At 59.8% G+C, this 230,686-nt stretch carries 184 protein-coding genes, 1 tRNA gene, 1 other RNA gene, 3 pseudogenes and 1 riboswitch (2 of these 190 cut by a window edge); of the genes and pseudogenes, 135 read left to right on the forward strand and 54 right to left on the reverse strand.

Features of this window, described 5'->3' with window-relative positions; all coding sequences use genetic code 11:
- Positions 1–57, forward strand: partial view of a hypothetical protein gene (locus CXQ93_RS04490; protein ID WP_104109299.1) — the end only. 693 nt of this gene lie to the left of the window's left edge; the window shows 57 of its 750 coding nt (coding positions 694–750); the start codon falls outside the window, past its left edge; its stop codon occupies positions 55–57.
- A gap of 52 nt (positions 58–109) precedes the next feature.
- Here CXQ93_RS04490 and CXQ93_RS04495 read toward each other — a convergent pair whose 3' ends face one another.
- Positions 110–1,615, reverse strand: coding sequence for a S8 family serine peptidase (locus CXQ93_RS04495; protein ID WP_104109300.1), 1,506 nt, complete (start codon positions 1,613–1,615; stop codon positions 110–112).
- Positions 1,616–1,714: 99 nt separating this feature from the next.
- Between CXQ93_RS04495 and CXQ93_RS04500 the strand changes: the two genes are divergently transcribed.
- From CXQ93_RS04500 to CXQ93_RS04545, 10 genes are all read left to right on the forward strand, one after another.
- Positions 1,715–2,944 carry a cysteine desulfurase family protein gene (locus CXQ93_RS04500; protein WP_104109720.1) on the forward strand — a complete coding sequence of 410 codons (1,230 nt, stop codon included), beginning with the start codon at positions 1,715–1,717 and terminating at the stop codon, positions 2,942–2,944.
- 69 nt (positions 2,945–3,013) lie between these two features.
- The gene (mnmA, locus tag CXQ93_RS04505) at positions 3,014–4,153 is read left to right on the forward strand and encodes a tRNA 2-thiouridine(34) synthase MnmA (protein WP_104109301.1); all 1,140 of its coding nucleotides are present in this window, start codon (positions 3,014–3,016) and stop codon (positions 4,151–4,153) included.
- A gap of 217 nt (positions 4,154–4,370) precedes the next feature.
- On the forward strand, positions 4,371–4,994 hold the full coding sequence (locus tag CXQ93_RS04510) for a TIGR03086 family metal-binding protein (RefSeq protein WP_104109302.1): 624 nt from the start codon (positions 4,371–4,373) through the stop codon (positions 4,992–4,994).
- 204 nt (positions 4,995–5,198) lie between these two features.
- Positions 5,199–6,833, forward strand: a complete 1,635-nt coding sequence (locus CXQ93_RS04515) for an ABC transporter substrate-binding protein (RefSeq protein ID WP_104109303.1) — start codon at positions 5,199–5,201, stop codon at positions 6,831–6,833.
- A gap of 149 nt (positions 6,834–6,982) precedes the next feature.
- Positions 6,983–8,074 (forward strand): ABC transporter permease, encoded by a 1,092-nt coding sequence (locus CXQ93_RS04520; protein WP_104109304.1) that lies wholly within the window; start codon positions 6,983–6,985, stop codon positions 8,072–8,074.
- Between the two features lie 62 nt (positions 8,075–8,136).
- The gene (locus CXQ93_RS04525; protein WP_104109721.1) at positions 8,137–9,027 is read left to right on the forward strand and encodes an ABC transporter permease; all 891 of its coding nucleotides are present in this window, start codon (positions 8,137–8,139) and stop codon (positions 9,025–9,027) included.
- The gene (locus CXQ93_RS04530; protein ID WP_104109305.1) at positions 9,024–10,763 is read left to right on the forward strand and encodes an ABC transporter ATP-binding protein; all 1,740 of its coding nucleotides are present in this window, start codon (positions 9,024–9,026) and stop codon (positions 10,761–10,763) included. Before CXQ93_RS04525 ends, CXQ93_RS04530 begins: the two co-directional genes overlap by 4 nt.
- Before the next feature lie 132 nt (positions 10,764–10,895).
- Positions 10,896–11,375, forward strand: a complete 480-nt coding sequence (locus CXQ93_RS04535) for a chorismate mutase (protein ID WP_104109306.1) — start codon at positions 10,896–10,898, stop codon at positions 11,373–11,375.
- Complete coding sequence (locus tag CXQ93_RS04540) at positions 11,372–12,502, forward strand: hypothetical protein (protein WP_258068596.1); 1,131 nt, start codon at positions 11,372–11,374, stop codon at positions 12,500–12,502. The genes CXQ93_RS04535 and CXQ93_RS04540 overlap by 4 nt, the downstream gene beginning before the upstream one ends.
- A gap of 72 nt (positions 12,503–12,574) precedes the next feature.
- Positions 12,575–13,441, forward strand: coding sequence for an SGNH/GDSL hydrolase family protein (locus CXQ93_RS04545; protein WP_104109308.1), 867 nt, complete (start codon positions 12,575–12,577; stop codon positions 13,439–13,441).
- A gap of 46 nt (positions 13,442–13,487) precedes the next feature.
- Here the strand turns inward: CXQ93_RS04545 and CXQ93_RS04550 are convergent, their stop codons facing one another.
- From CXQ93_RS04550 to CXQ93_RS04570, 5 genes are all read right to left on the reverse strand, one after another.
- The gene (locus CXQ93_RS04550; RefSeq protein WP_104109309.1) at positions 13,488–14,780 is read right to left on the reverse strand and encodes a DUF58 domain-containing protein; all 1,293 of its coding nucleotides are present in this window, start codon (positions 14,778–14,780) and stop codon (positions 13,488–13,490) included.
- Positions 14,781–14,795: 15 nt separating this feature from the next.
- Positions 14,796–15,926, reverse strand: a complete 1,131-nt coding sequence (locus CXQ93_RS04555; protein ID WP_258068597.1) for a MoxR family ATPase — start codon at positions 15,924–15,926, stop codon at positions 14,796–14,798.
- A complete protein-coding gene (locus CXQ93_RS04560) occupies positions 15,923–17,173 on the reverse strand; it encodes a DUF4350 domain-containing protein (protein ID WP_104109310.1) in 1,251 nt (416 codons plus the stop codon). Before CXQ93_RS04560 ends, CXQ93_RS04555 begins: the two co-directional genes overlap by 4 nt.
- Before the next feature lie 77 nt (positions 17,174–17,250).
- The gene (locus CXQ93_RS04565) at positions 17,251–17,907 is read right to left on the reverse strand and encodes a DUF4129 domain-containing protein (protein WP_104109311.1); all 657 of its coding nucleotides are present in this window, start codon (positions 17,905–17,907) and stop codon (positions 17,251–17,253) included.
- Positions 17,908–17,937: 30 nt separating this feature from the next.
- Positions 17,938–18,933 (reverse strand): hypothetical protein, encoded by a 996-nt coding sequence (locus CXQ93_RS04570; protein ID WP_104109312.1) that lies wholly within the window; start codon positions 18,931–18,933, stop codon positions 17,938–17,940.
- A 92-nt stretch (positions 18,934–19,025) separates the two neighbouring features.
- Between CXQ93_RS04570 and CXQ93_RS04575 the strand changes: the two genes are divergently transcribed.
- The 8 genes from CXQ93_RS04575 to secA all read left to right on the forward strand — a co-directional run bounded on the left by CXQ93_RS04575 (position 19,026) and on the right by secA (position 30,403).
- Positions 19,026–19,601 (forward strand): hypothetical protein, encoded by a 576-nt coding sequence (locus CXQ93_RS04575; RefSeq protein WP_104109313.1) that lies wholly within the window; start codon positions 19,026–19,028, stop codon positions 19,599–19,601.
- 220 nt (positions 19,602–19,821) lie between these two features.
- Positions 19,822–20,496, forward strand: a complete 675-nt coding sequence (mtrA, locus tag CXQ93_RS04580) for an MtrAB system response regulator MtrA (RefSeq protein ID WP_062286912.1) — start codon at positions 19,822–19,824, stop codon at positions 20,494–20,496.
- Between the two features lie 34 nt (positions 20,497–20,530).
- On the forward strand, positions 20,531–22,561 hold the full coding sequence (gene mtrB / locus CXQ93_RS04585; RefSeq protein ID WP_258068598.1) for an MtrAB system histidine kinase MtrB: 2,031 nt from the start codon (positions 20,531–20,533) through the stop codon (positions 22,559–22,561).
- Positions 22,561–24,315: an LpqB family beta-propeller domain-containing protein gene (locus CXQ93_RS04590; RefSeq protein ID WP_104109314.1), complete on the forward strand. Its 1,755-nt coding sequence runs from the start codon at positions 22,561–22,563 to the stop codon at positions 24,313–24,315. Before mtrB ends, CXQ93_RS04590 begins: the two co-directional genes overlap by 1 nt.
- A 136-nt stretch (positions 24,316–24,451) precedes the next feature.
- Positions 24,452–25,381, forward strand: a complete 930-nt coding sequence (locus CXQ93_RS04595; protein ID WP_104109315.1) for a ComF family protein — start codon at positions 24,452–24,454, stop codon at positions 25,379–25,381.
- 162 nt (positions 25,382–25,543) lie between these two features.
- A complete protein-coding gene (gene hpf / locus CXQ93_RS04600; protein ID WP_062286917.1) occupies positions 25,544–26,239 on the forward strand; it encodes a ribosome hibernation-promoting factor, HPF/YfiA family in 696 nt (231 codons plus the stop codon).
- A gap of 71 nt (positions 26,240–26,310) precedes the next feature.
- Positions 26,311–27,537: a winged helix-turn-helix domain-containing protein gene (locus CXQ93_RS04605; RefSeq protein WP_104109316.1), complete on the forward strand. Its 1,227-nt coding sequence runs from the start codon at positions 26,311–26,313 to the stop codon at positions 27,535–27,537.
- Positions 27,538–27,613: 76 nt separating this feature from the next.
- On the forward strand, positions 27,614–30,403 hold the full coding sequence (gene secA, locus CXQ93_RS04610; protein ID WP_104109317.1) for a preprotein translocase subunit SecA: 2,790 nt from the start codon (positions 27,614–27,616) through the stop codon (positions 30,401–30,403).
- 88 nt (positions 30,404–30,491) lie between these two features.
- On the opposite strand, the gene CXQ93_RS04615 is transcribed toward secA, so the two are convergent.
- Together CXQ93_RS04615 and CXQ93_RS04620 are read right to left on the reverse strand one after the other, a co-directional pair.
- Positions 30,492–31,184, reverse strand: coding sequence for an Rv3235 family protein (locus CXQ93_RS04615; RefSeq protein WP_104109318.1), 693 nt, complete (start codon positions 31,182–31,184; stop codon positions 30,492–30,494).
- Between the two features lie 90 nt (positions 31,185–31,274).
- Complete coding sequence (locus CXQ93_RS04620) at positions 31,275–32,072, reverse strand: LysM peptidoglycan-binding domain-containing protein (RefSeq protein WP_146073159.1); 798 nt, start codon at positions 32,070–32,072, stop codon at positions 31,275–31,277.
- A gap of 164 nt (positions 32,073–32,236) precedes the next feature.
- Here CXQ93_RS04620 and CXQ93_RS04625 point away from each other — a divergent pair, with 164 nt between their 5' ends.
- Complete coding sequence (locus tag CXQ93_RS04625; RefSeq protein ID WP_104109320.1) at positions 32,237–32,812, forward strand: hypothetical protein; 576 nt, start codon at positions 32,237–32,239, stop codon at positions 32,810–32,812.
- Positions 32,813–32,847: 35 nt separating this feature from the next.
- Here CXQ93_RS04625 and CXQ93_RS04630 read toward each other — a convergent pair whose 3' ends face one another.
- Positions 32,848–33,066 (reverse strand): helix-turn-helix domain-containing protein, encoded by a 219-nt coding sequence (locus tag CXQ93_RS04630; RefSeq protein ID WP_104109321.1) that lies wholly within the window; start codon positions 33,064–33,066, stop codon positions 32,848–32,850.
- Between the two features lie 195 nt (positions 33,067–33,261).
- Here CXQ93_RS04630 and CXQ93_RS04635 point away from each other — a divergent pair, with 195 nt between their 5' ends.
- The 4 genes from CXQ93_RS04635 to CXQ93_RS04650 all read left to right on the forward strand — a co-directional run bounded on the left by CXQ93_RS04635 (position 33,262) and on the right by CXQ93_RS04650 (position 42,557).
- Positions 33,262–33,903, forward strand: a complete 642-nt coding sequence (locus CXQ93_RS04635; RefSeq protein ID WP_104109322.1) for a hypothetical protein — start codon at positions 33,262–33,264, stop codon at positions 33,901–33,903.
- Positions 33,900–36,035 (forward strand): hypothetical protein, encoded by a 2,136-nt coding sequence (locus CXQ93_RS21035; protein WP_258068599.1) that lies wholly within the window; start codon positions 33,900–33,902, stop codon positions 36,033–36,035. The genes CXQ93_RS04635 and CXQ93_RS21035 overlap by 4 nt, the downstream gene beginning before the upstream one ends.
- Before the next feature lie 69 nt (positions 36,036–36,104).
- A complete protein-coding gene (locus tag CXQ93_RS04645; RefSeq protein WP_104109323.1) occupies positions 36,105–40,976 on the forward strand; it encodes an NAD-glutamate dehydrogenase in 4,872 nt (1,623 codons plus the stop codon).
- A 102-nt stretch (positions 40,977–41,078) separates the two neighbouring features.
- Positions 41,079–42,557, forward strand: a complete 1,479-nt coding sequence (locus tag CXQ93_RS04650) for a sensor histidine kinase (RefSeq protein WP_104109324.1) — start codon at positions 41,079–41,081, stop codon at positions 42,555–42,557.
- A gap of 111 nt (positions 42,558–42,668) precedes the next feature.
- Here CXQ93_RS04650 and CXQ93_RS04655 read toward each other — a convergent pair whose 3' ends face one another.
- Positions 42,669–42,917: a WhiB family transcriptional regulator gene (locus CXQ93_RS04655; protein WP_038469266.1), complete on the reverse strand. Its 249-nt coding sequence runs from the start codon at positions 42,915–42,917 to the stop codon at positions 42,669–42,671.
- A gap of 231 nt (positions 42,918–43,148) precedes the next feature.
- Between CXQ93_RS04655 and CXQ93_RS04660 the strand changes: the two genes are divergently transcribed.
- Positions 43,149–43,664 (forward strand): hypothetical protein, encoded by a 516-nt coding sequence (locus tag CXQ93_RS04660; protein WP_146073160.1) that lies wholly within the window; start codon positions 43,149–43,151, stop codon positions 43,662–43,664.
- Positions 43,665–43,764: 100 nt separating this feature from the next.
- On the opposite strand, the gene CXQ93_RS04665 is transcribed toward CXQ93_RS04660, so the two are convergent.
- A complete protein-coding gene (locus tag CXQ93_RS04665; RefSeq protein WP_181036051.1) occupies positions 43,765–48,288 on the reverse strand; it encodes an FtsK/SpoIIIE domain-containing protein in 4,524 nt (1,507 codons plus the stop codon).
- Between the two features lie 265 nt (positions 48,289–48,553).
- Here CXQ93_RS04665 and glf point away from each other — a divergent pair, with 265 nt between their 5' ends.
- From glf to CXQ93_RS04745, 16 genes are all read left to right on the forward strand, one after another.
- On the forward strand, positions 48,554–49,738 hold the full coding sequence (glf, locus tag CXQ93_RS04670) for a UDP-galactopyranose mutase (protein WP_104109327.1): 1,185 nt from the start codon (positions 48,554–48,556) through the stop codon (positions 49,736–49,738).
- Positions 49,739–49,830: 92 nt separating this feature from the next.
- Positions 49,831–51,750, forward strand: coding sequence for a glycosyltransferase (locus tag CXQ93_RS04675; protein WP_104109725.1), 1,920 nt, complete (start codon positions 49,831–49,833; stop codon positions 51,748–51,750).
- Between the two features lie 6 nt (positions 51,751–51,756).
- Positions 51,757–52,635, forward strand: coding sequence for an ABC transporter permease (locus tag CXQ93_RS04680; protein ID WP_104109328.1), 879 nt, complete (start codon positions 51,757–51,759; stop codon positions 52,633–52,635).
- Between the two features lies 1 nt (position 52,636).
- Positions 52,637–53,365, forward strand: coding sequence for an ABC transporter ATP-binding protein (locus tag CXQ93_RS04685; protein ID WP_104109329.1), 729 nt, complete (start codon positions 52,637–52,639; stop codon positions 53,363–53,365).
- Positions 53,362–53,592, forward strand: a complete 231-nt coding sequence (locus CXQ93_RS04690) for an acyltransferase (RefSeq protein WP_104109330.1) — start codon at positions 53,362–53,364, stop codon at positions 53,590–53,592. The genes CXQ93_RS04685 and CXQ93_RS04690 overlap by 4 nt, the downstream gene beginning before the upstream one ends.
- A gap of 3 nt (positions 53,593–53,595) precedes the next feature.
- Positions 53,596–55,440 carry an acyltransferase family protein gene (locus tag CXQ93_RS04695; RefSeq protein WP_374953391.1) on the forward strand — a complete coding sequence of 615 codons (1,845 nt, stop codon included), beginning with the start codon at positions 53,596–53,598 and terminating at the stop codon, positions 55,438–55,440.
- Between the two features lie 512 nt (positions 55,441–55,952).
- The gene (locus tag CXQ93_RS04700) at positions 55,953–57,242 is read left to right on the forward strand and encodes a nucleotide sugar dehydrogenase (protein WP_104109332.1); all 1,290 of its coding nucleotides are present in this window, start codon (positions 55,953–55,955) and stop codon (positions 57,240–57,242) included.
- Positions 57,243–57,249: 7 nt separating this feature from the next.
- Positions 57,250–58,353: a glycosyltransferase gene (locus tag CXQ93_RS04705; protein WP_104109333.1), complete on the forward strand. Its 1,104-nt coding sequence runs from the start codon at positions 57,250–57,252 to the stop codon at positions 58,351–58,353.
- Between the two features lie 64 nt (positions 58,354–58,417).
- Complete coding sequence (locus tag CXQ93_RS04710) at positions 58,418–59,014, forward strand: acyltransferase (RefSeq protein WP_104109334.1); 597 nt, start codon at positions 58,418–58,420, stop codon at positions 59,012–59,014.
- On the forward strand, positions 59,011–60,102 hold the full coding sequence (locus tag CXQ93_RS04715) for a DegT/DnrJ/EryC1/StrS aminotransferase family protein (RefSeq protein WP_104109335.1): 1,092 nt from the start codon (positions 59,011–59,013) through the stop codon (positions 60,100–60,102). Before CXQ93_RS04710 ends, CXQ93_RS04715 begins: the two co-directional genes overlap by 4 nt.
- A gap of 2 nt (positions 60,103–60,104) precedes the next feature.
- Positions 60,105–61,100: a Gfo/Idh/MocA family protein gene (locus CXQ93_RS04720; protein ID WP_104109336.1), complete on the forward strand. Its 996-nt coding sequence runs from the start codon at positions 60,105–60,107 to the stop codon at positions 61,098–61,100.
- Positions 61,097–62,263, forward strand: coding sequence for a glycosyltransferase (locus CXQ93_RS04725; RefSeq protein ID WP_104109337.1), 1,167 nt, complete (start codon positions 61,097–61,099; stop codon positions 62,261–62,263). Before CXQ93_RS04720 ends, CXQ93_RS04725 begins: the two co-directional genes overlap by 4 nt.
- 4 nt (positions 62,264–62,267) lie before the next feature.
- On the forward strand, positions 62,268–63,602 hold the full coding sequence (locus CXQ93_RS04730) for a lipopolysaccharide biosynthesis protein (protein ID WP_104109338.1): 1,335 nt from the start codon (positions 62,268–62,270) through the stop codon (positions 63,600–63,602).
- Positions 63,603–63,681: 79 nt separating this feature from the next.
- A complete protein-coding gene (locus CXQ93_RS04735) occupies positions 63,682–64,764 on the forward strand; it encodes a glycosyltransferase family 4 protein (RefSeq protein WP_104109339.1) in 1,083 nt (360 codons plus the stop codon).
- A gap of 13 nt (positions 64,765–64,777) precedes the next feature.
- Positions 64,778–66,334: a hypothetical protein gene (locus tag CXQ93_RS04740; protein ID WP_104109340.1), complete on the forward strand. Its 1,557-nt coding sequence runs from the start codon at positions 64,778–64,780 to the stop codon at positions 66,332–66,334.
- Between the two features lie 110 nt (positions 66,335–66,444).
- The gene (locus CXQ93_RS04745; RefSeq protein WP_104109341.1) at positions 66,445–67,488 is read left to right on the forward strand and encodes an acyltransferase; all 1,044 of its coding nucleotides are present in this window, start codon (positions 66,445–66,447) and stop codon (positions 67,486–67,488) included.
- Between the two features lie 87 nt (positions 67,489–67,575).
- Here CXQ93_RS04745 and CXQ93_RS04750 read toward each other — a convergent pair whose 3' ends face one another.
- From CXQ93_RS04750 to wecB, 3 genes are all read right to left on the reverse strand, one after another.
- The gene (locus CXQ93_RS04750; protein ID WP_062286981.1) at positions 67,576–67,935 is read right to left on the reverse strand and encodes a DUF2304 domain-containing protein; all 360 of its coding nucleotides are present in this window, start codon (positions 67,933–67,935) and stop codon (positions 67,576–67,578) included.
- Positions 67,936–67,939: 4 nt separating this feature from the next.
- On the reverse strand, positions 67,940–68,605 hold the full coding sequence (locus tag CXQ93_RS04755) for a glycosyltransferase family 2 protein (RefSeq protein WP_258068600.1): 666 nt from the start codon (positions 68,603–68,605) through the stop codon (positions 67,940–67,942).
- Positions 68,606–68,668: 63 nt separating this feature from the next.
- Positions 68,669–69,733: a non-hydrolyzing UDP-N-acetylglucosamine 2-epimerase gene (gene wecB / locus CXQ93_RS04760; RefSeq protein WP_104109343.1), complete on the reverse strand. Its 1,065-nt coding sequence runs from the start codon at positions 69,731–69,733 to the stop codon at positions 68,669–68,671.
- A 650-nt stretch (positions 69,734–70,383) separates the two neighbouring features.
- Between wecB and CXQ93_RS04765 the strand changes: the two genes are divergently transcribed.
- Complete coding sequence (locus CXQ93_RS04765) at positions 70,384–72,726, forward strand: GH25 family lysozyme (protein WP_258068601.1); 2,343 nt, start codon at positions 70,384–70,386, stop codon at positions 72,724–72,726.
- Between the two features lie 66 nt (positions 72,727–72,792).
- Complete coding sequence (gene galE / locus CXQ93_RS04770; RefSeq protein WP_104109345.1) at positions 72,793–73,806, forward strand: UDP-glucose 4-epimerase GalE; 1,014 nt, start codon at positions 72,793–72,795, stop codon at positions 73,804–73,806.
- A 785-nt stretch (positions 73,807–74,591) separates the two neighbouring features.
- Here the strand turns inward: galE and CXQ93_RS04780 are convergent.
- Positions 74,592–76,556 carry a DUF6541 family protein gene (locus CXQ93_RS04780; RefSeq protein WP_104109347.1) on the reverse strand — a complete coding sequence of 655 codons (1,965 nt, stop codon included), beginning with the start codon at positions 76,554–76,556 and terminating at the stop codon, positions 74,592–74,594.
- A gap of 196 nt (positions 76,557–76,752) precedes the next feature.
- A complete protein-coding gene (locus tag CXQ93_RS04785) occupies positions 76,753–78,375 on the reverse strand; it encodes a hypothetical protein (protein ID WP_104109348.1) in 1,623 nt (540 codons plus the stop codon).
- Between the two features lie 108 nt (positions 78,376–78,483).
- On the opposite strand from CXQ93_RS04785, the gene CXQ93_RS04790 reads away from it, so the two are divergent.
- The 19 genes from CXQ93_RS04790 (at position 78,484) to CXQ93_RS04885 (ending at position 100,407) form a co-directional block, all read left to right on the forward strand.
- Positions 78,484–79,647 (forward strand): glycosyltransferase, encoded by a 1,164-nt coding sequence (locus CXQ93_RS04790; RefSeq protein WP_104109349.1) that lies wholly within the window; start codon positions 78,484–78,486, stop codon positions 79,645–79,647.
- A 75-nt stretch (positions 79,648–79,722) separates the two neighbouring features.
- Positions 79,723–79,830, forward strand: coding sequence for a hypothetical protein (locus tag CXQ93_RS21340; protein WP_146073182.1), 108 nt, complete (start codon positions 79,723–79,725; stop codon positions 79,828–79,830).
- Between the two features lie 666 nt (positions 79,831–80,496).
- Positions 80,497–82,593, forward strand: coding sequence for an acyltransferase family protein (locus CXQ93_RS04800; RefSeq protein ID WP_104109351.1), 2,097 nt, complete (start codon positions 80,497–80,499; stop codon positions 82,591–82,593).
- A gap of 129 nt (positions 82,594–82,722) precedes the next feature.
- Positions 82,723–83,946 (forward strand): CpaF family protein, encoded by a 1,224-nt coding sequence (locus tag CXQ93_RS04805; protein ID WP_104109352.1) that lies wholly within the window; start codon positions 82,723–82,725, stop codon positions 83,944–83,946.
- Complete coding sequence (locus CXQ93_RS04810) at positions 83,946–84,800, forward strand: type II secretion system F family protein (RefSeq protein WP_104109353.1); 855 nt, start codon at positions 83,946–83,948, stop codon at positions 84,798–84,800. The genes CXQ93_RS04805 and CXQ93_RS04810 overlap by 1 nt, the downstream gene beginning before the upstream one ends.
- On the forward strand, positions 84,797–85,735 hold the full coding sequence (locus CXQ93_RS04815; protein WP_104109354.1) for a type II secretion system F family protein: 939 nt from the start codon (positions 84,797–84,799) through the stop codon (positions 85,733–85,735). The genes CXQ93_RS04810 and CXQ93_RS04815 overlap by 4 nt, the downstream gene beginning before the upstream one ends.
- A gap of 136 nt (positions 85,736–85,871) precedes the next feature.
- Positions 85,872–86,117 carry a hypothetical protein gene (locus CXQ93_RS04820; RefSeq protein WP_374953392.1) on the forward strand — a complete coding sequence of 82 codons (246 nt, stop codon included), beginning with the start codon at positions 85,872–85,874 and terminating at the stop codon, positions 86,115–86,117.
- 23 nt (positions 86,118–86,140) lie between these two features.
- A complete protein-coding gene (locus tag CXQ93_RS04825; protein ID WP_258068602.1) occupies positions 86,141–86,551 on the forward strand; it encodes a TadE/TadG family type IV pilus assembly protein in 411 nt (136 codons plus the stop codon).
- Complete coding sequence (locus CXQ93_RS04830; protein ID WP_258068603.1) at positions 86,532–87,020, forward strand: hypothetical protein; 489 nt, start codon at positions 86,532–86,534, stop codon at positions 87,018–87,020. Before CXQ93_RS04825 ends, CXQ93_RS04830 begins: the two co-directional genes overlap by 20 nt.
- 122 nt (positions 87,021–87,142) lie before the next feature.
- The gene (locus CXQ93_RS04835) at positions 87,143–87,550 is read left to right on the forward strand and encodes a pilus assembly protein TadG-related protein (protein WP_104109357.1); all 408 of its coding nucleotides are present in this window, start codon (positions 87,143–87,145) and stop codon (positions 87,548–87,550) included.
- Between the two features lie 71 nt (positions 87,551–87,621).
- Positions 87,622–88,743 (forward strand): peptide chain release factor 2, encoded by a 1,122-nt coding sequence (gene prfB / locus CXQ93_RS04840; RefSeq protein WP_104109358.1) that lies wholly within the window; start codon positions 87,622–87,624, stop codon positions 88,741–88,743.
- A 28-nt stretch (positions 88,744–88,771) separates the two neighbouring features.
- The gene (locus tag CXQ93_RS04845; protein WP_258068604.1) at positions 88,772–89,752 is read left to right on the forward strand and encodes a VanW family protein; all 981 of its coding nucleotides are present in this window, start codon (positions 88,772–88,774) and stop codon (positions 89,750–89,752) included.
- 345 nt (positions 89,753–90,097) lie between these two features.
- Entirely contained in the window at positions 90,098–91,009 is a 912-nt protein-coding gene (gene ftsE, locus CXQ93_RS04850) for a cell division ATP-binding protein FtsE (RefSeq protein WP_104109359.1), read from the forward strand.
- Positions 91,006–91,920, forward strand: coding sequence for a permease-like cell division protein FtsX (gene ftsX / locus CXQ93_RS04855; RefSeq protein WP_104109360.1), 915 nt, complete (start codon positions 91,006–91,008; stop codon positions 91,918–91,920). The genes ftsE and ftsX overlap by 4 nt, the downstream gene beginning before the upstream one ends.
- A 154-nt stretch (positions 91,921–92,074) precedes the next feature.
- Entirely contained in the window at positions 92,075–93,490 is a 1,416-nt protein-coding gene (locus tag CXQ93_RS04860) for a M23 family metallopeptidase (RefSeq protein ID WP_104109728.1), read from the forward strand.
- 165 nt (positions 93,491–93,655) lie between these two features.
- Complete coding sequence (gene smpB, locus CXQ93_RS04865) at positions 93,656–94,132, forward strand: SsrA-binding protein SmpB (protein WP_104109361.1); 477 nt, start codon at positions 93,656–93,658, stop codon at positions 94,130–94,132.
- A 161-nt stretch (positions 94,133–94,293) separates the two neighbouring features.
- Positions 94,294–95,622 (forward strand): glycoside hydrolase family 3 N-terminal domain-containing protein, encoded by a 1,329-nt coding sequence (locus CXQ93_RS04875; protein ID WP_258068605.1) that lies wholly within the window; start codon positions 94,294–94,296, stop codon positions 95,620–95,622.
- 107 nt (positions 95,623–95,729) lie between these two features.
- Positions 95,730–96,095, forward strand: a transfer-messenger RNA (tmRNA) gene (gene ssrA, locus CXQ93_RS04880).
- 328 nt (positions 96,096–96,423) lie between these two features.
- Complete coding sequence (locus tag CXQ93_RS04885) at positions 96,424–100,407, forward strand: SdrD B-like domain-containing protein (RefSeq protein WP_181036056.1); 3,984 nt, start codon at positions 96,424–96,426, stop codon at positions 100,405–100,407.
- Between the two features lie 241 nt (positions 100,408–100,648).
- Here CXQ93_RS04885 and CXQ93_RS21040 read toward each other — a convergent pair whose 3' ends face one another.
- From CXQ93_RS21040 to CXQ93_RS04910, 5 genes are all read right to left on the reverse strand, one after another.
- Positions 100,649–102,508 (reverse strand): LuxR C-terminal-related transcriptional regulator, encoded by a 1,860-nt coding sequence (locus tag CXQ93_RS21040; RefSeq protein WP_104109365.1) that lies wholly within the window; start codon positions 102,506–102,508, stop codon positions 100,649–100,651.
- 113 nt (positions 102,509–102,621) lie between these two features.
- Positions 102,622–103,290: a hypothetical protein gene (locus tag CXQ93_RS04895; protein WP_104109366.1), complete on the reverse strand. Its 669-nt coding sequence runs from the start codon at positions 103,288–103,290 to the stop codon at positions 102,622–102,624.
- A gap of 338 nt (positions 103,291–103,628) precedes the next feature.
- Complete coding sequence (locus CXQ93_RS04900; protein WP_104109367.1) at positions 103,629–104,348, reverse strand: hypothetical protein; 720 nt, start codon at positions 104,346–104,348, stop codon at positions 103,629–103,631.
- The gene (locus tag CXQ93_RS04905) at positions 104,345–105,079 is read right to left on the reverse strand and encodes a hypothetical protein (protein WP_104109368.1); all 735 of its coding nucleotides are present in this window, start codon (positions 105,077–105,079) and stop codon (positions 104,345–104,347) included. Before CXQ93_RS04905 ends, CXQ93_RS04900 begins: the two co-directional genes overlap by 4 nt.
- Before the next feature lie 66 nt (positions 105,080–105,145).
- Positions 105,146–105,538, reverse strand: a complete 393-nt coding sequence (locus CXQ93_RS04910) for a hypothetical protein (RefSeq protein WP_104109369.1) — start codon at positions 105,536–105,538, stop codon at positions 105,146–105,148.
- Between the two features lie 303 nt (positions 105,539–105,841).
- Between CXQ93_RS04910 and CXQ93_RS04915 the strand changes: the two genes are divergently transcribed.
- From CXQ93_RS04915 to CXQ93_RS04925, 3 genes are all read left to right on the forward strand, one after another.
- Entirely contained in the window at positions 105,842–106,141 is a 300-nt protein-coding gene (locus CXQ93_RS04915) for a DUF4193 domain-containing protein (RefSeq protein ID WP_062287035.1), read from the forward strand.
- A 78-nt stretch (positions 106,142–106,219) separates the two neighbouring features.
- Entirely contained in the window at positions 106,220–107,878 is a 1,659-nt protein-coding gene (locus CXQ93_RS04920) for an AMP-binding protein (protein WP_104109729.1), read from the forward strand.
- 39 nt (positions 107,879–107,917) lie between these two features.
- The gene (locus CXQ93_RS04925) at positions 107,918–108,511 is read left to right on the forward strand and encodes a YrdB family protein (RefSeq protein WP_104109370.1); all 594 of its coding nucleotides are present in this window, start codon (positions 107,918–107,920) and stop codon (positions 108,509–108,511) included.
- A 73-nt stretch (positions 108,512–108,584) separates the two neighbouring features.
- Here the strand turns inward: CXQ93_RS04925 and CXQ93_RS04930 are convergent, their stop codons facing one another.
- The 8 genes from CXQ93_RS04930 to CXQ93_RS04965 all read right to left on the reverse strand — a co-directional run bounded on the left by CXQ93_RS04930 (position 108,585) and on the right by CXQ93_RS04965 (position 117,591).
- Entirely contained in the window at positions 108,585–109,337 is a 753-nt protein-coding gene (locus CXQ93_RS04930; RefSeq protein ID WP_104109371.1) for a metal-dependent transcriptional regulator, read from the reverse strand.
- A 17-nt stretch (positions 109,338–109,354) separates the two neighbouring features.
- Positions 109,355–110,605 (reverse strand): Nramp family divalent metal transporter, encoded by a 1,251-nt coding sequence (locus CXQ93_RS04935; RefSeq protein WP_104109372.1) that lies wholly within the window; start codon positions 110,603–110,605, stop codon positions 109,355–109,357.
- A gap of 103 nt (positions 110,606–110,708) precedes the next feature.
- Positions 110,709–111,479 carry a class I SAM-dependent methyltransferase gene (locus CXQ93_RS04940; RefSeq protein ID WP_104109373.1) on the reverse strand — a complete coding sequence of 257 codons (771 nt, stop codon included), beginning with the start codon at positions 111,477–111,479 and terminating at the stop codon, positions 110,709–110,711.
- A gap of 209 nt (positions 111,480–111,688) precedes the next feature.
- On the reverse strand, positions 111,689–113,101 hold the full coding sequence (locus CXQ93_RS04945; protein ID WP_104109374.1) for an aminotransferase class V-fold PLP-dependent enzyme: 1,413 nt from the start codon (positions 113,099–113,101) through the stop codon (positions 111,689–111,691).
- Positions 113,102–113,145: 44 nt separating this feature from the next.
- Positions 113,146–113,260, reverse strand: a riboswitch (SAM riboswitch).
- 284 nt (positions 113,261–113,544) lie between these two features.
- Positions 113,545–114,360 (reverse strand): histidinol-phosphatase, encoded by an 816-nt coding sequence (hisN, locus tag CXQ93_RS04950; protein WP_104109375.1) that lies wholly within the window; start codon positions 114,358–114,360, stop codon positions 113,545–113,547.
- Between the two features lie 237 nt (positions 114,361–114,597).
- Positions 114,598–115,716: a ribosome small subunit-dependent GTPase A gene (gene rsgA / locus CXQ93_RS04955; RefSeq protein WP_104109376.1), complete on the reverse strand. Its 1,119-nt coding sequence runs from the start codon at positions 115,714–115,716 to the stop codon at positions 114,598–114,600.
- 3 nt (positions 115,717–115,719) lie between these two features.
- The gene (gene aroA, locus CXQ93_RS04960) at positions 115,720–117,069 is read right to left on the reverse strand and encodes a 3-phosphoshikimate 1-carboxyvinyltransferase (RefSeq protein ID WP_104109377.1); all 1,350 of its coding nucleotides are present in this window, start codon (positions 117,067–117,069) and stop codon (positions 115,720–115,722) included.
- A gap of 6 nt (positions 117,070–117,075) precedes the next feature.
- Positions 117,076–117,591 (reverse strand): DoxX family protein, encoded by a 516-nt coding sequence (locus CXQ93_RS04965; protein WP_104109378.1) that lies wholly within the window; start codon positions 117,589–117,591, stop codon positions 117,076–117,078.
- A gap of 281 nt (positions 117,592–117,872) precedes the next feature.
- Between CXQ93_RS04965 and CXQ93_RS04970 the strand changes: the two genes are divergently transcribed.
- Both CXQ93_RS04970 and rsrA read left to right on the forward strand, forming a co-directional pair.
- Positions 117,873–118,562: a sigma-70 family RNA polymerase sigma factor gene (locus CXQ93_RS04970; RefSeq protein ID WP_374953387.1), complete on the forward strand. Its 690-nt coding sequence runs from the start codon at positions 117,873–117,875 to the stop codon at positions 118,560–118,562.
- Between the two features lie 2 nt (positions 118,563–118,564).
- Positions 118,565–118,825, forward strand: coding sequence for a mycothiol system anti-sigma-R factor (rsrA, locus tag CXQ93_RS04975; protein ID WP_062287052.1), 261 nt, complete (start codon positions 118,565–118,567; stop codon positions 118,823–118,825).
- An 11-nt stretch (positions 118,826–118,836) separates the two neighbouring features.
- Here the strand turns inward: rsrA and CXQ93_RS04980 are convergent, their stop codons facing one another.
- From CXQ93_RS04980 to CXQ93_RS04995, 5 genes are all read right to left on the reverse strand, one after another.
- A complete protein-coding gene (locus CXQ93_RS04980; protein ID WP_219817328.1) occupies positions 118,837–119,418 on the reverse strand; it encodes a group III truncated hemoglobin in 582 nt (193 codons plus the stop codon).
- Positions 119,419–119,422: 4 nt separating this feature from the next.
- Positions 119,423–119,890, reverse strand: coding sequence for a hypothetical protein (locus CXQ93_RS04985; RefSeq protein WP_104109379.1), 468 nt, complete (start codon positions 119,888–119,890; stop codon positions 119,423–119,425).
- A 186-nt stretch (positions 119,891–120,076) separates the two neighbouring features.
- Positions 120,077–120,151: a 50S ribosomal protein bL37 gene (locus CXQ93_RS21345; protein WP_370739471.1), complete on the reverse strand. Its 75-nt coding sequence runs from the start codon at positions 120,149–120,151 to the stop codon at positions 120,077–120,079.
- 269 nt (positions 120,152–120,420) lie between these two features.
- The gene (locus tag CXQ93_RS04990; RefSeq protein WP_104109380.1) at positions 120,421–121,020 is read right to left on the reverse strand and encodes a GDSL-type esterase/lipase family protein; all 600 of its coding nucleotides are present in this window, start codon (positions 121,018–121,020) and stop codon (positions 120,421–120,423) included.
- Between the two features lie 86 nt (positions 121,021–121,106).
- Positions 121,107–124,904, reverse strand: a complete 3,798-nt coding sequence (locus CXQ93_RS04995) for a multifunctional oxoglutarate decarboxylase/oxoglutarate dehydrogenase thiamine pyrophosphate-binding subunit/dihydrolipoyllysine-residue succinyltransferase subunit (RefSeq protein ID WP_104109381.1) — start codon at positions 124,902–124,904, stop codon at positions 121,107–121,109.
- Between the two features lie 374 nt (positions 124,905–125,278).
- Between CXQ93_RS04995 and CXQ93_RS05000 the strand changes: the two genes are divergently transcribed.
- Positions 125,279–126,778: a GuaB1 family IMP dehydrogenase-related protein gene (locus tag CXQ93_RS05000; protein WP_104109382.1), complete on the forward strand. Its 1,500-nt coding sequence runs from the start codon at positions 125,279–125,281 to the stop codon at positions 126,776–126,778.
- 175 nt (positions 126,779–126,953) lie between these two features.
- On the forward strand, positions 126,954–127,790 hold the full coding sequence (locus CXQ93_RS05005; protein WP_146073164.1) for a hypothetical protein: 837 nt from the start codon (positions 126,954–126,956) through the stop codon (positions 127,788–127,790).
- Between the two features lie 241 nt (positions 127,791–128,031).
- Here the strand turns inward: CXQ93_RS05005 and CXQ93_RS05010 are convergent, their stop codons facing one another.
- On the reverse strand, positions 128,032–129,093 hold the full coding sequence (locus CXQ93_RS05010; protein ID WP_104109384.1) for a LacI family DNA-binding transcriptional regulator: 1,062 nt from the start codon (positions 129,091–129,093) through the stop codon (positions 128,032–128,034).
- Positions 129,094–129,368: 275 nt separating this feature from the next.
- On the opposite strand from CXQ93_RS05010, the gene CXQ93_RS05015 reads away from it, so the two are divergent.
- The 23 genes and pseudogenes from CXQ93_RS05015 (at position 129,369) to CXQ93_RS05125 (ending at position 157,344) form a co-directional block, all read left to right on the forward strand.
- Positions 129,369–130,217: a sugar phosphate isomerase/epimerase gene (locus CXQ93_RS05015; RefSeq protein ID WP_104109730.1), complete on the forward strand. Its 849-nt coding sequence runs from the start codon at positions 129,369–129,371 to the stop codon at positions 130,215–130,217.
- A 105-nt stretch (positions 130,218–130,322) separates the two neighbouring features.
- Positions 130,323–131,330 carry a Gfo/Idh/MocA family protein gene (locus CXQ93_RS05020; protein WP_104109385.1) on the forward strand — a complete coding sequence of 336 codons (1,008 nt, stop codon included), beginning with the start codon at positions 130,323–130,325 and terminating at the stop codon, positions 131,328–131,330.
- Positions 131,331–131,648: 318 nt separating this feature from the next.
- Positions 131,649–133,175, forward strand: coding sequence for an ABC transporter substrate-binding protein (locus CXQ93_RS05025; RefSeq protein WP_104109386.1), 1,527 nt, complete (start codon positions 131,649–131,651; stop codon positions 133,173–133,175).
- Positions 133,176–133,253: 78 nt separating this feature from the next.
- Positions 133,254–134,195 (forward strand): ABC transporter permease, encoded by a 942-nt coding sequence (locus tag CXQ93_RS05030; protein ID WP_104109387.1) that lies wholly within the window; start codon positions 133,254–133,256, stop codon positions 134,193–134,195.
- Positions 134,192–136,060 (forward strand): dipeptide/oligopeptide/nickel ABC transporter permease/ATP-binding protein, encoded by a 1,869-nt coding sequence (locus CXQ93_RS05035; protein ID WP_104109388.1) that lies wholly within the window; start codon positions 134,192–134,194, stop codon positions 136,058–136,060. The genes CXQ93_RS05030 and CXQ93_RS05035 overlap by 4 nt, the downstream gene beginning before the upstream one ends.
- Entirely contained in the window at positions 136,057–136,947 is an 891-nt protein-coding gene (locus tag CXQ93_RS05040; protein WP_104109389.1) for an ATP-binding cassette domain-containing protein, read from the forward strand. The genes CXQ93_RS05035 and CXQ93_RS05040 overlap by 4 nt, the downstream gene beginning before the upstream one ends.
- A 78-nt stretch (positions 136,948–137,025) precedes the next feature.
- On the forward strand, positions 137,026–137,886 hold the full coding sequence (locus CXQ93_RS05045) for a sugar phosphate isomerase/epimerase (RefSeq protein WP_258068607.1): 861 nt from the start codon (positions 137,026–137,028) through the stop codon (positions 137,884–137,886).
- A 124-nt stretch (positions 137,887–138,010) separates the two neighbouring features.
- On the forward strand, positions 138,011–139,177 hold the full coding sequence (locus CXQ93_RS05050) for a Gfo/Idh/MocA family protein (RefSeq protein ID WP_104109391.1): 1,167 nt from the start codon (positions 138,011–138,013) through the stop codon (positions 139,175–139,177).
- Positions 139,178–139,272: 95 nt separating this feature from the next.
- Complete coding sequence (locus CXQ93_RS05055) at positions 139,273–140,301, forward strand: hydroxyacid dehydrogenase (protein WP_104109731.1); 1,029 nt, start codon at positions 139,273–139,275, stop codon at positions 140,299–140,301.
- Positions 140,302–140,370: 69 nt separating this feature from the next.
- The gene (locus CXQ93_RS05060) at positions 140,371–141,513 is read left to right on the forward strand and encodes a LacI family DNA-binding transcriptional regulator (RefSeq protein ID WP_258068608.1); all 1,143 of its coding nucleotides are present in this window, start codon (positions 140,371–140,373) and stop codon (positions 141,511–141,513) included.
- 63 nt (positions 141,514–141,576) lie between these two features.
- Positions 141,577–143,031, forward strand: coding sequence for a glucuronate isomerase (uxaC, locus tag CXQ93_RS05065; RefSeq protein WP_104109392.1), 1,455 nt, complete (start codon positions 141,577–141,579; stop codon positions 143,029–143,031).
- Between the two features lie 17 nt (positions 143,032–143,048).
- A complete protein-coding gene (locus tag CXQ93_RS05070; protein ID WP_104109733.1) occupies positions 143,049–144,461 on the forward strand; it encodes a mannitol dehydrogenase family protein in 1,413 nt (470 codons plus the stop codon).
- A gap of 395 nt (positions 144,462–144,856) precedes the next feature.
- Positions 144,857–146,278, forward strand: coding sequence for a glucuronide transporter (gene uidB / locus CXQ93_RS05075; protein ID WP_104109393.1), 1,422 nt, complete (start codon positions 144,857–144,859; stop codon positions 146,276–146,278).
- 67 nt (positions 146,279–146,345) lie between these two features.
- Positions 146,346–147,575, forward strand: a complete 1,230-nt coding sequence (gene manD / locus CXQ93_RS05080; protein WP_104109394.1) for a D-mannonate dehydratase ManD — start codon at positions 146,346–146,348, stop codon at positions 147,573–147,575.
- 47 nt (positions 147,576–147,622) lie between these two features.
- Positions 147,623–149,872, forward strand: a pseudogene (locus CXQ93_RS05085) (gluconokinase, GntK/IdnK-type).
- A gap of 90 nt (positions 149,873–149,962) precedes the next feature.
- The gene (locus CXQ93_RS05090; RefSeq protein WP_104109395.1) at positions 149,963–150,517 is read left to right on the forward strand and encodes a gluconokinase; all 555 of its coding nucleotides are present in this window, start codon (positions 149,963–149,965) and stop codon (positions 150,515–150,517) included.
- Between the two features lie 46 nt (positions 150,518–150,563).
- Entirely contained in the window at positions 150,564–151,001 is a 438-nt protein-coding gene (gene soxR, locus CXQ93_RS05095; RefSeq protein ID WP_308470606.1) for a redox-sensitive transcriptional activator SoxR, read from the forward strand.
- A gap of 218 nt (positions 151,002–151,219) precedes the next feature.
- Complete coding sequence (locus CXQ93_RS05100; protein WP_258068610.1) at positions 151,220–151,855, forward strand: flavin reductase family protein; 636 nt, start codon at positions 151,220–151,222, stop codon at positions 151,853–151,855.
- 305 nt (positions 151,856–152,160) lie between these two features.
- Positions 152,161–153,555, forward strand: coding sequence for a hemolysin family protein (locus tag CXQ93_RS05105; protein WP_104109397.1), 1,395 nt, complete (start codon positions 152,161–152,163; stop codon positions 153,553–153,555).
- Positions 153,552–154,610, forward strand: a complete 1,059-nt coding sequence (locus CXQ93_RS05110) for a hemolysin family protein (RefSeq protein ID WP_104109398.1) — start codon at positions 153,552–153,554, stop codon at positions 154,608–154,610. The genes CXQ93_RS05105 and CXQ93_RS05110 overlap by 4 nt, the downstream gene beginning before the upstream one ends.
- Positions 154,611–154,685: 75 nt before the next feature.
- On the forward strand, positions 154,686–155,612 hold the full coding sequence (locus CXQ93_RS05115; protein ID WP_104109399.1) for a metal ABC transporter solute-binding protein, Zn/Mn family: 927 nt from the start codon (positions 154,686–154,688) through the stop codon (positions 155,610–155,612).
- Positions 155,609–156,469 carry a metal ABC transporter ATP-binding protein gene (locus tag CXQ93_RS05120; protein WP_104109400.1) on the forward strand — a complete coding sequence of 287 codons (861 nt, stop codon included), beginning with the start codon at positions 155,609–155,611 and terminating at the stop codon, positions 156,467–156,469. Before CXQ93_RS05115 ends, CXQ93_RS05120 begins: the two co-directional genes overlap by 4 nt.
- Positions 156,466–157,344 carry a metal ABC transporter permease gene (locus tag CXQ93_RS05125; RefSeq protein WP_104109735.1) on the forward strand — a complete coding sequence of 293 codons (879 nt, stop codon included), beginning with the start codon at positions 156,466–156,468 and terminating at the stop codon, positions 157,342–157,344. Before CXQ93_RS05120 ends, CXQ93_RS05125 begins: the two co-directional genes overlap by 4 nt.
- A 14-nt stretch (positions 157,345–157,358) precedes the next feature.
- On the opposite strand, the gene CXQ93_RS05130 is transcribed toward CXQ93_RS05125, so the two are convergent.
- The gene (locus tag CXQ93_RS05130; RefSeq protein WP_104109401.1) at positions 157,359–157,883 is read right to left on the reverse strand and encodes a helix-turn-helix domain-containing protein; all 525 of its coding nucleotides are present in this window, start codon (positions 157,881–157,883) and stop codon (positions 157,359–157,361) included.
- Positions 157,884–157,961: 78 nt separating this feature from the next.
- Between CXQ93_RS05130 and CXQ93_RS05135 the strand changes: the two genes are divergently transcribed.
- On the forward strand, positions 157,962–159,083 hold the full coding sequence (locus CXQ93_RS05135) for a hypothetical protein (protein ID WP_146073165.1): 1,122 nt from the start codon (positions 157,962–157,964) through the stop codon (positions 159,081–159,083).
- A gap of 17 nt (positions 159,084–159,100) precedes the next feature.
- Here the strand turns inward: CXQ93_RS05135 and CXQ93_RS05140 are convergent, their stop codons facing one another.
- Complete coding sequence (locus CXQ93_RS05140; protein ID WP_104109403.1) at positions 159,101–159,508, reverse strand: Fur family transcriptional regulator; 408 nt, start codon at positions 159,506–159,508, stop codon at positions 159,101–159,103.
- Positions 159,509–159,624: 116 nt separating this feature from the next.
- On the opposite strand from CXQ93_RS05140, the gene CXQ93_RS05145 reads away from it, so the two are divergent.
- The gene (locus CXQ93_RS05145; RefSeq protein ID WP_104109404.1) at positions 159,625–160,281 is read left to right on the forward strand and encodes an MBL fold metallo-hydrolase; all 657 of its coding nucleotides are present in this window, start codon (positions 159,625–159,627) and stop codon (positions 160,279–160,281) included.
- A 7-nt stretch (positions 160,282–160,288) separates the two neighbouring features.
- Here the strand turns inward: CXQ93_RS05145 and CXQ93_RS05150 are convergent, their stop codons facing one another.
- The gene (locus CXQ93_RS05150) at positions 160,289–161,368 is read right to left on the reverse strand and encodes a PLP-dependent cysteine synthase family protein (RefSeq protein ID WP_104109736.1); all 1,080 of its coding nucleotides are present in this window, start codon (positions 161,366–161,368) and stop codon (positions 160,289–160,291) included.
- 65 nt (positions 161,369–161,433) lie between these two features.
- Here CXQ93_RS05150 and CXQ93_RS05155 point away from each other — a divergent pair.
- From CXQ93_RS05155 to CXQ93_RS05170, 4 genes and pseudogenes are all read left to right on the forward strand, one after another.
- Positions 161,434–162,331 (forward strand): annotated as a pseudogene (locus tag CXQ93_RS05155) (sulfurtransferase).
- On the forward strand, positions 162,328–163,377 hold the full coding sequence (locus CXQ93_RS05160; protein WP_104109405.1) for an NAD(P)-dependent alcohol dehydrogenase: 1,050 nt from the start codon (positions 162,328–162,330) through the stop codon (positions 163,375–163,377). Before CXQ93_RS05155 ends, CXQ93_RS05160 begins: the two are co-directional and overlap by 4 nt.
- A 27-nt stretch (positions 163,378–163,404) precedes the next feature.
- Complete coding sequence (locus CXQ93_RS05165) at positions 163,405–163,833, forward strand: HIT family protein (protein WP_104109406.1); 429 nt, start codon at positions 163,405–163,407, stop codon at positions 163,831–163,833.
- 382 nt (positions 163,834–164,215) lie between these two features.
- Positions 164,216–165,967: a BCCT family transporter gene (locus tag CXQ93_RS05170; RefSeq protein WP_104109407.1), complete on the forward strand. Its 1,752-nt coding sequence runs from the start codon at positions 164,216–164,218 to the stop codon at positions 165,965–165,967.
- A gap of 106 nt (positions 165,968–166,073) precedes the next feature.
- Here the strand turns inward: CXQ93_RS05170 and hrpA are convergent, their stop codons facing one another.
- The 3 genes from hrpA to CXQ93_RS05185 form a co-directional block, all read right to left on the reverse strand.
- Entirely contained in the window at positions 166,074–170,036 is a 3,963-nt protein-coding gene (gene hrpA, locus CXQ93_RS05175; RefSeq protein ID WP_104109408.1) for an ATP-dependent RNA helicase HrpA, read from the reverse strand.
- Between the two features lie 36 nt (positions 170,037–170,072).
- On the reverse strand, positions 170,073–170,930 hold the full coding sequence (locus CXQ93_RS05180) for a hypothetical protein (RefSeq protein WP_104109409.1): 858 nt from the start codon (positions 170,928–170,930) through the stop codon (positions 170,073–170,075).
- A 123-nt stretch (positions 170,931–171,053) separates the two neighbouring features.
- Positions 171,054–171,545: a MarR family winged helix-turn-helix transcriptional regulator gene (locus CXQ93_RS05185; RefSeq protein WP_104109410.1), complete on the reverse strand. Its 492-nt coding sequence runs from the start codon at positions 171,543–171,545 to the stop codon at positions 171,054–171,056.
- Positions 171,546–171,590: 45 nt separating this feature from the next.
- Here CXQ93_RS05185 and CXQ93_RS05190 point away from each other — a divergent pair, with 45 nt between their 5' ends.
- Both CXQ93_RS05190 and CXQ93_RS05195 read left to right on the forward strand, forming a co-directional pair.
- Positions 171,591–172,517, forward strand: coding sequence for an EamA family transporter (locus CXQ93_RS05190; protein ID WP_258068612.1), 927 nt, complete (start codon positions 171,591–171,593; stop codon positions 172,515–172,517).
- 857 nt (positions 172,518–173,374) lie between these two features.
- The gene (locus CXQ93_RS05195; RefSeq protein WP_181036059.1) at positions 173,375–175,129 is read left to right on the forward strand and encodes an HNH endonuclease signature motif containing protein; all 1,755 of its coding nucleotides are present in this window, start codon (positions 173,375–173,377) and stop codon (positions 175,127–175,129) included.
- A gap of 44 nt (positions 175,130–175,173) precedes the next feature.
- Here the strand turns inward: CXQ93_RS05195 and CXQ93_RS05200 are convergent, their stop codons facing one another.
- Complete coding sequence (locus CXQ93_RS05200) at positions 175,174–175,959, reverse strand: bifunctional 2-polyprenyl-6-hydroxyphenol methylase/3-demethylubiquinol 3-O-methyltransferase UbiG (RefSeq protein ID WP_258068613.1); 786 nt, start codon at positions 175,957–175,959, stop codon at positions 175,174–175,176.
- A gap of 728 nt (positions 175,960–176,687) precedes the next feature.
- The gene (locus tag CXQ93_RS21045) at positions 176,688–176,876 is read right to left on the reverse strand and encodes a hypothetical protein (RefSeq protein WP_258068614.1); all 189 of its coding nucleotides are present in this window, start codon (positions 176,874–176,876) and stop codon (positions 176,688–176,690) included.
- On the opposite strand from CXQ93_RS21045, the gene CXQ93_RS05210 reads away from it, so the two are divergent.
- The gene (locus CXQ93_RS05210; protein WP_258068615.1) at positions 176,857–179,631 is read left to right on the forward strand and encodes a discoidin domain-containing protein; all 2,775 of its coding nucleotides are present in this window, start codon (positions 176,857–176,859) and stop codon (positions 179,629–179,631) included. The two genes, CXQ93_RS21045 and CXQ93_RS05210, sit on opposite strands and share 20 nt — an antisense overlap.
- Positions 179,632–179,783: 152 nt before the next feature.
- Here CXQ93_RS05210 and CXQ93_RS05215 read toward each other — a convergent pair whose 3' ends face one another.
- Positions 179,784–181,220: a glycoside hydrolase family 1 protein gene (locus tag CXQ93_RS05215; RefSeq protein ID WP_104109415.1), complete on the reverse strand. Its 1,437-nt coding sequence runs from the start codon at positions 181,218–181,220 to the stop codon at positions 179,784–179,786.
- Positions 181,221–181,440: 220 nt separating this feature from the next.
- A tRNA-Arg gene (locus CXQ93_RS05220) sits at positions 181,441–181,513 on the reverse strand.
- Between the two features lie 166 nt (positions 181,514–181,679).
- Between CXQ93_RS05220 and CXQ93_RS05225 the strand changes: the two genes are divergently transcribed.
- From CXQ93_RS05225 to CXQ93_RS21050, 10 genes and pseudogenes are all read left to right on the forward strand, one after another.
- Positions 181,680–182,951: a CynX/NimT family MFS transporter gene (locus tag CXQ93_RS05225; protein WP_104109416.1), complete on the forward strand. Its 1,272-nt coding sequence runs from the start codon at positions 181,680–181,682 to the stop codon at positions 182,949–182,951.
- Positions 182,952–183,016: 65 nt separating this feature from the next.
- The gene (gene argS, locus CXQ93_RS05230; RefSeq protein WP_104109417.1) at positions 183,017–184,669 is read left to right on the forward strand and encodes an arginine--tRNA ligase; all 1,653 of its coding nucleotides are present in this window, start codon (positions 183,017–183,019) and stop codon (positions 184,667–184,669) included.
- A gap of 3 nt (positions 184,670–184,672) precedes the next feature.
- On the forward strand, positions 184,673–186,121 hold the full coding sequence (gene lysA, locus CXQ93_RS05235; RefSeq protein WP_104109418.1) for a diaminopimelate decarboxylase: 1,449 nt from the start codon (positions 184,673–184,675) through the stop codon (positions 186,119–186,121).
- 47 nt (positions 186,122–186,168) lie between these two features.
- Positions 186,169–187,467 (forward strand): homoserine dehydrogenase, encoded by a 1,299-nt coding sequence (locus CXQ93_RS05240; protein ID WP_104109738.1) that lies wholly within the window; start codon positions 186,169–186,171, stop codon positions 187,465–187,467.
- A complete protein-coding gene (gene thrC / locus CXQ93_RS05245; protein ID WP_104109419.1) occupies positions 187,467–188,570 on the forward strand; it encodes a threonine synthase in 1,104 nt (367 codons plus the stop codon). Before CXQ93_RS05240 ends, thrC begins: the two co-directional genes overlap by 1 nt.
- Before the next feature lie 23 nt (positions 188,571–188,593).
- A complete protein-coding gene (thrB, locus tag CXQ93_RS05250; protein WP_258068617.1) occupies positions 188,594–189,562 on the forward strand; it encodes a homoserine kinase in 969 nt (322 codons plus the stop codon).
- Positions 189,563–189,894: 332 nt separating this feature from the next.
- Entirely contained in the window at positions 189,895–192,234 is a 2,340-nt protein-coding gene (gene rho, locus CXQ93_RS05255) for a transcription termination factor Rho (protein WP_258068618.1), read from the forward strand.
- 119 nt (positions 192,235–192,353) lie between these two features.
- Positions 192,354–193,427, forward strand: coding sequence for a peptide chain release factor 1 (prfA, locus tag CXQ93_RS05260; RefSeq protein WP_104109422.1), 1,074 nt, complete (start codon positions 192,354–192,356; stop codon positions 193,425–193,427).
- 349 nt (positions 193,428–193,776) lie between these two features.
- Complete coding sequence (gene prmC, locus CXQ93_RS05265; protein ID WP_258068671.1) at positions 193,777–194,631, forward strand: peptide chain release factor N(5)-glutamine methyltransferase; 855 nt, start codon at positions 193,777–193,779, stop codon at positions 194,629–194,631.
- A gap of 109 nt (positions 194,632–194,740) precedes the next feature.
- A pseudogene (locus CXQ93_RS21050) lies at positions 194,741–195,394 on the forward strand (L-threonylcarbamoyladenylate synthase); the annotation flags it as partial.
- A 507-nt stretch (positions 195,395–195,901) separates the two neighbouring features.
- On the opposite strand, the gene CXQ93_RS05275 reads toward CXQ93_RS21050, so the two are convergent.
- The 3 genes from CXQ93_RS05275 to CXQ93_RS05285 all read right to left on the reverse strand — a co-directional run bounded on the left by CXQ93_RS05275 (position 195,902) and on the right by CXQ93_RS05285 (position 198,876).
- Positions 195,902–196,945 carry an NAD(P)-dependent oxidoreductase gene (locus CXQ93_RS05275; protein ID WP_104109425.1) on the reverse strand — a complete coding sequence of 348 codons (1,044 nt, stop codon included), beginning with the start codon at positions 196,943–196,945 and terminating at the stop codon, positions 195,902–195,904.
- Between the two features lie 63 nt (positions 196,946–197,008).
- A complete protein-coding gene (locus CXQ93_RS05280; protein ID WP_181036060.1) occupies positions 197,009–197,980 on the reverse strand; it encodes a glycosyltransferase in 972 nt (323 codons plus the stop codon).
- Entirely contained in the window at positions 197,977–198,876 is a 900-nt protein-coding gene (locus tag CXQ93_RS05285) for a glycosyltransferase family 2 protein (RefSeq protein WP_104109739.1), read from the reverse strand. The genes CXQ93_RS05280 and CXQ93_RS05285 overlap by 4 nt, the downstream gene beginning before the upstream one ends.
- 200 nt (positions 198,877–199,076) lie before the next feature.
- Here CXQ93_RS05285 and CXQ93_RS05290 point away from each other — a divergent pair, with 200 nt between their 5' ends.
- The 15 genes from CXQ93_RS05290 to CXQ93_RS05360 all read left to right on the forward strand — a co-directional run bounded on the left by CXQ93_RS05290 (position 199,077) and on the right by CXQ93_RS05360 (position 214,622).
- Positions 199,077–200,960 (forward strand): nucleoside-diphosphate sugar epimerase/dehydratase, encoded by a 1,884-nt coding sequence (locus tag CXQ93_RS05290; protein ID WP_104109427.1) that lies wholly within the window; start codon positions 199,077–199,079, stop codon positions 200,958–200,960.
- Positions 200,960–201,994 (forward strand): glycosyltransferase family 4 protein, encoded by a 1,035-nt coding sequence (locus CXQ93_RS05295; protein ID WP_104109428.1) that lies wholly within the window; start codon positions 200,960–200,962, stop codon positions 201,992–201,994. Before CXQ93_RS05290 ends, CXQ93_RS05295 begins: the two co-directional genes overlap by 1 nt.
- 247 nt (positions 201,995–202,241) lie before the next feature.
- Positions 202,242–202,763 carry a hypothetical protein gene (locus CXQ93_RS05300; RefSeq protein ID WP_104109429.1) on the forward strand — a complete coding sequence of 174 codons (522 nt, stop codon included), beginning with the start codon at positions 202,242–202,244 and terminating at the stop codon, positions 202,761–202,763.
- A complete protein-coding gene (locus tag CXQ93_RS05305) occupies positions 202,756–203,010 on the forward strand; it encodes a hypothetical protein (protein ID WP_104109430.1) in 255 nt (84 codons plus the stop codon). The genes CXQ93_RS05300 and CXQ93_RS05305 overlap by 8 nt, the downstream gene beginning before the upstream one ends.
- Positions 203,011–203,101: 91 nt before the next feature.
- The gene (gene atpB / locus CXQ93_RS05310) at positions 203,102–203,914 is read left to right on the forward strand and encodes a F0F1 ATP synthase subunit A (RefSeq protein WP_253596864.1); all 813 of its coding nucleotides are present in this window, start codon (positions 203,102–203,104) and stop codon (positions 203,912–203,914) included.
- Between the two features lie 89 nt (positions 203,915–204,003).
- Complete coding sequence (locus CXQ93_RS05315; RefSeq protein ID WP_038463392.1) at positions 204,004–204,219, forward strand: ATP synthase F0 subunit C; 216 nt, start codon at positions 204,004–204,006, stop codon at positions 204,217–204,219.
- A 75-nt stretch (positions 204,220–204,294) separates the two neighbouring features.
- Complete coding sequence (locus tag CXQ93_RS05320; protein ID WP_104109432.1) at positions 204,295–204,846, forward strand: F0F1 ATP synthase subunit B; 552 nt, start codon at positions 204,295–204,297, stop codon at positions 204,844–204,846.
- Positions 204,846–205,661, forward strand: a complete 816-nt coding sequence (locus tag CXQ93_RS05325; protein ID WP_104109433.1) for a F0F1 ATP synthase subunit delta — start codon at positions 204,846–204,848, stop codon at positions 205,659–205,661. The genes CXQ93_RS05320 and CXQ93_RS05325 overlap by 1 nt, the downstream gene beginning before the upstream one ends.
- 119 nt (positions 205,662–205,780) lie before the next feature.
- Entirely contained in the window at positions 205,781–207,418 is a 1,638-nt protein-coding gene (atpA, locus tag CXQ93_RS05330) for a F0F1 ATP synthase subunit alpha (RefSeq protein ID WP_104109434.1), read from the forward strand.
- Between the two features lie 73 nt (positions 207,419–207,491).
- The gene (locus tag CXQ93_RS05335) at positions 207,492–208,385 is read left to right on the forward strand and encodes a F0F1 ATP synthase subunit gamma (RefSeq protein WP_062287168.1); all 894 of its coding nucleotides are present in this window, start codon (positions 207,492–207,494) and stop codon (positions 208,383–208,385) included.
- A 51-nt stretch (positions 208,386–208,436) separates the two neighbouring features.
- Positions 208,437–209,894, forward strand: a complete 1,458-nt coding sequence (atpD, locus tag CXQ93_RS05340) for a F0F1 ATP synthase subunit beta (protein WP_062287170.1) — start codon at positions 208,437–208,439, stop codon at positions 209,892–209,894.
- A 2-nt stretch (positions 209,895–209,896) separates the two neighbouring features.
- Positions 209,897–210,187, forward strand: a complete 291-nt coding sequence (locus CXQ93_RS05345) for a F0F1 ATP synthase subunit epsilon (RefSeq protein WP_104109435.1) — start codon at positions 209,897–209,899, stop codon at positions 210,185–210,187.
- Positions 210,188–210,197: 10 nt separating this feature from the next.
- Positions 210,198–210,629, forward strand: a complete 432-nt coding sequence (locus CXQ93_RS05350; RefSeq protein WP_104109436.1) for a DUF2550 domain-containing protein — start codon at positions 210,198–210,200, stop codon at positions 210,627–210,629.
- Between the two features lie 184 nt (positions 210,630–210,813).
- Positions 210,814–212,088, forward strand: a complete 1,275-nt coding sequence (locus tag CXQ93_RS05355; protein WP_181036061.1) for an esterase family protein — start codon at positions 210,814–210,816, stop codon at positions 212,086–212,088.
- The gene (locus CXQ93_RS05360; protein ID WP_104109438.1) at positions 212,085–214,622 is read left to right on the forward strand and encodes a bifunctional lysylphosphatidylglycerol flippase/synthetase MprF; all 2,538 of its coding nucleotides are present in this window, start codon (positions 212,085–212,087) and stop codon (positions 214,620–214,622) included. The genes CXQ93_RS05355 and CXQ93_RS05360 overlap by 4 nt, the downstream gene beginning before the upstream one ends.
- Positions 214,623–214,743: 121 nt before the next feature.
- Here CXQ93_RS05360 and CXQ93_RS05365 read toward each other — a convergent pair whose 3' ends face one another.
- The 3 genes from CXQ93_RS05365 to nucS all read right to left on the reverse strand — a co-directional run bounded on the left by CXQ93_RS05365 (position 214,744) and on the right by nucS (position 217,082).
- The gene (locus CXQ93_RS05365) at positions 214,744–214,947 is read right to left on the reverse strand and encodes a cold-shock protein (protein ID WP_104109439.1); all 204 of its coding nucleotides are present in this window, start codon (positions 214,945–214,947) and stop codon (positions 214,744–214,746) included.
- Positions 214,948–215,105: 158 nt separating this feature from the next.
- Positions 215,106–216,350, reverse strand: coding sequence for an N-acetylglucosamine-6-phosphate deacetylase (locus tag CXQ93_RS05370; protein ID WP_104109440.1), 1,245 nt, complete (start codon positions 216,348–216,350; stop codon positions 215,106–215,108).
- A 36-nt stretch (positions 216,351–216,386) separates the two neighbouring features.
- Positions 216,387–217,082: an endonuclease NucS gene (gene nucS / locus CXQ93_RS05375; protein ID WP_104109441.1), complete on the reverse strand. Its 696-nt coding sequence runs from the start codon at positions 217,080–217,082 to the stop codon at positions 216,387–216,389.
- A gap of 113 nt (positions 217,083–217,195) precedes the next feature.
- On the opposite strand from nucS, the gene CXQ93_RS05380 reads away from it, so the two are divergent.
- Positions 217,196–217,564, forward strand: coding sequence for an ATP/GTP-binding protein (locus CXQ93_RS05380; protein WP_104109442.1), 369 nt, complete (start codon positions 217,196–217,198; stop codon positions 217,562–217,564).
- 9 nt (positions 217,565–217,573) lie between these two features.
- Positions 217,574–218,365: an alpha/beta hydrolase gene (locus tag CXQ93_RS05385; RefSeq protein WP_104109443.1), complete on the forward strand. Its 792-nt coding sequence runs from the start codon at positions 217,574–217,576 to the stop codon at positions 218,363–218,365.
- Positions 218,366–218,424: 59 nt separating this feature from the next.
- Here the strand turns inward: CXQ93_RS05385 and CXQ93_RS05390 are convergent, their stop codons facing one another.
- Entirely contained in the window at positions 218,425–219,771 is a 1,347-nt protein-coding gene (locus CXQ93_RS05390) for an AI-2E family transporter (RefSeq protein WP_104109740.1), read from the reverse strand.
- A gap of 205 nt (positions 219,772–219,976) precedes the next feature.
- Between CXQ93_RS05390 and CXQ93_RS05395 the strand changes: the two genes are divergently transcribed.
- The 7 genes from CXQ93_RS05395 (at position 219,977) to CXQ93_RS05425 (ending at position 229,300) form a co-directional block, all read left to right on the forward strand.
- Positions 219,977–222,352 carry a hypothetical protein gene (locus CXQ93_RS05395; RefSeq protein ID WP_146073167.1) on the forward strand — a complete coding sequence of 792 codons (2,376 nt, stop codon included), beginning with the start codon at positions 219,977–219,979 and terminating at the stop codon, positions 222,350–222,352.
- 148 nt (positions 222,353–222,500) lie between these two features.
- Positions 222,501–223,451, forward strand: coding sequence for a tetratricopeptide repeat protein (locus CXQ93_RS05400; protein WP_104109445.1), 951 nt, complete (start codon positions 222,501–222,503; stop codon positions 223,449–223,451).
- Between the two features lie 91 nt (positions 223,452–223,542).
- Positions 223,543–224,334 carry an ABC transporter ATP-binding protein gene (locus tag CXQ93_RS05405; protein WP_104109446.1) on the forward strand — a complete coding sequence of 264 codons (792 nt, stop codon included), beginning with the start codon at positions 223,543–223,545 and terminating at the stop codon, positions 224,332–224,334.
- A complete protein-coding gene (locus CXQ93_RS05410; protein ID WP_104109447.1) occupies positions 224,316–225,902 on the forward strand; it encodes a transporter in 1,587 nt (528 codons plus the stop codon). Before CXQ93_RS05405 ends, CXQ93_RS05410 begins: the two co-directional genes overlap by 19 nt.
- 158 nt (positions 225,903–226,060) lie before the next feature.
- Positions 226,061–226,840 carry a glucosamine-6-phosphate deaminase gene (nagB, locus tag CXQ93_RS05415; RefSeq protein WP_104109448.1) on the forward strand — a complete coding sequence of 260 codons (780 nt, stop codon included), beginning with the start codon at positions 226,061–226,063 and terminating at the stop codon, positions 226,838–226,840.
- 251 nt (positions 226,841–227,091) lie between these two features.
- Positions 227,092–227,415 carry a DUF3039 domain-containing protein gene (locus CXQ93_RS05420; RefSeq protein ID WP_062287203.1) on the forward strand — a complete coding sequence of 108 codons (324 nt, stop codon included), beginning with the start codon at positions 227,092–227,094 and terminating at the stop codon, positions 227,413–227,415.
- 115 nt (positions 227,416–227,530) lie between these two features.
- On the forward strand, positions 227,531–229,300 hold the full coding sequence (locus CXQ93_RS05425) for a DEAD/DEAH box helicase (protein WP_104109449.1): 1,770 nt from the start codon (positions 227,531–227,533) through the stop codon (positions 229,298–229,300).
- A gap of 266 nt (positions 229,301–229,566) precedes the next feature.
- Here CXQ93_RS05425 and CXQ93_RS05430 read toward each other — a convergent pair whose 3' ends face one another.
- The gene (locus tag CXQ93_RS05430; protein ID WP_104109450.1) at positions 229,567–230,184 is read right to left on the reverse strand and encodes an isochorismatase family protein; all 618 of its coding nucleotides are present in this window, start codon (positions 230,182–230,184) and stop codon (positions 229,567–229,569) included.
- A 10-nt stretch (positions 230,185–230,194) separates the two neighbouring features.
- Positions 230,195–230,686, reverse strand: partial view of a nicotinate phosphoribosyltransferase gene (locus tag CXQ93_RS05435; RefSeq protein WP_181036062.1) — the final stretch only. The gene runs 852 nt beyond the window's last position; only the last 492 of its 1,344 coding nucleotides appear in the window; its start codon lies beyond the right edge, outside the window; the stop codon is at positions 230,195–230,197.

The following is a 230,686-nucleotide window of genomic DNA, read 5'->3' on the forward strand; positions in this document are numbered from 1 at the left end:
CTCGAGGTGACCCCAAGCAGTGACCTCAGTTCCGAAGGGGACACAATCAATAGTTAAAAAGTTCCGGCGGCCACCGTAAACGATGACCGCCGGAACGCCGGGTTGGGGCTTAGCGAACTGCCTTGAGAGCGTTCACGATGCCTTCGCCGTAGTAGCTATTGTTCAGTAGGGTTCCCGTGCATGCCGCGCCCACCGGAGTTGCCGGAGCAACACACGCGTGGTCATCGGCCTGCTGACGCAGCGCCGCGATCATCGCCTTGGGCTTCATGCCGGGGTGAGCCGATTTCATGAGCGCCAGCACGCCGGCAACCTGAGGTGAAGCCATCGAGGTGCCGCTGAGCAGACCGTAGGAGTTGTTTGGCAGCGTCGAGAGGATGCGTGATCCGGGAGCAGCAACATCAATAACGTCCAGGCCGCGGTTGGAGAAGGACGAGAGCTTTTCGGCCTGATCCGTGGAGGCCACTGTCACCACTCCCTCGAGCTCGGTAGGAATATCCTTGCAGCCATTGTTGATCTCACGATCAACGCCGGAGATGTCGTTGGGGCTGACACTATCGGTGGTCTTGTTGGCAAGATCGTAGGAGGCATTTCCCGCAGCGGCGGCGTGCACCACACCCTGCTTGGTTGACCACTTCACTGCGCGCTCAACGGCTGTGAGGACGGCCTTCTGATCGGGCTGATCGCCGCACCAGAACTGCATGGGGTCAACGTAGTAGCTGTTGTTGGTGACATCCATGCCCTTCATACCGGCCCACATGAAGCCGCAGATGGCGTACTCGGGGTAGATCGAACCTGCGTCGTTGACGACCTTGACCGAAGCCATGCGCACGCCGGGAGCGACGCCGACAATGCCAACGCCGTTGCGGGCGGCGCCGATGATGCCTGCCACGTGGGTTCCGTGCGAGGAGGTCGTGGGGAACCAGCCTGTCGGCGAGGTGTCGGGGCGGCCGGCGTCGGTGCAGTTAACCGAGTTGGCCACATCAATGTTGGCCGCGAGATCCGGGTGGACCGGGTCGATGCCACTGTCCAAAACGCCCACCAGAACGTTGGGCGAACCGTCGGTGATCTGGTTGGCCAGATCAGACTTGATCTGAACGCGGCTCCACTGCTCGGATTCGCGCGGATCCGCTGTGACGGCGTCCAGCGTAGCGTCACCATAGAGCAGATCGGTGTTGGCCAGCTGGCGGCTGCGCATGGAAGGGGCCGTGGCTGTCTGCCACGGAGTCACAACTCCCTCCGGCGTGCCTTCGGCCACAGTGATGGTGCGGGTTGCGCCCACCGATTCGATGGCCGAATGTCCGAGCTTCATGACGTTGCTGCGGAAGTTGGCGCGATCCGACTGGACCACCACCACCCCGATCTCGGGCCACTCCTGAACTGCAACGCCACCGGCTGCCTTGATGGCTGCCACCGCCGTGCGGGTCTTGTTGGCGTTGGCGGCCTTGACATTGACCACATAGCTCATGAGCTGGCCGTCGGCTGCCGGGAAATCGATGGGCGTGGACGCCGTGGCTGCGGGTGCGGCCATGGCGCTACCGCCAACCAGGCTCGTTGCCGCTAGGACCACTGCGCACAGTGCGGCAGAGGTGGTGCGGCGGAAGAATGCATTCTTCATAAGTTTTAATCCCCCCGGGATCATTGTGTGATGTGGGACACCATGATCCTGCCATTGGGGGCGGATCATGACAAGGCAACGTGCCGTAGAATTGAGACCGTGCCCGTGTATCTAGATCACGCGGCGACCACGCCAATTTCGGCCCCGGCCCTCGCCGCACTCACTTCCGTTATCGCCCGTAGCGGCAATCCGTCCTCCCTGCACGGATCGGGCCGTCGCGCCCGAGCCACTGTGGAAGCGTCCCGCGAAACCATCGCCAAGGCTGCCGGCGCCCACCCCACCGAGGTCATTTTCACCTCCGGCGGCACCGAGGCGGACAACCTTGCCGTGAAAGGCCTGTTCTGGTCCCGCAACGCCGCAGAGCCTGCCCGCACGCGGATCCTGGTCTCCAGCGTTGAGCATGCCGCCATCCAGGACACCGTTGAGTGGCTCGAGAAGCATGACGGCGCCGAAGCCGTTTGGCTGCCGGTGGATCAGGACGGCGTCGTCAGTCTTTCGGCTCTGAAAAAGGAACTGGACGACGGCGGAGCGGACTCGATCGCGCTCCTCACCTGCATGTGGGCCAACAATGAGGTGGGCACCATTGAGCCCATCGCCGAGATCGTGGCCCTCGCCTCCCAGTACGGCATCCCCGTGCATTCCGATGCTGTTCAGGCCTTCGGTTCGGTTCCCGTGAACTTCAAGGCCTCCGGGCTTGCCGCCATGTCCATCAGCGGGCACAAGATTGGCGGGCCGGTCGGTGTGGGTGCATTGCTGCTGGGCCGCGCCGTGAAACTCACACCCGTGCAACACGGTGGGGGACAGGAGCGTTCCGTGCGCTCTGGAACCCTTGACGCCGCCGGCATCGCGGCATTCGCAGCGGCCGCTGCGGATGTTACGGCGAACCTGACAGTCGAGAATGCGCGCCTGTCCGGCCTGCGTGATCAGATCATGGCCGCAGTCCGCAGCGCTGTTCCGGAAGCTGTACTGCGCGGAGTGGACCCGGCCGTGAACCCTAGCGGCCGGCTGCCTGGCAATGTGCACTTTACGTTCCCCGGCTGCGAGGGCGATTCCCTGCTGTTCCTGCTCGATATGGCAGGGATCGAATCCTCCACCGGCTCGGCTTGCACAGCCGGGGTGCCCCGCCCCTCGCACGTTTTGTTGGCCATGGGCCTGGACGAGGACACGGCACGTGGCGCACAACGCTTTAGTTTGGGGCATACATCGGGCCAAGCAGACGTTGACGCCTTTGTGGCCGCGTTGCCCGATGCTCACGCACGCGCAAAACAAGCGGGCATGGCTGGGCATAAATCAAGCATTGAAACGGCCAGCACCCGGGCCGCCGGCTAGCCCGCGGAAGCCGCAGCACCTGCACCACACGAGCTCCTGCACCACAAGTAATGAATTGAAAGGTACGTAATGCGAGTATTGGCCGCCATGAGTGGTGGAGTTGACTCCGCCGTCGCCGCAGCACGGGCAGTAGATGCCGGGCACGACGTCGTCGGCGTTCACCTGGCGCTCTCCCGCATGCCCGGAACCCTGCGCACCGGCAGCCGCGGCTGCTGCACCGTGGAGGACTCCAACGATGCGTGGCGGGCCTGCGATCTGCTCGGCATTCCGTACTACGTCTGGGACTTCTCGGAGCGCTTCAAGGAAGATGTGGTCCAGGACTTCATCGACGAATACGCCGCCGGGCGCACGCCCAACCCCTGCATGCGCTGCAATGAGCGGATCAAGTTCGCCGCGCTGTTGGAGAAGGCCATCGCACTGGGCTTCGACGCCGTCGTCACTGGTCACTACGCCAAGGTCATCACCGATGCCGATGGCAACCCTGAGCTGCACCGCGCCGCCGATTGGGCCAAGGACCAGAGCTACGTACTCGGTGTGCTGACCCACGAACAGCTCAAGCACTCCATGTTCCCGCTCGCTGATACCCCGTCCAAGGCTGAGGTTCGCGCCGAGGCTGAACGTCGGGGATTGTCCGTCGCCCAGAAGCCGGACAGCCACGATATCTGCTTCATCCCCGATGGCGACACCGCTGGCTGGCTCGCTGAAAAGATCGAGATGACCGACGGCGAGATCGTTGACGAAACCGGTGCAAAGGTTGGCGGCCATACCGGCTCCAACCAGTTCACGGTGGGTCAGCGTCGCGGCCTCAAACTCGGCACCCCCGCCGCCGACGGCAAGCCCCGCTTCGTGTTGGAAATCCGACCGAAGGAAAACAAGGTCATCGTGGGCCCGCACGCGCTACTGGCTATCGATTCGATCGAGGGCATCAAGGTTTCCTGGGCCGGGCTGCCCATCGCCGAAGTTGCCACCGGCGTCGAGTTCGATTGCTACGCCCAGGTGCGCGCGCATGGTGATCCTGTCCCGGCCCGCGCTTTTGTCACCGAAGAGACGGACGACGCCGGCACTCGCCAGCAGCTTCACGTCACCTTGGTGGAGCCGCTGCGCGGCGTAGCCCCCGGACAGACGATTGTTCTGTACCAGGGCTCGCGCGTGCTCGGCCAGGCAACGATCGACACGGCACGGTCCCTGGCCCGCCCCGACCTCCCCTAACCCGACGCCGCACCACTTTCCGGCCGTTTTTTCCAAACGCCGCATCACTTCCCGGGATCGCGACTAACCGTCCCGCCGTAAAGTGATGCGGCGTTTGCGTTTTACGGCCGGAAAGTGGGGCGGCGTTGGAGGGGGTGGCCTAAATGTACCGGTGTGGCCCTTGCGGTGCTGGCGTAAGCTTCCTTTAAGGTGATTTGGCCCACGGAAGGTTTACACAATGCCCCCGCATACAATTCCCAACCCGCTGCAACACTTGGAAAGCGCTCTGAATCAGTGCGCTGAAGTCATTAGCGCCATCTCGGCCAATCAGGCCGAATGGCCCACGCCGTGCACCGAATGGAATGTGCAGGAGCTCTTACATCACCTGGTGGTGCAGGATCTGCATAAATTCACCGTTATGGCGCGAGGCAACAAAGTTGATCCGATGGCCGCCGATGCCACAGTGGGGGCGGACTGGTCTACCCGTTTCAGCGATGGTGCCGCGCTCCTTATGCGGGCCTGGGCATCGGCTGATCTCAGTACCCAAGTAGCACTGCCGGGCGGTGGCGAGGCGCCGCTGCGGAGCCGGATCGGACTGCAGATCACTGAGTTCACTGTCCATGCTTGGGACTTGCTCAAGGCAACCGGAGTCCACGTGATCCTGGATCCTGTGTTGGCCGAGCAGTCTTTGGCCTGGTCTCAGCGAATGCTCAAGATGGAGCATCGTGGGGCTGACAGGGGCATCGGTTTGGAGGTTCGTGTCCCCATAGCCTCGGACCCCTACACCCAGCTTGCCGGCTGGTTTGGCCGCAGCCCCTATTTCCGGGCCGGTCCACGCGCGGAATCCCTCAGTCAGCCGTAGTTCCGCCTCAGCTCGGGGCTCACGCACAGCGGCGCGGGCCGGTCCTTGGCATTTCTACTCTTTGGTAACCATCTGATTGCAACTTCCAAATCCATGCAGGATCGCGCGCGCAAGTCTGGTATTCATTAAGTATCAAATACGTGGGGGCCGTCACACAAGGGTGTGTGGCGGCTCTCCATGTAAGGCACAAGAGAAAGTTTGCTGATGGCCAAGAATAAGTTCGGCTTGAGCTCGGTGATTGCCGTTGCAGGCGTCTCCGTCCTAGCCATGACGGCATGTACAGGCCCCGCAGGTGGCGGCGAAACTGAAAGCGGTGGCTCAACAGGGGCACCGGTTGTTGTCGGCACCACCGACAAGACCACCTTCCTGGATCCGGCAGGATCCTACGACAACGGCTCGTTCATGGTCATGAACCAGATTTACCCGTTTGTGCTGAACTCGGAAGCTGGCAGCGCAGACCCCAAGCCGGACATTGCAGAATCGGCCGAGTTCACCTCGCCCACCGAATATACGGTGAAGCTCAAGGCTGGCCTCAAGTGGGCCAACGGCACCGAGCTGGACTCTAAGGACGTGAAGTTCTCCTTCGACCGCCAGGTCAAGATCAATGATGCCAACGGCCCAGCATCCCTGCTGGGTAACTTGGACAGCGTTGCAGCTCCGGACGCCACCACCGTGGTGTTCAAGCTCAAGGTTGGCAATGACCAGACTTTCCCCCAGGTCTTGACCAGCCCGGCCGCACCCATTGTGGATGACAGCGTCTTCAGTGCAGATGCCATCACCCCGGACGAGGACATCATTGCTGGCAAGTCCTACGCCGGACAGTTCACCATTGATTCTTTCAAGAAGAACCAGCTGATCTCCTTCAAGAAGAACCCCGACTACAAGGGCCTGCTGGGCCCGGCCAAGTCTGAATCGGTCACGATCAAGTACTTCGCCGATTCCAACAACTTGAAGCTGGAAGTCCAGAAGGGCAGCATTGACGTTGCCTGGCGCTCCCTCACCGCAACCGATATTGAGAGCCTCAAGAGCGATAAGAACGTCAAGGTTGACGTTGGACCCGGTGGCGAAATTCGTTACATCGTGTTCAACTTCGACACCATGCCGTTCGGTGCCAAGACAGCTGATGCTGATGCTAAGAAGTCACTGGCCGTGCGTCAGGCTATGGCTGACTCCATTGATCGCGCCAAACTTGCTGATCAGGTTTACAAGGGCACTTATCTGCCACTCTACTCACCGGTGCCCGCCGGATTCACCGGAGCTATTGAACCGTTGAAGGCTGAATACGGCGACGGCAACGGCGGCCCGGATATTGACAAGGCTACTAAGGCCCTGGCTGACGCTGGTGTCCAGACACCCGTGAAGTTGGACTTGCAGTACAACCCGGACCACTACGGATCTTCCTCAGGTGATGAGTACGCGGCCATCAAGTCGCAGCTGGAAGCAACCAAGCTCTTCACTGTCAATCTTCAGTCGACTGAGTGGGTTTCCTACGCTAAGCAGCGCACCCAAGACGTTTACCCGATGTACCAGCTGGGTTGGTTCCCGGACTACTCCGATGCTGACAACTACCTGACCCCGTTCTTCAGTGAGAACAACTTCCTGAGCAACCACTACAGCAATCCGGAAGTACAGAAAATGATCACCGAACAGGTGACCACGAACGATCCGGCCAAGCGCACCAAACTGATCGAAGACATTCAGACCGCTGAGTCCAAGGACCTCTCCACTCTGCCGCTGCTGCAGGGTGCCCAGGTTGCAGTTTCCGGTGTCAACGTCAACGGCACCAAGGACACGCTGGACGCTTCCTTCAAGTTCCGTTTGGGCGTTCTGTCCAAGTAAGGCTACTTCGGTAGCCCCTGGATAAACTCCACAGTGTATTGGGCGGGGCCATCTGAAACAGAGGCCCCGCCCTTTTGCACGGACCAAGCCATTTTGCACGTCCACGATAAGTGCATCCAAAAGCACAGCATCAAAAGAAATAGGCGCACATGACCGCATTGATTGACCTGCCGGCGGAAGAACCCGCGCTGCAGGCACCCAAGAGCAAAAAGAAAACAGGCGGCAGCCTGGGCAAGTACCTTGCCATCCGCTTTGTTCTGATCTTTCCCACGATCTTCATCCTCGTCACCATGGTGTTCTTCCTCATGCGCCTCACCGGTGATCCCATTACGGCAGCCCTCGGTGGACGGCTGCCGGCTGACCAGCTGGCGATACGCATTCACGAGGCCGGCTATGACCGGCCCCTTTTCATCCAGTACTTCGAGTACTTGGGCCAGATCGCCACTGGAAACTTTGGCCGCACCATCTCGGATAATCTGCTGATCTCTGACATGTTGGCCACTTATGGCTCGGCAACACTGGAATTGGCCATCAACTCACTCGTCGTGGCACTGCTGATCGGTATCCCTTTGGGCATGCTGGCCGCTTACAAGCGCGACAAGTGGCAGGACGCCATCGCCCGCGTTCTGGCTATCGCCTTCTACGCCACCCCGGTGTTCTTCGCAGGCCTGATCCTGAAGCTCATCTTCTCCATCTGGCTCGGCTGGTTCCCCGTAGCGGGCCGCGGCACCACCAGCACGGAAATCTTCATGGCCCAGCTGGAATCGCCGTCGGGCATTTACTGGCTCGATGCCCTGCGCAGTGGCAATATGAACGCCTTTTGGGACGTTGTTCAACACTCGATATTGCCGGCCACAGCCCTCGGCTTGCTGACGGCCGGGATCTTCCTGCGTTTGGTACGCACCAATATGATCGGCACCCTGAGCCGGGACTACGTTGAGGCCGGCCGATCCCGGGGCGTCAGCGAATTCCGTCTCATCACCAAGCACGCGTACAAGCCTGCACTGATCCCCATTATCACCGTGATGGGTCTGCAGATCGCGCTCCTCCTTGGCGGGGCAGTCCTGACCGAGACCACCTTCGAGTGGAAGGGACTCGGCTTCCAGCTGGCCCAATACCTCACCGCGCGAGACTTCGTGGCTGTGCAAGGGATCGTTGTTCTCCTGGCAGTCATCGTGGCCGTCACCAACTTCATCGTGGATGTCATCGCCGCGCTGATCGACCCGAGGGTGAGGTACTAGCCGTGGAGAGCAAAAAGTCGCTTTTCAGCCGCCTGCCCGTCATTTCCCAGCTCAAAAAGAGTATGGGGCTCCAACGAGGCATGCTCGTCACGGGCATCGTCCTAACACTCATCTTCTTGTTGACCGCAGCGTTGGCCCCTTTGATTGCGCCCTTCGGCCCCACTCAGCGATTCGACGAAACCCAGGCAGCGCCGTCGTCCGTTCACCTATGGGGTACGACGGCGGGAGGTTACGATGTCCTCTCCCGAACCATTTGGGGGGCCCAGACAGCTGTCTTCGTGATTGTGATCGCGGTGGCACTATCCATTTTCATCGGTGTCATCTTGGGCTTGCTCTCGGGTTACCTCGGAGGTTGGCTTGACCGGATTCTGGTGGTGGTGGCAGACGCTATTTACGCGTTCCCCACACTGCTGCTTGCAATGGTCATGTCCATTGCGCTCACGCAGGGAAGTTCGGACATGTGGGCCGGTATTTTTGCCGCGGCTATCTCCATCACCGTCGTGTTCATCCCGCAGTACTTCCGCGTTATCCGTGCCGAGACTATCCGTCTGAAGGCCGAGCCATTTGTGGAATCCGCCATTGTGGTGGGAGCCTCCACTGTTCGCATCATGGCCCGGCATATTTTCAAGAACGCCACCCGAACCTTGCCATTGATCTTCACCCTCAACGCCTCCGAGGCGATCTTGACGTTGGCTGGGCTGGGCTTTTTGGGCTTCGGTATTGAACCGTCGTCCGCGGCGGAATGGGGCTACGATCTCAACCACGCGCAGTCGGACGCTACGGCCGGTATCTGGTGGACCGGTGTGTTCCCAGGTGCTGCCATTGTGATGACGGTGCTGGGCCTGACTCTCCTCGGTGAGTCCATGAATGATCTCAATGACCCGCGCCTGCGTGGACGCAAAAAGACCAAGAAGAACGCCGCGAAGAAGCAAGAGGAGTTGGTGGAAGCATGAGCCGCTCCACAGAAAACGCAGCCAAGGTCAACGCAGCTGTCGCCGGCGTGCCCGGGGGCGAAAAGTCGCCGCGGTCAGCACTGCAAATTGCGGACTTGAAGGTAACTTTTGCCACGGATCAGGGCGATGTTCTGGCCGTTAAAGACGTCTCGTTCACGGTGGCTCCGGGTGAAATTGTTGCCATTGTGGGTGAATCAGGTTCCGGCAAGACCGTCACGGCAAAAGCCATATTGGGGCTGCTGCCGGAGACTGCGGACAGTAGTGGGGCCGTGATTATTTCCGGTAACGACGTTTTGAGCGTCAGCGCCCAAGAAATGCGTCAGATCCGGGGCCGCGACGTAGCCATGGTGTTTCAAGAGCCATCCACGGCGCTTAACCCCGTGCACACGGTGGGCTGGCAGATTGCCGAGGGCCTGCGTGCCCATCGTCCTGAGGGGAAGCGTGTGGGTAAGAAGGAAGCCCGCAAACTTGCCATTGAGGCTTTAGCCAAGGTGGGCATTCCGGAGCCGGAGAAGCGGGTTGATTATTACCCACACCAATTCTCTGGCGGGCAGAAGCAGCGTGTGGTTATCGCCGCAGCGTTGGCCCTGAACCCGGGCTTGATTGTGGCTGATGAGCCCACTACGGCACTTGATGTGACGGTGCAGGCGGAGATTTTGGAACTGCTCCGAGATCTGCGCGATCGCTACGGAACCTCCATTGTGCTGATTACCCACAACATGGGTGTGGTGGCAGATCTTGCCGACCGTGTGGTGGTCATGTACCAGGGCGATGTCGTGGAGAAAGCCAGTTCGAAGGTGCTCTTTGAGGCACCGCAGCAGGACTACACAAAAGCGCTGCTGGCTGCTGTGCCACACTTGGGCCGCAACTCCGCATCGGCTGGATTCACGGAACGAGCCTTCCAAGACAAGGAAGTGCTGGTCCGGGCCACGGATCTGGAAATTGAATACCCGGGCCGCTTGGGTAGCCCCGCATTCAAGGCCGTAGACAAGGTCTCCTTCACCATTAGCGCCGGCGAGGTCTTCGGTCTGGTGGGGGAGTCCGGCTCGGGCAAGACCACCATTGGCCGCGCCATTGCAGGGTTGAACCGCACCACGGGTGGTTCGTTGAACGTGCTCGGCTACGAGATGCTCAATTACAAGGAGCGCACGTTCCGGCCCCTGCGCAAGGACATCGGCTTTGTCTTCCAAGACCCGGCGGCTTCCTTCAACCCGTACCTGAGCATTGGTGAGTGTGTGGCTGAGCCGTTGCTCATCCACACCGACCTCTCCGGGCCGGCCGTCACCAAGCGTGTTGGCGAATTGCTGGAATCGGTCCAGTTGCCGGGCGCGTATGCCAAGCGCTTCCCCCATGAGCTTTCCGGTGGACAGCGGCAGCGTGCATCACTGGCTCGTGGTCTGGCACTGTCGCCCAAGCTGCTGATCGCTGACGAGCCCACCTCGGCACTGGACGTCTCAGTCCAGGCAAAGGTGTTGGAACTGTTCCGTGAAATCCAGAACGAATTGGGCTTCGCGGCGCTCTTCATCAGCCACGACCTTGCCGTGGTGGACATTCTGGCGCAATGGGTCGGGGTGCTCTACAAGGGCAAAATGGTGGAGCAGGGGATAGGTAATCAGGTCATGGGCAACCCGCAGGCCGATTACACCAAGCGCCTCATTGCCTCATTGCCTGTGCCCGACCCGGCGGAGCAGGCCAAACGCCGCGCCGCCCATCAGGCGCTGTTGGCGGCAAAGTAGTGTAGTTCCGCTCGGCCGGATCTGAGGGAGACCTCGAGCCGGCACTTGAGCTGGACTGTGAAGCGGGCCTTGAGGCGGTGCCCGGCGTGGACAGTGTTTTTGTCCCCGCCGGGCACCGCCTAAACTGTTTTCATGACCGAATCGAGCCACGCTGCGCACCTGTCCGTTGAAGACTTTGACCCGGCCGCCAGTTCCCTCACGGAAGCTGTAGCCCCGGCCGTCATGGCGGAACTGCTATCCATCCGCTCCAGTATTGATAACTTCGATGCCACCTTGGTGTACCTGCTGGCCGAACGATTCAAGGCCACTCAGCGCGTGGGCATCCTCAAGGCCACACACCAGCTGCCCGCCGGCGATCCGGGCCGCGAGAAGGCCCAGATCCAGCGACTGCGTGCCCTCGCCGAGTCCGCCCACTTGGACCCCGCCTTTGCCGAGAAGTTCCTCAACTTCATCATTAGCGAGGTCATCCACCATCACCAAGCTATTTCGCAGAGCCATTCTGCCGCAGCTGCCACCGGTGGTGTGCCGGTGGTCAGCATGGACGGGTTGGGCTTCGTGGCAGATCCGCAATCTGCGCCCGTGATGGACGACGGCGGCACGCAGCCTCAGTGAGCCCCTCGCCTATGCACACCGCCAGTACTGCCCAAGGGCAAGGTGGTGCGTTTTCTGATAGCGCCACGGCCACTGCCTTGGGCCCATGGCCCGGTACCGACCCCGTGGAAGCCACTAAGGTCTCAGTAGGAATTTTCCCTAGTCCGCATCTGCCTTTCCTGCCGCAACTGCCCGCTCGCGGGGTTGGGTCGGACCCGATTGGCCGCACCGCCTCCTTACTGACCGAGTTGCCTGTGGACGTGCAGCCCTACGGCTGGCGCTTTGTGGACAGGATTGGTCTGGACTTCCGGCGAGCGGAATCGGCGTTGTCCACGGACATCAATGTACTGGCGGATGTTGTTGGTGACGGGGATCTGTCTCCGGAAGCACTGAAGGTCCAAGTGGTGGGCCCCTTCTCGCTGGCCGCGGCCATCCACCTGCACTATGGCGAGCGATCGCTGCGGGACTACGGTGCTCGGCGTGATATTGGCCAGTCCTTGGCGGCAGGTCTGGCCATTCACGCTCAGAAGGCGCAAGCCGGCGTCCCCGGTGCTGCGCTGACGCTGCAAATTGATGAGCCGCACATTGCTGCGGTTTTGGCGGGGACCATTCCCACGGCGTCGGGCTATAGGTCCTTGCGAGCCATCCCGCGCTCGGAGTTGCGCCAGGTGTGGAGCGATCTGGTGGCCGCTGCCCGCGCGGCTGGTTTCAGCCAGGTGGCCATCAACTTGGCACCCGCCGAAAAGGCCTTGGGGGAGGCCGGTGACGGCGCACCCGCAGCCGAAGCGGAGCAGTGGCGCCAAGCACTGGACATCGCTGTGGAGTGCGGCATCGATGCTGTGGCCTTGCCCTTGAACAAGCTCGACGGCGGCCACTGGGAAATACTGGCGGGCGCGGTGGAAGCCGGCTTGGGCGTGTGGGCCGGGACGGTGCCGGCCGCTGCAGACCAGGCATCACTGCCGTACGCAGCCCTGGTGGAACGGATCATGCGGCCATGGCGGAAACTGGGGCTGGCCGAGTCCGGCCTGAACCAACTGCGCATCACCGAAGAATCCACCATGACAGCCCTGACGCCGCAGCGGGCGCGGGCAGTCCTGGGAAAGACCCTTGACGTTGCGCAAGCGCTGGGTGACATCCGTAACGCTTAGCATCCCGCAGACACCCCGTAGCTGCCCGTTGCGCAATATGATGGCTTCAAAGAATGACAAGGTGAGCTGGCCATGACCGGAGGTGAAATGGGCTCGAGGAAGCTCAGTCGGAGCCTGGGGGCACTCCTTGCGGCAGCGGTTGTGCTGCTAGCTCTGCCTCCCAGCGAAGTTGTGTCTATTCCTGCCACCATGCTGAGTGCAGTGGCCACCACAGGGGCCACTCCGGTCAACGGACCAATCGCCACTCCCGTCATCGGCCCGGTGGGCGCTGCCATCGGGGAATCTCTGATTCACTCGCGGGTGTTGAATCCTGCCTCCGGCCGGTATGAATCTCTGGATGCCAATATTGCCAGCACGGCCGTGCTGATCGGCGACTCGCAGTCGGCCGGAGCTGCGGGCGTGCGCGCCGCCGATACGTGGGTGGAGCGCGGACTTTCATTTTGCGGCTACGCCGTGAAATTTGTGGGGGCCTCAGGGACCGGCTTCACCAGAAGTTCGGCCCGATTCGGTAACTATCCGGACGCGCTGGAGGAAGGCCAAATGGTCCTTCCTCATGGGAATCCGGCGCTTGTGGTATTCCAAGGAGGCGGCAACGATGCCGCAGCTGGAGCCACGGACGCCGAAATTCTGACGAACGCTGGCAGGCTGCTGCGGGGGCTTAGGGAAAGTTACCCCAACTCGCAATACCTGTTCATCGGCACGCTGGCCCGCGGTGGCACGGCAGGCGGGCGGCGCACTGAAGTTGACACGCTCTTGGCGGGTTTCGCGCACCGCAACGGTGCAGATTTCATCAGCGCCGGTGACTGGCTCACGCGCTATGGGCTCAGCAACAAAATGGCCGACGGCGTTCACCTCACCCTGGAAGGGCATCAGATACTGACTAAAGTTCTCGCTTCCCGGCTCAAGGATTTGAAACTCCAGGGACCCGGACTGCAGTGAACCTTACGTAGTGCCTCAGTGGCTCGGTACGCAGCCCTCCATTGAACTACAGGCGGCCGGCGGCTTTCAGCTTGATGTACAGATCCGCCAGCTTGGGTGGGAGTTCCGCTGGGGCTGCATCCACCACTTCAACCCCTGCTTGCTTGAGGTACGTGGTGATGGCTTCGCGACGGTTCAGGGCATGTTCGGCCGCGGCTGCGCGGTAGACAAGGGTGCTGCTGGAGCGTTCCAAACTGGCACGCTCCAAGGCGGGATCGCGCACGCTCGCCACAACCACCACGTGTTTTTGGGACAGTGTGGTGACCAGCGGAATGAGACCTTCTTCCGCGACACCGGCGTCGAGCGATGTCACCAGAACAACCAACGCACGGTGGGCTGTGACATCCCGGACCTGCCCTGCGATGCCTTGGGCATTGAGCTCAATCAACTCCGGTTCCAGCGGGGCCAAACCCTGCACCATCGCATTGAGCATATTGCCTTTACCCGTGGAAGAAACCTTGGCACGGACACGGCGGTCGTAGGCCACCAGGCTGACTCGATCCCCACCTCGCTCAGCCAGTACGGCAAGCAAGAGGGAGGCTTCAATGCCGGTGTCAAGGGCGGTCTCGTCGTCAATCCGGGTGGCCGAGGTTCTGGAGGTATCCAACACAATGACAACCCTGCGGTCGCGCTCGGGGCGCCAAGTGCGTACCACCACGTCGCGGCGGCGTGCCGTGGCACGCCAGTCAATGGAACGCACGTCGTCGCCGCGGACGTAGTCGCGCAGGGAATCAAATTCTGTGCCGGCCCCACGGATCTGCACGGCTGCCTTGCCGTCCAACTCACGCAACTTGCGCAGCTTGGACGGCAGATGGCGTTTGGAATGAAAAGGTGGCAGAACCCGCAGCACACCGGGTGCCGCGATGGTGTGTTGTCGAGCGGCCATGCCCAGCGGACCAAAGGAACGGATAGTGACGTGGTGGGTGGCCAAATCCCCGCGTCGAGAGGGGAGCAGCTCAACGTTTAGTGCTGCCCGTTCGCCCGCCCGGATCCGGACCTGGGCAAGAGCATTGACTGCCCCAGCCGACGGTTGCCAGCCATCCTTGACCTGCGCCCGCAACACTGTGGCGGAGTTGTTGGCGAGCCGTAGCACGGCCGTTGCCGGCTCACCCAGACGGACGCCTGAAGGCAGGCTGCGGCGCAGGGAAACCTTCCTTGGCGATGCCGCCAACACCAGATCAATCACCAGAACCAGCAGCAGCAAAGACACTGCCACAACCCACGTCAACAGCCCTGGAAAAGCGACGACTGGGATCAGCGCCGCCAGCGTCAAAAAGAAAAATCTGCCCGAAATAGCCATCGCGTTAGGACCAGATCAACGCGGAACCGGAACGGTGGCCAGAATGGAGAGCAGGATGCCATCTACAGCAACACCGTCCATCTCGGCCTCGGGGCGTAAAGCCACGCGATGGCGCAGGGTGGGCAGGGCCAGAGCCTTGATATCGTCAGGTGTCACGAACGTGCGTCCCGACAGCCAGGCGTAAGCCCGGGCAGATTTCAGGATGGCGGTTGCCCCGCGGGGTGAAACTCCCAGCTGGAACGACGGTGCCGTGCGCGTGGCACGCACCAAATCAACAACGTAGGCCAATATTTCTGCAGCGACCTTGACCTGGGCAACTTCCTCACGAGCTTGAGCCAGCTCTGCCGCCCCGGCCACGGCACGCACGCCCGCGGCATGAAGATTTTGCGGGTCGAACCCCATACTGTGCCGGCGAATGACTTCAATTTCATCGTCGCGACCGGGCAGCTCCATGGTGAGCTTCAGGAGAAAACGGTCCAATTGGGCCTCGGGCAGCGGGTAGGTACCTTCGTACTCCACAGGGTTTTGCGTGGCAGCCACCATGAACGGTGCCGGCAGCTTGCGCGAGACGCCGTCGACGGAAACCTGGTGCTCCTCCATGGCCTCCAACAAGGACGCCTGAGTCTTGGGCGGTGTCCTGTTGATCTCATCGGCCAGCAAGATGTTAGTGAAAACGGGGCCCTCGCGGAAGGTGAAGGATGAGGTGCTGGAGTCGTAAATCAGGGAGCCTGTCACGTCTCCGGGCATCAGGTCGGGGGTGAACTGTACCCGCTTGGTGTCAAGGCTCAGTGCCGTGGACAGAGACCTCACCAGCAGAGTCTTGGCAACACCTGGCACGCCTTCGAGCAGCACGTGCCCGCCGGCCAGCAGGGCAATGAGTAGCCCTGTCACGGTATCCTCCTGGCCTACCACTGCCTTGGCTACCTCTGCCCTAACAGCTAGCAGCGCCTGGGCTGAGGGGCTGGGCGCCGGGCGCTGCTGCTCAGGCTGGTGCGCCGGTTGCGCCGGTGGCTGGTAGGCGGGTTGCTGCACCTGATGCTGCTGCTGCTGTTGCTGCACCTGATACTGCTGCTGGGGTAAGGGGGATCCGGGGTAGCCGTGCTGCGGGTAGGATTCCGGGTTCGTCTCCGGGTGGGGCATGGTCATCGACGGGCCACTTCTTCCTCTAGTGCCGCAAGATCGGCGGCGATTCTCAACATGTCTTTTTCAGTCTGTGGGGGTTCGCCCAGCAAGATGGCATGAACCTCTGCGTTGGTGCGCGAGGTTGCTGCTGCAACAGCGTCGACCACGGCGGACGGATCCGCCGAGTGGCCCAAGCGAAGGGCGTGCGCAAGCCGGGTCAGCGACGCATGGGCAAGCGTTCGCGTGGCTATATCCACGGCGCGGGCATCTTGGTAGAGCCGGGCACGGCCAGCCATGGTTTCGGACGCCTTCACAATGACCGGCAGCGGCTCAGCCACCAGCGGACCGTTCCTTCGCCCGCGCCACAGCACACCCACCACGGCCACCAGCATCAGCCATGCTGCGGCCGGGAACATCCACGCGGGCGTCAGATCAGCCAAGCTGGGAGCTGTTTGCGCTGGCGGAACATCATTCAGTGAAGAGGTGTACCAAAGCAGGTTGGGCTTGCTACCCAACAGCCGGAAGGTCAAGGCGGCATTTCCTACCTGGCCCAGATTGTGGTTATTCACGACGCCGGAAAACCCCAGTGCGGTGATGTCACCGGCGCTGTTGCTCGCCAGGAGTCCACCCGATGCGGGGCCTGATTTTGCATTGGGGGTAAAGCACGTTTGTGCACCCTTATAGAGCAGTATTGGGCCCTTGGCCGGTCCCGCATTTAGGGCCGGGTCTGGGCCACCGCCACTGATGGTCCCAGCGGCGGCGGCATCCACATGCTCACACTGGGCATCCACGCGAGGAATACCAGCGGTGCTACCTGCAGAACTGAGTTCGGGGCTGAGGTTCTTCACAGCGACAGGGCCAGGGGCGATCGCCACCAGCTTGGCGCCATTTTGTTCAATAGCGGCAGCCAGCTCCGAAACCTGAGCGGGAGTGAGGATGTTTCTGGGATCGTAAAACAGGACTGTGCTGCTGCCGTAGGCGTTCTGTGCCAGCGCGTCAGTTGTCGCGAGCAATGATGTGGTGGCCTCGAGCGCCACACCTTGGTCCTTCAAGACCGAGGCAGCGGCCTGAGCGCCTGCCGGAGCCGGGTTGTTGATGGCCAGCGAGTCGAGGCTGCGATTGCCCGAATTTGTCATCACGAACGCCAGTATTGAAAGCACCACGAACACTGCCCCGCCAATGATCCAGAAGCGGTACTTGTGCCACCACCTGGCTAGGCGCTGGGCGGCAGTGGTGTCTTCGGCGACAAAGGCGTGATCGGCTGTGCCCACTGGCGCATCCCTATTAGGTGCATTGCCATCAGGGGCACCGTTGATAGGAGGGCGAACCGTGGGCGCGGGGGAGAAGCTCACTGGGGCACCGCCGTGAAGTCATCGGCATAGAGCGGTGTTGCACTTGCCACCGCCGTGTCGGTGGAAAGGAGTGCCTCGAACATGGACTGGGTAGGAGGCACTTTCCCATATCGCACGGCATTAAAGAGATCGGCAGCGTGGTGGATTTCCGCCGCGAAGCCAGGGAAAGCCAGCTCTAGTTCTGCCGCAATTTCCACTGCAGTGCGCCCAGGAGTCCGGGCCGTGAGATCGCGCTCTTCACCGGCCCGGGCCAGCGCCCGGAACTGTTCATTGATAGCGGTGTGCAAATCTCCTGCGTTCACGGCGGCCTTGGCTAGTTTGCGGTGCTGCTCCGCAGAAAGCGTCACATCAGCTGCAAAGACCGCTTTGCCCACGGCCTTCCTGCGATTGAGGCGGGGCCTGACGATGAAAATGATGACCAACACTGCCACGATCACCAAGCCGATGACAACACTGAGACCAATATTGCCTTGGGCCGTGCCCACGTTATTAAGAAGTTCCTGCAGAGCCCGTCCCAACAAATCCATGATCTGCCGCAGCCAGCCGGGTTTGGCGTCCTGGTAGCTCTGCTTGGCTAGTTCTTCCTCGGCCCAACGGCGCGCCTCATCGGCCCCGGGAGTGACGGGGACATCAAAGATTTTCACGAAGGGCACAGGCGCAGCACAGACCAAGGCACTGACCCGCTAAGCGTTCGTGCCGGGGTAATGAGTCGTGCCCGGTGAGTAGGCGCCCGGGACCAAGTCTGCGGCGGAGGGAGCGCCGGGGATCCCGCCGTCGTCCTTCCCGCTTTCAGACTCCTTGAGGAGAGTGATGTCGAAACCGTCGCGGCGCATTCGCAAGTCCACGTAGATCAGTGCCATGACACCTGTCTGGAACGCGAGAGTGACAGCGCCCACGAGGGCGCCGATTCCCGATGAAATGACTTGGGTAATGATGGTTTGGGCGATCGCCTGCTCCGGGGTGGCCTCAACGCTCATCACACCCATGATCAGGCCCACAATGAAGCTGACGGGAGTGGTGATAATTCCGCCGATGACGGCTGCAATGATGGCCGCCAGAAGCGCCGTTCCAAAGGTCCGCCACCAGTTCGCCTTGGTCAAAAGCCAGGAGCGCTTGACGGCCGCGACGGCACCAATATTTTCCACCACGATTGCCGCGGGGGCCACGAGCAGTTTGGTGCCGATCCACAGTCCTACTGCAAGGAAAGGCAAGCTAATCAGAAGGGAAAGGCCAACCGCGGCGAGAGCTGCTCCGTCAGATTCTGTGGATCCCAGGGTCACGATCAGCAGGACAACCAGTGCAACGTAAATCAATACTGCAACCAAGGTGGCCGCGGCATAAAGGACCGCCAGCAGGAGCAGGGTGCCAATACGTGGTTTGGTCAGCTGCCACATTTGAGCAAACGTGGTCTTGCGGTTGAGGACAGACCGGATCACTGGAATTACCAACGCACCCTGCAACACCATTTGCAGCAAAGTGGTCAGAAATACTGTCACGACTATGGCTACGCTAAATCCAACCAAGCTGCCGAGTAGGCCGTCGATGCTTGCTGGATCGTTCTCGTCGATGGTGAGTGTGCCGTCCATGATCCCGAACATGAACGGGCCCAGTGCCATGAACGTGACCAGCAGCGTGGCTGCCACGCTGATCAGCTGGAAGATCAGAGCAGAACCGAACATGGCCTTGCCGTTGCGTCGGGCGGTCTGGAAGGCGCCATCGAGGATTTCGCCCAGACGCAGTGGGCGAAGAGGAATGACGCCGGGTTTGGGCGGTGCAACATAATTGTTGTAGCCGGGCTGCTGGCCGGAGTACTGAGGCTGGCCCGGGTACTGCGGTTGAGCCGGAGACTGCTGAGCGTACTGACCCCATTGAGGTTGACCGGGCTGCTGAGGCTGGCCTGGGTATTGCGGTTGAGCCGGAGGCTGCTGAGCGTACTGACCCCATTGAGGTTGACCGGGCTGCTGAGGCTGGCCTGGGTATTGCGGTTGAGCCGGAGGCTGAGCTTGCTGACCCCATTGGGGCGCAGCGGGTTGCTGTGGCTGGCTTGGGTATTGCGGTTGAGCCGGAGGCTGCTGCGCATTTTGGCCCCACTGGGGCTGCGCGGGTTGCGCAGGCGCAGCGCCCGGCCATGACTGAGCGGGCTGTTGCGGAGACTGGCTCGGCGGAGCAGAAGGAAATGGCGGCTGGTGCGGAGCCTGCTCGGCAGGTGCCTGCCAAGCAGATTCTTGGCTTGGCTGCCCGGTGGGACCCTGATTCTGGCCCGGCTGGCCCGGCTGATCACCCTGCGGTGCCTGCGGTTCTTGTGGTTCCTGCGTCATCATGCTCCCCTGAAAGATCCCCCATGTAAAAACTTGGCACAGCAACAACTGCTGGAGCTCCCCGCAGCGGCAACGACTCAATGGCGTCAAAATCCGCAGCGGACCCATGCTGTTGCTGCGTCCATCATCAAACCCTATCGGGAAGATGCACCTTTTCCCTGTGTACGAACCGGGCATTGCGGAAACAATTGACACAAGCTGTGGAGCGTCGATAGGGACAATATGTGGCTTATAGGCAAATATAGAGGTATGAAGGCACGTATTTTAGTTGTTGACGATGACGAAGCACTGGCCGAGATGATTGGTATTGTCCTGCGCAATGACGGGTTTGACCCGGTGTTCTGTGCGGACGGTGCCAAAGCCTTGGAGACATTCCAGTCCAGCAAGCCAGATCTGGTCCTGCTGGACTTGATGCTGCCCGGAATTGACGGCATTGAAATCTGCCGCCTGATCCGTGCGGAATCCGATGTACCCATTGTGATGCTGACGGCCAAGTCCGACACCTCCGATGTGGTGCGCGGGCTGGAATCTGGTGCCGATGATTACGTGGCCAAGCCGTTCAAGCCCGCCGAGTTGGTGGCCCGAGTGCGCGCACGCCTGCGTCCCGGTGACGTCAAGGCACCAGAAACACTTGTCATTGGCGAGATCAGTATTGACGTCGCTGGCCATGCCGTTCGCCGCGCGGGTGAGCGCATTTCGCTGACCCCGTTGGAGTTCGATCTCCTCGTGGCGCTGGCCCGCAAGCCCTGGCAGGTTTTCTCGCGAGAGTTGCTGCTGGAACAGGTATGGGGCTACCGCCACGCCGCTGACACACGCTTGGTCAATGTCCATGTCCAGCGCCTGCGCTCCAAGATTGAACGCGATCCCGAGGCCCCGGAAGTGGTTCTCACAGTTCGCGGCGTCGGCTACAAGGCCGGGCAGTAAGCGCTGATTACCGTGTTCCGCGGGTGAGGCGAGCATGAGTCAGTCCCCAGACAAGTTCGACGCCGGACACGCACCGAGCGAGTCCTCGGTACCTGTCGCGGTGCCCGGCCCCGCCACCGGCGCCGCGGCTGCTGCTGTACCTATCGCGGTGCCCGGCACCGCCGCGGACACCCCACCCTTCTCAGGCACCTCGCCCACCGATGGCCCTGACGTCGACTCCGGTGCCACTGTGGAAGGCACCCTGCGCGCCAAAATTGGCGCCGTGATTGTCACCAAAATTGTCCCCATGCTCGCCGCTGTAGGGAAGGCAATTCTCAGGGTTTTTTCCGGCATCCGTCACGCGTTCTCGCGCCGATGGCGGACGTCGTTGCAGTTCCGCACGGTGGTCACCACCTTGCTGATTGCCTCTGTAGCCGTGGTGGGTGTTGGCGGGTATTTGGCTGGTCAAATCTCCAACGGCTTGTTCAATGAACGTCTTGCCCAAGCGCAGCAGGAATCTGCCCGCGGCGCCACCCAAGTTCAGGACAGCTTCTCCAATGCCAGCCTGAGCGATCAACCACGTGTAGCCACGTACGTCGGGGATACCCTGCGGTTGCTGGAACTGGGTGGCGCCGACGACAGCCGTAAATACCTGATGGTCAAGATCCCGGGACAGAACAGCCGGCTGGCCGTCAGCTCCTCGGACTCCGGTGGTGTCACTACGGCCATCATTCCTGACGAACTGCGGAAGGCAGTCCAAGCGGATCCTGACAGCCAGTTCTGGCAATCAATTTCACTGCCAACAGGCGAGTCCGGTTTCAACCCGGCCGTGGTAGTGGGCAGTCAAGTAGAGCTGCTGCGTACCAACTACGAGCTCTACATGATCTATGACCTGAACTCTGCCCAAGTCACGTTGAATTACATTCAGTCAGTGTTGTGGCTGGCCGGTGCCATCCTGCTGGTACTCATTGGTGCCATTGCCTGGTACGTCACCCGGACTGTAGTCAAGCCTGTCAGTGAAGCTGCCGCCGTATCGGAAAAGCTGGCGGCAGGTGAACTTGAGGAACGCATGGCAGTGACCGGTGAGGATGAGATGGCGCGGTTGGCCACGTCCTTTAACAAGATGGCCACCTCCTTGCAAGACCAGATTACTGCGCTGGGCACGCTCTCCGAGATGCAGCAGCGGTTTGTCTCGGATGTCTCCCACGAGCTAAGGACACCGCTGACCACCGTACGCATGGCCGCCGAGGTCCTCTACGATGCTCGTGAAGATTTCGACCCCATCAACAAACGGTCCTCAGAACTGCTGTTTCACCAGGTTGAGCGCTTTGAGCTGCTCCTGGCAGACCTGCTGGAAATCTCCCGCTTTGACGCAGGTGTGGCAGATCTCGACGCAGAATTGCTGGATATTTTCTCCGTCATCCATTCGGTTATCGACGGAGCCATGCCCGTTGCCGAAGCGAACAAGTCTGAGCTTTCAGTGGTGACCCGCCTGCGCAACCACAAATGCGTGGTGGAGATGGACTCGCGCCGGATCGATCGGATACTTCGCAACCTGGTGCTCAATGCCCTGGAGCACAGTGAAGGAAATCCAGTGAAGATTTACGTTTCGGCGGATGAAAACGCCGTCGCCGTGGCGGTCCGTGACTACGGCATCGGCATGTCTCCCGACGCCGTGGGTCATGTCTTTGATAGGTTCTGGCGTGCCGATTCCGCCCGTGCCCGCACCACCGGTGGCAGCGGCCTGGGCTTGTCAATTGCCATGGAAGACGCCCGGCTGCACGACGGTTGGCTCGATGCCTGGGGGGTTCCCGGCGAAGGTTCCTGCTTCCGCCTGACCCTGCCACGTAAGCGCGGCACCGTCCTGACTCATTCACCCGTTCCCTTGCCTCCCGACGGCGGTGCCGCCGGCAGTTCCAGCTCGCTCAGCACAGGACCTCTGCTGCTCACTCACACGGGCTCATTGGGCGTTGTGGGTGCGCTTGGCAGCATAAAGTCTGTGCCCGAATCGGGAAAGACCCAAGAACAGCATGGCCCCGAGTCTGATGATCCTGGCATGAACAGCTCTGAGAAGGTGAACCACTGATGAGCCCCAAGGCGCAGGTGATCCAAGGCCGTCCGGCGACTCGCGACCAGCGGAACTGGGCGGTGTCGCTCTGGGCGATGCTCGTCGTCGTACTTCTGGCAGTGACCGGCTGCGCCACGATTCCCATGCACGGCAATGTGGGGAAAAGCGATCCCAAAGGCCCGCGGAACAGTTCTGTCAACATCAGTTTGCAGCAATTTTCGCCTGTGGATGGCGCCTCCCCAGAGAGCATCATTCGCGGATTCATCGATTCCGGGACGGGTGTTTCAGACGATTTCCAGGTAGCACGGCAGTACCTAACGCCTGCACTGGCCCAATCGTGGGCGCCTGACAAACGCACCCTGGTCTACAAAGACACGTTCGCCGTGACGCCCTCCACCGACGCTGCGACGTTTGAACTGAAGCTCGATCTGGTCTCCACCGTTGATGCAGCAGGCGTGCTGACCCCGGCAAATGGAGATACCTCCGAACTGTTGCGCATGAAAATGGTTCAAGTTGATGGACAGTGGCGAATCTCCGAAGCTCCCGACGGCGTCATCCTCACCGAGGCGAACTTCCAGACGCTGTACGCCCCGGTGTCGCTCTACTTCTACGACCCCTCCTTCACCTACGGTGTGCCCGATGTTAGGTGGCTGGCCGGGCGGACCTCACGGACGGCCACCTCCATTGTCAAAGCGATGCTCAATGGCCCTGCGCCGTATTTGCAAGGTGCTGTGGTCAGCGCCTTCCCTGCTGGAATTGCCCTGGAACGGGACTCTGTGCCCGTCAACAATGGCCAAGCCCAAGTCGGGTTGACGGCTCAGCAACTGTTGGCAACCAGCACTGAGCAGCGCCAGCAAATGAACGCACAGCTGTTGACCACGTTCCAGAAGAGCCTCAACACCATCACTGAGGTCCAGTTTCTGGCCGATGATAGATCCGTGGACATGGGCGGGAACGGCGATGTGGTGAGTCACATGATCATTGATAATCCCGTTCCGCCCACTCAGATTGCCCTGGCCCAGAAGAATCTGGTCAGCTTCGACGGCACCAAGATCGCACCAATTGCCGGGGTCGACTCTGTCGCGGATCTGGATCCCTCGGCACCTGCCATTTCTTATTCCGGAAAGAATTTCGCGTTCCTCTCCGGGCCGGGCAACCAAATTTATACTGTGAGCGCCAATCAACAACCCGCGCTTGCCTTGTCGGGCGTGGCGCTCACTCCACCGTCCTTTGCTCCCAATGGCTGGTTGTGGTCCGCGGCTGGGGACGGTTCCGGATTGGTGCTAGCCATCAACCCGAACGACGGCGGCAAGCTGGGGACACCCGTGATGATGACTATTCCGTGGCTGGTGGGGCAGGAGGTCACCACTTTTAGGGTCTCCCGGGACGGCACTCGAGCCCTGGTGATCTCTGCGGCGAACGGCGTGAGCAAGATCAGCATCACAGGCATTTTCAAGTCAGGAGACGTGCCGAAGGAACTTACAGCACCAATCCGCTTGCCGCACACCGGATCGCCCACCCTCGGTGTGTGGGCGGGAGACTCCAGCGTTGCCATTATGGCCCCGTCAGCAACCAAGCCTGTCATCATTGAGGTCCTGGACCTGGCTGCCAGTCCTGTAGAAATGGACGAGCTCAAGGGAGTCCAGTGGATCAGTGCAGGCTCGGGCGTGCGGAACGTGCACGCTCAAACGGCTACCGAGTTCTACACTAACGTTGGCAATTATTGGGAAGTGGACGCCAAGGAACTCCAACAGGCATCGTTCGCCGGTTAGAGCAATCTGCTGGCAATAGATCTACTGGTACTGCTCCTAGCGGAGATGTTCCTCCACAGCTCCGCTGGATGCTGCACCGCACACAATCGGCAGTTTGAACCCCCGCAGAGCCTCGAAACGGGTCCATGCTGGGGCCATGGATGCAATAGCTGGCGTCGATGGCGTCGATGGCACAGAGGTCACCGATTACACGCAGGCTACCGACACGCAGCAGCTTGGAGCTGGACAAGCAGGCCGGCACCGGGGACGCCCGCACGCAGTCTGGTTGCGGGCATGGTTGTGGTGCGCAGCCGCATGGCGTGACTTCCTGTACTTGGTGATGCCTGCCGACTGTGTGGTGTGTGGCGCCGAAGATTACACTTTGTGCCCAGAGTGCTCGGCCGCATTGCGCCAACAAACGGCGGCACCATTCCGTGCTGAACACAGCGCGGATGCCTTGGTTGGCGTTGCTGGAAATCCGCTGTTGCCGGTCATCGCCGCAGGGGAGTATCGGGACGCTCTTTCGCAAGCCATTCTGGGGTTCAAGAATCATGGGCGAACGGAATTGGGCCCGCCGTTAGCCCGATGCCTCGCCCGCGCCTTGTTGGTGGTGAACAGCAGTAGCGGCACAGAGCAATTAGCCACCTCAGAGCTCCTGCTTCTGGTTCCCATTCCCAGCACTGGAAGCGGATGGCGGCGTCGTGGCTTTGACCCGGTTGCCCTGATTCTGCGTGCTCTGACTCGTGAAGCTCGCCTGCCCTCAGGCATGGAGCTGGTCCCGCTATTGCGCATCAAGGCGAGGCTGCCGTGGCAGACCACGAACCAGAAGGGATTGGGCCGTGCGGCACGGCGGCGAAACGTTCGTAACACGATGGCTGTTGCAGGTAAAACAGTGAGAAATTTTCGGCTGCAAGCGAAGCCATCTGGCCAATCAGTGATCTTGATTGACGACGTCCTGACCACAGGTTCAACGCTGCGCGAAGCGGCAAAAACACTGGAGATTGCAGGGTTTCGTGTCCGTGCAGCCGTGGTTTTGGCAGCTGCTAGAGCACCGTCCTCCACCACAGAATCAACAACAGAAGGATGACGCGCCGAAAACATTTTGTGAGCAAAAGATGAATAAAGCCATGCAGTGAACTAACGTGAGTAAACGGGTACCTCTTCCGAGGGGAAACCGCCCGTCGGCGGTCAGGAACCAGCAACAATCGCTAGCCGGCCGCCGTGTCACCGAAGATATTTGGAGGGCACCATGGAGTTCATGATCACCGGTCGCAACTTGAGTGTTTCGGACCGATTCCGCGAATATGCAGGCGAAAAGCTCACGAAGATCGAACAGCTGGCCACTAAGGTTCAGCGTGTCGATGTGAAGGTTTCCAAGGAGAGCAAGGCCCGCACAGCAGACACCCCTCTCACGGTTGAGTTGACGGTTGTCGGTCGGGGTCCTGTCATCCGCGCGGAAGCTGCCGCATCGGACAAGTTCGCTGCTTTTGATCTGGCTTACGGAAAGCTGCTTGAGCGTCTCCGCCGTGCCAAGGACAAGAAGAAGGTCCACCACGGACGGCACGCCCCCGTCGCAGTCAACGAAGCCACTGGCTCATTGCCAACCGTCAGCAGCTCTGAGCCGATTTACGCCCAGACCACTCCTGAGGTTGTCGAAGAGAAGTCACCTTACGACATCGAAAACGACATCCCTGCCGGCGATTCACCTGTGCTGATCCGGCGCAAGGTCTTCCCGCCCACGGCTTTGTCACTCGATGACGCTGTGGACAACATGGAAATGGTGGGACACGATTTCTACCTTTTCATCGATGCAGCAACTGGCATTCCCTCGGTTGTCTACCGTCGCAAGGGCTGGACCTACGGAGTCATCTCATTGGATGAAAACGCAGATGCAGCCGAAGAAATTTCCGCTTACCGCTCAGCGGATGAGCCAGCCCGCGTCTAAGTGACTGCCTAAGTGACTCAGGCATTACCAGCTGGCAAACAGGCCCACGAAAGTTCTAGAAAGCAGTGCAGATGAATGCAAGCCTGAGCCTGTCCCAGGCCAGGCGCATTGCATTGAAGGCTCAAGGACTTTCAACAGTTCGGCCCACCCAACCCGTCACAGCGCGGAGGGTGGGCCGGATTTTTGCCCAAATCCAGCTCGTGCAGATCGACTCTGTCAACGTACTCTCACGCAGCCACTACCTACCGTTCTTTTCTCGGTTGGGACCCTACGATCACGCCCTTGTTGATGGACTGGCGGGGAGGCCGCCACGCAAACTCATGGAGTACTGGGCCCACGAGGCAAGCTTCATTCAGCCATCACAATTTCATGACCTGAGGCAATGGCAACACCGGAGCTGGGTGGGCTCAGCTGGCATGGAGACTGCTCTCCGCGATGAACTGGAAGGGCGCATCCTCGCCGTTTTGACGGGCGGCGTGGCTCTGACTGCTCGTGAGATCAAGGAACGCGTTGGGCACGAGGAAGTCGCAGACCGCAGTCACTGGGGATGGAACTGGAACGCTGTCAAACGAACCCTCGAAGGTCTCTTCGAGCGGGGAATCGTCGGGGCTGCTTCACGGAACGAAACGTTTGAGCGCCGCTACGCGCTGATTGAGAAGATCTTACCTCCCGTGGATCAGGGATTGTTTGTGCCGGGGGAGAAGATGGCGGCCGCCGACAAGGAAGAAGCCATGATTCGTCTGGTTTCCGCGGCGGCCAAGGCACACGGCATTGGAACCACCAGATGCTTTGCGGACTACTTCCGGTTGCCCGGTAAGGCTGTGACACAGGCCGTCCACTACCTCGTGGACTCCGGAGAACTGGAACAGGTCACCGTGAACGGGTGGGATGCGGTGACGTACCTGCACGCCGCGGCAACAATACCGCGTAAAGCTGTAGCCAGTGCGCTGCTGAGCCCTTTCGATTCACTGGTCTTTGAACGGCGCAGGCTCGAAAAACTCTTTGATTTCCACTACCGGATAGAGATCTACACCCCCGAACAGCAACGAAAATATGGATATTACGTGTTGCCGTTTCTGCTGGGCGAGAACATCGTGGCGCGGGTGGATTTGAAAGCCGACAGACAATCCGGCGCACTGGTCGTTCGAGGTGCTTTTGCCGAAGCCGGCGCGCCCAAAGAAACCGCCATTCATTTGGCCACTGAGCTTGAAGCGATGGCTCTGTGGCTGGGGCTGGGGAGCGTCGCCGTTCAAGATCATGGTGACCTCTCAGGGAGCCTGCAGGCTGCACTGCCATAATTGGCGGTGCGCTGTGCGTCTTCTCACGTAGACTGAACACGCCACTTTTAGGCAGCAATAGATTGGGAGCAATTTCGTGCCATCACTTCTTGAGCGAGTTCTTCGCACAGGCGATCGCAAGACGCTTAAACGACTCAATGTCCTCGCGGATGCCATTGATTCGCTGGAGGATTCTTTCCAGACCTTCACCGACGCTGAGCTGCGCGAGGAAACAGATAAGCTCAAGCTCCGTCACGAAGACGGGGAGTCGCTCGATGATCTGCTGCCGGAAGCTTTCGCCGCCGTGCGTGAAGCGTCTTCGCGCACACTGGGTCTGCGCCACTTCCGCGTTCAGCTCATGGGTGGCGCCGCGCTTCACCTAGGCAACATTGCGGAAATGAAGACCGGTGAAGGTAAAACCCTGGTGGCTACCGCCCCGGCATACCTGAACTCGCTCACCGGCAAGGGCGTCCACGTGGTCACTGTGAACGACTACTTGGCGCAGTACCAATCGGACCTCATGGGACGTGTTTTCCGCTTCTTGGGCCAGAGCAGCGGTTGTATTGTCGCCAATCAGGACCCTTCCGTCCGGCGGGCTCAGTATGCTGCCGACATCACGTACGGCACCAACAATGAGTTTGGCTTTGACTACCTGCGTGACAACATGGCGTGGAGCCAGGACGAATTGGTCCAGCGAGGCCATAACTTCGCCATCGTCGATGAAGTTGACTCGATCCTGATCGATGAAGCCCGAACCCCCTTGATCATTTCCGGTCCGGCATCTGGCGATGCCAACCGCTGGTACGGGGAGTTCGCCAAGGTAGTTCAGCGTCTCAAGATTGAAGATGACTACGAGGTCGACGAGAAAAAGCGCACCGTAGGTGTTCTCGAGGGTGGCATTGAAAAGGTAGAGGACTACCTGGGCATCACCAACTTGTACGAGTCCGCCAACACGCCCTTGATCGGTTTCTTGAACAATGCCATCAAGGCCAAGGAACTCTTTAAGCGAGACAAGGACTACGTCATCATGGATGGCGAAGTCCTGATTGTTGATGAGCACACCGGCCGTATCCTGGCCGGCCGTCGCTACAACGAAGGTATGCACCAGGCCATTGAGGCCAAGGAAGGTGTGGAGATCAAGGCAGAGAATCAGACTCTTGCCACAGTGACCTTGCAGAACTACTTCCGCCTGTATGGCAAACTCTCCGGCATGACAGGTACCGCCGAGACCGAGGCGTCCGAATTCATGGGCACCTACTCGCTGGGTGTTGTACCGATCCCGACCAACAAGCCGATGCAGCGTGTTGACCAGTCGGACTTGGTCTACAAGAACGAGGTTGTAAAGTTCGACGCCGTCGTGGCTGACATTGCCGAGCGTCACGAAACCGGTCAGCCGGTTCTGGTCGGTACCACCAGCGTTGAGAAGAGCGAATACCTCTCCAAGAAGCTGGCCGAGGCTGGCGTCAAGCATGAAGTGTTGAACGCCAAGAACCACGCTCGGGAAGCAGCGATTGTGGCCCAGGCTGGTCGCCGCGGCGCCGTCACCGTGGCCACCAACATGGCTGGCCGCGGTACTGACATCATGCTTGGCGGAAACGCTGAATTCAACGCCGTAGCTGAATTGAAGGCACGCGGGCTGGATCCTGAAGAAAACGCCGAAGAGTACGAGGCGGCTTGGGACGACGCGTTCGAGGAAGCCAAGCTGGCCGTCAAGGACGAGCACGAGGCTGTTCTGGAAGCCGGCGGACTGTACGTCTTGGGCACCGAGCGCCACGAGTCCCGTCGCATCGACAACCAGTTGCGAGGCCGTTCCGGGCGTCAGGGCGACCCGGGAGAATCCCGCTTCTACCTGTCATTGACCGACGATTTGATGCGCCTGTTCAACTCCGGTGCAGCCGAGCGCCTCATGTCACGTTCGGCGATGCCGGATGATGTGGCGCTGGAATCCAAACTGGTCTCCAAGGCCATTGCTTCGGCACAGGGCCAAGTTGAAGGCCGCAACGCTGAGCAACGCAAGAACGTCCTGAAGTACGACGACGTCCTGAACCGCCAGCGTGAAGCCATCTATGGTGACCGTCGTCGGATCTTGGAAGGTGGAGACCTGCATGAGAAGGTCCAGCACTTCCTCGAAGACACCGTCAACGAGATCATTGATGCTTCGCTGAGTAGCGGTCACGCCGGCGAGTACGATTTCAACACGCTCTGGAGCAACCTGCGCACCATTTACCCCGTCACCGTCAGCGTGGATGAAATTGCTCAAGAAGTGGGCGGCGAAGGCCGAATTACTGCTGAACAGCTCAAGACCGAGCTGCTCTCGGATGCTCGTGTTGCTTACCAAGAGCGTGAAGCTGCCCTGGGTGCAGAAACCATGCGTGAGCTTGAACGCCGGGTAGTCCTTTCCGTAGTGGGCCGCAAGTGGCAAGAACACCTCTACGAGATGGATTACCTCAAGGAAGGCATCGGTCTGCGGGCCATGGCTCAGCGCGACCCCCTCGTGGAGTACCAGCGCGAAGGCTACGAGATGTTCCAGTCCATGATGGCCTCCATCCGCGAGGAAAGCATCGGCTTCCTGTTCAACTTGGAAGTACAGGTTGAAAACGCTCCGGCAGCAGCCGTTGGCGTTGTTGCCGATGCTCCGGTCAACCTGATGAAGCGCGTTGACGGTGACGTTGAAGCAGGCGAGCACACTCACGACCATGAGCATGTTGCCCCGCGTATCACGGCTCCTGGGCTGGAAGCTCCGGCTCGTCCTGCGCAGCTTCAGTTCACTGCCCCGGATGCACAAGGTGACGCGGAAACGCATGTTGAGCGTCGCAGCACCGGCGGTCTGCCGCCGTCGGCAAAGCGCCCGGCCAACAAGAGCAAGACTAAGAAGAAGAAGCGCTGATCCTTAGTTCGTCAAAGTGCCGCCGTCTGGTGGAATGGCCGCAGAACATGTTCTGTGGTGGTTCCATCAGACGGCGGCACTTTTTTGCTCAACCGATCCGCAGGGCGGTGACCTTCCACATGCCTTTCGATAATTCCAGACGCATGGCGATGGCTCTGAATCTGGTCTTATCGGCAACAATGACTGCCGTCTCAAAGACTCCTGGTGTGACTGCGAAGCAGTGAACCGAGTGCACCCGAGGTTGCCGATACAGGAGATGGACGTTCTCGATTTGCCCTTCTGAGCTGCGCCGACGAGCTTGTGCCCGGCAGGCCCGTGCATGCAGTCGGGCCCGAGTGGTCAGGGCGCTCAGACACCGGGCATCGAGCCAGCGGGCGAGCTGTTGAACTGAACGGACGCCGTTGAGAATTTCCAGAGCACTCTGGGCGACCTTGCAGGACATATTGCTCACCACAGCACGTTCGGCTTGTTCCGGATCCAAGCTATGGACGGTGCCGAGAGTGCCAGAAGCGCCTGCCGTGTTGCGCGCTTGTGGGCGAGTGGCGCTGGTGCTCGGTGTCCCTCTGGCGCCCGCTGTCGCTGTGCTGCCAGCCATGAGACTACGAGCGGCCATGCTCGTGCCTCGCGTGATGCGCCTCGGCTTTCTGGGCTGCGGACCACGATCGAAGAGATTCACCACGCTATCCGGGGGTGGTCCCGACGCCCGGGCCGGGGCGGGGACATTCCTTACGACCAGCAAGGTAGCCGGTGCGGCGGTTTCAGAGATGGCTGCTGTACTCACGGTGTGCTCCTTTGCACTGGGCTGGTGCTGGCCGGGATTGTGATTGATCGCCACAGTCCCTGTTCAGCGGGATTGTTAGTGTTCGAGGTGTCAGTAGCTGCCCGGCGCATGGAGGACTTGGCCAGGGAGAATCAGGTTTGGATCTGTTCCAATCGTGGAGCGGTTGGCGTTGTACCACTGCGGCCACGCCAGGGCCACATCGACGTCTGAGGAGTATGGCCCCAATGACTCGGCAACAATTCCCCACAAGGTATCGCCCCTTTTGACCACCACATCCCCAGCCTCGATATCCCCAGCCTCGATGCCAGCCGAAGCGGAATCGCCTAGTCCGGCAGTGCCTGAATTGTTCCTGGGCGGCTGGCGGATCAACAGATCTGGATCAACGTCAGGGGTGCTCGGGATCCACAAGGGGTTCACTGGCTGGGTTGAAACTGGTGGTAGCGGATCCTTGACCGGTGAGGTGGTGGCGCCAGGGGTGGCCGGGGCCGTGGATACGGTCTGTGCCTGCCAGAGCGGATCCACTCCGGGTGCTTCGGCGGCACTGGCCAGCGGCGCAGTCAGGAGATGAATGCCAAGGACCGCAGCCACCACTCGCCGCATGAAAGCAGGGGAGCACCCTGCGGTAACAGCAGAAAAGCGGTGGGCGCCGAGCCTGTGCGCCATGGCTGATACGAAGGCGCAACTTAGCGCGAAGCACCACCAGCAGAGCAGAGCAACGCCGATGCCTGCACCGGCAACGCCCAATAGTTCGGGGAAGCCCAGGGAGGGCGCCACTGCGCGGTTGCCCCATTGCAGCCGCAGCAATGAGAGGCCACTAAAGACTAGTGCAGCTCCGAGGAAAACGATGGCCGCCGTCATTGCGAGGTCGGCGCGTGTTTGCGATTTCACCTTCATTCTCCTTTGGGATTATTTGGCATTTTTTGATGCTGTTTGGCATCATTAGAATTGATTTACTTCATTTTGACCCTTAAGTGTCGCGGTGTCCATAGCTCGTGATGAGTTTGTGGATAGACAGGGTTGACGCGCCAGCGGCCTCGGCTTAGCGTGACCGCATGCGGTGGGAACTACTTTTTGGTGATCTTGAAGCCCAGTGGCATGCCTCGACACAGCAGGATTTTGAGGCGCATATCAACGAACTGGCCCGTATTGAAGCCGCCCAATTAACTTTTGCGCAGGCCTTACGTGGTGCCAGCGGACACCAGCTATCGGTGGTGATGTGCACTGGGACGGCGTATCACGGCGAGGTACTCAGAGTCGAAGGTGAATGGGCACTGCTGCGCGAAGGGAATCGCTCGGTCATCGTGCCGCTGGCCAAAGTGGTCCGGGTGCACGGGCTGGGATTGGCCCGGCGGCAGTCATCGACAAAGGTCACCTATTCACTGGCCGCGGCCCTGCGGTTGCTGGCTCGGAACCGTTCGTCTATTGTTCTCGAGCTTGATGGCGCCAACCAAGCTGGTTCGAGCTCCGCGCATGTCCGGGGAGTCCTGGACCAGGTGGGTGCGGATTACATCCAACTCATGCAATTGGCCGACGGCGTGGGCCGGGACCTCGGCAACCTGCAAGGCTCAGTGGTGGTCCCGATGGGACGGCTCGTGAGCATTGCCTCCTCGCCCGAGAACGAGTTCTGACTTGGAGCAGCAAGACTCCAGGGAGCGCGTGTGAGCTACTGGGCTGAGGTGGTGTTTTCGGCTGCCAACATGGTCCGAGCCGCGGCATGCCGATCATCAATGAACGCCTCGAACTTGGCCTCATCCACACGCCATTGCCCGCGCCCTCCTATTTGGAAGGCGGGTAGTTCTCCGCTGTGCACCAACGCGTAGCAGGCGGCGGCTGAAATCTGCAGCTGTTCGGCCACATCGGCCAAAGTGAGGAATCTGGGCATGTACTCATTATCCCCCTGTTGTTCCCTTTTGACGAGCTTCAGTCGGTTTATCCACAGCTTGGCAGCGCTTGGAGTTGTCCACAGATTTCGCCATTTTCGCTAGAAGGTCTTTCAACCGGGGTCGATCGGCGGTACAAAGGGTAGACGGCAGCGCGGTTCGCATGGCTGCCGGCAGGTCCTGAAGGGGGCGGAGCTATGGCGATCCAGACGCCGGGCCAAGCACCACGGTTGAGTAAACCGTCGTGGAAGGACCCACGCCTGCTCATAGGTATCCTGCTGGTCTTGGCGTCAGTGGCGGGCGTGGTGGCGCTGGTGGGCAACGCAGCTAGAACAGTGCCCATGTATGCCGCTAAGGATGCGCTCGTGGTGGGTCAGAGCATCACCGTAGATTCCTTGACGATCGTTCAGGTCCAGCTCGGCACGGTGGACAAAAAATACCTGAATCCAGCTGATGAACTGGACGCGAACGCCGTCGCCATTCGCATGGTGCCCAAAGGCGAGCTGGTCTCCCGCACCAGTATTGGCAAGGTGGACGCCCTGGACCGCAAGCCTGCCCCTGTCACCATCAGCGAACCGCTTCCCAAGGAAGTTGTGGTGGGCGCCTACGTCGATGTCTGGGTTGCGTTGCCAGATGACCGCAATGGCTTTGCCGAACCGATTCTGATGCTGCCCGGAGCCGAGGTTGCTGCGGTGAATACCGCCCCCGGCTCTCTGGGTTCCACGAAAAACATGGCACTCATGGTGCTCGTGACTGACGTGCAAATGCCCAAGTTTCTGGGTGCCGTGGCCAATAAGGCGAAAGTATCCGTCGTGTGGAACCCCGGAGCCGCACCGTGAATGAAGCATCCAAGAATGAATCAGCCAAGAATGAATCAGCGAACGCCGTCACAGTCATTGCCGTGGGTGACACGTCCGGAGGCGTGATTGCGGAACTGGGCAAGACCCGCGGCAGCGTCAGAATTGTGCGCCGCTGCCCCGAACTCGCTGAACTATTGGCGGCCTGCCAAAATGGGCTCGCACAAGCGGCTGTTGTAGCCGAAAGTGCCGGGAGATTGAGTGCGACATTGGTGGACCGGCTGGCCGCCGTGGGCGTCAGCGTCATTGCCGTCGCTGCCACGCCCGAAGAAGCCCAGCGCCTGCGTGGTTTGGGTGCCACGCCTGTGACAGAACAGGTCACACCGGAGCGGCTGGGGCAGGTAGTCATTGCCGCAGTGCAGTCTCGCCGGCAATTGGACGCGGCTGGCTATGCCGTCCCCACGCTGCCCACCGGCGGCGCCGTGACGGGATTGAGTCCATTCCAGGATAAAGCCAAGGACGACGACGTGTTCCCCGTTCCGGCCGCTCCCGGCAGCACTGTTGGTTCGGCCGGAGCAGACGTCATCTCCACGGCCGCTGGTGAGGGCCCCACTCATCTTTCTCGCAGGGCAGCGCGCGGGGCCAAACGGTTGGCCGCCAAGAATATGCCGCCAAAAGTGCAGTCAGAAAAGGGCTGGCAAGCTCCGCCTTCGCCGTCAGATGAGGCAAGGCCCAAGGTGCCCGGCGCTGAAGCGCTAGCCACAGACGCCGGAGCTCTCGGGAAAGTGGTTCCCAATAGGTTAGTTCCGGGCGGTGTGGATCCGACCCGGCCAGATCCGGCTAGACCGGCTGTGGAAAAGACGGTGGGCGGCGGCTTTGCCGATCCGGCTGGCGCGAATGGGGCGGAGAATCAGGTCGGTCGGGCCAGCCCGGTTCCGGACGGCCCAGTTCCGGACAGTCCCGCCCAAGCCAATCCTGCTCAAGCCGATCCCACTCAGGCCGATCCCATTCAGGTCAGTCCAGATCGGGGTGGCTCAGTCCATGATCGCTCGGCCAGCCTGTGGGGGAGGATGCGCCAACGTTTTCAGCACGATGCCAAGAACTCCAGCGAGCCTGGTGGACGGTCCCATGGCACAGCTGGTGGCCAGGCCCACGGCAGGACTGCAGCGAAAGCGCACGGCAAAAGCACTGGCGAGGGTTCCGGTGAAAGTACCTCACAGACGCCTACAGGCCGCGTCCCCAGGACGGGAGTTGAGCCTGCGTCCGGACCTACGGCCAGGCCTACCCCCAGACCTGGCGCACGGCCACCCGCCACGGGCCGCACCGAAAGAAGCACGTTGGTGGCGCTTTGGGGCCCCATCGGATCGCCCGGGCGCACCACAGTGGCCATAAATTTGGCGGCGGAACACGCCGCGGCTGGCATGAGCGTCATGGTGATTGACGCCGACAGTTATGGCGCCAGTATTGCCGCAGCGCTGGGTCTGCTCGAGGAATCGGCGTCCTTCGCCCAGGCCTGCAGGGTGGCAGATCAGGGAGCGCTATCGGCGGCACAATTTTCGGCCATCGCCACAAAGGTGGTGTTTTCAGGTGGAACCTTTTCGCTTTTGACGGGCCTGACTCGGCCCGATCGCTGGCCGGAGTTGCGGGCAGCCGCCGTGCTCAGAGTACTGAAACTGGCGAGGGAATCAGCCCAACTGGTGGTGGTCGATTGTGGCTTCTCGCTCGAAAACGACGAGGAGCTCAGCTACGACACCGTAGCCCCACGGCGCAACGGCGCAACGTTGACTGTTCTGGCGGAGGCGGACATCATTTATGCTGTGGGCAGCGGGGACCCGGTCGGTATTCCGCGGCTGATTCGAGGCATGCAGGAACTTACGCAGGCTTTTCCGGGAGCCCACGTGGAAGTAGTCGTGAACAAGGTTCGCCGCAAGGCCGCCGGACGAGCGCCGGAGAAAGCCCTCGCGCAGGCCTGGGAACGGTTTGGTCCGGCTCAACCCATCAGTCATTTCCTGCCGTGGGACCCGGATCTGAGTGACAAGGCACTGTTGGAAGGGCGGCTGCTGCTGGAGATCGCACCAGAGGCGCCGTTGCGCAAGGGCATCCGAGGGATCTATTGTGCAGCTGTCCAACGGAATACTGAAGTTGCTGTATCAAGCGCCACAGCAAAGCCCTAGGATCGGGGCTAGGCTCAAGTCAGGACTGCAAAGAAGCGGTCTTATTCTCTTTGACGGAGGCGCTAATTCATGTCATCGCACACATTCAACCCCGATCCTGTGCAGGAGCACCCACGGTTCGGTGGTCAGTCATTCTTTGATGACTACTTTGTGCAACTGTCCACGGAGGATTCCTCCCTCTACGACCCGGCAGTACTCCGTGCCCGTGCCCTAGCCCACCAGCAGGTGGCGGCCATCCGGACACCCGGTCAGGCCACGGTGGACATTCGAGATGAACGCGATGCCAGCGTTGTTTACATCGTCTCCGACGACATGCCCTTTTTGGTTGACTCCGTCAGCGCTGAACTGGTCCGCCAGAAGCTCGCTATCCACTTGGTCACCCACCCCGTCTTCGTGATCTCCAGGGAGAAGAGTTCTCACGCCCTGAGCGCTGTCACCAAGGTCCCCTCGCACGCAGGCATCGCTAGCGGGGACACCTCGGCCATGCCCAACATCGCCCACTTGCTCGGCGACGGAGTGAACACCTCCTCCCTTGAGTCGTGGATCGCCATTGAAATCCCCAAGATCGACGACGAGGCCAAGTTAGCGTTGTACGCAGGCCTCGCAAAGGTGCTTGCCAATGTTCGTGCCTCCGTTGAGGACTGGCCCGCCATGCGCGAGAAGGCCCTGAGCCGGGCCGAAATCTTGGCCACCGTGCTGGCCGGGGAAGACCTCATTGACCTGCGCGAAGCCGAAGACCTGCTGCACTGGATGGAAGCGGACAACTTCACGTTCCTGGGCTACCGCGAATACGATCTCGAAAAGCGCGATGGCGAGGACGTTCTGGTTAACCGTGAAGGCAGCGGTCTGGGCTTACTCCGAGATGGCTCCAGCCACCCCACTGTGCAGCACCTGACCACCACCGGTCAACGCAAGGCCCGTGAAAAGCGCGTTTTGGTCATCACCAAGGCCAACTCACGTTCCACTGTTCACAGAGGCGCTTACCTCGACTACATTGGCGTCAAGTCATTCGATTCCCAGGGCAACGTCAATGGCGAACAGCGCTTCATCGGCTTGTTCTCATCGGCCGTCTACACCGGTTCCGTGCGCAACATTCCCGTAGTCCGGGAAAAAGTGGAAGCCGTGTTGCGGCATTTCGGCTTCCCGCCCAACTCGCACTCCGGCAAGGACCTCTTCGCGGTGTTGGAAACCTACCCGCGCGACGAGCTGTTCCAAATGGAGGTTTCAGACCTCATCGAGATCTCCGAAGGAATCCTACGGTTGGCCGAACGCCGTCGTACGCGGTTGTTCCTGCGCCCGGATATCTACGGCCGTTTCATGTCCGCGTTGGTATATATTCCGCGCGATCGGTACACCACTGCGGTGCGTCACCGTATTGAAGAAGAGCTCATGAGCACCTTCAGCGGCGTCTCCATTGATTTCGAGGCGCGCATGAGTGAATCGGCGCTGGCCCGGCTGTTCTTCCGGATTCGCCTGCCCAAGGCGTTCCTGGTCCCGGCCGATCTGCAGACTGCTGAGTTGGAGCAGCGGTTGGTGCGCGCTGCGCGGTCCTGGCCCGAAGGTATTTCTCAGGTACTCCGCGACACTCAGTCGCGTGAGACCTCAGATCGGCTGGTGGCCAAGTGGTCAAACGCGTTCCCGGACAGCTACCGGATTGACTTCGAGGTGGAGGATGCGCTGGCGGACATCGCCCGTTTTGAGCGTTTCGATGCCGGCTACAAGGCTGTCATAGCGGCCGGGAAGAGCCCGGAGCAGTGTGCCCCTGGCATGCACGTTTACTTGCCCGCCAGCGGGGATGAGCTGGAAGAGGATGCGCGCGTCAAGCTGTACATGGCGCACCCGCAGAGCCTGAGCAAGATCCTGCCGTTTTTCCACAGTTTGGGGCTGGAGGTGCTTGATGAACGTCCGTTCGAAATTGCCACGGCCGACAAACGTGACTTCTTCCTCTATGACCTGGGCCTGAAGTACCCGGAGGGCGTTGACCCACTAGCGACGGCGGATCTGCTCACCGAGGCGTTTGGTGCAGCCATCACGGGGATGAGCGAATCGGATAACTTTGACCGCCTGGTGCTGACCGAGGGCATGCGCTCTCGCCAGATCATTATTCTGCGGGCCTATGCCAAGTACATGCGCCAAATGGGTAACACCAACTCCTTCGGATTCGTTGCCAACACGCTTTTGCAAAATGTTGCTGTGAGCCGCGGGCTGGTGGAGCTGTTTGAGGCCCGCTTTGACCCGGCTGTTGCGGAGCAGGCGCGCCCCGCCCTGCAAGAAGAGATTCGCGCTAAGCTCAACGCGGCTCTGGAAAGCGTGCCGACACTGGATGCCGACAGGATTCTGCGCACCTTCTCCAACTTGGTCGACGCCACCCTGCGCACCAACTTCTACCGGGAACGCGAGTACCTGAGCCTCAAACTGGATCCCTCAGCCATTGAGGGTCTGCCGGCCCCGAAACCCATGTTTGAAATTTGGGTGTACTCGCCCCGCGTGGAGGGCACGCACCTGCGCTTTGGCAAGGTAGCCCGTGGCGGGTTGCGCTGGTCGGACCGCCGTGAAGATTTCCGCACCGAAGTACTCGGTTTGGTCAAGGCGCAAACGGTCAAGAACGCCGTTATTGTGCCCACGGGCGCCAAGGGTGGCTTCTTCGCCAAGCAACTTCCCAACCCCGCCGTGGATCGCGGTGCTTGGATGGAAGAGGGCAGGGAGAGCTACAAGATGTTCATCCGCGGCCTGCTCGACGTCACCGACAACCTCGTCGCCACGACAGAGGGTGAAGTGGTGGCACCTCCGGAGAACGTGGTCCGCCACGACGGCGATGACACCTACTTGGTGGTGGCAGCCGACAAGGGGACCGCTTCCTTCTCTGACACGGCAAACGCCATTTCTGCAGAGTACGGGTTCTGGCTTGGCGACGCCTTCGCATCGGGCGGATCCGTAGGCTACGACCACAAGGTTATGGGCATCACAGCCCGTGGCGCGTGGGAGTCAGTCAAGCGCCACTTCAGCGAATTCGGCGTCGATACTCAGACCCAGGAATTCACGGCAGTGGGCGTGGGGGACATGTCAGGTGACGTGTTCGGCAATGGAATGCTGCGCACCCGCCACGTAAAGCTGGTGGCGGCCTTTGATCACCGGGATATTTTCCTGGACCCTAACCCTGAGGCCGGGACCGCTTTCGACGAGCGCCAGCGCCTGTACGATCTGCCGAGATCTTCTTGGCAGGACTACAACAAGGAGCTCATCAGCGCCGGCGGTGGAGTGTACTCGCGCTCGCTGAAGTCCATCCCGATTTCCGCGGAAGTTGTCGCTGCTCTTGGCTTGCCAACGGGAACCGTGAAGCTCAGCCCGCCGGAACTCCTACGGGCAGTGCTGCTGGCACCCACCGATCTGCTCTACAACGGCGGTATCGGTACCTACATCAAGGCCAGCACCGAAAGCAACGCCTCGGTGGGTGACAAGGCCAACGATCCCATCCGTGTTGACGGTGCGGATCTGCGGGTGAAGATCATCGGCGAGGGTGGCAACCTGGGCATGACCCAGCACGGACGTGTGGAGGCGGCCCTGCACGGGGTCATCTTGAACACCGATGCCATTGACAACTCTGCGGGTGTGGACTGCTCCGACCATGAAGTGAATATCAAGATCTTCGTAGACCGGATGGTGGCTGCCGGAAAGCTGGACCCGGCCGAACGCACTGGTTTCCTCATGTCGATGACAGATGAAATTGGGCAACTGGTACTCGAAGACAACATTGAGCAAAACATCCTGTTGCTCAACGATCGAACACATGTTGTCGACTGGAGCCCCAGTTACGAGCGCTTCATGGACTGGCTCGAAGAGCATGGAGATCTTGACCGTGAGCTCGAGGCACTGCCCAGTAACGCCGTGCTGCAGGAACGGCTGGCTTCCGGGCAGGGGCTGACCTCTCCGGAACTCGCTGTCCTGTTGGCGTACGCCAAGATGGAGTTGGCCACGGCGCTGACCAATAGCGATCTTGCCGATGATCCTTGGTTCAAATCAACGCTACGCCGTTACTTCCCCACGGCGGTGGCAGCCCGCTTTGATGAGGAGCTGGACACGCATCCACTGCGCCGAGAGATCATTGCTACCGTTGTGGCCAACGACATGGTGAACCTGGGTGGCATCACCTTTGCCTTCCGCGCCATGGAAGAGTCCTCGGCCAGCGAAGTGGTGGTGGCCAAGGCCTTTGTTGCCCTGCATGAGATCTTTGACTTTGCCGCCATGAGCTCCATGCTGCGAGAACTGCCGCCCAGCTTCCCCACTGATCAGTGGAGCACCGTCCATCAGGACATGCGTCGGTTGCTGGACCGGGCCGTGCGCTGGCTGGTCAATGAAGGTATTGGCCAACAGAGCATCGCGGATGTGGTGAACCGCTTCAAGCCGGTGGTCAGCAGCCTTGCCCCCCACATCGGAGACTTCTTCCAGGGTGTGGACGTGGACCGTGTGGAGAACTGGTACAACCGTGCCACCTCCTTTGATATGCCTGTGGCGTTGGGTCGGCGCTGGGCGGAACTCTTTGAGACCTTCCCGTTGTTGGACGTGGCCAAGGTCAGTGAGGCGTTGGGCGAACCACAGGACGCTGTGGCAAGCGTTTACTACGCAATCTACGACCGCTACGGTGTGGACGCCTTGCTGGAACGCATCACTGCGTTGCCGCGTAATGACCGGTGGCAGGCTTTGGCCCGCGCCGCCTTGCGGGATGACCTCTATGCCACCACGGCAGACATGACGCGCAACGTCATGAGTAGCACCGGTCAAGGTGACACCACCCTGGCTCGGATTGAGGCCTGGGAAGCGCAGAATGCGGAGCAGTTGGAACGGGCCATCAGGATGTTTGCCGAGGTCAACGAGCTTGAAGAGGATGATATGGCGTCATTGTCGGTAGCATTAAGGCTCTTGCGTTCAATTGTGCGGCGTTAATCGCTGGACTCTTATCTGTGCGGTTGTCACCTCACAGAAGCAGTAGCTAATGCGGTGCCCGCTGTTTTCAGCGGGCACCGCCCCCACATATAAGGAGCCCACATGGCAATTTTTGCCGACATGATCAGGGAGAACCCCGGGTTGGGCCCGGGCGACGCCGAATGGCTGCACCTCTTGGTGGGGGACTGGCAAATGATTGCCGATCTATCCTTCGCAGACTTGGTCTTGTGGTTCCCCAGTCACACGGCTACCGGCCACGTGGCGCTAGCCCACGTGCGGCCTTCCACTTCTCACACCATGTTCCATGCCGACTTTGTGGGCGAGCAAATCCAGCCGGAGCTTGAGCCTCTGGTGCAGGCGGCGTGGAAGAGCCAAAACATTGAGCGCTCGCACGAAACCAAAATTTGGAGCCCGGAGATGGCCATGCGAGTTGAGGCCATTCCCATGGTCCGCAACGGCCGCACTCTGGCAGTGATCACCACGCACATGGACTTGTCCAGCTCGCGGATGCCCTCCAGGCTGGAACTGACGTACCGCCAGTGCGCTTACGATCTGCTCAAAATGGGCACCTTGGGGCTGTGGCCCGATTTCGCCTCGCCCACCGGCTCCCGCCGCGGAGCTCCGCGCGTTGGCGATGGCCTGCTGCGCTTGGATGTGGACGGCATTGTGCAATATGCCAGCCCCAACGGCGTCTCGGCCTTCCGCCGGTTGGGCGACGGGGAATCCCTGGAGGGCCGTTCGCTGGCCGAAGTCACCACGGGCCTGCTCAAGGATCGGCGCATGGTGGATGAATCTCTGCCGCTGGTGGTTACCGGGCGGATGCCGTGGCGCACCGAAATTGAATCCAGGGGCGTCAGCCTCTCGCTCCGTGCCATCCCGCTGCGCGACGGCACCGAACGCTTTGGTGCGCTTGTGCTTTGCCGCGACGTCTCCGAGCTGCGGCGCCGGGAACAGGAGCTGGTGACCAAGGATGCCACCATCCGCGAGATCCACCACCGGGTGAAGAACAACCTGCAGACAGTGGCGGCTTTGCTGCGGATGCAGTCGCGCCGGATGCACAGCGAAGAGGGCAAACAGGGCTTGGAGCAGGCCATGCGCCGTGTCGCCACGATTGCTTTGGTGCATGAAACCTTGTCCCAGGGGTTGGCTCAGAACGTTGACTTTGACGAGCTGATTGACCGGCAGTTCCGGCTTTCCGCGGAGGTGGCTTCGCCGTCGCAGCGCGTGCGGACCGAACGCGAAGGTGCCTTTGGTGAGCTGCCCAGCGATTTCGCCACTCCGCTGGCACTGGTGATCAACGAGCTGGTGGCGAACGCCGTCGAACATGGCTTGCAGGACCGTGAAGGAACTGTGTGGCTGATTGCGGACCGGTACAAGAACAGTTCCGGCGACGATGCGCTGACAGTGAAAATAGCTGACGACGGCGTGGGGTTGCCGCAGGGTACCGTCGCCGAAGGGCTGGGGTTGCAAATTGTGCGCACACTAGTCACCAGTGAATTGGGTGGCACCATTGACTGGTCGCCGCGCGAGGGTGGCGGCACAGTGGTGGAGTTGCAGATGGCACTCATCTCACGCCACTGAATCCAAACAGCGGCTGATGCGATAGAGACACGCTCAACGCCGCATTGTCTATTGCTTAAAAAACTGACCCGCAGCAATCTTCTGATTGCTGCGGGTCAGTTGGAGCGTTTGCTAGCTGGCTCGGCGGGCGCGAGCTGCGCGACGCTTCATGGCGCGACGCTCGTCCTCGCTCAGGCCACCCCAGACTCCTGCGTCCTGGCCGGATTCGATAGCCCACTTCAAGCAGGTGTCAATCACGGGGCAGCGACGGCAAACGCTCTTTGCTTCCTCGATCTGCAGCAAGGCTGGTCCGGTGTTCCCCACTGGGAAGAACAGTTCCGGGTCCTTGTCGAGGCAGGCTGCGCGACTACGCCAGTCCATGCTGATCACTTACTCCTTTTAGAACGGAGGCGTCTTGTGAAAAATTTCACTTTAGGCCACATAAGAAAGGGCCCATCTGGGCCCTTTTAGGTCATTGAGTTAAGCGTGTCATGTTAACTCTATGTAAACAAGAGGTTAGGGCCGAAATAATAGCTTATAAGCATGAGCGATGCGTCACAATGGCTTTTTGCTTCACAGCCCGTCTGCGGCAATCTCCGATAAGGTTCTTGTGTGCGTAAAGATCCCCAAACCCCAGCCGAGTTGCCCGTTCCTGATGGCCACAATGCGGTGGAGGCGGCCCCTGTCAAGGGTGATATAACCCGACCAGTGGGTGTCTATGTCATTGCCGTGGTGGTGGGACTAGAAGCGCTGGCGCTGGCGGTCATGGGCGTTTGGTCGTTGCTATCGCTACTGACACAGCCCAGCCACTCGGTCACCAGCGGTATTTTCCTGACAGTGCTTATTTTCGGCCTGGCTGCAGGTTTGGCCGGCGTGGCAGTCAACGCCTTCAAAGGTATGAGGTGGACCCGATCGGCCGCGTTTGTCTGGCAATTACTCATGATGGCCATTGGTGTTCCTGCCCTACTAGAAGGCCAAATTCCCTTGGGTCTGCTGCTCCTGCTGCCACCGCTGGCTACTGCTTACTTCCTGTTCACGCCCAAGGTGGTGGAGTTCTCGCTGCGCAAGGCATCCAATGAGGCCGGCGAATCAGACGAATCTGGCGAATCGGAAGGAAAACTGCTCTAGCGTGCCGGTTCTGGCAGCATCAATTCTGGGCTCGGCTGTTCTGGCGTAACCGTTTCGAGGTAGTTCCAGCTTGTGTCATGCAGGGCGGATTAGGCTCCCGCTAGGCTTCCGGCTGAGGGAATTGAAACCACTCCCGGCGGACGCCATCGATCAAGGCCGCACGCCCCGGAGGCTCGGACCCGGCAGTGTCCAGACGGACGCCGAACAGCTCCGCATCGTTGACCTTCTGCGGCCGAAGGAAGACCCCTTGCTGAGTGGTGCGCAGTCCCCACTCAAGTGGCAACCGTGAGACTGCTGGGCCCGGATAGGGCAGGGCAACAATCAGCACCGCACCGGCAGTCAGCGCCTCCCCGGCAATGTGCAGTTGATCAGCTGCCATGGACAGCGGATTATCCAGGAGCAGCACCTGCCCAGCCCGGGTTGACCTAGGGGCAGCTGGGTCGGTGCCCCGGAAGCTGGCACTTTCTGAATAGGTACCTGCTGAACCAGTTCCCATTGATCCGGAATTGGATGCTAGCGCATCAAGCCAGTTGGCACCGTTGACGTGTGCGAGCATCCGCAAGAAGCTACTCTTGCCAGTTTGCGGACCCCCAACAACTGGCAACACTGCGCCGGGCTCCAGCCGCACATGGATAGGATCCTCGCCGTCGCCGCCCCAACCCAACACCAGTGAAATGCCCGTTCCACTGATGCCAGAGGACGCTGCGGCTAGTGCCCTGAGTTTCTCGAGGTGCAATGAAGGCAAAGAATCTGGCAGGGGAGCCACACGCAAGATCCGCGCTGCAAAATCCTGCCTTTCCGGTAGTTGGGTCTCCGGCAGCCGCAAATACCTATCCATTTCCGGTGCCAGAAGCTTACCCAATTGAGCAACATGCATGTGGTTTAGCAATTCGGGTGTGCCACCGGAATTGATAGCCCCGTCGAGTCCAGCCCGTCCGGGCAGCGGGGCAAACGCCGGCAAACGGGGCCACAACATGGTGGACTCGGCCGGACTCCCATGACTCAGATACATCCGGTTGGGAATGGCTGCCATGAATCCAGCGGTGAGCAGTTCCCGGGCACCACCCACAACTAGGGTGAGGTTCTTTCCGCCGAAGCGCACCAGCTCGGAGATGCGCTCCTCAGCCTCGTGCCAGGGACTGGATCTGAACGCGGTGATCCAGCGGCCCCAGTCGGTGATGCACAGGACCAAAGGATGCCTGCAATTTCTTGCTGTGTCACTGAGCCGATGTATCAGATGTTCGGCGGTCCGCAGGTGATCGGTCGTCAGATAGCTGCCCACCCACTGACTGGCCGCAAAATCCCGCAGTGAGGCATCGGCGTCGAGCATGTACAACAGGGGAGCCTGTGCCTGCTTTGCTTCCGGCAAATCCGCGGCGGCGGCCAACAGGCGCCCCGCCACCAAGGCCACGGCACGGGAGGGTTCGGATCCGGTACCAAAACACGCCAGGTGGGAATGGTGCACAGGATGCCAGCGTAAAGGCCGCAGGCATTGCTGTTCCGGCAGATCCAAAATGCCCAACGTCACAGCACCGTCGGACTCATCGGACTCCCCACCAGCTCGCCAATCTCCACATTCCGCAAAGTCCACTTCGGCGGGCAGTTCCGGGGCCACGACGGCAGGGGCGGCTACGAGTGTGGAGTCCAAGCGACAGGCGTTAATCCACGCCTGTGACATGAGCGCTGCCACGGCTTCAACCCCGCCGGCAGCCACCAGCGCGGCAGGGTACGGAGCGTCGCTGCTTGGTTCCTGTGCGTCCGTGCGCTCCACGGTGGGTAGCAAACTCGCCCCAGTGGCCGGTAGACCGAGCACGGCACTTTGAAATTCCTCCGGCCGTCCGCCAGCGCGGCTGATGTAGGCCCGGCCCGGAGTGTCCACAGCAATGTTCGCCGCTACGGAACTGCCAATGACATCGACGGAATCAAAACCGGATTGCACCCGCAGGCAAATCGAGCTGGTCACGTTGGCGCGGATGTCCGCGTTCACCGCTCCTTGGGGCCGTTGCGTGGCCATGACCAGATGGATACCCAAGGAGCGGCCCACCGCGGCAATTCGCATAAGCTCCGCCAGAGCATCAGGGAACTGATCCACCAGGACCCGGAATTCATCCACCACAATTACCAGATGCGCCATGGCATGGTGACTTGAACCCGCACCCAGCTGGTGAGAGTGGATTCGGTAGGCGTAGCTGTCGGCAACTTCGGCGGCGGATAACGCCGCCTCGCGTCGGTGCAGTTCGGCCCGCAGTGACGCCAAGGTCCGATCCATGCCGTGGCCGCCCAGATCCGTGACCAATGAACTGGTGTGGGGCAGCTTCTCCAACGCGCCCAGGCCTGCTCCGCCCTTGAAGTCAATGAACACAAATTGCAGATCGGCGGGGGAGTGGCTGGCGGCGAGACTGCCCACCAGCGCTCGCAGAAACTCTGACTTCCCGGAGCCCGTGGTGCCCCCAACCAGTAGATGTGGCCCATCGTGATGGAAGCTAAATTTGGTGGGGCCGCGTGACGACTGCCCGATAAGCACGGGAAGCAGCGGCCCTCCGGCGCAGGCCGCCCATGCGGCAGCTTGGGACGCGGCGGTGCACTGGTCGGGCAGTGGCAGGAAGTTAATAGCCAGGGAGCCGGGAGATTCCTGTTGTTGTGTTGCTTCTGATTGCGCACGACGGCGGGCGTGGGCGGCAAATACTGTTGGGGTGACGCCGTCGGGCGTAAACTCCTGCCCTGAGAATGACCCCACAATGGTGGGTCCCCGGATTTGCAGCTGCACTGTGGCCTGCGTCGAGGGCCCCACCGAGGGCCCAGCTGGCCCGGCCGTGTCCATCCTGACATGGACGGTGCGAACGTGGGGGCTGCATTGCATCCCGGAGAAATTGACACTTCCAACGATCAGCAGCACACAGGGTGGCGCTGGCCCTTCGCCAGGCTGCTCCTGACCAGGACGGCCGGCTCCAACAGTGCGGGACATGGCAGTCAGTGCGCGCTGAGCGGCTTCGGCTGACATGGCCAGTTCGGTATGGGGCAGGAACCTCGCTGCCCACGGCAAACTGTCCGGGGTACCCAGCACAACCACGGGGACAGTTGCAGCATCGAGTTGCATCAAGACGAAGTTCAGCAAGGAGAGCGCGACTCCGGCTGGACCGCTAATGATGAGGGGTTCGGTACTCAGTGGAACCACGAACGGTAGCGAATGAACGCGGGGTGCCGTGAACCCCGGATCGGGCGGATCAGCGACGATGTGCGCGGAGCGGGAGCCAAGCCCCACACGGAGGGCAAGCCCTGGGGCGCCAGGACCCGAGCCAGAAATGGGAGCAGAGGCAGCGGTCCGGGCTGCCGTGGGTGGTACGTTTTGCGAATTCGATGCGTTCAGTACGATCGTGGCGGCGTCGGGAAAAACGCGCTCCGCCCGTTCGGCGTCCCGGACCACGGCACGTGCCACGTCATCCCGGAAGGACCTGCGCCGTTTGGAACCACCGAGCAGTGGAACGAGCACTGTCACTGCGCCCATGGCAGCAAAAGCCAGGAACATCATGGAACCGGTAAACATGGCCAACGCTGTGCCCATTAGTAAGGGGAGTAGCCCAGTTAGCAGTAGGGCGACGGAAGCGCGGGATGAGCGCGATGTCTGCGGGATAGCTAGGGGAGCCGTTGCTGAAATGTTCAGCAGTGACACCGGGAACACGTGAGATGCAGACATACTCGCGGCTGAGCCGGCATCAGGGCGACGGTCAGGGCTAAGGGGAGAAGCAGAGGGAAAAGCAGCGCCGCGGCCGAACGGAGGAGCAGGGGCCCAGCCAAGGTTTGAGTCCAACGGAGCAGCAGCCGCCGGCGCAGAATTCGCGGGGGAGGAACCCCTCGATCCTGTGCCAGTCGCCCCTGTGCCGGTCGGCCCTGTGCCGGTCGACCCTGAGCCCGTCGCTACTGAGTGCCACAACAGGCCGCCGTCTTGGATCTGTCTGGGCAGTCGCAACTCCCACTGAGAGTTTCCACAACTGATCCGCTGCCCAGTTTCTAGAGAGATGGTCCCTTTGACTGCATGAGCGCTCGCCGTTGGTCCGTCGGATGTGCTGTGAAGGAGGAAACCGGAGGAGCCGTGGACCGCCGTTAACGTGATGCGCGCAGAACCAATCACCAATGTGCCGTGATGTCGGGACAGGGCAGGGTCAGGTAGTTGCAGCCGGCACCGCCCGCGGCCCAGACTGTAGCTTCCACGGCGCAGAGTAAAGATTGTCCCGGCGGCAGGGCCCGAGCAGACAACCAACAGTGCCACGGAACCGGACGGTACAGATACGGACACGGATGGGACAGATCCCGGCGGCACAGGGCTTGTTGGTACAGCGCCGGACAGGACAGCACTTGCTGGCTCGGCGGTAGCTGGCGCATCGCCAGCAGGGACAGCGTCCGCCGGCCAAGCAACCACCACAGCGCCATTGCACAACGCGGCATGGGCCGGTTGTAAGGTGCCCAGCAGATGCCCGGCAACTGTGAAGACAAAGCCCGGCCATTGCCCGTCTAGTGCCTGCTGCAGAGACAATCCAGAACACGTGGCGCCCGGTGGCCACGTGACGCTGAGCTCTACGGGTGCAAACACGCCGGAACCAGCCACCATCGTGATTTCCAGCCGCATCGCACTCTCCCTAGCGAACCTGCCCAAGCTACCGACCAACCGCCCTCTCACCCCGAGCATAGGAGAGGAACGTGCGGCGGTGGGGTCCGGCGTCGTGCTTTGTGAGCAATGAACGTAAGGGCGCAGCGTGTGGAGGAAGGAAAGCACGCGGCTGTGACGATAACCACGTATGCAGGGTCCGGAGATAACGGTCAGGTAACCTAGGGGGATAGATCGTGGCACTGCTGTGCCCAATACATCGTCACCAAGTATTACGGGAGAGTTTGTGAACGCTGACCTAGTCGTCGTCGGTTCAGGTTTCTTCGGCCTGACCATTGCAGAACGTGCCGCCACCGAGTTGGGGTTGAAGGTGGCCGTGATCGACCGCCGCCACCACATTGGCGGTAACGCCTACAGCGAGAACGAGGCGCAGACGGGCATTGAGGTGCACCGCTATGGCGCGCACCTGTTCCACACCTCCAACGAGCGCGTGTGGGAGTACGTGAACCGTTTTACGGCGTTCACCAACTACCAGCACAAGGTGTACACCTCGCATAAAGGTGAGGTCTACCAGATGCCCATTAACTTGGGCACCATCAACCAGTTCTTCCGTTCGTCCATGGGCCCGGGTGAGGCGCGTGCGCTGATCCAGGAGCAGGCCGGCGAGCTTGCGGGAACTGACCCGGCGAACCTGAACGATAAGGGCATCCAACTTATTGGCCGTCCTCTCTACGAGGCGTTCATCAAGCACTACACGGGCAAGCAGTGGCAGACCGATCCCAAGGATCTTCCGGCCGAGATCATCTCCCGTCTGCCTGTCCGCTACAACTATGACAACCGCTACTTCAACGACACTCACGAGGGCCTGCCGGTTGACGGTTACACCGCGTGGATTGAGCGGATGGCGGATCACCCGAACATTGAAGTTGTGCTGAACACCGACTTCTTTGACGACGGCGAGTACTCACGTAAGGCTGTCACCGGTCAGGTTCCGGTCATCTACACCGGCGCTGTTGACCGCTACTTTGACTACGCCGAGGGCGATCTGTCGTGGCGCACCATCGATCTGGAGCAGGAAGTTCTGCCGATCGAGGACTACCAGGGCTGCGCCGTCATGAACTACCCGGATGAGGCGCAGAAGTTCACGCGCATCCACGAGTTCCGCCACTTCCACCCGGAACGCGCCTACACCAAGGACGCCACTGTCATCATGCGCGAGTTCAGCCGCTTCGCCGAAAAGGGCGACGAGCCGTACTACCCCGTGAACACCAGCGATGACCGCAGCAAGCTGCTGGCCTACCGCGACCTGGCCCGCGGCGAAAAGGACGTGCTGTTCGGCGGCCGCCTGGGCACCTACAAGTACCTCGACATGCACATGGCCATCGGTTCGGCCCTGAACATGTACGACAACAAGATTAAGCCGCACTTCACCGGCGGTGCGAAGCTGCAAAGCGGAGGAGTTGACGCGTGAGCGTAACTGAGAATTTGGAAAGCACGACGGCGGCACCGCAGTCACGCGAATGGCGCACCCTCCAGCGAGTGATTCTGCCCGAGCAGAGCCAGATGGACACGGCACCGTTGTACATGGACACCGGCAGTGCCATGGGGGTTCAACTGCCTACTTTGGGAACTCCCCACACCATGCGGGACGCCAAATCAAGTCAAGGAGCGACTGCCCCGACCAAGGAAGTCCACGTTGAGGACTTCCTGTCGCGGTACTCAACGTCGGTCCGAGCTGGCGAGCGAGTCTCCTTCGGTACGTACTTTAACGCCTTCCCGGCAAGTTACTGGCGCCGCTGGACCACAGTGGACAACGTCCGGCTGAGTGTCTCCACTTCAGGTTCCGGTGCTGTGATCGTCTACAAGTCAAACGCCCGCGGTGCGCTGCAACGCGTTGATTCTGTTCGTGTTGATGGCGATGCCGTTAGCAACTTTGACCTTTCCCTGAAGCCCTTTGGTGATGGTGGCTGGTACTGGTTTGACCTAGTCGCCGGATCTGAATCGCTGGTCCTCAAAGATGCAGAGTGGTGTTCTGAAGGCGAAGCCAGGACTCCTGGCAGCATCACGCTGGAAATCACTACACTCAATAAGACTGATTTCTGCATTAACAACTTGAGGCTCCTCGCCCAGAACCCTCAGGCGTTGAAGCATGTCAAGGAACTGATCCTGGTGGATCAGGGCACCCAGAAGGTTGCCGATGCTGACGGCTTTGCCGAAGTGGCGCAGGCCCTTGCTGGCAAGTTGCGCATCATCGATCAGGACAACTTGGGCGGCTCCGGTGGCTTTGCCCGCGGCATGTACGAGTCGGTCAAGAACGGCAGCGACTATGCCCTCCTGATGGATGATGACGTGGTCGTTGAACCCGAGAGCATCATTCGGCTCCTGACGTTTGCAGACCTATGCAAGACACCCACCATTGTGGGCGGACACATGTTTGATCTGTACAACAGAACCGTGCTTCACACTTTCGGCGAGGTTGTGAATCCCTACACCTTCCAGCCTGATCTACCGAGCGAAGAGATGACGTTGGGACACGACTTCGTCGGCTCCAACCTGCGGCACACCGGATGGCTGCACCGCCGCGTCGACGTTGATTACAACGGCTGGTGGATGTGCATGATCCCCACGAAGATTATCCGCGAAATCGGTCTGTCACTGCCTGTCTTTATCAAGTGGGATGACGCCGAATATGGCTTGCGGGCGAAGGCAGCCGGTTACCCCACTGTCTCCATGCCCGGTGCTGCCGTTTGGCACGTTTCCTGGATTGACAAGGATGACCTTGTGGGGTGGCAGGCTTACTTCCACGCCCGTAACCGTATGATTGCGGCCTTGATTCACAGCCCGTATGAGTTTGGTGGCAAGGTTGTCCGCCAGTCACACGCTTACGATGTCAAGCATTTGGTATCGATGCAGTATGCAACGGCCCAGGGCCGCAACATGGCTCTGCGGGATCTGCTGGCTGGCCCAGACCAGCTGCACAGCCTGCTCCCCAGCAAACTGCCGGAAATTCGCTCCATGATGAATGGTTACACCGACTCACAGTTCTCCTCAGATCCGGATTCTTACCCGGCTCCGAAGATGGACAAGCCGCCCAAGCATGGACACGGTGTTTCATCGCCGTCCTATGTTGGGTTGCTGCCGTGGGCTGCCAAGACCGTAATTCGCCAGCTTTCAATTCCAGTTTCCACTTCGAGCAAGGAACGTCCGCAGGCAAATATTGCTCATCAGGACAACCGCTGGTGGCGTATGTCCCAGTACGATTCAGCTGTGGTTTCCAACGCTGAAGGAACTGGTGCATCATGGTACAAGCGTGACCCCAAGCAGTTGCGCAAGTTGATGGCTGAAAGCACTAAGTTGCATGCGGCTGTGCTGAAGGATTGGCAAAAGCTCAGCGCACAGTACAAGAATGCCTTGAACGAGATCACCTCCATTCAGACGTGGGAAAAGACGTTCGAAGCCCACAGTGAAAAAAGTGAGAACTAGCCACATATGACACAGTCGAACAGCGAGCTGGTCCGCCCGGGAGTGAGTGGCGGACTGGCAGATGTGGTGCGGGCACGTTTCTTGCTGAAGCTTTTGGTCCGTAAGGAACTGAAAGTCCGGTACCGCGGTTCTGTCTTGGGGATCTTGTGGTCCTATGTGAAGCCCGGTGTCCAATTTGTGGTGTTCTATGTTGCGCTCGGTGTCTTTCTGGGCTTGGAGCAAAGTCCGACCAACAAGTCCGGTTTGCCTAACTACGCGATCTACTTGTTCTCCGGCATTGTTCTGATCAACTTCTTCACGGAAGCCCTGGGTAACGCATCACGATCGATTGTGGGCAATGGAGGGCTGATCAAGAAGATTTACCTTCCGCGTCAGCTGTTCCCCGTGGCATCTGTTTGGGTATCTGCGGTCCACTTCTTCCCGCAGCTATTGATCCTGCTGGTGGCGTGTCTGTTTAGTGGCTGGCACCCGTCATTATTGCAAGTGGCTGCAGCGGTAGTGGGCTTCATCATTGTTGCCTTGCTTGCTACCGGACTGGGCCTGCTCTTCGGCGCAGCCAACGTGTACTTCAGGGACTCGGAAAACTTTGTCGACATGCTCCTCATGGTTGCCACCTGGGCTTCGCCGGTCATGTACTCCTGGACCATGGTGCAGGCCAAGCTGGGTGAAGCCTGGTTCTTCATTTACCAGTTGAACCCCATAACGGTTGCTGTAGAGACTTTCCACTATGCGTTCTGGTTGCCGACTACTGACGGTTCAGCCGGGATCCCGCCCAATCTCTTGTCCATCTGGATTCCGGTGGCAGTGGTAATCTCCGCCGCTGTTCTGCTCTGGGGACAACTGACTTTTCGTCGGCTCGAAGGCCGATTTGCGCAGGAGCTCTAACATGACCACAGCAATCGAAGTCAAGGGCATTAACAAGCAGTTCGTTTTGCGCCGATCACGTTCCATCAAGGAAGCGTTTGTGTGGTTGATTCAGGGCCGCAAGGGTGACCTATCAGAAAAGTTCCATGCCCTCAAGGGGGTAGATCTGGAAGTCAAGCAGGGTGAAACTGTTGCGCTTCTTGGTTTCAATGGTTCCGGCAAGTCCACCTTGCTGAAGCACATTTCTGGCGTGATGATCCCTGACAGCGGAACGGTGCGGACACGTGGCCGGGTGGCCGGTCTGATTGAGGTTGGCGCCGGATTTCATCATGATCTTTCCGGACGCGATAACGTATTCCTCAACGGTGCCATCTTGGGCATGACCGAAGATCAGATTAACGAGCGCTTCCAGTCCATTGTGGACTTCGCCGAAATTGGTCAGTTCATTGATACAGAAGTGAAATTCTATTCTTCTGGGATGTACCTGCGTCTGGCCTTCTCAGTAGCTGTGCACACGGACCCCGAGGTCTTCCTCGTGGATGAGATTCTGGCCGTGGGCGATGAGCCATTCCAGAAGAAGTGCATCGCCAAGATTCAAGAGCTGGCCGCCGAAGGTAAAACACTTGTTGTCGTCAGCCACGATCTGGACCTTGTGTCACGGATCTGCAGTCGGGGAGTATTGCTCGACCACGGTGAAGTCCGTTTTGACGGTCCCATTGACGATGCTGTTACAAAGATGCGCGGTCAGTGAAGCAGGAGCCACTGACTCCGGTCCGGATCAAACGCCTTGATCTTCAGGGGCTGCGAACCTTGGCGGTCGGGCTTGTCATCATTTACCACCTGTTCCCAGGTAAATTGCCCGGGGGATTTATTGGTGTTGACATTTTCTTGGTCATTTCCGGATACCTGATCGTAGCATCGCTGGTTCGGGAGCTAGCCAAAACCGGGACCGTGAAGTTAGGGACGTTTTACGCTTGACGGATTCGGCGTCTACTTCCGGCCAGTACAGTGGTGTTGCTCAGCGTCATGGTGGCCTCCGTCCTCGTGCTGCCGCAAAGCCGTTGGCAAGAGGTGGCACGCGATGTAGTTGCCTCGGCCTTGCAAGTTCAAAACTGGAATCAGGCCTTTGGGTCAACCAGCTATGAGTCTGCCGGAGAGCTGGTCTCACCCGTGCAGCACTTTTGGTCACTCGCAGTGGAAGAACAGTTTTATTTGCTCATCCCGTTAGTGCTGATCTTGGCAGTGGCGTGTGGACGCAAAATTAGACTTGATGCCAAGAGCTCTGCTCTATGGTTTTTGCTCGTTCTTTCAGCAGCATCCTTTGTTCATTCGGTAGTTTTCTCGTTCCAGAACCACGACATCGCCTATTTTGCCACCACAACACGCATGTGGGAATTGGCATTGGGCGGACTCACAGCCCTGGCCTTTTCCTCACTGCGGCTTAGCTCCCTTGCGCAGGTGGTGGCAGGGTGGCTCGGCGTGGCCATGGTGCTTGTCAGCGCCGTGTCCTTCCAGACAACCATGGCTTTCCCCGGCTACATCGCCTTGTTGCCAGTGGTTGGAACCGTGCTGATCATCGTAGCGGGGGCTCCTGCTAGGAGCGGCCACGACCTTAGTCGATTCGGCTTCTCCCGTGTTCTGAGCTTGCGGCCCTTGACCTATCTTGGGGATATTTCCTACTCGTTGTATCTCTGGCATTGGCCCGTCATTGTTTTCTATATCTTGCTCAAGGGTCACCAGCCGGGCGTTGTTGGTGGTGCCAGTATTCTGGCGCTCAGCCTGGTGCTCGCATCTCTCAGCTACCACGTGATCGAACAACGCTTCCGGTTTGGCAAGCCCACAATTCAAGCTGGAGGACGGAGATTCCGTCCTCGGGTAGGGAACCGATCGGCCTACGGTTTGGCGGCGTGCTTCATTGTGGTGAGCTGTATAAGTGCTGCCGGGCCGTGGTCTGTGGTCCAGATGAAATTGGTTCAGGCTGTCTCAGAGACGGCGTCCCCGGACTATCCGGGCGCCATGGCCTTTGATACGGACAAGCCAGTGAAGGTTCCCTCGGGGATCCCTATCAGCCCTGATCCGGCAATTGCCATGAAGGATATGTCCCGAACTTACAAGGACGGGTGTGCTGTCTACGATCCGGCAAAGATTGCTGATTCGCAGTGCAGATATGGAGACCTCGGGGGCTCCAAATCGATGGTCTTGGTTGGCGACTCGCATGCGGGTCAGTTCTTGGACCCGCTGGATGCCATGGGCAGGAAGCACGGGTGGAAAGTTCGCGCCATGGTACGCAACGGCTGCCCATTCAGTGCGGCGCCGGCATCAAGCGCCACCGTCACGTACTCCAACTGTTCGAGCCAGAATGCAGTTTCCCTCAAAAAGATTCTTAAGCAAAAACCTGATCGGGTGATCATCTCGGGCATGACGCCTTACGGCTACAAGAAATCTCTGAAATGGGGGTGGGCAAGTGACGCTGTTTTGGTTGAAGGATATATCCAGATGCTCCGGCCGCTTCAGGATGCTGGAATCAAAGTCAGTGTTATCGCAGACATGCCCTACCCGGAAATCTCAATTCCCGATTGCGTGGAGCAGAAAGGCGCCGGCGCGGCGGAGTGCGTGACGACCCGGAAAAACCTCAAAGATCCCTTACTGACCGCGGCAGTGGAAGTGGGGAACGTCCAGACTATTGACCTTACGTCTCATCTTTGCAAGAACGATTCTTGCCCACCGGTGATCGGCAACGTCCTAGTGTTCCGAGACAATCACATGACCACAACCTTTGCGAAGACATTGGAAGACCCACTGGCACGGGCCCTGGGTCTGCTGTAGACCCTTGGGCGTCTTGGGCTGAGACGATTTCATCGACCCTGCTTGGCGGGCTCACACTTTAGGTCGAAGGTGCGGACCGGAGCGGTGTCATTTCCCTCCATCTGGGGATACTCCGTTGATTCGAGACGAAGGCAGGTCATTGACAGTCAGACCTGCGGCCGAACACCTAGCTGCGAGAGCTAAACGACATAGGCCCGGGTCCCAGTAGAGTAGTAAACCGGGCCATATTAGTAATGAGATGGCTATTGCTTGCCTAAACTAGCGTGTGATCTTGCTCCCTCCTTCACTTATGTTGGATAGTTGCTAGTGCACGGGGCTTATTCAGGGGATCATGGTGTCGGCGTGGGCTTGAGCCGTGAGTTTGAGAGCAGTCAAAGACTGGGGTCCTGTTGGCGGTTTTGATCACATATGAAAGTGCCGATCAATAAATCCCTATAATCTAGTACCTAAGCCCTGACTTCGACTGTCCAGCTCGAAGTCATCAATGCGCGAAAGAAGAAGGCTACAAAAACGTGAAGATCGCTGTCATCGCCCTCGGTAAAATCGGCCTCCCTCTGGCTGTTCAGTTTGCTTCCAAAGGCCACGAGGTTGTGGGCGTCGACGTCAACCAAACTGTGGTTGACTTGGTCAACGCCGGCCAGGAACCATTCCCCGGTGAGGCGCACTTGCAGGAGAAACTCTCTGAGCTGGTGCCGTCTGGCAAGCTCCGCGCCACGACTGACTATGCTCAGGCTGTTCCCGATGCCGACGCGGTGGTGCTTGTGGTGCCGTTGTTCGTTGACAAAGATGCCAACCCAGACTTCGGTTGGATGGATACAGCCACTGCCGAGCTGGCTCGCCACCTCACCCCAAACACCTTGGTTGCCTACGAGACCACCCTCCCCGTGGGAACTACGCGTACACGCTGGAAGCCGGCCCTTGAAGCTGGCTCCGGTCTGGTTGAAGGTACGGACTTCCACTTGGTGTTCTCGCCTGAGCGAGTTCTCACCGGTCGTGTTTTTGAAGATCTGCGCAAATACCCCAAGCTCATTGGTGGCCTTTCCGAAGCTGGGGCTGCCAAGGCCGTGGAATTCTACGAGTCTGTCTTGGACTTCGATGAGCGCCCCGATCTGAATCGCGCCAACGGTGTCTGGGACTTGGGCTCTGCCGAAGCATCAGAGCTCGCCAAGCTCGCTGAGACGACCTACCGCGATGTGAACATTGGCTTGGCCAACCAATTTGCTCGTTTCGCTGCAAAGACCGGCATTGATATTTACCAGGTCATTGCGGCTTCTAATTCCCAGCCATTCAGCCACATCCACCAGCCCGGCATCGCCGTTGGCGGGCACTGCATCCCCGTTTACCCGCGGTTGTACCTGTGGAACGATCCGGAAGCCACTGTTGTACGAGCCGCCCGCGCCGCTAACGCTGATATGCCTGACTACACCATTGGGCTGCTTGAAGGTGCCTATGGAGCCCTGACTGGTGCACGCGTCGTCGTTCTTGGTGCTGCCTACCGCGGGGGAGTCAAGGAGACTGCGTTCTCCGGAGTGTTCGACGCCGTTGAAGCCATCAACCGCCGTGGAGGCACGGCCCTGGTTCATGACCCCATGTACACGGATGCCGAACTGACCCGTCTCGGCTTTGTCCCGTACCACTTGGGTGAGGCAGTGGATGCTGCAGTCGTACAGGCGGACCACAGCGAATACCGTGAACTGGCACCGTCGGATTTGCCCGGTGTGAAGGCGTTCATCGATGGCCGTCGCGTCAGCGCCGCCGAGAAGTGGGATCGTGTCATCTACCGTGTCATTGGCAAGGCGTAACTGAGACATGCGTGTTGTTGTCATCACCACATGGTTTCCGGATGCCCAGGCGCCGTCGACGGCACCCTTTGCACTAAACCATGTCCGAGCCATCGCCGCCCAGCATGATGTGAAGGTTGTTCACATCATGCTGGGCCGCAGCGGCGGTGTGGTAGTGGAAGACTTTGAGGGCATTTCGGTAACCCGGATTCCACTCTCCCCCAAACGTCCATGGAGCTACGCTGTAGTGCTTGGCCACCTCAGGCAGGCGCTCAAACAGGCCGACATCCTGCACACTATGGCGTTCACCTCGGCCGCGGTGGCTGCGCCCGCGGCCCTGGGCCGGCGCAAAACCTGGGTGCACACAGAGCACTGGAGCGGGGTCAACAATCCTGCAAGCGTCTCCAAGGCCTGGGTTGTCATGTCCTGGTTGCGGTATTTGCTCCGTCTGCCCCATGCCGTGACAGCAGTCAGTGAAGCGCAGGCCGTGGGCCTGCGCCGATTCAGCCGGGGCGGCGCCGTTTACGTTGTTCCAAACGTTGTTACCAAAGTGGGCGAGCCTGCCCATCGCACCGGCGGCAATTCCGGGCGGGTGGAAGTAGTGTCCGTCGGGGGGCTGAATGCTGGCAAGAGGCCCGGGCTGGCTGTTGAGGCCCTTCACCTGTTGCGCAATCAAGGACTGGACGCCTCACTCACATGGGTGGGCGATGGGCCCCTGCGGGGAGAGGTTGAACAACAGATTGACCGGTTGGGACTCGGAGGCCATGTGACAGTTACGGGCATGGTCCCGCCGACACAGGTAGCCGATCACCTGCGCTGGGCAGACATTTTCCTGCTGCCCACAGCCCATGAGACTTTTTGCATGGCCGCGGCCGAGAGCGTCGCCATGGGCGTGCCGGTGGTCATCACCGATCTGCCTGCAGTGCGGGATTTTCTCACCGCGGAGAACAGTGTGCTGGTTTCCGGGGAAAGCGCGCAGGACTTCTGTGCAGGCGTCTGCGCGGCCGTTGACAAGTTCTCCACGGTGTCCGCGGCCGCCATTTCCGGGACGTTGCCCACGCGATTCACGCCGGAAAATGTTGCCAGCCAGTTCACGCAGATCTACGACCGTGTGCGGGGCGGCGCAGGATAGCTGAGATAATGACACAAGAACTTTCGTTTTACGGAACCATTGCTCATCGAGAGGAACTCACTGCATGAGTAGCATCGCGGCCAGCGCCGACGTTTCAGAACAAGCCATTCTCGGCGAAGGCACCAAGATCTGGCACCTTGCCCAGGTACGTGAAGACGCCGTCCTTGGTGAGAACTGCATCGTTGGCCGTGGCGCCTACGTGGGCACCGGTGTCAAGATCGGTGACAACACCAAAATCCAAAACTACGCGCTGGTCTACGAGCCCGCAGTGTTGGGCAAGGGCGTGTTCATAGGCCCCGCCGTGGTCCTGACGAACGACACCTACCCCCGCTCCATCAGCCCGGACGGTTCGCTGAAGAGCGCACACGACTGGACCCCGGTGGGCGTGACCATCGAGGACGGGGCGTCGGTTGGCGCCCGGGCCGTGTGTGTAGCGCCCCTGACGATCGGCCGGTGGGCCACGATCGCCGCCGGAGCCGTGGTGACCAAGGATGTGCCCGCGTTTGCCTTGATGGCTGGCGTTCCGGCCCGCCGGCTGGGGTGGGTCGGCAAAGCCGGCATCCCGCTGAATGCTGAGGGTGGTTTTTGGGTTTGCCCGGAAACCGGGGCAAAGTATGTTGAAGATGGAAATACCCTGAAAGAGGCAGAGGAAAACTCATGAGCCAGGACTTTATTCCAGCAGCAAAACCCATCATTGGTGACGAGGAACGTGCAGCGGTCGACGCCGTCATGCTCTCAGGCATGTTGGCGCAGGGCAAGGAGGTGGCCAGTTTTGAGGGCGAGTTCTCTGAGGTCTTGTTGGATGGCCGTGCCAGCGTTGCCGTGAACTCTGGCACCTCCGGACTGCACCTGGGTCTGCTGGCCTCCGGTGTGGGTGCAGGCGACGAAGTAATCGTCCCGTCTTTCACCTTTGCGGCCACGGGCAACTCGGTGGCGCTGACCGGCGCAACCCCGGTGTTTGCAGATATTGAGCTGGATTACTACACGCTGGATGTGGCTCATGTGGAGTCACTCATCACGGAGAACACCAAGGGCATCATGCCTGTTCATTTGTACGGGCACCCGTTTGCTGCCGAGGCGTTTGCGGCGCTGGCCGATAAGCATGGGATCGATCTTTATGAGGATGCCGCCCAGGCCCACGGTGCGTCCGTTAATGGCAAGAAGGTGGGCACGTTCGGCAAGTTCGGCATGTTCAGTCTCTACCCCACGAAGAACATGACTTCCGGCGAGGGCGGTATGGTCTCTACCTCGGACGCGACGGTGGAGCGCAACCTTCGCCTGCTGCGCAACCAGGGCATGGACAAGCAGTACGAGAACGAACTGGTTGGCTTCAACAACCGCATGACCGATCTGCACGCCGCCATTGGCCGCGTCCAGCTGACCAAGGTCATGGGCTGGACCAAACAGCGCCAAGACAACGCCGCATTCCTGACCGCCAACCTTGAAGGTGTGGGAACACCTAAGGTTGCCGAGGGTGCTGAACACGTCTACCACCAGTACACCATTCGGGTTCCCCAGGGCCGCGACGAGCTGCATGCCCGCCTGCGTTCAGAATTCAACATTGGTTCCGGTGTGTACTACCCCGTGCCGAACCACCGTCTGCCCTCGTTCAACCGCGCCGAGGACCTGCCCAACACGGAGATCGCCGCTAAGGAAGTACTTTCCTTGCCGGTCCACCCGTCGCTGTCGCAGAACGACCTCGAGCGCATCGTCGCGGCCGTGAACACTATCGTGAAGGCTGGTGCCTAAGCATGGCTAATTTGCGAGTAGGCCTTATTGGTCTGGGCATGATGGGCCGCCACCACGCGCGGGTCATTCGTGAAGTCGAGGGCGTGGATCTCGTTGCCGTGGCCGATGCCTACGGTGACCCTCACAGTGTCGCCAAGGAATTGACTGTCCTGAGTAGCGTTGAGGAACTTATTGCTGCCGGCATCGACATGGCCGTTGCAGCCGTGCCCACCGGCATGCACGAGGAAGTCGGGCTGGCGCTTGCTGCCGCCGGCATCCACACCCTGGTGGAGAAGCCCATTGCGGCTAGCGCACCGGCTGGCCAGCGCCTCGTGGAGGCGTTCGCGGCCAAGGGTCTGGTTGGTGCCGTCGGTCATATTGAACGGTTCAATCCCGCTCTGCAGTCGCTGCGTCAGCGGATTGCCGATGGCGAGCTCGGTGAGGTCTACCAGATCGCTACCCGTCGCCAGGGCCCGTTCCCGGCCCGCATTGCCGACGTCGGAGTGGTCAAGGATTTGGGCACGCACGACATCGACCTGACTGCCTGGCTTGCCCAGAGTCGCTTCGAGTCGATATTTGCCCAGACCACCACCCGTAGTGGGCGCCCGCATGAGGACATGGTTGCCGCCACTGGCAAGCTCGCCAACGGCGTCATCACCAACCACCTGGTGAACTGGCTTTCCCCAATGAAGGAACGGCTGACCATTGTCACCGGTGAAAAGGGCGCCTTTGTAGCCGACACAGTGACAGCAGACCTGACGTTCTATGAGAACGGGACCGTCGCCACTGAATGGGAGTCCATGGCCGCGTTCCGTGGCGTCTCCGAAGGCAACGTGACCCGTTTGGCCATCGCCAAGCCGGAACCGTTGCGCACCGAACACGAAGCCTTCCGCGACGCCGTTCTGGGACTGCGCAACGATGTTGTCACCATGGCTGAAGGTCAGGACACCCTGCTCGTGGCCGAAGCTGTGCTGGAATCCTCCCGCACCGGAACGAATGTGAAAATCGCAACTCCGTGACTGATGCAAAACCCAAGAAAGTAACTGTCGTCTCCCGCCTCTACGCCCCAGAGGTAGGGGCGGCAGCCTTCCGTCTTAAAGCCCTGGTTGATGGCCTCATGGATGCTGGAGCCAAGGTCAGCGTAGTGACAACAAAGGCACCCAAAGACTCGAAGCCATTTAGGCCGAGCTATGCGATTAGTCGTTGGCCTGTTCTACGTGATGCAGGCGGCAATGTGCGTGGCTACATCCAATATTTGAGTTTTGACATCCCGATGTTTTTCCGGGTTCTCTTCGGAGCGCGACCTGACGTTTTTGTCGTCGAGCCTCCGCCAACTAGCGGATTGGCTGTCATGGTGGCGGCAAGACTGCGCCGTGTCCCATTCGTATATTTCTCCGCAGACGTTTCATCAAGTGCCGCACGGGGGATAGGCGTCAACAATGCCGTGGTTGCCGCTGTGACGATACTGGAACGCTCCATTCTCACATCAGCGGCGACTGTACTAGCCGTTTCTGCGGGGGTGGAAACGGAAATTGCAGAACTCACCAGAGATCAGGCCCACGTGGTCAATGTGGGCACCGGTGTTGACACGACTGCCTTTTCCCCTGTTGGTTTGGTGAAAGAGATCGGCAAGCGATTTTTTGTCTATGCCGGAACCATGTCGGAGATCCAGGGAGCAGGTGTATTCGTCGACGCGTTCATGACGATTGCGGACGATTACCCTGACGTTCAGCTGGTGATGTTTGGACAGGGAGTGGAATTGGCTGAGCTCAAGGCCAGATCCGCAGACTGTGGATCTCAGGTCCAATTCTTCGCACCCAAAGAAGGCACAGAGATTGCCCAATGGCACCGTGGTGCAGTGGCAAATCTTGCCTCTGTGCGACCGGGAAAGGGCTACGATTTTGCCTTCGCAACAAAGGCCCTGGCAGGCCTTTCGGCCGGTGCGCCAGTAATCTACTCTGGTGTCGGCCCTATGCATGATCTTGTCACGGAGCATGACTTGGGAATCGCCTGCGCTTGGGATCCTGATGCTGTAGCTGCCGCAATGAGAACCATGCTCGAAAATTCCGTCGACTCGAAACGGCGACGAGAACTGTCACAATGGGTGAGCGAAAATTACTCTTTGGAAGCTGTAGGTGCGACAGGCGCCGAGGCGGTATTAAACGCGGCTTTGGGTCGTTGAGAGCATGAATAAGGAGGTGACTTCAGAATCAGGCCTCAAAACACGACTTACAGGCAAAGTGAAGGGCATATTTGCTAGTCAGTTCATTCGACATGTGCTGACGCTATTGACTGGCACTGTCTTGGCGCAAATCCTCATGCTCCTGCTGACACCTGTGCTGTCCAGGCTGTATTCGCCGGAGGCCTACGGCCTGTTTTCGCTGTATTCTTCTATCGTTGCAACTGTGACAGTAGTTGCTGCACTGCGCTATGACATGGCGATCATGCTGCCCAAGAAGGACGCCGATGCAAAGGTGCTCAAGAAGGGCGTCACACGGCTTATTCTGCTTGTCAGCATCACAGCCACGTTGGTGTGCGGGATCGGGGCCCCGCTCATTGCTGATGTGATGGGCAAACCGGAACTGGCTCCGTGGCTGTGGCTTGTTGGCTTGAGCGTTTTCACACTCGCTGAGATTTCCGCCTTGACCTACTGGCTCAACCGCAGAAGCGACTACAAAGCCATCGGAATCAACCGCGTGTTGCAAAGCGGTGGAACAGCAGTTGCCCAGCTGGGATTGGCGCTGGGCAAGTTGGGTGGCGTTGGCGGCCTAATTGTGGGAACACTGCTGGGCCAGAGTGCAGCACTGCTGACGCTGCGGTATAAGGGACGCAACGTTCGTGAGGGCCTTGATGAGTCAGAGGCGAGCATTCGCGGCTTGTTTGGCCGGTACCGCCGCATGCCGTTGCTCAACGGGCCCAATGCACTTCTGGACGCTGTGCGCACCAACGGCATCAATATACTCATTGGGATCATGTATTCCGGCCCCCTGCTGGGCCAGTTCTACATGGCCTGGAAGCTCTTGGAAGTTCCCTTGGGCCTGATCAATGGTGCACTGTCGCAGGTATTTTTCCAGCGGCTGGCTGTCATGGAGCGGGGTTCGATGTTCGCCTTCGCGAAATCTTCGGTGTTCCGCTCGGCCATATTGGGTGTGGTCCCCTTCGGACTCATTTATTGGCTGTCGCCCTGGGCGTTCCCTGTGGTTCTAGGCGCGGAGTGGGCGGATGCCGGACTCATTGCCCGTGCCTTGGTTCCCTGGCTCTTCATGAGCCTGATCACCTCACCGATTTCAACGATCTTTGTGGTCACCGAAACACAACACCTCATGCTGGCCCATGCCATTGTTTACACAGCAGTGCCGCTCTCGCTGCTGTATTTCCTGCACGGGGACATCGTGGCGAACCTGACCATCGTTGCCTTAGCGATGGCTGGCATTCTTGTGGTCTTCACCGGTTTGGCATTGTGGGTGGGACACAGATTTGATCATGAAAAAGACCCTGAGAACACACCATTGGTTGTGTAGCACTCCGAGCTTGACATGAAATGACTTGCAACTGCGCGGTAAACCGCTGGAACCTCAATACTAGAAAGCCCCCAAAACCATGGCCCGTATGATTTACCACGTTCCCTACCCACTGAACCCGGAGGGCAAGTCAGGCAGTGCCCTGCGCCCCATGCGCATGTTGGAGGCGTTCAGGGAGGTCGGCTACGAGGTGGAGCTCGTCTCGGGGGAGTCCAAGCAACGCCGTGGCCTGATCAAGGCACTCAAGGCGCGCATTGCACACGGGGAGAGGTTTGACTTTGTTTATTCCGAGAGTCACACCATGCCCACGGCCCTGACCGATCCTGACCATCTTCCCCGCCATCCTTTGATGGATGTCGCATTCCTGCGATTTTGCCGGCGGAACGGCATCAAGGTGGGCCTGTTCTACCGTGACATCTACTGGCGCTTCCCTGACTACAAAAAAGGGCTCAACCCGCTTGTCCACACCGGCACAAGGTTGCTCTACAATTTTGATCTCCTTGCGTATAAGTTTGCTGTTGACAAGCTGTACCTGCCGTCCATGGGGATGGGAAAATTCGTGCCACATTTCCCGGCTAAAAAGCACGAGGCACTTCCGCCAGGCGGCGAAATCAATGATGCAGGCCACCCCGGTGACAACAGCGTCCGCTTGTTTTATGTAGGTGGCCTGGGTAGCTACTACAACTTGCATGATTGTGTGCGCGCCGTGGCCGCCTCCAAGAATGCCTTCCTTACCATTTGCACCAGGGAAGACGAATGGCGGCAGGTTCAGGCAGGCTATGAGCCCCTGATAAATGACCGCATTGAGATTGTGCACAAGCATGGATCAGATCTGGTGCCCTACTATGCGACGTCTGACATCTGCATGCTGTTCATTGAACCCAGCATCTACCGGTCCTTTGCTGCCCCCATTAAGTTCGCTGAATACATTGGCTTCGGCAAGCCGGTCATTGTCAATGAAGGGACCAACGTCGCAGAATTCGTGAAAGCGAATGGCAACGGGTGGGCCATTCCCTTCGATCAGGAGGCGCTCACCACGCTGTTGGATGACCTTGCGGAGAACCCGGAGAAGATCGCGCATGTCACAGACACTGCCCTTCGCATCCGGGCGGACAACACCTGGGCTGCCCGTGCGCGACAAGTCGCCCGTCAGCTGACATGATCCACGGAAAACCATGGGTAAAAACCCTGAAGTCCTCACCCGGCAGCACGAAGCCGTGAACCGCCGAGGCAAGGTGATGCCGCCCGTGAATGGGATGGCCTTTGTCATAGCTGGACTTGCCGCAACGGCCTTCCTGACCCGACTCGTACCTCTTTTAGAGTCGGGAACATTGGGAGGCTTCAGAGGATATGACGATGCGGTCCACTATGCCGCGGGTGTGCACCTGCTTGCCGGATCCATTCCGTATCAGGATTTTGTTTTGGTTCACCCCCCCGGGATTGCCGTGTTGATGACACCGTTTGCCGCGCTTGGATGGCTGGTCTCGGACACTGTTGGAATCGGGTCGGCCCGGGTGTTCTTTGCATTGCTTGGGGCGCTGAACACGGTAATGATAGGCCTGTTGCTGAAGAAGTGGGGCCACGCTGCTGTTGTAGCGGGCGCTGGACTCTACGCTGTTTCCACGGCGGCCACGATCGCCGAGCGTTCGGTGATGCTTTCGCCGCTGCTCACCACCTGCACGCTGCTCGCCCTGGTGGCACTTCGGAGCGACAGCCGGCTGCACCCGAGACGCGCAGTGACAGTGGCTGGCGCTGTTTTGGGTCTTGCCTTGTGCTTCAAGCTGTGGGCCGTCATCCCCATCCTTGTGCTCTGTCTGATGGTCGCCGCAAGATTCGGGACAAGGCTGCTCCTGCGATTTGTGGTGGCAGGGGCAGCGGCATGCACAGTTGTCATGGGTCCGTTCTTTCTGGCCTCGCCGAGGGCAATGTTCAAGGATGTGATTTTGGCCCAGTTGGCGCGCACCGATGGCGCAATGAAAGATTTGTCCTATCGGCTTGGAGACTTTGTGGGCATCTCGCTGCCCCAGAACGCCCTCACGGCCGTGGCAGCGGTGGGGGCCCTTGCAATCTTAGTTTCGGCACTCATGGGACTTGCGCAGGGATTCAAGCCGGGATTTTGGGCTGATGAATTCTGGTGGGCTGCTGTCGCAGGCGCAACCGCCGCCGTCCTGCTGATGTCCATGAGTTTTTTTGACCACTACCCCAATTTCACGATCGCCTACATCGCTCTTTGTCTGGGTGTCGTGGTGGGTTTGGCGACCAGGGCCGTCTCCCGGCGTCGCAAGCTGCTGCCTCAGGCAGTGGCTTCCGCCATGGTGGTGGGGTTGCTGGTTCCCATCGGTATCCATGGATTTGAGCTTAATCCCAAGCCGCTGCCGGGCGTCAATGAAACGAAACTGGCTCGCGAAGTTTCAGAGTACGACTGTGTCTTCACCGCGTACGCATACCTTGGCGTCATCAGTAACTCCATGTCCAGCTCCATGCACCACGGCTGCAGTTCCATTGTTGACGTTTACGGGACGCGAATGGTTGAGGCGCTGCCACCCGATGAGCCATGGCTACCGAAGCCGTCCGAATTGCTTCAGGTGGAGCAGCTTAGGAATGCCCAAGCCGCCGTTGTTGGCAAATCGCTGGCCTACTACGGGCTCGCCCCCATGGCAATTGAGGAACTGACCCGAAATTTTGTGTTGAAGAGTGGGCAGGGCAACTTTCAGGTCTGGGTCCGGCGCTAGCCGGGCCGGGAGTTCCAGACGTGGTTGTGGGATAGCATAATTGCAGGAGTATCCTCCGTGCTTGCATCGGACCGGGTCTCAACCAAACCCGTAGATCGCGTCAAGGAATCATGCCAGCACGTCAACGAATCGAATACTTCGATGTCCTTCGGGCCATCGCCATTGTGGCGGTTGTGGTCCTCCATACCGCAGCGTCAAGGTGGTACTCGCTGCCGTCGTCGTCGACGTCGTGGCAGGCGCTGAACATTTACGACAGTATCGTTCGTTTTTGTGTTCCCATCTTTTTCATGATCAGTGGAGCCTTGTTTTTGCGTCCCGAGCAAAACATCACTATTCGTTCCATGATGCGCAAGAGCATTCCCCGCCTGCTGCTGGCTTTTGGGGTATGGTCCATTTTCTATGTTGCATGGCGGGGATTCGGGCCGACCGGCTTCGGAAGCCCCAAGGATGCGGTTGCCCAGTTGGTGCTGGGCTACTACCACCTGTGGTTCATTTATGCGTTGATTGGGCTGTATCTGGTGACGCCTCTCCTGAGGAAGATTGTTGCCGACCGCGCTATGGCTTGGTATTTTGTGGCGCTGGCTGCGGTGTTTGCCTCATTCCTGCCCATGCTGGTGGAAGTTCCCGTCCTTGGCCCGGTTGTGGCTGCCGCCCTTGATAAGGCCCAGTTGCACCTTGTTCTTGGCTACTCCATGTTCTTCGTCCTGGGACACCTCCTGAACACCGTGGCGTTGTCGCGGGCTGCGTTGCGCTGGTGCCTGCTCGGCGGCCTCGCCGGGATTGCCATCACGGCCCTTGGCACATTTTGGCTGTCGAGTGTCCAAGGCAAGAACACGGTGTTTTTTTATCAATACCTCACACCGAACGTGGTGATCGTGGCAGTTGCGGTCTTCTGTGCTGCTAAGTACTGGGGCGAGCGGTACTCGATGTCTGCCAGGTGGCGCAGAGTCATTGGCCCAATTTCTGCGTACTCATTCGGCATCTATATGGTGCATCCATTCTTCCAGGAGCTTCTGGCAGGCTATGGAATCAACTCCGCTCTGCTACACCCGGTGTTCTCGGTGCCCATGGTAGCCGTGGCAATATTGATCCCCAGCTTCCTGGCCGCAGCTGTTGTCAGGCGCATTCCTAAAGTTGGCGCCTACATAGCGTAGTGACACGGCTGGGCGGAACATCAGAGAGAGGCCAAAGGCCCACTCCCTGACAGGAGCGGGCCTTTGGCTCTAGAAGTGAATTCCTGCCTAGTGCTGGTCCTTGTCCACGAGCCAGGGCTTCTCAGCTTCCTCAATGGCGATGCGCCTAGACAGCTTCGTGAGCGAATTTTCAAGGTGCCGGAACCGCTGGTACGTCGTGGCCATGAAGACCAGTACGCTGACCACCAGCGCGTAGAGGACTAAATCGGTTCCACGCCCAATGCCTAGCAGCTGTGCCAGCCTGGTCAGAATGGTTGGGAAGAATACCGAGAACGCCGCGATGAGGGCAAAGAGGACAAGCATCATGCGCCGAATGGCCAGATGGCGGGCATTGGAGCCGCCGCGCATGAGCGCCAAGGACACAATGATGACGGCGAGGACTAGGACAATTTGAACAATGATCTGCATGGTTCTACCTAAAGAATAGATCTGCGACGATGTTGACGGAGTTGAGCAGCGACTGGCCTTTGGCCTTGGAATAGTCGGTGTAAATGATCTCCACAGGGTGCTCAACCCAGCGTGGCTTGATCTCAGCCAACTGGTGAATCAACTCGGAGGCGTGTGCCATACGATTTTGCTTGAGGTCGATCCTTGCTGCTGTGCCGACACCGAAAACCCGGAGTCCGTTGTGGGCGTCAGTGAGTGCCATGCCTGTTGACCAGCGGGACTGCACGGCCGCCACGCGCAGGACCAGCCGTTTCATCTTGGACACTTGGGTGCGATCATCCAGGAATCGCGAGCCAAGCACCACCTCGGCCTCACCGGAGCGAATCCGGGCCACCATGGCCAATGCGTCCTCGACGCGATGCTGGCCATCGGCGTCGAAGGTGACGATCTCAGTGGTTGCAGGGTCGCGCAGGGCATATTCAATACCGGTCTGCAATGCGGCACCCTGACCAAGGTTGACCGGGTGCTGGACCACTAGGGCACCAGCCTCCCGGGCTACGTTCTGGGACCCGTCACTGCTGCCGTCGTCAATACAGACGACATGGGGGAAAACCGGCAGGAGGCCCTTAATTACGTCGCCGACGACAGTTGCCTCGTTGTACATCGGGATAACAATCCAAGTTCGACTCACTGTTTCAGTATCCCATGAATAGAGGTGTGGGCAGCATGCTGCTGCGGGGCCGGGCATGTGACATCAGGAACCGAAAGCACTGAGCAGTGCTGCAACTGCGCGCTTTGCAGCGTGGCCGTCACCGTAGGGGGTTGCGTCGGTGGGTGCGGGGGTGGGGCGTTGGACGGTTGCCGCCAACACCGACAGCTCGGCACTCACGAGCACGTTCCAGCCAAGGTCAACCGTTTCAACCCATTCGGTTTCCGGCCGAATGGTGGTGCATGGCACGCGCAAAAGGAATGCTTCCTTCTGCAATCCACCGGAATCAGTGACCACACCGGCGGAGTACATTGCAGCGTTGATCAGCTGCGGGTACGCGAGGGGTTCACTGAGCACGATGGCTCCTTGGTCCAGATCAATTCCATGCTTTTCAGCGAGACTGCGCAAGCGGGGATGTGCAAGGAGCAGGACCGGCTTGTCCAGGCTGGCCAACTCGGAGATAATTGCCTGCAATCGTTCCGGGGAGTCCGTGTTGTCTGGCCGGTGGATGGTGCTTACATAGTACGACCCCTTGCTCAAGCCGGCAGGCAGTGCCGCACCGCTCCCGACCAGTGATTCGCGAACCTTGTAAAGAACATCAGTCATGACGTCGCCAACCAACACTGAACGCTTGCCAAGGCCTTCGGTGGCCAAGTGGTCCATGGCCACCTGGGTGGGTGCCAGCAGCAGGTCGGCACTGTGGTCGGTGAGCACGCGGTTGTGCTCTTCGGGCATGCGGCGGTTGAAGGAGCGCAGCCCTGCCTCAAGGTGGGCCACGGGGACATGAAGTTTGGTTGCTGCGACGGCGGCAGCCAGCGTTGAATTGGTGTCGCCGTACACGAGAACACAATCCGGGGCCGACGTCTCAATGATTTCTTCCAGACCTGCCAGCATGGCGCCAGTCTGGGCACCGTGCTTCCCTGAACCGACACCGAGGTTGAAGTCAGGTGCCGGGATGCCAAGGTCCCTGAAGAAGACATCGCTCATGAGCTCGTCGTAGTGCTGCCCGGTGTGGGCGATCAGGTGTTCCGCTGAACCTTCCATCGCTTGGGCGATGGGGGCAAGCTTCACAAACTGGGGACGGGCACCGACAACACTAAGAATTCGCATGGGCCTAAGTTTAGTAGGAAGAGAAGGTGCGAATGCAACGGGAGCGGTCATTCCTTTGGCTGCGGCGGGACGTTCAGGTGACTGAGCAACACGTCTGAAGGATTTTCAACACACTGACTTGGATGGGGCCGGAAATAGTAGGGTTAGAATCCTCTGTGTCGTAGGAATGCTCACTACCCGAATCGTTTCAGTGGATACTGAAAGCTTGCCTCTTTCGAAGAATGAGGCCGAATCATGAAAGTTGTCTTGCTCGAATGAGAACCTCATCTCTGCGTAGGCCTGTCCGTATCTTTGCCCGGGCTACTATTTCCATGGTCACGGTGATCGGTTTGGCCGGGTTGGGGCTGCCAGGTGCGTTTGCGACAGAAATGCCCGTGCCTAGCACCCAACAAACCGCCACGGCTCGGCCGTCACTTCTTGCGTCTCCGACAACGACGCCCGAACCCAGCGCTCAACATACGGCCTCGGCTCAGCCGTCACTTCTTGCGACTCCAACAACGACTCCAACAACGACGCCCGAACCCGCTGCGGGGCCTGAAACTCCAGGTCCCGTTAAAGCACCCAGCGGCAGTCAGGACACGCTGCCACCAACGCCGGCGGCAGCAAAAAGCCTGAAGGACGCCCAGGGTCAAAACGGTGCGCACATGGGCATGAGCGCTGGCAGAGACGGCATGGCCCGGGCTTATGCGGAGACGCTGTCGCAGGCGGCCGGAGCGTGGGTGCCCGGGTTTGGTGTTCTGGGCATGGATGTCAGCGGGTACCAGCCCTACGTTGATTGGCAGTCAGAGGCAGCCAAGGGGGCAAAATTTGCCTATGTCAAGGCCAGCGAAGGCATTGACATGACGAGTAAATTCTTCAGCAGCCAGTACACGGGTTCGCGCAATGTCAGTATGGTCAGGGGCGCATACCATTTTGCCTTGCCAAGTGTTTCCTCGGGAGCAGCCCAGGCCGACTTCTTTGTCAATAACGGGGGAGGGTGGTCACCCGATGGCTGGACGCTACCACCCCTGTTGGATGTGGAGTACAATCCCTATGCAGTGTTGGGGAACTCCTGTTTCAGCATGTCGGCCAGCCAGATGGTCTCCTGGATCCGGGCGTTCTCGGACCGGGTACTGGCACGAACTGGCAGAGTCCCAATGATCTACAGCACCAGCGACTGGTGGACAACGTGCACTGGAAACAGCTCCGCATTCGCTGCCAACGGGCTACATATTGCCGCCTACAACACTCGGGGACCCGAACCATTGCCCGCCGGCTGGCCGGACTACAAGATTTGGCAGTTTACCGACAGGGGACCCTTCGCTGGCGACTCCAATGTGTGGAAAGGCTCGCTGGCGCAACTGAAATCCTTCGCAATCCAAAGCGACCGTGCCAGCACCTCGGCCATCACAACCGATGTTGGGGACATCAACGGTGACGGCAGGAATGATGCGGTCTCGATCCAGACTGATGGGGCGCTGATGTTCCGTGCCGGATCAGGGAATGGCAAGTTCGCCTCCGGGGTAGCCATCGGCACCGGATGGAATGTCTACACAAAAATCATTGGCTCACGCGACGTAAATGGTGATGGGCGCAACGACCTGCTGGGCGTCAGGTCCGACGGTTCCATGTGGTTTTACGCCGGGACTGGAGTCGTTGGCAGCGGCACCAGTGGATACGCTCCCGGTCGAGTTGTGGGCACGAACAACTGGAACCAGTACTCCAGCATCGTTGCCGTGGGTGATGTGAATTCGGATAAAAAGAATGACCTGATCGCCACTAGGCCGGATGGCACACTGTGGCTCATTCCCGGCCTAGGAACCATAAACTCCGCGGGGAGCGCCTTCGGCACTCCAAGCAGGATTGGTAGCTCTGGCTGGGACAGTTTCACAACGATTTCCGGAGTTGGCGATCTCAACTCCGACGGCGTGCCCGACGTTGTGGCCTCACGACCCGATGGCACGCTGTGGTTCTACGCCGGTACCGGCGAAAAGGCACCGTCCGTTAATGTCTTTGCCGCCGCAGAGAAGATTGGTACATCGGGCTGGAACCAGTTCCGCGACGTTCTCGGCGCGGGGGATCTCGACGGCGACGGAAAGCCCGATATTGTTGGAATTCGGCCCGACGGCGTTATGTACTTTTATGCCGGGACCGGCATGCGAGACAACGGGTACGCGGCCGGGCAGCAAAAAGGCGGATCCGGCTGGAGCGCCTTCAAGCAGGTGCTGGCTGCCGGAGACCTGGATTCCGACGGGGTGCCGGACCTCCTGGCCATTACCTACGACGGTTCGCTGTGGCAGTATCCGGGTAACCATGTCGGGGGATACAAGGCACGAATTGCCGTGGGCAACAGCTGGAACACATATGTGACGGTCATTGGCGCCGGCGACCTCAATGGCGACTCGAAGCCAGATCTACTGGCGATTCGTCCAGACGGTACCCTTTGGTTCTACGCGGGCAGTGGCAGGATCTCGGCCAACAGTTCCGGCTATGCACCCGCGCTCAAAATCGGCACATACTGGAACTCATTCAAGGACGTTGTTGCTGTTGGGGACATGAACGCCGACGGCAGGGCGGACCTCATGGCCGCCCGCGCTGATGGGTCGCTGTGGTTCTACGCCGGGATCGGGTCCGTCTCGAGCGTCAACAACGGATTCGCCGCCGCCAAAAACCTGGGGGTCCAAGACTGGGTTGCCGCCTCGAAGTTCATTGGTTCAAAGGATTTCAACAGTGACGGGCGGAACGATCTGCTCTCCGTCGACGGCGCAGGGGCGTTGTGGTTCAGGGCCGGGACAGGAACCTTTACATCGGGCACCGGGTTGCGGACCCCGGCCAGGATCGGCAGTTCAGGATGGAACGCCTACGGCACAGTTCTTGGTGTCGGCGACACTAACCTGGACGGGAAGAACGATTTGGTCGGGATAAACAGTAACGGCAGTCTTTGGTTCTACCCAGGAACCGGAATGAAGATTTCGCCGTTCCGTGCGGGGGTCAATCAAGGAGCGCTCCGGTAGCTTCAAGGTGTCGGATGGATTCACTCGAATTACTGGGGAGTTGGACATGCAGATAGGCTGGAGGGTATGAAGGTATTGGTTACCGGCGGCGCCGGATATATAGGTTCACACACAGTTCTCTGTCTACTGGAAGCCGGTCACAGCGTTGTTGTGCTGGACAATCTCGCAAACTCCTCAGTTGAGTCCCTGCGTAGAGTTGAGGAACTGACTGGCAAGCGTGCTGAGTTTGTTGAACTCGACTTGTTGGATGCCTCGGGTGTGGACTCCTTGTTCGCAAGTTCGGGTTTCGATTCCGTCATTCACTTTGCCGGTCTGAAGGCTGTGGGGGAGTCGGTAGCGGAGCCCCTTCGGTACTACCAGAACAACATCGTTGGGACGCTGAACCTGCTGGCTTCCATGGATAAGCACAGTGTCCGCACCTTGGTGTTCAGTTCCTCCGCCACGGTATACGGTGCCAGTGAGGAAGTCCCGCTCATCGAGAAGATGCCGCTCGACGCGACAAACCCCTATGGACGGACCAAGGAGCAGATCGAGGATATCCTGTCCGACCTGGGTGCCGCCGATTCCACGTGGAGGGTAGCACTGCTGCGCTACTTCAACCCCGTGGGCGCCCACCCGTCCGGACGCATTGGGGAAGACCCCCGCGGCATCCCGAACAATCTGCTGCCGTTCGTGGCGCAGGTTGCCGTGGGGCGCCGGGAGAAGGTCATGGTGTTCGGCAACGACTACCCGACTCCCGATGGCACCGGCGTGCGCGACTACATCCACGTCATGGACCTGGCTGCCGGGCACTTGGCTGCACTCGACTACCTGCCAACCCATGCAGGTGTTTTCCGCTGGAACTTGGGAACCGGCAACGGCTCATCGGTGCTCGAGGTCATTCAAGCCTTCGGTGACGCTGCGGGCAGGCCCATCCCGTTCGAGTTTGCCGCCCGCCGTCCTGGCGATGCAGCAGTGAGCTACGCCGACCCGTCGGCTGCCTTGGCAGACCTAGGCTGGTCGGCCCGCCGGAACTTGGCGCAGATGTGTGAAGACCACTGGCGTTGGCAGTTCAACAACCCGCAAGGCTACAAAGCGTAACTCTTGACATTCCGGATGTGGGCCCAGCATGGGCATTTGCTTGGAGGTGAAAGTCCTCTGAAGGAGAAGGTGGTTTACCTTCTAGTCGATGGCAACGGCGTCACCGTGAGGTGGGGTGGGAAGGAAGCCGGAGGCAAAACCCTGCACCGAGGGACACAAACCGTATACAAGGCATGCTGGTTTGGGTAAGTCAGCAACAGATGGTGAAGCCCGTTCCACCGAAACGGGCAGTGTGTAAACGCGGCGGCGGCAGAGGGAAAGTATATGTTCTTACCTGGGGAGGTCTGTTCCAGCGCGTCATCCTTCAGCCCGGGGTGGAGCGGTGTCCGGCTTTAAGGGTCGTTACTGATGGGGCAGAAGTCAGCCGAGGCCATAGTACCTACCGGAATTTTGTTGGTGTTAGGGAAGGGCTGAACGCTGCGAATTGATGTTTTGAAGCGATATTTCACGTGTTCACATGTGGATCGCAGCCAACCCACGAGCGTGGTGGGACAGAGAATGTTAGGAGGGACCGGTGAATCCGGGAGTGCCCCTTTCTGTGCGTAGCAGTCGCGCTTACTGGCGTATTGCGGGATCACCCATCCTGACACGGACATTGCCCAATGAATACTGGGCAGATGGTGGCCTCATTCTCTTTCGCGATGCATGGGATCGTTTTCAACGAACTTGCGAACCGCCGTATGCGAGGCCCGCACGCAAGGTGGTGTGAGAGGAGGGGCTGGAAACCCGCCCCTCCTCTCGATTCGGCATACAGGGGCCGCTGAAACTCGGGTGCGGATGCCAGCCTAGTTGCAGGCGTCAATTCTGTAGAGCCTGGCCTGTCCTTCTTGATCTATCAGGGTCAGGCCTGGGTTGGCAGCCAACTCTTCCGAAGTCGGGAACGGTATCACCATTTTATTGATGGCCTTCAACCCAAAGTCCAGAACATAGAACGCATTGAGCCGTTCTACAGACTCGCAAACAGCAGGGTTGCTCATTATTTGTCCCAGCATTTCAGTCACTGTCTTGTCATCGTCGCTTCGCGGACTGCTGACAGCTGGAAGGATGACGTTTCTATTTGCGAGGGCGTAGACCAATGATGCGCCCGTGGCGGGGTTGCCAATAACTGTGGCACCGGCGGGGATCGTGTCGTCAGAGCGGGAAATAAGTTTGGCTTCATCTGTTGATAGAAGCGGGGAGTTCGGGGTAAGACTGTACGTGCGGGATCCGCTCTCCTGAGCTGCGTCTACGGAGTTATCTTGGGCAGCAACGCCCAAAGCCAGAGCAGCCAGCGTGCCGAATGTCAGAATCCCGATCCAGCCCACCCGTGATTCCCTCAGGCTGTTCGGGATTCGGTCGCTGAGTGAATCAAACAGCCATACAGCTCCGAGTACCGTCAGCGGCAACGCTGCGACGGGCAGCATCGCCGCTAGCCGGAAGCTGTCGTTGTAGAAGACCCCTGTGATAAAGGAGCGGAGTTCCTCTTCTGCGAAGCCGGAGGCCACAACGTAAAACATGATCCCAACCGTAAAAATACCCAGGAACCACACCTTCTTTCGATCTTTGGTGATTGCCAACAGACCAACGACTGTAAGGCCAAGGATTACCCAGGAAATTGGGTGGCGCAGGGGTGCCGAAGTGAGGGCTTCACCGAGTGCTTGGGCGATGGTTTGCGTGGGTGGCCAGAAAGATGCCGCCTCGCTGGGCCGCAGCTCTCCCCAAACTGTGTGCAAAAGGGGCAGATACACCAAGACGACTACAACTGAGCCAATGTACTGGGCCCAGCCTATTTCTTGCCTGTATTTACGGCTGCATTGCTTGACCAGCCAAAACAACAGCAAGGGAATAGCGTAGGCAGCCAGCGCCAAGAATACGCTTGGGTGCGCCAGTGCGAGGCCGGGAGTGGCCACTGCCAAGAGGATCCATGCCAGCCAAGGATGGGGTCGGGAACCGAATGACAGGCCAAGTGCGTCCGACCCCAGTGCGACCACTGCTGGCAATATGGCAATGGCCAAATAGTTTGGATACAGGACACCAAAATCGACCAGCAGGTAGGGGAAAGCACCAAAAGCTCCTGTGAGGGCACCTGACACCAGCACCACTGAAGGGCGAACACCTGCAATCCTTGTTGCCAGATACATTCCTGAGACAGTCCAAACTAAGGCGCCGATCACTATGTTGACGCTGTTGATGCCGACAGGGATGGAAGCGTTGCTTGTCTGGATAACAAGTGCTACTAGGTCGTGCCAGGCCGCTGGATAGAAGGATGCTGGGCCGTTGGCTTGGAGGCTGCCCAGAAAACGCGATGAACCGTTGCCGGAGTCGAGGATTAGGCGAAGTGCGCTCAAATGGAAGACGTTGTCATATGACTGGGAAATGTTTTCAGGGGCAATGAACATACGGGTAAATCGCCACGCCACAACTGTGGCGCCGAAACCTATCCCCAGCAAAAGCGCGCCAACCATTGGGCGGGCGGGCAGATTCCACAACGGCCTGTCGGCATCAGATTTGCGTATGACCAGCCAGTACCGGATCCCCAACCCTGCGAGTGCTGCAAGGGCTGTCACCAGCACAAGAGCCAGAAGGGACCAGCGGACATGGGCCATTTGAGCGGTAATTGCGCCAACGCCAATGAGCGTGACAGATAAGGGTGCAGAAACGCCTAGCCATGTCATTCCTCTGGCGCCGAGGCAACGGGCCAGTATTGCGCCCGGCAGGAAAACTATCAACATCGCTGAGACCAACGTTGGGAAAATTTGAAGCCATGTCATAAAGTCTGGAGATCTCCTACGGGCACCTGCCCAAATGTGCTACGTGGTTTGCCGTAGGCATGACCAATTCTAGCAATGCGGAAAGATGGGCAAAGTGAGCCGTCGAGAGGAACCTTGGGGCAGGGGCACTCGAGGGAGTATGGTGGCTGGAGGATTCAGCCGCCATTATTTCGCAATGGTTATGGCTCGGACGCCCTCAATCGCCGCCGGGCGTGTCGCCAGCCGTGAAGATACGGCACTGGCTGTTCCAAGTATCTGTCAGGAATTCATCGGCATAGGCTCCCAGCAGGTTGCCGCCACTGCGCGTGAATTTGTAGAGCTGGGCTGCGCTCATTCCGTTAACGAACCAGTTGAAGCCCATAGGATGATTTTGCACGGCCCTGGCTGTGATCGTGCGCTCGGCCAGGCTGAGCAGCCCCACTTTGCGCAGGACAGCCTTGACCGCTTCACGCTTGCCCTTGGAAACGTTGGTTGGGGCAAAAGTGAGCAATTCCTGGCCTGTGGCCGCGGCATAGCGGCGGTTGACATAACCTTCATACCAGTCACGGTTGCGTGTGATGTTGGGGTGCAAGTCGCCCCAGGCAAGGTAGATCTCACGGTCCAGCATGGGCAACGCCCAGTCGTAGCCAAAGAACTCGTAATTTCGCACCGAGTTGTTGATGTACTTCGTCTGGCGTTCACGAACGTTCCAGTACTCCAACGCGGTCAGGCGGGATTCAATCGAGCCGTCGTAGCCAATTTCGTCTAGGAAAGCGTCGATAGTCTTGAGTAGCCGGGCATTCTTATAGGCGGCGCCATTGTCCGGTTGCAGGGTGTAATGGTGGTGCAGGATGAGATCCTTGATTTGTTCTCGGGAAACGCTGGCGTCATCCAGAATTTCCTCGTCATGCATGTTTCCCACAATGGTGTGGCCCGGCAGGAAGATGGCATCGTCGTCGACCAGCCCCTGCTCCTTGAGCCAGCGGACTGCAAACCAGTCCTGGACGTGGGAAAGGGAAGCCCCTGCGTGGGTGAACTTGATGAAATCTGCCGTTTCGACGGTGTTCCAGTTGCTTCGGATCTCTTCTTCCACGTAAGGGCAGAACAACCACTTTTGCCCCAGCGCCGCGGCCACTTTTTCGCTGATGAGCACCTCAGACGTCCTGCCCGTGCCGTAGGTGAAGTTCACGACGTTCTCGTAGCCGGCGTCCTTGAGGTAGACGCTGAGCAGCCGTGAATCCAGTCCGCCGCTGAGAGGGACCACCAATTGGCGACCGTTGGCCTGGGCCAACAGTCTCGACATGGTCGCGTCGAGCGCGGCCGTGAAGTGCTTGTCCACGGCAGCTGTCTCGGTGATGTGCAGGCCGGAGTATTCCAGCCGGCGGTGGAAGATACTGGTGACGTCCCCCGAACGGCTGATCGAGACCAGTTCCCCGGCCTGAACCTGGGCAACCCCCGCGTAGAGCGTGTTGCGGCCTGCTGCGTAGGCTGAATGACGGAACTCAATGCGGGAGTCGTAGTCGGCCGCGTAATTAGCTCCTGTACGTCCAAGTGCCAAGGCATCATCGGAAACTGCCACGACACCGCCGTCGACCGAGTAAAACAGCGGGAAGCTGCGGATGGGATCCTCGATGAGAGTCACCTCGTCATCGGTGAGTACCAGTGCCGCGTAGTGGCCCGTAACCGTGCGAAGCCCCTCCACGGGCCCACCTTTGAGGGCCAAGATCCGGACAAGCTGATCGTCACAGCGTTCATCGCCCACCACCCAGAGTGTGGTCGAATCGGAGACGGAATGAGAGCGCCACTGGCGGCGCGTGAGGATGGGAGACACAAAAGACATACGGTAATTCTCTCACTTGCAGTGGTGTGGCAGATACGAGCAAAAGGGTTCCGCGTCCCCGCGTAGAATGTCACGGACCGGCGCCAACAGAAAAGGGCACTTTAGAAAATGCACGTACTATTTGTACCTTCCTGGTATCCAGCTGACCCGACTGACTTCTCCGGCAGTTTCTTCATCGAGCAAGCCCAGGCACTCGTCCATGCCGGACACACGGTCGGCGTCATCAGTGTCAAGGGCATTCCGATATATTCCCCGTCCCAAATCCGGGGAAAGTCAGCTGGAATTCGCCACAGTGTTGAGGTTGGCATCAACACTTACCGTCTGGATAAAGTGTTGCCATTTCCCAAGGTTCCCGGCGGCAATGAACGCGTCATCCTGCATGCATGGCGGACGCTGCTGACCCGGTATATTCGCGAAAACGGCAAGCCTGATGTCCTTCATGCCCATGCTATGTTCCCTGGCGGGGTGGTGGCCCATGCACTCTCGGATGAGTTCGGGATACCTTTCATAGTCACCGAACACAGGCCCTCGTCCATGGACAGGCTCAAGGAAAAATGGAACGGAGTCCATGGGCGCCGGGCTGCAACTGCTGCTTCGTCCTTGGTGGCGGTGGCTCGGGGGTTTGTGCCGGAGCTCAATGGGGCCTATGGGCTTGGTCAGGACAAGTGGGAGTACGTACCTGGGCTCCTGAGCCCCCAATTCCAGAACATTCCCACACGCACTGCCCCGGACGGCCCCTTCATATTCGGTCATGTCTCACATCTCGACCCCGGCAAACGGGTGGACAGGTTGATTGGAGCTTTTGCTGATCAATTCCGCGACCTGGAAAATGTACGATTGAGAATCGCAGGGGATTCCGTTCACAAATCCGGTTTGATGGCTCTAGCCGCACAACAGGGCGTCGCCGACAAGGTCGACTTTGTGGGCGCTATCGCACGGGAAAACATCGTTGCCGAATTCAGCTCGTCCCACGTCTTTGTCCTACCAAGTGTTGCTGAGGCGTTCGGCACTGTTCTCTGGGAGGCCATGGCCTGCGGCCTGCCGCTGATTTCAACAGCAACCTGGGCGGGGAAAAACGCAATAGTCGAGGCCAACGGCATGCTATCCGGCATCGACAATACTGAAGAGCTGGGCCAGACGATGGTTCGCATGAAGGAAAACTTCCACTCCTACGATCCTGCTACGATCCGGGCCATTTGCGTGGACCATTGCGGGCGAGAGACGTTCGTTTCCCAGTATGAGGGCATCTACGCCAAGGCGATGGAACGCTAGATCGAACGAAAATACTCGATGTACAGTGGCTGCGGCAGCGAGTATTTTTAGGGTTTGCGTCCTCACTAGACTTAAATATCATGCCCAGTTCGCGAACGGCGTGGACTATCGGAATGGAGCACCTGCTGGTCTCCGGCCACAGACGCTCATATTGTTCTTGGCGCCATTGCTGGGCGCTGGTGAGCTGCATTCAGCTCTTCCTTGCAGGGACAATCAAGTGGTGGCCGAAATCAAGGCCATTCCATATGTTGGCTGTCTCGGCACAGTTGTTGGCCAACAGCGCCCAAATGCATCTAACGTTCACACACCTCCCGAACTGGTCCGGGCCGGAGCCCAGCTCATTCGCCGACAAGTTGCCATCCCCTGCCACCCAAGCGAGTCCTTTCAGCAACTACGTGGTGCAGTAGTCAAATCGTTCGCGGATCTCCGCACCACCGGGATGGTGATAACCAAGCTTTTTTGTAATATCTAGCGGAACTCCAACGGGTTCTGCGCCGTGGAAGACCGTCCAGTCAACACTCCAGCTGGACGATTTGCAGTTGCCAGTGTTTGCATAGCGGCTTCAAGATGCTCGCGCAGTATTTCAGTCTCCCCGCGGCACCCGGGCATTGACAGACACGCTGGCAAGTAGCCAACTAACCGTTGTTTTGCTACTGAGCAGGATGGTTTAGAGTGGCATATTTGGAATTCCGGGCCTGCTGATAACGGTGTGGTTCGTCACGGATAACAGTTGGCAGTTCTATCCCCCCAGCCCTGAACTGGTGCGAGACTGTAGACTACTGCAGGGGAAAATTTAAGGTGTGCAGCAAGTGCACGGCTTGACGCCAACCATTTAGAGGTACAAATTATATGTCGCTTATAGCCGAGGAAGCTACTCGGACCCGGGGCAGACGCCGTTCCGCGGATCAACTGAACTCACAACAAAGCAACAGTACGCGCAAATTCCGTCCTGAAGTTCAAGGACTTCGGGCTATTGCCGTGCTCATGGTGGTCTCATACCATGTATGGTTTGGCCGGATCTCCGGCGGCGTTGACATCTTTCTGCTGATCTCCTCGTTCCTGTTGACGGGCCAGTTTACACGCAAGCTTGAGACTGGACAGGCCCTTGACTTGTTCAAGTACTGGGCACATCTATTTAAGCGTCTGCTGCCCATGATTGTATTGACGCTGCTGGCGTCTTTGCTGGGTGTTTACTTGCTGTTGCCGGAGACCGTCTGGACTAGCATGTTCGGTCAAACTTGGGCGTCCCTGCTCTACTACCAAAACTGGTTCCTGGCATCAGAAGCGGTTGACTACTATGCAGCGGATCACAGCGCGGCGAGCCCGCTGCAGCACTTTTGGTCGTTGTCCATCCAAGGGCAGATTTTTATCTTGTGGCCTCTGGTCTTTGCCGTGGCTGCGCTGGTCTCGCGGAAGGCCAAACTAAAGCTTCGTCCGTTGCTCATTTATATATTTGGTGGGATCTTCGCGGTCTCGCTGGTGTTTTCTATCGTCACAACGCACACCAACCAGGCCTTCGCGTATTTTGATACCAGAACAAGGCTGTGGGAGTTTGCTCTTGGCTCACTTCTTGCCCTTGTCCTTCCACATTTGGCATTCGGACGCATCACCCGGATCGTGATGGGTTGGATCGGTGTTGTCGCCATGCTCTCATGCGGCATCATCCTGCAAGTAGGCCAACAGTTCCCGGGGTACATGGCTTTGTGGCCTACCCTCGCCGCTAGCCTCATCATTATTGCTGGTTTCACTGACAGTAAGATTGGCGCTGACAGGATACTCAGCTGGAAGCCGCTGGTCAAACTCGGTGACAGTTCCTACGCACTGTACTTGTTTCACTGGCCTTTGCTGGTGTTCTACCTAGTATTCTCGGGCCGTGAACAAGCAGGCGTCAAGGCAGGCACCGTCCTAATCCTTGTCTCAATTCTTGCTGCGGTTATCGCCACCAAACTCGTGGATACGCCAATTAGGCGTAGTAAGTGGATTGAGAAGAAGCGCCGGAGGGCTGTCCTAACCATCGCCATTTGTGTTGCCATGGTTGCCGCTCCGCTGAGTGTTTGGCAGGGAAAAATCCATGCCGAAGAGCTGGCCATTCAGGCCCAAGACCAGATGGCTGCGGCAGAGATTGTCAGAAATTATCCAGGCGCCCTCGCCTTGGAACCGGATTTTCTCAATGCGGCGGACCCCGATTTGCCTCTCAAGCCCGCCATGACTGCCTTGAACAAACAGTGGGTCAGCCTCAACCAAAAATGTGAAGGTGACTTTGCGGTTCAGGACGGACCCCTAAGTGAAGGTTGCGGGCAAACTGAAACGCTGACCAAACCGGCGAAAACCATGGTAATTGTTGGTGACTCTCACGCAGAACAATTTTCTGGAGCACTCATACAGGTGGCGAAGGACAATAATTGGCAGCTCGTCTCACTACTTTTGGGCGGATGTGACTTTGGTAGCGGCACAGGAAGTAATGCTAAATGCCGGGACTTCAACAAGGCAGCCATGGACTACATTCTGAAAATTAAGCCAGATGCCGTTTTCACAGTCGCGACCGATGCAGTGCCTGATTCGCCAGACGAAACGATTGTCCCTGGATACGAGCAGGCCGTTCATACGTTTACTGAAAACGATATCGAGGTCATAGGCGTGCGTGATAACCCCAGGTTCAAGCTGAACAAAGCCAGCTGTGTGGCAAATTCTGGTCCTGAAGCGTGTTCCTTTGCGCAAAGTTCAAACTTGGCAGCAAGCAATCCAGCCGAGTCCCTGAATGAGATTCCCGGCGCACACATGATCGACTTGACGGATCAATACTGCAAGGACGGAACCTGCCCAGCGGTTGTCGGAAACGTTTTGGTTTATTTGGACGACAACCACCTCACTTGGGACTACGCCCGCACCATGGCGCCAGCTCTCGGAGAGCGAATTGCCGCATCCACGGGGTGGAAGGTCAAGTAGTCCACAGGGCGCCAACAGACCAAAGTTATCCACAGCCCCAAAACTCACCCTAGCGCGGCTCCATATTCCGGGGCTAAGCTCCTCAGCAATGGGAACGTTGATCACCGCAAAGGGGCGGAAGTGGTCTGATTGGATGCGCTGGCACGAGTTGAGGATGAAGTCCGTGAACTCATCCGCCGCAGAGGCCTTGACCCTCTGAGGGAAGGCCCGGAAGTCCGTGCCCTCGTTGATGCGGCTGTCAACGACTACGGTGAGCGGTCTTTGCTCGGTGCGGTGCCAGCACTTGCCCAAGCTGCCGATGCGAAACGCACGGTGTTCAATGCCGTCGCCGGTTTCGGTGCTCTGCAGCCCCTCCTTGAGGACCCGGACATTGAAGAAATTTGGCTCAATGCCCCAGATCAGGTGTTTGTGGCCCGGCACGGTGAATCGGAGCTCACCACTTTGCAGTTCACCGCCCAACAGGTCAGTGACCTGGTAGAACGCATGCTCAAGAGTTCTGGTCGGCGGTTGGATTTGAGTAGTCCCTTTGTTGACGCTGCGCTTCCGGACGGCAGCCGTCTGCACGTGGTGATCCCGGATATCACCCAAACGCACTGGGCAGTGAACATCCGCAAGTTCACAGCACGGGCTAGCCGTCTAGACCATCTGGTGGAGTTGGGCTCGTTGACCCCGCAGGCAGCACGGTTCCTGGGTGCGGCTGTGAGTAGCGGGCTCAACATCCTTGTCTCCGGCGCTACACAGGCAGGTAAGACCACCATGCTCAATTGCCTCGCCGCTGGCATCGGATCACGGGAACGCGTGGTTACAGTTGAGGAGATCTTTGAGTTGAAGCTGCCACTCAGGGATGTGGTGGGTCTGCAATGCCGCCAACCCAACCTTGAAGGAATGGGCGAAATCCCACTGCGCCGCCTGGTCAAGGAGGCACTGCGCATGCGGCCCGACCGGCTGATCGTGGGGGAGGTGCGCGAGGCCGAAAGCCTTGACATGCTCATCGCTCTCAATAGTGGCCTGCCAGGGATGGCGTCGGTCCACGCCAACTCAGCGCACGACGCCGTGGTCAAGATCTGCACACTCCCACTATTAGCGGGCGAAAACATCACTGCTGCCTTCGTCTTGCCAACAGTGGCGGCCTGCATTGATTTGGTGGTGCACTGCGTCCGGGCACCGACTGGCCAGCGATCCGTGGGGCAAATCCTTGCCTTGGGTCGTCGCGTGGAAAACGGCATCATCGAATCTAGCTTGGTCTTTGAGACCGTCAATGGGCGGCTGGAAGCCTCGGAAACGGCCATGCCTGCCCCGGAAAAGTTTGCCGCAGCTGGCTACAACGTAGCCACGTTGATGGGAGAGTCCTGATGTCAGCGGTGGTGGGCTTACTGGCCGGGTTGGGCATGTTCCTGATCTGGACGGCGTGCTGGAGTACTCCGGCCCGCAGCCCCATGCCAGGGCGGCGCAGCAAGGTGGCTGCCCTGCTCCACCAAGCTGGCGTTGCGCAGGTAAGCCCGGCCTCGTTGATCCTCAGCACGGCGGTGCTTGCCGTGATTGTGGTGTTGATTGTCTTCGTGCTGACGGGGGCGCCGGCCATAGCGCTGTGTTTTGGCTTGTTCAGCGCCTACCTTCCGTTTGCCTTGCTGCAGATGCGGGCGCGACGCCGGGCGGCCCTCATGCGCGATCTCTGGCCTGACGTGGTGGACCACTTACGCTCAGCCATCAGGGCCGGACTATCTCTTCCCGAGGCCTTGGTTCAGCTAGGCAGCAAGGGCCCTGTGCAGCTGCGCGAGGAGTTCATAGCGTTTGGGGCCGACTACAGGGCTAGCGGCCACTTTGAAAGTGCCCTGCAACGGCTCAAATCAACCCTGGCCGATCCAGTGGCGGACAGAATTATTGAGGCCTTACGGCTCACCCGTGACGTGGGCGGCTCGGACTTGGGCAAGCTGCTGGGCACCCTCTCTGAGTTCCTGCGAGACCACGCCAGAACTCGCAGTGAATTGGAGGCACGGCAGTCGTGGACGGTCAACGCCGCACGCCTTGCCGTGGCCGCGCCCTGGATTGTTCTCATGCTCATGGCCACGCGTCCTGAGGCAATTCAGGCGTACAACTCGGCTGCGGGGTGGGTGGTACTAGGCGGAGGGTTGGTGCTCTCAATCCTTTGCTACCGAATCATGCTTCGCATTGGTGCGTTGCCCGAAGAGGAACGGGTACTGCAATGAGTGGGAACCTGCTGGTGGTGGCGGGCGTGGGGCTGGCCCTCGGGGCAGGACTGTGGCTGATCATGGTAAGGCTCCCTGCTATGCGTCAGCCCAGCTTTACCCAACGGGTGGAACCCCAGCTACGCACGGCGATGAGCCGCTCGCGGCTACTGGACGGAGGGGAGGCGGGACTACTCTTCGGACCGTTGGAACGCATAGCACGGGTGGTCATGAAGGACGCGGTCCAGCGACTAGGTCACATGAACATCAGCGTCCGTGGTCTCAACGCCCGGCTAGCGCAGGCTGGCCGGCAGGAGAGTGCGCTGGAGTTTCGCGCGGCCCAACTCATGTTTGCTGGGACCGGTCTCGCCGCAGGCCTGCTGTTGTCACTGTTTTTGTTGTGGCAGGGGAGTTTGAACCTGATGGGGGCCATATTCCTGACACTTGCCCCCATGCTGGGCGGATATTTGCTGTACGACTATCTACTCAGCGCCAGGATTCAACGCAGACAGGCCAGGATGCTGGCTGAATTCCCTGCATTGGCGGAGCTTATGGCATTGGCGGTGGGCGCCGGGGAGAGCGCTGCCAGCGCGCTGGATCGTGTGGCGCGCTCATCGTCTGGGGTGCTCTCTGGCGAATTTGGAGCCGTTCTGGCGCAAACCCGCACCGGGATGCCGTTGGTGGAGGCACTGAATCAATTCTCGGAGAGAGTGAATGTGCCGGCATTGGCACGATTTGTTGACGGCATTAGTGTCGCCATCAACAGAGGAACCCCGTTGGCCGACGTGTTGCGCGCCCAGGCTCAAGACGTACGGGATGTGGCCAAGCGCGAGCTCATGGAAGCAGCTGGCCGCAAGGAAATCGGCATGATGGTCCCTCTCATCTTCGGAGTACTGCCGCTGACAGTGGTCTTCGCCGTATTCCCTGGCTTGGCGCTGTTGCAGTTTGGTTTCTAAATGGCGACACACAACAGCTCCCACAGTGCTTCATCCAAGGCCTTACGGCAATTAGAAAAACAGCAGAAGGAAAGGAAACATCATGCGCGTCATCGACAAAGCAACATGGGCGGCAACGGCGCTGTTCACAGCGTGTATGCACTGCTTGGAACACGGGTACCAGAGGAGCCAACGGCATCAGCGGCACGGGCAGGAAGATCATGGCCAGCGGCTGAACCTGCCCATCGCCTTCCGGCCCGCAACCGGCCGAAGCACCGGAGACGTGCCGGGATGGGTACTCATCACACTAATGAGCGCAGTCCTGGTGGCCGGGCTACTGGCCATCGCGGGACCAGCGCTTCAAGGGCTGTTCAACCAAGCCATGGAGCAAGTCCAGCCCTAGGCCAGTCACACGCCGCTGTCCGGGTGCGCTCTCCCAACCTTGGGCACCCTCGTCTGCGGGTGCGCTCTGGTGACAGCGGGGCTGCTGTTGTGGACTTTGTGTTGGTGGGCGCGTTGGTCACGGTGATCTTTGTGGCCCTGCTTCAGCTCGCCTTGGTACTGCATGTGCGCAACACCATGGCGGATGCGGCATCATCTGCGGCGCGATACGGAGCATTAGGGGATCGGTCCGCCGAAGACGCCAGGGCCCGGGCCATCCTGCTTATGGCTGGGGCGCTTGGCCCGAACTATGTGCAAGACGTGACCGTGAGCGTCAAAAATCAAGATGGTCTGGACCTGCTCGAGGTATCAATCAACGCGCCACTTCCGCTGCTTGGACTCTTTGGCCCCACACGATCCTTGGAGATGACCGGCCATGCCGTCATCACCCGATAAACGCCATACTCGAGAGGACGGTGAGGCAGCGTTCACTGTCAGCGACGAAACCGTTCGTGGCCTGGAAACCGGCAGTGCCATAGTCGAATTCATTTTTCTGGCGGTGTTACTCATGGTTCCTGTGGCCTATTTGATCCTCACGGTGGGCCAGATCCAGGGCGGAGCCTACGCCACCGTGGGTGCGGCAGATCAGGCAGCCAAAGTGTTTGTGCTGCACAATGACCTGCCAGCAGCTCATCTTGCCGCAGAACAGGCTGTTCGTCTGGCCGTTCAGGATATGGGATTTGACCCGGACGCGGCGGTTCTTTCCATTAGCTGCGACCCTGGCTGTGCCACAGCGGGAGCCACCGTCCGAGCTCATGTGGAGCTTCGAGTGGAATTGCCCCTGGTGGGTGCGCTGCCGGGGGTCAATGCAACGGCCGCAACGGTGGAATCTAACGCCATGCAAAAGGTGGGCCGATTTAAATGACAGTCCGAAGGCAAGCAACAGGGAAGTCAATTAGCAAGCTAACAAGGCCGCTGGCAAGCAAGCTCAGAGGTACCCAGCAACCGGGGGCAACGGCCAGCGGTTCGCAGGAAACCGGCCACGTTATGATCCTCCTGATCGGCTACGTATTGATCGCCTTGCTCGTCATCACTGTGGTGGCAGCGGCCGGAAGCGTCTACTTGGGGCATAAGAAATTGTTGTCCATTGCCGATGGGGCAGCGCTCGCAGCCGCCGATACTTTTGAACTCAGCGGAGGCAGCGCATCCACGGATCCAGGAACCCTGCTGAAAGGGTCCTCCGTTCAAGGTGCCGCCATGGAATATCTTGCTGGAATCGACGAGCCGGAAGGGCTAGGCGGCATTGTCCTAGACTCCGCCACCGGAGCGGGGGACGGAAGAACAGCGGTGGTGGGCATGAGCGCCGTCGTGCATCCAATGTTTATTAACTTTCTGGTGCCCGGAGGAATCAATATCAGTGTGGTCAGCACGGCGCGCGCCAATCTGGTTCTGTGACGCCGCCTGCTGTGCCGCGCTAGGGTGGGCCCGCCCCACACAGGTCCGCCGATGCCGTAGGCTTGAATATCATGGCAGAGATTGACTTTCCCGCAGAACTCCGGGCGCTACGCGCTACCTACACCTCCATCGAGCAGGTCTCCGAAGTGGAGAAGCTCATGGAAAACATTGAGGATTTGTCGGATCAGGCAGGTTCACCCAATTTGTGGGACGATCCCGCCGCCGCGCAGAAAGTCACCTCCAAACTCAGCCACGCCCAGTCCAAACTGGAAAAGCTGCGGACTCTGGAATCCCGGATCGATGACCTCGAAGTCCTCGTGGAGTTGGCCCAGGACGAAGGTGACGCCGATTCCATCGCCGAGGCGATCAAGGACCTCACAGCGCTGAAGAAGTCGCTGGCCGATCTGGAAATCGTGACCCTGCTGGCCGGTGAATACGATGACCGTGAGGCCGTCATCACCATTCGCTCCGGTGCCGGTGGAGTGGATGCTGCGGACTTCGCGCAAATGCTGCTTCGCATGTATTTGCGCTGGGCCGAACGCCACGGATACCCCACCGCGGTCCTGGACACCTCCTACGCTGAAGAGGCCGGCCTGAAGTCTGCCACCTTTGAAGTTAAGGCTCCCTACGCCTTCGGCACGCTGAGCGTTGAGGCCGGCACGCACCGCCTGGTGCGCATCAGCCCCTTCGACAACCAGGGGCGCCGCCAAACGTCTTTTGCCGCTGTGGAAGTGATCCCGTTGATTGAGTCCACGGACAGCATCGAGGTCCCGGACAACGACATTCGCGTGGACGTGTTCCGCTCCTCAGGACCTGGCGGGCAGTCCGTGAACACCACGGACTCAGCTGTGCGCCTAACCCACCTTCCCACCGGCACCGTAGTGTCGATGCAGAACGAAAAGTCACAGATCCAAAACCGCGCCGCGGCCATGCGTGTGCTGCAGTCGCGCCTGCTCTTGCTGAAGCAGGCTGAGGAAAACGCACAAAAGAAAGCCATGGCTGGAGACGTCAAAGCATCGTGGGGCGACCAGATGCGCTCCTACGTGCTCAACCCCTACCAAATGGTTAAAGATCTACGCACGGAACATGAAGTGGGCAATGCGGGGGCCGTTCTGGACGGCGAAATTGATGACTTCATCGACGCCGGCATTCGCTGGCGGGCGGACAACAGGAACGCTGAGAAGCAGCAGTAGTTTCCCCATAACGTCACAATGATGCACAATGTTTGGCTACCTCATCCCGGGCAGTAATGTTGCTGGCGTTAAGCTGTCACGGCCACCTGAATTCTTCGGAACGGCTGTGCTGCATGGGGTGGCAATCGGCTTGATTGCCGTAGTTGGGGGACTTGTCACGTTGGAGCGGAAACTTTTTGGGGATATTTCTCCCTTCACTTATGCCATTGCCGTGAAGCGGCAGATTCTCCAGCGCACGCTGCGGGACTTCATTCGCCGAACACCGCTGGCAACCACCCGGGATCAGCACCACCTGCCGGTGGTCATTTACAAGCACAACTCCTTGATCCGGCGGAAGCTGGGCAATGTTGACCTGCTCTTGCAGGAGAACAAAGCCGTTAGCTTGGGGCTCGCCGCGCCGCACATTGACGGCATCCTGATTAAACCCGGTGAGACTTTTTCGTTCTGGCATCTGGTGGGTCATTGTTCGGCGAAAAAGGGCTACAAGATGGGCATGACCGTCAGTAGCAATGGTCCGGACTCAGGAATTGGCGGAGGACTGTGTCAGTTCACCAACCTCTTGCACTGGATGGTGTTGCACAGCCCGCTCGAGATTGTGGAGCACCACCATCACGGGGGCATTGACCTGTTCCCGGATTTCAACCGGCAGATTCCTTTCGGCACCGGAACTTCCATTGTTTACAATTACTTGGACTACCGGGTGCATAACCCTACGCAGAGCACCTTCCAGTTCCGGATCTCCCTCACGGAGGAACACTTGCGCGGGGAACTACGTGCCACCGAGCCCCTGAGCGTGAAGGTCCATGTGAAGGAATCAGAATCCTACTTCCAAGAAGTGGGTGACGAGGTGTACCGGCGCAACATGGTCTACCGCAGCGTCCGTGACAAGCGCACGGGCAATGAGATCGCGAACGAGCTAATAGTGGAAAGCAATGCCAAGGTGCTGTACAGCCGTGAGCTCATCAACGCCCCCATTCGTCCGGACCATTCTGTTGCCGCTGGCCATTAGGGGTGCTCCGCGTGTCACTGATTTCTGGAAACTGCCACTGTCGGCCACGCTCACACGCCGAGATCGGTACGTAGCCACCAATTGCGCTGTGCAACTACCGATCTCGGGGCTAACACCAGCCCAAGGGTGAACCCCGACGCCCAAAACGCCCCGCAGTCCAGAAAGCCAGCGAAACCGGCCATAAATCCGCAGATTCACAGCAACCCCCAGTCTCGACACACCGCCGCGCAACCAGCAATCACCGGATCTGAAGCCTATAGTCATTAAGCTGGCGGTTTCATCCCCCCAACACCTGCCCGGCTGCCAGCATGCCAGTGGACCTAGCTGGCCGGGCAACGAAAAGTCATGATTCGTTTTGAAAATGTAAGCATTGCTTACGATCGCAAGGACAAGCCCGCCCTCGACGACGTCTCCTTCGATGTGGAACGCGGCGAGTTCGTGTTCCTCGTGGGATCCTCCGGCTCCGGCAAGTCAACCCTGCTGCGGTTAATCCTGCGCGAATACCGGACCCCGCACGGGCAGATCTACGTCGCCGGACAAAACGTGGCCAATGTGCCCAGCTGGCGGGTGCCCAAATTCCGCCGCGGCATTGGCGTGGTGTTCCAGGACTTCCGCCTCATTCAGACCAAGACGGTCTTCGCCAACGTGGCTTACGCCATGCAGGTGCTGGGCAAGAACCGTGCGGCCATCAAGTCCGAGGTCCCACGCGTTCTGGAGCTGGTGGGTCTGGAGGACAAAGGCCACCGCACACCCACCGAGCTCTCCGGTGGTGAACAGCAGCGCGTGGCCATTGCCCGCGCCATTGTGAATCAGCCTGGGATCCTACTGGCCGATGAGCCCACGGGAAACCTTGACCCCATCACCAGCGCCGGCATCATGGACATCCTGGACCGGATCAACCAAAACGGCACCACGGTGGTCATGGCCACGCATGATGATGACATTGTCAACACCATGCGCAAGCGTGTCATTGAGCTGCGCGATGGCCAAGTAGTTCGTGATGAGGCCACAGCCCTGTACACCTCCGCAATTCCTGTGGTGTCAGCGACAGGGGCGACTCCCTCAGTGGTTCTGCCCAAGACGGACGACGCCGAACCTATGACCCGCCGCCGTCGTGCAGCAAGTGCCGAGGCAGCAGGCGAGGACACCTCCCCGGAGGAAACCATGCCGCCAAGACTTGAACGCAAGCCTCGAATGCCTCTGGGTGAAGCGGCCGGTAGCGCTACGGACGACCAGAACGACGGGAACAAAAAGTGAGACTTGCCTTCATTATGAGCGAGTTGGGAAGCGGTTTGCGCCGCAACCTGACGATGGTCATTTCAGTAATTCTGGTGACCTTTGTGTCGCTGACGTTTGTGGGAACGGCGGGGCTGCTGCAGATGCAGATCGGTCAGCTCAAGGGTTTTTGGTATGACAAGGTTCAGGTCACCATTTACCTGTGCACCGACGTGCCAGCCAACACTAACTGCGTTTCCGGGCCCGTCACGGACGATCAAAAAGCGGCCATCGAGGACCTGCTGAAATCGCCAGCCGTGAAGCCGTATGTGGAGACGTGGACCTTTGAGTCGCAGAAGGAGGCCCTGGGTCATTTCCAGGAGCAGTTCGCGAACTCACCCATGGTTGATTCCGTGGAAGCAGCCAACCTGCCATCCTCGTACCGCATCAAGCTCACCGATCCGGAAAAGTACCAGATCATCAATGAGACTTTCGCGGCCACTCCGGGTGTGGATTCAGTAGTGGATCAGCGCACGGTGCTGGACAAGTTATTCTCGTGGATGAACATTGCCACCTATGTTGCGGTTGGTGTTGCGGCGCTCATGACTGTTTGCGCGGCATTGCTCATTGCCACCACCATCAGATTGTCTGCGCAATCACGGACCCGAGAGATTGAAATCATGCGCTTGGTGGGCGCCTCTCGAACAGTGATTCAGCTGCCGTTCGTCCTTGAAGGTGTCATTGCCGCCACCATTGGGGCGTTGTTGGCATCGGGGGCTGTGTGGTCAATTGTGCACTTCTTCTTCGGCGGCTATCTGGCTGCATCAAATTCGGGAACGCCTTATATTTCCACCGGCGACGCATTCGTGATCTACCCGATTTTGATCCTGCTGGGCGTGGTCCTAGCTGGCGTATCCTCAGCCGTTTCCTTGCGTAAAAACCTGAAAGTGTAAGGTAGGTAGGGGTCTTGTTACTCAAGATACCCATGTGACTGATGTTGTTGATGTCAATCTTCAAGGAGCTCAAGGCATGAATTCGAAATCAAGCGGGGGAATTGGAACCGTGAAATCCCCCCGGCTTGGGCGTACCGTGCCCGGCTTCCGTTCAATGCGTCACCGCCTCGGTGCGGTGGTTGTAGGACTCCTGGCCGTGGGCCTGGTGGGTCTGGTGCCACCAGCCCAGGCAGACGATCTGACCGATAAAGCCAGCGCCCTGGAACAGCAAGCTCATGACGTGCAGGCTTCGCTGGAATTTGTTGACACCGGTCTGGCGAAATCGGCCGCAGACTTGGTCACGTACCAAGGCCAACTCCCTGGCGCCCAACAGGCATTGACTGATGCTCAGGGCCGCGTCAGCGCGGCCACCGCCGAAGTTAACTCATTGGCGGCTCGGATCGACATTGCTCAGCAGAACAAAGACAAGATCACGGCTGAAATTGCTTCGGATGCCAAGAAGGCGACCGAGACTAAGGACATGATCGGCCAGATTGCCGCGCAGTCCTACAAAGCAGGGGGACTGCCCGCCAGTCTGACTCTGATTCTGGGGACTGACTCCGGCACTAACTTGGCTGACTCCATCGATCTCGCAGAGCAGGCTTTGCGCAGCCAGACTGCCGCACTGGAACAGCTCACGGCACAGAAGGCCACCAACCAGAACGCACAAGCGCGTCTGGTTGCCGTGGAAGCTGAAATTACGGATCTGAAAACACAGGCGGACGCAGCCTTGATCGCCGAACAGGCAGCACGTGACGCGGCGGCCAGCAAGAAAGCCACCGTTGACAAGCTCATCACCGACTCCGCAACACTGAACGCCAAGTTGGAAGCAGAAAAGCCGCGGATCCAAGCCAAGTTGAAGGAAGTACAGACGCAAAAGGCTGCCGTTGCCGCCGAAATCGCGGAGATTCAGCGTAAGGAACGGGAAGCTGCTGCGGCAGCGGCCAAAGCTGAAGCCGAGCGGCTTGCCCGCGAACAAGCAGCGGCCGCTGCAGCAGCAGCGAAGGCTGCAGCCCAAAATAACGCCGGTTCCGGTGGCGGAAGCAACTACGTTCCACCGGTCTACGTGCCAGCACCCTACGTGCCGCCGGCACCGGGTAACCCGTCAGCTTTTGGTTTGCAACACCCGTTCGCCGTGAATGTACCCATCACCTCAGGCTTCGGCTGGCGCCAGACCCCCGCAGGAACCATCGATTTCAATGGCACCGGCGGCTACGTCCATACCGGCATTGACTTCGGTGCTACCTGCGGAACCCCCGTGTATGCAGCTGCCGCTGGAACTGTGGTTTTCGCCGGTTGGGACGTGTGGGGAGGCGGAAACGGCGTGAAGATCAGTCACGGTGTCATCCAAGGTAACGCCCTGCTGACTGCTTATTACCACAACACCAGTGTGCAAGTCTCTACCGGACAGCAGGTTAGCCGCGGCCAACTGATCGCCATCTCCGGAGGAACCGGTAACTCCACGGGCTGCCACGCCCACTTTGAAACCTGGCTCAATGGCGTTGCCGTTGATCCTATGACGCTCTTGTAACACGTGGCGCTCTAGCTATGAGTCCTCACTTTGAGGTACACCCAAGTCACTGAAGTAACCGCAGGTCCGGTTGACTCTTGAATGACCGGAGGCCGGGCCCGTAGTTGCTAGACTTGGTGCTTGCGCTGCCGCTGCGGCAGCTAACTATTTATGAAGGAGCCTGCTGTGCCTAAGGAAAGTGGCCTGAAGGTTGTGGCCGCCAATCGCAAGGCCCGGCATGATTACCACATCATGGATACTTTCGAGGCTGGTTTGGTCTTGATGGGAACTGAAGTGAAGTCGCTGCGCGAAGGTCGGGCTTCACTGGTTGATGGCTTTGCCACGTTTTACAATGACGAGTTGTGGCTTGAAGGCGTCTACATTCCTGAATACCTCAACGGCAGCTGGACCAACCACACGGCCCGCCGCCGCCGCAAGCTGTTGCTGCACCGCGAAGAGCTTGAGAAGATTGACCGCAAGACTCGCGAATCCGGCTTCACCATTGTGCCCCTGCAGCTGTACTTCAAAGACAGTCGTGCCAAGGTAGAAATAGCCATTGCCAAGGGTAAGAAGGACTACGACAAGCGCCACACTCTTCGTGAGCAGCAGGACAACCGTGAGGCGCTTCGCGCCATGCGTGAAAAGAACCGCGGCACAGTCTAACTCGTTTCGAGGCCCTTTTTGCTGGTGTAGACCTGCAGCTTAATTCCTCTGCATTCCTCTGCGCGCGAACTCCTGAAGCATTGTCAGCAGCGCTACTGGCATCTTTGTCAGTACGCTGTCCTAAGCTGGCAGTTATAGCAACTATTGCTGAGAGGTGGATTGTGGCTGCGTGGAGTGGTAAACGCTGGGTTCTTATTGGCGTGTGCGGTGTGGTGGCGTTACTTGTCATCGTCATAGTGCTGCAATTTTTCCGCGATAACGCACCCCTGGTCGGTCAGAGCAGCACCGCTCCGGCAAGTACCGGCCCGCAAGCTTCGGGCCAGCAAAGTGCGTCACCCGCAAGCAGCACGCCTGCCGCAACTGTCCCGTCACCTTCCCCAAGTACCGCATCGGCACCGCCACAGAGCGTAAGCCCAGCTCCGGCGTCGTCCGCTCCAGAGCGCAGCAAGGCCGCCAAGAAATTGGCTGCCATGACCGTGGCGCAACGGGTAGGCCAGGTGCTCATGGTGTCATCGCCTGTGACCGGGGCCGATTCAAATTCCTTGTATGCCCTGGAAACCCTGCAAGTGGGCAACGTGTTTATGAAGGGTCGCAGCATGGTAGGGGAGGCCGGGATTGGGGCCGAAGTGGCCAGTGTCGTGGCGCATATTTCCGACTCACGCTCCGATGGTGTCCGGCCCTTTGTGGCGACGGATCAGGAGGGCGGGTTTGTGCAGATCATGCGTGGCCCCGGATTTGATGACATGCCCCAGGCCATTGAACAAGGTCAGCTTTCGCCGGCAGCTCTTCGCGCCGATGCCACCCGCTGGGGAAAGCAGCTGGCGGCTGTGGGCGTAAACGTAAATTTGGCGCCCGTGCTGGATACTGTGCCAAGTGCTGAGTTTGCCCCGTTGAACGCTCCCATTGGCAGCTTTGGCCGGGAATATGGCTACACACCCGCGTTCGTTTCCAGTCATGGATTGGCCTTTGCTCAAGGCATGATGGCCGCCGGCGTAGAACCCACTGTCAAGCATTTCCCTGGGTTGGGACGTGTCACCTTGAATACCGATGTCGCTGCTGGAGTGACGGATGAGACCACGGTGCGTAAGGACCCCTACATAGCCCCGTTCCGCGATGCGGTGAATGCCGGGGTGCCGTGGCTCATGATGTCCAATGCGTGGTATCCCAAGATCGATCCCAACGCCATGGCGCCTTTCTCGACTGCGATTGTGGAGGATATGGTGCGTGGTGATCTGGGCTTCACCGGCATTATTGTCAGCGATGACATTTGCGACGCCGTTCAAGTCTCGGAAGTGCCTGTGGGGCAACGCGGCGTGGACTTCCTTGTGGCGGGGGGCACCATGGCGCTGTGCACCAACTCGGCCCTGCTGCCGCAAATGTATTCCGGTATGGTTCAGGCCGCCCAGTCCGATCCTGCCTTTGCTGCCACGATTGATAAGGCCGCATTACTAGTGCTCGAGGCCAAAGATGCCAAGGGGCTCATCGACTAGTGACATTAGGAAGGGACACGGGAATATATCCGGCCTACGATGCGCTAGCATAGATAGTCCACGAACTATTGCCCCCGGGTACGGTACGTGGATTTGAAAAAACAATAGGGGATGATCGGTTTCGACGGTGTTAGTCGAGACAGGTGAAGCGGGTCGAGGATACAGGGTTAACTCGTAAACGATCTCTGTAAAACACAAGTGCTGAATCAAATCGCACTGACTTCGCTCTTGCTGCCTAAGCAGTAAGACAGTCCGTCAGCCCGGGAATGCTCTCGTCCCGGATACTGGCGTCATCTAGAGGGCCACTGCTCTAAGTTCTTGTTGTAGGCGCTTAGGGGACTCTTATACAACTGGGCCTGGCAGCTACTTGTTTGCGAGATAGCTGGGGCCGAGAAAAACCGCTGCAAACTGCACCCGGAGAAGCCCTGACAACACAACATCGGACGGGAGTTCAATTCTCCCCATCTCCACATCCCTATTGGGACCTGTTCCTTGCCTTGACGGCGAGGGACGGGTCCTTTTTCTTTGCCCTTTTGCTTGTCACGGTGAACTGACCGCCCGGTCACATTCTCAGTGAGTCTCGTCACTTAGGCGGGACTTCGGGGTTAATTGACAGGGTGAAATATCAGCCTTTTGGCCAGTCTTGTTGGGGCCGATGGAAGGATGTTTTTTGGACTGCTGTGATTTATTTCGCGGCCGGGTCCGCGAAATGACGAAAAGCTTGTGGTGAATAGTCAGCGTGACAGCTGTGTGTTCATGCGGGCGTTCCATGGCCAAGTTGATACGAGGGGACTTAACAAAATGCACGAAAGACGACCAGAGGCGGTGCCGTTGTCTCTTGAAGGCGGGGGCACAGGCAAGCTTGCAAGGGGGTGGCTGGCTGCACTGGCCGGTGCGGTTGCTATCGCATTGACTTTCGCATCCCTGATTGGCTTTGGAACCGGTGAGGCGAATGCTGCAACCGAAGGCATCACCACGACCGTTACGGTTAATGGCTCGAGCTACAACGACACGCCCGTGGTGACAGAAGGCGACACAGTCACCATGAAGATTCAGTATGGCGACACCGTAAAGCCGGGTTCCACCGTGAGGGTTGTCCTGGGGGCAAACGTCACTTTGAAGGACCTCACCGGCGGCAATGAAGCGGTAAAGGAAGCGATTGTGGATCCCTCGGATCCCAACGCCGTACTCATCACTTTTGCAGATGTTTGGCCGGCAGGCATCAACCAGGGCTACTTGGACTTGAAGTTCACGGTGAAATCGGTAGACAAGAGCTCCGCAGAGAAGATTACCTGGACTGTTGACGGGGACGAGCAAAGCCTGGATGTCATAGTTAAGAATGGTGGCGATGAGTTCGCCAACGTATCGGATGCCGTGGACAAGAAGATGACTTCGGGAAATCTGAATGGCAAAGTATCCGTTAAGGATGGGAAAGTCACGGTTGATCCCACCATCGTTGGCACCGAGATTTCCTACGAGCTGCAGGTGGACACGGCTGCTGCCAAGCCTGGCTACATTGTGGCCGATCAGCTCCCGGATGGCATGAAATATGTGGAGGGATCCTTCAACGGAACTCAGATTACCTGGGATGCAAGCGGACTGAACAAGCAGACCAACAATGCTCTGGTCTTTGCTCCTGTTGTCACAGCCAACGCCTTCACCGGCACATTGGACCTTCCAGCAGCGTCCAAGACGACGCTCAAGTACAAGGCAACCGTTGCTGATGAAGCTGCACGGATTTCTTTGGAATCCAAACTGCAGTCCGAATATGAGAAAGTAGCCGCCGCGGGCGGCAACTACTCCACGACCTTGGTTAACACTGCAACGTTTGATGGAGCGACATCCAAGAGCGCAACGCTCAGCCTTGGCGGCAACGTCGCTGGGCCCGTTGGACCTGTTGGTCCTAACCTTGGTGGGGCGCTCAACAAGTCCTCCGTGTGGGACAAGAAGGCCCTTGAACCTGCTGAAGACGGCACACTGAACCCCGCCGTTGACGTCGCTTACACGCTCAAGACAGATTTGCGCCGGTGGACAGGGACGAACGCCCTGACAACGCTGGACACCAACATGGTTATGTGGGATCAGCTTCCGGAACAAATGGCGTGGAATACAGGCGATGCAGGATTCATTTCCGCCACCACCGTTACCACCGCGAATCCTACCCCCGAAACCATGCAGCTAACCCTGGCAGATGCATTCACGGGGAACGCCCAAGCCTTCCAATCCGATATTTACGTCGGTAAATACTACGTTGATGCGGCGAAACGAACCTTGTACGTGAACGTTGGTCGTGACAACACTCAAGAGATCAACATTGCCGTAAAGGCTCAGCTCAATACGGTTACCGGTCTGGGCGTGAAGGCGAGTACACAGGTTCCGGGCCAGAACGACTACAGCATCACCAACCGTGGCCGGTGGGCTTGGAAAACTGACGTGCAGAAGAACGACGGGTTCAACGACAACACGACGTTAACCAGTCAGACGGAGAGCGAAGAAGGTTTCAACTTCCCCAAGTACTTCCAAAAGACCGCAGAGTCCAAAGAGGTAGTTGTTAAGCCGAACACGGCCGGCCAAGTGAAGTACGACTTCACCGTTGCCCAAGGATCAGGCGTTGACCTGACAAAGAGCTCGATTGTTGACTACGTTGACACGAACATCTTTGATCTCGCCGACTTGTCCAAGATTGGCACCGTTGGTCAGTACGACTGGTGGCATGAGATGGACGCGACTAACTTTGTGCTGAAAATAAATGCCGACGGCAATCTGGTCATCACCCTCAGCGACGCAGGCATCGCCAATGTTGCTTTGTGGGGTGCTGACAAGCAGTTCAAATTGACGCTGACCCTACCGCTCAAGACTGTGGTGGGTAAGCAGACACTTCAGATCAAGAACAAAGCCACGCTCTTCGGTGAAGATGGCAAGGCCCTGTTCTGGTCCGAGTCACAGTCTGAGGCCACTTCGTTCGGTCAAGAGGCCGAGGTTAAGAAGAACATCCGAGACACTCCCAATGAGGACTGGTCGCAGAACCTGCGGGCTGAAGTGGATGGTGACGGCAAACTTGTCCAGAGCAAGTTCGTCTACCGGATTCAGCTGGTACCGCACGGCGGATTTGACGGCGTCAAGATCTTGGACGTTGTGGACAAGCTTCCCTCCGGCCTGAAATTTGAGGGCTTTGTCACCAATGCCAACAAGGACACGGGTAACAATCCGACCAAGGATATCCAAAACCTGACGGGTAACCTTCAAGCTCGTTACGATGCTGATCCTACGTCTGAATTCGGTGGGACAGTCACGATGTTCCAAAAGCCGGGAACGGTGCTAAACGCAGCTGGAATGACCTCGGAGCAATATCCCTCCGCATACCTTCTGGTCAGCATCGTGGACTTCTCGATTGACGAAGCGATTGTCAACAAGATTGGCAGTTCCTCGACTTCTATTACTCCTTCTGATGGCTACCCCCTTTCCATCTCCAAAGTAGATTCCAACAACGCAGAAAAGGTCATCACCGACCCCGCCGCACGCTTCCAGATTTTGGATGCCACCGACAAGGTTGTGGTGGACAATGTATTCGTCCAGGACGGTGCACTGCGTGTCAAGGATGAAGAAGGCCTAGTCAAGAACGTCAAGGTTTCCGAAATTGTTACCTACACGATTAAGGAAATCACTGCACCGAAGGGATACGCCCTTAGCCAGGAAACAATCACCGTGACGGTTGGCAGCGATGGGACTTCCGACGCAGTCAAGTTCTTCAACACCCCCGCCAAGACCTACGCCGTGGGCGACTTTGTCTGGGTTGACGCCAACAAGAATGGTCTGCAAGACGATGAAGAAGTCCTTGAAGGCGTAAAGGTCACACTGCTGGATGGTGCCGGCAAGCCCATCGCAACAACAGAAACCGACGCTGCTGGTCAGTACATGTTTGATGAACTGCTCGCAGGTGATTACCAAGTCAAGTTTGAGCTCACTGCAGCCCAGAGCGTGATCTACGACTTCACCACCCCGAATGCAGAGGGCAACGCCAAAGATGCCGCCGATTCCGACGCCGATCCGGCGACGGGTCTGACGGTGAAATTCACCCTTGACGACACAAATGCGGCCCTTACCAAGGATTACCGCCTCGACTTCGCTGCCACTGAGGGTATTGACCCTACGTGGGACGCCGGTGTGATTGTAAAGCCCAGCGTTTCTGTGGGTGATTTTGTTTGGGTTGATTCCAATCGTGATGGTCTCCAGACTGAGGGTGAGCCTGGTATCAAGGATGTTGTTTTGAGCATCGTTGGTCCGGATGGCAAGCCGGTCACGGATGTGTTCGGTAAGCCTGTTGTTTCTGTGAAGACGGATGAGAAGGGTGCTTACACTTTCGTGAACCTGCCGGTTCTGAAGGAGGGTGAGTCCTACACGGTCGTCATTGACAAGGAAGCTTCCAAGGTTCCGTTGGCGCCGTATGTGCCGACGATCGAAACTGTTGGTAAGAGTGATGTTGACTCTTCGACGTGGACGGCTTCTTCTGTTGTTGATCCGACTCCGACGGTTGATCCGACTCCGACGGTTGATCCGACTCCGACGGTTGATCCGACTCCGACGGTTGACCCGACTACGACTCCGACGGCTAACCCATCGGCACCGGTCACCACAGTTTCGGGGGTTCCGGACGACAATGACCTGGCAAACACAGGTTTCAATGGTCCAGCGGCCTTGATCGTCGGATTATTGCTGTTGCTGCTGGGAGGTGGCGCCACGGCACTTACTGCCCATCGCCGTCGAACATTCAACGGACGACACTAGGCTAGACACGCCTTAAATCAACTGCGGCCCTATCCCCAAAGGATAGGGCCGCAGTTGGTTTAACGGGAGAGAATGTGGCATCTCAGCGTGAACTAGCTGACGTTGAGCCCTACTTAGAAGGCCAAGACTATGACGAGAAGAAGTCATCCGGTGGACGCCGCGAAATACGTGGTTAAGGAAGCAGAGTTGTACGAACTTGAAGGGTAGATCTTCTCTATCTATGAGTGTCAGTCAAGCAGCCTTAGTTCAGCAGCTTTTCCTGATGCGCCACGAGCAAGGCTTCCTCGCGGGAGGCGACGCCGAGCTTCTTGTAAAGGCTGCGCAGCTGGGATTTGACGGTGTTGAGGCTGACAAAGTTGATGCGCGCGATCTCCGCCCGATCACCCGTTGTGGCAAGTGTTGCCAAGATAGTGGACTCGCGGCGAGTGAGCACGATGGACTCGAGCTTCACGGGGATGATTTCGGCAGGCAAGGTGGCCGAGTACGGGTAAGGAACATTCGCTTTCTCCATGGATGTGCGGAGTAAGTCCCTATCGTCGGCAGTCAGCATCACCAGCGGCCATTGGTTCTCCAAAGCCGTGATGGCACCAGAAATCATCTCGAGATCGGTGCGCAGTGATTCCTTGGGCAGCAAATGCAGACGTGCAACAGTGAGGAGCACCCGGGCCTCCACGGACTGCAGGGCCGTGGTGAAATTAATTTCAGGGCTCAAAAGCTCAGCAGTTTGCGCTGGAGAGCCCGTAGCAAGGCTGAAGCGGGCCTTGGCGATGATCACTGCGGGATTCTTTGCAGGGAGCTTGGCTAGGGCTGCACCGGCCCCTGAGGCGTTGCCTCCGGTCAGTAGCAGGTCCGCATGCAGGACCGACAAAGCTGCCGCATCCAAGGGGTTTAGGGCGGGCAGGTCGCTCCGCCTGCCCAGCACCACCGCGAGGCGTCCAGAAGCGATCCCGGCCTGTCCGCGAAGCAAGTCGATGTGGGCTTCGATGACACGCAGCCGGCCCCAGAATTCACTGGTTGCAGTCTCCGAGATGACATTCTTTAGGTGTGCTGCCGCAGCGTCAGGTCGCAGCCGGCCCAACTCGATCATTGCCAGCGCTATTGCCAGCGGCGTTTGCTGATACAACTCCATGATGGCAGCGCCAGAATATAGCTCCGAGGCCAGCTTCGCGAACATGGCAGCTGTATGAAGATCCCCGTCCACGGCATGCCTGTAGGCAAGCAAGGACATGGAAAAGTATTGCGCCTGTTGGGAGTCCACCAGCTCACCCGTGGCAACAGACTGTTGCAGGGCCTTTTCAGCAGCGCTGAAATCTCCCACCAGCAACAGGGTCAAGCCCCACTGGCCCAAGGCAATCGGCTCGAAGATTCGCAGCTTGTCACGGTCAGCCAAGGCCAGTTCGTTCAAGGTCTTCAACGCGGTGCGTGACGTGCCTGCCGCCAACTTGAATTGTCCTGTCATGCGCAGCGCCACGGCCCGGGCAAGGCCCATGGCTACACGTTCCTCCGGTGGCACTGACTTGCCCAGGAGCTGTGTGGCGGTCAGTGCCAGTGCAAAGTGTTCCAGGCCCTTGAAACGTGTACGTTGGTCACCGTTGTAAATAATCCCCAAGGCCACTGTCAGCAGTGGATACTTTGCTAGCTGGGTCTTGGGGATCCGGGGAAGTGTGCGTTGCAGAACCCGGGCGCTGTCGGCAAACAGGAGCAAACCGGACTCGATGAGGATATCCGTTCCCTGCCGGTAGTCCTTATTGGTCATGGCGTAGTCGAAAGCCGGCTCATGTTGCTTGCGGGCCAACTCAAAGGCCGCGGCCGTTTCCAGAGTCTGAGTCTTGCAGCTGGCAATCTCCGCCGTCATCTTGCGGGTGAGTGCATCCTTGATGATGGGCCTGTAGCAGTATTGGACGCCGAAGGATGTGTTGGCTGAGCTCAACAAGTTGTTTTCCAACAGCATCTGGATGCTTGGTGCTAAATCCTGGTTGGGGACAAGGGCTCGGACGAGTGTTTCGTCGAAATGGTTCAGGGGCAGGGTGACTGTGAGTAGCTGGGCCACGGCAGGAGCCAGGAGCTGACCACGCGCCGAGAGGCTTTCAATCAGCACCATGTCTGTCACACGGGCGATAATGTGCTCGGCAAGGCTCGCTGCCGGCGGTATGGGGTCCTGGGCTGCCAGCTGAGCAGTCCTATGAGTTACAGGGATGCCCTGGAAATGATCGTTCAGCTCGTCACTGATGACAGCGAGCGGGGTCCTTCATGAAACTGAGCTGCCTCTGCGGACGAGAAGGCGAGGTCATCGGCGTCGACCACATAAGCGTCAAGCCCGGAGGAAAACTGTACCTTTTCAATCTCCAAGACGGAACGTGTTTCCACTATCAAACTCAGCTCCGGTGTCCGGGCCAAAAGGCGGGCCAGGTCCCACTCAAAGTCGGCGCCTTGAACTGTGTGAAAGTTCGTCACGATCACCGTCAATGGTGCAGCTCCTGCCAAGGCTGCGGACATGGCTGAGGCTGGATCCTCTGAAGGGACTTCTGAAGGATCGACGGCGTGAGTGGACTTGGTGCCTCCCACGTTGGCATCACGGTCCTTTTGAGCCGAGCCCTGTTCCGCCAAGGCCAGCTGGAGCAGCTGCTGCCAGAAAACGTGGACTGTGGATTGCTCGTCATCGAGGATCAGCCAAGCGGGTTGCCGGCTGGTTTTTTCGGCCCATTGCTGGAGCGCGGTTGTCTTGCCATTCAGCCGGGGGGCCCGGACAATGCACAACGGGGCGTAGGCGCCGGTTTCTATGAGCTCAGTAACGCGGGGCCGGTCAATCGCCAGATGTGAATTGACCTGACGCGGATTTCGCAGGAGGTGCACATTTTTGCGCTGGAGTTTAGCCATGTCCATGCGCTGCACAACCCCTTTTCCCCATTGCTGATGCAGAATACCCTGTTGCCTGATTGTCGCGGGGGAGTCAGAGTTGCCCCGGTCAGTAAGACCTCAGGAGTATTAAACGAAACTCTATAAGTGTAAGGTGCCGGAGCGGTACTTGGTGTCCTCAAGTCGCGACCGGATGACCAGAAGACCCAGCACAAACAATTGAGTGGTGGGCCGGCACTGAAGCCAGACCACCACTCACCCCCAAAGTTTTGCGTACCGCATTGGGCAAACTTTGTTCACACATTCATTATTATGCCAGAAGCTAATGGAAAAGTGAACATTTGGGTTTACGACGACCCGGAACTTTACTCCTGGCGCGACAGCTGCGTACTACTTGCAACGGGGCGGCGGATGAAGGACAACCAGACAAGTACCAGACCCAGGGCGACAAGCAAGATCGCGGTGAAGTTCATGATGTCTACTGCCTGCCAGTTTGCCCATCGTGGAATTCGCAACGGCACGGTGGCACAGACCAACGAAAACCCAGCCAACAAGAAGAACGCTGCTGCCCGGTCTACGACGGGTCGTCGCGACAACGTCGCTTTCGCAGTTGCCACCACCACGCAGGCTGCGGCGTAGGTGGTATAGGCAACGCCGAACCATGAGTACGCCGCCACGGCTGACTGGTTGGTGAAGGCCACCAGTCCCGTACTTGAACCGTCTACGTCGGCGAGTACATAGCTGACGCAAAGTCCCAGTGAGGAAATCGCCAAAACAGCCACGCCCAAGGGCCCCCTGATGAGGGTTCGAGCCAAAGGGGAATGATAGGCGGCGGCAACCCTGGAAGTCAGCAGGAAAAAGACGCCAAAAATGCTGAGCCGCAACACGACATTGGCCAAGTTGATGCCCCCAAGCAAGGCGTCAACGGGCAGGTAAATTGCCGGCAGGCTCAGCGCGACGCTGACCGTCGCTAGGATGAATGCCCATGAAAGCCCGCGGTTGCGTCCTTTGAGCAGGGAAGGCACACGCCAGAGGCTGCAGGCTAGGCACACGATGAGTGCGCTCCATTGCAGAATTGACGTCATCCTAGGTTCTCCCAAACACTTTGCACCGCGGCATTATCTTCCTCTGAACGACGTAGGATGCGACTCAAAATGTCCAAACGATGGGACGCTAGTGAGACCAGAGAGCTGGTAGGCGTCCCGCGTAGTGCATTTTCCCGAGAACCCGGCACCCACCCCGCCTCGGTGGGGGACAAGAAACCGGTGGAAACCAGACCGTTGGCCAGTCCCACCTCGGCAATTCGGGCACTCGCAATGGCAAGTTCGGCGGTGAGCCGATTGGCGCTGATTTGGGCCGACAAATTTTGCGGGGCGATGGCTGCCTGCCGGGCAACTTTCACACGAAGATCCGAGCTGTCGACGGCATCGAGCCAGGCACGCACGGAGGATTTGTGGTGTCCCGGTGATAACTGCACGGGGAGGGGAGCGGTGAGGTTCTCCGCGGCCATATTGCGGTTCAAAATTTCCTGGAGCAGATCTGCATCTGAAATTTGGCTGAGCAGTTCGGCTTGGGTTGGTGGCTTCATCCCAGAGACGAGGTCCTCGAAGTGCGGGAATTGGCTCAGGGTTGCCACTACTGGCAGATCAAGGGAACGACTCACGGCAGCAACGGTAGCCAGCGACACCCGACCGCGCACCAATTGCTGAGCCAGGGTGGAGCGTTTGATCCCGGCGGCGCGACACACGGCCGCCTGCGTGGTGGCACCAGCAACGTTGCTGAGCCATTGCAGGAAGAATTTTGCCGGGACAGTCACGGCCGCTATCTTACGCCAAAGGTGATTGTGGCAGGGAAGCGCCCCACAGCGGGCACCGTTGCTTGCCTAGTCATCTTGCGAATCGACGATGCCACGGAAACGTGAGCCCACGCCGTCGTACTCGCTGCGCCGCCACCCAGCCTTCGGATCAGGCAGCTCGGAATTCTCATGGAAATCGCAAATCACGTAGGTGAATTCCGGCCACCACTTCTTGGGCCGGGCTACCTCGAGGAAGTCGCAGAGGTAGCAGCGCAGATCCACCCAGATGGGACGTTTGCCCGTGGCATTGGCGCGCGACTGGGCAAGCCAAGCAGGCGGGTTGGCGTCAAGGGCGGCAACCTCGGAAGCACTCATGCGCGAGGGGATGCCGTTGCGGGCAGCCATTTCCGGCGGAATGTTCAGGGCCTGGGCCACTTGCCGACGGTTCAGTGAGGAGTGCGAGGAAGAGTTGTTTGCCATGGTGTTATCAAGAATAGGGTGAAGCGTCCGTGCTGGCGATTCCTTGGGGCCCTTGTTAGTGCTGTGGGGGCCTTGTGGAGGGTGAGAGAGCAGCTCACTGAGGGTGAGAATGGCCACAATTTGAGGGCCTGTAGGAGAAGTTTTACAAGAAATTCGCCGCGAATACACCAAATTTGCACACCATCCCCTATGCTGTGGGAAAACATCAGGGAATTTAGAGCCCAAATCCGGCCTTGTAGGGCTAGTATGGGGCGCTGAAAGACCCCGCCAATACCACGAGCACTTCAGGAGTTTGAAAACCGCATGGCAACGGATTACGACGCACCCCGCAACAAGGACGAAGACCACGAGACAGAGTCGCTTCAGGCGCTCCAGGTTCAGCGTGGCGGTGCACAGACGGCACATATTGACGTCGAAGATTCAGACACGGCCGAAGGCATGGATCTGCCTGGCGCCGACCTCTCCAACGAAGAGTTGGTGGTTCAGGTCATTCCTGCACAGGATGACGAATTCACCTGTTCTTCCTGCTTCTTGGTTCGCCACCGCAGCCAGGTTGCCCGCGAAAAGAACGGCATGTTCTTCTGCAAGGACTGCGAAGGCTAAAGTACGCTCGCTATTGCGGCGCTTTTCAATGAAGCGCTGCGCTTAACGGCGGACTTTGAGGAAAGCTTGGTGCGGATCATGACCGAACGTGTGCAAGAACTGTTGGGTGCCTTCTCCGGCCCCGAAGCCAATGCCGCGGTGCTGCTCTGCGATCGGCATCCCGCTGGCGACATTGCTTTTACGGTCATTGACGCCAACCTTGAATCGGTGGACATCAGTTACGGCGAACTGCGGGAGAAATCCATGCGGTTCGCCGCTGCTTTGTCCTCGCTAGGCGTGCGGCCCGGGGATCACGTGGCCACGCTCATGGGCAAGTCGGCCGAATTAGTTGTTGCTTTGCTGGGCATCTGGCGTCTGGGCGCTGTGAACGTTCCGCTGTTTACGGCCTTCGCCCATGACGCCATTGAATTCCGCCTTCAGGCCAGCGGCTCACGGCTGATCATTTGCGATGCCGATCAGCGCCGCAAGCTGACCCCTCCCGGGGAGATTCCCACCGACGCCTCCCGCCCTGTCATTGTGGCCCGCGGGGATGCCTTCGGTTACGATCACTCGCTGGCCGAGATGGTCGCCGGGGCCGGGGCGTATTCCGGGCTTGCCCCGTTGACTGATACTTACGACGCCGGATCCGTCGCCGTAGGCGGTGCCGGCCCCCTGGTGCAGTTGTTCACCTCCGGAACCACAGGCTCACCCAAGGGCGTGCCCATCCCGCTGCGGGCCGTAGCCTCTTTTGTTGGGTACCTCGAATTTGGCTTGGACGTGCGCGACGCGGATGTCTTCTGGAACATGGCTGATCCGGGCTGGGCCTATGGACTCTACTTTGCGCTCCTGGCGCCCATGGCCGCCGGGCAGCGATCCCTGCTCCTCGCCGCTGGTTTTGACGCCTCCCTGGTCTGGGCAGTGATGGACAAATTTGGTGTCACTAACTTTGCTGCGGCGCCCACCGTGTACCGATCCTTGCGATCCGGATCCAAGGCCGGCCAAGGCCACACCCTCCGCAGGGCCTCCAGCGCCGGCGAGCCGCTGACCCCGGACGTCATCGAATGGGGACGCGAGGCGTTGGGTACTGAAGTCCGTGACCACTACGGCCAGACCGAGCATGGCATGATGGCCGGCAATGCGTGGGCCGATGGCCTCCGCGAACCGCTACGGCCAGGTTCAATGGGCCGGGCGCTGCCGGGTTGGAGCGTTGAAGTACTCTCCAACGAATCAGACACGCCAGCTGCGGACATGGAGTCCGGGCGCGTGGCCATCAAAGTGGCGGATAGCCCCTTCATGTGGTTCACCTCCTATGTTGCTGCGCCGGAGAAAACCGCTGAACGCTACACGGCCGACGGCGTTTGGTACATCACCGGGGACGCTGGCCGGCGCGACGCCGAGGGCTGCATTTATTTCTCCTCGCGCGATGACGATGTCATCATCATGGCTGGCTACCGCATTGGTCCCTTCGACGTGGAATCGGTGCTCGTGACGCATTCGGCCGTTTCTGAGGCAGCCGTCATTGGAACTCCCGACGAAATCCGTGGCGAGGTCCTGGAAGCCTTTGTGGTGTTGCACGAACTGGTGTCCGATCCTGATACTTTGGCCGTTGAACTGCAGCAGCTGGTCAAGACGAAATTTGCTGCCCACGCTTATCCTCGGCGCATTCACTTTGTGGCCGAACTTCCTAAAACCCCCAGCGGTAAGGTTCAGCGGTTCGTCTTGCGCCAGACCCGTGCAGCCATGACCGACCAGGCGTGACGGACAGGCCCATGACAATCTCGGGGAACAGGACAAGTTATGGAAAATAGCACCACAGTAGGTAATAAGGTCAACAATGAGGCGGGTCAGGCGGCTGAGGCTGCTGAGCAAACGCCGGCTGCTGAGCAGACGCCAGCTGCTGAGACACTGGTTGCGCAGAGCCAAATTGCTGAGAGCCAGGCCGTGACTGCTTCGTCCGACACTGCTCAGCCCGTTGCGGCCCAGACCGGTACTTCTAAGTCCATTACTGCTCCGCCTGCCCGACGGCGGGCCGCAGGAGCAGTTGGCAAGGGTCCGGCTATTGCTGCGGGCCTTGGAGTACTGGGCTTTGCCCTAGAAGTGGCCATGCTGGCTGCTTTTGTCTTCTGGGGATTCCGGCAGGAAAGCCCGTGGGACATGGTCTTGGGCATTGGTGTTCCTGCCATCGTGGTGGTCTTGTGGGGAGTATTCCTTGCACCCCGCAGCGAGCGACGCCTCAAGCCTGCCGCGGTCCTTTACGTTTCCACGGCGCTCTTCTTGCTGGCGGCCCTGGCCCTGTTTGGTGCCCAGGCCGTGGTCCTGGGCACCCTGATGGCCGTATTCTCCATAGGGAATTTTGTTGCCTCAGGATATCTGGCCCGGCAGGGCCGCTGAGTAACACTGATGCCCTGACGCGCAGGCCTGACGCGCAGGCCTGACGCGCAGGCCTGAGGCTGAGAGGCTGAAGTTATTGTGCCGAGTGGGGGCTCATAAGCGAGCCGCCGGTGAGTTCCTGCACTGTACAGTCTGCGTGTCTGCCTACGGAGGCCAGCCACAGCGAGGCCGCAACTTCATCACCCAAAGTCTGGGGGCCGGCGTCGTTCTCTGAGAGATCCAAACGCACCTGCAAACCGGCACCGAAGCGCGGCCTGCCCACCACCGTGAGTTGGGTATCGAGCCCGATGCCCAGAGACTCAAGGTGGCGCAGGAGCTCGGGATCGTGATCGCTGATGCGGCTAATGCGACCGGTATGTCCGGGATCCAGCTCATCGAGGCGGTGTGAGGGGGCCATGGTGATGTTGCCGTGGGCGTCGGGAATGGGATCGCCGTGGGGGTCGCGCACAGGATGACCGAGTTTGGCGCTCATGCGCTCGATGAAGTGATCGGAGACGGCGTGTTCGAGTTGCTCGGCCTCGTCATGAACCTCGTCCCAGGTATAGCCCAGCTCCTGGACCAAATACGTTTCCAAAAGCCTGTGCCGGCGAACCATGGACAGTGCCAAGGAGAGGCCCTCTGCGGTCAAGTGGATGGGGCTGTAAGGCTCATGATCAACCAGACCCAGATCCTTGAGCTTTCGCACCATTTCCGACACCGATGAGTTGGCAACGCCGAGCCGGGTAGCCAGCACCGAGGAGGTGATGGGCTTGTCCTGCCATTCGGTGAAGGCATAAATGACCTTGACGTAGTCTTCAATGCTGGAAGAAGTGGCAGTTTGTTTCACGTCCTCCAGCCTACCCGCTAGGCCTGCCCGGTGAATGTCAGCCACAGGAGGAGGGCGTTCAGGGCAACGATGAGGATCACGCTGATCAACGCGGCCACGCGGAGCGGGACACCGTCGCGGTGTACACCCATGATTTTCCTGCTGGCGGTCAGCCGCAGGAGCGGTATGAGTGCGAAGGGGATACCGAAACTCAGGACGATCTGGCTAACAATCAGCGCCCATGTGGGGTCCACGCCCACTGAGAGCAGGATAATGGCCGGAATCAAGCTGATCACCCGGCGGGTCAGCAACGGAATGCGCACCTTGAGTAGCCCGTTCATGATGGTCGCTCCGGCGTAAGCGCCCACCGAGGTGGAGGCCAGGCCTGAGGCCAGCAGACCCACGGCAAAAACCACGCCAATGACCGGGCCCAGACTGTCTACCACGGCCGCATGGGCGCCTTCAATGCTGTCTGTTCCGGAGACCCCGTTCAGGGTTGATGCCGCCAGCAGCAGCATGCCGATATTGACGGCACCGGCCAGAATCAAGGCCAGCACCACATCAATGCGAGTGGCTTTGATGATTCGTTTGAGCTTTTCCGGGGTGCTCCGGGCGTCGGGGTGGCGGTCATTGGCCAATTGGGAGTGGAGGTAGATGGCATGCGGCATGACGGTGGCGCCCAGCATCCCCGCGGCCAGCAGGATGCTGTTGGCGCCGTCGAAGCGGGGGATCAGCCCGCCAGCAACTCCGGCGGGATCGGGCGGGCTGAGCACCAGACCCGCTAGGAATCCGATGGTGATGATGACCAGCAGGAAAATGATGACGGATTCAAAGTGACGTTGACCGCGCCTATTTTGCACACTGAGCAAGGCCATGGAGGCAATGCCCACGATCAGTCCACCGAGCGGCAGCGGGATGTTAAACAGCAAGTACAGAGCGATGGCGCCGCCCACCACTTCGGCCAGATCGGTGGCCATTGCCACGAGTTCAGCCTGCAGCCAGTACAAGCGGCGGTGCGTGGTGGAGTAGCGCTCGCCCAAATGCTGCGGGAGTGATTTGCCAGTCACGACGCCCAGCTTGGCAGACTGATATTGCACCAGCATGGCCATGACGTTGGCTGCCACCAAGACCCAGACCAGCAGGTATCCGTAGCTGGCGCCGGAGGTGAGGTTGGCGGCGACATTGCCGGGATCCACATAGGCAATGGCGGCCACGAAGGCCGGACCGAGCAGCAGTAAGAAGCCGCCGCGTGGTTGGCGGCCCGCCTTGACCTTGGCTGTATCGAGCAAAACCCCACCTTTCGTTGTACCTAAAGCAAATATTTAGGCTTACCGAAATCATAGGGGCACGGTGGAACATTGTCGAGTGCAGTTGCACCACGTAGCGGCGCCACTAACGTTTAGTGGCCCGCCATGTTTGGGAGGTGTAAGGCAATTCCAGCGCTTCGCCGGATGTGTGGCCCAGGTGCTCAAAGAGGTACCACCGCAGATTGTTCATGACCTTGTCCCGCACCTGCTCATTGGCCTTCAAGTAGTAGCTGCGTGACTTGGTCAGCTCCATGATGCCCTCCGGCGTCAATTGCTGTACCCAGTGCGTTTCCTGGGCTTCTGCTGCGGTGAACTCGGGGCCAATGGCGGGGCGAAAATCCGGCTTGTGGACATCACCAGCATGCATGATTCGTGCCAATCGATGGACCCAGGGAAGTCCGACGTCGAGCTGGTTCCAAACCAGCCCCAGCACACCGCCGGGACGCAGAACGCGGGCGATCTCGGTGCTGGCGGCGAGTGGCTCGCACCAATGCCACGCTTGTGCAACCACCGCCAGGTCCATGCATTCCGCCGACAACTCGAGCTTTTCCGCGGTGCCCACCATGGTGGTTGCCTCCGGGATGTCTGCGGCAAGTTGGGCCAGCATGTCAGCTGACGGGTCCACGGCAGTAATATTCCACTGGCGCTGTGCCAAGAGCTGGGTGTATTTACCGGTACCAGCGCCAATATCCAGAGCGTCGTGGACCGGGCGGGGACTAGAATCCTCGAGCCAACTCAGCGACTCCTGCGGGTAGCCGGGGCGTACCTTGTGGTAATGGTCCCCGCCCACGAGGAAGGCCGTGGCCATGTGTTGGCGCCGCTGCGCGTCAAAGACCGGACCGCCGGTGCCTGCCATGGTGCTCCTGAAGATTGTCCCAATAATGCGGTTCAACCTTACCGCCCTGTGGCCCTCGCACGCGCGTTCCTGTGGCCCTCGCACGCCTCTCCGCGAAAGGTGAGTAGTTGCCAATGTTCGGCCGGAACATTAGCAACTACTCACCTTTCGCGGAGGAACGGGGCAATTTCGCGGAGCTAGGGGGAGGTGTGATGCGGGGGATGGGTGGCTTACTCCGTGGTGCAGGGGGCTGCGCCAGCGGTACCTGGGGTGTTCGGTGCCCAGGTCGGGTAGCTGCGAATATCATTCACGGGGACCCAGCGGCCAGCATCTACGACGTAATCCCAGCCCAGACCGTCGCGCAACAACGCCTGAACACCAGCAATCAAGCGCCGGGCGTCTTCCAACTGAGACCCCACGCCAAAGCTCGCCCGCAGTGACCCGGCCGGCAAACCCAGACGGTTCAGTAGCGGATGGGCGCAGAATTTGCCGTCACGAACCCCAACGCCATGTTCTGCTGAGAGATAGGCGGCGACCAATCCGGCGTCGTACCCGGTGACTGAGAAATTCACCACGCCAATGGTGCCGCATTCCGGATGAGTCTCCGCGTCCTCGAACAGCGAGTGGACCGTGACGCCGTCGAGCTCGTTGAGCCCGGATACGAGATGGGCCCGCAAGCTCTGCTCATGGTTGTGCCAGTCGTCGGCGTCCAACGCGGACAGGACCGTGGCTGCCTTAGCCAGGGTCGCGGCACCCAGCACATTGGGGGTGCCACCTTCGTGACGGGCAGGCCCCTGGGCCCAGATGATTGACTCGAGCCGGACATCCTTCACGGCCCCGCCGCCGGCAAGGTGCGGGTGACCGGCGTCGAGCCAGTCGGAGCGTCCCACCAGAACGCCCGCGCCGAAAGGAGCGTACAACTTGTGTCCGGAGAAGGCCACGTAGTCAATGCCGGTTTCGGCCAAGTTGATGCGGCGGTGGGGAGCCAGCTGGGCGGCATCAACCACGATCCGGGCGCCATAGCGATGCGCAAGAGCAGCCAACTCCGCCACGGGGAGCACCTCGCCAGTGACATTGGAGGCGCCCGTGACGGCCAGCAGCAGCACGTTCCCGGCGCGGAGCTGCGTCTCCACACGGGAGAGCGTGGAGGCGATGGAGCTGGCGGCCACCACGGACCGGTGGGGGAGTGCCTGCCAGGGCAGCAGGTTCGCGTGGTGCTCAATGTCCAAATACAGCACCTCGCCGTGGACGTTGGAACGGCCCTCGGCGTAGCCGCGCTGCTTCAGGAGCGACTCCACGCAGCCAGCCAGCAAGTTCAGCGAATCAGTGGTGTTACGAGTGAAAATAACCGTGTCATCGTCGCGGGCTCCGACAAAGCTGGCAACGATCTTCCGCGCATTTTCATAGACCGAGGTGCTGACCTGCGAGGCGAATCCGGCCCCGCGGTGCACGCTCGCGTAGTACGGCAGGACCTCGTTCAGATGGGCGGCCACCTCATCTACGGCCGGGGCGGAGGCTGCGTAGTCCAGGTTGGCGTACCGCACATGCCCGCCCTGAATCAGCGGAGCGGCTAGCTCCTGGCCCACAACGGGCAAAAGGGGTGCATCGGCAAGTTGGAGATGGTCCAAAACGGCAGTGCTCATGAGAAATTCCTTTGACACCAAAGGACCTTTTGGGGGTGCCAAGAAGTCCGCGCTTGCCATGACCGAAACAGGTCTGGCCAGGTCGTCACCCGGGGCACCCCGCCGCGAAAGGAGGGTTGCCGGCCAGCAAACCGGGGTTTAGCGCTGGCACTCGTGACCTATGCCCAAAAGAGTAGCCCATGATTTTTGTTGGTGCATCTATTACGTTTCGTTTCGCAAACCTTGGTGAGCACCGCCGCAGGGGAAACAAAGAACGACGGCGGGAGGCCGCCGTCGTTCTTAACTCATCTGTGTTATTTGGGTGGGCCCGCGCTTTCCTGGCACGTGGGCCCACAACTCCGAAGGGCCCGCTATGTGGATCGCTAGCGATCTATAACCGGTGGGTGGGCCCACAGCCGCGAGGGACCCGCGGCGAGCTTGCGAGCGGTGGGAGCGGCTGGGGATTAGCCCAGTAGGTCATCCCAATTCGGGTTCAGGCGCTGCAAAACTTCCGTGTGCAAGATGGAGTTGGTGGCTAGCGCATTTCCGCCGAACGGGCCTTCGGCGCCTTCGAGGGAGGTGAAGCGGCCTCCGGCTTCCTGCACGATCGGGACCAGGGCGGCCATGTCATAGAGGTTCAGTTCGGGCTCGCAGGCGATGTCAACGCTGCCCTCGGCAACCATGCAGTAGGACCAGAAATCGCCATAGGCGCGGGTGCGCCAGACATCGTCCGTCAGGGAGAGGAACTCCTCGCGATTGCCACGTTCCTGCCAACCGGTCAGCGATGAATAGGACAGCGAGGCGTCCTTGAGTTCGGCGACGTTGGAGACGCGGATCCGGGTGGCGGCAGCGAGCGATTTGCCCATGTAGGCGCCCGTTCCCTGCGCCGCCCACCAGCGCTTGCCCAGAGCGGGTGCACTGACCAGCCCCACCACGGGGACGCCGTCGTCAACGAGTGCGATCAACGTGGCCCACACCGGCACGCCGCGGACAAAGTTCTTGGTCCCATCAATGGGGTCGATGATCCAGCGCCGGGATCCATGGCCGCTGCTGCCGAACTCCTCGCCCAGCACCGCATCGCGCGGGCGAACCCGAGCCAGCTGGCTGCGGATGGACTCCTCGGCGGCCTTGTCGGCATCGGTGACTGGTGTCAGATCCGGCTTGGTCTCAACGGTCAAATCCAAGGCCTTGAAACGGGACATGGTCAGTGAATCCACGCTGTCAGCCAGAACATGGGCCAGGCGGAGGTCATCGTTGTACGTCTGGGGTGGGGTCGTCATATGTTCACGCTATCGCGATTTCGCTCCAACAGCGCTCAGCGCCACTTTCGTGAACTTATGTGCAGCGCTGACCGCGTGTGCTGCGTATAAGTTTGTGAGCCGAAAGTTATACGCGGGACTCGCAGTATGTGGCGAGCATAAAGACCTATGCGCGGAACCCGGGGCGAGTTGTGCGCATAGTGCACACGACCCGAACGTCATGCGGACGGCCGGCAGGAGCAAGGCCAGGCTGGTGCCTTACTCGATGATGCCCAGTTCCTTCTCGGCGGCACGGCCCTCCGTGCGGTCGCTGGTGCCGAGGAGGCGGCGCAACGAAGCAAGGCGGGCCGGTCCGGCGTCGCCCGCGTACCCAGCGGCCACGTAAGGATCCAAGCAGCAGTTGACCGCGGCACTGTCATGCTTGCAACCACGTTCGCAGTCCTCGGTGCCGGGCTGCAGATCAGGGAAGGCTTGCAAGATCCGGTCGGGGTCCACATGGGCCAGACCGAAGGAGCGGATACCCGGGGTGTCAATGATCCACGAGCCAGGCTGGGCGTCCTGCAGCTTCAGCGCCAGCGCCGATGAGGAGGTGTGGCGGCCGCGGCCAGTTACGGCATTGACGCCACCGGTGGCACGCTGCGAGCCGGTCAGGGCGTTGACCATGGTGGACTTGCCCACGCCGGAGTGGCCCACCAGGACGCTGACCTTGCCGTCCAGATAGCCATGGAGCTGTTCCACGGCGCCGCCAGCTAGGAGAGCGGAATCGCCGTCGTCGCTGCGCGCATCAATACCGGAGGCGCCATCCGCGGCCGTGCGGCTGATGATGACGGTCATATCTAGGTGCTCGTAGTTGGCCAACAGCTCCGACGGGTCCTTGATATCGGTTTTGGTGATGAGCAGCAAAGGCGCGATCCCGGAGTCATAGGCGGCTACGAGGGCGCGGTCAATGAAGCCGGTACGAGGTTCCGGATTGGCGGCCGCCACCACAATGACCAGCTGGTCTGCGTTGGCGACCACTGCCCGTTCCACAGGATCGGTGTCGTCGGCGCTTCGCCGCAAAAGCGTGCGGCGTTCCTCCACCCGCACCAGCCGGGCCAGGGAATCAGGCTTGCCGGAGGTATCTCCCACGAGCGCCACGAAGTCACCGGCCACCACTGGATTGCGGCGCAGTTCCCTGGCCCGGGCGGCAATCAGTAGGCGCTGCGTGGGCTGATCCTCGTCCACAATTGCGGTGTAGCGGCCGCGGTCCACCGTGATGATGCGGCCAATCACGGCGTCCTCGTGAGCCGGCCGGTCCTTGGTGCGCGGACGGCTGCCCTTCTTGTTGGCCCGCACGCGTACGTCTGATTCGTCCCAGTTGCTGTAATCCCGAGCCATGTTCTACGCCTCTGCTTCAACCGCCGAAGTGTGATCCTCCCCGGAGGATGGCTCGGCCGTTTGAGCCACCATGTGTGCCCACATGGCCGGGAAGTCCGGCATGGTCTTTGCCGTGGTGGCAATGTTTTCCACTTCGACGCCGGGCACAGCCAGTCCAATGATGGCGCCGGCCGTGGCCATGCGGTGGTCGTGGTAACTGTGGAACACTCCAGCGTGCAGGGGAGCGGGGTTGATGATCAGCCCGTCCTCGGTCTCCTCGGCGTTGCCGCCCAGGGCATTGATCTCGGCGACCAGCGCGGCTAGGCGGTCCGTCTCATGGCCCCGCAAGTGCGAGATTCCACGAAGGCGCGACGGCGTTGACGCCAACGCGCAGATAGCCGCCGTAGATGGTGCCAATTCAGAAGTATCGGAAATATCCACGCCCAAGATCTCAGCACCGCCGGTCACGGTCAGCACACCATCCTCCAGCGTCACGGTGGCACCGAACTGGGGAAGGATCTCGCGCCATTTATCGCCCACCTGAGTGGTGTTGGTGGGCCAGTTGGGGATGCGCACAGTGCCCCGAGTGGCCAACGCAGCAGCCAGGAACGGGCCCGCATTGGACAAATCCTGTTCAAGGGAAACATCAAAGCCAGCCAGCGCAGCGGGCTCCACAATCCAATGCTTGGGGGTGGCATCATCCACGGAAACGCCCATGGAACGCAGAATTTCCACGGTCATGGAAATGTGATCAACGCTGGGTACCGACTCGCCAATGTGCTCCAGGTGCAGAGGTGTGTTAAAACGAACGGCGACCAGCAGAATGGCGGAAATGAACTGCGAGGACGCGCCGGCATCAATTTGCACATGCCCACCGTTCACGCCACCGGTGCCGTGGACGGTGAACGGCAAGAAGCCATCCTCGCCGTCCTCGATACGCACCCCAAGCCCTGCCAAGCCAGCCACAATGGGAGCCATGGGACGCACCAAAGCTCCAGGGTCGCCGTCGAACCTCACAGCGCCGGAAATCAGCGCGGCCAGCGGCGGCACAAACCGCATGACGGTGCCGGCCAAGCCGCAGTCCACCACGATGCCCTCGCTGGGCGCCGTGAAGTCAGCAGGGATAGGCGTGACCAGCAAATCCGGGACGTTCCCGCTACCGGGAATCTCGGTGATGCCGGCTCCCAGAGCGCGCAGGGCCCCGATCATGAGGTCGGAATCGCGGGATTGCAACGGCGCACGCAGCCGGGATTCGCCCGTGGCGATGGCTGCGAGCACAAGATACCTATTGGTCAGCGATTTGGACGCCGGAATGGTGACGGTGGCATCCAAGGGTGTTGCGGAAAACGGTGCGGGCCAATGGGCGCTGGTCATGAATTCTTACTGTCCTGTCACATCGTGGGCAAGGGCGCGGACCTGCTTGTCCGCATTCTTCAATTGGGTCTTGGCACTCTTTTTGCCGCTCGCGAGCAGCTTCTCGGTACGCCATGCCAGGCCCGGGCGCCCAGCAGTGTCAACACTGGCCAGCAGCGCCCCGCCAATCAGACCAATGTTCTTGGTCAGCTGGTTACGGCGGTGGGAGCGGTTCTCCTTGGTGTCGGTGTTCGCGTTGCGGTACTCCACCACTGTGGTCAGTCCTGCGGTCAGCGCAAGCACGACGGCGGCGGGCCGGGAGAACTTGCCGGCAGCCAGCAGCACGCCGGCCCCAACCTGGGCGCCGGCCAGCACGCGGGCGAGGGTTTTCTCGCTGGCTTCTACGGGCAGGGCGGCGCTAATGGGACGCAGAACCGCAGACAGCTGCGCTGCTGTCGCATCGGCGTGACGCAACCGGTCTACGCCGGCAAAAATGAATGATGACGCCAGCATAGGGCGGGCAAGGGCGCGAACAATGGTCAAGGAGGCCTCCTCATAGTGGTGCGTTCAGCCCTCCAGGGGCGGCCAGGGCCGGACCTCGGAAGGCACATGCTGTGTACAAGTCTCCCACGACTGATACAGCCGATGCGCTCATTGCGGAATATCCCACGCCGTTACCCGGTTTACATCTTTAGCGGCGGGTCGTTCAAAGGGCGCCAAATGCGAGAGAACTCATGATGGGAAAGGCGGCAATGCAGACACTCAGTCCTGTGGTGGCTCAGGCGAGCGACGTGAAGCTTACTGTGCGCATAGACTCGTCAGTAATGAACACTTCCGAGCCTGAGCAAACCGTCAGCACCCAATCTGCCACCACCTCTGAGGTAGTGAGCACGGACGTTGCTGATGTTGATGTTGCCAATGAGACCACGCAAGCACGGCGCGCGCGTTTTGAGCGTGATGCCATGGTGTACGTTGACCAGCTGTATTCGGCCGCCATGCGTATGGCGAGGAATCCTTCCGACGCCGAAGATCTGGTGCAAGAGGCCTATACCAAGGCTTTTTCAGCGTTCCACCAGTACAAGCCGGGTACCAACCTGAAGGCTTGGCTGTACCGGATCCTGACCAACACGTATATCAATCTGTACCGCAAGCGTCAGCGCGAGCCCCTGCAGTCCAATGCGGACAGCGTCGAGGACTGGCAGCTGGCACGGGCGGAATCACACACGTCCAAGGGCTTGCGTTCGGCTGAAGCCGATGCCCTGGACCACCTGCCGGATTCAGATGTCAAGAATGCGCTGCAGGCCATCCCGGAGGAATTCCGGCTGGCCGTGTACTTCGCCGACGTCGAGGGATTTGCTTACAAGGAAATCTCAGAAATCATGAACACCCCCATTGGCACCGTGATGTCGCGGCTGCACCGGGGACGAAAACTATTGCGTGACATGTTGGCTGACTATGCCGTGGAACGCGGATACCTCAAGGAAGCCGACCAACTAACTGAGACGGAGAAATGACAATGGGCGACTGCCAGAGCCTGGGCGATTGCGACGATCAACGCATCGTACGAATCTATGAATACTTGGACGGTTCGCTGTCCCGCGAGGACCTCGGCGAAATCAAGGCCCACCTTGATGGCTGCGCCGATTGCTCCCACGAGTATGACCTCGAATGCGTCATTCGCTCCGTGGTGAAGCGTTCCTGCAAGGAAGCTGCCCCGGAGACCCTCAAGGAAGCCATCCTGGCACGCTTACACGAAGGCCGCCCCGCAGCCGTTTAGTCCTCTGCTGTTTAGTCCGCGGCTGGCAACTGCTCTGGGCGCTGTGCTTCAGCTGTCAGCGCCTCCGTTCGCAGCGAGATGGTGCTGTACTGGCTGGCCGGTCTTCCCGTCACGCGCCGGTTAATTGATCCTGCAATCTGGTGGGCCTGAACTTTCGCCATCTCGGCTTTCTCGCCGGCGAACAGCTCATCCACCGTGCGCGTCCACAGCTGCAGCCACCGGTTGAAATGCTCCAGCGTCAGTGGCTCCTTGGCGTGGATATCGAAGTGGATTTTCAGCGCATTCCTCTTGTACAGGCCCGCCTTGAAGAGCACCGTCTGCCAAAAATCCGCCATGATGGGCAGGTGGGCGGCCAAGTCCATATGCACCACGTCGGTGAAGATATGCCCGATCAGATCGTCGTGGAACGCCTTGGTGTAAAACGTCTCCACGAGGGTCAGGATGTCCTGCCGGGTGGCGATGTCGGGCAATAGCTGCTCTTGTGGGACGGTCTGTTCCGCCCCTGTTTCACTCTCTATCCGTGTGCTCACCCTTGGCGTGTAGGCGTGAAGGTTCGACGCCGTTCTGCCGGAGTTGCGTGCCGAGAGGTCCATACGGCTACGCTGCCACAGCGAGAACAATAAGAATGCCAGCGATGGGCAAGGTAACCACCTTCAGTGCCTCGGAAGCGATGTACGCAATGTGGGTGGCCGTAGCCACCTTGGCCCGCACCGCAGTGTTGCCGGCCGGTCGTAGGGCCGTTTCTGACAAGGCCCTGGTCCGTTTGGCCATGGCCGGGCGAAGAATGACTGTTTGCACGGCTAGCGCCAGGATGGCGAGTGCCAGGAGGACGCCGATGGGCACCGTCACCAGGTCTTGTCGCTGCGTCCAAGCGCCCACGATCAAAACCACTATGGCAGCTTCCACCAAGTTCAGTGCTTTGAAGACCAGCCTGCCAATGCCCACTCCCAAGGCGTGGGTCATGCCGGGTGCTTTGAATTTCAGGGGAGTCTCGATGAATGAGATGGCGGTGATCATGCCAAACCAGACAAACGGCAGCATGGTGAGAAGGACGAGGGCAAACATGTGAGGCTTTCTTGCGAGGGCGGGAGACGTTGTGTTTCCACCCTATCTTTAAAACACTATTTTCCGTGTTTAATGCCGATAGGGCCGCTAGGAGCGCTTCAGTATCTGGCGGCTGGAGGGAACGGGCATGCAAAAGCCCGTCCTGCCATGGTGGCGGAACGGGCTTTTACTTTGATACGTCAAGACTTACGTGTTGGGACGCTTACCGTGGTTAGCGCCGCCCTTCTTACGATCCCGACGCTTACGTGAACGCTTCGACATAGCTGCCTCCAATCATTAAAATTGAGATCTCTAAAAACGATCCTCATATAGTTTCGCATAGGTGGCACATGCGCACCTAACTGGACACCCAAAGGGCCTGCCGACGGTGCTTTTTAGGCCCGTTCAGTTCTCGAGTGTCCACTTAATGTACGGGTGGAGCCACAAAACGGCCCTGAAACGTACGTTATGTGGACACTCGAGGGGGAGCGGGGCTGAATCACGGCCCAAACCAGCCCCGGAACGGCACTCAGCCAAGGAAAACGGGCTGCCTAGAGAGCTTCAGGGATTTCAAGCCACTGGTACCAGCCGCGGTGCAGCACCAGCCACGCCATCAGGCCGTAGCCTGCCTGGCCAGGAGAACCAGCATTGGCCGCCACATCGTTGCGCCACTGCTCATGGTTCTGCAACGGCGTGAACGTGTCCACGTAATGGTGCTTGCGGCGTGTGGTGACATCGGCAAACGCCGTGTTCAGCTCCGCCAGTTTACGGTTCAGGGCCGGATCAAGTGAGGGAGGCGGCCCCACCACGAACACCGGAACGTTGAGCTGTGTGGCCCCGTCCAGGATGTTAGCCAAGTTCAGCCGGCTCCTGGCCGTTGACAAGCCGTAGTCAATGTCGCGGCCGGACAGACCAATGACCAGACGGTTCTCGTGGGAGTCGTCGAATCGGCGCCCAGCCTCGTTCAGCCAGCGTCCAGCCAATGCCTCGGTGCCCTCGCGGGGGCACGCCAAAACAAAGGGTTCAATGGAAATGGCATCCGAGGCTGTTCTGGCCAAAACTCTGCCCAGCCAGCCCAAAGCGCGGGGATCGCCCACACCGGCCACCAATTCGTCGCCCACAGCTACAATTCTCAGGTCCCGGTTCTCCACGGCTCCCCTTTTCCTTCGTTGGCAAAAATTGAATGTCTAAAAAAAGGTGCCCGGCCTGATGGAACAGACCGGGCACCTAGGCTGGCTTAGTTACGCTCGAAAGCCTGCTTGACAAGCAACGTTTGCTCGACCGCATGGTTCTTGGCGGAACCGGTGGCCGTAGATGCCGAGGCCGGACGTGAAACTCGAGAAAGCTTCTTATCCAGTTCGGGAGCCAGGTTCAGACCCATGAACGGCCACGGACCCTGGTTGGCGGGCTCGTCCTGTGCCCACACCAGATCCGCGTTGGGGTACTTGGCAAGTTCAGCCTTGATCTCATCCAGCGGCAACGGGTACAGCTGCTCGACGCGGACAATGGCAACCTTGTTGTCCTCAGCCTTGTCGCGTGCTGCGATCAGATCGTAGTAGAGCCGGCCAGAGACCAAGATAACGCGGTCGACGGCGTTGTTGTCTACCGTTGCATGCTCACCGATCACGGGGCGGAAGCCGCCCGTGGTGAAGTCCTCTACCGAGGAGGCAGCAGCCTTCAGGCGGAGCAACTGCTTCGGGGTGAAGATGATCAGCGGCTTGCGCGGGCGGCGGTAGGCCTGACGGCGCAACAGGTGGAAGTGCGACGCCGGTGTGGTCGGGTTGGCCACGATCATGTTCTCTTCGGCACACATTTGCATGAAGCGCTCAATGCGAGCCGAGGAGTGGTCCGGGCCCTGACCCTCGTATCCGTGCGGCAACATGAGGACCAATGATGAACGCTGGCCCCACTTCTGCTCGGCGGAGGAAATGAACTCATCGATGACGGTCTGGGCGCCGTTCACGAAGTCACCGAACTGAGCCTCCCAAACAACCAAAGCGTCAGGACGCTCAACGGAGTAACCGTATTCGAATGCCATGGCAGCGTATTCGCTGAGCAGGGAATCGTAGATCCACAGTTTGGCCTGGTCTTCGCTCAGTTCTGTCAGCGGGTTCCATACATTGCCGTTGGCGCGGTCGTGGAACACTGCGTGACGCTGCACGAAGGTGCCGCGGCGTGAATCCTGGCCGGCCATGCGGACGGGAACGCCTTCCATGAGCAGCGAACCGAAGGCCGTGAGCTCGCCGAAGCCCCAGTCGATGCCGCCTTCGCGAGACATCTTCTCACGCTTTTCCAGCAAGGGCTTGAGCTTGTGGTGCACCTCGAAGCCCTCGGGGATGGCCAGGTGAGTTGCACCGATGTGGGCCAACATGTCGGCGCTGATGGCGGTGATCTGGGGATCGTTGACCCCGGAGTCGGCCTGCTGCGCGATGGGGCGCTCCAGATCCGAAACGGCCTGCGAATCCTTGGTGATGATGGGGATCGGGGAGGTCTGAGCGGCATGCGTTTCGGCGAAGACGCGTTCCAGACGTTCCTGGTAGTCGCGCAGCAGCTGCGTGGCTTCCTCTTCAGTGATGTCGCCACGGCCGATCAGGGCCTCGGTGTACAGACGGCGTACTGAACGCTTGGCCTCGATCAAGTTGTACATCAGCGGCTGCGTCATCGAGGGATCGTCACCCTCGTTGTGGCCACGGCGGCGGTAGCAAACCAGATCAATGACAACGTCCTTACGGAAGCGCTGCTGGAACTGGTAGGCCAGCTGAGATACGCGAACCACGGCTTCGGGGTCGTCACCGTTCACGTGGAACACGGGAGCCTGAATCATCTTGGCAACGTCGGTGGAGTACACCGAGGAGCGCGAGGACGACGGCGCCGTGGTGAAGCCAACCTGGTTGTTGACTACAACGTGGATGGTTCCACCCGTGCGGTAACCGCGCAGCTGGGAAAGGTTCAAAGTTTCAGCAACAACACCCTGGCCAGCAAAGGCAGCGTCGCCGTGAACCATGATGGGCAGAACGGGGAAGTTCTCACCCTGGTCCAGACGGTCCTGCTTGGCACGGACAATGCCCTCGAGGACGCCGTCAACGGCTTCCAGGTGTGAGGGGTTGGCGGCCAAGTAAACCTTGGTCTCGTTGCCGGCGTCGGAGGTGAAAGTACCCTCGGTACCCAAGTGGTACTTGACGTCGCCGGAGCCCTGAACGCTGCGTGAATCCTGGGTGCCTTCGAATTCGCGGAAGACCTGTGCGTAGGTCTTGCCAGCGATGTTCGTGAGTACGTTCAGACGGCCACGGTGAGCCATGCCAATCGCGACCTCGTCCAGTCCGTCGTCGGCGGCATCAGAAATGATGGAGTCCAGCAGCGGAATCAGGGATTCGCCGCCTTCCAGGGAGAAGCGCTTCTGGCCCACGAACTTGGTCTGCAGGAACGTCTCAAACGCTTCGGCAGAGTTCAGCTTGGAGACAATGCGCAGCTGCTCTTCGCGGCTCGGCTTGGAGTAGGGATGCTCCAGCTCATTCTGGAACCATTCACGCTGTTCCGGTTCCTGAATGTGCATGTATTCGATGCCCGTGGTGCGGCAGTATGCGTCACGCAGGACACCCAAGATGTCGCGCAGCAGCAACTTGGGCTTGCCGCCGAAGCCGCCGGTGGGCCATTCGCGGTCCAAGTCCCACAGGGTCAGGCCGTACGTGAGGACGTCCAGGTCGGGGTGCTTGCGCTGAACGAATTCCAGCGGATCCGTGTCAGACATCAAGTGGCCGCGAACACGGTAAGAGTGAATCAGCTGCTGGATCCGGGCAACCTTGTTGATCTCATCGGCCGGGTCAACCTGCAGGTCAAGGCTCCAGCGGACGGGCTCGTACGGGATACGCAGGGATTCGAAGATCTCATCGTAGAAGTTCTCAGCACCGAGCAGGAGCTGGTGGACCTTCTTCAGGAACTCGCCCGAACCTGCACCCTGAATGACGCGGTGGTCATAGGTGCTGGTCAGCGTCAGGATCTTGGAGACGGCGTTCTGAGCGATGATCTTGGGGCTGGATCCCTGGTACTCGGCCGGGTAGTCCAAGGAACCGACGCCAATGATGGCGGCCTGACCCTTGGAGAGGCGCGGTACGGAGTGAACCGTGCCGATGCCGCCGGGGTTGGTCAGTGAAACAGTGGTGCCTGAGTGGTCATCGGCTGTCAGCTTGCCAGCCCGGGCGCGCTTGATGAGGTCCTCGTAGGTGCGCCAGAACTCGGCAAAGTTGAGCGTCTCTGCCTTCTTGATGTTCGGCACCATGAGCAGACGGGTGCCATCCGGCTTGGGCATATCAATGGCAATACCGAAGTTCACATGAGGAGGCTGAACAGCAACGGGCTTGCCATCAATCTCGTCGTAGAAAACGTTCATCGACGGGAACGCGGACAGCGCCTTGATGACGGCATAGCCGATCAGGTGCGTGAAGGAAACCTTGCCACCACGGGCGCGGGCAAGGTTGGAGTTGATCACGAGGCGGTTGTCAATGAGCAGCTTCGCCGGGATGGCGCGCACGCTGGTGGCCGTGGGAACTTCCAGGCTTGAGACCATGTTGGCGGCGATGGCCTTGGCCGGTCCGCGAAGCACAGTCTTGACAGCCTCTTCCGGTACCGAGACATCTTTAGCGGACTTGGGCAGCTGGGCCGGGATCGGGGTGGTGCCGGTGCGTGCAGCATCCTTGGCGGGAGCAGGGGGACGCGGTGCGGCCGGTGCCTTCGGGGCCACGGCGGGCGCTGCCGGAGCAGCGGCGGTGGGGGCCGGCGTCGAACTTGCCACAGCAGCAGGTGCAGCCGGGGCAGGCGCTGCCGCGACTACGGGAATCTGGGCGGTAATAGGGGAGGCATTGTTGGCGGTGTGGCGGCCATTGCCTGCCGCGTCATCGGCTGCGAAACCGTCAAAGAGTGGCCACCACTTTGTGTCCACTGCATTTTTGTCGGCCTTGTAGCGCTCATACAGTTCATCGACGAGCCACTCGTTGCCGCCAAACTCTTCTGGTAGACGGTGGATGGATTGCTCTGGCACGTTTAATACGCCTCTTCCATGAGTTCTTGTTGCCCGCTGTGCATTGCCTGCGCATGTCGACGGCACCCGAATCTGGCGGATACTGACGGCGCAAAAGTGCGAAGCCTATTCGATATTTGGTGGGGCCCAACAGACCCCTTCCCCGGGTAAGTCTAGTAAGCAATTTAGCCCTTAGGCCAATCTGTGTCACGGCGCGCCCTAGGCAGGGGCCAAAATGAGCTAAATTTGCGGTGAAAGGCATCACAAACGTGACTAGACTCTTACGCGGACAACACCTTAGGGGACCTTTGAGTCCGCTAGTTTTGTCAGTCCGATTCAAACGCTTTAGTCCGCCGGGGCCTTGGCTGCCGGCTCGCAGCAATGTAGGGAGTGCCATGCGTTTTCTGACCCAGCCCGCCACAGACTTGACCTACTCGGATGTCTTTCTGATTCCATCCCGCTCCACCGTCACATCACGCCTAGATGTGGACTTGTCTAGCAACGACGGTACCGGGACAACCATTCCGCTGGTGGTCTCAAATATGACTGCAGTGTCGGGCAAACGCATGGCCGAGACTGTTGCGCGGCGGGGCGGGATTGCGATCCTGCCACAGGACGTGCCGCTTGATGTTCTTGGCTCGGTCAGTGCCTGGATCAAGATGCGTGATTCGCTCTTTGAAACACCGCTCCTGATGACCGCCGGTGACATTGTCATTGACGCCCTGCACCTCATGGGCAAGCGTTCCCACAACGCCGTAGTGGTGGTTGACGGCAACAGTTTTGTTGGTGTTGTGCGCAGCGCCGATTGTGAAGGGGCTGATCGGTTCGCGTCGCTGGCCTCGGTGATGCGTTCAAACGTACTGACCTTGGACGCCATTCCCTTTGACGCGATCCGGGCTCAGGCTGATGCAGGCGATCTGGACTTTGCCGCGGCCAAAGAGCTCACGGATGCTGCGTTGCGTTCGGCCTTCGCGGTCCTGGATTCGGCCGGTGCCGACTTTGCCCCTGTGCTGCGTGCTGGTGAAGTGGTGGGTGCCATGACCAGACTCGGGGCCCTGCGTTCCACCATTTACCGGCCGGCCGTTGACGATTCCGGACGACTCCGCCTGGGTGTGGCCGTTGGCATCAACGGTGATGTGGCTGGCAAGGCTGCGGCCTTGTTGGACTATGGGGTGGACACGCTGGTGGTGGATACTGCGCATGGGCATCAGGAAAAGATGTTCGAGGCGTTGCGGGCCGTGCGTTCACTTTCACCGTCCGTTCCTGTGGCGGCCGGCAACGTTGTCAGCGCAGCCGGCGTACGCGATCTCATCGAGGCCGGCGCCGACATCATCAAGGTTGGCGTTGGTCCCGGCGCCATGTGCACCACGCGCATGATGACGGCCGTGGGCAGGCCCCAGTTCTCAGCCGTTTTGGAATGTTCGACGGCGGCCGCCGAGTTGGGTGCCCATGTTTGGGCCGACGGCGGGGTGCGGTACCCGCGAGATGTGGCTCTGGCCTTGGCGGCAGGAGCGTCGCAAGTGATGATCGGTTCCTGGTTTGCCGGTACCTATGAAAGTCCTGGCGATCTGCAGGTTGATGCCAACGGGCGGCAGTTCAAGGAGAGCTTTGGCATGGCCTCAGCACGGGCCGTGCAGAACCGTTCCGCCGGAGATCAGGCCTTTGAACGTGCCCGTAAGGGATTGTTCGAAGAGGGCATTTCAACGTCCAAGATGTACCTGGACCCGGTGCGTCCAGGAGTTGAAGATTTGCTGGATATGATCACTGCCGGTCTGCGCAGCTCCTTCACCTACGCGGGTGCCTCCTCGCTGGCGGAGTTCCGGGAGCGGGCCATTGTGGGGGTGCAGTCCGCCGCCGGATATGAGGAAGGCCGGCCGCTGCCGCAAAGCTGGTAGCTGCTTCTTGGCATCGGTTGTTCCCTCGGAGGTTCCCGGGGCAGCCACTATGGGCCAGGACCCATGTGCGTCGCGTCCAGCGGATTGATTCCTCCACAGCCCGGAAACTGCGCCAATTATCCACAGCTTCAATGTGGGTCTTCCTCGCGCGTGGCAGGGGGAGCCACGATAGGGCATGACTCATTTGCGCGGTGGAAAGCCGTTATCAGTGGTTGCCGAAATTGAACGATTCGGGACGGTCGCCCGGCGAAAAGACTTGCTGGCCCGCGGATGTACGGACTGGGGCCTGGCACAGGCTGCTGGGTCCGGGATTATCGTCAAAGTTGGACGGGGCTATTTTGCCGTCCCCGGCGCCGACCCGTTGGATATTCGGCTGGCACGGTACCAAGCTCGGCGCACCTGCTTGAGTAAGGCCAAGCAACTCGGGCTGTGGGTGATCCAGGAACCGGCACTTACCCATGTCGCAGCCGCTCATGGCCATGCTATTTCCGGTTGCGTGGTGCATCGCGTCAGCGGTCCACAAACAATCATGGAAATTTTGCGTCAGTGCATTCGGTGCGGCTCCGAGTTGGATGCGCTCCTAGCCATGGAGTCAGCGGTAGTGCTTAAACATTGCACCATTCCTGCTCTTCGTGCGGAGTTTTCACGGGGTAGTGATTCCCGGGCACGCACGATTCTTGCGATGCTCGACCCGCAGTCAATGTCCATTGTCGAGACCATCGCAAGGTACTACTTGCGGCAAGCGGGGTACAACGTTCAGTCCCAGTATTTCCAAAAAGGGGTTGGACATCTGGACCTCTTGATTGATGGTCTTCTTGGTCTTGAGACGGACGGAGCCGCCTACCACAACACCCCTGATGGTTGGGCCACCGATCTGGTGCGGGACAACTTGCTCACTGTCCGGGGCATGTGGCATCTGCGTGTGTCCGCGCGTATGGTTCTGGAACGCCCCGAGCTGATGCTGGATTGGGTGCGGCAGACTATGACCAGGATCAATTCCTTACCCGCGTGAGTTGTCGTGTCAGCGCGCGGCCGCAGCACTTTGTTTATACGCAGCCAGCTGGGGTTCAGGTGCGCAGCAGTGACAGTGACGCAGCTCGGCCGGGCGTGGCTTGCGTATAACTAAAGCGGACTTTGTTTATACGCACTCAGGCTGGAGTGTGTTGCGTATATTGTCCGGAACAGCACCGGCCAGCATTAGGGCAGCGGATGAACAGCACCCGGTCAACGAATTGACAGTTAAAACGAGCCGTTCAGGGGCGTAAGGGTGCCGGACCGGTGGATCCACGGATGGTCAAGTGGGTGGGTAATACGGACTGGCTCCGGGGAAGCGTGCCTATCCCCGGATTAATCCGACTCAGCAGCATGGTGACTGCCACCCGCCCGGCTTGGTCCACGGGCGCCGTGACAGTGGTCAGCGGGGGACTGCAGAAATCGGCACCAAAAATGTCATCGCAGCCCACAATGCTGATGTCCTCGGGCACCCTTACCCCGCGGGTCGCAAGCCGCTGGAGCATCCCGATCGCCATCAAGTCGTTGAAGGCAATTCCGGCCGTCGCCCCGGAGTAGACCAGGGCGTCGGCAGCGGCGGCGCCCGAATAAGTTCGAGGAGCGAAGGGGCCCAGGCGATCCACCTGGACACCCCGTTCCTGCGCGGCGGTACTCAAGGCTTCCCAGCGGCGAATGTTCGAGCTGGAAGACCCAGGGCCACCCAGGTACGCAATGTGCGAATGACCCAGCGAGATCAGGTGGTCCAACGCCTGATTCGTGGCGGTGGGAGTGTCCAGCAGTACGGATGGAATGCCCGGGACCTCCCTGTTGATAGTCACGAGGGGCATTTTCGTAGCAGCCAACAACAGAGCTTCGTCGCTCAGTCGCGGGGCGGTGAGGATGACGCCGTCGGCCGTTTGCAACATTTGCTCAATGGTGTTTACCTCCACCTCCTCCGATTCCTCGGTATCCACCAAGAGCTGGGTGTATCCGGCAGCCTTGAGCTGGAGCTGGGTGCCGCGAATGATGTCGAAGTAGAACGGGTTGGTAATATCCGCGACCAACACTGCAACAGACTTGGTCTGCCCTGAGCTGAGGGCCTTGGCCTGGGCGTTGGGGACGTACTTGAGCTCCGTGACGGCCGCTTCGATGCGCGCTCGGGTACGGAAATTGACCCGGCCCGGCGTGGAAAGCGCTCGCGACACCGTTGAGGCGGCCACACCGGAAAGCGCTGCGACGTCGTGAATCGTGGCAGGTTTCTTGGCTGCCTTCTTGGCTGCGGCGCGCGTTTCGCTGGTGGCGTTGGTGCTGGGTGGAGCACTCATGAGTCACGTCCTTGTGGGATGGAGTGTGCGGGTGTGTGAAAGTGTGCGGGAGACTCGGCGTGTGTTGGCGCCAAAGACAAAAATGTGATGGACAGCACTGTCCCTGTCGCAAGAATACGGTTTTTGGCCAAGAATGGCAATCGGTTGTCATTAAGTTGTTTCGCGGCTAAACTTCGTTGACATAGGAGTTTTTGTGAAGTGAGTCACCGATGCTGGGGCCGCGCGGCTTTGGCATCCGGATCAATCACAACGAGCCGCACTACGTAAGGACAACCATGAGCAATGAGAATAACCCGACGTGGATCCTCTCAGGATTCGGCGACGAAATTGACCCCGATCCCAAAATTCAGGCCGCTGTCATGCTGGCACTCGGCGCAAAGCACATTGAAGTGCGTAGCGCCTGGGGCACCAATGTTGTGGACCTCGATGACGCGCAGCTTGCAGAACTGAAGGCAATCCTGGATGAAGCAGGGCTCAAGGTTTCCGCCGTCGCCAGTCCTATTGGCAAGGTAGACGTGAGCCTGCCGGCCGAGCATGAGGTCACCCGCCTGCGCCGCATCATCGAGGTAGCCAAGGTGCTGGACACCCGTTACATTCGCATGTTCTCCTACTTCCGCGCGGAGGATCAGAGCCCCGAAGACATTCGCGACGCCGTGATGGAGCGCATGGTGCTGTTGGCCGCTGAAGCCGAACGGGCCGGCGTCATCTTGATTCACGAGAACGAAAAGGACATCTACGGGGACACCCCCGAGCGTGTGCTGGACCTGCTGGAGACAGTAAATTCACCGGCACTGCGCGCAGCCTGGGACAATGCCAACTTCGTGCAGGTCGGCGTCAAGCCCTACACGGACGCTTATGCGATGCTCCGCCCATACCTGGTATACCTGCAGGTCAAGGACGCCATTGCCGCCAGCGGCGAAGTAGTCCCCACCGGCAAGGGTGACGGTCAGCTGGTCGAAACCCTCACGGCCCTGAGCCAGGATGGCTACACCGGATTTGCTTCCCTTGAGCCGCACTTGGCTGCGCAGCATGAACTGGGCGGGTTCTCCGGCCCCGAAGCCTTTGGCGAGGCAGCTCGGGCATTCCGCTCGGCAACTGACGCCATCGGCATCACGCTTTCTTAGAACCCCGCTTAGTGGCGGCGTCCGTTCAGGGCGCCGCCGTTAGCATTTTGCACCACCAGTGATTTGATGTCCCCGTAGTGCTCACCACCCGACAAAGGAGTCACCATGCCCAGAGTTGCCATCATCGGTTGCGGCGATGTTGCCACAGTTCACTTCGAGGCTCTCGCCGCGATCGATGGAGCCGAGCTGGTGGCCGTCTGTGACACCGACCCGGACCGCTTAGCAGCAGCGGCCGCAGCACACGGCGTGCCGGGGTACGCGGACGTGGTGACCTTGCTGGAGGAGGTGCGGCCCGACGTCGTCCACGTCTGTACACCGCACAATCAGCACGCCGATCCGGCCATCGCGGCCCTGGAACGCGGTATCAATGTCATCAGCGAAAAGCCACTGGCCAGCTCCATGGCCGACGGCGAACGGCTGGCTGCCGCTGCGGCCGCTAGTACCGCCCGGATCGGGGTTTGCTTCCAGAACCGCTATAACCAAGCCGTGCAGGCCATGGCGCAACGGCTGGCCAGCGGCGAATTTGGGGCTGTGCTGGGTGGTTCGGGAACTGTCATGTGGCATCGGAATGCGTCCTACTACGAGAGCCGGCCGTGGCGTGGAAGCTGGGTAGGCGGCGGTGGCGGGCTGCTGATGAACCAGGCCATCCACACCCTCGATTTGCTGCAATGGATGATGGGTAAAGTCACGCAGGTTTCCGGCCATGCTGCGACGCATGCGCTAGGGGATGCCATTGATGTGGAGGATACAGCTGAAATTGTGCTCACACATGCCAACGGCGTCCGCAGCATCTTCTATGCCACGCTGGCCAACTCGGTCAACGCGCCCATCACGGTTGACATTGTCGCGGAGAAGGCCACCCTGCAACTGCGAGGCGATCTGGTGATCACTCACGAGGACGGGCGCGTGGAGGTTGTTGAAGAGCGCCGCGCTACCTCTGGCGGACGGGACTATTGGGGCGTCTCGCATCAGCTGTACATTGCTGATTTCTATGAGCAATTGGGCCAGGAAGGCCCGTTCTGGATCGATCCCGTTGAGGCGCTGAAGACTCTGCGGATCATCAAAGACGTCTACGCGCAAAGCTACCCGAACCGGCTCAGCGAAGTCGCCTAAACGTTTGTTGCTGGCCTTGTTGGCTGAGGTTTCCGCGCCGGTGCTGGCCGGATTTCTCAGCCCAATCTCAGGCCTCATGCGGCGATCGATCCTGCTATCAATAACAACCGTTTGCCATCGCTGAGCGTTCAAATTTCCCTTAAATTCAGCCGTGAGTCTCGCCTACGTAACAAATTTAGGCTTTTTATGACAATCGGTTGCCAAAACGTTGCAACCCCAGTAGCGTGTTCCATACAACATCAAATGTGGCGCAAAACACATTGAGTTTGAATTCCCCTCAACCCTTATGATGCAACTCATATGAACAAGGAGCCAACAATGAAGTTTGGTCCAAAATCTACAGTCGTAGCAGTGCTTACTGCCGCGGCGCTTGCCCTGACCGCCTGCGGCGGTGGTGGCGGTGGTGGCGGTAACGCCGGCGCTCCCGCAACTACACTGACCATTGGTCAATTGCAGGACTTGGTGTCGTTCGAACCCACGGATGCCCACATTGGCCACACCATGCCTTACTACCAGGCCGTCTATGACACATTGATTCGCCGTGCACCCGACGGAACGTTGGAGCCCATGGTCGCAGAATCGTGGACGTACAACGCCGAGAATACCGTCCTGACCCTGAAGCTGCGCACCGACGTCACCTTCACCGACGGAACCAAGCTCGACGCCGAGGGTGTCAAGGCAAACCTAGACCACTTCAAGAAGACCCAGGGCCGCGATGCCTACCAGGTTGCCTCGATGGACAGCGTGGCCGTGGTTGACCCCACAACCGTTGCGATCACACTGAACGCACCGGACCCGGCATTCACCTACTACCTGAGCCTGGCAGCTGGTCTCGTTGCCAGCCCGAAGGCCCTAGGCACCGAAGGCATCAAGACGACGCCGGACGGCTCCGGCCCTTACGAGCTGGACACCAAGAACACTGTCAAGGGTTCCCAGTACGTTTTCACCAAGCGTGCTGACTACTGGAACAAGGATCTGCAGAAGTTTGACAAGATCACCATGAAGTTCCTCGCGGACGCCACGGCGCGCACCAACGCCCTCGTTTCGGGTCAGGTCGATGCCACCTTGCTAGATCCCAAGACCGGAAAGCAGGCAGAATCTGCCGGCATGACCCTCACGAGCAGTCAGGTGGACTGGGCTGGATTGCTCCTCGTGGACCGGGAGGGCAAGATCAACCCGGAACTGGGCGATGTCAAGGTCCGTCAGGCTATCAACCACGCTTTCGATCGTAAGACCATCCTGACCCAGCAGCTGCTGGATGAGGGCACCCCGACCGACCAGGTATTTGGGCCCGAATCCGGGGCGTACCTGCCGGATCTGGACAACAGCTACCCCTATGATCCAGCCAAGGCCAAGGCACTCCTTGCCGAGGCAGGCTACGCCAAGGGCTTCACGTTGAAGCTGCCGTCCATTGTTGGCTTCGAGGCCATCTTGGCAGTCATTCAGCAGCAGCTGGGCGACATTGGCATCAAGGTTCAGATTGAGACAATTCCGCAGGCCAACTTTGTCCCCGATGTTGCCGGCGGCAAGTACTCAGCATTCTACTTCCAGCTTTACCAGGCCGAGCCGTGGGTTGCCATCAACCAGATGATCTCCACCTCTGCCTTGTACAACCCCTTCAAGTCGACCACCCCTGAGCTGCAAACCATGCTTGATGCAGTGCAAAACGGTGGCGAAAAGAGCGCTGAGGAAGCCAAGGCGGTCAACAAGTACGTGACCGAGAACGCCTGGTTTGCACCGTTCTACCGCATCAACCAGATGTACTTTACCAACAAGAAGATCACGGTTGAGCCGCAGCTTCAGCAGGCTATTCCGTCAATCTACAACTACGCTCCCGCAAAGTAGCGGAGTGCTTCTGCCGGGGGCGGGAACTTCCCGCCCCCGGCGCCCCTTTTCCTTCTGACCAGCGCACTGGAGCGACTCATGGTTACGTTTATTCTGCGAAAGGTCGCCTCCGGCATAGTCGTGCTGGCCGCCATTTCCTTCCTTACCTACTTCCTGTTGTACTACTCCTCCGCCAACATCGCCCGCAGCATCCTCGGCGAGTTTGCCACCCCGGAGCAGGTTGCAGCCAAGGAAATCGAACTTGGCCTAGATCAACCACTGCTTCCTCGCTTCTTCGGCTGGGCCGGCAATGCCTTGTCGGGTGACTTGGGCACCTCCTGGTTCAACTCCGAACCCGTGGCCCGCGCCTTGATGACACGCCTGCCCATCACCTTGACCGTGGTGGTTGTTTCCATCATCTTCATCGCCATTATTGCCACGGCCCTCGGCATGGCTGCTGCCGTCAAGCGCGGCTGGATCGATCGAGTTGTCCAAGGTGCCGCAGTGGTTGGCGATGCCATCCCCAGCTTCGTCATGGCCATCATTTTGGTGACGTTGCTGGCCATCCAATGGCAGCTCTTCCCCGCCACCAGCAGCATTGCCCCGGATTCCGGGTCCGCAGCTTGGGTCGCGTCACTGACGCTGCCCGTCCTGGCCATCGTCATCAACGGCGTCACCAGTGCGGCACAGCAAATCCGCAGTGCCGTCATCAAACAGCTGGAAAAGGACTACGTGCGCACCCTGCGCAGCCGTGGCATCAGTGAGAGAGAAATTTTGTTCAAGCACGTCCTGCGCAGCGCCGCGCCGGCCGGGCTGACGGTGCTGAGCCTGCAATTCATTGGCATGCTCGGCGGCGTGGTCATCATTGAACAAATCTTTGCCCTGCCCGGCATGGGCGCATTGGCAGTGACCTCAACAACCATGGGAGACATTCCTCTGGTCATGGGCGTGGTCATCTACACCGTCATCATCGTCATTATTGTCAACCTTCTGGTGGATCTCATCAACGGCTGGCTCAATCCCAAGGTGCGTGTCTCATGAGTGAAATTGAGGTCCTGGCCGATCAAAGTGACATCGGTCAAAAGGGGACGGTTGTCCGGTCCCATGTCATCAAGAAGATCCTGCGCAACCCCATGGGCTTTATCGCCGTGGTGGTCCTGGTCTTCATGGTTCTCCTGGCCATCTTTGCCAACCTCCTGGCTCCTTTTGACGCCAACTTTGCCAACATCGGCAAGACCCTCGCCAGCCCGGATGCCACCAATATCCTTGGCACCGACAGTGTCGGCCGTGACGTCTGGAGCCGGCTGGTCTTTGGCGCCCGCACCACCCTGCTCTCCGCCCTGTTGTGTGCTGCCGTTGCCGTGGGCATTGGGCTCCCTGCCGGACTCATCGCGGGCTACTACGCTGGCAAGTTCGACGGCGTGGCCGCCTGGGTGGTCAACATCCTCATGGCGCTGCCCGGCATCATTGTCTTGCTGACCGTGCGCGCGGCCTTTGGTCCGTCCGTGTGGATTTCGATGATTGCCTTCGGCGTCCTGCTTAGCCCCGGCTACTTCCGGCTGACGCGCACTGCGGTCCAGTCTGTACGCAACGAACTCTATGTTGATGCCGCCCGTGTTGCCGGGCTCAGCGACTGGGCCATCATTTCTCGCCACATCTTCTCCGTAGTACGTGCACCCATCATCATTCAGACAGCCATTGTCTGTGGTGTTGCCATCAGCATCCAATCAGGTCTGGAATTCTTGGGCCTGGGCGATCCCTCCGTGGCCACCTGGGGCGTCATGCTCAGCGAAGGCTTCAAGAACGTCTACCTCAACCCGAGCCTGCTGCTCTGGCCCGCTCTGGCCATCGGTGCCACCATTGGCGCCCTGGTACTCCTTGGCAACGCCGTGCGCGATGCTCTGGAAGACGCCGAGAAAATCAAACCTGCCAAGCGCGGATCTGTCCAAGCGTCAAATGGTCGCACAGCACCCGGCCGGGCACAGACAACAGCTGTCGAGGCCGGCACCGAGCACCACTTGGTCAAGGTGTCCAACCTCGGTGTGGGCTACCCCCAGGCTGACGGATCCATCAAGAAGGTCGTTGACAACGTGTCCTTCCATGTAGACCGTGGTGAAGTGTTGGGCATTGTGGGTGAATCCGGATCCGGCAAGTCCCAGACGGCATTCTCCATCCTGGGTCTGTTGCCCGAGAATGCCCGCATAGTTGCAGGAAGCATCCAGTTTGACGGCAACTACACAGTAGCTCCCACCGACGACCGCGTCAGCCAGTCCAGACTCAGCGCATTCCGGGGCAAGCGGATTTCCTATATCCCGCAGGAACCCATGAGTAACCTCGACCCGGCGTTCACCATTGGCTACCAGCTGGTGACACCGATGATGCGTGTGCTGAAGATTTCCAAGTCGGAAGCCACCGAGCGTGCCTTGGCACTGTTGGACGACGTCGGCATCCGTTTCCCGGAAAAGACCTTCGACGCCTACCCGCACGAAGTGTCCGGGGGCATGGCCCAGCGTGTGTTGATTGCCGGTGCCATCAGCTGTGAACCCGACCTCATCATTGCTGATGAGCCCACCACAGCTCTGGACGTTACCGTGCAGGCCGACGTACTGGACCTGATCCGGGACCTGCAGAAGCGACTCAACGTCGGAGTCATCCTGGTCACCCACAACTTTGGTGTTGTGGCAGACCTCTGTGACCGTGTGGCGGTCATGCAGGATGGCCGAATGGTTGAGGAAGGAAACGTCCGCGACATCCTTCGGAACCCGAAGGACCCCTACACACAAAAGCTCCTTGGGTCCATGCTTGAGGGCAAGGAACCCATGACCATGCTGGTTTCGGCTGGAGTCACGGCCGCTGAGGCAGCTGCCCGCGACGATGAGTCTGATGAGAAGGAGACACTCCAATGAGCGCCCTTAATGAAAAGGTTTCAGCATCCAGTGCTGATCTCCTCACGGTGTCTGGCCTCGATGTGGAATATCCCATGAAGGGATTCCGGCGCAAACCATTCCGTGCGTTGACCGACATCAACATCCACATCAAGCCGGGTGAAACCCTGGGCCTAGTGGGGGAGTCGGGCTCCGGCAAGACCACGCTGGGCCGTGCAATTCTCGGCCTGGCACCCATCAGCAAGGGCACCGTGGTCTTCGAGGGAAACGACATCACCTCGGCCGACCGCAAGCAGCGCCGATCACTGGGCCGCGATCTGCAGGTGGTGTTCCAGGATCCTTACACCTCGCTGAATCCGTCCTTGGAAATCGGTGACATCCTCTCCGAACCGTTGACAGTGCAAGGGCAATCTCCGGCCGCTGCGCGCAAGCGAGTCAAGGAACTGCTGGACCAGGTGGGTCTGCCCTCGGATGCGGTCAGCCGGCTTCCCCGTGAATTCAGTGGAGGCCAGCGCCAGCGTGTGGCGATTGCCCGCGCCCTGGCACTCTCGCCGAAGCTGATCGTGTGCGATGAACCCGTCAGCGCCTTGGACCTCTCGACTCAAGCCGTCGTGTTGGATCTGTTTCTGCAGATTCAGCGGGACACCGGCGTGTCTTACTTGTTTGTCTCGCACGACTTGGATGTGGTGCGGCACATCAGCCACCGCGTGGCTGTCATGTACAACGGGGAAATTGTGGAGCAGGGAACCTCCCACCAGATCACCCGAGACCCACAGCACCCCTACACCCAGCGGCTATTGCTGGCTTCGCCGGTCCCTGACCCGGACCGTCAGGCGAAGCGCCGCAATGACCGGCACGAACTCCTTGCTGCGCAGCAGCTCGAAGCGGCAAGCGGAATCCCCGCATAGCCATTAGACAGAAGTTTTACCAGCTGGACCAACCACCGGGACATGCCCCACAGGGCCCCGGAACTAGAAAGGAACATCGTGGCAAAAATCGGTGTACAGGCAATGATGCTCAAGGACAGCTTTGCGGAAGTGGGCGCCTTTGAGACGCTCCGCAAGGTCAGCGATCTGGGATACAACGCCGTGGAGATCTCCCAGGTCCCCATGGACGAGAAGAACGTCTCAGAACTGGAACGTGCACAGACCGAGCTGGGCATGGATGTAGCCGCCCTTTCGGTCATGATGGAAAAGCCGGTAGGCCGCCCCGGCGAGTCCCTCAAGGAAGACTTTGACAAGATCGTGAACGACGCCAAGCGTCTCGACACGAATCTGCTGCGCATTGGCATGCTGCCGTTTGGGGCGATGACGAGCATTGATGCAGTTATCGACTTCGCGAAGGAAACCAACGGCTACGCCGAACGCCTCCAGGAACACGGCATCAGCCTGTACTACCACAACCACCACATCGAGTTTGCAAAGTTTGACGGCAAATACATGCTGGACATCATCAATGAGAACTCGCCTTCCATGGGGCTGGAGATTGATGTTCACTGGGTGCAGCGCGGTGGCCTAGATCCCGTGCGCACCTTGGAAAAATACGCTGGCAACACGGCCATGGTGCATTTGAAGGACTACCGCATCGGCATGCTCCCAGAATCCGCACTGGGCTATTTGGAAACTGGTGACTTTGCCAATTTCATGACCGAGTTCAAAAATGTGGTGCAGTTCGCCGAGGTGGGTGAGGGTAACCTCGATTTCCCGTCGATCGTTCCCGCCGCCCAAGCTGCAGGCGCACAGTACCTGCTGGTTGAACAGGATGAACTCTACGGACGTACCGTCTGGGAGGTCCTAGAGACCTCGCACCGCAACCTCACCACCATGGGCTTCGGCGACCTCTTCTAGTCCCCACTTGCCGGCCCACAAATCGCTGGCGCGATTTGCGGGAACCTGGCAAGCGTGGGCCCAACGTGGGCCCAACCCGCAAGAACTTCATCTTGAATTACAGCAACGAAACGGAGCAATACCAGTGAGTAAGAAAGTACGGATTGGCATCATCGGCCTCGGCCAGCAGGGCGGCGCCTACGCCAAGTTCATCACCGATGGCATGGTTCCTAACATGGTTATTGGCGCCATCACTGACACCGACCCGGCCAAGCGTGAGCTCGCCGCAGCAAGCTACCCGGACGTCAAGATTTACGACGACTACCTGACCATGCTGGACAGCGGCGATGTTGACGCCGTCGTCACGTGTGTTCCCCACTTCCTGCACCCCGAAATGGGTATCGCGACCCTTAAGCGCGGCATCCATGCCCTCGTGGAGAAGCCGGCAGGTGTCTACACCAAGCAAGTTGCTGAACTCAACGCGTTTGCCGAGAGCAAGCCGGAGCTCTCCTTTGCCATCATGTTCAACCAGCGCAACAACCCGCTGTACCAGCGCCTGAAGGAGATCGTCGACAACGGCGAGATCGGCAACATCCTGCGCACCAACTGGATCATCACCAACTGGTGGCGTCCCCAGGGTTACTACAACTCCAGTGAATGGCGTGCAACCTGGGGCGGCGAGGGAGGCGGTGTCTTGGTTAACCAGGCTCCCCACCAGTTGGATTTGTGGCAGTGGATCTGTGGCGTGCCGAAGTCAGTGTTCGCCAAGGTCTCCTACGGCTTCCGCCGCGACATTGCGGTCGAAGATGAGGTCACCGCGCTGGTGGATTACGGCAATGGCGCCACCGGCACATTCGTGACAGCCACACACGACATGATCGGCACCGACCGCTTCGAAATCCTGGGCGACCAGGGCAAGATCGTCGTCGAAGGCTCCAAGACCGCCACCGTGACCCGCCTGAAAAAGCCCGAACGCGAGATCAGCGAGAGCATGGGCATGGACGATGTGATGCGCCTGTTTACCGGCCAGCTTGACATGGACGATTACCGATCCACCGAGATTGTCGAATTCGAATCGGTCTGGGGTGCCCAGCACGCGGGCGTCCTGGAAAACTTTGCCGCCAACATCCTGGACGGCACCCCGCTGCTGGCACCCGGGTCCGATGGCATCAAGGGCGTCCGCTTGGCCAACGCCATTCACCTGTCCAGCTGGAAGGGCGAGGAAGTTAGCCTCGACTTCGATGAGGATGAGTTCCTTGGCCTGTTGAACGATCGCATTCGCGAAGAAGGCAAGTACGCCGAACGGGCGTAATGTGTTTTAGCTGTTGAACCAAGGCCGGTCCTGCCATGATGGTGGGGCCGGCCTTCGCGCGTATCCCCGAAAATGAAATGAGCAGCCACCACATCATGACCGCAGATCTGGTACCGAATCGACCGCAGGTAGCTTTTGCCATGGCGAGCAACGAACTTCGAGACAGGCTGTTCGGGCCCGCAGCACGCCAGCGGCTGGGCGCCGTCGCCGATGTTGTCAACGAGGATGTCCTGACGGAGCTTGATTCCCCAGCGGCGCGCTCCGTGCTGGCGCGGACGACGGCGCTGATCACCGGATGGGGGTCTCCTCGGATTGATGCGGAGGTGCTCGAGGCAAGTCCGGCTCTGGCGCTGATCGCCCATGCTGCCGGCACCGTCAAGGCGCACGTGGCAGAGGAATGCTGGGATCGTGGCATTACGGTGACGACGGCGGCGCAGGCCAATGGCATCCCTGTCGCCGAATACACCCTCGCGTACATTTTGCTGGCGGGCAAGGATGCTGCCGGGGCACAGCAAAAACTGCGTGCACAACGCTCCAGCTACGTGCCGGACATGATCGCGCCGGGGCTAGGAAATGCCCGTGGCACCATTGGCATCATTGGTGCCTCACGCATTGGCCGGCTCGTCTTGGAACTCTTGAAGCCCTTCTCCTTCGAGGTTCTGCTTTGTGATCCCACGATCACCGCAATTGAGGCGGCCGGGATGGGCGTGCAACTTGCCTCCTTGGCTGAGCTCATGACCCGTAGCAAGGTAGTGTCCCTGCATGCTCCGGTGTTGCCATCGACAGTTGGCATGATTGGGGACAAGGAACTTTCGCTCATGCCGGCAGGTGCAACGTTCATCAACACAGCCCGCGGCGTTCTGGTTGATCACGATGCGTTGCGTGCAGAATTGCTCGCAGGGCGCATCAACGCGGTCCTGGACGTCACAGCCCCGGAGCCCCTGCCCGATGACGATCCGCTTTATGAACTGCCGAACGTGACACTCACCCCACACATTGCCGGCTCTCTGGGCAATGAACTGGCGCGGATCGGAGAGCTGGCAGTGGAGGAAGTAGTGAGGCTTGCCAGTGGAGGTACACCGGAGTTTGCCGTGACGAGGCAGGCGTTGTTGGACATGGCCTGAGCCATCTTCAGCAGTTCCAGCTAGTTACTGGGTTAAGATGATTTTGGCAACCAATTGCGAAGGATTCCCTTGACTGACACGAACCAGACTGACGCTGTTCCCGGGCGAGCCATCACCACGCCTCGATCGGGCAAAGCCTCGGCGACTATTTATGACATCGCCGCGCTTGCCGGAGTCAATCCTTCAACCGTATCCCGCGCGCTTAGTAAGCCCGGGCGGGTCAGCGCCAAGACGCAACAGAAAATCCTTGATGCTGCCGAGGAACTGAACTATCAAGTTAATATCTTTGCCCGGGCGCTGCCCACAGGCAGGACCCAAACGGTTGGCCTGATCGTCTCGGATATCACCAACCCCGCCTTCTTCGACATCATTCGTGGTGCTGAAACGGCTGCAGCATCACGGGATTACACCTTGATGCTGGCCGAATCCACGGAATCTGCCGAACATGAAATGACAGCAGCCAAGCGCATGCTGGCAACAGTGGACGGGCTCATTCTGGCCAGCCCCCGCCTCGCCAATGAGGAAATCCAGGAGCTGGCTGCCAAGAAGCCAATTGTCCTCATCAACCGCAGGGTTGACGGGGTGGCATCCATCGTCGCCGACACCGAGACTGGCGTGGCCGAAGCCGTCCGTCATTTGGCCGCCCAGGGGCACACCTCGATTTCCTACGTTGCCGGCCCCGAACGGTCATGGATGTCCGCTCGACGCTGGGAATCCATCAAAGCCCGCTGTGACTGGCATGGGATGAAACTTTCGCAGGTGGCATCCGGGATGCCAACAGTTGAAGGTGGCCGCCGTGCCGCAGCGGTGGTCAAAGATGGTGAGGCCACAGCGGTTTTCTGCTACAACGACCTCATGGCCATCGGTCTGATGCGCGAGCTACAGGGCGCTGGCGTCAGCATTCCGGAGCAGCTCAGCATTATGGGCTTTGATAATATCTTTGGCTCGGATTTCACAACGCCGCCGTTGTCCACCATCAAATCGCCCTTGCATGAGCTCGGGGTGACAGCGCTGAGCCGATTGCTGGAATTCATTGTTCCTGGCGATCAGGCTGGCGTCGTGGAGAGTTCCGCCGGAACTGCAGCTGGCGCTGGCACAACGGCACCAGGAGCTGTTGGCCAGGCTGGTGCAGAAGCCGGTGGGGCAGCTGTCGCCGCACTCAGCACGGAGCTGGTCCTGCGGGGTTCAACAGGAGCCGCACGCCCCGCCTGAACTATTAATGGCAAGTTTTGGCAACCGGTTGACAAACTTTCGTGACCCATGGACGATTGATCTATGTCACACACTTCCGCGAATGCTGCCAACGCCACCTCTGTCGCCGGGACACAGCCGTCCCTGGCCGCAGATTCAGACCGTCTCCTGCCGGCCGATCCGGGAACTCGGGCCATTGCGCGAGATCTTCTTGCTCGGGTCGAGAATCTTCCCATTATTTCCCCGCATGGCCACGTTGAGGCGTCCATGCTGGAGTTGGACACCCCGTTTCCTGACCCGGCAACGTTGCTGGTCAGCCCGGACCATTACGTCACTCGTCTGCTTCACGCCAATGGCGTAACTCTGGATAAACTGCGCATGGGCGGCACCACGTCCGTGGAGCCCCGCGAAACCTGGCGTGAATTCGTCAAGGCCTGGCCCCTGTTTGACGGCACAGCTTCCGGCTACTGGATGCGCGATTCCTTCGAGCATGTTTTTGGCCTGCGCACTGAACTCAACGAAGCCAACGCCGACGCCATCTTTGATGAGCTTGATACCAAACTGAAGAGCCCGGAATTCCTGCCGCGCCAGTTGTTCAAGGACTTCAATATCGAAGTTTTGGCCACCACTGACGATCCCCTGGATGACCTCGCCTCCCATGCGGCCATTGCCAAGGACCCCACTTTTGCTGGACGGGTTCTGCCCACCTTCCGCCCCGACGCCTACATTAAGTTCGCCGCGGCTGGCTGGAGTCAAAAGGTGGAGGAGCTGATCAGCGCAGCCGGTGACGGACTCACCGGCTACACCGGCTATATTCGTGCGTTGGAAAACCGCCGCCAGTACTTTGTGGATCACGGCGCCGTTTCCGCCGATCACGGATCGCGCACCGCCATGACCCTGCGCCTCGATGATTCGGCAGCATCGGAACTCTTTGAAAAGGCCCGCCGCAGCGAAGCCACCGCAGCAGATGCTGATGTCTTCGAAGCTCACATGATGTACCAAATGGCACGCATGTCCGTTTCAGACGGCCTCGTCATGACCCTGCACCCCGGCGTTTTCCGCAACCACAGCACCGAAACGTTCAAGAAGTTCGGCGCCGATACCGGTCACGACATCCCGTTCGCTGTCAGCTACACCGAAGCATTGCGCCCCATGCTGGAGGACTTCGGCACGGCGCCCGGTTTCCACTTCATCCCGTTCACCATTGACGAGACAGTCTTCTCGCGAGAAATCGCACCACTGGCCGGCTTCTACCCGTCCGTCTTCATTGGTGCACCGTGGTGGTTCCTCGACGCACCAGATGCCATGTTGCGTTTCCGCTCAGCCGTCACCGAAACCGCCGGGTTCTCGCGTTCCTCAGGTTTCATTGATGACACCCGGGCCTTCTGCTCCATCCCGGCCCGCCACAACACCTCCCGCCGCATTGAGGCAAGTTTCCTGGCCCGCCTTGTGGCCGAGCGCCGCGTCAGCGAAGCACGCGCGCATGAAATTATCGTCGACATTGTCGATTCCGCACCCCGAAGGGCCTTCAAGCTGTGATTACCGAACCGACAACCGTGACCCCTTTTAACCGCGCCACCGCCGGTGCCGGAGCGCCGGCTCCCGTGCGCATCGTGCACCTGGGCTTGGGGGCATTTCACCGTGCCCACCAGGCTTGGTATACCCAGCATGCAAGTGACGCGCCGGAGTGGGGGATTGCCGCCTTCACCGGCCGCCGCCCCGACGCCGCCGCAGCTTTGTCCGCCCAGGACGGGCTTTTCACACTGATTGAGCGTGGCGCCGAGGGTGACAAATTTGAGCTGATTACGAGCATCGTTGAGGCTCACGACGGCGCAGATGTCGCCGCCCTGTCCCGTCTGGTCGCCGCTCCGAGTACCGCCATGGTCACGCTGACCATCACCGAGGCCGCCTACAATTTGGCGGCCGACGGCACCTTGGACTTCACAAACCCCACCGTCCAATCAGACATTGATGTGCTCCGGGCCATCACGGCACTGGAGACGTTCGACGCCGGTCACGGACCTGCCGCTGTTAGCGCAGCGGGCCGCTTGGTCCAGGCTTTGGTGGCTCGTCGCGCCGCCGGAACCGGGCCCATTGCCGTGGTCTCCTGTGACAACCTGGCCAACAACGCAACGGCCGCTCGTGCCGCCATTGGTGGCCTGGCAGACGTGGTAGATCCAGCTCTGGGAGCCTGGGTCGCGGAGAATGTCAGCTTTGTGGGGACCTCCATTGACCGCATCACCCCGCGCACCACAGAGGCTGAGATCGCCTTGGTGCAGGCCGAATGCGGCTACGCGGACTCCTCACCGGTAGTGACCGAACCATTCAGTGACTGGGTACTCAGTGGAGACTTCCCGGCCGGACGCCCGGACTGGGCCAGCGCCGGCGCGGTATTTGTTGACGAGATCGAGCACTTTGAAAACCGCAAACTGTGGTTGCTCAACGGCGCGCATTCGCTGCTGGCCTATGCCGGCCAGCTCAGGGGACACACCACAGTGGCGCAGGCTCTGGCCGACCCGAGCTGTGCCGCCTGGATCACTGAGTTCTGGGACGAGGCGGAGGCAAACCTGCCCGCCGAGGGCTTGGCCATTCCGGCGTACAGGGCTGCCCTGCTGGAGCGCTTTGGTAACGCCCGGATTGCTCATCACTTGGCGCAAATTGCCATGGATGGCTCCAGTAAGCTGCGCATGCGTGCTGTTCCGGTGCTGAAGGCAGAGCTGGGGGCTGGGCGTTCCGGCGCTGGCGCGGCCAGGATGATCGCGGCGTGGGTGGCGTTCTTGCGTCAGTCTCACACCACCGGGGCTGACATTGCGGATTCTGCTGCGTCAGATCTGCTGGCTGCCTTGGCGCTGGGCACCGGTGCTGACCTCAATGCTCTGGTGGCCGTGCTGGATGCGGAGCTAGCTGAGAATGCCGACGCACTGGCAGCGGTTGGTGCACAGATCGAGAATCTGAGCGCGGGGGAGTAATTCCGCAGCGGTACCTTCCATCCTCCCGCCACCACCGCCCTCCCGCGAAAGGTGAGTAGTGAGCAATGTTGCGCGTAAACATTGCTCACTACTCACCTTTCGCGGTCTCGGAGAGGGGCGGATGGGGTGGTGTTTGGGCAGCGGGGAGTAGTGGCTGGAAGAGGTGCCGGGGAGAAACTTTAAGAAACTTATGGCAAGCGGTTGCCATTTGTTGTCTTAGCTGGTTAACTAGTAGGTAATACAGCTCACACGCCGGCGAACCAGCTGCGGCAGGTGTCCCCGTTGGGGGATGACCCTGTAGCGGTCCACCGAAGGGCCATCTGGGACCGGCGAAATGGGAATTGTCCAGCGCAGCGCACCTGCGATGGATTTGGGTAAAGGAGCCCGCATTGACCATGAATCAAAAGCAAACCAGCCCGAGCGTGCAAGCGCCGGCCTCGGGAGTACTGTCCAAGATCAGCGTGCTGGGCTACGGTGCCGGTGACGCCGCCAATAACCTGGCCTTCACAACCGCCACGATGTTTCTTTTGGTCTACTACACAGACGTAGCAGGCATCAGCGCAGCAGCAGCCGGCACGCTCCTGCTCGCAGTTCGCATCTTCGACGCCTTCGCTGACATTTTCGCTGGCCGCATGGTCGACAGGACCTACCACAAGAAGCTTGGCAAGTTCCGCCCTTACATCATGTTCGGTTCGGTGCCACTGCTACTCCTGAGCGTGGCCACCTTCTCCATTCCGCAGATCGGAGAGTCAGGCATGCTGCTGTGGGCCTACATCAGCTACGCGCTGCTTGGTCTTGCCTACAGCTTCGTGAACATTCCCTACGGATCCCTCGCCGGGGCCATGACCCAGAACTCCGGTGAGCGCGCCAAGCTGGCCAGCGCCCGGACCATCGGCGCCGTCGCTGTGGGCTCCTTCCTTGGTATCTTCATCGCTCCCTTGATGAAGGGCGGAGAAAACCTCCAGCCGTTGTTCACCACCCTGACAGTCATTTTCGCCGTCGTGGGAACCGGGCTGTACATGTTCACCGTCTTCTCCACCAAGGAACGCGTGGTGCGTGAGGTCGCCAACGTCTCCATGAAGCAGAGCTTCGAAACGTTGAAGGGCAACAAGCCGCTTCTTATGCTGTGCATCAGTTCCTTTCTGTTCCTGACCGGCCAGCTGGCCCTTGGAACGGTCCAGATCTATTACTTCCGTGACGTTCTGGGCTCGCTGTCGCTGTACGCCGTCATGTCCATCATTAATATCTTCCTCACCTTTGGCATGGCCGCAATGCTTCCCCGCCTGGTACGGGCCATGGGCAAAAAGAACATCTATATCGGCGGCGCAGCCCTGATGGCTCTCGGTGGCCTTGTTGTATTCCTCGCACCGGCGGGCATGGTGTGGCTCGCCTTCACCGGTGTCATGGTGACTCAAATGGGTCTCTACCTGGTCAACATGCTGGTTTGGGCCCTCGAAGCTGACACCGTGGAATACGGCGAGTGGAAGACAGGCATCCGCACCGAAGGAATCACCTACGCGCTGTTCTCCTTCACCCGGAAAACTGGCCAGGCCGTTGGTGGCGCATTGGCCGCCTTTGCCCTCGCCTGGGGCGGATATGCCGCCGGTGCAGCTCAGCAAAGCGAACAGGCGCTCCTTGGGATCCGTGCCGGTGCAGGCCTGCTGCCAATGGTGTTCGCGATCCTTGCTCTGCTCGTCATGCTTGTCTATCCCTTGACGGACGCCAAGCACAAGGAGATCGTCGCCGAGATCCAGGCACGCCGCGAAGCCCGGCTTGCAGACGCTCTTGACCGCCGCGATTCTGACGACATCGCTTAGTTCTTACGGCAACCCTCTATCTATTCGCACCATCTTTTCTCACTGAAACTCCTGGAAGGAACCCCTCGTGAAAATTGTTTCCGCAGAAGTATTTGTCACCAGTCCCAGCCGCAACTTCGTGACCTTGAAGGTCACTACTGATGAGGGCGTTGTGGGCATCGGTGACGCGACCCTGAACGGGCGCGAGCTGGCCGTGGCCGCGTACTTGAAGGAGCATGTTGCTCAGCTCCTCATTGGCAAGGATCCGCACCGGATCGAGGACACCTGGCAGTTCCTGTACCGGAGCTCCTACTGGCGCCGTGGCCCGGTCACCATGGCCGCGATTGCCGCTGTTGACATGGCCCTGTGGGACATCAAGGGCAAGATCGCCGGCATGCCGGTGTACCAGCTGCTCGGTGGCGCCTCACGCAACGGCCTACGGGCCTACGGCCACGCCTCCGGTGCCGACATTCCCCAGCTCTTCGACTCCGTGCGTGAGCACCTGGAACTTGGCTACAAGTCCGTCCGTATCCAGACAGCCATCCCCGGCATCAAAGCCGTGTACGGTGTTGCTGCTCAGGCCCAGGCCTCAGGTGAACGCTACGACTACGAGCCCGCCGGCCGCGGCGCGTTCCCGCAGGAAGAGGACTGGGACACCCGCGCCTACCTGCGCCACCTGCCCACAGTCTTCGAGGCAGTTCGCAACGAGTTTGGCCCTGAGCTTCCCCTGCTCCACGACGGACACCACCGCATGACGCCCATCCAGGCGGCCAAGCTGGGTAAGTCGCTGGAACCGTATGACCTCTTCTGGCTTGAAGACTGCACCCCGGCCGAGAACCAGGAAGCCCTGCGCTGGGTCCGTCATCACACCACCACGCCTCTGGCCATTGGTGAAATTTTCAACACGGTCTACGACTACCAGACCATCATCAAGGAACAGCTCATTGATTACGTCCGTGCAGCGTCCACCCACTTCGGCGGTATTTCACCGCTGAAGAAGGTCATGGACTTCGCAGCCCAGTACCAGATCAAGTCCGGTTTCCACGGCCCCACCGACATTTCCCCGATCGGTTTCGCCGCGCAGTTGCATGTTGGCCTGGCCATCCACAACTACGGCATCCAGGAATACATGCAGCACTCGGATGCGACGAACGAGGTCTTCCAGCAGTCCATGACATTCAAGGACGGCTACCTGCACCCCGGCGATGCTCCCGGCATCGGTGTGGAATTCAACGAGGAAGCAGCTGCGGCATTCCCGTACCAGCAGGCCTACCTGCCGTACAACCGCTTGGTTGACGGAACGGTCCACGACTGGTGATCGACGCAACACATGCTGCACCCCCAGCAGTGCAGCACATTGTGGTGATGGGAGTCTCCGGTTGCGGCAAGACGACGATCGGCCCCCTCGTGGCGCACGAGCTCGGCTTGCCGTTCACGGACGGAGACTCCCTTCACCCCGTGTCCAATATTGCCAAGATGGCGGCCGGCACTCCCTTGAACGACGACGACCGGGCACCCTGGCTGGAAATCGTCGGCCAGGAACTGGCGGCCTCAGCCAACGGACTCGTCGTGGCTTGCTCGGCGCTTAAGCGCAGCTACCGCGATACCATTCGGGCCAAGGCGCCCGATGCGGTGTTCCTCCACTTGGACGGCAGCCGCGAGGTTCTGGGTTCGCGGCTCGAAGGGCGGTCCGGGCACTTCATGCCCACGGCGCTCCTTGATTCGCAGTTGGCAACTTTGGAGCCGCTGGAAGCTGACGAACGTGCAGTGGTGATTGACATTTCGGCGCCGGTCCCCGCACTGGTGAGTGACGCCGTCGTCCGTCTTCAGCAAACCGTTTAACGACCAAGCAGCAACACAGGAGAAGCAATGACATATGCAGTGGATTTGCGTGCCGCACCGTTCAATCTGGACGATGCGGGCGTGGCATGGGTGGAGTCGACGATTGGTGCGATGACGCTGGAGGAAAAAATCGGCCAGCTGTTCATCAACCACAACAACAGCTACGCCCCGGAGTACCTCGATGAGGTGCTGGAGAAGTTCCACGTGGGCGGCATGCGTTACCGGCCGGGCCCCTCGGGAGCTGTGCAGGAACACATTCGCCACGCGCAGTCCAAGACGAAAATCCCACTGCTGATTGCTTCCAACCCGGAAATGGGTGGCGCGGGCAGCTGCGATGACGGCACGTTCGTCTCCACTCATTTGCAAGCCGGCTCGCATCCGGATAAGTCCATTGCCCGCCAGATGGGCCAGATCGCGGGCATTGAGACCGCGGCCTTGGGCTGCAACTGGGCGTTCGCACCCATTGTGGACATCCATTACAACTGGCGCAACACCGTCATCTCCACCCGCTCCTTCGGCAACACGCCGGAGGTTGTGGTGGAGCGGGCCAAGGAATACTTCGACGGCATCAGCGAATCTCCCACTGCGTGCGCCATGAAGCACTTCCCGGGCGACGGCATTGACGAGCGCGATCAGCACGTGGTCACCTCTTACAACACTCTGGATTATGAGGAGTGGAATAAGACGTACGGGCATGTGTACCGGGAAATGATCGGGCACGGCGTGCAGTCGATCATGATCGGTCACATTGGGGCGCCGGAACTTTCCCGCCGTTTCCTGCCGGGGCTGTCCGACGGCGAGATTCTCCCTGCCACGTTGGCTCCGGAACTCCTCGGTGACCTGCTGCGCGGCGAGCTCGGTTTCAACGGGCTGATCCTGACCGACGCCTCGCAGATGATCGGCATGACGCAGGCCATGAAGCGCAGCGATTTGGTGCCTGCTGCCATTGCGGCTGGCTGCGATATGTTCCTGTTCTTCCGTAACCCGGAAGAGGACTTTGGCTACATGCTGGACGGTTACCGCAACGGCATCATCACGGAGGAGCGTTTGCAGGATGCCCTGCGCCGTATCCTGGCGCTGAAGGCCTACCTTGGCTTGCACGTTACGGACCGCGCCTCGCTGGTTCCGGCTGCTGAAACCCTGGCCGTGATTGGCTCGCCCGAACACCGTGCCGTTGCCGCAGAGGTTGCGAACAAGACTGTCACGCTGATCAAGGACACGCAGAACAACCTGCCTATGACCCCGGCCACGCACAAGAAGATCCGTCTCTATGGCATTTCCGGCGGCTCCGACTTCACCATGGCCGACCCTCTGGGCTACCTGGATGTTGTGGCCGAGGAACTGGAGCGAGTGGGCTTCGAGGTGCACGTCTTCAAGACCGCAGATCAGCGGAAGGCCGCAGGGGAGGAGGGCGTGAACTTCATGTCCGTCATCTCCGACGAGGCCACCGACGACTACGCCGACAAGTACGACGCCGCCTTCGTGTTCGCCAATGTGAAGGGCTTCGCCCAGGAAGCGGCCATCCGCGTCAAATGGTCCTCCCCGATGGCCGCGGAGATCCCGTGGTATGTCACCGAGGTTCCCACAGTGTTTGTCTCGCTGAACCAGCCCAACCACCTCATCGACGTGCCGATGGTCAAGACCGCCATCCACGCCCACGCTGATTCCCGCGAAGCCATCCGGGCCACAGTGGAAAAGATCCAGGGACTCTCCGAATTCCAAGGCACGTTCAATGAAAACGTCTTCTGCAATTCCTTCGATACCAGGCTCTAAGCTGACCCAGCACCGCCGGTCATGAATGCGATTCTCCCCACCGGTCATCCGGTGGGGAGAATCGCATCCGTGTTTGATATACAAGTGAGTATGGAAATTCCCTTGAACCAGAGCCCTGATTTCTCCGTCAAGCCCCCGCACGCCATTCGGGTTGTGGTCATGGGAGTCTCCGGTGCCGGCAAGAGCACCATTGGCACGCTGGTGGCCGACGCCATGAACTTTCCCTTCGTGGATGCGGATTCCCTGCACCCGCTGGAAAATATCCGCAAAATGGCTTCCGGAACGCCTCTGAATGACGAGGACCGCTGGCCGTGGCTTGACCTGGTGGGACATGAGCTCGCAACCACCTCGGGCAAGGGCGTGGTTGTGGCCTGCTCGGCGCTGAAGCGGCGCTACCGTGACGCCATTCGCGCCAAAGCTCCCGACACGATTTTCCTGCACCTGCAGGGGACTCTGGAGGTACTCAGCTCCAGGATTGAGGGCCGTTCCGGACATTTCATGCCGCCGAACCTTCTGGCGTCACAGCTGGAAGCGTTGGAACCCATGGAAGCCGACGAGGCCGCCGTCGTGGTTGATATTTCGGCCAGCATGACCGAGATCTTAGACGCTGCCGTGGTTGGGATCCGCGCAATCGCGGCAAAATAGCATGCACGACGCCGGCCCTTGGCTCCGCGCGCAGGAACTGTTGAGCGTGGGTCAAGTTGCTCAACGCGGCGGGGTTGCCGTCTCGGCCTTGCATTTTTACGAACGCCAAGGGCTCATTTTTAGCACCCGCACCTCTGGCAATCAGCGCCGCTATGCCCGCTCGGTGCTACGCCGTGTCGCCGTTATTCGGGCCGCCCAGAGCGCTGGTATCCCGCTGTCTCTGGTTGCCACTGTGTTTGCGGAGCTTCCGGATCATGGGGTCCCCACGCAGTCTGATTGGCAGCGCCTATCCGAGCACTGGCAAGCCGAGCTCGACACCCGAATCGCCGCGTTGCAAAAACTCCGCGGAAGTCTGGGTGGTTGCATCGGCTGCGGCTGCCTCTCACTGGCCGAATGTGGCTTCGTTAACCCGGATGATCAGGTGGCCGGTCAGGGACCCGGCGCCCGCGCCTTCGATGGGATTGACGGGCTGGATTCGGAGTAATCCGCGCTCGAGTGTCCACTTAATGTACGTCTGAGGCGACAAGCAGGCTGAAAGCGTACGTTATGTGGACACTCGATCCGGTAGCTGTCTCTCGATTCCGATGAATTCATGTGAGGTGGCTCATGGCCGCCGAATTTGACCTCAACTATGGTTGAGGTTCTAGAGTCGCTTGAGGATCTAGCCTTGTTGGGCCGGACGTGGTGAGAGGATTTTTGGTCATGACTGTGCAAGCAGAGACCGCGCAAGCAGGGACCGCGGAGGCAGTGCCAGTCACAACGGGCACTGCGGACGTAATGCCGACGCTGACCGAGGACTTCAAGGCTGCCTTTGGCGGGCATCCCGCCGGGGTCGCCATCATTACGGCCGATTCCGTCACAGGACCGGTGGGAATTACGGCGTCGTCAGTGGCCTCCGTATCCGCCGAGCCGCCGTTGCTCGCCTTCTCCCTCGCTGCATCCAGCGGATCAGCAGCAGCCATCGCTGTGGCCGATTCAGTGGTGGTCCACCTGCTGACCACGGATGATTTGGAACTAGCCAAGACCTTCGCCAATTCAACGTCGGAGCGGTTTACTGCCGCTATGCCCTGGACCCGGCTCGAGACAGGTGAGCCGCTGCTGGTGCACGGCGGTTATGCGCTGAGGTGCAAGGTCCTTAGCCGCACCCCGGCAGGGGGGTCGTTGCTGCTGGCGGCCCAGGTTCTGCAGATCATGCCCCAGGAAAAGGCTGGTGCCGAACACGGTGGAACGGGTCAGGCGGGAAGATCACCCGCTGGGGCAGCACGTGCCGGTGCGCCCATGGTTTATCACAACCGTAACTTCCACGCCCTTGGCGAACACAGCGTCCTGTCGCGCTAGGTAGCTTCGGCAAACTCACAGCGTTTGTTCACTTTGGCACTTAGTTGATCCTCCTGGCTCCGGGGGAGGGCTGGGGTAGACTGGCCATCCAATGGAAAGTAAATCTAGGGGCCGGCGCAACGGTCTGCAGAGCACCTCAAGTGCCACCTGTCATCACGTTGCCCATGCCGGCAAAACCCGCACACAAGACCTAAGTTCCCCCATCCCCGCAGTGGCCGGCCCCGTCGCCGACCACCCTCCGCCGGCGGCCAACCCCCACGTGAACGCAGCATCTCTGCGCACACTGACAAGGGGGGTGCAGTAAAATCGAATGGTTATTACTTGCAGCAGGTCTGCTGCTCATCCTTGGCACAGGATTCTTTGTTGCCGTTGAATTTTCCCTCGTTGCGCTGGACCAAGCCACCGTACAGCGGGCGGTGAACACTGGCGATAAAGCCGCAGTGCCACTTCTTCGTTGTTTGAAGTCGCTGTCCACCCAGCTCTCCAGCTGCCAGCTCGGCATTACCCTGACCACCTTGCTGACAGGTTTCCTGATGGAACCTTCGCTTGGTGCTCTACTCATGGGTCCGCTGGGTGCCGTGGGCGTTCCAGACGCTGCAGTGTCCGCAGTCGCCTTGGCCCTGGCCATGTTGATAGCAACCCTGCTCTCGATGCTGATTGGTGAGCTGGTCCCGAAGAATATGGCCATCGCCAAATCCTTTGAAATTGGCAAGATGATCGCCCGGCCGCAGCTGGTCTTTACCGCCGTATTCAAGCCCGCCATCATCGTCTTGAACGGCTTCTCGAATAAGGTGCTGAACCTGTTCGGCATGGAAGCCAAGGAAGAGATTTCCGGTGCGCGTTCGCCGTCGGAACTTGCCTCCTTGGTGCGCCGATCCGCCGCCATGGGCACCTTGGACAAGGGTACGGCAACCTTCGTGGCCCGGACCCTGAGCTTTTCCGGGCGCACAGCCGCCGATGTCATGACCCCGCGCATGCAGGTTGAGACCATTGAAAGCACACAGTCCGTGGCCGAGATCATCGATGCCGCCCGCCGCACCGGCTTCTCTAGATTCCCGGTTATTGACGAATCCCCAGACAACATTGTGGGCGTTGTCCACCTGAAAAAGGCCGTTGCAGTTCCCTTCCACAAGCGTGAATCACTGGAAGTGGGTGCCATCATGACCGAGGTCTTGCGCGTGCCCGAAACCGTCCACCTCGACGCCCTGATTCTGGAGCTCCGCGAAGGAAATCTGCAGATGGCAGTGGTCCAGGACGAATACGGCGGCACCGCTGGCGTGACCACTCTGGAAGATTTGGTAGAAGAAATTGTTGGCGAAGTCTCCGACGAGCATGACCGCATCAAGCCCGGCATCTTGCTCGGCGCCGATGGTACGTGGTTCTTCCCGGGCCTCATGCGTCCTGACGAGGTTTCCGAGCGCATTGGCCCGCTCAATGTCCCTGACGAGGCAAGCTACGAAACCGTGGGTGGCTTCATGATGGCCGAACTGGGCCGCATTGCTGCCCCCGGCGATAGCGTCAGTGTTGAAGGTGGCCAGCTGGTGGTTGACAGGATAGAACGACGCCGGATCGACAGGATCCGCTTCATCCCGGCACCTTTGCCTGGAGGTACTGAAGGTGACGGAAGCGGCAAGAACGCCAAGGCCAACCCCTCCAACAAGGCCACCGCCGATACGAAAGACCGGGGTGATCTTCGATGAGCCCCTGGGCCGGACTTGCCTGGTTGGTGGTGCTGCTCCTAGGTAACGCCTTCTTTGTTGCCGCTGAGTTTGCTGTTATGACAGCACGCCGCAGTCAGATTGAACCCCTTGCCGACGCCGGCTCCAAGCGTGCCAAGATCACCTTGGGCGCCATGGAAAACGTGTCACTGATGCTGGCCTGTTCGCAGCTCGGCATCACTGTGTGTTCACTGTTGATCCTGAACGTTTCCGAACCTGCCATTCACCACTTGATTGCCGAACCCTTGCACACCATTGGTGTTGCGGACAATGTCGCCTCGCCGGTAGCCTTCATCATCACTTTGGCGCTGGTGACGTTCTTGCACGTGACGTTCGGGGAAATGGTACCCAAGAACATGAGCGTTTCCGCCGCGGACAAGGCAGCTCTGCTGCTGGCTCCGCCGCTGGTGCTGGTGGGCAAGGTAGTGCGCCCGGTCATCGTGTCACTGAACTGGTGTGCCAATCACATTGTGCGGCTGTTCGGGATCACTCCGCAGGACGAGGTCTCCTCCAGCTACACGCTCGAAGAGGTCCAGTCCATCGTGGAGGAATCCACGCGCAGCGGCTTGGTGGATGACCAGACGGGTCTCATCACCGGTGCCCTGGAATTCTCCTCGCAAACGGCACAAGGCATCATGGTGCCGTTGGCGGGCTTAGTTACGCTGCCCGTCGATGCCACCCCCGTGGACTTCGAGCGCAAGGTGGGCAAGACCGGATTCTCCCGGTTTGTCTTTGCTGACGAGGCGGGCGTGCTGATTGGCTATCTGCATCTAAAGGATGTGCTGCGGATTCCGTTGGAACGCTATGAGTTGCCCATTGGTGAAGGGCGCGTGCGGTCCATGGTCAACTTGCAGGCCACCGAGGAAATTGAGGATGTGCTGGCAACCATGCAGCGCAGCGGATCGCACATGGCTCGCGTCATTGACGCCAATGAACAGACCATGGGCGTGCTGTTCCTCGAGGATGTCATTGAGCAACTGGTCGGGGAGATTCGCGACGCAACCCAGACAAACGTTCAGGAGCGACGCAAGGCTTGATGCGAACCGTTCCCAATATGGGCTATGCTGGTCTTATTGGTAACAATTCTCATTAGCACGTCACTAAGGAATCGCATGTCTGCAAACCGTCGCTCATTTCTGCTCATAGGGGCCGCCTTGGCGGCCTCGATCACCCTGGCGGGGTGCGGCGGCGGGACCCCGGCCGGGGATGGAGTAAGCAGCAGCGGAACTATAGCGGTCGTGGCCTCCACCAATGTTTATGGCGATATTGCCAAGAGTATTGGTGGAGACCACGTTGACGTCCACACCATCATTTCCGATCCCAACGCTGACCCGCATGGGTATGAGGCCAACGCTCAGGACAAACTGGCCGTCTCAAAGGCCCAGATCGGCATTGAAAACGGTGGCGGCTACGACGACTTCTTCACTCAGCTGGCCAAGGGGCAGCTGGAGAGCGCGGAAGTTATCAACGTGAGCACGTTATCCGGTCTGGATACAGCTGCTGACTTCAACGAGCACGTTTGGTACTCACTTCCCACCATGGTCAAACTGGCCGATGATCTTGCTGCGCGCTTCAGTGCCGAGCTTCCGGCCCAATCCGCGGCGTTTACGCAACAGGCCGACGCCTTCAAGGTCCAGATTGGCGCCATGAGCTCCCGCTTGGCGGCGTTGAAAACCAAGCACAACGGGGCCGGTGCCGCCGTGACCGAGCCTGTTCCGCTCTACCTGCTCGCCGAGGCTGGCCTGGTTAACAAGACGCCGGAAAAGTTCACCTCCGCCGTCGAAAATGGGGCCGATGTTCCGGCCTCGACGCTCACCGAGGTGCTGGGCGTGATGGACTCAGGCACCATTGCCGTGTTGGCCTACAACACCCAGACCCAGAGCCCCCAGACCGAGAAGGTCAAGACTGCTGCCCTGAATGCCGGAGTTCCTGTGGTTGACTTCGCAGAGACCTTACCGGCTGATACGAGCTACCTGGCCTGGATGCTTGGTAATGTAAGTAACTTGGAACAAGGACTAAATGCAGCGGCTGGAAAATGACCGAATCAGCACCATCGGTCATTACGCTCAAGCGCGCCACTCTCAAGTACGGCCAACGCACCCTCTGGCATGACCTCAACTTAGAAGTCCAGCCCGGTGAATTCCTGGCCGTCCTGGGTGCAAATGGCAGCGGCAAAACCAGCTTCCTGAAAATCCTGCTGGGCCTGGTTCCGCTGAGCTCTGGCAGCATGACGCTCGACGGCGCACCCGCCAAACGCGGTAGCCGCAGCATTGGCTATGTTCCCCAGCAAAAAAACTTTTCTCCCGATACTGCCTTGCGAGCCCGCGACTTGGTGGGCTTGGGCGTTGACGGCCACAAATGGGGCTTCCGGATGCGTGGCCGGGCGTACACCAAGCGCGTGGATGAACTGCTGGAAATGGTGGGGGCCACCAGCTACGCCAAGATCCCCGTGGGAATGCTTTCCGGTGGTGAACAGCAGCGCTTGCGCATCGCCCAAGCGCTGGCATCTAACCCCAAAGTCCTGCTGTGTGATGAGCCGCTGCTTTCGCTTGATATGCAACACCAAAAAGCCGTGAGCGCGCTCGTGGCCCAACAGGCCACGGCGAATGGGACCGCGGTGGTTTTTGTCACGCATGAGATCAACCCCATTTTGGAGCACGTGGACCGGGTGCTCTATCTGGCCGGCGGGCGGTTCACGCTCGGTTCCCCGGACCAGGTCATGCGGACCGAGGTGCTCTCTGCGCTGTATCAAACCAGGGTTGAGGTGCTCAACGTTGACGGCAAGCTCGTGGTGGTGGGGCGGCCAGATTCTGTCATTGACGGTCACGTTGCTGACCAGCCTCGCACTGACGAGGAAACTGCCCTCAAAAACATCGTTGATGGGTGGCAATCATGAATTGGGCTGACTTTTCAGACGCAGTCTTTAATTTCACCAACTACGGGGAATTGCTACCACTCTTTCGCGATACTCTGCTGGCCGGCGCCATCCTTGGCCTGGTAGGCGGCTTGGTCGGCACCTTCGTCATGATGCGCGATCTTGCATTCGCCGTCCATGGCATCGCCGAGCTGTCCTTCGCGGGAGCAGCCTTTGCGTTGCTCATTGGTGTGGACGTCATTTTCGGATCGCTGGTGGGTTCCATCGCTGCCGCGCTACTGCTAGGCGTCATGGGTGTGCGGGCCAGAGAGAAAAACTCGGTCATTGGCGTCATCATGCCCTTCGGCCTGGGTCTGGGTATCTTGTTCTTGTCGCTGTACGACGGCCGATCGGCCAATAAATTTGGCCTGCTCACCGGTCAGATCGTCTCCGTAGATTCCACTCAGCTCTCGGTTCTGGCCGGGACCGCATTGGTGGTGGTGGCTGGGCTGGCGCTCATTTGGCGCCCGCTGACCTTTGCCAGTGCCGATCCTGACATCGCCGCCGCCCGCGGCGTTCCTGTGCGGACTCTCTCGCTGGCGTTCATGTTCCTGCTGGGTATTGCTGTGGCACTGTCCATCCAGGTGGTGGGCTCGCTGCTGGTCTTGGCGCTGCTCATCACTCCTGCTGCGGCGGCACTTCAGGTGACGGCAGCTCCGCGCATGGTGGTGCTGCTGAGCGTGGCTTTTGCCATGATCTCCACCGTGGGTGGCATCATGCTGGCTTTAGGTGGAAGCATCCCCATCAGCCCATACGTCACGACGCTCTCGTTCGTGATCTACCTGGTGTGCCGGGTGGCTGGTTCGTGGCGGCGACGTCGTGGCTGGTCTGCCCGGCCTTCGCTGGCTGCCTCGTAGTTCTTGTAGTAGCTCTAGTCGGCGTCGTTGTACCTGGTGAGTGCCGCGGCGAATGTGGCAATCTCGACATCGCTCCATCCTGACAGTCGGTCCTTGACCACGCTCTGGTGGACGCGCGTGGAGGTGGCCAGCTGGACCTCCCCGGACTCGGTTAACGCCAGTACTCGTCCGCGGCCCGATGGTACGGAGTTGGGTGTGGGGGTGGCTTCGAGGCTGCTTTCAGTGGTGGCAGCGGCGTCCTTGGCAGCAGCGTCCTTTGCTTCGTGCTCCTGACGCTCGTGGTGGTCTTGATAGTGGACCAGTCCCAAGGTGATCAGCGTGTTGATTTGCCGGGAAACGGTGGACCTGTTCAGCGAGAACGCGGCAGCTATGTCGGTAGCCCTGGCGGCGTCGGTGGTGGCTATAAAGCGCAGGAGTGAATCCTCAACAAACGTCAAGGTCTTTTCAATACTGCGCGAGCGGGCGCTGGAACGGCGCGAGATCTCGCGCAACTGGCCAAATACTGCTTCAATATCGCTCTCGCGCACGGTGGGCTCCATGGTTCCAGCCTAGTACGTGTTGCATGGAACAACTTCTAATGTTGCATAATGCAACATTAGGCGTAATCTTGACTCATCATGACCTCTCACAGCACACCACTCGCAACTATTGACCCCAAGCACCCCAAGCACCCCAAGCACCCCAAGCACCCCAAGCACCCCAAGCACCCCAAGCGCCCCGAGCGCGTGCCAGCGGCGGCATGGCGCAAGCTTGGCCTGACCATGGTCATCCCGTTCTTTCTAGTCACCGTCATGGGCTTGGCGTATCTGGGTGCTTTCCACCAGCCTGCTCCCCACAATGTGGCGGTAGCGGTGGTGGGCAACACGGCCAGCATGCAGGCATTTGCCCAAGGCCTGGAGGAGAAATCCGGGGAGGCCTTGGACGTGCGTACGGTTCCCGATGAGGCAGCGGCCAGGGCACTGATCATGAAGCGTGAAATCACGGCGGCCTATGCTCCCAGCGCCACTGCCGCCACCTTGATGCTCTCCAGCGCAGCCTCAGAGACCACCGCCAATATCACTCAAAAGGTCTTCATGCCGGTGGCCTTTGAGCAGCACCTGCCGTTTCAGGTGCTCGACGTCAATCCCGTGGGCAGTCACGACACCACCGGACAGGGCCTGTTCTTCATGCTCGTGGCATTGAGCATTGGCGGCTACGCAAGTTCCGTGCCGTTGGCGGGGTTCATGGGCAGGATTCGCTTGCAGACACGGTTTGGACTTGCAGCACTGGCCGCCGCCGTGGTGGCCACGCTCGCAGTGGTCATTGCAGGCCCCATCTACGGCGTGCTGCAGAGTCACCTCGGCGGGACCTGGCTGCTGTCATGGGTTTACGTGCTAGCCATTGTGATGCTGGGAATGGGTCTTCATCCCGTCCTGCGGCACTGGACCACAGCCACCTTGACGCTGCTTTTCGTGGCGTTGAACTTCACCAGTTCAGGCGGAATTTTTGCCCCGGAGATGCAGCCAGGAATCTTTGGCGCGCTCAACAGCTTTTGGAATGGCGCCGCCTGGCATCACGCTGCGCAGACTCTGGCCTACTTCCCCGGACAGGGCATGGGTGCCGACATTCTCAAGCTGGTCCTGTGGCTGATTCCTGGCAGCGCCTTGATGGTTCTGACGCATGTGTTCAGTGTGCGCAAGACCCAGCTCGCCAATGAAAACTCAAGCATCCGCGAGATTGAGGAAGTTGTCGCGGCCTAACTGCAGCAGTCTGGTGTTTAGGCGGCCGAGCACTCCGGGCATAGTCCGTAAATTTCCACTGTGTGTTGCACCTGGGTGAAGCCGTTTTCCTTGGCAATGCGAGCCGCCCAGCTCTCCACAGCCGGAGCCTCGATCTCTACCGTCTTGCCGCAGTTGCGGCACAGCAGGTGATGATGGTGGCTGGTGGCGTTGCAACGGCGGTACACGGCTTCGCCTTCGCCATTGCGCAGGCTATCCAGCAGGCCCTCGTCAGCCATGGAGGCAAGAATTCGGTAGGTGGTGGCCAACGATACCCGGGTGCCTTGTTCGTGCAACAGGCGGTGGAGTTCCTGCGTGCTGACAAAGTCATCCAAGGTGTCCATGGCGGCGCTGATGGCAACACGCTGCTTGGTGACGCGCTGCTCCTTCACCGGTTCTTCCGACATGCCCACAACCCACTTTCTTTATGCTTCGATTCAATCAACCAGCCTAGCGCACCTGCCCGCACACCCCCGGCCCGATGACCCTTGGCGACTCCGTGCTCGGGGCATAGGCTGGCATCATGTTGCTGACAAAATTCACCCACGCCTGTGTCCGCCTCGAGCAGGACGGCCGAGTCTTGGTCTTGGATCCCGGGGTCTTCTCCGAATCCGCCACCGCCTTGGAGGGTGCTCACGCCGTTTTGATCACGCATGAACACGCTGACCACTACGACGGCGATGCCCTCACCAAGGCACTCACCGGTGCCCCGGAGCTCACGGTTCATGCACCGGCCGGTGTTGCCCGGGACCTGCGGGTTCGGGCCCCTGAAGCAGCTGAGCGGATCCTGGACGCCGCTCCCGGTGACTCCTTCACGGCAGCCGGCTTTGCCATCCAATGCTTTGGCGGCCAGCACGCCCTTATCCACCCGTCTATCCCCGTGGTGGCCAATGTGGGTTACCTGATTGACGACGACGTCTATCACCCGGGTGACTCCCTGATAGTCCCCGACGGAGTCAGCGTGGGTACCTTATTGGTCCCGGTCCATGCGCCCTGGTCCAAGGTGTCAGAGGTGGTGGACTTTGTGGTTTCGGTACGGGCTCCGCACGCGTTCCAAATTCACGACGGCCTGCTCAACGAACAGGGACTGGCCTTTACGGAATCGCACATTGCCCGGATGGGTGGTTTGCACGGTGTGCAGTTCCGGCACCTCAATGCGGGGCAGTCGGCAGAGATTTAATACGGGCTCAGCTGCCCCACACGCCACTGTCGAAGAAATCCTTGATGGTGCGCAGATGCTCAGCCGGATCTAGACCCTTTTCACTCAGCCACGCGGGGTTGTTGTAGCTACCCGCATAGCGCTCTCCGCCGTCGCACATCAAGGTCACAATGCTGCCCTTTTCCCCGGCGGCAACCATTCGCGCCACCAACTGCCACACGCCCCATAGATTGGTGCCCGTGGACGGCCCGGCGTGCAGGCCTGTCAGCTGCGCAAAATGGACCATGGCAGCCACGGAAGCTGCGTCCGGGATCTGGAACATGGAATCGATCACACCGGGCACAAAACTCGGTTCAACTCGCGGCCGGCCTATGCCCTCAATGCGCGAGGAATTTCCCGTGATAATCTCCGGACTGCCGCTGGTCCACGCCGGGTAAAAGGCCGATCCTTCAGGATCAACCACGGCCAGCTGGGTGGAATGTCCGTGGTAGCGAAGATAACGGCCAATAGTGGCCGAGGTGCCGCCAGTGCCCGCGCCCACCACCACCCAGGCCGGCTCCGGATGAGTCTCATGGGCCAGCTGGCTGAAAATGGATTCGGCAATGTTGTTGTTGCCGCGCCAATCTGTGGCCCGCTCGGCGTAGGTGAACTGGTCCATGTAGTGACCATTGTTCTGCGCAGCGATCTCTGTTGCCGCCGAATACACCTCATTAGCGTGGTCCACAAAGTGGCAGCGCCCGCCGAACTGCTCAATGAGGGCGATCTTCTCAGGGCTCGTGGACCGCGTCATAACGGCCACAAAGTCCAAGCCCAGCAGCTGCGCAAAGTACGCCTCGGAAACTGCTGTGCTGCCCGAGCTGGCTTCCACAATGGTGGTGCCCTCGTGGATCCAGCCATTCACCAGGCCAAAGAGGAACAACGATCGGGCCAGACGATGCTTGAGGCTGCCGGTGCGGTGGCAGGATTCATCCTTCACATACAAATCAACACCCCAGTGAACGGGTAACTCAATTTTGTACAGGTGGGTGTCGGCTGACCGGTTGTTCTCGGCCTGGACAGTGGCAATGGCGTGGTGCGTCCAAGACCGGGAGACGTTCGCAGTGTTCATGCCAGCCAGCGTAGCGCAGTAGATTAGTTGGCAGTTGCCCATGAATCTTTTCCAAGGAGCTTCCCATGAGTGTTCTGATCAGTGTTGCTGAGCTCAATGCACGCCTGTTTGCCGAGCCCGGTCCCGGTTTCCGTGTCTCACGAACCGTGGTGCTGGATGTCCGATGGGTGCTGGGGGACCCGCGCGGTCATGACCACTACCTGGCCGGCCACATTCCGGGCGCCGTATTCGCTGATATGAACACCGAGCTGGCTGGAGACGGCCAGCCCGAGGACGGCCGCCACCCGCTGCCCACCGAGGAAGATTGCCGCCACGGTGCGCCGGTGGGGTATCAACGCCGGTGACACGGTTGTGGTCTACGACGACGCCGGAGCTGCCGCCGCCGCCCGCGCCTGGTGGCTGTTGGGTTATGCCGGGTTCAAGGATGTTCAGCTGCTCGACGGCGGACTGGCCGCCTGGCGTGCCGCTGGCCTCCCCCTCGTAAAAGGTGCTGTTATCGCGTCGCCAGGTGACGCCGTCGTCCATTTTGGGGCAAAGGCCACTATCGACGCGGACCAAGCCGCCAGTTGGTCCGGGATTTTGCTCGACGCGCGGGCCGGGGAGCGGTTCCGGGGTGAGGTTGAGCCAATTGATCCGCGGGACGGGCACATTCCCGGGGCTGTGAGTGCGCCCACCAGTGAGAATTTAGCGGCGGATGCCATGTTCCTGCCCGCGGCACAATTGCGTGCACGATTTGCAGCTCTTGGCATTGCGCCGGGCAGCGATGTGGCAGTGTATTGCGGCTCTGGGGTGACCGCGGCGCATCAAATTGCGGCCCTGGAAATTGCAGGGTTTTCGGCGGCACTGTATCCGGGCTCGTTCTCCGCCTGGTCAAATCAGCCCGGGCGGCCTGTGGCGACTGGGGCGGCTGAGACTGGCGCGTCTGGCGAGAGTGGTGGCAACGGCGATAGGGTTGAGGGATGACCCAAGTAAAAACTTACGCAGCTGTTTCAGCAACATCCGGACTGAACCCTTCAACCATCGAACGTCGAGAACCCGGCGCGCACGACGTTGAAATTGCCATTGAATTCTGCGGCTTGTGCCACTCCGATGTGCACACCATCCGCTCCGAATGGGGCCAGGCCAAGTATCCGCTGGTGCCCGGGCATGAAATTGTGGGCACAGTCAGCCGTGTGGGGGACTCCGTCGAGGGGTTCACCGTGGGTGAGCGGGTCGGTGTGGGCTGCATGGTGGATTCCTGCCGCGAATGCGATTCCTGTCTTGAAGGCTTCGAGCAGTACTGCGAAGTCGGAAACGTTGGCACCTACGGCGCCGTTGACCGACGCAACGGGGACGAAATTACCCAGGGTGGCTATGCTCAGAGCATCGTGGTGGATGAGAACTACGTGTTGCACATCCCCGAAGGCATGGACCCGGCGGCCACGGCCCCGCTGCTGTGCGCCGGCATCACCACCTACTCTCCTTTGCGTTACCTGGATGTTCAGGATGGCGACAAGGTGGGCGTGATTGGCCTCGGCGGGCTGGGCCACATGGCTGTCAAGATCGCCAAAGCGCTGGGCGCCACTGTCACCGTCTTCACCACCTCACCGGCAAAGACGGACGACGCCGTAGCCCTCGGGGCCGACCATGTTGTCATCTCTACGGATCCCGAATCCATGGCCGGCGCCAAACACTCGCTCAATGCCATCATCGATACGGTTGCCGCGGTTCACGATCTGAATCCGTACCTAAATACCTTGGCCCGCGACGGCGCTCTGATCCAGCTGGGTCTGCCGTCGGAAAAGATGCCGCCGGTGGAACCGGGCCTGCTGATCCGTAAGCGCCTGGCCTATGGTGGATCCTTGATTGGTGGTATTGCCGAGACGCAGGAAATGCTCGATTTCTGCGCCGAGCACGGGATTGTCTCCGACATTGAAGTAGTCAACGCCACCGAGTTGGACGCTGCTTATGAGCGTATGGTGGCTGGCGACGTCAAGTACCGTTTCGTGCTGGACACCGCAACCCTCTAGTTCTTTCTGCCTCGTAAGGAGCATTTCTTGAGCACCCTGTTTACCAAGATCATCGAGGGCCAGATTCCCGGACGTTTCATCTGGCAGGACGATGATTGCGTTTCCTTCCTCACCATTGGGCCCCTAACTGATGGGCATGTGCTCGTGGTCCCGCGCCTGGAAGTGGATAAATGGACAGACGCTGCCCCAGGGCTTCTCACGAAGTTGATGTCAGTGGCCCAGACCATCGGGCAGGCCCAGGTTGCCGTTTTTGGGGCACCGCGTGCCGGGATGACCATTGCCGGCTTCGAGGTGGAGCACCTGCACGTGCACGTGTTCCCGGCCTATGGGCTGGAAAACTTCGACTTCGGCTCCGTGCAGGAGAATCCGGATCCGGCGGTCATGGATGCCAGCGCCGAAAAGCTGCGGGTGGCCTTGCGGGCAGCCGGTCACGGGGAATTCGTCCCCGCCGCCTGATTATTATGGTCGTGCACTTTGCACCTGCGCACCATTAACGCCATACGGGGCGCCACTCTTGGAGTGGCGCCCCGTATGGCGTTAACCGTGCGCCGGCGTGAACGATGGTGGCCGCGGTGCGTAGCCCCGGGGCGGGTCATCACGAATATTGAGTCCCGGTCTGACTCTGAGCTGGGGGCCGCACGCGTTCGCCGCGCCATGGCGGTCTGCCTGACGCCGCCGAAGCTGACGCGCTCGCAGCCTCCATCACGTTTCCGCTGAGTGATGATGGGGTGAATATTATCGGCGTCATCCTGCCCTTCGACGGTGGCAGCCGAAATAATCCGTTGATCAGTAGCCCGAAACCCGGTGGCTCAGAGGAAAATGCGCCTAAGCTGGGAAAATGTCAGAGACAAAAACCGCGCCACGGGTCCATCGCTGGGTATTCTGGCCAGCAGCCTCAATCGTCATCATCTTCGCCTCGTTTGCCATGATTGCCCCCGAGGTCGCCGAGAAGCTGTTTTCGGATATTCAAGGCACCATCGTGGGCTACTTCAACTGGTACTACGTTCTGCTGGCCACTGCCCTGGTGATCTTTTGCCTGTGGCTCGGCTTCGGGAAATTCGGTGACATCAAGCTGGGCAAGGACGACGACGTGCCCGAGTTCTCGCTCGGTTCATGGTTCTCCCTGCTCTTCGCCGCCGGTATGGGCATCGGCTTGGTGTTCTACGGTGTCAGTGAGCCCCTGAGTCACTTTGCCTCGCCCAAGCCCGGCACCACCGGCACCCCTGGCGAGCTCGCCCAACATGCGCTCTCGCAGACCTTCCTGCACTGGGGAGTGCATGCCTGGTCGATATACGTGGTCATAGGTCTGGCCCTGGCTTACGCCATCCACCGACGCGGCCGGCCGGTTTCGATCCGGTGGACGCTTGAACCTTTGCTCGGGCGAAGGGTGCAGGGCGGGCTAGGCAACCTCATCGATGTCATCGCCCTCGTCGGAACCATTTTTGGTGTGGCAACCTCGCTGGGACTTGGTGTCCTGCAGATCAGCGCCGGACTGGAAAGCGCCGGGTTGATCAGTTCCTCAATGTTCATCGACTTGGTCATCATTGCCGTAATCACGTGCTTTGTGTTGTTCTCTGTGCTTTCGGGCGTGGGGAAGGGAATGAAATGGCTCTCCAACACCAACCTCATCCTCGCCGGCATCTTCGTCATCTTCCTGCTGGTGGTGGGCCCCACCCAGTTCCTGCTGCGCAACTTTGTCCAGTCCACCGGCAATTACCTGCAGAATTTCGTCGGCATGGCCTTCAACGTCAGCGCCTTCTCGGGCGCGGAAGGTGAAGCCTGGCAGTCGACGTGGACCACCTTCTACTGGGGCTGGTGGATCTCTTGGGCGCCGTTCGTGGGCATCTTCATTGCCCGCATTTCCAAGGGACGCACAGTTCGCCAATTCGTGGCCGGCGTCATCCTTGTGCCCACCCTGGTTACACTGCTGTGGTTCAGCGTGCTGGGCGGTACTGCACTGTACTCCGAGCTCTCCGGCAAGGGTGGCCTGGTGGGCCCGGACGGGACCGTTGACACCGCCGGAGCCCTGTTTGCGACGCTGGCCCAGGTTCCCGCGGGAGGAGTGCTCACCATTGGGGCGATCATCATGATCGTAATCTTCTTCGTGACCTCCGCCGACTCTGGCGCACTGGTTATGGGCATGATCGCCAGTGGGGGAGACGTGGAACCAAAGAACTGGATCCGCATCTTCTTCACCTTGGCCACCTCGCTCTTGGCCAGCGCCCTGCTGCTGTCCGGTGGGCTGGAGGCCCTGAAAACCGCGGCAATCATCATTGCACTGCCCTTCAGCTTTGTGCTGATCTTGATTTGCTGGTCTACCTACCGGGCGTTCTCCCGCGAATCGCGCGCCTATGAGAAAGCCAAGCGGCTGGCATTCGTTGACCACATTGGGGATTTCTACGGTCTTGAAGTCGAAGGCCCGAACCAGGATTCCCCACTGATGAACCTGCGGGCGCTCACCGCCCGGCTGCGCGGGCGGCTTCCAGCAGACAAACGCCCACACCCTGACCCGTTTGGACACCACCCGCAGGACGCGGAGTCCACCGGCGGGCCTGAAACCAAAGATTCAGATTCGGCGGCTGGTTCGTAGCCTAACTGCGCCGGGTTTTCGCCAACAAGTGATGCGGCGTTGGCGAAAACCCGCCGGAAAGTGATGCGGCGTTGGCGAAAACCCGCCGGAAAGTGATGCGGCGTTGCTAGACCATGGCCTTCGCCAGTGCCACCCGAATCCGTTTCTCGGAGACCGAGTACGCCGTTCCCAGCTCCACGGCAAACAAGCTCACACGCAGTTCCTCAATCATCCAGCGGACATGCTCCAAGCCCGCCGTGGACCGTTGACCGGGCAGCAAAGCCGCCACGGCGTCGTCGTACTCGTCTTCCAGACGCTGCACGGCGGCCATTGACTGTCCGTCACGGTTCACGTTGGAGGGCAACTTTTCCAGGCGCTTCTCAATGGCACCCAGGTACCGCGGCAACTGGCTGAGCTGGGCAAAGCCCGTCTTGGCTACGAAGCCCGGGTACACGAGCAGTTCCAGCTGCTGCTTGACATCGTTCAGCGCGCTGATGAGCGGCAGGCTGGTGGTGGCCCGCAGCTGCTTGTGGATGCGCATATTGGAGGCCAGGACCCGTTCGACGACGGCCGTCACCGAGAACACCGTGTCAATCAGTTCCGCACGGACTACTTCATACAAAGCGTCGAAGTCTTCTCCGTTCCAGGGCAGCCCGGCCGGCGTCAACTTGTCGATGGTGGCGAGGGTGCAGTCAGCAATTAGTTCCGTGACGCTGCCATGCGGGTTCTGGCTGAACGTGAGCTTTTCGGTGTTGCTCAGGTGGTCCAAAACGTAACGATCCGGCGAGGGAACTCGCAAGGCCAGCAGCCGAATGACCCCGCCGCGCATGGCCGATTCCTGCATGTCCTGGCGCTGGAACACGCGGATGCCGGCGGTCGCGCCCTCGTCTAGCAGTGCTGGATAACCGGTCACCGTGTGCCCTCCCACGAGTCGCTTAACCTCGCGGGGAAGCGTGCCCACATCCCATGTGGTGATCCCGGAGCGTTCCTGGATGCCTGAGGTGTTTGCTGCCGTGGCTGCTGAACCAGCCGAGCCTGCTGAACCAGCCGCAGTGGTCCCCTGGACCTTCTTCCCACCGGGCGCCAGGGCCGGACGCCCGGCCTGTGTTGTCTTCGGCGTTGCTCCGAGCGATTCGGCGATGGCGCGGCGGGTGGCTCCGGCCAGCTTGGACTGCAGATCGGAGAGGTTTTGGCCCTCTTCCAAGATGCGGCCATTCTTATCCACCACGGAGAACGTCATGCGCAAATGGCTGGGCACGGCGTCCCAGTTCCAGGAGCCGGGAGGAATCACATGACCCTTGATCCGGCGCAGCGCCAGCTCCAGGGAGGGCTCCAAGGCATCCACCGACGGATCGAAGTCCTCGGCCAGCGATGCCGCAGCCTGACGGGCAACATCCGGTGCCGGGATGAAGTTCTTCCGCGTCGCCTTGGGCAGGGACTTAATCAGGGCCGTGACCATCTCGGCTCGCAGGCCAGGAATCTGCCATCTAAACGGGGCCTCGGCCAACTGATTCAGGAACAACAGCGGCACCTGAACGGTCACGCCGTCGGACGGGTTAGGAGCAGAACCCGGCGCTGTCGGATGAAACTCGTAGCTCAGCGGCAGCTCAAACTCGCCCTGCGTCCACAGCTTCGGGAAGGCGGCTTCATCGAGCTCCGGTTCCTCGGCCATGACCACCTGGGTGTCAAAGTCGAGTAACGCGGCGTTCTTGTGCCGGGCGTCCTTCCACCACTTGTCGAAGTGCCGCTCTGAGACAACCTCGCCACCCACCCGCTCGTCGTAGAACTCGAACAGCGTCTCGTCGTCCACGCGCAGATCACGCCGGCGCATGCGAGTTTCCAGTTCCTCAACCTCGGCCAGCAGGGCCTGGTTGCGGTGGAAGAACTTGTGGTTGGTGTGCCAGTCACCCTCCACGAGGGCATGGCGGATGAACATCTCCCGGCTCAGTTCCGGATCGATCTTGCCATAGTGGATGCGGCGGTCCGGCACAATCGGCACCCCGTATAGGGTGACCTTCTCGTGGGCCATGACGGAGCCCATTTTCTTGGACCAATGCGGCTCGCTATAAGTGCGTTTGACCAGATCCGGGGCCACTTGCTCGGCCCACAGAGGATCAAACTTGGCGGCAACACGGGCCCAGAGCCGCGAGGTTTCCACGAGCTCGGCGGCCATGACCCAATCGGGCGACTTCTTGAACAGGGCCGATCCCGGGAACACCATGAACTTGGTGCCACGCGCGCCAGCATATTCACGTTTGCGCTGGTCATACAGGCCAATATGGCTTAGCAAACCCGTCAGCAGGGACATGTGAATGGCGTCGTGATTGGCCACCGGATCGATCTCGGAGCCTGCGACCTTGATGTCCACAGACTTGGCCATTTGCTTGAGCTGGGTAAATAAATCCTGCCACTCACGCACGCGCAGGTAATTGATGAATTCGGCTTTGCACAGGCGGCGGAACGCGCTGGAGGAGAGCTCATTTTGCTTCTCCTTGATGTAACGCCACAAGTTCAAAAAGCCCGTGAAGTCCGAGTTTTCGTCTTGGAAACGCTTGTGCTTTTCCGTGGCGAGTTGCTGTTTGTCTGTAGGGCGTTCGCGTGGATCCTGAATGGTGAGCGCCGCGGCGAGCACCATGACCTCGGCGGCAACCCCACGTTTGGCGGCCTCGACAATCATGCGGCCCAGCCGCGGATCCACCGGCAGCTGGGAAAGTTGACGTCCGACGCCGGTGATCCCGCCTTGGGCGCTCACGGCACCCAGCTCACGTAGCAAGGTCACGCCGTCGGTGATGGCCCGGGAGTCCGGCGGCTGCACGAACGGGAACTTCTCCACGTCCTTGGGCCCCTTCGCCACACCCATGGCCGTCATCTGCAAAATGACGGCGGCGAGGTTGGTGCGCAGGATTTCCGGGTCGGTGAATTCACTGCGCGCGTTGTAGTCCTCCTCGGAGTACAAGCGGATGCAAATACCGTCGGAGACACGACCACAACGGCCCGAACGCTGATTGGCCGAGGCCTGGGAGACGCGTTCAATGGGCAGGCGCTGCACCTTGGTGCGGTGCGAATACCGGGAGATGCGGGCCGTGCCAGTGTCAATGACGTATTTGATGCCCGGCACCGTCAGCGAGGTTTCAGCCACGTTGGTGGCCAGCACTATGCGCTTCCGGTTCCCCGGAGTAAAGACGGCGTGTTGTTCGGCCAGCGACAACCGGGCAAAGAGCGGCAGGATCTGCACGTCGCGCAGCCGCGGATTTGTTTTGACCCGGCCGGCCAAGGCATCGGCGGCATCCCGGATCTCGCGCTCACCCGAGAAGAAGATCAGAATGTCCCCGGGCGCCTCTTTTGAGAGCTCGTCCACGGCGTCGCACACGGCATCCAGCGGGTCGCGGTCTTCCTCACTGTTGCCCCCGTCAAGGTTCCTGTCCACGCTCGAGTCAAGTGCGTCGTCGTCCATTCCATTGGAGTCCTCGCCATTGGCCGGACCACTCAAGGGACGGTAGCGAATGTCCACGGGGAAGGTGCGCCCGGAGACTTCAATGATGGGCGCGGGGCCCTCGGGGGAGCCGAAGTGGGTGGCGAAACGCTCGGGGTCAATGGTGGCCGAGGTGATGATGATCTTCAAATCCGGGCGTTTGGGCAGGATTTGGCGGAGGTAACCGAGGATGAAGTCGATGTTCAGCGAGCGTTCGTGGGCCTCATCGATGATGATGACGGAGTATTTGCGCAGCAGGCGATCGCGCTGGATTTCCGCGAGCAAGATGCCGTCGGTCATGAGTTTGATCTTGGTTTGCGGGCCCACATGGCCGGTGAAACGGACCTGGAAGCCCACCTCTTCGCCGATTTCCACACCCATTTCGCTGGCGATGCGTTCGGCGACGGTGCGTGCGGCGAGCCGGCGAGGCTGCGTGTGGCCGATCAGGCCCTTCTCGGCAAGGCCCAGCTCCACGCACATTTTCGGGATCTGGGTGGTCTTTCCCGAGCCCGTTTCGCCGGCGATGATGGTGACCTGGTTGGCGGCGATGGCAGCCATGATGTCCTCACGGCGCTCCGAGACGGGTAGCGAGGGCGGGTAGCTGATAGTCAAAGTCATGGTGCCATCCAGTTTATGCGGTTTTCATCGGGGCCCTTATACGGGTGCCGCTGCGGGGGTTTCATTGCGGACGGTGATACGTAGGGTGAGTGCCCCTTTTGCCGCCACGATCAGAAGCACGACGCCGGCCAGCGCCAGTGCCGCTCCTCCCACACCGCAGGCGATGGCCCAGTGGGCGGGGGCGGAATCGTTGATCGCCTGGCTGGCCGCCTTGTTGAGCTCCAGGGCTGTCACCAGGGCGGCCATGCCGAAGAAACTCAGCAACGCGGCGCTGGTGAAGGCCAGTAGATTCGTGGCTGACGCGCCACGCAAGCGGCGGTCAAGGGCTGCCATGCGCGGATCTGGAAGCGCGGCTGTGGTGTTCAATCTATGCAAGGCAAGACTGGCGGCACCGCAGAGGAGAACGGCCACGAGAAGGAGGGGCACGCCGTCGTACTTCTCAAGGGTCAGCGCCGGCACCAGAGTTGTTGCCACGATGAACACGATGAAGGTAAAGAAGCCAGCAAGGGTGGCTGCGGGGAGGACGAAGGCACGTTTGGGCAGGAGACGCTCGCTCGTGGCGAGTTTGGCGGCAGGCAGGACCGAATATAGCAGGAGCCCGCCGCTGGCAGAGAGGCCTGTGGTCACCGCGATTGGCAGGCCCTCATCTCCGGACAGGCCAATTGAAATTCGGAACAGGGCGGCAAACATGACAGCGGCGAAGACCAACGCGGCCACCGTGCGCCACTGGGCCCGGCTCATTGCCCTGTCCTGATCGGCGGCCGTGGCATGAAGCGGGGTCTTCCCGGCTGCGAGCGCCAGGGGTGCCTTCTTCTTGGCAATCCACTGTGCGGCAGCGGTGACGCCCCAGGCAAGCGCCGCAAGAATGGCCAGCGCAGCAATCAATTTGGTCATTGGGAAAGTCTGTCATGGATCGGATCGCCCTTCTGCTGTCCTGCCCACGCCAGTTCTTGGCATTCTTCGGTGGGTGACTAGGTCGTGGGTGACGGGCGCAGGCGTGGTCAGATGCAGGCGTGGTCAGAGGCCTGAAGCGGCCGCAGTGATGCGCTCCAACAGGGTTGCCAGCTGTGCTTGTTCGGCTTGGCTCAGTGCGCTGGTGATGGCACGCTCGGCGCTCAGGTGGTCCGGCAGGCTCCTCTCAATGAGCTCTCTCCCGGCAGTGGTCAACGAGACCAAGGTGCCGCGTCCGTCGTCGGGGTTGGCGCCTCTGCTGACCAGTCCACGGGTCTCCAATTTGTTGAGACGTTGGGCAACCGCGCTACTGGAAATCATGGCGTCGCGCGCCAACGCCGCGGGTGTGAGGCTGTAGGGCGGCCCGCTGCGCAGGAGAGTTGCCAGGGCGTCGAACGTTGAGGTGTCCATTCCGTGTTGGGCGAACGTTTCGGCGAGTCGGGTGTCAACGGCTGAGGCAGCACGGCTCAGCCGGCCAATCACTGCCATGGGAGAGACGTCTAACTCTGGTTTTTCCGTGTTCCATTGGGAAAGGATGCGTTCAAGGTGGTCTGCCATGACAGCATTCTAGCAATTAGCTAAGCACTTAGTTATACTAGCTAAGTGCTTAGCGAAAATGTGCGATTGATATTCATGACCTCCCTCGCCCCGGTGTTGTGGGGGACCACCTACCTGACTACCACCATGTTCCTGCCCGCCGACAGGCCACTGCTTGCCGGGGTGCTGCGGGCGCTCCCGGCAGGACTGCTCTTGCTGGCCCTTTCGCGACAGCTGCCGCAGGGTTCATGGTGGTGGAAGTCGTGGGCATTGGGGATGCTGAACATCGGAGCATTCTTTGCGCTCTCGTTTATTGCGGCGTACCGGCTGCCCGGGGGAGTGGCCGCCATAGTAGGCGGGATTCAGCCGCTTTTGGTGGCGGTGCTGGCGAGTGCAGTGCTCAACGAAAAGGTGACGCTTCCACGTGTTCTGGCAGGTGCGGCAGGCGTGCTGGGCGTGGCCCTGATCGTGCTGCAGTCGCAGGCCCGGCTGGACGCGTTGGGACTTGCTGCGGCGGTCGGAGGCACGGTGTCCATGGCAGGCGGCACAGTGTTGGCCAAGAAATGGGGACAGCCGCTGTCACGCGCGGGCCGGCCGGTCACGCCATTAGCCACCACTGCCTGGCAGCTGATTGCGGGCGGAGCGTCCCTTTCCATTCTTCTGTTGGTGTTTGAAGGACTACCGACGGATCCGTTGACGAACAGCAACGTCCTCGGGTATCTGTATTTGTCCATTGTTGGTACGGCCTTGGCGTACCTGTGCTGGTTTAGAGGGCTGTCTAGACTGCCGGCCGGTGCAGCAGCATTCCTGGGACTGCTTAGCCCGGTGGTGGCCATTGTGCTCGGCTGGGCGGTGGCGGGTCAATCGATGGGGGCCTTGCAGATAGTAGGCATCGCTGTGGTTCTGGTTTCAGTAGCTGCCGGGGTAAGTCTTGGGAGCCCGAGGCGCGATGGAGTTACGCGGCATCCGGAGAGCTCGGTGTTGGAGAACTAAGCGTTGGAGGACTAGGCGTTCGCAGGCTTGAGCCTCTCGCTGTGGCGGGTGGGGTGTCCAGCGTTGCATCACGGTTTCATGGCGTGGGTTGGCTTCTTAAGACTCCCGTGAGTCAGTCATTGATTAAAACTCCCTAGAGTCAGTCACTGAGGCGTTTGGGCGGGTGCTTCACCACATTCATTCCTCCACAGCCAGGGCGGATGCCGAGGCTATTCACAGATGGCGTTTTCGGCATTCAAAATGTCAGTGGGTGTGCGTAGTGTCGTAAGTAGTAGAAGATCAAGGACGATCTGAATCGACAGTTGTTGAAGGATTTGGCTTTGATTAAAGGAAGCAACTTGGTTCCGTAGTTATTGCGCGCGGAGCTAGGGTTCAATGGCAAGGCGGTGAATCGCATGGTGGCTCCTGAATGGTTGAGTTCCTCCGGAGTCGATGCCGTGGTGAGTGCTCCAAAAAGCAACTCACCAGTCGGTAGCGCAGCAGCCATCAACTCACGAGAGGGCGGCGCACCCGAAATGGGGGTTCATGAGGGCAGTGCGCCCGCGGTGGGGGTTCATGAGGGCAGTGCGCCCGCGGTGGGGGTTCATGAGGGCAGTGCGCCCGCGGTGGGGGTTCATGAGGGCAGTGCGCCCGCGGTGGGGGTTCATGAGGGCAGTGCGCCCGCGGTGGGGGTTCATGGCCGGGGCTCGGATGATTCGATGGTGCGCCGTGGTGCCAGGTCAGCTATTGCGCCAGAATCTGATTTATCTAAGAATTCTTCAGATGGGACGCCCACCAATCAGAGACTGGATCCTGCCGTCACAACTGGCCTTGAGTCAACTGGCCAGCACGCGCTGAATTCCTTGGATGAAGACAGTGTGGCCAAATTCGCAAACACGGGTGCGGTGGCCATGAGCAAATGCCAAGGCCTGCTTGAGCACAGCAACGATCTGCTAGACGGGTGCAGCACCTTTTTCGACCCTGTGATGCTGGCTCAATTGGATGCAGCCCTCGCCCACGAATTTGCGCAGCGCGATAGAGCCCGGGTCGATGAGGCCACTGAGGCTGTTGAAGCGGCCCTTCGCGAAGGTAGGAACACATCCTCGTTGGCCCATTTGATCCAGTGTGTGGCAACGGCCAGGTCAGTGGCCACCAAGTCGCTTTCCCAAGCCACACTGGCCACTGAAGTGCTCCTGGCTCTGGGTGGCGACGTTTCCGCTGCTGGATTTGATCCCGAAGCAGTCGGTCAGCTGTCCGGTGCCGTGCTGCACGACGTTATTGGCTCTCTGGAACAGACCAAAAATGCACTGGCAGCCGCGCAAGCTCATGCACAAGCTCTGTTCGTTGCGCAGCAACGGCTTAGTCAGGCGCGATTGGGGACTCCCAAGGAGAAAGTGGGCCGGGGCATTGCGCACCAAATTGCCCTCGCTAGGCACGAATCTCCATATCGAGGCCGCCAGCTCTGTGAATTATCTGAAGTGTTGGTGCGGGAGATGCCGTACTGCATGCGAGCCTTCTCGCAAGGACAAATCTGCGAGTACAAAGCCGGGATTGTTGCTAGAGAAACGGCTTTTCTATCACTGGAGCATCGCCAACGGGTTGACCGCAGCATCTGTGGTGACCTGGACGGCGTCGGGCTATTGGGGAATAGAGAACTAGCTGCCGCAGCGAGGAAGGCCGCCTACGCCCTCGATCCGAAAGCTTTTGTGAAGCGGCAGGAGAAGGCAGCGGGGGAGCGTTATGTCTCTCTCCGGCCAGCAGCAGACGGGATGACCTTCCTGAGCGCTTTGATCCCCTTGAAGCAAGGCGTGCGCATTCTGGCCACCTTGACCAGGATTGCCGACGGGCGAAGGGCCACCGGAGATGAGCGGAGTAAGGGTCAGATTATGGCAGACGCCCTGATGCACCGACTCATCCATCACGCCCAATGCAACGAAGGTGCCGGCACTCTTAGTGATCATCGGGGCGTACCTGAGGGCGGGTATCCCTCCAGCGTCGTACAACAGGAAAACAAGCGTCAGGAAGAGCAACTGCGGCCAAATGAGCAGCTGGGTGGCATGCCCTGCCCCGGTTCTCGGAGCGACCTCGCAGCAGACCAGCAGTGCACCACAGTAGACCAAGCCAGCATCTCCTTAGAGCTGGTCATGACAGACAGAACGCTTTTTGGCAGTGATAACGAGCCCGCAATTCTTGTCGGTTACGATCCCATCCCGGCCCCCATCGCCCGTGACATGGTCTTGGGTAGGGGATCCTCGCCCAGAGTCTGGCTGAAACGGCTCTTTACCCATCCGAGAACCAATCAGCTTCTAGCCATGGATTCCCACGGCAGGCTCTTTCCGGAAGGCATGAAGGAATTCCTGAGGCTGCACGATCAGCGGTGCCAAACACCCTACTGCGACGCCCCAATCAGGGAATATGACCACATCAAGGCCTATGCGGCCGGGGGAGCCACCTCTTTGGACAATGGTCAAGGTCTATGTTCGGACTGCAATCGAGCCAAAGAATCTCCTGGCTGGTTCTCCGAACGCTCCGATCCGCCAGCCGGAGTCGAAGCCGGTCCGCCGAGGACCTGCGTCAACACACCCACCGGGCATCGATACATCTCGACGGCACCTCCATTACCGGGATACTAGGGCAACCGGGATACAAGCGACGAAGCGCCTTGCAACCGCGGAGGTCACGCCAAGCGGGTGGCCCGTAGAACCTCGTCGTGAATCGTGATCGGTTTTCCCTCGGGACTCTTCGCCATGCGGGGCCGGGGTTCGGCGACCAAGACTTGCCACAGCTTTGAATCAAGCGAATCAGCAATTTCCGCCGCAGTGAAGTACAAATCTGGAACAGCTGGTCTCCGGGCACCTGCCTGGATATCCGACGCGGAGTGCCCCACAATGAGCAGTGTCCCGCCAGGTGCAACAGCAGCAGCGAGCCGGGAGTACAGGGGTTCCCGATCGACCTTGGGCAGGTGCATAAATTGGGCGGAAACAAGATCAAAGCTGAACGCAGGTGGCCGCCACGTCAGTAGATTGTGGTGTTCCCATCTAATGGATCCCGCCAACTCCAGCTCGGAAGCATGCCCAGCGGCGCGTTTGAGCGCTACGCGTGAAATATCCACAGCCGTCACGTCCCAGCCGTGGCGGGCAAGCCACACTGCATCGGCGCCTTCGCCGCAGCCCACGTCGAGCGCTGAACGCGCCACCCGAGAATCGGTTGTGGCCCCACTTTGATCGTTGCGTTGTTCGTTGCGCGGCTCATTGCCGAGCTCATTATCTAGCCCGGGAGTCAGCCCGGCGGTTGGTGCTGTAGTTTGCCCCGATGCAGGCCCACTTGATGTAAGCCCGCTTGACGCCGCCACGTCAGGATCAGACATCTCTGCGAGCAATTGAGGATTTGCCTGACCGCTCCAAACGGTTGTGCTGCCGCTGTAACGCTCATCCCAGAAGTTCTCATCAAACAAGTTCGTCATGGCAACAGGCTATCCGGCTCTCCCCGCACTATAGGGCTCGCACCGCACACTTGCAGTGCGTAATATTCCCAGGGCCTGCTCAACGGGATTAGGGTTGCCGCGATCGCCCAGCTCAGCAGCTGCCTTCGGATGAGGCGGCAACACCGCAGCTATCAGCCAGATGCACTGAAAGCCTATGTGATCGATCTCAATATGTGAAAAAACTTCACGGAGAATTCCTGTTGAAGTGTCAGCGTTCCCGTGCCCGTACAAGGATTCAGGGCGGTGAAAAGTACCGCTTGGAAGGCTGGCTGAGTTGGTGCAGTAGTAGCTGCCGCACCGTGCCCCGTGTGGCAGCTTCGAGGCTGATGCGACTTTAGCTGCGACTCACATTGAGGTACGTGGGGATGAAAATGAAGCAGAAATTATCCAGTGATTGAAACATCTTATCCGATCAGATCTGAGATTCTCAGGCCGCAGCTAGTGGTTCTGGGAGGGGAGCTGGGGAAAAGTACGCGGGGGATTCCGCGAGCGTTCAGGCCAGGAGCCAGCAGGATTTGGCCGTGTGGCCCGTAGTAATTGGCACGGTATTGCAAGGACTCTTGACACTGAGGCGCTCGGCCTATGTGATGGTAAACAATTGTTTCTGTGTGATGAATCACAAAAGGTTCGGGCAGAGGCGATTCTTGGCCGTCGAAGGCCAGGAAATAAAGGCTGCTGCCAGCAGCATGCGGATGTATTGAGGGGTCTCACTTCATGAAAAGTACGTGGAAGACGATTTCGGCGGTGGTGGCATTGAGCTTGCCACTCGCCGGAATCGCGTCCTTGTCACCGGCCGTTGCCGCACCGGAAGCACCGGCAATCAATCCGGCACCCCTTGTGGTGCCTTCGTTGCATGAGTGGACCGGGGGTGCAGGGATGATGGAAATTAAACCCACCAGCCGCATTGTTGTCTCTGCTGCACTAAACCAAATTGGTGAGGAGTTTTCTGATGATTTGGCCGAAATGACAGGCTTGGAGCTGGATGTTGTCACTGGCACGAGCCAACCTGGAGATATTTCCCTGGTCTTGGACATTGCGGATAAATATGCCACGGGTGGCGAACGCTATGACGCTGAAGGCTACAAGCTGGACGTCTCAGCGGAGAAAGTCGTGGTCACCGCACCCACTGAAACAGGTGCCTACTACGGCACTCGAAGTATCCTGCAAATCATGACCCAGACAGCTGGCCGTAACAAGCTTCCGGTAGGCGGCGCTGTTGACTGGCCAGATTATGAGGCTCGAGGGTTCATACTCGATGTTGGCCGCCGTGTTTTCTCAGCGGACTTCGTCGATGACTACATCAAGATGATGAGTTACTACAAGCTCAACCGCTTTCAGATCCACCTCAATGACAACCAGATCTTCGTGGAGAATGGCGATTGGCGTGAGTCCTATATGGGGTTCCGGCTGAAGTCAGATAACCCGAAATACGCGGGGTTGGCGTCGGCTGACGGCTCCTATGACCGTGCTGACTGGGACGGTTTCGAGGCCACAGCAGCTAGCCGTGGCGTCCAAATCATTCCCGAAATTGATGTTCCGGCTCATGCAGCAGCCATCATCAAGTGGCGTCCGGACATTGGCTTGAACGGTGGAAAGTCGGATCATCTCGACCTGAGTAAGGCCGAGACAACAGAGGTCGTCAAGGGGATCTTCGACGAATTCATGCCATGGTTCCAAGGCGCAGAAGTCAACTTTGGAGCTGACGAATACCCAGGCAACAAGGCTCAGTACCGTCAGTTCTACAACGACATGGCTGAGCATATTCGGGCCACTGGCAAGCAACCCGGTGCTTGGGGCAGCTTTACGGAGATGAGCAAGGGCACCGGCATGTCCGGTGTTGAAGGTTACGACAAGGACGTAATCATCAATTCCTGGAACAACGGTTGGTATGGCCTGAACGCCGCTGCAGCAGACAACATGAAGTTCATCAATACCAATGACGGCACCCTTTATGTGGTTCCCTTCGCCGACTACTACCACGGCAGTGGATTGAACAACCAGTGGCTGTACACCGATGGGTTGCCAAACATGGCCGGGGGCGAAGTGGTGGACCCGAGTAAGATCATGGGCTCAATGTTCGCCGTCTGGAATGACTTGGTGGACAGGGACTACAACGAACAAGACGTCCACGGCCTGATCGAGCGTTCATTCCCCGTTGTTGCCCAGAAGACATGGACTGCTAAAGCACCCACGGTGAGCTACGCAGACTTCAATACTGCCTTGGACAAGGTTGGCATGGGCCCGTCCCTGAACACTGTCAAGGACACCACGCCCTCTGCCGGTGCCGCGGATCTGGCAAGTGGCAAGGCCGTAACTGCCACATCAACTAGGTCCGGCCACCCGGCGTCGAGCCTCACCGATGGTGATCAGAACACTCGCTGGGAGTCGCCAGACAACAAGGCCGCAGTCTTGGAAGTCGACCTTGGCTCCGTCCAAAAAGTCGGTGGGATCTCCGCCGAATGGGCCGCCAATGCTCCGGCAGGTTACGCCGTGGAAACGTCCAAGGACGGGCTGTTCTGGGATAAGGTAACGGCCCACGAGGTAGCCGGTGCCGGTCCAGACCAGCTCACTTTCCCCACCACTGAGGCGCGATTCGTCCGCCTGGCCGGCCTGACACCTTCCGCTGGCTTCGATTCTGTGGGTGCGTGGAGCCTGGGTGTACAAGGAGTCACCAACGTGGCGCTTGGCGCCGTGGCGACTGCTTCGGGCAATGAGGCGCCAAGTCTGCCCGCCAACCAGGCTTTTGACGGAAACCTAGCCACCCGCTGGTCCGCCAACTACAACGGGACCCGTTGGATTGCCGGTGATCTGGGCAAGGAACAGACCATCAACGAGGTCACCATTGCCTGGGAAGGTGCCTCCGCCAAGGACTACACCGTCTCCACTTCAAAGGACGGGCGCAGTTGGACTGTTGTGGCCACCAAGACCGGTATGGCGGAAAACAAGCGCACAGATGTTGTGTCCTTCGACCCCGTAACGGCACGCCACATCAAGGTCGAGGTCCAGGTCGCCAACATGGGCATCTATCTCTCCGCTTATGAGATTGAGGTTCGAAACACCAATGTCACAGGACTCGGCATTGCCGGCGCGCTGGATGGCGAACCTAATGTTGACGGGACCTTCGACGTCGAACCCACAGTTACGCTGGCAGCAACCGGCGCTTCGGCTGCTGATGCCGTGATCGAGTACCGCATTGGCGGTGGAAGTTGGACCGCCTACACGGCCCCCTTCACGGTGGCGGGATACCAGCCCACCTTGGTTGACTACCGCGCTACCAGCGGTGACGAAGAGTTCGCCGGTTACGTTAGTCTGGCGCTCAATACGCCCGGCGCTTCACCGTCACCCGAGCCGACGGAGCCTGTCGTGACGGACGAGCCGACTGATCCGGTACTGACGGATAAGCCGACCGACCCGGTAGTGACGGATGAGCCGACTGATCCGGTAGTGACGGACACTCCAGCTGATCCGACGAACCCGGTTGCTACGGAGACGCCGACGGCGCCGACCACGGTTCCGGCCGCTACGGACACCGGTTTGGCCAGTACGGGAGCCAGCGTGGCTATGTTTGGCCTGATCGGGATGCTCCTGATGGGATTGGGGGCGTTGACGCTGTTCCGCAGTCGGAGTACTCGCGGTGGGCACGAAGTCTAGGCATCCAGCTAGCATTCGCAACCACTAGCTTGGAAAGTCCGCGGCATTTCCCCTACGAGGGAGACTGCCGCGGACTTTCCATGGGCGGACTTTCATCAGCGCAGTATTCATGAGCGCAGTTGCCGTGGCGAAGCTGTACTAACGAAGTCGGATTACCGCAGGTTGGCGACGCCGTTCGCCCGGATGAGCTCCTGATACCAGTAATAGGAATCCTTCGGTGTTCGCTTCTGGGTTTCGTAGTCAATGTGAACCAACCCAAAGCGCTGAGAGTACCCCGCGGCCCACTCAAAGTTATCTATGAGTGACCAATGGAAGTAGCCCCCCACATCCACCCCGGCTGTCATGGCGTCATGAAGCGCTCGCAGGTGGGCATCCGTGTAGTCAATCCGTCGCACATCACGCACCCGGCCCTCGTGATCCAGGCCGTCATTGATGGCTGCACCGTTCTCAGTGATGTAAATGGGCGGCAGCTGATCCCCGTAGCGCTCCTTGAAGCCCACCAGTAGCTCAGTGAAAGCCCCGGGAACTATGGGCCAGTCAAAGTCGGTGCGCGGGTAACCCGTAATCTCGCGGAGAGAGAACGGCAGCGAAGGGTCCAAAGCGTGCCCGTCTATGAGGGCAGCCTCCTCGGTAGCTGATGTCCCGGCTGAAGTACCCGTGGGCGATGCCCCCGGTGGTGTCCCAGTAAGGGGTGCCCCAACCATGGCAGGGTTGTATGAGTTGATGCCATACCAGTCAATTGGCGTGGAAATGATGGCCAGATCGGCGTCGGGCATGGGCGGCAGGAATGGTGCCAAGGCCTCCGGGTAGGCGCCCTCGAGGATGGGGTCTGCGAAGATCCAGTTCGTGAGGTTGTCGTAGATCCCGGCGGCCTGCAAATCGCCCGCGCTCTCGCTGGCTGGCCACGTCAGCGCATGGTTGTTGGCGATGCCAATATTGCCGGCACCCGCAGCTCGTAGCGCCTGAACGCCAAGTCCGTGTGCCAGCAACAGGTGGTGCGCGGCTGGGAGCGCGTCAAAGCCGAGTGCTAATCCGGGGGCGTGAATGCCTGCGCCGTAGCCAAGCATAGTCACAACCACTGGCTCGTTGATGGTGATCCACCGGGGAATCCTGTCCGCAAAATGCTCGCCAAGGATCTGGGCGCAATCGGCAAAGCGTGCGGCCGTGTCCCGGTTGAGCCAACCGCCCGCCTGCTCCAGTTCCAGGGGCGTATCCCAATGGAACAGGGTGGGGCTCGGGGCAATGCCGGCCTCGAGAAGTCCGTCTACCAGTTTGTCGTAAAACCCAAGTCCGACGCCGTTCACCGCACCTTTGCCGGTGGGCTGCACCCGTGACCAAGAGAAGCTAAAACGGTAGGCGCCAACACCGAGCTCCTTCATGAGGGCGATGTCTTCGGGGTAGCGGTGGTAGTGGTCGCTGGCCATCTCGCCGGTGTCACCGTTGCTGACACGTCCGGGCTCAGCCACGAAGGCGTCCCAACTTGACGGGCCGCGGCCGCCTTCCCGCACGGCTCCTTCAATTTGGTAGGCAGCTGTGGAAACACCCCACACAAAGTCGGCGGGAAACAGCGGGAACTCGGGCTTTTCCATGGCGGCCTTTCAGAGACTATCCGTGGCCCGAGCCTTCCCGATTGCTTACGGGAAGTCAACGATTCTGCCTGCCGAAAAACTGCCTGCCGGAAAAGCAGCCGCCGCGTGGCCCTGGGAAATCTCAGCCCGCAATCTCAGCCCTCAATCTCAGCCCTGGCCAGGGAAAACAAAACTGCGACACGGTATACCGTGTCGCAGTTGTGATCGTGCCATATGAAAGTGCCCTCGGAGGGATTCGAACCCCCGACCTACGGTACCGGAAACCGACGCTCTATCCCCTGAGCTACGAAGGCGTGGCAACCGTGGCTGCCAATGGGAACGAGAAAGAGCTTAGCAGGTGTAGGGCGTCGGATGTAAAACCGATGTAAAACCCGATGAAAAACCGATGTAAATCCGGAAGTAAAACACCAAGTCCGTGGCCTGTGATTTGGCAGGTAATGTTGGAGCAATGGGGAACTCGTGATCGTGAAGAAACAGTACAAAGCATGGCTTTTCGTCGCTGCCATCATCCTGACTGCCTTGACACTTCGCGCCGCCGTAACAGTGGTTCCGCCGCTGATCTCAACCATCAACGACGATCTCCCGCTGAGCACCGCAACCATCGGCATCCTGGGCATGCTCCCCACCGCGGCCTTCGCCGTTTTCGGCTTCCTGACGCCGTATATGATCCGTTGGGCATCGCTGGAAAGACTCATTGTCCTAGCCATCGTGGTGGGAATCGTGGGTCAGGTCGCCAGGGTTTTGGCCCCTACCACGCCGCTGTTCCTGCTGTTCTCTGTGGTGGCATTCGGCGGGCTCGGCGCCGGGAATGTGCTGCTGCCGCCGTTGGTCAAGAAGCATTTCCCCACCAAGATCGGCCTGATGACGGCGCTGTACGTCACCTCCATCTCTATTGGCACGGCCCTGCCCGCACAGCTTTCGGTCCCCATTGCCGACGCCACCAGCTGGCAGTTCTCCCTCGCCGCCTGGTCAGGGCTCAGCACCATCGCCTTGATCCCGTGGCTCGTGGCGCTCATTTCTCCACGCACGACGCCGGCCCCCACCAGCGCTGTTAACGCACCGACCGCCGCCGTACTTCAGAGCGAAAAGACGGTTCGCTTCGCCCCAGGGCCGGTACCCACAGCGCCCGCGCCAAAGATGAATCTGTGGCGCTCGCCCACCGCGTGGGGGCTGATGTTCATGTTTGGCTGTACGTCCCTGAACACCTACTCGATGTTTGCCTGGTTGCCTGAAATTCTCACGGAAGCGGGGCTCGATCGAGGACAGGCCGGTTCCATGCTCGCCCTGTTTGCGGCGCTGGGTCTGCCCCTGAGCCTGACCATCCCGCTGATTGCAGCCAAGATGCGCAACCCGTTCCCCGCGGTTGTGGTGATGCTTGCGTGTTTCGTGGCCGGTTACCTGGGGCTGCTACTCTCGCCCGCCAGCGGAACGTGGCTTTGGGTGTCACTGGCCGGTCTGGGTCCTGGCACGTTCCCGTTGTCACTGTTGCTGATCAATCACCGCACACGTACGCAGATCGGCGCGGGACTGCTCTCCGGATTTAGCCAAGGGATGGGATATGCCCTGGCCTGCACCGGGCCCCTGTTCTTTGGTCTGCTGCACCAGTGGACGGGTTCATGGACCGCACCGTTCATGTTCTTGTTTGTCACGTTGTTGCTGTTGGGCGCAGGCGCCTGGATCATTTGCCGCCCCAAGATGCTCGAGGACGATTTCGCGCCAGCTGCCGGCTGACCACATTTTGGGCCGCTAGGTAGCGGATTGGGGGAGGGAACGGCTGGAACCGTACACTTAGGGGTGTGACTCCTGAAGAACTTTCTGCCGCCATTACCACTTGCCTAAAAGATGCCGTCGACGCCGGTGAACTTTCTGTTCCCGCCGAGGCCCTGCCCACTGACGTCAAGGTGGACCGCCCCAAGAGCCGCGAGCACGGCGATTGGGCTACCAACATCGCGCTCCAGCTGGCCAAGCCCGCTGGTGTTCCGCCGCGCAAAATTGCCGAGATTTTGCAGACTCGCTTGAGCGAAATTCCGGGCGTTTCCAAGGTGGACATCGCTGGCCCCGGCTTCCTGAACATCACCGTTGACGCCGCTGCTGCCGGTGAATTGGCCAAGGCCATTGTTGAAGCCGGTGAGGCCTTCGGTACCAACACCGCCATGGCCGGCACCAAGATCAACCTGGAATTTGTCTCAGCCAACCCCACCGGCCCCATCCACTTGGGTGGTACCCGTTGGGCCGCCGTAGGCGATTCCCTGGCTCGTATTTTCCAGTCTCAGGGCGCCGATGTCACCCGTGAGTACTACTTCAATGACCACGGCAACCAAATTGATAAGTTTGCCCGTTCATTGCTGGCCAGCGCCAAGGGTGAGCCCGCTCCGGAAGATGGGTACGGCGGAGCGTACATCGTGGACATCGCCACAGAGGTCATGGCAAACAACCCCGGCATCCTCGAATCAGAGGACCCGCAGGAAGAATTCCGCGCCCAGGGCGTCGAGCTCATGTTCGCGGCCATCCGCAATTCCCTGCACGAGTTCGGCGTGGACTTTGACGTGTACTTCCACGAGAACTCCCTCTTTGAAGACGGTGCTGTGGAGAAGCTCCTTGACCAGCTCAAGGGCTCCGGCAATATGTACCTCAAGGACGGCGCCTGGTGGTTGAACTCCACCGATTACGGCGACGACAAGGACCGCGTGGTCATCAAGAGTGACGGTAACGCAGCCTACATTGCCGGGGATATTGCCTACTTCAAGAACAAGCGTGACCGCGGCTTCGACCTGTGCATCTACATGCTGGGCGCAGATCACCACGGCTATGTTGCCCGCCTGAAGGCCGCCGCGGCCGCCATGGGCGATGACGCCAACCGCGTTGAAGTTCTCATCGGTCAGATGGTGAACCTGGTGCAGGACGGCAAGCCTGTGCGCATGTCCAAGCGTGCCGGCACCGTGGTCACCATGGAAGACCTCGTGGAGATTGTTGGCACCGACGCCGCCCGCTACCAGCTGGCCCGCTTCTCCAGTGACTCCAACATTGACATTGACCTGGACGTGCTGACCAAAAAATCCAACGAGAACCCGGTGTTCTACGTGCAGTACGCCCACGCCCGCACCTGCGCCGTGGCCCGTAATGCCGCAGCCGCCAACGTTGAACGCACAGCTTTCGACGCCGCAGCCCTGAATCACGCAACTGAGTCCGAGCTGTTGGCTGTCCTGGGTCAGTACCCGGGCGTTCTTGCCCAAGCTGCCGCCTTCCGCGAACCGCACCGCGCGGCCCGTCACCTGGAAGTCATTGCCGGGGCTTACCACCGTTGGTACGACGCCTGCCGCGTCACCCCCATGGGTGAAGAGGCTGTCACCGATGTGAACCGGACCCGCCTCTGGCTCAACGACGCCGTGGGTCAGGTTCTTGCCAATGGCCTGGCTTTGCTGGGTGTCTCTGCCCCGGAACGGATGTAACGCATGGCCAACACGATTGCTGGCGCCGAGCTGGCTCCGGAGTGGTTGCCTGCCGCAGGCGACGTCAATGAGTTGGTGCCCGCCATGTGGGCGCACGACGTCGAACGCGGACACAGCGGTGAGGTCACCATCAGCGGGATTCCCGTCAGCGAACTTAAAGAGCAGTTCGGCACTCCGCTGTTTGTCATGAGCGAGGACGATTTCCGGGCCCGTGCTCGGACGTTTAAAGACGCCTTTGACGCAGCTTTCGCGGACATTTGTGGCGGCGTGGACGTGTACTACGCCGGCAAGGCGTTCTTGTCCACCGAGGTAGCTCGCTGGGTTGATTCCGAGGGACTGCGCCTGGATACCTGCTCCGGCGGGGAATTGGCTGTGGCCAAGCGGGCCGGGTTGCTCGGCGCAAATTTGGGCTTGCACGGCAACAATAAGTCGTCTGCAGAAATCAACCGCGCGCTGGACATGGGCCTGGGCCGGATTGTGGTGGACAGCCTCCATGAACTGGCACGCGTGGCAGAGATTGCAGCAGCTCGCGGAGACAAGGCTAACGTCATGTTGCGCCTGACCCCCGGCGTGCACGCTCACACTCACGAGTCCATTGCTACGGCGCATGAGGACCAGAAGTTCGGCCTCAGCTTTATCGCCGAGGATCCCGAAGCTCCCGGCATGAGTGCTGCCGAGGCTGCCGCAAAGCTGGCGGTGGAAGCCGAAAGCATCAACTTCTTGGGCTTCCACGCGCACATTGGCTCGCAGATCTTCGAGGCCGAAGGCTTTGAAATTGCCGCCCGCAAACTGCTGGCCTTCACCCACACCATCCAGAACAAGTACGGCATCATCCTGCCGGAACTGGACCTGGGTGGCGGCTACGGCATCGCCTATACCGCGGTGGATACCCCGCGCCCGGCTGCCGAGGTCGCTGCGGCAATGGCCGCCGTCGTGCGTGAGACATGTGCGGAACTGAACATGGCAGCGCCACGGATCTCCATTGAGCCGGGCCGTGCCATTGTCGGCAGCACCACGTTCACCCTGTACGAGACAGGCACGCTCAAAACCGTGCAGGTTGAGGTGGCCGGCGCCGAAGATGTGACGGCTCCGCGTCGTTATGTGTCGGTGGATGGTGGCATGAGCGATAACGCCCGTCCGGTGCTTTATGAGGCTGATTATTCGGCAGTTTTGGCCAGCCGGCGCTCGGAGCAGACTCCCGCTTTGTCCCGAGTAGTGGGCAAACATTGCGAGAGTGGTGACATTGTTGTTAGAGATGTATATCTACCCAATGACGTGGCGGCCGGAGATTTGCTTGCAGTTCCCGGAACGGGCGCGTACTGCTGGGCACTAGCCAGCAACTATAACTACGTTCCCAGACCGCCCGTCGTCGCTGTTACCAACGGCACTGCACGTTTGATTGTGCGGGGAGAAACCGAAGACGATTTGCTGGCACGCGATTTAGGGGCCTAGAACCTTTGACAGAGCGCAACACCGTGGACACCAACGTGTCCGCCAACATCAAGACCCTGAAAGTGGCGCTCCTTGGCGCCGGAAATGTGGGCTCGCAAGTTGCCCGGATTTTGCTAGATGACGCAGATACTCTGGCGGCCCGAACAGGCGCCCGGCTGGAGCTGGTAGGCATCGCGGTGCGGAACGTTGACGCCCCACGCGAGTATGCAGCGCCACAGGCCCTGTACACCACCGACGCCTCCGCCCTGGTGCGCAGTGCCGACATTGTGATTGAACTGATGGGTGGCATTGAGCCGGCCCGCACGCTGATTCTGGAAGCCATTGAGCACGGGGCCACCGTTGTCACCGGCAATAAGGCGCTGCTTGCCGTGGACGGTCCTACCCTGTACGAGAAGGCCGACGCCGCCGGTGTCCAGCTCTCCTACGAGGCCGCCGTGGCCGGTGCGATCCCCATCCTGCGACCCATCACGGATTCGCTGGCCGGGGACAAGATCACCCGCGTCATGGGCATTGTCAACGGCACCACGAACTTCATTCTGGACGCCATGGACTCCACCGGCGCAGAATTTGCTGATGCGCTGGCCGAGGCCACGCGTCTGGGCTATGCCGAAGCAGATCCCACCGCCGATATTGAGGGCCACGACGCCGCAGCGAAGGGCGCCATCTTGGCCTCCCTGGCCTTCCACACACGGGTTGCGCTGGAAGATGTCAACTGCCAGGGCATCACCGCCGTCACGGCGGGCGACATTTCCTCCGCTAAGGATGCCGGCTATGTCATCAAGCTCTTGGCTATTGCGCAGAAGCTCGACGGCGGCGTAAGCGTGCGCGTGCACCCCACCTTGATTCCCCGCGAACACCCTCTGGGTGCGGTTCGTGGCGCGTTCAACGCTGTCTTTGTGGAAGCAGAATCCGCAGGTGAGCTCATGTTCTACGGCCGCGGCGCTGGCGGTTCCCCCACGGCATCAGCTGTCATGGGTGACGTTGTCTCAGCTGCGCGGCGTTTGGTTCTGGGTGGCCCGGGCCGCACCGATTCCACCATTGAGGTGCTGCCGGTACTGCCCATTGATGCAGTGACAACCCGTTACTACATTGGCATGGATGCCGCGGATCAGCCCGGCGTCTTGTCCAAGATTTCTGCCTTGTTTGCCGAGAACGGGGTCTCCATTGAGACCATGCGGCAGACGGTGCACCGCGACGGGAATGAGAATGGCGGTCCGGCAACTGCCGAACTGCGCATTGTTACTCATCGCGCCAGCGAGGCCGCCCTGGCGGCAACTGTTGAGGCCATTAAGGGTCTTGACATCATTAATTCAGTAACGAGTGTCTTGAGGGTGGAGGGAGTCTAATGGCTCATCAGTGGCGTGGAGTTGTTCACGAATATGCAGAACGCCTGCCGGTAACGGCAGAAACCAAGGTCATCACGTTGGGTGAAGGCGGCACACCTCTGGTGTACGCGCAGCACCTCTCGGCTTTGACAGGTTCCAATGTGTACCTGAAGGTGGAGGGCATGAACCCCACCGGTTCCTTCAAGGACCGCGGTATGACCATGGCCATGACGGCAGCTGTTGCCGCTGGCGCCAAGGCTGTTGTCTGCGCTTCCACGGGAAACACCTCGGCTTCGGCAGCCGCTTACGCCAAGGCCGCCGGGCTGACCTGTGCTGTTCTGGTGCCTGAAGGCAAGATCTCCATGGGCAAGCTCAGCCAGGCTGTGGCACATGGCGCCACCATCTTGCAGGTGGACGGCAACTTCGACAACTGCCTGGATGTGGCCCGGAAACTGGCCGAGTCCTACCCGGTGTTCCTGGTGAACTCGGTCAACCCCGCCCGCATTGAAGGCCAGAAGACCGGTGCCTTCGAAGTAGTGGATGCCCTGGGCGATGCCCCGGACTACCATGTGCTGCCTGTGGGCAACGCTGGTAACATCAGCGCGTACTGGCGCGGCTACCGCGAATACGCGGCTCCGTACGAATCCGCAACGGCGGGCACGCTGCCTGCTGTTTCCACCCATACGCCCATCATGTGGGGCTTCCAGGCTGCCGGTGCTGCGCCGTTCGTTGCCGGCCACCCCATTCTGGAACCGGACACCATTGCCACGGCGATCCGCATCGGTAACCCGGCATCGTGGGACATGGCCATTGCGGCCCGGGACGAGTCCGGCGGACTCATCGAAGCTGTCACGGATGAGGAAATCCTCGCCGCGCACCGCTGGCTCTCGGCCAAGGAAGGCGTCTTCGTGGAGCCCGGCTCCGCAGCCGGCGTTGCTGGTTTGATCAAGAAGCATGCCGCAGGCGAAGTGCCCTCCGGTAAGACCTTCGTCATCACCGTCACCGGCCATGGCCTGAAGGACCCGGACTGGGCCCTGAAGAACGCCGATGGCAGTGCAGCTCAGCCCAAGTCCGTGGCTTTTGACGTGGTCACAGTTGCTGACGCACTTGGTCTGAGCGACTAGCCACCATCATGACAGGGCCCACCATGACATCCCCGCTCTTGAAAACTCCGCTTTCCGGGACCACCGCCACCGTGCGCGTCCCTGGCACCAGCGCCAATCTTGGCCCCGGCTTTGATTCGTTGGGCTTGGCGGTCTCGCTTTATGACACCCTGACCATCACCACGCTGAATGGTCCGGAGCTGGAATTTGAGCTGAGCGGGGAAGGGGTGGCCGAGCTCCCGCGGGATGCCAGCCACCTCGTGGTGAAGACCCTCGATATTGCCTGGGCACGCCTGGGCTACAGCCGTGGGGGAGTGCGGGTCACCGCGAACAATGTGCTCCCGCACGGCCGTGGCTTGGGGTCCTCGGCCTCGGCCATTGTGGCAGCCATCATGGCCGCCAATGCCCTCGTGGCGCCCGAGGACCAGCAGGATGCGGCGTGGGTATTACAGCTCGCCTCCGAGCTTGAGGGGCACCCGGATAACGTAGCCCCGGCCATCTTTGGCGCGGTGGCCCTTTCATGGCAGGACGGTGCGGATTACTCCAGTGCCAAGCTCACGCCGTCGAACATGGTTATCCCCGTGGTGGCTATCCCCGATGTGGAGCTGAAAACCGAACGGGCCCGCGGCATGCTGCCGGCCACCGTTCCGCACGCTGACGCGGCCGCTAACTCTGGCCGGGCGGCGTTACTCATCCACGCCCTGAGCCATGATCCGTCACTTTTGCTGGCTGGAACCCGGGATTATCTGCACCAGGATTACCGCGCCGAAGCCATGCCTGCCAGCGCCGCTTTGGTGACGGCGCTGCGCCAGGCCGGGCACGCAGCATTCATTTCTGGGGCTGGCCCCACGGTCATGGTGCTCGCCAATGGTGGCGCCGAAGCGGACGCCATTGTTGCGGCTATCACCGATCTGAGTGAATCCGCGCAAAAAACCTCGTCTGACGGCGTGTCTTGGCGGGTTTTGCGGCTGGAAGTGGACCTTGAAGGTGCTAAAGTGGAAGTGCATCCATAGCTCTTAGACACTTTCCTTGTGGTTGATCTCTGACCAGTGCGGAAATGAACAACGTTTATTGACCCATGATGTCCCCTTTGCAGCCTGCGCTTTTCTTGCGCAGTGACCGCTGGATCAACGCATGGCAGCCGCCGGTTTGGTCCTGGGATCGCTCACTTGAGACCCGATTCAAAGGGTGAATCACACCATTTCCTGACAACAGATTTTCTGCCAAAAGGAATGGAACCTCGAGCATGTCCCTTTGCCAGCCAGTGCGGCGGCACGAGGGCAACTCGACACTAATCATCGCGGCCCCAACTATTGGGCCCGCCATCGAGGGGGAAGGATCCTTCGTGACCGAAACCGTAACTTCAGCCGCTGCTCCCAAGTCTGCTGAATCAAATACCACTGGCGCTCCCGCCAAATCCGCAGGTTTGGCCGGGCTGAAGCTCGCCCAGTTGCAGGCGTTGGCTGGACAGCTGGGCATCACCGGTGGTTCCAGGATGCGCAAGGGCGATCTCGTCGAGGCCATTTCAGCCCACCAGCGCGGTTCGTCCGTAGCTGACCGCCCGGTTCGCTCCAGCTCCAAGGCCGGCGCTGACGAGCAGACAGTGGCATCAAGCGGTACCGCTGAGAAGGCCGATTCTTCGGCTCGCTCTTCCGCAACGCGCACTGCATCAACTCGCACATCCCGCCGCGGTTCCGCTGCCAAGGCTGGCGCCGAGGAACTCAACGATGCTCCCGCAGTCGCCGTTGAAGTTGCGCAGAATACGCCCGACACCGAGGCTCCGGAGCGTCCGGCCCGTGGCCGTGGCCGCAGCCGCCGCGCAACCAGCAGCGACGGTGTCATCACCACAGACTCCGGCGCTGCGTCCGGCGTTGCTGCCGAAGGCACTGCCGCTGTTAACTCTGCCGCTGTTGACACTGCCAGCGTTGATTCTGCATCTGCATCTTCTACCGAATCCAGCGAGAACGACGGCGAAAACCGTCGCCCCTCCCGCACCCGCAACCGCCGTTCACAAGGTGGCGGACGCCAGCAGGAGAACAACACTGACGGCACCCCCGCCGCTGAAAACCCCGTCACCGAGAGCGCTGAATCCACCGAGTCGGATTCGTCTCAGGGTGAGGGTACCGAGAACGGTGAGCGTAACGGTCGCAACCAGCGCAATAACAACCAACGCAACCAGCGCAATTCCAATGATCGGAACAGCACTGACCGGAACAGCACTGACCGGAACAGCACTGACCGGGCTGGCTCGGAGCGTAACAACAGCGGCACCGCAGCCGCCGGAGCGGGCAACAACAACTCCAATAACGCTAATGACGATGAAGACGGATCGCGCAACAACCGCAACCGTCGCAACCGTCGGGATCGCAACTCCAACGATTCCAACGACCGTAACGATCGCGGTTCCAACAACAGCAATAACCGTAACGATCGTAACGACCGTTTCCGTGACCGCAACGAACGCCGCCGCGGCCGCAACGCCGGTCCGGACTTCGATGACACCGAATTGACCGAAGACGATGTCCTGCTGCCCGTAGCTGGCATCTTGGACATCTTGGAAAACTACGCATTTGTGCGTACCTCCGGTTACCTCCCCGGATCCAACGATGTCTATGTCTCCCTGTCACAGGTGAAGAAGTACAACCTGCGCAAGGGTGACGCCGTCGTAGGTGCCATCCGAGCACCGCGCGAAGGTGAAGACCGCAGCAATGCCCAGACTGCTCGCCAGAAGTTCAATGCTTTGGTTCGCGTCACCAGTGTCAACGGTAAAAACCCTGATGAGCTCAAGAACCGTGTTGAGTTCGCAAAGCTGGTTCCGCTGTACCCGTCGGAGCGTCTGCGCCTGGAGACCGATCCGAAGAAGATCGGTCCCCGTGTTATTGACCTGGTGGCTCCGATCGGTAAGGGCCAGCGAGGCCTGATCGTGTCCCCGCCCAAGGCCGGTAAGACACTGATCCTGCAGGCGATCGCCAACGCGATCACCATCAACAACCCTGAAGTTCACCTCATGATGGTGTTGGTTGATGAGCGTCCTGAAGAAGTCACCGACATGCAGCGCACGGTCAAGGGTGAAGTTATTGCTTCCACGTTCGACCGTCCCGCCGATGACCACACCCAGGTAGCTGAGCTCTCCATTGAGCGCGCCAAGCGCCTCGTGGAAATGGGCATGGACGTGGTTGTGCTGTTGGACTCCATGACCCGTTTGGGCCGTGCATACAACAACTCCGCACCGTCGTCGGGCCGTATCCTCTCCGGTGGTGTGGATTCCGCAGCGCTGTACCCGCCCAAGCGCTTCTTCGGTGCAGCCCGCAACATTGAAAACGGCGGCTCGCTGACCATTTTGGCCACGGCTCTGGTGGAAACCGGCTCCAAGGCTGATGAGGTCATCTTCGAAGAGTTCAAGGGCACCGGCAACATGGAGCTGCGTCTCTCACGCCAGCTGGCTGACAAGCGCATCTTCCCGGCCGTTGATGTCAATGCCTCCGGTACTCGTCGCGAAGAGAACTTGCTTTCCCCTGAGGAAGTCAAGATCATGTGGCGCCTGCGCCGCGTGCTCTCCGGATTGGAAATGCAGCAGTCTCTTGAGTTGCTGACCTCCAAGCTGCGTGAAACGCAGTCCAACGTTGAGTTCCTTATGCAGATCCAGAAGACCACCCTGGGTTCCAAGGCCGAACAAGACAAGTAGCTAAGCGAAAGAGGCGGGACCGTACATCACTGTGCGGGCCCGCCTCTTGGCGTTATAGCTCCTGCCCGTTGTGGCGATTTTAGTTATTAGACTTGACTCACGTCGAGAGAGGTTTTCAAATGTTTGAATCCATCCACGGTTTGCTTGATGAGCATGCCGAGCTGCAGATGCGTCTGAGCGAGCCTGAAGTGCACGCCGACCAGTCGCTGGCACGCAAATTGGGCCGCCGGTATGCCGAGTTGAGCAACGTGGTTGAGGGCTACCACCAGGTCGAATCGATCGGTGACGATCTTGAGGCTGCCCGCGAAATGGCTTCCGAGGATGCTGAATTTGCCGCCGAGGTGCCCGTGCTCGAGGAACAGCTGGCTGCTGCCCAGGAGAAGTTGCGCCGTCTGTTGATCCCGCGTGATCCTGACGATGGCCGTGATGTCATCTTGGAGGTCAAAGCCGGTGAAGGTGGAGACGAGGCTGCCTTGTTCGCCGCTGACTTGGTGCGCATGTACACCCGCTACGCCGATCAGCGCGGCTGGAAGACGGAAATCATCTCCGCCACCTCCTCTGATTTGGGTGGCTACAAGGACATTTCCATCGCCGTCAAGGGCCGTTCCAACGATCCCGCAGAAGGCGTTTACGCTCGCCTGAAATTTGAAGGTGGCGTGCACCGTGTGCAGCGCGTGCCGGCAACGGAATCTCAGGGACGTATACACACCTCCGCTGCTGGTGTGCTCGTGCTGCCAGAAGTGGATGAGCCCGAAGAAGTCGACATCAACCAGAACGATCTCAAGATTGATGTCTACCGATCCTCGGGCCCGGGTGGTCAGTCCGTGAACACCACTGACTCCGCCGTGCGTATTACCCACCTTCCCACCGGCATTGTGGTGGCTATGCAGAACGAGAAGTCGCAGCTGCAGAACCGTGAAGCCGGTATGCGCGTGCTCCGTGCCCGTATTCTGGCGCACCAGCAGGCCATTATTGATGCTGAGAACTCGGCCGTTCGCAAGTCCCAGATCCGTACCATGGACCGATCAGAACGCATCCGTACGTACAACTACCCGGAAAATCGCATTGCCGATCACCGCACCGGGTACAAGGCGTACAACCTTGACGCGGTCATGAACGGTGACTTGGAGCCGGTAGTACAGTCGGCTATTGAAATGGACGAGCAGGCGCGGTTGGATGCCATTGGCGACTAGTCCCCACGCCCTCCCGGACCCTGCCGCTGGCGCGTCAGATTCCGGGTCCATCGGGCGCGTGGGCCCAGACTCGCCGGCCGATGAAATCGCTGGCGCGATTTCCCCGGAACCTGGCGAGCGTGGCCCCATTCACGCCGTCCCGGACCCTGCCGCTGGCGCGTCAGATTCCGGGTCCATCGGGCGCGTGGGCCCAGACTCGCCGGCCGATGAAATCGCTGGCGCGATTTCCCCGGAACCTGGCGAGCGTGGCCCCATTCACGCCGTCCCGGACCCTGCCGCTGGCGCGTCAGATTCCGGGTCCCTCGGGCACGTGGGCCCAGACTCGGCCGTCCCGAATCCTGGTGCGGGCTTGCTGGCTGACGCTGTCAGGGATGCTACTGCGGTTCTTGCCGCTGCTGGTGTGCCCACCCCCGCGGTGGATGCACAGCTTCTGGCCGCTCATCTCCTCGGTGTCAGCCGAGGAGAACTGGCAGCAATGCTATTTGGCACAGCTGTTGCACCACCGGCCTACGACGAGCTGGTAGCCCGGCGTGCTGCGCGTGAACCGCTGCAGCACATCACCGGCGTGGCCTACTTCCGGTATCTGGAACTGGCCGTTGGCAAGGGTGTTTTTGTCCCGCGCCCGGAGACGGAAACCGTGGTTCAGCTAGGCATTGACGTATTAACACGCTTGAGCCATGAACGCGGAGAGGGTGCGGAGCTTGTGGCCGTGGACCTGGGCACCGGCTCGGGGGCCATTGCTGGTTCGATGGCCACTGAAGTGCCCGGCAGCACTGTCTATGCGGTGGAGCTCAGCGATGACGCTTTTCCCTGGGCGGCGAAGAACTTGGCTGGTACCGGTGTTAACTTGGTGCACGGCGATATGCGCGATGCCTTCGCTGAGCTCAACGGCAGGGCGGATGTGGTGGTTTCCAATCCGCCTTATATTCCGGCCGATGCCATTCCGCGTGACCTTGAGGTTCGGCTGCACGATCCCCACATGGCTCTTTACGGTGGGGGAGCGGACGGCATGGAGATGCCTACCGCTGCCGAAGCTACGGCGGCGCGGCTACTGCGCCCCGGAGGCTTTTTTGTCATGGAGCATGCCGAAGTGCAAGCGGGTGCCATGGCAGAACTCTTCAACAACAGCGGGCACTGGGACAAGGTGCGTACGCACGTTGATCTTTCCGGGCGGGACAGGGCCACCAGCGGCTTGCGGCGCTAGTGCCGTTGCGGGGCTAGTGATGTGCCGGCGCTGGTGAAGTTGCGCTGAAAATTCGTGATTGATGGGATGCGTTCCACGTAAGTGGACGCCGTGATGAAAGAATGGTCTTGTGAGTACCACTTCCTATAACTGCACCAATGAACAACAGCGCGTTGAGGGCCTGGCCCACGCGCAGAAGGCCATTGCTGCCAAGCAGATTATCGTCATGCCCACGGACACTGTTTATGGTGTTGCCGCGGACGCATTCTCCCCGCAGGCAGTGGCGACGCTGCTGGCAGCCAAGGGCCGGGGCCGCAACATGCCCCCGCCCGTGCTGATCCCTCGCATTGGCACCATGGAGGGTCTTGCCACCGAAATTTCCGATGATGCTCGCAAGCTTGCCGAAAAGTACTGGCCCGGCCCGCTCACGCTGATCTTCCACGCCCAGCCAACCTTGACATGGGACCTTGGCGAGACCAAGGGGACTGTGGCACTCCGCGTTCCGGACGACCAGCTGGCCCTGGACCTGCTGACCATTACGGGCCCGCTTGCCGTTTCCAGTGCCAACAGGACTGGACAGGCGGCAGCGCAAACAGGCTCCGAGGCCCGGTCACAGCTGGCAGAGTCTGTGGAGGTGTATCTGGAGGGGGGCTTCCGCCCACTTGAGGGTACCGCTCCCACCCCGTCCACCATTGTGGATGCCACAGGCCTGCGCTTGCGCGTGGTCCGTGAAGGTGCCATCAGTCTCGAGGAGATTCAGCGGATGATTCCCAGCGCGCTGGGGCGTGATGTGGAACCAGAAATGTGGGCACCGGTTAATCTCAGCAAGGAGGCCACGGAAACTGTTGAGGAGACTGCGACTACCGAAAAGACGACTACCGAAAAGGCAGAGACTTCTGAAGTAACCGCGACTCCTGAGGAAACCGGTGACCCTGAAGCGCAGGTTGAGGCTGAACTGTCAGCTGACTCTGAACTGCCAGCCGCCGATGCTGCCGCTGAGGAGTTGGCCATTGACGTGGCAAGCCACGAGCCCGTAATTAGCCATGAGCCCGTAACCAGCGAGGAGCCTGTAGCCAGCGCGGAATCAGTATCTGAGGGCAGCGATGCGCTCATCAATCTTGAGAAGCCGGAAGCCGCAGCTTCCTAGCCCAAGTTATCGGCTTCAGCGATTGCCACTAAATAAGGCCCCCAACGCGAGTTGGGGGCCTTTGCTATGACTGCGTCCCAGTGTCCCAGTGTCCCAGTGTCCCAGTGTCCCTGCATCCCAGTGGGGCAGCACGGAGACTGCGTGTCACTTCTGTTCGCGGGCTCGCTCCAGAAGAGTTGCTATGGATGAATGGGGGATCAGTCCCACAGAGGCAGCCCAGCCTGGTGTTTGTTCTTGACCAAACCACATCAGCTCCACTCGGCGAAGGGGACCGTGTAACTTCTCGCCGAGCAAGCGGGAGCTGAAGTAGCCAGCGGACAGGATCCAGCGGCAAAGGAATTGGGGCAGGCGGCGGGGAACCCGGCCACCGGCAGCAGCGAGGACATCGCTGACCGAGAGGCCCTCCCACGGCTGCAGAATCACGGCCGGAACCTGCTCTGCATACTGGCCTGTCTCCACAACGAACCAAGCGAGGGCATCGATGGAGCTGACGGGGGTGGCGTAGGTGCCAGGTGCTGCCACGGAGGCAATGGGGGAGCTTGCCACCTTGATCAAGGACTGGGTTGTTGGGCGGCTGGGTCCTTGCACCGAGGTGGCTCGGACGGTCACTAAGGACAGCGGAGCCAGCTGGGATGCTACTAATTCCAGTGCTTGTTCACCCAGGGCCTTTGACCGTGAGTAGGCCGAAAAAGGAGCGCGATCGGCGCTTTCGTCGATCACGCGGCGGTGTCCCTGCACCGAGGCGCTGCTCAGGTGCACAAATCGGCGCACACCGGCATCCTTGGCAGCCAGGGCAGCGACTGTTGGCAGCAGGGCGTTGGCGCCGGTGAGCTCTTGGGATTCCCCGTCGCCCGGCGTGGCCAAGCCCGCGGCATTGACCACCACGTCAAAACCGGCAAAGGCCGTGCGCAGAGCCTCCCTGCACTCGACGATAGCTGAGCCAGCCGCATCCGCCTCCGCCTCGGCAACGATCTGCTGTTCCGGCTGGGATAGCTGCGCTGACTGGGGTGACTGTGCCAGCTGCGCTGACTGGGGTGCCGAGCCTGAAAGTGCGGCGCTCCGCAAGCGAGGGGCGGCCATGGAGACAACCGTGGCGCCCCGTTGCATGAGCTCCTCAACAATGGCGCTCCCCACAAAGCCCGAGGCGCCCAGCACCAGCCAGCGGAGCTCGGCCGGTTCAGTCGACATGGGAAGTAACAGACTCGGTATTAGCAGACTCGGTATTAACAGTCCGGGACATAACAGACATGGTCAGTGTGAACCTTCGAGTGGGGGCATGGGGGTGAAATCGTCGGCTGCAAGAATTCGCCGCGACTCACGCCAGCCGGCGAGGAGGCGGCCGCTGCCGCGAAGAGTCTTCTCAACAGCTACCAACCGCAGCAGTTCCTTGGAAGCTGTTAAGAGGGTGCCGAGGGCAAAACCCACGGGGTTGAAGCAGCCATGGACGCGCAAGTACTGGCCCACCAATCCACGGTTGCGCATGACGTAGAAACGGCTCAGATCCGAAGAATCGTTCAGGTGCCGAATGCCCAGATCCAGACTGCGCTGAACACGCACCTTGTGCAACACAAATTCGTTGACATACCGGACCGGGCGCTGCAGGGATACCTGCCAGCCGTAGACCGTGTCATCCCAGTTCAGGAAAAACCGGGGGTCCGGCAGTCCTACGGACCGGGCCGCGTCGGCATGGAGCAGCATGCCTTCAAAGCAGCCAACATTGGTGGCAAATTCATTTGACGCAGCGAAGACGTCGCCCCGGACAGGCAGGGGGAAGCCCAAAAAGGTGCTGAAGTTGTTTTGCCAGAAGAATGGCTTTCCCTCGGCATCGTAGCGGCGGCCAATGATGGCGTCGTATTTTTCCATCCACGGACCGAAGGCACCGATGGCATCTGGAACGCAAGTGACGTCGTCGTCCATCAACCACATCCACTGCGCGCCCTGAGCCAAAGCCCGCTCTACCCCTGCGGAAAATCCGCCAGCGCCACCGGTGTTCTCGGCCAGCTGGTGGTGGAAGACGGCAATGGGCGTGGGCAAGGCAGCAAACCGCGTGCTGGCGTTCTCGATGACCGAGGAGGTGGTGTCGGTGCTGGCATTGTTGACCACAATGACACCGTCCGGGGCAGGATTCAGCGCGGCAACGGAGTCCAAAAGCCCCGCCAGATAGTCAGCCCGGTTGAACGTGGTGATGACGATGAAGAACTGCTCACGGCGGCCCAGACTCAAAACTTCTGGTCCTTCATGGGACCGAACTTGGCCCCGCGCAGCCCCGCACCATAGGTACTGGCCCACTTGGCCAGGCCCTTGAGATCGCCCTTTTTGAGGAAGAACAGGGGATACCCGACGGCGTCGGCCACCAAGGAGCGCACGCGGCGGTGCTTGCGGGTGAGGAATCCGCGGTTGCGGTAGTAGTAGAAACGCTTGAACGGGGTCTCTGGCACCAGGACGTGGAGGCGATCGCCCAGTACCTCCTGCACCTCGCCCCAACCTGCGGGGTGGGTCAGTGCTACGGAGGTCACGGTGCCAAACTTCACCTTCGCCGCACGCAGGCGCAACATGAAATCAGTTTCGTCACCGCGGATGAACAAGCGCAGATCCGGCAGACCCACCTTGAAGAACACGTCGGTGCGGATCAGTGCGCCGTTGAAGAACTGGCCCACGTTGTCAATGAATCCCAAGGGCTCCACCACCGAGCGCTCGTGGGTCAGGTGACCGTCAATGCGGAACGGGAAGGAGAGCTTGGTGGGCTCACCAGGTGCCACAATCAAGGGCACCACAACATCGAGGTTGCGGTCTTTCGCTGCGGCCAGCAGGGTAGCCAGGCAGGCAGGGTCTTCCGGGTGAGCGTCGTCGTCCATGATCCAGATCCACTGCGCACCAGAGGCAATGGCGTTCAGGATGGCCAGCGAGAAACCGCCGGCGCCGCCCAGATTTGCCAGTGAACGCACATACGTCACCTCGGCCGGAGCGGCAGCAGCAATCTCACGAACGTCGGCCGTGCCCGAATCGACCAAGGCGATGGCATGGGGTGTGTGGGTTTGCTGTGCGAGGGCACCCAGCAGTGTTCGCACATCGTCCGGCCGGTCAAAGGTGACGGCGGCGACGGCTACGGTGTCTGTCAAGGTGGAGAGTCCTCTCGGGTGGTGCCCGCGGCGTTGCGCGGCATCCGGAACGGCTGAAGAGTATGTAATCATCGTCAAGGGAATACTATTCTTGTGTACCTTCCACTTTAGTACAGTCGCCATCATCGACTTCATTACACCGTGGACACCAGTGCCCCGCCGAAAAAGATCTTTGGCAGAAAACGGAAATACGAATCACGTTGAATACCACCAGTACGCAGCCAGGCGGAAAATCCGCGCTCACTTCCGCGGAAAGCGATCGTAAGCCGCGCTTGTGGCTATGGTCACAGGCGATCCTGGATTCTTTCGCGTGGACTGTGGCGCTCTTCCTGGCCGTACTGCTGCGTTACGAGCTGGATATTCACCTCATTAACTTCGCTGGACTGGGCATTTTGGTGGCCGTGGCTGTTGCCACACAGCTGATTGCCGGCTGGTACATGGCCCTGTACCGCGGCCGCTACACCTTCGGCAGCATTCACGAGGCCCGCGTGCTCGTGGCAGTGACACTGATTGTGTGTGTTGTGACAAGTATTGTCTTGTCCATCTTCATCAGCGAGCTCCACGTGGCCCGCTCTGTGGCCGTCATTGCGTTCCCGTTCGCGGCATTGTCAATGGCCGCGATCCGCTACGCCAAACGCCTTTACGTAGAGGGCAAACCGATTTTTGGTGAGGAGGCGCAAAAGACTCTTATTTACGGTGCCGGCTTCCTCGGCAACTCACTGGTTACCCGTATGGTGCAGGATCCGGAATCGCCTTACGTTCCCGTTGGTTTGGTGGATGATGACGCCACGAAAAAGCACCTGCGACTGAGTTCGGTGAGTGTGATTGGCGGCGGTCACGAGCTTCCTGAGCTGATCAAGCGCACCAAGTCCACGGTGGTTGTTTTGGCGATGGCGCACCTGAGTTCCAAAAGGATCAGGGAGATCTCCGACAGCGTCTCCGGCCTTGGCGTCAAGGTTTTGATTCTGCCCCCGCTCCAAGAGATGCTCAGCCCGGACACCAACCGGGATCACCAAGGCGGCCTGACGGACTTCCGCGAAATTGATGTGGCCGATCTCATTGGCCGAACCCCCGTTGAAACCGAAGTGGAGCAAATTGCCGGATACATCAGGGGCAAGCGCGTTCTGGTCACGGGAGCCGGCGGATCCATTGGATCTGAGCTGTGCCGCCAACTGAGCAGTTTCTCACCTGCCGAGTTGATCATGCTGGACCGTGATGAGTCCGGTCTCCAGCACACACAGCTTTCCATTGAAGGCCATGGGCTGCTGGACAATGAAAATATTGTCTTGGCAGACATCCGCGACGCCGACTCCTTGAATGAAATCTTTGCCGTACGCCGCCCGGAAGTGGTCTTCCACGCCGCAGCGCTCAAGCACGCACCGCTGCTGCAGATGTACCCGCAAGAGGGTTGGAAAACCAATGTTCTGGGATCGCTGAATGTTCTCCAGGCCGCCCGCAGCGTGGGGGTGGAAACGTATGTCAACATCTCCACCGACAAGGCAGCCAGCCCCACCACGGCGCTGGGACACTCCAAGCGAGCGGCGGAGAAGCTCACCTCGTGGATGGCGGGTCAGACGCAGCAACGTTACGTCTCCGTCCGATTCGGAAATGTCCTCGGCAGCCGCGGCTCCATGCTTCCGCTCTTCACCGATCAAATCAACAAGGGCGGTCCTGTGACCGTGACGCACCCCGACATCACGCGCTTCTTCATGACCATCCCCGAGGCCTGCCAGCTGGTCATCCAGGCCGGCGCCATTGGCCATGGCGGTGACGTGTTGATCCTGGATATGGGTGAACCCGTGCGCATCCTGGACGTGGCCGAACGCATGATTGCCATGTCCGGGCGCAGCATCGAAATCAAGATCACGGGCCTTCGACCCTCGGAAAAGCTCCATGAGCAGCTCACGGGTGACGATGAAATCAAGGATCCGGACGGTCACCCCAAGATCTCCCATACGCATGCCAAACCACTGGACCCGGCAGATCTTGATCTTGCACTGTGGCTCCAGCGCTGTCAGGACGAGGCTGGCCCCAATGGTGCCAGTATTGATGATTCCGACGGCGACGTTGCGGCAGGCGCCTAATGGAAACCTGGGCACAAATCACCGTAGGGGCCACTGCGCTGGTATTGGCACTGGTCCTGCCATTCTTTGTCCGGCCCCTTTTGGCGAGGGCAGGCGTTCTTGATGTGCCGAACGCCCGTTCCTCCCACACCACACCGACCATCCGCGGCATGGGAATTACGACGGCGGTTGCCTTGCCTGCCGCCGTCTTGGTCGCCGTCTTTTTGCCCCAGTCGGGGAACACGCGCCAAGGCGCGCTGACGCTGGTAGTGATTCTCGGCGTCGTACTGGCCGCCAGTGCCATTGGCTGGATGGAAGATATTCGGGGCTTGTCCGTGAAGGTCCGTGCCGGGCTGCAATTGGCCGTGGGTGGCCTCGCTACCGCTGCGGTCGCCATTCTTGACCCGGGGCAGCAGCAGTTATGGCTGATTCCGGTGGGTGCCATTGCGGTGGCCGCCTATGTCAACGTGGCCAACTTCATGGATGGCATCAACGGAATTTCCGGCACCCACGGATTGCTGGTGGGCGGCTTCTATGCCTACGCCGGGTACGCCGCCGGGCACGGTTGGATGGTTTATGTGGGTATCGCGATCGCTCTCGCGTTTGCCGGCTTCCTGCCCTGGAACCTGAGCCGGAACAAGGTTTTTCTCGGGGATGTGGGCAGCTATTTACTCGGGGCCTCGATCGCGGTCACGGCAATGTGTGCGTTCCTGGCCGGTGTGCCGGTGGAGTACATCTTCTCGCCCGTATTGATTTATCTGGTGGATACCTTTGTGACGTTTTTGCGCAGGCTGCTGGCCGGTGAACGCTGGTATGCAGCGCACCGGGCGCATGTGTACCAGCGCCTGACCATTGTGGGTTTGAGCCATCTTCAGGCCACGGCAGTGGTGTGCCTGGCAACCATCGTGGTGAGCATCTTGGGCATTGTGGCCGCCGAGGGTGGCAGTGCCACACGCGTGCTGGCCACCGCAGTCGGGTTCGCCGTGGTGCTGGGGTACTTGCGCACACCAACGCTCTTTCAGAGTTTCTTCCGTCGCCGGGCTCGGAAGGAATAGCCCGCCTAGCGCCAGTGCTGCCGCCGGCTGAAGCTCCCGCTGCGGCTCCCGCGTTGAGGTGTCCGGTCCCGGCTATCCGGCACTGGCCGTCGAAGCAGAGTTCTATCTCATGTAGAATTGTCGGTGGTGACACTCACCGCCCTCTTTCCATGCCGCGAACCGGTAATGCAGTTGTGCAATACTGTTTTGCAGCTGTGCCGTGGAAGGCCTGAGAAACGAGGGGATCGAACCCCTGGATGGAGTTCACATGAAGGACGCAAGCGCGAATAATAGCGCTGCACCAGGGCCTTTGACGGCCTCGGGTCCCAGTGCGAGCCCCAGTTGGAACATCTTGAAAAAGTGCCTTCTGGTGGACGGTGCGCTGGTCATTATTATGGCGCTACTGGCTTTCATCTTTAGCGATACGCACGGCGTGATTAGCGTGCTGTTCGGTTCCTTGTTGGTGATCGCCTTCTTTGGCCTGAGCCTGCTGGTGGGTCACTTGTTCAGCAAACGGATGCCTGAAGCGGTTATGGGCATCTTTGTCATGACCTACTTTGTGAAGGTGGTGGGTTTCGCAGCGGTGATGTTTGCGCTGGGGACCCCTGCCTGGCTGAACAAGCCCTGGTTTGCCGGGGCGGCAGTGGTAGCTGTGCTTGCCTGGCAAGCCACGGAAATTGCGATATTCATCAAACAGCGTTTCTTGCTGTTTGATGAATCAGCTGTTGTGGCCTCCCCTCGTGGGGAAGTCTCCGATGGTAGCGAAAAAAAGGATCCTCCCCATGTCTAAGAAGATGCCCGACGCCGGTCAGCCCGATCATGTAGTAATCCCCCCGACGGCTAATGCCGGAAAGCTGGACTACACCTACATTATTGGCGGAATCCTGCTCTGGGGTTTGATAGGGTGGGGACTGGACTTTTTATTGCAAAGTTCTTGGATTGTGTTTGCTGCGCTTCCCATTGGAGCCGCATGCGGATACTTTCTGGCCCGGCATTATCAAAGGCATGGCCGCCCTGACAGTGACCAGAAGCAATGAGATCCACCAACAGACTTTCCTACGGTGCGCACCATCTTATGATGGGCCACCATACTTGCCCTTTGACCGAAACTGCAGAGAGGACAGCGCGTTGACCGCGTTTGCGCTTCCGATGGCCTCGAATGACGGTGGCTTCGTTCCACCGACAATTAGTGACACCCACCTCCCCGACATCCTTCCCTGGATGGCTGAATACGGCACAGGGCTAGGCAAGCAGATGATCATGGTCATCTTGTCGGTGGTGCTGATCACTGTTTTCTTTAAAGTTGCGATCCGAAACCCGAAATTGGTTCCGGGCCGAGTCCAGTTCTTCGCCGAAGGCTTCTACAGCTTTGCGCGAAACACTGTTGGCCGCGACATCATGGGTGAGAAAAACTTCCGCCCGTGGATCCCGCTGCTCTTCTCAGTGTTCTTGTTTGTGCTGCTAAACAACATCTTCGGTGCAATCCCGCTGTTGCAGCTGCCTTCCTTCTCCCACGCGGGTAGTGCTTACGCTATCGCGCTGATCATCTACTTCACGTGGATTGCAGTAGGCGTGCAGAAGCACGGTATCCGTTACTTCAAGCTGGCAGTTGTCCCCACCGGTGTTCCCGGTTGGATTTTGCCTTTGCTCGTGCCTTTGGAAATCATTTCCAACTTCATCGTTCGCCCGTTGACGCACTCCTTGCGTTTGATGGCAACGATGCTTGCAGGTCACATGATTGTGGTCTTGGCAGGCAGCGGCGCACAGTACTTGATCATGGAACAAGACAGCATCCTGCTCAACGCCACCGGCGTTGCAGTCATTGCTGGTTCAGTCGCAATGTACTTCCTGGAATTGCTGATCATGGTTCTGCAGGCATTTGTCTTTACTCTGCTGACCGCGATCTACATCCAGGGCAGCCTTGACGCTGACGCACACTAAAATTTTTCCCCCGTTTTACCACTAGCTTCCCCCTCAAAGAATCACCTCACAACCTGCCGGTACAAAGCCGGTATCTTGAAAGGAACCAAATGGAACTCCACGGCTCGCTCAACATGATTGGCTACGGCCTGGCCGCAATTGGCTCGGCTATCGGTGTTGGCATGATCTTCGCTGCTTACATCAACGGTGTAGCTCGTCAGCCGGAAGCCCAGCGCATCCTGCAGCCCATCGCTCTGCTTGGCTTCGCCCTTGCAGAAGCACTGGCTATCCTTGGCCTGGTCTTCGCCTTCGTTGTTGGCGTCTAGTCCTAAGACTTCTTCTCCCCGTTCTTCGGGGCTGAATTGTTCATGGACGAATATCAGATTAAGGATAAGTGAGAAATGGTTACCGCAGCAGTAATTCTCGCTAGCGAGGGTGCAAACCCGCTCCTGCCTAACTGGTGGGAAGTTCTAGTCACCGCTGTAGCTTTCGCTGTCCTGCTCTTTGTGGTGAAGAAGTTCATCGCACCTACCTTTGAGAAGTCATACACGGACCGTGTAGAAGCTATCGAAGGTGGGATTGAGAAGGCAGAAGAGGCTCAGGCCGAAGCTAATGCCCTCCTGGAGCAGTACAAGGCCCAACTGATGGACGCTCGCACGGAAGCTAACAGCATCCGCGAGACCGCCCGTGCAGAAGGTGCCCAGATCCTGGCTGACCTGAAGGCGAAGGCTGCAGAGGAATCTGCTCGCATCACCGCTCAGGCCCAGGTTCAGATCGAGTCCGAGCGTGTTGCCGCAGTGAACTCCCTCCGTACCGAGGTTGGCACTCTGGCGACGTCGTTGGCAGGCAAGATTGTCGGCGAAGCACTCAACGATGACGCACGTTCAAACCGCGTAGTTGATCGCTTCCTGGCTGACTTGGAAGCACAGTCGAACGCGGGTGTATCGAAGTAATGGCAGGTGTATCGAGCAAGTCATTGGCAGCGGCTTTGGAGTCGTTGGAACCTAAGCTTGGCACTGCGTCGATCGCATTGGCTCAGGATCTCTTTGCAATTCTGGAGCTTCTGGACAGCAACGCCGGCCTACGCCGTGCGCTGACGGATCCCACTCGTTCGGGTGCGGAGAAGGCAGTACTGGCTAACAACCTTCTGACGGGCAAGGTCGGTGCTTCGGCACAGGCAGTGTTCTTGGAACTGGTTGCTTCACGCTGGAGCTCGGCTCGTGACCTGGGCGATGCACTGGAAGTCTTGGCAGCAACATCGGCGATCGCGGTTGCTGAAGGTCAAGGTGGCGGTTCTGCCAACCTGGACAAGCTTGAAGAGGAACTCTTCACGTTTATCCGAGTTGTTGGGTCCAGTCATGAACTACAGCGTGCATTGGACGACGCACAGGCCAGCAAAACAGCTAAGGGTGCTTTGGCGCTCAAGGTTGTGCCGCAGGCCGACGAAGTCGCAGCGCTGTTGATCCGCCAGGCCGTAGCAGCCCCCCGCGGGCTCAAGCCCACGGCTCTGGTGCAACGTTTCGTGGAATTGGTTGCCAAACGCCAGCAGCGTTGGATTGCCTACGTCAGTGTCACTCGTGACCTGAGCGCAGAACAGCTCAACCGTCTGCAAGCCGGCTTGAATAATCTCTATGGTCGCGATTTGAAGATCAACGTCAACATCGACTCGACATTAGTCGGCGGAATCAAGGTTGTCGTGGGTGATGAGGTTGTTGACGCAACCGCAGCCTCACGTCTTTCCGATCTTCGCCGCCGGTTGGCAGTGTAGGAAACTTTTTCGTTTCCGTAGCAGCCAGTCCACAACAGACTGAATCAAACATTTAGGTTGCCGCCACACACCTCATTTAGGAGGGTGGCAACCACAACTTAGGAGAGCAGGGACTGCAGATGGCCGACTTGACCATCAATGCCGACGACGTCCGCAATGCCTTGAATGAGTTCGCAGCGTCCTATGAACCGGGCAACGCAGAGCGCGTCGAGGTTGGCCGCGTCACCACCGCAAGTGACGGCATTGCCAAGGTAGAGGGTCTTCCCTCTGTCATGGCCAACGAGCTTCTTCGTTTCGAAGACGGCACACTGGGCTTGGCCCAGAACTTGGACACACGCGAGATTGGTGTGGTTGTCTTGGGCGACTTCGCCGGTATCGCCGAAGGCCAGCAAGTCCACCGCACCGGGGAGATCCTCTCCGTGCCGGTTGGCGATAACTTCCTTGGCCGCGTCGTTGACCCCTTGGGTCAGCCGATTGACGACCTGGGCGAGATCGTACCCGAGACCCGCCGCGCCTTGGAGCTTCAGGCTCCGGGTGTTACCGAGCGCAAGTCGGTTCACGAACCGCTGCAGACCGGTATGAAGGCAATCGACGCCATGATCCCGATCGGCCGTGGCCAGCGTCAGCTGATCATTGGTGACCGTCAGACGGGTAAGACGGCTCTTGCCGTTGACACCATTATCAACCAGAAGGCCAACTGGGCTTCGGGCGATGTCAAGAAGCAGGTTCGCTGCGTTTACGTTGCAATCGGCCAGAAGGCATCCACCATTGCTGCTGTTCGCCAGACCCTGGCTGACAACGGTGCCCTGGAATACACCACGATCGTGGCGTCTCCGGCATCTGACCCGGCTGGTTTCAAGTACTTGGCACCTTACGCCGGTTCGGCCATTGGCCAGCACTGGATGTACGGCGGCAAGCACGTTCTGATCGTGTTTGATGACCTCTCCAAGCAGGCTGAAGCCTACCGCGCCGTGTCATTGCTGCTGCGCCGCCCGCCGGGACGCGAAGCCTACCCCGGTGACGTGTTCTACCTGCACTCCCGTCTGCTCGAACGTTGTGCCAAGCTCTCTGATGAGCTCGGTGCTGGTTCAATGACCGGCCTGCCGATCATTGAGACCAAGGCAAACGACGTCTCGGCTTACATTCCGACCAACGTCATTTCCATCACCGATGGTCAGATCTTCTTGCAGTCGGACCTCTTCAACGCCAACCAGCGTCCCGCAGTGGATGTAGGTGTCTCTGTCTCCCGCGTTGGTGGTGCAGCACAGGTCAAGGCCATGAAGAAGGTTGCCGGTACGTTGAAGCTGGATCTGGCTCAGTACCGCGACATGCAGGCATTCGCCATGTTCGCCTCGGACCTGGATGCTGCTACCAAGCAGCAGCTGACCCGTGGTGCGCGTCTGATGGAGCTGCTCAAGCAGGGACAGTACGCACCGTTCCCGGTTGAGAACCAGGTTGTTTCAATCTGGATGGGCACCAACGGCTACTTGGACAACGTCCCGGTTGAGGATGTTCTCCGCTTTGAGAGCGAATTCCTCGAGCACCTGCGTCACAACACGTCGATTCTGACCACGTTGGCTGAAACCAACCTGTTGGAGCCTTCCACCGTTGACGCGCTCAAGTCCAACATTGACACCTTCAAGAAGGGCTTCTTCGCGGAGGGCGACAACCACTTGGTTGGCGCCGGCCACGAAGAGTTCGGTGCGCTAGCCGCTGAAGACGTCGACCAGGAAAAGATCGTCAAGCAGAAACGCTGACACCATTTCGTGACTTGGCTTGCCGGCCCATAGCGGGTCGGCAAGCCAAGTAAAGGATAAGGAAAGGACAAACATGGGAGCCCAGATACGGGTTTACCGCCAGAAGATCTCTTCGACGACGTCGATGCAAAAGATCTTCAAGGCGATGGAACTTATCGCAGCGTCCCGCATTGGAAAGGCACGTGTACGTGTCACGGCTTCGTTGCCGTACTCCAATGCGATCACCCGTGCCGTTTCTGCCGTAGCGTCCCAGTCCGAGGTCGATCACCCGCTGACCACCGAGCCCGCGGAAATCCGCCGGGCTGCGGTCCTGGTCATGACTTCAGACCGTGGTCTTGCCGGTTCCTACTCCGCCAGCGTGTTGAAGCAGGCAGAGCACCTCATCGAATTGCTGCACGGGGAAGGCAAGGACGTCTCGACCTATTTGGTCGGCCGCAAGGCTCAGGCGTACTTCGACTTCCGTGGCCGCGATTACGTGAAGGTGTGGACCGGTGGAACCGACGCACCGGAATTTGAAACTGCACGCCAACTTGGCGAGGTCCTGCTGAAGGATTTCGCAACTGACTTCGAAGAAGGTGGCGTGGATGAAATTCACGTAGTTTTCACCCAATTCAAGTCAATGGTTGTTCAGGAGCCGACAGTAATTCGTCTGCTTCCGCTGGAAGTGGTGGAAGAAGAAGTTGAATCCTCAGCTGATTTGCTGCCGCTTTACGAGTTTGAACCGCAGGCAGAAGACGTCCTGGACGCCTTGTTGCCGCGGTACATCGAATCACGCATCTTCGCAGCTCTGCTACAGGCCGCAGCTTCCGAGCTCGCAGCACGTCAGCGGGCCATGAAGACCGCAGGCGATAACGCCAGCGATCTGATCAAGAAGTACACGCGTCTTCGTAACAACGCCCGGCAGGCTGAGATTACGCAGGAGCTCTCCGAGATTGTTGCGGGCGCTGATGCGCTCAACGCCTCTTAGCAGCCCAATTCATACTTATTCAATGCCATCTACACAAGTGAAGTGAGAGAGATGACTGCCCAACTTAACGAGCAGGGAACCGCTGCGAAGGCCGGTGCCACAGGCCGCATCGCGCGCGTCATCGGCCCGGTTGTCGACGTCGAATTCCCGGCTGACGGCATTCCCGCCATTTACAATGCACTCACCACCGAGATCACTCTCAACGGTGAGACCAAGACCATCACGTTTGAGACCAGCCAGCACCTTGGCGACGGCCTCATCCGCGCCATCTCCTTGCAGGCTACCGACGGACTTGTCCGCGGTACCAGCGTGCAGGACAAGGGCGCCCCGATCACCGTTCCCGTTGGGGACGGCGTCAAGGGTCACATCTTCAACGTTTTGGGCGAACCCCTCGACGTGAAGGAATCGGAGCTTAACATCTCCGAGCGCTGGCCGATCCACCGCAAGCCCCCGGCATTTGCTACCCTCGAGGGCTCTACGGAGATGCTCGAGACTGGTATCAAGTCCATTGACCTTCTGACCCCCTACATCAAGGGTGGAAAGATTGGTCTGTTCGGTGGTGCCGGTGTCGGTAAGACCGTTTTGATCCAGGAAATGATCACCCGTGTTGCCCGTAACTTCGGTGGTACCTCGGTATTCGCCGGTGTTGGCGAGCGAACACGAGAAGGTAACGACCTTTGGGTTGAAATGGAAGAAGCCAATGTCCTCAAGGACACTGCGCTAGTCTTCGGCCAGATGGATGAGCCGCCGGGAACGCGTCTGCGCGTTGCTCTGTCGGCACTGACCATGGCTGAGTACTTCCGCGACGTGCAGAACCAGGATGTGTTGCTCTTCATTGACAACATCTTCCGTTTCACACAGGCCGGATCGGAAGTTTCCACACTGTTGGGCCGTATGCCTTCAGCTGTGGGTTACCAGCCCAACCTCGCCGATGAGATGGGTCTCCTTCAGGAGCGCATCACCTCGACCAAGGGTCACTCCATCACGTCCATGCAGGCCGTTTACGTGCCTGCTGATGACTACACGGACCCGGCCCCGGCCGCGACCTTCGCCCACTTGGATGCAACCACGGAACTTTCCCGTGAAATTGCTTCACGTGGTCTGTACCCGGCCATCGATCCGTTGACCTCCACGTCACGAATCCTTGACCCGCAGTACGTTGGCCAGGCTCACTATGACACGGCTGTCCGTGTCAAGCAGATCCTGCAGAAGAACAAGGAACTTCAGGACATCATCGCGATCCTCGGTATCGACGAGCTCGGTGAAGAGGACAAGATCGTTGTATCGCGTGCTCGCCGTATCCAGCAGTTCCTGTCGCAGAACACCTACACGGCCAAGCAGTTCACGGGCGAAGAGGGCTCAACGGTTTCCATTGCGGACACCATTGAAGGCTTCACCGCTATCTGCGACGGCGACGTGGACCACATTGCCGAGCAGGCGTTCTTCAACATCGGTGGTATGGATGATGTTGAGCGTCAGTGGGCCAAGATCCAGGAATCGACGAAGTAAGCATGGCTAACCTCGAAGTTGAAATCGTAGCGGCTGACCATGCTGTTTGGTCCGGTTCAGCGACCCTTGTGAAGGGGTTCACCAGCGAAGGCGAGATCGGCATTTTGCCCGGTCACACCCCGATGCTCGCGGTTTTGGCGCCGGGCTTGCTGGAGATCGCTCCTGTCGACGGATCCCGCTTCCATGTTGAAGTAGACGGTGGCTTCTTCTCGGTTGATAACAACCGAGTTGTCATCGTTGCCGACAATGCGCAATTGAAAGACGGCGCAACGTCTGGCGCAGGGATTCGCTAGCAATCAATTGATGGACGATCTTGGTATTCCGTTCATCGTGCTAGCAGGCTTGCTCCTGCTGGTTGTTTTATCACTGTGCCTGTTCGGGGTGCGCCGCTTGCATTTGCGGCGCACCCTTGGCACGGTCGACTCCTCCATGTGCCTGCGCGGAAATCGCTGGTCCATGGGGGTTTGTCGTTATCAGGAGTCAAATTTGCAATGGCTCCGTTCGTTTTCCCTCAGCCCGATTCCGGCGAGGACCATGGCTCGCAACAAGATTGTGCTGGTAGGGCGCCGCGAACCCAGCGAGGCTGAGCTGACCCGCGTCCCACCCTCCACCGTCATTGTGATGCTGGATTACGAGGGCACGCAAATCCTGCTCGCCATGAAGTTCGCCGCCTATGCCGGCCTGTCATCATGGCTCGAAGCCGGTCCGCAGCCAGGCGTTTCCACCCGCCGCTGACGTTCAGTAGATTCCCAGCCCATACTCAGTGGACGTTCGGTCTGCATCGCTACCATCACTGTGCAGCTGTCTTCGTAGGGCAGATAATCCTCTAGAGTGCGGTAGTGCCTTGAACATGCTTGAAGCGCTTGGAAATCTTAGCCTCATTGACGGCCCCCTTCCTCTCTTCTTTAGGATTCTGGGCGTGCTCGCCCTCCTCTTTCTGTTAGTGCGCCGTTCCCTCTGCTGGTGGCTATTTGCGCTTGCAAGCGCAGTGGTAGCAGCGGCCGTCAGCGTCTTCGCCTGCTGGGCCGTCATCCACGTGCTGTACATCTGGCCCGAGGATCTTCCAACAACTGTTCAGATCAATGTGGCTTTGCTGCTGTGGATCCTTGCTCTGGGATGCACGACGGCGTTGGTGCGCTTGCGCCGTTCGCGTGACGGTGCCGTGCAGCCCAGTGTCTCACTTCGGCGCCGCACGCTGGCCGTGGTGGCCATGGTGGTTGCGCTGACCACCGTTGGGCTTCGGATCAATGCCGACTTTGGTGAGTTTCCCACGGTACGCAGCCTCTTCAGCTCGCAAACAATGAATCTCTCTACAGTGGCCCCGCCTGCACCAAAACACGAGCCCGACTCCCGGTTCATGGCCGCCGGCGTCTCGGCGCACTGGCATGCGCCTGTTGGCCTGCCGGCCACAGGCACGGTCCGCTCCGTGCCCATTGCCGGTACCGTGTCAGGTTTTCACGCCCGCAATGCTGTGGTGTATCTGCCGCCGGCCTACTCTGCCGTGAACCGTCCGGTGCTGCCGGTGCTGGTCCTGGTCAGCGGGCAGCCTGGCTCTCCGGAGTCGTGGCTGAGGTCCACAGATTTAGTTGGCCAGCTCGATTCCTTTGCCGCTGCACACAATGGGCTGGCGCCCGTAGTGGTCATGCCGGACCCCAATGGCAGCGATCAGGCCAACACCATGTGCATGGACTCCAGCATGGCACGGGCAGACACGTACATGTCCAAGGATGTTCCACACTGGATTAAGACACACCTTGACGCAGACACCAACCCGGCACATTGGGCCGTTGGCGGATTTTCCTATGGCGGCACGTGCGCCATGCAGATGGTGACCCGTCACCCGGGGATCTACCGGACGTTCTTGGCGATCTCCCCGGAACGTGAGCCAGCCTTGGCAGTGAACAGATCCCTGACCATTGAGCGGGCCTTCCACGGAGACGCCGCTGCTTTTGATGCGTTGGTGCCCCTGACACTGCTGGCCAAAAACAAGTATCCAGACATTTCCGGGTGGTTTGCTTCCGGGAGCCAGGATGCCACGTATTCTGCCAATGTGAAGGTACTTCAAGTTGCGGCTAACAAAGCTGGCATGAGCACCCAAAAATCGGTCTTTCCCGGAGGGCACTCGTGGGCTGTGGCCAGCGCGGCACTGCCTCAGGGACTCGCTTATGTGTTTGCCCGAATTGGTTTGCCATGAGGTTTTTAGCGTGGATCCGGCGGACGCCGTTCAGTACCGCGCTCATTATTGCCATCGTGGTTGTTCATGGATTCTCGGGTGCTTTTCTGGGCCGGCTTCCGCGAATGGTGGCGGGAACGTGGGGCTATCAATCCACGGATTTGCTGAGCGGCAACTGGTGGAATATGTTCAGCACGCTCTTCCTTAGCTCCAACACCGGCTCCATGCTGTTGGGCGTAGTTGTTGTGGGGGTCGCAGTAGGAATCGCCGAATTAACTCTAGGCACCCTCCGCACAGCCGCATTTTTTTGCGCAACCCAAGTTGCCGCCGTCGTGCTCTATGGTGCCGTCTTGGCCCTCGGGAATCTGGGCGAAATTGACTGGCCAACGGGGATGGATCAAGCAACTCTGCTGGGGCCCTTTGCAGCTTCTGCGGGGACCTTACTGGCGGCCAGCCAAGGCATTAGCCAGCTGTGGCGGCGGCGTGTGCGTGTGCTGGTTCTAGCGGTGTCGCTCATGCTCAGCGTCTACGTTGGCCATGCGCAGCACGTGTTCATTTTGCTCGCGGGAGTGGCCGGGCTGATCCTGGGACTGGTTTTTGTGACGGCGTTGGGTACCCGAGGCGCTGGGCGTTCCACCAGCCGAGAGGTGCGCACCATTTTGGCGATGGTGGTGGCGGTCTTTGCGGTGGGCCCACTGACGGCTGCCGCGGCACATGTTGCCGTGGGCCCGCTGGCCGTGATGCGTACCTGGATTACCAACCAGGAACCCACGCCGGCCCAGTGGCAGGGGAGCTGTCATGAGATCGATGCCGCATGTCAGAGCATGGCGCACAATCTGGGCATGCTGGGATCCGGTGACCATTTGCTCGCCTTGATGCCCATGGTGTTGCTGCTGGTGTGCGCCGAAGGGCTGCGGCGCGGCAGCCGGCTGGCAATGTGGGTTGCGGTGTATCTGCACGTGGTCATCGGCTTGGTATCTGCCGCGTATTTCCAGGTTTTTGCCGGGCTGGGTTTGTCCGTGGGGCGCGGGCACCGCAGCCTGACCATCAATGAATCCGTCTGGGAACTGCTGCCGGTGGTGCTGGTCCCCGTGCTCATTGCGGTCGCATTACTCATTTTCCGCCGACATTTCCGAGTCGACCCGGACCCCGCGCTACGCCGTCGTGCCTTGTCCGTGTTGCCGCTGCTACTGCTTGCCGTGGTGGGGCTCTACACGCTTGCGTGGCTGTCTGAGGGAAATCTGAGCAACCACTTGGGAATTGCTGCCTTGGTGGGTGGCATTCCGCGGATTGTGCTGCCCTATCCGTTCCCGTTCGGCTATGCGGCAAACGTCTACCCGCATGGATTCTTCTCCGAACTCTTGTTTAGCTTTGGCGGACTGTTGCTGTGGCTCGTCAGCGCGGCCGTCATTCTGGCGCTGTTCCTCAGCCGCCGCCTGCACAGTGGTGCTACGGACGCTACAAAGGCGCTGGAGCTGGTGCGCATCGGAGGGGATTCCCTCTCCTGGATGACGCTGTGGGCCAACAACCAGTACTGGTTCAACGCTGCCGGCACGGTGGGTGTGGCGTATCAGCCCCACAATGGTGTTGCCGTCACGGTGGGCGGACCTATTGGCGAACCTGCGGACTACGACGGCGCCGTCGATGAGTTCCTTGATTTCTGCACCGATGAATCACTCACTGCCTGCTTTTATTCCGTGACGGATACGCCAGCCGCCATGTTGGAACGCCGCGGCTTCCGCAGGATGCAGGTGGCTGCCGAGACTCTCCTTGACGTGAGGACCATGGCATTTAAGGGCAAGGACTGGCAAAACGTCCGCACAGCCTTGAATAAAGCAACAAAACTGGGAGTCACGGCTCTCTGGTGCAGCTATGGGGAGCTGAGCTCTGGGCAACGCACCCAAGTGCATGAAATTTCCGAGGATTGGGTTTCCGGACAGGCATTGCCCGAACTCGGATTCACCTTGGGTGGCCTGGAAGAACTCAAGAACGAGAACGTCCAACTGTGCCTGGCCATCGATGAATCAGGACGAATCCATGCAGTGACCAGTTGGCTACCCGTGTATTCCAAGGGTGAGATCGTCAGCTGGACACTGGACTTCATGCGCCGCAATTCAGGGGCATTCAATGGGGTCATGGAGTATCTGATTGCCCAGGCCGTGCAGCACTTCGCTGCGACGGTTGAATACATCTCCTTGTCCGGCTCGCCGCTGGCGACCACCGGTGAGACAGGAGGATCGGGAGGCTCAGGGGACCCGGCTGGCTTAGGAGGCTCAGGGAAGGAAAGCCCGGGCCAGGAGAACACAGGCCAGGAGAGCACAGGGCAGGAGAACACGCTGGGGCGGATCTTGGCGCTGCTGGCGCGCACTCTGGAGCCTGTTTATGGATTTTCCTCGCTGGCCAACTTCAAACAGCGCTTCAAACCGCGTCACAGGTCCATGTACTTGATGTATCAGGATCCACTCTCGCTGCCTGCCATTGGACGTGCAGTAGGGGAGGCGTACATGCCCAACGTGTCCGTACGTTCCCTGGCCAGGCTGCTGCGCAAGCAATAGCGCTCATTACTTCCGAAAGGCAAACAGACGGCAAGCAAACAGCCCCCAGCATCGATGCTGGGGGCTGTTGAGTGCTCGCTGGCGCACCCTATGGATGCTGCCGGTTCTTGAAGCAGTGCGCCTAGATCGTTGTCACGCCGGTGGCCTGCGGGCCCTTGGTTCCTTGGCCAACCTCAAACTCAACGCGAGCGTTTTCTTCCAGAGACCTGAACCCGCCACTCTGAATTTCCGAGTAGTGGACAAACACGTCCGCTTCGGCGTTGTCGGGGGTGATGAAGCCAAAGCCCTTTTCAGCGTTAAACCACTTGACGGTTCCCTGTGCCATTCTTTTTCTCCTTGTGATCAGCGTCCATGCTGTACTGCTTTATGTATTGCCTAGCACCCTCAACTGTTGCTTGCCGGGGCCATAATTAGCATGACATGAGTCACATTCAAGGTCAATGAACGGTGCCAACGAGTCGCATTTATTAACGTCAGAGACTGCTAGCTCAACCAGACACCGGCACGCATGACGCGTTGCAGGGCAAGCTGCGCATCCACAATGAGAACATCAGCCCGCAGACCACGGCGCAGGGAGCCCACCTCGTCCGTGAGCCCCAGAACAGCAGCAGGCACAGCGGTGGCTGACTTCAGCGCCTCGATAAATTCGACACCGGCGCCAGTGGTTCGGCGTACCACGTCCAGCAGCGTGGCGGTGCCCCCGGCAATGGAGCCGGTGGCGTCCAAGGTTGCAACACCGTCGGACACCGTTACTGGCGAGGGGCCCAGCATGTACTGGCCGTCGGCCAGTCCGGCCGCCGCCATCGAATCGGTGACGAGCAAGATATTCTCTGCCCCAACAAGCTCAAACACGGTCTTGACGGTTTCAGGATCCAGATGCGTGTTGTCGGCCACGAGTTCCACTGCCGCATTGCCGGCGCTGGCAACACGCAAGCATGCCGCTACGGGGCCGGGGGAGCGGTGGTGCATGGGAGGCATGCCGTTGAAAAGGTGGGTTACGGTAGGGCGTCCGGAGACGCCGTCGAACCCGGTGGAATCCATACCTTCGCGAGCCTGCTCCAACGAGGCAGCAGCGGTCACCGTGTCACAATTTGTGTGCCCGACCGAGGGGGTGATGCCGTGGCTCGTGAGTAGGTCCACAAGATCGGCGGCACCGGGAAGCTCGGGTGCGTATGTCATGGTGGTGATAGCGCCGCGCCCGGCCTCGATGAACTTCGCCATGAGCTCAAGGTCCGGCTCCAGCAAAAAGGCCGGGTTCTGTGCCCCGCATCGAGCGTGAGAGAGAAAAGGGCCTTCGAGGTGAATGCCTGCCAGCAGGCCCTCCTCGGTCATCGTGGAATAGAGGCCAATGCCCTTGATGAGGTCCTCGGGAGAGGCTGTCACCATGCTGGCGAGCAGCGTTGTGGTGCCCGCCTTGTGGAGGAAGTCCACGGCAACGCGGGCCGAGGCCTCCTCGCCGCTAGGGAAATCGCCGCCGTTGCCGCCATGGTTGTGCACATCGATCAGGCCTGGGATGATGCGCTGGCCGGAGGGCAAGGAGATGATGTTGGCGGCGTCCATGTCGGCCTGGCCAAAGTCCGGCTCATCAAAGTGGTCGGCCCGGCCCGCGTAGACAATCCTGTCACCGTCAATGGCGAGCAATCCACCTTCGATGAGGCCATGATCGGTGACCATGGCGCCCTGAATCAGAAATTTCGTGGACACGGGCACAGGCGAGGAAGCAGTCATGGCTTCAAGTCTAGTCAAGACGGGCCCGAAAGTACTCTAAAAAAGACGTGAGGCGCTGTCATCCACGCCGCGCATGGCGTCGTAATCGAGGGTTTTGCACTCAATGCCGCGGTCTGTGGCAAGCGTTTTGGCCTGCGGCTTGATCTGCTGGGCAGCAAAGATGCCGCGGACCGGGGCCAGCAGCGGATCGCGGTTGAGAAGTTCAAGATAACGCGTCAGTTGCTCCACCCCGTCAATGTCGCCACGGCGCTTGAGTTCAATGGCTACCGTAGCCCCGGAGGCGTCTCGGGCCAGAATATCCACCGGCCCGATGGCTGTGAAGTACTCACGGCGGATCAACGTGAAGCCGGCGCCAAGCAGCTCAATTTGTGCTGCCAGCAGGCGCTGCAGATCGGCTTCAACACCGTCCTTGATCAGGCCCGGATCGGTGCCTAGATCGTGGCTGGATTCGTGGAGCTCTTCATAAATATTGATGATGAGCTGCTCATCGGCCTTGGTGGACTTCACAATCCACTGGGAAATCACACCCTCTTCCAGCTCGGCCTCGTCAGGACCCACAGTTCGCAGGGTGGCTGGCGGGCTCATCCAGTTCAGCGGCTTGTAGGATCCGCCGTCGGAGTGCACCAGAACGGAACCGTCAGCCTTGACCAACAGGAGCCGAACGGCGAGGGGAAGATGGGCTTTGAGGCGTCCGACGTAATCGACGGAGCACTTTGCAATCACTAAACGCACGCCCTCCACTCTATCCCCACGCCCTCCCAAAGCTCGTACCGCGCTTCGGGGCCCTGGGCGCGTGGGCCCAGCTCAGCTTCTCGCAGGACCTGCCAGTGCGGCACAATGGAAGAATGCCCCGCTCGAACCATCCCCGCCGCCGTACCTCCAATGCCAGGGGCTCCAACAAGTCGCCCGGGCGAGGGCCGCAGGGCGGCACAGCGATGGATGAAGACGGCGACGGAATTGACATGAACCGGGCCAGGCTGGGCACTACTGCCACTGAATCAGCGCCCGACGGCGTCTGGGCGGTGCGGACCATCAGCGCCGGGAACGCCCAAAAGTCCTACACCTGCCCCGGGTGCCACCGTGCCGTCCCGCCCGGCTTGGCTCATCTAGTGGTGTGGCAAGAGGACGCCATGTTCGGTGCAGAGGCAGGATTGCGTGACCGCAGGCACTGGCATAGCAACTGCTGGCGAGGGCGTAGCTACCGGTACAGGTAGGCTGGGCGCATGGTTTTTGATCCTAGCTCCCTTGACTTTGTTGATGCCGGCGTCCCTGTGCCGGTCCGCGCCTCCACTATCTTGCCCGCTGTGCGCGAGAACATTGAGCTGAGAACAGCAGACGGGCTCACCTTGGTGGGTGAATTGGCACTGCCGGCCGACGGCGTCATCCGCGCCACGCTTATCACGCTGCATCCGCTACCTACTCACGGCGGGTTCATGGACTCACATGTTTATAAGAAGGCCTCGTACCGGTTGCCCGCTCTGGCCGGGATCGCCGTGTTGCGCTTCAACACCCGCGGCACGGCATCGCCACGCGGTACAAGTGAAGGCAGCTTCGAAGAAGGTATTGGGGAACGGCTCGATGTTGACGCTGCCGTCCAATTTGCCGTAGACCGGGGCTTGCCCAACCGCTGGCTGGTGGGCTGGTCCTTCGGCACGGAGCTGGTGCTCAAATACGGTGCGGTGGCCCCTGTAGCCCAGCAGGTTGAGGGTGCCGTGCTGCTCTCACCGCCACTGCATCGTGCCGTTGATGCGGATTTGGCGGCGTGGGCGTCCTCTGGGAAACCGCTCACCGTGCTGGTACCGGAGTTTGACGATTACCTGCAGCCGGAAGCGGCTACCGCGCGTTTCTCCTTGGTACCGCAGGCCAAGCTGGTGGCCGTGGACGGGGCCAAGCACTTGTGGGTCGGCGAGAAGTACGCTGCCCGAGCCCTGAATGAAATTTCCTCCACCGTGCTGGGGGCTCCCGTGGAATTGCCCGGTGACTGGCACGGAGCTGTTGCGGCGCTGCCGGCCTAGGTTGCGGGCTCGAGCAGCCAGCCTGAGCTGGCTGTTCGGGCCCGCGAGCGGTGTCCTTGCTAGTTTTTGTCCTGACGAGCGATGAAGACTTCCTTGACCAGCAGCATGACGGCTGCGGCAGTGGGGATAGCGATCAGGGCTCCGAGCACGCCCAGCAAACTACCACCGGCAATGACCGAGATGACGGCAACAGCACCGGGCACAGCCACCGCCTTCTGCATGATGCGAGGCGAAATGAAGTAAGCCTCGAATTGCAGATAGGCGAAGTAGCAGATGGCGTAAATAAGCGCCGTTTGCCATCCTGCTGTCAGGCTGACGGCAATCACCACAATGGCAGCGATCATGCCACCCACCAGCGGGATGAAGGCCAGCAGCGCCACAACGAAGGCCAGCAGGACGCTGAACGGCACGCCGAGAATGCTCATGACGATGAAGGCGAAGGTGGCATTCAGAACGGCTACGCACACTTGGCCAATGACGTAGTTACCGACGCCACGGGTGATTTCCTCACTCAGTTCTTCTACTCGGGGACGGCGAGAGCGAGGCGCCAGACGGTAGCCCCATTTCTTCATAGCCGGCAGGGAGGCCAGGAAGTACAGGCTCAGAACCAGCACGATCAAGGTCCCAAAGAGCCCGTTCGCAATGTTCGTCCCCACGCCCACCACACCGCCAAAGATGCCTCCTACGGCTTGGGCGTCCTGGAAGAATTTGGCTACCTGCTCATTGACGGTGTCCAGTACGTGGTACTGAACATCGAGCTGCTTGAAGAATTCTGAATCGAGGAAGTCCCGGATCCACACGGGGGCCTTGGTGACCAGCTGGGACGTCTGCTCCACGATCGTGGGGATCAGGGTGGCGAAGAACAAGGCAACCACGCTCAGCAGACCCACCAGCACCAGAACGATGCCCAAGGGACGGGGTACCTTGCGCCGTTCCAGCCATCGGACCACGGGATCCAAGCCAAGGGCAATGAACAAGGCAGTCACAATCCATAGGAGCAGGGATTCAGTGTTGGCCAGAATGTAGCTCAGGCCCAAGGCAATGCCAACTCCCACCGTTCCCATAAACCCAAAGTAAATGGGATGGCGGAACATGCCGCCTCCGGAGGTGGTCTCGGCAACGTCGGGAGTCTCGCCGGGGCCACTTGGCGCTACAGGCAAGTCAAAGCGCACACGCGGCTGGGCACCGGGAACTGGGTGGCGCAGCTTGTCAACCACCCAGCCGCGCCAGCCAGGGGGACTGGCTTCCACTGTTACTGCCACTGAAGCGCCGGACGCCGCAATGGGGGCAGCCGGGGTGGCTTGGCTGGCTGCTGTTGTTACTTCAGCAGGATCGGACGGGACTCCGGCGGCGCTTGCATCTTTCGGTACGGGGCCGGAGAGGCTTGGATCGGGGGAAGAACTCATGGTTTCTGCCTTCATGAACGGTGGTGTGGAGGCAAATTGTTCCACTTCTAATAGTGACTAGAGGTTACCAGCGCATCGCGGTGCAGCCAGTGATCAGCGTGGGTGTCAACGTGAGAAAAGTCAAAGAGGCATGACCAATAGATAGGCGTTCGGTTACCCTTGGAATAACGATCACAGCAGTGTTCCGTCGATGTTAGGTATGTTCTTGCGTTTAAAAATTGCAATTGTCCTGGCCATATTGGGTCTGTTGGTCTTGGGTACTGGCATTGGCCAGCGCACCATCTGGCTCCCGCCAGCCACGGTCACGGCCGCGACACCGGCGCAAGTTGCCGCTGCCCCGTTGACTGTCATTGGTCCAGAGCTGCTCAAGACCCGCGACGGGCAGTTCACCATGACCATTAAGAGTGCTGGACCCATGCAACTTGCTGTCGGCCGTGTAGACGACATTATGGGTTGGATTGGCGATGCCTCCTACACCAAAATTGGTGCCGCCAATTCAGACTTCACAGAGCTGGCCGCCACGAGCACCAAGGGTGTGGCCACGGTGCCCAACCCTGCCGGTTCCGATATGTGGGTTAGCGAAGAAAAAGCCACTGGCGAACTTTCGTACACCTGGCAGTCTCCCGGGCATGGCGATTGGGCCCTTTTACTCTCAGTCGATGGCAAGGCAGCGGCACCCACTGACATTTCCATCACGGTTGACAATGAAGCCGGAACGCCGTGGGCCGTGCCGTTGATGATCATTGGTTCAGCCCTGCTGGCCCTCGCTGCCCTGATGTTCCTGATCTCACCCAACAAGGCCAAGGGCGCTGCCGCACCCAGTGTTGGACGGCGTGCTGCTGGCCGAGTTCCCTCTGATCCGGCCACCGGCGCGCTGGAAGTGGACAAGCTTGTTGCCGCTCGCGCGTCCGCCAAGGCGTCATCCGGCAGCGCTGACCCCGTCGCTTCCGCGGCGGCCCCCTCGACGATTGCGGAGGCCCGCAAGACCGATGCGCCTGTCCCAACTCCTGCGAAGGACGCAGGCGAACCCAAGTCAGCGGCCGCAGCGCCCAGCGATGCCACCTCTGCGCTGCCTGCCGTGTTGCTTAACCCCGGCTCAGCGGCTGATTCTGACGCAGCAGCTGCCGCCAAGGATGATGGCGCCAAAGACAATGCTGTTAAGGACAACACCCCCAAAGACAGTGCTGATAAGGACAATGGCGCCAAAGATGATGACGTAAAGGTCCCCGCTGTTTCCGAGGATTCTGCTGTCTCTGACGGTACAGAATCGGACGCCAACTCCAACGGCACCACCGACACCGAGAAGGATTCCGACGGCAAGGATTCCGATGACCAGGATTCCGATGACCAGGATTCCGACGGCAACGGTTCGGCTGGCAGCGGTTTAGATGGTGTGACCTCGTTCAAGAAGCAGGAACCCAGGAAGCCACGGTCCAGGAATAAGGGCGGAGCCGCTGGAGCCAAGGACACCACTGCCCAGGACGGCACGTCCGAGGGCCCCACGTCTAAAGACAAGGGTGGTCAGGATAAGAATGAGCTCCGGGCAAGCGAAAGCCCGGTGGCTATGGTCACGAAGCGCATGAAGGCTTCGCTGCGCTGGGGTGCGGCACTGGCCGCGGTCCTGGTGGCAGGAAGTCTGAGCCCAGCAGTCGCCGCTGACCCGAGCACGCCGGCACCAGCCAGCGCCACTGCAGAAGCCACTCCCGTATTCCCAGGATTGCTGGACTCCCAAGTTCAGCGCATTGCCACAGCAGTGGCCACGGCCGTTGCTGCCGGTGACGATGCCAAGAACGCCAAGGAACTTGAAAGTCGCGTCGGCGGGATGGCCCTGCAAACTCGCGAGGCCAACTACAAGATTCGGGCCAAGGTAGCCAAGCAGGCCGCCATGGAACCGGTGAATGCCTCGAAGCTGCTGGCCAACGTTGTCACGACTACCACCACGTGGCCCCGTTCGGCGATGCTGGTCACGCAGGGCGAAAACAACTCCTTGCCGCAGTTGCTGACGCTGGTTCAGGCCAGCCCGCGCGAGAACTACAAATTGGTCAATGCCACACCACTGCTTCCCGGCCAGACCTTCCCCAAGGCGGACAAGGAAGGAACCAAGGAAATTGCCTTGGATTCCTCCGACGGATTGGCAATGAGCCCCGCTGACGCCATTGCGGCACTGAGCGATCGATTGACCAAGAGCGACAGCAAGTTCAAAGGCACCTTTAACGACAGCGTCTACATCCAAAGTGTCCTTGACACTCAGGCGAACATCACCAAGGAAGCCAAAGACGCCACGTACGTCTTTAGCCATAAGGCCAGCACCGAGGCACCCGTAAACCTGCGCACTGCCGATGGCGGGGTCATGGTGGTTGTTGGCTACAACTTTGGCATCACCGGTACGAGCAAGGAAAATGCCACCCTGACGGTTGGCGACGATGCGGCCGTATTCACCGGCGGCAAGGAAACCACTAAAGGCTTCAGCCTTAACTATGCCGAGCCCGTCGTCATGTATATTCCGCCCAAGGACGGCGACGGTAAGGTCACCATCTTGTCCGCAACCCGCAATCTGGTAGGCGGTAGTTTCACGAAGTAAGCTGCTGCCGAGGCGGGCTCAAGCACCCTGTGCTAGGGCCCGCCTCTGTCAGTTTTGTCAGTCGCTGACAACCATCATTTTCACCTGTCAGTTTCACCAGCGGCGAGAATTAGCCAAGGCCGCCGCCCTGCCCAGTTAGAGTGAGATCATGAGTCAAAACAGCCCCATGTCACCGAACGGTCCGTCCGGAATTAACCTTCGCGGCGCCGTCGACCTTTCAGCCTTGAAGAACCGTGCCGCGGCTACAACCGCCGCAGCTGGCGCCCCCGCAGGGGCTTCACCCTATGCAGTGGACGTCAACGAGCAGAGCTTCCAAGAATTTGTCCAGCTGAGCCAGCAGGTGCCCGTGGTGGTGGCCTTGGGATCGGCCCGCTCACAGCAGTCCGCCACCGTGACGGCACTGCTGGAAAAGATCATCAATGAATTTGGTGGCAAGCTGGCCCTGGGCCGTGTTGATGTGGATTCCAGTCCGCAGATTGCTCAAGCCTTTGGTGCCACGGCTGTCCCCACGGTGGTTGCGCTCATCAAGGGTCAGCCCGTGCCCATGTTTGAGGGTGAGTTGCCGGAGGAGCAGGTCAAGGAATTCTTCAATGAACTCCTCAAAGTAGCCGCCAGCAACGGCGTGACCGGCAATTTGGGTGGCGCCAAGGATCCAGCAGCCACTGAGGCTCCGCCGTTGCCTCCCCTGCACCAGGCTGCCCGGGACGCTATTGACGCCGGAGATCTGGAGACCGCGCAGACAAGCTATGAAAAGGCTTTGGCGGAAAAGCCTAACGACGCCGACGCCAAGATTGGTCTGGCTCAGGTGCACCTCATGCGCCGCACAGCGGAGATTAATGTTCTCCAAGCAGAAGAATTCCGCACCCGGGCCGCTGGAGACACTGACGATCTTGACGCGGCACTGGCCGTGGCTGATTTGGATGTGACCGGCGGTCATGTAGAAGACGCACTGGCGCGACTGGTGAAGTACATCGCCCTCCACTTTGGACCCGAGCGTGAGGATGCTCGGCTCCGTCTGCTGGAACTGTATGACGTGGTGGGTGTCAGTGATCCCCGGGTCTCGGCGTCGCGTCAGGCCTTGGCCCGCGCACTGTTCTAGCTCGCGCTGGCCTGGCCAACACTCCACCGGCTGGGAATGTCATCCTTTGGGATAAGTCACAGCTCCACTCTGGATTGCTAGGGTCGAGTGCATGAACAATTCTTTGGGGAGTACTTCAACCGACGGGCGCCCACCTGCCTTATCAATCCGCGGATTATCCAAGCATTTCGGCGAGAAAATTGCCGTCAATAGCATTGACTTGGACGTTCCGGCGGGTTCCTTCTATGGCTTGGTGGGGCCCAACGGTGCCGGAAAAACCACGTCACTGTCCATGGCAACGGGCCTCTTGCGTCCGGATGCCGGACAAGTCTGGGTCCACGGAGTGGATGTTTGGCAAAACCCGTTGGAGTCCAAACGGCTCATGGGGTTGCTGCCCGACGGGGTCCGGCTATTTGACCGGCTCACCGGTGAACAGCTGGTGACGTACGCCGGGTTGCTGCGCGGCATGGACAAGGACACGGTAGCCGAACGCGTCAAGGACTTGCTGACTGCCCTTGACCTGGGCAAGGACGCCGGGACGTTGGTGGTGGACTACTCCGCCGGCATGACGAAGAAGATCGCTTTGGCGTCGGCCCTGATCCACGCGCCGAGCCTATTGGTCCTGGATGAGCCCTTTGAGTCAGTGGATCCAGTCTCGGCTGCGAACATTCGTGACATCCTGCACAACTACGTGAATTCTGGTGGCACCGTCATTGTCTCCAGCCACGTCATGGATCTGGTCCAGCGCATGTGCGATCACGTGGCCGTCATTGCCGCCGGTCGTGTTCTCGCGGCAGGAACCGTGGATGAGGTACGCGGGGAGATGAGCCTGGAAGATAAGTTCGTTGAGCTTGTGGGCGGCCGGAACCAAGCGACGGGGTTGCAATGGTTGCGCACCTCCTAAGGCTGAAACTTGCGCTGCTGCGCAACTCCTTGAAACGCAGTCCTTGGCAACTGGTGGGGCTCATCTTCGCTGCCCTGTATGGCCTCGGTGTGCTAGGCATGCTCCTGGTGGGCCTGGGCTTCGCCGGCAGTGTTGGCGATGCAGGGTTTGTGGGCACAATGATTGTGCTTTCCGGATCCGCACTGTTGCTGGGTTGGCTGATCATCCCTGTACTGGCTTCCGGTCTCGACATGACTCTGGACCCGGCTCGCTTTGTCACCTATTCAATTCCCATGAAACAGCTCCTGGCAGGTTTGGCGCTCTCAAGCTTCATTGGAGTGCCGGGCGTCGTGACACTTGTGGCCGCCATGGGCACCGCTGTGGGTTGGTGGCGTTATCCTGGTGCCGCTGTAGCAGCGGTGCTCTGCGGTGCCCTCGGGGCGTTGACGTGCATCATTGCCTCACGCGCCATCACGGCAGCCAGCACCAGCTTGGCCTCATCGCGCCGCTTCAAGGATGTCAGTGGGATCATTGTGCTGGTGCCCTTGATGCTCATGGGTCCCATCATCGCCGGTGTCAGCAGCGGCATCAGTGATTTTTCGGTGTACTTGCCGAGGCTGGCCACCACGATCGCGTGGACGCCGCTGGGGGCCGTGTGGGCCATTCCGGCAGATATTGCCGTTGGTGCCTGGGGACCCGCCGGACTGAAGCTCTTGATAGCCCTTGCCACCTTGGCAGTGCTGACGTGGGTGTGGAAGCTCTGCTTGGTCAGGGCCTTGGTCACCCCTGCGTTTTCCGGAGGGGGCCGCCGCACGGCTGGCAAGTTGGGGTTCTTTGCCCGCTTCCCGCAGACCCCAACGGGCGCGGTTGCCGCACGTTGCCTGACCTACTGGTTCCGGGATCCTCGCTACAGTGCCGGGCTCCTGATTGCCCCGTTGATCCCGCTGGTCATGGTGTTTGGTAGCTCGCAGGCCGGAGGACTTGAAGCTGTGGGTCCCATCCTCAGCTATGCAGGTGCCTTTGCCGCGTTCATGGTGGCGTGGAGCATCTCCGCTGATATCTCCTATGACAACACCGCCTTTGCCCTGCACCTGGCCACTGGAGTTTCCGGCAAGGCAGATAGGAGTGGACGCGTTATGGCAGCGGCCGTTCTGGCCTTGCCGCTGGGACTGCTGTTCGCGGTGACCGGGTCCGTGGTGGCCGGTGACTGGCAGATCATGCCGGGCGCACTGGGATTGGTGCTCGGTGCAACAGGTGCCGGACTTGGTTTGGCCAGTGTCTTCTCCTCTAGATTCACCATGGTGGTGCCGCTGCCGGGGGAGAGCCCCATGAAGTCCAAGCCGGGCAACAACTTCACCACGGTCCTTGTTCAGCTCGCTGGTTTTGCCGGTGCAGGGGTGTTGGCCGCCCCGATTGCCGTGCTGGCCATCATTGGCGCGGTGACCCATCTGCCACTCTTTACCTGGTTGGCTTTGGCCGCCGGAATGGGTCTTGGAGCGCTTTATGTGTTCCTGGGAATCCGGATGGGCGCGGAGCAATACAACAAGCGAGGACCGGAATTATTGCAGGCTGTTTCTGTAGACCGCTGACTCTGGATAAGGTTAGAGCTACACAGCAGATGCAAGGCAATAGCGCCCCGTCAGCCGCCGCTTCCGGTGTGCGTTGGCGGGGCGCTATTTCTCCTAGATTTCTTCTGCGATCAGCCATGGGCCGCATATTCTTGCGGCAGTGAAAGGAAGCGTGTTTCATGGAGGTCATCATCCTCCCGACCAGCAAGGAAATTGGGGCGCTTGCCGCCGACTCGATTGAAGCGTTGGTGCGCAACAAGCCCAACGCCGTCATTGGTCTGGCCACAGGTTCTTCTCCGCTGCCCATCTATGACGAGCTGGCTCGCCGCCACGACGAAGGCCTGAGCTTTGAAGGCGTTAGCGGCTTTGCGCTGGATGAGTACGTGGGCTTGCCCGTAGGTCACTACGAGTCTTACCGTGAAGTCATTCGCCGCGAATTCACAAACCGCGTAGACGTTACCGCCGAGAATGTTCACGGTCCTGACGGTGCAAGCGATGATATTGCCGGCGCCTGCCTGGCTTACGAGGCCGCCATTGTTGCTGCCGGAGGCATTGACCTGCAGATCCTTGGCGTTGGCACCAATGGCCACATTGGCTTCAATGAGCCGGGCTCCTCACTGGCGTCACGCACACGTATCAAGACCCTGGCCGAGCAGACGCGCCAGGACAATGCGCGCTTCTTCGATAACATCGATCAGGTGCCGCACCACGTAGTAACCCAGGGTCTGGGCACCATCATGGATGCCCGCCACGTGGTGCTGGTGGCCTTCGGAGCCGGCAAGGCAGAAGCTGTGCGTGACTTCGTTGAGGGACCAGTCACGGCATCGTGCCCAGCCTCAGTCCTGCAGTTCCACCCGCGTGCCACCATCATCATTGATGAGGCCGCGGCCTCCAAGCTGGCTGGCGCGGACACTTACCGCCACGCCTTCAACAACAAGCCGCACTGGCAAGGCGTCTAAAGAATAACCTTCGACGGCGGCGCCCACCTGCGAATCACCGGTGGGTGCCGCCGTTCGCTGCGGGTCCCTCGGCAGCTCTCTTACCAACAACTCCGGAAAACGCTCCATCACCTTTTGGGCTTTTTCGCCAACGCTTCCTCACTTTTTGGGGTTTTTTGCCCGACGCTCCATCACCTTTTGGGGTCTGAAATCACCCTGAGGAAAGTTGGCGCCTCGGTGAGTCGCGGACGCGAACGCGGTAGACTAGCTTCATGAGTTTGCCTCCAGATCCTTTCGAAAATGATCCCCTGCACAGCCCCGGTCAGACCGGTGGCTCAACGGCCGTTATTGAACGCCAGGAATTGCGCCAAGAAGTAGAGCCGGGCGACAGTGAACGGTTCTCGCACTATGTGCGCAAGGAAAAGATCATGGAATCGGCCATGACTGGCGAGCCTGTTATTGCCCTCTGCGGCAAGGTCTGGACGCCGGGTCGCGATCCCCAGAAGTTCCCCGTTTGCCCCGAATGCAAAGAGGTTTACGACGGACTGCGCCCTGAAGGCGGCAAAGGCAAGGGCCCCAAGAAACCCAAGAAGTAACGGGAATCTTAATACTTAGTGTTACCGGCGAAAAGCCGTTGATTGGCCGTGCCCGGAATTGGGTGCGGAAGCGTGAAAGAGGGACTTTGACTGTAACAAGGATGGCGGAAATTTCGTGACGGAGACATTGTTTGGTGGCCCGTCGCTGCCTCCGGCCTATCCTGAGCGCGCGGCGTGGGGTACGGCCCAAAAGCTGCGTGCATGGCAGTCAGAAGCCATGGAGAAGTACTTCAGTGATAACCCGAAAGACTTCTTGGCGGTAGCAACACCTGGTGCAGGAAAGACCACGTTTGCCCTGCACATCGCCACCCAGCTGATCGCCCGTGGAATGATCAACCGGGTCACCATCGTCACGCCCACGGACCACCTTAAGCGCCAGTGGGCCGATGCCGCGGCAAAGGTGGGGATCGCCATTGACCCCAACTTCAAGAATGCCGACGGCCGCCACGGCAAGGGCTTCATTGGTGTGGCCGTGACGTACGCACAGGTGGCCAGCAAACCGTTGCTGCATCGGGCCAAGACCGAAGCCGCTAAGACGCTTGTCATCATGGACGAAATCCACCACGGCGGTGACGCGCTGTCCTGGGGTGACGGCATCCGTGAGGCCTTCGATCCTGCAGCACGCCGACTCGCTTTGACAGGCACCCCGTTCCGATCCGACACCGCTGCTATTCCGTTTGTTGAATACGCCGAGGATAAGGACGGCATCCGCCGCTCGAAGGCCGACTACACCTACGGTTACGGCGAGGCGCTGAAGGACCATGTGGTCCGTCCTGTCATGTTCATGGCGTACTCGGGTCAGATGCGGTGGCGCACCAGCGCCGGCGAGGAAATGGCCGCGAGCCTGGGCGAAGCGGTTACGAAGGACGTTACCGCTCATGCGTGGCGTACCGCACTGAACCCTGATGGGCAGTGGATCCCGGCCGTTCTGGCGGCCGCAGACAAGCGACTCACCGAAGTACGCCGTGCCGTCCCGGACGCTGGCGCCATGGTGATCGCAACAGATCACGAGGACGCGCGTGCTTACGCCGCCGAGCTGAAAAAAATCACCGGCGAATCGCCCACAGTGATCCTTTCTGACGACTCCAAAGCCTCTGACAAGATCGACGCCTTCTCCGCTGGTGATAAGCGCTGGATGGTGGCGGTGCGCATGGTGTCTGAAGGCGTTGACGTACCCCGTCTGGCCGTTGGCGTGTATGCGACCTCCACGGCCACGCCGTTGTTCTTTGCCCAGGCCGTGGGCCGTTTTGTGCGTGCCCGCAAAAGGGGAGAGACGGCGTCGATCTTCCTGCCATCGGTGCCGAACCTGATGGAGCTCGCTAACCAGCTGGAGCTGGAACGTGACCACGCACTGGACCGCCCCGACAAGGATCCCGACGGGTTCATGGAGGAAGACGATGAGATGGAGGAGGCCAACCGCGAGGAGAAGGCCTCTGACACCCTGGAGAAATTCAAGTTCGAGGCCCTGGAATCTCAGGCATCCTTTGACCGCGTCTTGTTCGACGGCGGTGAATTTGGTACGGGCGGTGCCATTGGCAGTGAAGACGAACTGGACTTCCTCGGTATTCCCGGGCTGCTTGACGCCGATCAGATGGGACTGTTGCTGCGCCAGCGCCAGGCCGACCAGCAGACGCGTAAACGCAAGAAAGCCCCAGCTGCAGAGCCCGAAGCTCCGCCGCTGATCGACCACCGCATGCTGATGGACTTGCGTGGAGAACTGGCCAAGAACGTTTCAGCGTGGAGCGCCCGCTCCGGCATGCCCCACGGCATGGTGCACAGCGAACTTCGCCGCATGTGCGGCGGACCCGCCGTAGCCCAGGCCAACGAAGAGCAGCTGCAGACTCGCCTCAAGAAGCTCCAAGACTGGTTCATCGGCCGCAAATAACCCGACCGGAGCCGGAACAGGCCCGACATTTTTCCGGCGACTATCCGACGCGTCGGCCGCGGACGGCCTTTGGCGTCTCCTTTACGTCGCCTACAAAAAATGTCGGCTCCTGTTCCGGCGGTCAGGGCTCCCAGAGCGGGGATGGCGTGATTTCCTTCCCTCGCTTCGCAAGCTCAGCAGGGAACCCTCGGAAATCCCTTAGCAAGGTCGCTCAGCGACCGAGGAAATCTTACTGCCCGCGAGGGAACCCCGGACCCTGCGCCCAGCTACTTAACCTCTACGCCGGCGTCTTCGAGTTCTTCGAGGGCTTCTTCGCTGGCGTCGTCGTCCACGCCGGCCACGTAGTCACGCAGCACTGTGGTGTTGTAGCCGGCATTGATGGCGTCCAAGGCGGTGGCGCGGACGCAGTGATCCGTGGCGATGCCCACGATGACGACATCGTCGACATCGTTCTCGCGCAGCCAGTCATCCAGGCTGGTAGGTGCGTCACCGTCCTCATCGGCCGATTCGTGAGCCTCGCGTTCGCCCACGGCGACCTCATCCTCAGGGGCGAGCAATCCATCGAAACCGGAGTAGGCGGCGTCGAACTTGCCTTTGCGGAAGTACGCGTCAATGTCCTCAGTATCCAAGTTGCGGTGCAACGCCGCTCCCTTGCTACCCGCCACACAGTGCACGGGCCAGCTCTTGACATAGTCCGGGGTCTCGGAAAAATGTGTTCCGGGATCAATGTGCCAGTCCTGAGTGGCCACGATGAAATCGAAGTCAGTTGCCTCGGACAATAGTTCTGTGATCTCGGTGGCGAGGTCGGCCCCGCCGGTGACAGCTAGTGAGCCGCCTTCACAGAAATCGTTCTGTACGTCAACAATGATGAGGGCCTTGGCCATGGGGTGTCCTTTACTTCGCTACTGCAATTGCTTGTTCGTATTCGGTGGGGATGACTGGTTCCCCGCGCTGGAGCCTGCGTGCGGCTCCGGGCATTTCTGCCATGGACGCCGTGTGGCGGGCGGTGGCTCGCACCACGCCTTCTGAGCCGGTCCAACCGGGGGTCAGCACGCCGTCCTTCATGAATTCTGCCAGCAACGGGCGGTCGTTGGCGTCGGCCTCAGGGCGGTGGCCGATGCCCACTACCTCCGCAGTGGCAATCCCGGAATCGTTCAGGCGACGCATGGCGTACTTGCGCCCGCCCACACTGGCCTTGCCCTTGGCAGCCTTGGCGACGGAGACAAACTCGCCGTCATCGCCTTCGCGGGACACCAATTTGTACACCATTGACGCCGTGGGGGCGCCCGAGCCGGTCACGAGCGAGGTGCCCACGCCGTAGGAATCCACAGGGGCGGCGGCCAGCGCTGCGATGGCGAACTCGTCGAGGTCGCTCGTGACGGTGAT

This window comes from Arthrobacter sp. N199823 (genome assembly GCF_002929705.1).
In the GTDB taxonomy this organism is placed as follows: Bacteria; Actinomycetota; Actinomycetes; order Actinomycetales; family Micrococcaceae; genus Specibacter.

Coding starts and splice junctions, on each gene's coding strand:
- CXQ93_RS04495 (WP_104109300.1), bottom strand. CDS start 1,615: ATGAAGAATGCATTCTTCCGCCGCACCACCTCTGCCGCACTGTGCGCA.
- mnmA (WP_104109301.1), top strand. CDS start 3,014: ATGCGAGTATTGGCCGCCATGAGTGGTGGAGTTGACTCCGCCGTCGCC.
- CXQ93_RS04510 (WP_104109302.1), top strand. CDS start 4,371: ATGCCCCCGCATACAATTCCCAACCCGCTGCAACACTTGGAAAGCGCT.
- CXQ93_RS04515 (WP_104109303.1), top strand. CDS start 5,199: ATGGCCAAGAATAAGTTCGGCTTGAGCTCGGTGATTGCCGTTGCAGGC.
- CXQ93_RS04520 (WP_104109304.1), top strand. CDS start 6,983: ATGACCGCATTGATTGACCTGCCGGCGGAAGAACCCGCGCTGCAGGCA.
- CXQ93_RS04525 (WP_104109721.1), top strand. CDS start 8,137: ATGGGGCTCCAACGAGGCATGCTCGTCACGGGCATCGTCCTAACACTC.
- CXQ93_RS04530 (WP_104109305.1), top strand. CDS start 9,024: ATGAGCCGCTCCACAGAAAACGCAGCCAAGGTCAACGCAGCTGTCGCC.
- CXQ93_RS04535 (WP_104109306.1), top strand. CDS start 10,896: ATGACCGAATCGAGCCACGCTGCGCACCTGTCCGTTGAAGACTTTGAC.
- CXQ93_RS04545 (WP_104109308.1), top strand. CDS start 12,575: ATGACCGGAGGTGAAATGGGCTCGAGGAAGCTCAGTCGGAGCCTGGGG.
- CXQ93_RS04550 (WP_104109309.1), bottom strand. CDS start 14,780: ATGGCTATTTCGGGCAGATTTTTCTTTTTGACGCTGGCGGCGCTGATC.
- CXQ93_RS04555 (WP_258068597.1), bottom strand. CDS start 15,926: ATGACCATGCCCCACCCGGAGACGAACCCGGAATCCTACCCGCAGCAC.
- CXQ93_RS04570 (WP_104109312.1), bottom strand. CDS start 18,933: ATGTTCGGTTCTGCTCTGATCTTCCAGCTGATCAGCGTGGCAGCCACG.
- mtrA (WP_062286912.1), top strand. CDS start 19,822: ATGAAGGCACGTATTTTAGTTGTTGACGATGACGAAGCACTGGCCGAG.
- mtrB (WP_258068598.1), top strand. CDS start 20,531: ATGAGTCAGTCCCCAGACAAGTTCGACGCCGGACACGCACCGAGCGAG.
- CXQ93_RS04590 (WP_104109314.1), top strand. CDS start 22,561: ATGAGCCCCAAGGCGCAGGTGATCCAAGGCCGTCCGGCGACTCGCGAC.
- CXQ93_RS04595 (WP_104109315.1), top strand. CDS start 24,452: ATGGATGCAATAGCTGGCGTCGATGGCGTCGATGGCACAGAGGTCACC.
- hpf (WP_062286917.1), top strand. CDS start 25,544: ATGGAGTTCATGATCACCGGTCGCAACTTGAGTGTTTCGGACCGATTC.
- CXQ93_RS04605 (WP_104109316.1), top strand. CDS start 26,311: ATGAATGCAAGCCTGAGCCTGTCCCAGGCCAGGCGCATTGCATTGAAG.
- CXQ93_RS04625 (WP_104109320.1), top strand. CDS start 32,237: ATGCGGTGGGAACTACTTTTTGGTGATCTTGAAGCCCAGTGGCATGCC.
- CXQ93_RS04630 (WP_104109321.1), bottom strand. CDS start 33,066: ATGCCCAGATTCCTCACTTTGGCCGATGTGGCCGAACAGCTGCAGATT.
- CXQ93_RS04635 (WP_104109322.1), top strand. CDS start 33,262: ATGGCGATCCAGACGCCGGGCCAAGCACCACGGTTGAGTAAACCGTCG.
- CXQ93_RS04645 (WP_104109323.1), top strand. CDS start 36,105: ATGTCATCGCACACATTCAACCCCGATCCTGTGCAGGAGCACCCACGG.
- CXQ93_RS04650 (WP_104109324.1), top strand. CDS start 41,079: ATGGCAATTTTTGCCGACATGATCAGGGAGAACCCCGGGTTGGGCCCG.
- CXQ93_RS04655 (WP_038469266.1), bottom strand. CDS start 42,917: ATGGACTGGCGTAGTCGCGCAGCCTGCCTCGACAAGGACCCGGAACTG.
- CXQ93_RS04665 (WP_181036051.1), bottom strand. CDS start 48,288: ATGCGGCTGGAAATCACGATGGTGGCTGGTTCCGGCGTGTTTGCACCC.
- CXQ93_RS04675 (WP_104109725.1), top strand. CDS start 49,831: ATGGACACGGCACCGTTGTACATGGACACCGGCAGTGCCATGGGGGTT.
- CXQ93_RS04680 (WP_104109328.1), top strand. CDS start 51,757: ATGACACAGTCGAACAGCGAGCTGGTCCGCCCGGGAGTGAGTGGCGGA.
- CXQ93_RS04685 (WP_104109329.1), top strand. CDS start 52,637: ATGACCACAGCAATCGAAGTCAAGGGCATTAACAAGCAGTTCGTTTTG.
- CXQ93_RS04705 (WP_104109333.1), top strand. CDS start 57,250: ATGCGTGTTGTTGTCATCACCACATGGTTTCCGGATGCCCAGGCGCCG.
- CXQ93_RS04710 (WP_104109334.1), top strand. CDS start 58,418: ATGAGTAGCATCGCGGCCAGCGCCGACGTTTCAGAACAAGCCATTCTC.
- CXQ93_RS04715 (WP_104109335.1), top strand. CDS start 59,011: ATGAGCCAGGACTTTATTCCAGCAGCAAAACCCATCATTGGTGACGAG.
- CXQ93_RS04720 (WP_104109336.1), top strand. CDS start 60,105: ATGGCTAATTTGCGAGTAGGCCTTATTGGTCTGGGCATGATGGGCCGC.
- CXQ93_RS04730 (WP_104109338.1), top strand. CDS start 62,268: ATGAATAAGGAGGTGACTTCAGAATCAGGCCTCAAAACACGACTTACA.
- CXQ93_RS04735 (WP_104109339.1), top strand. CDS start 63,682: ATGGCCCGTATGATTTACCACGTTCCCTACCCACTGAACCCGGAGGGC.
- CXQ93_RS04740 (WP_104109340.1), top strand. CDS start 64,778: ATGGGTAAAAACCCTGAAGTCCTCACCCGGCAGCACGAAGCCGTGAAC.
- CXQ93_RS04745 (WP_104109341.1), top strand. CDS start 66,445: ATGCCAGCACGTCAACGAATCGAATACTTCGATGTCCTTCGGGCCATC.
- CXQ93_RS04750 (WP_062286981.1), bottom strand. CDS start 67,935: ATGCAGATCATTGTTCAAATTGTCCTAGTCCTCGCCGTCATCATTGTG.
- wecB (WP_104109343.1), bottom strand. CDS start 69,733: ATGCGAATTCTTAGTGTTGTCGGTGCCCGTCCCCAGTTTGTGAAGCTT.
- CXQ93_RS04765 (WP_258068601.1), top strand. CDS start 70,384: ATGAGCGCTGGCAGAGACGGCATGGCCCGGGCTTATGCGGAGACGCTG.
- galE (WP_104109345.1), top strand. CDS start 72,793: ATGAAGGTATTGGTTACCGGCGGCGCCGGATATATAGGTTCACACACA.
- CXQ93_RS04780 (WP_104109347.1), bottom strand. CDS start 76,556: ATGACATGGCTTCAAATTTTCCCAACGTTGGTCTCAGCGATGTTGATA.
- CXQ93_RS04785 (WP_104109348.1), bottom strand. CDS start 78,375: ATGTCTTTTGTGTCTCCCATCCTCACGCGCCGCCAGTGGCGCTCTCAT.
- CXQ93_RS04790 (WP_104109349.1), top strand. CDS start 78,484: ATGCACGTACTATTTGTACCTTCCTGGTATCCAGCTGACCCGACTGAC.
- CXQ93_RS04800 (WP_104109351.1), top strand. CDS start 80,497: ATGTCGCTTATAGCCGAGGAAGCTACTCGGACCCGGGGCAGACGCCGT.
- CXQ93_RS04810 (WP_104109353.1), top strand. CDS start 83,946: ATGTCAGCGGTGGTGGGCTTACTGGCCGGGTTGGGCATGTTCCTGATC.
- CXQ93_RS04815 (WP_104109354.1), top strand. CDS start 84,797: ATGAGTGGGAACCTGCTGGTGGTGGCGGGCGTGGGGCTGGCCCTCGGG.
- CXQ93_RS04820 (WP_374953392.1), top strand. CDS start 85,872: ATGCACTGCTTGGAACACGGGTACCAGAGGAGCCAACGGCATCAGCGG.
- CXQ93_RS04830 (WP_258068603.1), top strand. CDS start 86,532: ATGCCGTCATCACCCGATAAACGCCATACTCGAGAGGACGGTGAGGCA.
- CXQ93_RS04835 (WP_104109357.1), top strand. CDS start 87,143: ATGATCCTCCTGATCGGCTACGTATTGATCGCCTTGCTCGTCATCACT.
- prfB (WP_104109358.1), top strand. CDS start 87,622: ATGGCAGAGATTGACTTTCCCGCAGAACTCCGGGCGCTACGCGCTACC.
- CXQ93_RS04845 (WP_258068604.1), top strand. CDS start 88,772: ATGTTTGGCTACCTCATCCCGGGCAGTAATGTTGCTGGCGTTAAGCTG.
- ftsE (WP_104109359.1), top strand. CDS start 90,098: ATGATTCGTTTTGAAAATGTAAGCATTGCTTACGATCGCAAGGACAAG.
- CXQ93_RS04860 (WP_104109728.1), top strand. CDS start 92,075: ATGCGTCACCGCCTCGGTGCGGTGGTTGTAGGACTCCTGGCCGTGGGC.
- CXQ93_RS04885 (WP_181036056.1), top strand. CDS start 96,424: ATGCACGAAAGACGACCAGAGGCGGTGCCGTTGTCTCTTGAAGGCGGG.
- CXQ93_RS21040 (WP_104109365.1), bottom strand. CDS start 102,508: ATGGTGCTGATTGAAAGCCTCTCGGCGCGTGGTCAGCTCCTGGCTCCT.
- CXQ93_RS04895 (WP_104109366.1), bottom strand. CDS start 103,290: ATGGACATGGCTAAACTCCAGCGCAAAAATGTGCACCTCCTGCGAAAT.
- CXQ93_RS04900 (WP_104109367.1), bottom strand. CDS start 104,348: ATGACGTCAATTCTGCAATGGAGCGCACTCATCGTGTGCCTAGCCTGC.
- CXQ93_RS04910 (WP_104109369.1), bottom strand. CDS start 105,538: ATGGCAAACAACTCTTCCTCGCACTCCTCACTGAACCGTCGGCAAGTG.
- CXQ93_RS04915 (WP_062287035.1), top strand. CDS start 105,842: ATGGCAACGGATTACGACGCACCCCGCAACAAGGACGAAGACCACGAG.
- CXQ93_RS04920 (WP_104109729.1), top strand. CDS start 106,220: ATGACCGAACGTGTGCAAGAACTGTTGGGTGCCTTCTCCGGCCCCGAA.
- CXQ93_RS04925 (WP_104109370.1), top strand. CDS start 107,918: ATGGAAAATAGCACCACAGTAGGTAATAAGGTCAACAATGAGGCGGGT.
- CXQ93_RS04940 (WP_104109373.1), bottom strand. CDS start 111,479: ATGGCAGGCACCGGCGGTCCGGTCTTTGACGCGCAGCGGCGCCAACAC.
- CXQ93_RS04945 (WP_104109374.1), bottom strand. CDS start 113,101: ATGAGCACTGCCGTTTTGGACCATCTCCAACTTGCCGATGCACCCCTT.
- hisN (WP_104109375.1), bottom strand. CDS start 114,360: ATGACGACCCCACCCCAGACGTACAACGATGACCTCCGCCTGGCCCAT.
- rsgA (WP_104109376.1), bottom strand. CDS start 115,716: ATGGCTCGGGATTACAGCAACTGGGACGAATCAGACGTACGCGTGCGG.
- aroA (WP_104109377.1), bottom strand. CDS start 117,069: ATGACCAGCGCCCATTGGCCCGCACCGTTTTCCGCAACACCCTTGGAT.
- CXQ93_RS04970 (WP_374953387.1), top strand. CDS start 117,873: ATGAACACTTCCGAGCCTGAGCAAACCGTCAGCACCCAATCTGCCACC.
- rsrA (WP_062287052.1), top strand. CDS start 118,565: ATGGGCGACTGCCAGAGCCTGGGCGATTGCGACGATCAACGCATCGTA.
- CXQ93_RS04980 (WP_219817328.1), bottom strand. CDS start 119,418: ATGGACCTCTCGGCACGCAACTCCGGCAGAACGGCGTCGAACCTTCAC.
- CXQ93_RS04985 (WP_104109379.1), bottom strand. CDS start 119,890: ATGTTTGCCCTCGTCCTTCTCACCATGCTGCCGTTTGTCTGGTTTGGC.
- CXQ93_RS05000 (WP_104109382.1), top strand. CDS start 125,279: ATGCGTTTTCTGACCCAGCCCGCCACAGACTTGACCTACTCGGATGTC.
- CXQ93_RS05005 (WP_146073164.1), top strand. CDS start 126,954: ATGACTCATTTGCGCGGTGGAAAGCCGTTATCAGTGGTTGCCGAAATT.
- CXQ93_RS05010 (WP_104109384.1), bottom strand. CDS start 129,093: ATGAGTGCTCCACCCAGCACCAACGCCACCAGCGAAACGCGCGCCGCA.
- CXQ93_RS05015 (WP_104109730.1), top strand. CDS start 129,369: ATGAGCAATGAGAATAACCCGACGTGGATCCTCTCAGGATTCGGCGAC.
- CXQ93_RS05020 (WP_104109385.1), top strand. CDS start 130,323: ATGCCCAGAGTTGCCATCATCGGTTGCGGCGATGTTGCCACAGTTCAC.
- CXQ93_RS05025 (WP_104109386.1), top strand. CDS start 131,649: ATGAAGTTTGGTCCAAAATCTACAGTCGTAGCAGTGCTTACTGCCGCG.
- CXQ93_RS05030 (WP_104109387.1), top strand. CDS start 133,254: ATGGTTACGTTTATTCTGCGAAAGGTCGCCTCCGGCATAGTCGTGCTG.
- CXQ93_RS05035 (WP_104109388.1), top strand. CDS start 134,192: ATGAGTGAAATTGAGGTCCTGGCCGATCAAAGTGACATCGGTCAAAAG.
- CXQ93_RS05040 (WP_104109389.1), top strand. CDS start 136,057: ATGAGCGCCCTTAATGAAAAGGTTTCAGCATCCAGTGCTGATCTCCTC.
- CXQ93_RS05055 (WP_104109731.1), top strand. CDS start 139,273: ATGACCGCAGATCTGGTACCGAATCGACCGCAGGTAGCTTTTGCCATG.
- uxaC (WP_104109392.1), top strand. CDS start 141,577: ATGTCACACACTTCCGCGAATGCTGCCAACGCCACCTCTGTCGCCGGG.
- uidB (WP_104109393.1), top strand. CDS start 144,857: ATGAATCAAAAGCAAACCAGCCCGAGCGTGCAAGCGCCGGCCTCGGGA.
- CXQ93_RS05090 (WP_104109395.1), top strand. CDS start 149,963: ATGGAAATTCCCTTGAACCAGAGCCCTGATTTCTCCGTCAAGCCCCCG.
- CXQ93_RS05100 (WP_258068610.1), top strand. CDS start 151,220: ATGACTGTGCAAGCAGAGACCGCGCAAGCAGGGACCGCGGAGGCAGTG.
- CXQ93_RS05110 (WP_104109398.1), top strand. CDS start 153,552: ATGAGCCCCTGGGCCGGACTTGCCTGGTTGGTGGTGCTGCTCCTAGGT.
- CXQ93_RS05115 (WP_104109399.1), top strand. CDS start 154,686: ATGTCTGCAAACCGTCGCTCATTTCTGCTCATAGGGGCCGCCTTGGCG.
- CXQ93_RS05120 (WP_104109400.1), top strand. CDS start 155,609: ATGACCGAATCAGCACCATCGGTCATTACGCTCAAGCGCGCCACTCTC.
- CXQ93_RS05125 (WP_104109735.1), top strand. CDS start 156,466: ATGAATTGGGCTGACTTTTCAGACGCAGTCTTTAATTTCACCAACTAC.
- CXQ93_RS05130 (WP_104109401.1), bottom strand. CDS start 157,883: ATGGAGCCCACCGTGCGCGAGAGCGATATTGAAGCAGTATTTGGCCAG.
- CXQ93_RS05135 (WP_146073165.1), top strand. CDS start 157,962: ATGACCTCTCACAGCACACCACTCGCAACTATTGACCCCAAGCACCCC.
- CXQ93_RS05140 (WP_104109403.1), bottom strand. CDS start 159,508: ATGTCGGAAGAACCGGTGAAGGAGCAGCGCGTCACCAAGCAGCGTGTT.
- CXQ93_RS05145 (WP_104109404.1), top strand. CDS start 159,625: ATGTTGCTGACAAAATTCACCCACGCCTGTGTCCGCCTCGAGCAGGAC.
- CXQ93_RS05150 (WP_104109736.1), bottom strand. CDS start 161,368: ATGAACACTGCGAACGTCTCCCGGTCTTGGACGCACCACGCCATTGCC.
- CXQ93_RS05160 (WP_104109405.1), top strand. CDS start 162,328: ATGACCCAAGTAAAAACTTACGCAGCTGTTTCAGCAACATCCGGACTG.
- CXQ93_RS05170 (WP_104109407.1), top strand. CDS start 164,216: ATGTCAGAGACAAAAACCGCGCCACGGGTCCATCGCTGGGTATTCTGG.
- hrpA (WP_104109408.1), bottom strand. CDS start 170,036: ATGACTTTGACTATCAGCTACCCGCCCTCGCTACCCGTCTCGGAGCGC.
- CXQ93_RS05180 (WP_104109409.1), bottom strand. CDS start 170,930: ATGACCAAATTGATTGCTGCGCTGGCCATTCTTGCGGCGCTTGCCTGG.
- CXQ93_RS05185 (WP_104109410.1), bottom strand. CDS start 171,545: ATGGCAGACCACCTTGAACGCATCCTTTCCCAATGGAACACGGAAAAA.
- CXQ93_RS05200 (WP_258068613.1), bottom strand. CDS start 175,959: ATGACGAACTTGTTTGATGAGAACTTCTGGGATGAGCGTTACAGCGGC.
- CXQ93_RS05210 (WP_258068615.1), top strand. CDS start 176,857: ATGATGGAAATTAAACCCACCAGCCGCATTGTTGTCTCTGCTGCACTA.
- CXQ93_RS05215 (WP_104109415.1), bottom strand. CDS start 181,220: ATGGAAAAGCCCGAGTTCCCGCTGTTTCCCGCCGACTTTGTGTGGGGT.
- lysA (WP_104109418.1), top strand. CDS start 184,673: ATGGCCAACACGATTGCTGGCGCCGAGCTGGCTCCGGAGTGGTTGCCT.
- thrC (WP_104109419.1), top strand. CDS start 187,467: ATGGCTCATCAGTGGCGTGGAGTTGTTCACGAATATGCAGAACGCCTG.
- thrB (WP_258068617.1), top strand. CDS start 188,594: ATGACATCCCCGCTCTTGAAAACTCCGCTTTCCGGGACCACCGCCACC.
- prfA (WP_104109422.1), top strand. CDS start 192,354: ATGTTTGAATCCATCCACGGTTTGCTTGATGAGCATGCCGAGCTGCAG.
- CXQ93_RS05275 (WP_104109425.1), bottom strand. CDS start 196,945: ATGTCGACTGAACCGGCCGAGCTCCGCTGGCTGGTGCTGGGCGCCTCG.
- CXQ93_RS05295 (WP_104109428.1), top strand. CDS start 200,960: ATGGAAACCTGGGCACAAATCACCGTAGGGGCCACTGCGCTGGTATTG.
- CXQ93_RS05300 (WP_104109429.1), top strand. CDS start 202,242: ATGAAGGACGCAAGCGCGAATAATAGCGCTGCACCAGGGCCTTTGACG.
- CXQ93_RS05305 (WP_104109430.1), top strand. CDS start 202,756: ATGTCTAAGAAGATGCCCGACGCCGGTCAGCCCGATCATGTAGTAATC.
- CXQ93_RS05315 (WP_038463392.1), top strand. CDS start 204,004: ATGGAACTCCACGGCTCGCTCAACATGATTGGCTACGGCCTGGCCGCA.
- CXQ93_RS05320 (WP_104109432.1), top strand. CDS start 204,295: ATGGTTACCGCAGCAGTAATTCTCGCTAGCGAGGGTGCAAACCCGCTC.
- CXQ93_RS05325 (WP_104109433.1), top strand. CDS start 204,846: ATGGCAGGTGTATCGAGCAAGTCATTGGCAGCGGCTTTGGAGTCGTTG.
- atpA (WP_104109434.1), top strand. CDS start 205,781: ATGGCCGACTTGACCATCAATGCCGACGACGTCCGCAATGCCTTGAAT.
- CXQ93_RS05335 (WP_062287168.1), top strand. CDS start 207,492: ATGGGAGCCCAGATACGGGTTTACCGCCAGAAGATCTCTTCGACGACG.
- atpD (WP_062287170.1), top strand. CDS start 208,437: ATGACTGCCCAACTTAACGAGCAGGGAACCGCTGCGAAGGCCGGTGCC.
- CXQ93_RS05345 (WP_104109435.1), top strand. CDS start 209,897: ATGGCTAACCTCGAAGTTGAAATCGTAGCGGCTGACCATGCTGTTTGG.
- CXQ93_RS05350 (WP_104109436.1), top strand. CDS start 210,198: ATGGACGATCTTGGTATTCCGTTCATCGTGCTAGCAGGCTTGCTCCTG.
- CXQ93_RS05360 (WP_104109438.1), top strand. CDS start 212,085: ATGAGGTTTTTAGCGTGGATCCGGCGGACGCCGTTCAGTACCGCGCTC.
- CXQ93_RS05365 (WP_104109439.1), bottom strand. CDS start 214,947: ATGGCACAGGGAACCGTCAAGTGGTTTAACGCTGAAAAGGGCTTTGGC.
- CXQ93_RS05370 (WP_104109440.1), bottom strand. CDS start 216,350: ATGACTGCTTCCTCGCCTGTGCCCGTGTCCACGAAATTTCTGATTCAG.
- CXQ93_RS05380 (WP_104109442.1), top strand. CDS start 217,196: ATGCCCCGCTCGAACCATCCCCGCCGCCGTACCTCCAATGCCAGGGGC.
- CXQ93_RS05385 (WP_104109443.1), top strand. CDS start 217,574: ATGGTTTTTGATCCTAGCTCCCTTGACTTTGTTGATGCCGGCGTCCCT.
- CXQ93_RS05390 (WP_104109740.1), bottom strand. CDS start 219,771: ATGAGTTCTTCCCCCGATCCAAGCCTCTCCGGCCCCGTACCGAAAGAT.
- CXQ93_RS05400 (WP_104109445.1), top strand. CDS start 222,501: ATGAGTCAAAACAGCCCCATGTCACCGAACGGTCCGTCCGGAATTAAC.
- CXQ93_RS05405 (WP_104109446.1), top strand. CDS start 223,543: ATGAACAATTCTTTGGGGAGTACTTCAACCGACGGGCGCCCACCTGCC.
- CXQ93_RS05410 (WP_104109447.1), top strand. CDS start 224,316: ATGGTTGCGCACCTCCTAAGGCTGAAACTTGCGCTGCTGCGCAACTCC.
- nagB (WP_104109448.1), top strand. CDS start 226,061: ATGGAGGTCATCATCCTCCCGACCAGCAAGGAAATTGGGGCGCTTGCC.
- CXQ93_RS05420 (WP_062287203.1), top strand. CDS start 227,092: ATGAGTTTGCCTCCAGATCCTTTCGAAAATGATCCCCTGCACAGCCCC.
- CXQ93_RS05430 (WP_104109450.1), bottom strand. CDS start 230,184: ATGGCCAAGGCCCTCATCATTGTTGACGTACAGAACGATTTCTGTGAA.